At 70.0% G+C, this 230,615-nt stretch carries 200 protein-coding genes and 1 pseudogene (1 of these 201 cut by a window edge); 82 read left to right on the top strand and 119 right to left on the bottom strand.

Annotated elements, in window-relative coordinates:
• Window positions 1-1,153, bottom strand: partial view of an MFS transporter gene (locus tag ABZT18_RS03240; protein WP_354992141.1) — the 5' portion only. The gene continues 257 nt to the left of window position 1, outside the view; 1,153 of the gene's 1,410 nt are visible here — the first part of the coding sequence; the start codon lies at window positions 1,151-1,153; the stop codon falls past the left edge of the window.
• Window positions 1,154-1,233: 80 nt separating this feature from the next.
• Here ABZT18_RS03240 and ABZT18_RS03245 point away from each other — a divergent pair, with 80 nt between their 5' ends.
• Window positions 1,234-2,115, top strand: a complete 882-nt coding sequence (locus tag ABZT18_RS03245; RefSeq protein ID WP_354992142.1) for a LysR family transcriptional regulator — start codon at window positions 1,234-1,236, stop codon at window positions 2,113-2,115.
• A 93-nt stretch (window positions 2,116-2,208) separates the two neighbouring features.
• On the opposite strand, the gene ABZT18_RS03250 is transcribed toward ABZT18_RS03245, so the two are convergent.
• The gene (locus tag ABZT18_RS03250) at window positions 2,209-2,787 is read right to left on the bottom strand and encodes a sigma-70 family RNA polymerase sigma factor (RefSeq protein WP_354992143.1); all 579 of its coding nucleotides are present in this window, start codon (window positions 2,785-2,787) and stop codon (window positions 2,209-2,211) included.
• A gap of 226 nt (window positions 2,788-3,013) precedes the next feature.
• Here ABZT18_RS03250 and ABZT18_RS03255 point away from each other — a divergent pair, with 226 nt between their 5' ends.
• Complete coding sequence (locus tag ABZT18_RS03255; RefSeq protein ID WP_354992144.1) at window positions 3,014-4,450, top strand: PepSY domain-containing protein; 1,437 nt, start codon at window positions 3,014-3,016, stop codon at window positions 4,448-4,450.
• A 16-nt stretch (window positions 4,451-4,466) separates the two neighbouring features.
• On the opposite strand, the gene ABZT18_RS03260 is transcribed toward ABZT18_RS03255, so the two are convergent.
• From ABZT18_RS03260 to ABZT18_RS03310, 11 genes are all read right to left on the bottom strand, one after another.
• Window positions 4,467-6,320 carry an ABC transporter ATP-binding protein gene (locus ABZT18_RS03260; protein ID WP_354992145.1) on the bottom strand — a complete coding sequence of 618 codons (1,854 nt, stop codon included), beginning with the start codon at window positions 6,318-6,320 and terminating at the stop codon, window positions 4,467-4,469.
• Window positions 6,317-8,023 (bottom strand): ABC transporter ATP-binding protein, encoded by a 1,707-nt coding sequence (locus tag ABZT18_RS03265; RefSeq protein WP_354992146.1) that lies wholly within the window; start codon window positions 8,021-8,023, stop codon window positions 6,317-6,319. Before ABZT18_RS03265 ends, ABZT18_RS03260 begins: the two co-directional genes overlap by 4 nt.
• Before the next feature lie 177 nt (window positions 8,024-8,200).
• Window positions 8,201-8,596 carry a hypothetical protein gene (locus tag ABZT18_RS03270; protein WP_354992147.1) on the bottom strand — a complete coding sequence of 132 codons (396 nt, stop codon included), beginning with the start codon at window positions 8,594-8,596 and terminating at the stop codon, window positions 8,201-8,203.
• Window positions 8,597-8,613: 17 nt separating this feature from the next.
• Window positions 8,614-9,048, bottom strand: coding sequence for a hypothetical protein (locus ABZT18_RS03275; RefSeq protein WP_354992148.1), 435 nt, complete (start codon window positions 9,046-9,048; stop codon window positions 8,614-8,616).
• Complete coding sequence (locus tag ABZT18_RS03280; RefSeq protein ID WP_354992149.1) at window positions 9,012-9,443, bottom strand: hypothetical protein; 432 nt, start codon at window positions 9,441-9,443, stop codon at window positions 9,012-9,014. The genes ABZT18_RS03275 and ABZT18_RS03280 overlap by 37 nt, the downstream gene beginning before the upstream one ends.
• A gap of 141 nt (window positions 9,444-9,584) precedes the next feature.
• Window positions 9,585-10,127, bottom strand: a complete 543-nt coding sequence (locus tag ABZT18_RS03285; protein ID WP_354992150.1) for a gluconokinase — start codon at window positions 10,125-10,127, stop codon at window positions 9,585-9,587.
• On the bottom strand, window positions 10,117-11,346 hold the full coding sequence (gene manD / locus ABZT18_RS03290; RefSeq protein WP_354992151.1) for a D-mannonate dehydratase ManD: 1,230 nt from the start codon (window positions 11,344-11,346) through the stop codon (window positions 10,117-10,119). The genes ABZT18_RS03285 and manD overlap by 11 nt, the downstream gene beginning before the upstream one ends.
• Before the next feature lie 68 nt (window positions 11,347-11,414).
• Window positions 11,415-12,563, bottom strand: a complete 1,149-nt coding sequence (gene dgoD / locus ABZT18_RS03295; protein WP_354992152.1) for a galactonate dehydratase — start codon at window positions 12,561-12,563, stop codon at window positions 11,415-11,417.
• A 7-nt stretch (window positions 12,564-12,570) separates the two neighbouring features.
• A complete protein-coding gene (locus ABZT18_RS03300) occupies window positions 12,571-13,386 on the bottom strand; it encodes a carbohydrate ABC transporter permease (RefSeq protein ID WP_354992153.1) in 816 nt (271 codons plus the stop codon).
• Entirely contained in the window at window positions 13,383-14,333 is a 951-nt protein-coding gene (locus ABZT18_RS03305; protein WP_354992154.1) for a sugar ABC transporter permease, read from the bottom strand. The genes ABZT18_RS03300 and ABZT18_RS03305 overlap by 4 nt, the downstream gene beginning before the upstream one ends.
• Before the next feature lie 74 nt (window positions 14,334-14,407).
• On the bottom strand, window positions 14,408-15,589 hold the full coding sequence (locus ABZT18_RS03310; protein WP_354992155.1) for a sugar ABC transporter substrate-binding protein: 1,182 nt from the start codon (window positions 15,587-15,589) through the stop codon (window positions 14,408-14,410).
• Between the two features lie 243 nt (window positions 15,590-15,832).
• On the opposite strand from ABZT18_RS03310, the gene ABZT18_RS03315 reads away from it, so the two are divergent.
• Window positions 15,833-16,609, top strand: coding sequence for an FCD domain-containing protein (locus ABZT18_RS03315; RefSeq protein ID WP_354992156.1), 777 nt, complete (start codon window positions 15,833-15,835; stop codon window positions 16,607-16,609).
• Between the two features lie 52 nt (window positions 16,610-16,661).
• Here ABZT18_RS03315 and ABZT18_RS03320 read toward each other — a convergent pair whose 3' ends face one another.
• Genes ABZT18_RS03320 through ABZT18_RS03335 form a run of 4 tightly spaced genes read right to left on the bottom strand, consistent with a single transcriptional unit; the run spans window position 16,662 to window position 20,588 of the window.
• Entirely contained in the window at window positions 16,662-17,456 is a 795-nt protein-coding gene (locus ABZT18_RS03320) for an ABC transporter ATP-binding protein (protein WP_354992157.1), read from the bottom strand.
• A gap of 32 nt (window positions 17,457-17,488) precedes the next feature.
• Complete coding sequence (locus tag ABZT18_RS03325) at window positions 17,489-18,523, bottom strand: iron chelate uptake ABC transporter family permease subunit (RefSeq protein ID WP_354992158.1); 1,035 nt, start codon at window positions 18,521-18,523, stop codon at window positions 17,489-17,491.
• Window positions 18,520-19,563 carry an iron ABC transporter permease gene (locus ABZT18_RS03330; protein ID WP_354992159.1) on the bottom strand — a complete coding sequence of 348 codons (1,044 nt, stop codon included), beginning with the start codon at window positions 19,561-19,563 and terminating at the stop codon, window positions 18,520-18,522. Before ABZT18_RS03330 ends, ABZT18_RS03325 begins: the two co-directional genes overlap by 4 nt.
• On the bottom strand, window positions 19,560-20,588 hold the full coding sequence (locus tag ABZT18_RS03335) for an iron-siderophore ABC transporter substrate-binding protein (RefSeq protein ID WP_354992160.1): 1,029 nt from the start codon (window positions 20,586-20,588) through the stop codon (window positions 19,560-19,562). Before ABZT18_RS03335 ends, ABZT18_RS03330 begins: the two co-directional genes overlap by 4 nt.
• A gap of 247 nt (window positions 20,589-20,835) precedes the next feature.
• On the opposite strand from ABZT18_RS03335, the gene ABZT18_RS03340 reads away from it, so the two are divergent.
• Window positions 20,836-21,636 carry a siderophore-interacting protein gene (locus tag ABZT18_RS03340; protein ID WP_354992161.1) on the top strand — a complete coding sequence of 267 codons (801 nt, stop codon included), beginning with the start codon at window positions 20,836-20,838 and terminating at the stop codon, window positions 21,634-21,636.
• A gap of 55 nt (window positions 21,637-21,691) precedes the next feature.
• Here the strand turns inward: ABZT18_RS03340 and ABZT18_RS03345 are convergent, their stop codons facing one another.
• From ABZT18_RS03345 to ABZT18_RS03390, 10 genes are all read right to left on the bottom strand, one after another.
• Window positions 21,692-22,600, bottom strand: a complete 909-nt coding sequence (locus ABZT18_RS03345) for a hypothetical protein (protein WP_354992162.1) — start codon at window positions 22,598-22,600, stop codon at window positions 21,692-21,694.
• Between the two features lie 12 nt (window positions 22,601-22,612).
• Window positions 22,613-23,413 carry an SDR family oxidoreductase gene (locus tag ABZT18_RS03350; RefSeq protein ID WP_354992163.1) on the bottom strand — a complete coding sequence of 267 codons (801 nt, stop codon included), beginning with the start codon at window positions 23,411-23,413 and terminating at the stop codon, window positions 22,613-22,615.
• A gap of 72 nt (window positions 23,414-23,485) precedes the next feature.
• Window positions 23,486-24,790, bottom strand: coding sequence for an enolase C-terminal domain-like protein (locus ABZT18_RS03355; RefSeq protein WP_354992164.1), 1,305 nt, complete (start codon window positions 24,788-24,790; stop codon window positions 23,486-23,488).
• The gene (locus ABZT18_RS03360) at window positions 24,790-25,629 is read right to left on the bottom strand and encodes a fumarylacetoacetate hydrolase family protein (protein WP_354992165.1); all 840 of its coding nucleotides are present in this window, start codon (window positions 25,627-25,629) and stop codon (window positions 24,790-24,792) included. Before ABZT18_RS03360 ends, ABZT18_RS03355 begins: the two co-directional genes overlap by 1 nt.
• Before the next feature lie 109 nt (window positions 25,630-25,738).
• Entirely contained in the window at window positions 25,739-26,716 is a 978-nt protein-coding gene (locus tag ABZT18_RS03365) for an aldo/keto reductase (RefSeq protein WP_354992166.1), read from the bottom strand.
• On the bottom strand, window positions 26,713-28,245 hold the full coding sequence (locus ABZT18_RS03370) for a sugar ABC transporter ATP-binding protein (RefSeq protein WP_354992167.1): 1,533 nt from the start codon (window positions 28,243-28,245) through the stop codon (window positions 26,713-26,715). The genes ABZT18_RS03365 and ABZT18_RS03370 overlap by 4 nt, the downstream gene beginning before the upstream one ends.
• A complete protein-coding gene (locus ABZT18_RS03375; protein ID WP_354992168.1) occupies window positions 28,242-29,192 on the bottom strand; it encodes an ABC transporter permease in 951 nt (316 codons plus the stop codon). Before ABZT18_RS03375 ends, ABZT18_RS03370 begins: the two co-directional genes overlap by 4 nt.
• Window positions 29,189-30,262, bottom strand: a complete 1,074-nt coding sequence (locus ABZT18_RS03380; protein WP_354992169.1) for an ABC transporter permease — start codon at window positions 30,260-30,262, stop codon at window positions 29,189-29,191. Before ABZT18_RS03380 ends, ABZT18_RS03375 begins: the two co-directional genes overlap by 4 nt.
• Window positions 30,259-31,347 (bottom strand): mandelate racemase/muconate lactonizing enzyme family protein, encoded by a 1,089-nt coding sequence (locus ABZT18_RS03385; protein ID WP_354992170.1) that lies wholly within the window; start codon window positions 31,345-31,347, stop codon window positions 30,259-30,261. Before ABZT18_RS03385 ends, ABZT18_RS03380 begins: the two co-directional genes overlap by 4 nt.
• Complete coding sequence (locus ABZT18_RS03390; protein ID WP_354992171.1) at window positions 31,347-32,396, bottom strand: substrate-binding domain-containing protein; 1,050 nt, start codon at window positions 32,394-32,396, stop codon at window positions 31,347-31,349. The genes ABZT18_RS03385 and ABZT18_RS03390 overlap by 1 nt, the downstream gene beginning before the upstream one ends.
• 127 nt (window positions 32,397-32,523) lie before the next feature.
• On the opposite strand from ABZT18_RS03390, the gene ABZT18_RS03395 reads away from it, so the two are divergent.
• The 4 genes from ABZT18_RS03395 to ABZT18_RS03410 are packed head-to-tail and all read left to right on the top strand — an operon-like array spanning window position 32,524 to window position 36,062.
• Window positions 32,524-33,243 (top strand): GntR family transcriptional regulator, encoded by a 720-nt coding sequence (locus tag ABZT18_RS03395; protein WP_354992172.1) that lies wholly within the window; start codon window positions 32,524-32,526, stop codon window positions 33,241-33,243.
• A gap of 28 nt (window positions 33,244-33,271) precedes the next feature.
• Window positions 33,272-33,982: a (Fe-S)-binding protein gene (locus tag ABZT18_RS03400; RefSeq protein WP_354992173.1), complete on the top strand. Its 711-nt coding sequence runs from the start codon at window positions 33,272-33,274 to the stop codon at window positions 33,980-33,982.
• 59 nt (window positions 33,983-34,041) lie between these two features.
• A complete protein-coding gene (locus ABZT18_RS03405; RefSeq protein WP_354992509.1) occupies window positions 34,042-35,448 on the top strand; it encodes a LutB/LldF family L-lactate oxidation iron-sulfur protein in 1,407 nt (468 codons plus the stop codon).
• Window positions 35,445-36,062, top strand: a complete 618-nt coding sequence (locus ABZT18_RS03410; RefSeq protein WP_354992174.1) for an LUD domain-containing protein — start codon at window positions 35,445-35,447, stop codon at window positions 36,060-36,062. The genes ABZT18_RS03405 and ABZT18_RS03410 overlap by 4 nt, the downstream gene beginning before the upstream one ends.
• A gap of 54 nt (window positions 36,063-36,116) precedes the next feature.
• Here the strand turns inward: ABZT18_RS03410 and ABZT18_RS03415 are convergent, their stop codons facing one another.
• The 4 genes from ABZT18_RS03415 to ABZT18_RS03430 form a co-directional block, all read right to left on the bottom strand.
• On the bottom strand, window positions 36,117-36,854 hold the full coding sequence (locus tag ABZT18_RS03415; protein ID WP_354992175.1) for a VOC family protein: 738 nt from the start codon (window positions 36,852-36,854) through the stop codon (window positions 36,117-36,119).
• 118 nt (window positions 36,855-36,972) lie between these two features.
• On the bottom strand, window positions 36,973-37,485 hold the full coding sequence (lspA, locus tag ABZT18_RS03420; RefSeq protein ID WP_354992176.1) for a signal peptidase II: 513 nt from the start codon (window positions 37,483-37,485) through the stop codon (window positions 36,973-36,975).
• Window positions 37,486-37,612: 127 nt separating this feature from the next.
• Window positions 37,613-38,746 (bottom strand): cupin domain-containing protein, encoded by a 1,134-nt coding sequence (locus ABZT18_RS03425; RefSeq protein ID WP_354992177.1) that lies wholly within the window; start codon window positions 38,744-38,746, stop codon window positions 37,613-37,615.
• 13 nt (window positions 38,747-38,759) lie between these two features.
• Window positions 38,760-38,993: a hypothetical protein gene (locus tag ABZT18_RS03430; protein ID WP_354992178.1), complete on the bottom strand. Its 234-nt coding sequence runs from the start codon at window positions 38,991-38,993 to the stop codon at window positions 38,760-38,762.
• Window positions 38,994-39,505: 512 nt separating this feature from the next.
• Here ABZT18_RS03430 and ABZT18_RS03435 point away from each other — a divergent pair.
• Window positions 39,506-40,801, top strand: a complete 1,296-nt coding sequence (locus ABZT18_RS03435; RefSeq protein WP_354992179.1) for a helix-turn-helix transcriptional regulator — start codon at window positions 39,506-39,508, stop codon at window positions 40,799-40,801.
• Between the two features lie 30 nt (window positions 40,802-40,831).
• On the opposite strand, the gene ABZT18_RS03440 is transcribed toward ABZT18_RS03435, so the two are convergent.
• The gene (locus ABZT18_RS03440; RefSeq protein WP_354992180.1) at window positions 40,832-41,842 is read right to left on the bottom strand and encodes an aldo/keto reductase; all 1,011 of its coding nucleotides are present in this window, start codon (window positions 41,840-41,842) and stop codon (window positions 40,832-40,834) included.
• A gap of 110 nt (window positions 41,843-41,952) precedes the next feature.
• On the opposite strand from ABZT18_RS03440, the gene ABZT18_RS03445 reads away from it, so the two are divergent.
• Window positions 41,953-42,561, top strand: a complete 609-nt coding sequence (locus tag ABZT18_RS03445) for a TetR/AcrR family transcriptional regulator (RefSeq protein ID WP_354992181.1) — start codon at window positions 41,953-41,955, stop codon at window positions 42,559-42,561.
• Between the two features lie 40 nt (window positions 42,562-42,601).
• On the opposite strand, the gene ABZT18_RS03450 is transcribed toward ABZT18_RS03445, so the two are convergent.
• Together ABZT18_RS03450 and ABZT18_RS03455 are read right to left on the bottom strand one after the other, a co-directional pair.
• Window positions 42,602-43,231: a VOC family protein gene (locus tag ABZT18_RS03450; RefSeq protein WP_354992182.1), complete on the bottom strand. Its 630-nt coding sequence runs from the start codon at window positions 43,229-43,231 to the stop codon at window positions 42,602-42,604.
• 227 nt (window positions 43,232-43,458) lie between these two features.
• Complete coding sequence (locus ABZT18_RS03455; RefSeq protein WP_354992183.1) at window positions 43,459-43,803, bottom strand: MarR family transcriptional regulator; 345 nt, start codon at window positions 43,801-43,803, stop codon at window positions 43,459-43,461.
• Between ABZT18_RS03455 and ABZT18_RS03460 the strand changes: the two genes are divergently transcribed.
• Window positions 43,791-44,090: a hypothetical protein gene (locus tag ABZT18_RS03460; protein ID WP_354992184.1), complete on the top strand. Its 300-nt coding sequence runs from the start codon at window positions 43,791-43,793 to the stop codon at window positions 44,088-44,090. The genes ABZT18_RS03455 and ABZT18_RS03460 overlap by 13 nt on opposite strands.
• A gap of 63 nt (window positions 44,091-44,153) precedes the next feature.
• Here ABZT18_RS03460 and ABZT18_RS03465 read toward each other — a convergent pair whose 3' ends face one another.
• On the bottom strand, window positions 44,154-45,167 hold the full coding sequence (locus tag ABZT18_RS03465; RefSeq protein ID WP_354992185.1) for a DJ-1/PfpI family protein: 1,014 nt from the start codon (window positions 45,165-45,167) through the stop codon (window positions 44,154-44,156).
• A gap of 131 nt (window positions 45,168-45,298) precedes the next feature.
• Between ABZT18_RS03465 and ABZT18_RS03470 the strand changes: the two genes are divergently transcribed.
• On the top strand, window positions 45,299-45,937 hold the full coding sequence (locus ABZT18_RS03470) for an HD domain-containing protein (RefSeq protein WP_354992186.1): 639 nt from the start codon (window positions 45,299-45,301) through the stop codon (window positions 45,935-45,937).
• Between the two features lie 38 nt (window positions 45,938-45,975).
• On the opposite strand, the gene ABZT18_RS03475 is transcribed toward ABZT18_RS03470, so the two are convergent.
• Window positions 45,976-46,107: a hypothetical protein gene (locus ABZT18_RS03475; protein ID WP_354992187.1), complete on the bottom strand. Its 132-nt coding sequence runs from the start codon at window positions 46,105-46,107 to the stop codon at window positions 45,976-45,978.
• A gap of 107 nt (window positions 46,108-46,214) precedes the next feature.
• Between ABZT18_RS03475 and ABZT18_RS03480 the strand changes: the two genes are divergently transcribed.
• Both ABZT18_RS03480 and ABZT18_RS03485 read left to right on the top strand, forming a co-directional pair.
• Window positions 46,215-47,444 (top strand): histidine kinase, encoded by a 1,230-nt coding sequence (locus ABZT18_RS03480; RefSeq protein ID WP_354992188.1) that lies wholly within the window; start codon window positions 46,215-46,217, stop codon window positions 47,442-47,444.
• Window positions 47,429-48,082 carry a response regulator transcription factor gene (locus tag ABZT18_RS03485; protein WP_354992189.1) on the top strand — a complete coding sequence of 218 codons (654 nt, stop codon included), beginning with the start codon at window positions 47,429-47,431 and terminating at the stop codon, window positions 48,080-48,082. The genes ABZT18_RS03480 and ABZT18_RS03485 overlap by 16 nt, the downstream gene beginning before the upstream one ends.
• 113 nt (window positions 48,083-48,195) lie before the next feature.
• On the opposite strand, the gene ABZT18_RS03490 is transcribed toward ABZT18_RS03485, so the two are convergent.
• The gene (locus ABZT18_RS03490; protein WP_354992190.1) at window positions 48,196-49,080 is read right to left on the bottom strand and encodes a pyridoxal-phosphate dependent enzyme; all 885 of its coding nucleotides are present in this window, start codon (window positions 49,078-49,080) and stop codon (window positions 48,196-48,198) included.
• Window positions 49,081-49,409: 329 nt separating this feature from the next.
• On the opposite strand from ABZT18_RS03490, the gene ABZT18_RS03495 reads away from it, so the two are divergent.
• The 3 genes from ABZT18_RS03495 (at window position 49,410) to ABZT18_RS03505 (ending at window position 51,688) form a co-directional block, all read left to right on the top strand.
• Window positions 49,410-49,823: an STAS domain-containing protein gene (locus ABZT18_RS03495; RefSeq protein WP_354992191.1), complete on the top strand. Its 414-nt coding sequence runs from the start codon at window positions 49,410-49,412 to the stop codon at window positions 49,821-49,823.
• A gap of 76 nt (window positions 49,824-49,899) precedes the next feature.
• The gene (locus ABZT18_RS03500; protein WP_354992192.1) at window positions 49,900-51,114 is read left to right on the top strand and encodes a hypothetical protein; all 1,215 of its coding nucleotides are present in this window, start codon (window positions 49,900-49,902) and stop codon (window positions 51,112-51,114) included.
• Complete coding sequence (locus ABZT18_RS03505; RefSeq protein ID WP_354992193.1) at window positions 51,107-51,688, top strand: hemerythrin domain-containing protein; 582 nt, start codon at window positions 51,107-51,109, stop codon at window positions 51,686-51,688. The genes ABZT18_RS03500 and ABZT18_RS03505 overlap by 8 nt, the downstream gene beginning before the upstream one ends.
• A gap of 102 nt (window positions 51,689-51,790) precedes the next feature.
• On the opposite strand, the gene ABZT18_RS03510 is transcribed toward ABZT18_RS03505, so the two are convergent.
• Both ABZT18_RS03510 and ABZT18_RS03515 read right to left on the bottom strand, forming a co-directional pair.
• Window positions 51,791-52,504 carry a GAF and ANTAR domain-containing protein gene (locus ABZT18_RS03510; RefSeq protein WP_354992194.1) on the bottom strand — a complete coding sequence of 238 codons (714 nt, stop codon included), beginning with the start codon at window positions 52,502-52,504 and terminating at the stop codon, window positions 51,791-51,793.
• A 116-nt stretch (window positions 52,505-52,620) separates the two neighbouring features.
• Window positions 52,621-53,748 (bottom strand): DUF4185 domain-containing protein, encoded by a 1,128-nt coding sequence (locus ABZT18_RS03515; RefSeq protein WP_354992195.1) that lies wholly within the window; start codon window positions 53,746-53,748, stop codon window positions 52,621-52,623.
• 346 nt (window positions 53,749-54,094) lie between these two features.
• On the opposite strand from ABZT18_RS03515, the gene ABZT18_RS03520 reads away from it, so the two are divergent.
• The 7 genes from ABZT18_RS03520 to ABZT18_RS03550 all read left to right on the top strand — a co-directional run bounded on the left by ABZT18_RS03520 (window position 54,095) and on the right by ABZT18_RS03550 (window position 61,327).
• On the top strand, window positions 54,095-54,763 hold the full coding sequence (locus ABZT18_RS03520; protein ID WP_354992196.1) for a VCBS repeat-containing protein: 669 nt from the start codon (window positions 54,095-54,097) through the stop codon (window positions 54,761-54,763).
• A gap of 19 nt (window positions 54,764-54,782) precedes the next feature.
• A complete protein-coding gene (locus tag ABZT18_RS03525; RefSeq protein WP_354992197.1) occupies window positions 54,783-56,831 on the top strand; it encodes an N-acetylmuramoyl-L-alanine amidase in 2,049 nt (682 codons plus the stop codon).
• Window positions 56,832-56,850: 19 nt separating this feature from the next.
• On the top strand, window positions 56,851-58,368 hold the full coding sequence (locus tag ABZT18_RS03530; protein WP_354992198.1) for a VCBS repeat domain-containing M23 family metallopeptidase: 1,518 nt from the start codon (window positions 56,851-56,853) through the stop codon (window positions 58,366-58,368).
• A 136-nt stretch (window positions 58,369-58,504) separates the two neighbouring features.
• Window positions 58,505-59,092, top strand: a complete 588-nt coding sequence (locus tag ABZT18_RS03535; RefSeq protein WP_354992199.1) for a DUF6518 family protein — start codon at window positions 58,505-58,507, stop codon at window positions 59,090-59,092.
• Window positions 59,093-59,163: 71 nt separating this feature from the next.
• Window positions 59,164-59,874 carry a DNA alkylation repair protein gene (locus ABZT18_RS03540; RefSeq protein ID WP_354992200.1) on the top strand — a complete coding sequence of 237 codons (711 nt, stop codon included), beginning with the start codon at window positions 59,164-59,166 and terminating at the stop codon, window positions 59,872-59,874.
• 137 nt (window positions 59,875-60,011) lie between these two features.
• Window positions 60,012-60,503 carry a MarR family transcriptional regulator gene (locus ABZT18_RS03545; RefSeq protein ID WP_354992201.1) on the top strand — a complete coding sequence of 164 codons (492 nt, stop codon included), beginning with the start codon at window positions 60,012-60,014 and terminating at the stop codon, window positions 60,501-60,503.
• 107 nt (window positions 60,504-60,610) lie between these two features.
• Window positions 60,611-61,327: a hypothetical protein gene (locus ABZT18_RS03550; RefSeq protein ID WP_354992202.1), complete on the top strand. Its 717-nt coding sequence runs from the start codon at window positions 60,611-60,613 to the stop codon at window positions 61,325-61,327.
• Here ABZT18_RS03550 and ABZT18_RS03555 read toward each other — a convergent pair.
• Window positions 61,310-64,903 (bottom strand): protein kinase, encoded by a 3,594-nt coding sequence (locus ABZT18_RS03555; RefSeq protein WP_354992203.1) that lies wholly within the window; start codon window positions 64,901-64,903, stop codon window positions 61,310-61,312. The two genes, ABZT18_RS03550 and ABZT18_RS03555, sit on opposite strands and share 18 nt — an antisense overlap.
• 97 nt (window positions 64,904-65,000) lie before the next feature.
• Between ABZT18_RS03555 and ABZT18_RS03560 the strand changes: the two genes are divergently transcribed.
• Together ABZT18_RS03560 and ABZT18_RS03565 are read left to right on the top strand one after the other, a co-directional pair.
• Entirely contained in the window at window positions 65,001-65,687 is a 687-nt protein-coding gene (locus ABZT18_RS03560) for an SAVMC3_10250 family protein (protein ID WP_354992204.1), read from the top strand.
• Window positions 65,688-65,714: 27 nt separating this feature from the next.
• On the top strand, window positions 65,715-66,971 hold the full coding sequence (locus ABZT18_RS03565) for an FHA domain-containing serine/threonine-protein kinase (protein WP_354992205.1): 1,257 nt from the start codon (window positions 65,715-65,717) through the stop codon (window positions 66,969-66,971).
• An 84-nt stretch (window positions 66,972-67,055) separates the two neighbouring features.
• Here ABZT18_RS03565 and ABZT18_RS03570 read toward each other — a convergent pair whose 3' ends face one another.
• The 3 genes from ABZT18_RS03570 to ABZT18_RS03580 form a co-directional block, all read right to left on the bottom strand.
• A complete protein-coding gene (locus tag ABZT18_RS03570) occupies window positions 67,056-68,783 on the bottom strand; it encodes an IlvD/Edd family dehydratase (RefSeq protein ID WP_354992206.1) in 1,728 nt (575 codons plus the stop codon).
• 111 nt (window positions 68,784-68,894) lie between these two features.
• Window positions 68,895-70,412, bottom strand: coding sequence for an aldehyde dehydrogenase (NADP(+)) (locus ABZT18_RS03575; protein ID WP_354992207.1), 1,518 nt, complete (start codon window positions 70,410-70,412; stop codon window positions 68,895-68,897).
• Window positions 70,409-71,617 (bottom strand): fumarylacetoacetate hydrolase family protein, encoded by a 1,209-nt coding sequence (locus ABZT18_RS03580; RefSeq protein WP_354992208.1) that lies wholly within the window; start codon window positions 71,615-71,617, stop codon window positions 70,409-70,411. The genes ABZT18_RS03575 and ABZT18_RS03580 overlap by 4 nt, the downstream gene beginning before the upstream one ends.
• 254 nt (window positions 71,618-71,871) lie before the next feature.
• On the opposite strand from ABZT18_RS03580, the gene ABZT18_RS03585 reads away from it, so the two are divergent.
• Together ABZT18_RS03585 and ABZT18_RS03590 are read left to right on the top strand one after the other, a co-directional pair.
• Window positions 71,872-72,624, top strand: coding sequence for an IclR family transcriptional regulator (locus tag ABZT18_RS03585; protein ID WP_354992209.1), 753 nt, complete (start codon window positions 71,872-71,874; stop codon window positions 72,622-72,624).
• Between the two features lie 117 nt (window positions 72,625-72,741).
• Window positions 72,742-74,196 carry an alkaline phosphatase PhoX gene (locus ABZT18_RS03590; protein ID WP_354992210.1) on the top strand — a complete coding sequence of 485 codons (1,455 nt, stop codon included), beginning with the start codon at window positions 72,742-72,744 and terminating at the stop codon, window positions 74,194-74,196.
• A gap of 183 nt (window positions 74,197-74,379) precedes the next feature.
• Here ABZT18_RS03590 and ABZT18_RS03595 read toward each other — a convergent pair whose 3' ends face one another.
• The 8 genes from ABZT18_RS03595 to ABZT18_RS03630 form a co-directional block, all read right to left on the bottom strand.
• Window positions 74,380-74,877 (bottom strand): N-acetyltransferase, encoded by a 498-nt coding sequence (locus ABZT18_RS03595; protein ID WP_354992211.1) that lies wholly within the window; start codon window positions 74,875-74,877, stop codon window positions 74,380-74,382.
• A 149-nt stretch (window positions 74,878-75,026) separates the two neighbouring features.
• Window positions 75,027-78,338 carry a discoidin domain-containing protein gene (locus ABZT18_RS03600; RefSeq protein ID WP_355250383.1) on the bottom strand — a complete coding sequence of 1,104 codons (3,312 nt, stop codon included), beginning with the start codon at window positions 78,336-78,338 and terminating at the stop codon, window positions 75,027-75,029.
• 39 nt (window positions 78,339-78,377) lie between these two features.
• Complete coding sequence (locus tag ABZT18_RS03605; RefSeq protein WP_355250386.1) at window positions 78,378-79,850, bottom strand: glycoside hydrolase family 43 protein; 1,473 nt, start codon at window positions 79,848-79,850, stop codon at window positions 78,378-78,380.
• Between the two features lie 38 nt (window positions 79,851-79,888).
• Entirely contained in the window at window positions 79,889-82,375 is a 2,487-nt protein-coding gene (locus ABZT18_RS03610) for a beta-L-arabinofuranosidase domain-containing protein (RefSeq protein ID WP_355250389.1), read from the bottom strand.
• A gap of 87 nt (window positions 82,376-82,462) precedes the next feature.
• Window positions 82,463-83,272: a carbohydrate ABC transporter permease gene (locus ABZT18_RS03615; RefSeq protein ID WP_354992215.1), complete on the bottom strand. Its 810-nt coding sequence runs from the start codon at window positions 83,270-83,272 to the stop codon at window positions 82,463-82,465.
• A 14-nt stretch (window positions 83,273-83,286) separates the two neighbouring features.
• Complete coding sequence (locus ABZT18_RS03620) at window positions 83,287-84,237, bottom strand: sugar ABC transporter permease (protein WP_354992216.1); 951 nt, start codon at window positions 84,235-84,237, stop codon at window positions 83,287-83,289.
• Window positions 84,238-84,297: 60 nt separating this feature from the next.
• Complete coding sequence (locus ABZT18_RS03625; protein WP_354992217.1) at window positions 84,298-85,593, bottom strand: sugar ABC transporter substrate-binding protein; 1,296 nt, start codon at window positions 85,591-85,593, stop codon at window positions 84,298-84,300.
• A gap of 22 nt (window positions 85,594-85,615) precedes the next feature.
• A complete protein-coding gene (locus ABZT18_RS03630) occupies window positions 85,616-87,541 on the bottom strand; it encodes a beta-L-arabinofuranosidase domain-containing protein (RefSeq protein ID WP_354992218.1) in 1,926 nt (641 codons plus the stop codon).
• A gap of 214 nt (window positions 87,542-87,755) precedes the next feature.
• On the opposite strand from ABZT18_RS03630, the gene ABZT18_RS03635 reads away from it, so the two are divergent.
• The 5 genes from ABZT18_RS03635 to ABZT18_RS03655 all read left to right on the top strand — a co-directional run bounded on the left by ABZT18_RS03635 (window position 87,756) and on the right by ABZT18_RS03655 (window position 94,224).
• Complete coding sequence (locus tag ABZT18_RS03635; protein ID WP_354992219.1) at window positions 87,756-88,787, top strand: LacI family DNA-binding transcriptional regulator; 1,032 nt, start codon at window positions 87,756-87,758, stop codon at window positions 88,785-88,787.
• A 112-nt stretch (window positions 88,788-88,899) separates the two neighbouring features.
• On the top strand, window positions 88,900-90,684 hold the full coding sequence (locus ABZT18_RS03640) for a hypothetical protein (RefSeq protein ID WP_354992220.1): 1,785 nt from the start codon (window positions 88,900-88,902) through the stop codon (window positions 90,682-90,684).
• Window positions 90,685-90,744: 60 nt separating this feature from the next.
• Entirely contained in the window at window positions 90,745-91,827 is a 1,083-nt protein-coding gene (locus ABZT18_RS03645; RefSeq protein ID WP_354992221.1) for a glycosyltransferase family 2 protein, read from the top strand.
• Between the two features lie 195 nt (window positions 91,828-92,022).
• Window positions 92,023-93,000, top strand: coding sequence for a hypothetical protein (locus ABZT18_RS03650; RefSeq protein ID WP_354992222.1), 978 nt, complete (start codon window positions 92,023-92,025; stop codon window positions 92,998-93,000).
• Window positions 93,001-93,396: 396 nt separating this feature from the next.
• The gene (locus ABZT18_RS03655) at window positions 93,397-94,224 is read left to right on the top strand and encodes a CDP-diacylglycerol diphosphatase (RefSeq protein ID WP_354992510.1); all 828 of its coding nucleotides are present in this window, start codon (window positions 93,397-93,399) and stop codon (window positions 94,222-94,224) included.
• Between the two features lie 159 nt (window positions 94,225-94,383).
• Here the strand turns inward: ABZT18_RS03655 and ABZT18_RS03660 are convergent, their stop codons facing one another.
• From ABZT18_RS03660 to ABZT18_RS03685, 6 genes are all read right to left on the bottom strand, one after another.
• A complete protein-coding gene (locus ABZT18_RS03660) occupies window positions 94,384-95,184 on the bottom strand; it encodes an ATP-binding cassette domain-containing protein (RefSeq protein WP_354992223.1) in 801 nt (266 codons plus the stop codon).
• Window positions 95,181-96,428 (bottom strand): alanine racemase, encoded by a 1,248-nt coding sequence (locus tag ABZT18_RS03665; RefSeq protein WP_354992224.1) that lies wholly within the window; start codon window positions 96,426-96,428, stop codon window positions 95,181-95,183. The genes ABZT18_RS03660 and ABZT18_RS03665 overlap by 4 nt, the downstream gene beginning before the upstream one ends.
• Before the next feature lie 17 nt (window positions 96,429-96,445).
• On the bottom strand, window positions 96,446-97,426 hold the full coding sequence (locus tag ABZT18_RS03670; protein WP_354992225.1) for an ABC transporter permease: 981 nt from the start codon (window positions 97,424-97,426) through the stop codon (window positions 96,446-96,448).
• Window positions 97,427-98,446, bottom strand: a complete 1,020-nt coding sequence (locus ABZT18_RS03675) for an ROK family protein (protein WP_354992226.1) — start codon at window positions 98,444-98,446, stop codon at window positions 97,427-97,429.
• Window positions 98,446-99,438, bottom strand: coding sequence for an aryldialkylphosphatase (locus tag ABZT18_RS03680; RefSeq protein ID WP_354992227.1), 993 nt, complete (start codon window positions 99,436-99,438; stop codon window positions 98,446-98,448). Before ABZT18_RS03680 ends, ABZT18_RS03675 begins: the two co-directional genes overlap by 1 nt.
• 121 nt (window positions 99,439-99,559) lie before the next feature.
• Complete coding sequence (locus tag ABZT18_RS03685; protein WP_354992228.1) at window positions 99,560-100,678, bottom strand: substrate-binding domain-containing protein; 1,119 nt, start codon at window positions 100,676-100,678, stop codon at window positions 99,560-99,562.
• A 430-nt stretch (window positions 100,679-101,108) separates the two neighbouring features.
• On the opposite strand from ABZT18_RS03685, the gene ABZT18_RS03690 reads away from it, so the two are divergent.
• Window positions 101,109-102,254, top strand: a complete 1,146-nt coding sequence (locus ABZT18_RS03690; RefSeq protein WP_354992229.1) for an ROK family transcriptional regulator — start codon at window positions 101,109-101,111, stop codon at window positions 102,252-102,254.
• A gap of 33 nt (window positions 102,255-102,287) precedes the next feature.
• Here ABZT18_RS03690 and ABZT18_RS03695 read toward each other — a convergent pair whose 3' ends face one another.
• A complete protein-coding gene (locus ABZT18_RS03695; RefSeq protein ID WP_354992230.1) occupies window positions 102,288-102,965 on the bottom strand; it encodes a GntR family transcriptional regulator in 678 nt (225 codons plus the stop codon).
• Window positions 102,966-103,122: 157 nt separating this feature from the next.
• Between ABZT18_RS03695 and ABZT18_RS03700 the strand changes: the two genes are divergently transcribed.
• The 5 genes from ABZT18_RS03700 to ABZT18_RS03720 are packed head-to-tail and all read left to right on the top strand — an operon-like array spanning window position 103,123 to window position 109,800.
• Window positions 103,123-104,322: a CoA transferase gene (locus ABZT18_RS03700; RefSeq protein ID WP_354992231.1), complete on the top strand. Its 1,200-nt coding sequence runs from the start codon at window positions 103,123-103,125 to the stop codon at window positions 104,320-104,322.
• Between the two features lie 9 nt (window positions 104,323-104,331).
• A complete protein-coding gene (locus tag ABZT18_RS03705; protein ID WP_354992232.1) occupies window positions 104,332-106,407 on the top strand; it encodes a hydantoinase/oxoprolinase family protein in 2,076 nt (691 codons plus the stop codon).
• 2 nt (window positions 106,408-106,409) lie between these two features.
• The gene (locus tag ABZT18_RS03710; RefSeq protein WP_354992233.1) at window positions 106,410-108,281 is read left to right on the top strand and encodes a hydantoinase B/oxoprolinase family protein; all 1,872 of its coding nucleotides are present in this window, start codon (window positions 106,410-106,412) and stop codon (window positions 108,279-108,281) included.
• Window positions 108,278-108,904: an isochorismatase family protein gene (locus ABZT18_RS03715; RefSeq protein WP_354992234.1), complete on the top strand. Its 627-nt coding sequence runs from the start codon at window positions 108,278-108,280 to the stop codon at window positions 108,902-108,904. Before ABZT18_RS03710 ends, ABZT18_RS03715 begins: the two co-directional genes overlap by 4 nt.
• Window positions 108,901-109,800: a hydroxymethylglutaryl-CoA lyase gene (locus tag ABZT18_RS03720; RefSeq protein ID WP_354992235.1), complete on the top strand. Its 900-nt coding sequence runs from the start codon at window positions 108,901-108,903 to the stop codon at window positions 109,798-109,800. Before ABZT18_RS03715 ends, ABZT18_RS03720 begins: the two co-directional genes overlap by 4 nt.
• Before the next feature lie 71 nt (window positions 109,801-109,871).
• Here ABZT18_RS03720 and ABZT18_RS03725 read toward each other — a convergent pair whose 3' ends face one another.
• The 13 genes from ABZT18_RS03725 to ABZT18_RS03785 are packed head-to-tail and all read right to left on the bottom strand — an operon-like array spanning window position 109,872 to window position 122,028.
• Window positions 109,872-111,029 (bottom strand): acyl-CoA dehydrogenase family protein, encoded by a 1,158-nt coding sequence (locus ABZT18_RS03725; RefSeq protein WP_354992236.1) that lies wholly within the window; start codon window positions 111,027-111,029, stop codon window positions 109,872-109,874.
• A 13-nt stretch (window positions 111,030-111,042) separates the two neighbouring features.
• A complete protein-coding gene (locus ABZT18_RS03730) occupies window positions 111,043-111,420 on the bottom strand; it encodes a Zn-ribbon domain-containing OB-fold protein (RefSeq protein ID WP_354992237.1) in 378 nt (125 codons plus the stop codon).
• A complete protein-coding gene (locus ABZT18_RS03735) occupies window positions 111,420-112,562 on the bottom strand; it encodes an acetyl-CoA acetyltransferase (protein ID WP_354992238.1) in 1,143 nt (380 codons plus the stop codon). Before ABZT18_RS03735 ends, ABZT18_RS03730 begins: the two co-directional genes overlap by 1 nt.
• Window positions 112,559-113,002, bottom strand: a complete 444-nt coding sequence (locus ABZT18_RS03740; protein ID WP_354992239.1) for a MaoC/PaaZ C-terminal domain-containing protein — start codon at window positions 113,000-113,002, stop codon at window positions 112,559-112,561. Before ABZT18_RS03740 ends, ABZT18_RS03735 begins: the two co-directional genes overlap by 4 nt.
• Window positions 112,999-113,499 carry a MaoC family dehydratase N-terminal domain-containing protein gene (locus ABZT18_RS03745; protein ID WP_354992240.1) on the bottom strand — a complete coding sequence of 167 codons (501 nt, stop codon included), beginning with the start codon at window positions 113,497-113,499 and terminating at the stop codon, window positions 112,999-113,001. The genes ABZT18_RS03740 and ABZT18_RS03745 overlap by 4 nt, the downstream gene beginning before the upstream one ends.
• Entirely contained in the window at window positions 113,496-114,722 is a 1,227-nt protein-coding gene (locus ABZT18_RS03750; RefSeq protein WP_354992241.1) for a RidA family protein, read from the bottom strand. Before ABZT18_RS03750 ends, ABZT18_RS03745 begins: the two co-directional genes overlap by 4 nt.
• Window positions 114,719-116,113 carry an MmgE/PrpD family protein gene (locus ABZT18_RS03755; RefSeq protein WP_354992242.1) on the bottom strand — a complete coding sequence of 465 codons (1,395 nt, stop codon included), beginning with the start codon at window positions 116,111-116,113 and terminating at the stop codon, window positions 114,719-114,721. The genes ABZT18_RS03750 and ABZT18_RS03755 overlap by 4 nt, the downstream gene beginning before the upstream one ends.
• The gene (locus ABZT18_RS03760) at window positions 116,110-117,363 is read right to left on the bottom strand and encodes a CoA transferase (protein ID WP_354992243.1); all 1,254 of its coding nucleotides are present in this window, start codon (window positions 117,361-117,363) and stop codon (window positions 116,110-116,112) included. Before ABZT18_RS03760 ends, ABZT18_RS03755 begins: the two co-directional genes overlap by 4 nt.
• A complete protein-coding gene (locus tag ABZT18_RS03765) occupies window positions 117,360-118,394 on the bottom strand; it encodes an LLM class flavin-dependent oxidoreductase (RefSeq protein ID WP_354992244.1) in 1,035 nt (344 codons plus the stop codon). The genes ABZT18_RS03760 and ABZT18_RS03765 overlap by 4 nt, the downstream gene beginning before the upstream one ends.
• On the bottom strand, window positions 118,391-118,930 hold the full coding sequence (locus ABZT18_RS03770) for a MaoC family dehydratase (RefSeq protein ID WP_354992245.1): 540 nt from the start codon (window positions 118,928-118,930) through the stop codon (window positions 118,391-118,393). Before ABZT18_RS03770 ends, ABZT18_RS03765 begins: the two co-directional genes overlap by 4 nt.
• Window positions 118,930-120,471, bottom strand: a complete 1,542-nt coding sequence (locus tag ABZT18_RS03775) for an AMP-binding protein (RefSeq protein WP_354992246.1) — start codon at window positions 120,469-120,471, stop codon at window positions 118,930-118,932. Before ABZT18_RS03775 ends, ABZT18_RS03770 begins: the two co-directional genes overlap by 1 nt.
• Window positions 120,472-120,525: 54 nt before the next feature.
• Window positions 120,526-121,323, bottom strand: a complete 798-nt coding sequence (locus tag ABZT18_RS03780) for an SDR family oxidoreductase (protein ID WP_354992247.1) — start codon at window positions 121,321-121,323, stop codon at window positions 120,526-120,528.
• 39 nt (window positions 121,324-121,362) lie between these two features.
• Window positions 121,363-122,028: an isochorismatase family protein gene (locus tag ABZT18_RS03785; RefSeq protein WP_354992248.1), complete on the bottom strand. Its 666-nt coding sequence runs from the start codon at window positions 122,026-122,028 to the stop codon at window positions 121,363-121,365.
• 222 nt (window positions 122,029-122,250) lie between these two features.
• On the opposite strand from ABZT18_RS03785, the gene ABZT18_RS03790 reads away from it, so the two are divergent.
• Entirely contained in the window at window positions 122,251-123,117 is an 867-nt protein-coding gene (locus tag ABZT18_RS03790) for a DUF4437 domain-containing protein (protein ID WP_354992249.1), read from the top strand.
• Between the two features lie 72 nt (window positions 123,118-123,189).
• Here ABZT18_RS03790 and ABZT18_RS03795 read toward each other — a convergent pair whose 3' ends face one another.
• On the bottom strand, window positions 123,190-124,032 hold the full coding sequence (locus ABZT18_RS03795) for a CoA ester lyase (protein WP_354992250.1): 843 nt from the start codon (window positions 124,030-124,032) through the stop codon (window positions 123,190-123,192).
• Window positions 124,033-124,134: 102 nt separating this feature from the next.
• Between ABZT18_RS03795 and ABZT18_RS03800 the strand changes: the two genes are divergently transcribed.
• Window positions 124,135-124,842, top strand: coding sequence for a hypothetical protein (locus tag ABZT18_RS03800; protein ID WP_354992251.1), 708 nt, complete (start codon window positions 124,135-124,137; stop codon window positions 124,840-124,842).
• 14 nt (window positions 124,843-124,856) lie between these two features.
• Here the strand turns inward: ABZT18_RS03800 and ABZT18_RS03805 are convergent, their stop codons facing one another.
• Window positions 124,857-125,678 (bottom strand): IclR family transcriptional regulator, encoded by an 822-nt coding sequence (locus ABZT18_RS03805; protein WP_354992252.1) that lies wholly within the window; start codon window positions 125,676-125,678, stop codon window positions 124,857-124,859.
• A gap of 192 nt (window positions 125,679-125,870) precedes the next feature.
• Here ABZT18_RS03805 and ABZT18_RS03810 point away from each other — a divergent pair, with 192 nt between their 5' ends.
• From ABZT18_RS03810 to ABZT18_RS03835, 6 genes are read left to right on the top strand one after another with little or no spacing between them, the layout of a single operon-like run.
• Window positions 125,871-126,824 carry a flavin reductase gene (locus ABZT18_RS03810; RefSeq protein WP_354992253.1) on the top strand — a complete coding sequence of 318 codons (954 nt, stop codon included), beginning with the start codon at window positions 125,871-125,873 and terminating at the stop codon, window positions 126,822-126,824.
• 5 nt (window positions 126,825-126,829) lie between these two features.
• Complete coding sequence (locus ABZT18_RS03815) at window positions 126,830-128,107, top strand: acyl-CoA dehydrogenase family protein (RefSeq protein WP_354992254.1); 1,278 nt, start codon at window positions 126,830-126,832, stop codon at window positions 128,105-128,107.
• Window positions 128,104-129,606 carry an aldehyde dehydrogenase family protein gene (locus tag ABZT18_RS03820; protein WP_354992255.1) on the top strand — a complete coding sequence of 501 codons (1,503 nt, stop codon included), beginning with the start codon at window positions 128,104-128,106 and terminating at the stop codon, window positions 129,604-129,606. The genes ABZT18_RS03815 and ABZT18_RS03820 overlap by 4 nt, the downstream gene beginning before the upstream one ends.
• Entirely contained in the window at window positions 129,603-130,526 is a 924-nt protein-coding gene (locus tag ABZT18_RS03825) for an isocitrate lyase/PEP mutase family protein (protein ID WP_355250393.1), read from the top strand. Before ABZT18_RS03820 ends, ABZT18_RS03825 begins: the two co-directional genes overlap by 4 nt.
• A complete protein-coding gene (locus ABZT18_RS03830) occupies window positions 130,526-131,731 on the top strand; it encodes an NAD(P)/FAD-dependent oxidoreductase (protein ID WP_354992257.1) in 1,206 nt (401 codons plus the stop codon). The genes ABZT18_RS03825 and ABZT18_RS03830 overlap by 1 nt, the downstream gene beginning before the upstream one ends.
• Window positions 131,728-133,188, top strand: a complete 1,461-nt coding sequence (locus tag ABZT18_RS03835) for an aldehyde dehydrogenase family protein (protein ID WP_354992258.1) — start codon at window positions 131,728-131,730, stop codon at window positions 133,186-133,188. The genes ABZT18_RS03830 and ABZT18_RS03835 overlap by 4 nt, the downstream gene beginning before the upstream one ends.
• A gap of 28 nt (window positions 133,189-133,216) precedes the next feature.
• Here ABZT18_RS03835 and ABZT18_RS03840 read toward each other — a convergent pair whose 3' ends face one another.
• Entirely contained in the window at window positions 133,217-133,480 is a 264-nt protein-coding gene (locus ABZT18_RS03840) for a Dabb family protein (protein ID WP_354992259.1), read from the bottom strand.
• Window positions 133,481-133,571: 91 nt separating this feature from the next.
• Between ABZT18_RS03840 and ABZT18_RS03845 the strand changes: the two genes are divergently transcribed.
• From ABZT18_RS03845 to ABZT18_RS03885, 9 genes are read left to right on the top strand one after another with little or no spacing between them, the layout of a single operon-like run.
• Window positions 133,572-135,212 carry a nitrilase-related carbon-nitrogen hydrolase gene (locus ABZT18_RS03845; RefSeq protein WP_354992260.1) on the top strand — a complete coding sequence of 547 codons (1,641 nt, stop codon included), beginning with the start codon at window positions 133,572-133,574 and terminating at the stop codon, window positions 135,210-135,212.
• 3 nt (window positions 135,213-135,215) lie between these two features.
• Window positions 135,216-136,022, top strand: coding sequence for an oxidoreductase (locus ABZT18_RS03850; protein WP_354992261.1), 807 nt, complete (start codon window positions 135,216-135,218; stop codon window positions 136,020-136,022).
• Window positions 136,019-137,008: an alpha/beta hydrolase gene (locus ABZT18_RS03855; protein WP_354992262.1), complete on the top strand. Its 990-nt coding sequence runs from the start codon at window positions 136,019-136,021 to the stop codon at window positions 137,006-137,008. The genes ABZT18_RS03850 and ABZT18_RS03855 overlap by 4 nt, the downstream gene beginning before the upstream one ends.
• A gap of 6 nt (window positions 137,009-137,014) precedes the next feature.
• On the top strand, window positions 137,015-138,286 hold the full coding sequence (locus ABZT18_RS03860) for an aromatic ring-hydroxylating dioxygenase subunit alpha (protein WP_354992263.1): 1,272 nt from the start codon (window positions 137,015-137,017) through the stop codon (window positions 138,284-138,286).
• The gene (locus ABZT18_RS03865) at window positions 138,283-139,005 is read left to right on the top strand and encodes a hypothetical protein (protein ID WP_354992264.1); all 723 of its coding nucleotides are present in this window, start codon (window positions 138,283-138,285) and stop codon (window positions 139,003-139,005) included. Before ABZT18_RS03860 ends, ABZT18_RS03865 begins: the two co-directional genes overlap by 4 nt.
• On the top strand, window positions 138,998-139,999 hold the full coding sequence (locus tag ABZT18_RS03870) for a hypothetical protein (protein WP_354992265.1): 1,002 nt from the start codon (window positions 138,998-139,000) through the stop codon (window positions 139,997-139,999). The genes ABZT18_RS03865 and ABZT18_RS03870 overlap by 8 nt, the downstream gene beginning before the upstream one ends.
• The gene (locus ABZT18_RS03875; protein ID WP_354992266.1) at window positions 139,996-140,820 is read left to right on the top strand and encodes an SDR family oxidoreductase; all 825 of its coding nucleotides are present in this window, start codon (window positions 139,996-139,998) and stop codon (window positions 140,818-140,820) included. The genes ABZT18_RS03870 and ABZT18_RS03875 overlap by 4 nt, the downstream gene beginning before the upstream one ends.
• Window positions 140,821-140,839: 19 nt before the next feature.
• Window positions 140,840-141,523, top strand: a complete 684-nt coding sequence (locus ABZT18_RS03880; RefSeq protein WP_354992267.1) for a hypothetical protein — start codon at window positions 140,840-140,842, stop codon at window positions 141,521-141,523.
• The gene (locus ABZT18_RS03885; RefSeq protein WP_354992268.1) at window positions 141,520-142,263 is read left to right on the top strand and encodes an arylmalonate decarboxylase; all 744 of its coding nucleotides are present in this window, start codon (window positions 141,520-141,522) and stop codon (window positions 142,261-142,263) included. Before ABZT18_RS03880 ends, ABZT18_RS03885 begins: the two co-directional genes overlap by 4 nt.
• 107 nt (window positions 142,264-142,370) lie before the next feature.
• On the opposite strand, the gene ABZT18_RS03890 is transcribed toward ABZT18_RS03885, so the two are convergent.
• The 9 genes from ABZT18_RS03890 to ABZT18_RS03930 all read right to left on the bottom strand — a co-directional run bounded on the left by ABZT18_RS03890 (window position 142,371) and on the right by ABZT18_RS03930 (window position 155,868).
• A complete protein-coding gene (locus ABZT18_RS03890) occupies window positions 142,371-143,339 on the bottom strand; it encodes a hypothetical protein (RefSeq protein ID WP_354992269.1) in 969 nt (322 codons plus the stop codon).
• Window positions 143,340-143,538: 199 nt separating this feature from the next.
• On the bottom strand, window positions 143,539-144,936 hold the full coding sequence (locus ABZT18_RS03895; RefSeq protein WP_354992270.1) for a hypothetical protein: 1,398 nt from the start codon (window positions 144,934-144,936) through the stop codon (window positions 143,539-143,541).
• Entirely contained in the window at window positions 144,933-145,706 is a 774-nt protein-coding gene (locus ABZT18_RS03900; protein ID WP_354992271.1) for a neocarzinostatin apoprotein domain-containing protein, read from the bottom strand. Before ABZT18_RS03900 ends, ABZT18_RS03895 begins: the two co-directional genes overlap by 4 nt.
• The gene (locus ABZT18_RS03905; RefSeq protein WP_354992272.1) at window positions 145,703-148,528 is read right to left on the bottom strand and encodes an ATP-binding cassette domain-containing protein; all 2,826 of its coding nucleotides are present in this window, start codon (window positions 148,526-148,528) and stop codon (window positions 145,703-145,705) included. The genes ABZT18_RS03900 and ABZT18_RS03905 overlap by 4 nt, the downstream gene beginning before the upstream one ends.
• Window positions 148,525-150,618 carry an ABC transporter ATP-binding protein gene (locus ABZT18_RS03910; RefSeq protein ID WP_354992273.1) on the bottom strand — a complete coding sequence of 698 codons (2,094 nt, stop codon included), beginning with the start codon at window positions 150,616-150,618 and terminating at the stop codon, window positions 148,525-148,527. The genes ABZT18_RS03905 and ABZT18_RS03910 overlap by 4 nt, the downstream gene beginning before the upstream one ends.
• Window positions 150,605-151,963: a hypothetical protein gene (locus tag ABZT18_RS03915; protein ID WP_354992274.1), complete on the bottom strand. Its 1,359-nt coding sequence runs from the start codon at window positions 151,961-151,963 to the stop codon at window positions 150,605-150,607. The genes ABZT18_RS03910 and ABZT18_RS03915 overlap by 14 nt, the downstream gene beginning before the upstream one ends.
• Window positions 151,960-153,156 carry a hypothetical protein gene (locus ABZT18_RS03920; RefSeq protein WP_354992275.1) on the bottom strand — a complete coding sequence of 399 codons (1,197 nt, stop codon included), beginning with the start codon at window positions 153,154-153,156 and terminating at the stop codon, window positions 151,960-151,962. The genes ABZT18_RS03915 and ABZT18_RS03920 overlap by 4 nt, the downstream gene beginning before the upstream one ends.
• Complete coding sequence (locus tag ABZT18_RS03925; protein WP_354992276.1) at window positions 153,153-154,181, bottom strand: DUF916 domain-containing protein; 1,029 nt, start codon at window positions 154,179-154,181, stop codon at window positions 153,153-153,155. Before ABZT18_RS03925 ends, ABZT18_RS03920 begins: the two co-directional genes overlap by 4 nt.
• A gap of 70 nt (window positions 154,182-154,251) precedes the next feature.
• Window positions 154,252-155,868, bottom strand: coding sequence for a hypothetical protein (locus ABZT18_RS03930; protein WP_354992277.1), 1,617 nt, complete (start codon window positions 155,866-155,868; stop codon window positions 154,252-154,254).
• Window positions 155,869-156,162: 294 nt separating this feature from the next.
• Between ABZT18_RS03930 and ABZT18_RS03935 the strand changes: the two genes are divergently transcribed.
• Window positions 156,163-156,981, top strand: coding sequence for an NAD(P)-binding domain-containing protein (locus ABZT18_RS03935; RefSeq protein ID WP_354992278.1), 819 nt, complete (start codon window positions 156,163-156,165; stop codon window positions 156,979-156,981).
• A 76-nt stretch (window positions 156,982-157,057) separates the two neighbouring features.
• Here the strand turns inward: ABZT18_RS03935 and ABZT18_RS03940 are convergent, their stop codons facing one another.
• Window positions 157,058-158,464, bottom strand: a complete 1,407-nt coding sequence (locus tag ABZT18_RS03940) for an FAD-dependent oxidoreductase (RefSeq protein WP_354992279.1) — start codon at window positions 158,462-158,464, stop codon at window positions 157,058-157,060.
• Between the two features lie 258 nt (window positions 158,465-158,722).
• Between ABZT18_RS03940 and ABZT18_RS03945 the strand changes: the two genes are divergently transcribed.
• The gene (locus ABZT18_RS03945; RefSeq protein WP_354992280.1) at window positions 158,723-159,496 is read left to right on the top strand and encodes an AAA family ATPase; all 774 of its coding nucleotides are present in this window, start codon (window positions 158,723-158,725) and stop codon (window positions 159,494-159,496) included.
• A 309-nt stretch (window positions 159,497-159,805) separates the two neighbouring features.
• On the opposite strand, the gene ABZT18_RS03950 is transcribed toward ABZT18_RS03945, so the two are convergent.
• Complete coding sequence (locus ABZT18_RS03950) at window positions 159,806-160,474, bottom strand: helix-turn-helix domain-containing protein (protein WP_354992281.1); 669 nt, start codon at window positions 160,472-160,474, stop codon at window positions 159,806-159,808.
• 66 nt (window positions 160,475-160,540) lie between these two features.
• On the opposite strand from ABZT18_RS03950, the gene ABZT18_RS03955 reads away from it, so the two are divergent.
• Entirely contained in the window at window positions 160,541-161,269 is a 729-nt protein-coding gene (locus tag ABZT18_RS03955) for a DUF899 family protein (RefSeq protein ID WP_354992282.1), read from the top strand.
• A gap of 14 nt (window positions 161,270-161,283) precedes the next feature.
• Here ABZT18_RS03955 and ABZT18_RS03960 read toward each other — a convergent pair whose 3' ends face one another.
• Window positions 161,284-161,793: an anthrone oxygenase family protein gene (locus ABZT18_RS03960; RefSeq protein WP_354992283.1), complete on the bottom strand. Its 510-nt coding sequence runs from the start codon at window positions 161,791-161,793 to the stop codon at window positions 161,284-161,286.
• A gap of 203 nt (window positions 161,794-161,996) precedes the next feature.
• Between ABZT18_RS03960 and ABZT18_RS03965 the strand changes: the two genes are divergently transcribed.
• Window positions 161,997-163,139 (top strand): sensor histidine kinase, encoded by a 1,143-nt coding sequence (locus ABZT18_RS03965; RefSeq protein ID WP_354992284.1) that lies wholly within the window; start codon window positions 161,997-161,999, stop codon window positions 163,137-163,139.
• Complete coding sequence (locus ABZT18_RS03970; protein ID WP_354992285.1) at window positions 163,136-163,798, top strand: response regulator transcription factor; 663 nt, start codon at window positions 163,136-163,138, stop codon at window positions 163,796-163,798. Before ABZT18_RS03965 ends, ABZT18_RS03970 begins: the two co-directional genes overlap by 4 nt.
• A gap of 142 nt (window positions 163,799-163,940) precedes the next feature.
• Here the strand turns inward: ABZT18_RS03970 and ABZT18_RS03975 are convergent, their stop codons facing one another.
• Together ABZT18_RS03975 and ABZT18_RS03980 are read right to left on the bottom strand one after the other, a co-directional pair.
• Window positions 163,941-166,016, bottom strand: a complete 2,076-nt coding sequence (locus ABZT18_RS03975; protein ID WP_354992286.1) for a PQQ-dependent sugar dehydrogenase — start codon at window positions 166,014-166,016, stop codon at window positions 163,941-163,943.
• A 270-nt stretch (window positions 166,017-166,286) separates the two neighbouring features.
• Window positions 166,287-167,465 carry a MalY/PatB family protein gene (locus tag ABZT18_RS03980; protein WP_354992287.1) on the bottom strand — a complete coding sequence of 393 codons (1,179 nt, stop codon included), beginning with the start codon at window positions 167,463-167,465 and terminating at the stop codon, window positions 166,287-166,289.
• Between the two features lie 184 nt (window positions 167,466-167,649).
• Between ABZT18_RS03980 and ABZT18_RS03985 the strand changes: the two genes are divergently transcribed.
• The gene (locus ABZT18_RS03985) at window positions 167,650-168,909 is read left to right on the top strand and encodes a glycoside hydrolase domain-containing protein (protein WP_354992288.1); all 1,260 of its coding nucleotides are present in this window, start codon (window positions 167,650-167,652) and stop codon (window positions 168,907-168,909) included.
• A gap of 127 nt (window positions 168,910-169,036) precedes the next feature.
• Here the strand turns inward: ABZT18_RS03985 and ABZT18_RS03990 are convergent, their stop codons facing one another.
• Window positions 169,037-169,597, bottom strand: coding sequence for a hypothetical protein (locus ABZT18_RS03990; protein WP_354992289.1), 561 nt, complete (start codon window positions 169,595-169,597; stop codon window positions 169,037-169,039).
• 105 nt (window positions 169,598-169,702) lie between these two features.
• On the opposite strand from ABZT18_RS03990, the gene ABZT18_RS03995 reads away from it, so the two are divergent.
• On the top strand, window positions 169,703-170,311 hold the full coding sequence (locus tag ABZT18_RS03995; protein WP_354992290.1) for a TetR family transcriptional regulator: 609 nt from the start codon (window positions 169,703-169,705) through the stop codon (window positions 170,309-170,311).
• Between the two features lie 118 nt (window positions 170,312-170,429).
• Here ABZT18_RS03995 and ABZT18_RS04000 read toward each other — a convergent pair whose 3' ends face one another.
• Window positions 170,430-170,798 carry a VOC family protein gene (locus tag ABZT18_RS04000; protein WP_354992291.1) on the bottom strand — a complete coding sequence of 123 codons (369 nt, stop codon included), beginning with the start codon at window positions 170,796-170,798 and terminating at the stop codon, window positions 170,430-170,432.
• A gap of 29 nt (window positions 170,799-170,827) precedes the next feature.
• Window positions 170,828-171,601, bottom strand: a complete 774-nt coding sequence (locus tag ABZT18_RS04005) for an oxidoreductase (protein ID WP_354992292.1) — start codon at window positions 171,599-171,601, stop codon at window positions 170,828-170,830.
• Window positions 171,602-171,669: 68 nt separating this feature from the next.
• Here ABZT18_RS04005 and ABZT18_RS04010 point away from each other — a divergent pair, with 68 nt between their 5' ends.
• Entirely contained in the window at window positions 171,670-172,260 is a 591-nt protein-coding gene (locus ABZT18_RS04010; RefSeq protein ID WP_354992293.1) for a TetR/AcrR family transcriptional regulator, read from the top strand.
• Window positions 172,261-172,297: 37 nt separating this feature from the next.
• Here ABZT18_RS04010 and ABZT18_RS04015 read toward each other — a convergent pair whose 3' ends face one another.
• From ABZT18_RS04015 to ABZT18_RS04035, 5 genes are all read right to left on the bottom strand, one after another.
• Window positions 172,298-173,665: a pyridoxal-dependent decarboxylase gene (locus ABZT18_RS04015; RefSeq protein ID WP_354992294.1), complete on the bottom strand. Its 1,368-nt coding sequence runs from the start codon at window positions 173,663-173,665 to the stop codon at window positions 172,298-172,300.
• Between the two features lie 70 nt (window positions 173,666-173,735).
• Window positions 173,736-174,971: a low temperature requirement protein A gene (locus tag ABZT18_RS04020; RefSeq protein ID WP_354992295.1), complete on the bottom strand. Its 1,236-nt coding sequence runs from the start codon at window positions 174,969-174,971 to the stop codon at window positions 173,736-173,738.
• A gap of 211 nt (window positions 174,972-175,182) precedes the next feature.
• Window positions 175,183-175,926 (bottom strand): alpha/beta hydrolase, encoded by a 744-nt coding sequence (locus ABZT18_RS04025; protein ID WP_354992296.1) that lies wholly within the window; start codon window positions 175,924-175,926, stop codon window positions 175,183-175,185.
• 185 nt (window positions 175,927-176,111) lie between these two features.
• Window positions 176,112-177,176 carry an N-acetylmuramoyl-L-alanine amidase gene (locus ABZT18_RS04030; protein WP_355250398.1) on the bottom strand — a complete coding sequence of 355 codons (1,065 nt, stop codon included), beginning with the start codon at window positions 177,174-177,176 and terminating at the stop codon, window positions 176,112-176,114.
• Window positions 177,177-177,252: 76 nt separating this feature from the next.
• Window positions 177,253-178,203, bottom strand: a complete 951-nt coding sequence (locus ABZT18_RS04035) for a LysR family transcriptional regulator (RefSeq protein WP_354992298.1) — start codon at window positions 178,201-178,203, stop codon at window positions 177,253-177,255.
• A gap of 90 nt (window positions 178,204-178,293) precedes the next feature.
• Between ABZT18_RS04035 and ABZT18_RS04040 the strand changes: the two genes are divergently transcribed.
• The gene (locus ABZT18_RS04040; protein WP_354992299.1) at window positions 178,294-179,319 is read left to right on the top strand and encodes a DMT family transporter; all 1,026 of its coding nucleotides are present in this window, start codon (window positions 178,294-178,296) and stop codon (window positions 179,317-179,319) included.
• A 24-nt stretch (window positions 179,320-179,343) separates the two neighbouring features.
• Window positions 179,344-179,901: a dihydrofolate reductase family protein gene (locus ABZT18_RS04045; protein WP_354992300.1), complete on the top strand. Its 558-nt coding sequence runs from the start codon at window positions 179,344-179,346 to the stop codon at window positions 179,899-179,901.
• Between the two features lie 101 nt (window positions 179,902-180,002).
• On the opposite strand, the gene ABZT18_RS04050 is transcribed toward ABZT18_RS04045, so the two are convergent.
• On the bottom strand, window positions 180,003-180,473 hold the full coding sequence (locus ABZT18_RS04050; RefSeq protein WP_354992301.1) for an Rrf2 family transcriptional regulator: 471 nt from the start codon (window positions 180,471-180,473) through the stop codon (window positions 180,003-180,005).
• Window positions 180,474-180,588: 115 nt separating this feature from the next.
• Between ABZT18_RS04050 and ABZT18_RS04055 the strand changes: the two genes are divergently transcribed.
• The 3 genes from ABZT18_RS04055 to ABZT18_RS04065 all read left to right on the top strand — a co-directional run bounded on the left by ABZT18_RS04055 (window position 180,589) and on the right by ABZT18_RS04065 (window position 182,700).
• Window positions 180,589-181,056 carry a cupin domain-containing protein gene (locus tag ABZT18_RS04055; protein WP_354992302.1) on the top strand — a complete coding sequence of 156 codons (468 nt, stop codon included), beginning with the start codon at window positions 180,589-180,591 and terminating at the stop codon, window positions 181,054-181,056.
• Window positions 181,057-181,505: 449 nt separating this feature from the next.
• Window positions 181,506-182,108 (top strand): hypothetical protein, encoded by a 603-nt coding sequence (locus ABZT18_RS04060; RefSeq protein WP_354992303.1) that lies wholly within the window; start codon window positions 181,506-181,508, stop codon window positions 182,106-182,108.
• Window positions 182,092-182,700 carry an OmpA family protein gene (locus ABZT18_RS04065; protein WP_354992304.1) on the top strand — a complete coding sequence of 203 codons (609 nt, stop codon included), beginning with the start codon at window positions 182,092-182,094 and terminating at the stop codon, window positions 182,698-182,700. The genes ABZT18_RS04060 and ABZT18_RS04065 overlap by 17 nt, the downstream gene beginning before the upstream one ends.
• 182 nt (window positions 182,701-182,882) lie before the next feature.
• Here the strand turns inward: ABZT18_RS04065 and ABZT18_RS04070 are convergent, their stop codons facing one another.
• The 5 genes from ABZT18_RS04070 to ABZT18_RS04090 all read right to left on the bottom strand — a co-directional run bounded on the left by ABZT18_RS04070 (window position 182,883) and on the right by ABZT18_RS04090 (window position 189,237).
• Window positions 182,883-184,778 (bottom strand): CocE/NonD family hydrolase, encoded by a 1,896-nt coding sequence (locus tag ABZT18_RS04070; protein ID WP_354992305.1) that lies wholly within the window; start codon window positions 184,776-184,778, stop codon window positions 182,883-182,885.
• Window positions 184,779-184,998: 220 nt separating this feature from the next.
• On the bottom strand, window positions 184,999-185,577 hold the full coding sequence (locus tag ABZT18_RS04075) for a redoxin domain-containing protein (RefSeq protein WP_354992306.1): 579 nt from the start codon (window positions 185,575-185,577) through the stop codon (window positions 184,999-185,001).
• On the bottom strand, window positions 185,574-186,008 hold the full coding sequence (locus ABZT18_RS04080) for a hypothetical protein (protein ID WP_354992307.1): 435 nt from the start codon (window positions 186,006-186,008) through the stop codon (window positions 185,574-185,576). Before ABZT18_RS04080 ends, ABZT18_RS04075 begins: the two co-directional genes overlap by 4 nt.
• Window positions 186,009-186,093: 85 nt before the next feature.
• A complete protein-coding gene (locus ABZT18_RS04085) occupies window positions 186,094-188,139 on the bottom strand; it encodes a M6 family metalloprotease domain-containing protein (RefSeq protein ID WP_354992308.1) in 2,046 nt (681 codons plus the stop codon).
• Between the two features lie 180 nt (window positions 188,140-188,319).
• Complete coding sequence (locus ABZT18_RS04090) at window positions 188,320-189,237, bottom strand: dihydrodipicolinate synthase family protein (RefSeq protein ID WP_354992309.1); 918 nt, start codon at window positions 189,235-189,237, stop codon at window positions 188,320-188,322.
• A gap of 257 nt (window positions 189,238-189,494) precedes the next feature.
• Between ABZT18_RS04090 and ABZT18_RS04095 the strand changes: the two genes are divergently transcribed.
• Window positions 189,495-190,724 (top strand): helix-turn-helix domain-containing protein, encoded by a 1,230-nt coding sequence (locus ABZT18_RS04095; RefSeq protein WP_354992310.1) that lies wholly within the window; start codon window positions 189,495-189,497, stop codon window positions 190,722-190,724.
• 159 nt (window positions 190,725-190,883) lie between these two features.
• On the opposite strand, the gene ABZT18_RS04100 is transcribed toward ABZT18_RS04095, so the two are convergent.
• From ABZT18_RS04100 to ABZT18_RS04115, 4 genes and pseudogenes are all read right to left on the bottom strand, one after another.
• Window positions 190,884-192,305, bottom strand: coding sequence for a glycoside hydrolase family 6 protein (locus ABZT18_RS04100; RefSeq protein WP_354992311.1), 1,422 nt, complete (start codon window positions 192,303-192,305; stop codon window positions 190,884-190,886).
• Window positions 192,306-192,531: 226 nt separating this feature from the next.
• On the bottom strand, window positions 192,532-192,897 hold the full coding sequence (locus tag ABZT18_RS04105; protein ID WP_354992312.1) for a DNA polymerase ligase N-terminal domain-containing protein: 366 nt from the start codon (window positions 192,895-192,897) through the stop codon (window positions 192,532-192,534).
• Between the two features lie 258 nt (window positions 192,898-193,155).
• A complete protein-coding gene (locus ABZT18_RS04110; protein WP_354992313.1) occupies window positions 193,156-196,341 on the bottom strand; it encodes a penicillin acylase family protein in 3,186 nt (1,061 codons plus the stop codon).
• A 281-nt stretch (window positions 196,342-196,622) separates the two neighbouring features.
• Window positions 196,623-196,949 (bottom strand): annotated as a pseudogene (locus ABZT18_RS04115) (hypothetical protein); the annotation flags it as partial.
• A 130-nt stretch (window positions 196,950-197,079) separates the two neighbouring features.
• Between ABZT18_RS04115 and ABZT18_RS04120 the strand changes: the two are divergent.
• Together ABZT18_RS04120 and ABZT18_RS04125 are read left to right on the top strand one after the other, a co-directional pair.
• Window positions 197,080-197,490, top strand: a complete 411-nt coding sequence (locus ABZT18_RS04120) for an NUDIX domain-containing protein (RefSeq protein ID WP_354992314.1) — start codon at window positions 197,080-197,082, stop codon at window positions 197,488-197,490.
• A 135-nt stretch (window positions 197,491-197,625) separates the two neighbouring features.
• The gene (locus tag ABZT18_RS04125) at window positions 197,626-198,450 is read left to right on the top strand and encodes a DUF1963 domain-containing protein (RefSeq protein WP_354992315.1); all 825 of its coding nucleotides are present in this window, start codon (window positions 197,626-197,628) and stop codon (window positions 198,448-198,450) included.
• Window positions 198,451-198,680: 230 nt separating this feature from the next.
• Here the strand turns inward: ABZT18_RS04125 and ptsP are convergent, their stop codons facing one another.
• The 8 genes from ptsP to ABZT18_RS04165 are packed head-to-tail and all read right to left on the bottom strand — an operon-like array spanning window position 198,681 to window position 205,272.
• Window positions 198,681-200,354: a phosphoenolpyruvate--protein phosphotransferase gene (gene ptsP, locus ABZT18_RS04130; protein ID WP_354992316.1), complete on the bottom strand. Its 1,674-nt coding sequence runs from the start codon at window positions 200,352-200,354 to the stop codon at window positions 198,681-198,683.
• Window positions 200,347-200,622: an HPr family phosphocarrier protein gene (locus ABZT18_RS04135; RefSeq protein ID WP_354992317.1), complete on the bottom strand. Its 276-nt coding sequence runs from the start codon at window positions 200,620-200,622 to the stop codon at window positions 200,347-200,349. The genes ptsP and ABZT18_RS04135 overlap by 8 nt, the downstream gene beginning before the upstream one ends.
• Before the next feature lie 9 nt (window positions 200,623-200,631).
• On the bottom strand, window positions 200,632-201,672 hold the full coding sequence (locus ABZT18_RS04140; protein ID WP_354992318.1) for a zinc-dependent dehydrogenase: 1,041 nt from the start codon (window positions 201,670-201,672) through the stop codon (window positions 200,632-200,634).
• Entirely contained in the window at window positions 201,669-202,103 is a 435-nt protein-coding gene (locus tag ABZT18_RS04145; RefSeq protein ID WP_354992319.1) for a PTS sugar transporter subunit IIA, read from the bottom strand. Before ABZT18_RS04145 ends, ABZT18_RS04140 begins: the two co-directional genes overlap by 4 nt.
• Complete coding sequence (locus ABZT18_RS04150) at window positions 202,096-202,404, bottom strand: PTS lactose transporter subunit IIB (RefSeq protein WP_354992320.1); 309 nt, start codon at window positions 202,402-202,404, stop codon at window positions 202,096-202,098. The genes ABZT18_RS04145 and ABZT18_RS04150 overlap by 8 nt, the downstream gene beginning before the upstream one ends.
• A gap of 5 nt (window positions 202,405-202,409) precedes the next feature.
• Window positions 202,410-203,546 (bottom strand): PTS mannitol transporter subunit IICB, encoded by a 1,137-nt coding sequence (locus ABZT18_RS04155; RefSeq protein WP_354992321.1) that lies wholly within the window; start codon window positions 203,544-203,546, stop codon window positions 202,410-202,412.
• Between the two features lie 59 nt (window positions 203,547-203,605).
• Window positions 203,606-204,514, bottom strand: coding sequence for a 1-phosphofructokinase (gene pfkB / locus ABZT18_RS04160; protein WP_354992322.1), 909 nt, complete (start codon window positions 204,512-204,514; stop codon window positions 203,606-203,608).
• Window positions 204,511-205,272, bottom strand: a complete 762-nt coding sequence (locus tag ABZT18_RS04165; protein ID WP_354992323.1) for a DeoR/GlpR family DNA-binding transcription regulator — start codon at window positions 205,270-205,272, stop codon at window positions 204,511-204,513. Before ABZT18_RS04165 ends, pfkB begins: the two co-directional genes overlap by 4 nt.
• A gap of 395 nt (window positions 205,273-205,667) precedes the next feature.
• On the opposite strand from ABZT18_RS04165, the gene ABZT18_RS04170 reads away from it, so the two are divergent.
• The 6 genes from ABZT18_RS04170 (at window position 205,668) to ABZT18_RS04195 (ending at window position 213,150) form a co-directional block, all read left to right on the top strand.
• Entirely contained in the window at window positions 205,668-206,261 is a 594-nt protein-coding gene (locus tag ABZT18_RS04170; protein ID WP_354992324.1) for a sigma-70 family RNA polymerase sigma factor, read from the top strand.
• Window positions 206,262-206,327: 66 nt separating this feature from the next.
• Window positions 206,328-208,010, top strand: a complete 1,683-nt coding sequence (locus ABZT18_RS04175; RefSeq protein ID WP_354992325.1) for an RICIN domain-containing protein — start codon at window positions 206,328-206,330, stop codon at window positions 208,008-208,010.
• Between the two features lie 37 nt (window positions 208,011-208,047).
• Complete coding sequence (locus ABZT18_RS04180; protein WP_354992326.1) at window positions 208,048-208,797, top strand: zf-HC2 domain-containing protein; 750 nt, start codon at window positions 208,048-208,050, stop codon at window positions 208,795-208,797.
• Window positions 208,798-209,026: 229 nt separating this feature from the next.
• Window positions 209,027-210,760 (top strand): S8 family serine peptidase, encoded by a 1,734-nt coding sequence (locus ABZT18_RS04185; RefSeq protein ID WP_354992327.1) that lies wholly within the window; start codon window positions 209,027-209,029, stop codon window positions 210,758-210,760.
• Between the two features lie 230 nt (window positions 210,761-210,990).
• On the top strand, window positions 210,991-212,073 hold the full coding sequence (locus tag ABZT18_RS04190; protein WP_354992328.1) for a hypothetical protein: 1,083 nt from the start codon (window positions 210,991-210,993) through the stop codon (window positions 212,071-212,073).
• Between the two features lie 48 nt (window positions 212,074-212,121).
• Window positions 212,122-213,150, top strand: a complete 1,029-nt coding sequence (locus ABZT18_RS04195) for a CE1758 family FMN-dependent luciferase-like monooxygenase (protein ID WP_354992329.1) — start codon at window positions 212,122-212,124, stop codon at window positions 213,148-213,150.
• 50 nt (window positions 213,151-213,200) lie between these two features.
• On the opposite strand, the gene ABZT18_RS04200 is transcribed toward ABZT18_RS04195, so the two are convergent.
• From ABZT18_RS04200 to ABZT18_RS04210, 3 genes are all read right to left on the bottom strand, one after another.
• Entirely contained in the window at window positions 213,201-222,203 is a 9,003-nt protein-coding gene (locus ABZT18_RS04200) for a hypothetical protein (protein WP_354992330.1), read from the bottom strand.
• Window positions 222,203-224,470, bottom strand: a complete 2,268-nt coding sequence (locus tag ABZT18_RS04205; RefSeq protein WP_354992331.1) for a hypothetical protein — start codon at window positions 224,468-224,470, stop codon at window positions 222,203-222,205. The genes ABZT18_RS04200 and ABZT18_RS04205 overlap by 1 nt, the downstream gene beginning before the upstream one ends.
• A 72-nt stretch (window positions 224,471-224,542) precedes the next feature.
• Complete coding sequence (locus ABZT18_RS04210; protein WP_354992332.1) at window positions 224,543-224,677, bottom strand: hypothetical protein; 135 nt, start codon at window positions 224,675-224,677, stop codon at window positions 224,543-224,545.
• Window positions 224,678-224,839: 162 nt separating this feature from the next.
• On the opposite strand from ABZT18_RS04210, the gene ABZT18_RS04215 reads away from it, so the two are divergent.
• On the top strand, window positions 224,840-225,424 hold the full coding sequence (locus tag ABZT18_RS04215; RefSeq protein WP_354992333.1) for a sigma-70 family RNA polymerase sigma factor: 585 nt from the start codon (window positions 224,840-224,842) through the stop codon (window positions 225,422-225,424).
• 44 nt (window positions 225,425-225,468) lie between these two features.
• On the opposite strand, the gene ABZT18_RS04220 is transcribed toward ABZT18_RS04215, so the two are convergent.
• The gene (locus ABZT18_RS04220) at window positions 225,469-226,104 is read right to left on the bottom strand and encodes a response regulator transcription factor (RefSeq protein ID WP_354992334.1); all 636 of its coding nucleotides are present in this window, start codon (window positions 226,102-226,104) and stop codon (window positions 225,469-225,471) included.
• A 259-nt stretch (window positions 226,105-226,363) separates the two neighbouring features.
• On the opposite strand from ABZT18_RS04220, the gene ABZT18_RS04225 reads away from it, so the two are divergent.
• Window positions 226,364-227,602, top strand: coding sequence for a zf-HC2 domain-containing protein (locus ABZT18_RS04225; RefSeq protein WP_355250401.1), 1,239 nt, complete (start codon window positions 226,364-226,366; stop codon window positions 227,600-227,602).
• A 3-nt stretch (window positions 227,603-227,605) separates the two neighbouring features.
• Here the strand turns inward: ABZT18_RS04225 and ABZT18_RS04230 are convergent, their stop codons facing one another.
• Window positions 227,606-228,250 (bottom strand): hypothetical protein, encoded by a 645-nt coding sequence (locus ABZT18_RS04230; protein WP_354992336.1) that lies wholly within the window; start codon window positions 228,248-228,250, stop codon window positions 227,606-227,608.
• A gap of 142 nt (window positions 228,251-228,392) precedes the next feature.
• On the opposite strand from ABZT18_RS04230, the gene ABZT18_RS04235 reads away from it, so the two are divergent.
• Window positions 228,393-228,875, top strand: coding sequence for a hypothetical protein (locus ABZT18_RS04235; protein WP_354992337.1), 483 nt, complete (start codon window positions 228,393-228,395; stop codon window positions 228,873-228,875).
• A 9-nt stretch (window positions 228,876-228,884) separates the two neighbouring features.
• Window positions 228,885-230,615 (top strand): hypothetical protein (locus ABZT18_RS04240; RefSeq protein WP_354992338.1); only part of this gene is annotated, 1,731 nt, incomplete at its 3' end.

Genomic DNA, 230,615 nt, shown 5'->3' on the forward strand with positions numbered 1-230,615 from the left:
GCCACAGGTAGCCGCCGTGGGCGAAGACCACGCCTGCCAGCACTGCACCTCCAGCGGCCAACAGAGCCAGACCGGCCAGGATCGGACGGCGGGGACCTACCCGCGCCACGATCTTGCCGGTGAACGGCGGATTGGCCGCGAAGGGAATCGTCAGCGGCAGGAACGCCAGCCCGGTCTCCAGCGGGTCCAGGTGCCGCTCCTGCTGCAACAGCAACGGCAGCACGAACAGACCCCCGGTCAACGCGAAGTTCACCGCCGCAGCGGCCAGCAGCCCGGCCCGCACCCGGCCGGACCGCAGCAGTGCCCGGTTCAGGACCGGTGCCGGGCTGCGGCGCTCCAGGCGGAGGAACACCAGCACCGACACCGCGAACCCCAACGACGACGACACGGCGTGGGCCCAGGCCTGCGAACCAGCAGCGATCAGCGCGTCCGTGGAGAGGGCGAGCACTACGGCGGCGGCCACCTGGGCGGACCAATCGATCGGGCGGTCACTGCGCGGGCAGGCCACTGCCCGGCCCAGCGTCAGCGCCAGCACCGCCAGGCCGATGGGCACGTTGACCAGAAAGATCGACCGCCATCCGGCCGCGTCGACCAGGGCACCGCCCACGAGCGGACCGGCCGCGACGGCCGCACCGCTGATCGCGGCCCAGGCCGAGACCGCGCGCGCCCGTGCCGCCGGTTCTGGATAGAGCTGGGCGATCATCGCCATCGAGGCGGGCACACACGCCGCCGCGGCGACCCCCGAGACTGCCCGCAGGAGGACCAGTGCCCACAGCCCCGGCGCGAACGCACTGAGCAGGGATGCGAGCGTGAAGACCGTGATGCCGGCCCGGAAGAGCCGTGCGGCACCGAAGCGGTCCGCCGCCGCCCCCGCCGAGAGCAGCAGCGCGGCGAACGCCACGGTGTAGCCGGCGGTCACCCACTGCAACCCGGCCATCGAGGTGTCCAGAGACGACGCCAGATCGGGCTCGGCGACCGACAGCACCGTCATGTCCAGCAACACCATGAAGTAGCCCAGCGAAATGCCGGCGAGGGCGCTGGAACGCTTCCGCGACGGACGGGGATTGGCTCCTGTCGATGCAGATAAACCCAGAAGGACCATAGCTGGGGCAGCTCCCGAAGACGACGGTGGAGGGACGCCACCACTGTGCATTTGGGCAGGCCAACGGCTCCACCGCCGCAGCCGTACGACGCGTTCGGAATGTCCGAACGCGTCGTGCTGTTGTTCGGCGGGTGGAGCTACGCCAACTCAGGACCTTCGAGGCCGTTGTCCGCCACCGCACCGTGACCGATGCCGCGGTCGCGCTCGACCTCGCCCCGTCGTCGGTGTCCCAGCAGATCCGGGCTCTCGAGGAAGCACTCGGCGTGGCCCTGTTCGTGCGCGGTCCGAGGGGAATGCGGCTGACTTCGGCCGGACAACGGTTGCAGGGATGGGCACGGTCGCTGCTCGACCAGGCCCAGCAGGCCACGCGCGACGTCAGACGCGAACGGCAACTGATCCGGCTCGGCGCGTTGGAAACCATCTCCAGCACCTACGGCCCCGCCGTGTTCGCCCGGTTCGCGGAACGCCGGCCCGACATCGACCTTGAGATCCATTCCGAACGCGCCCGCGACGGCCTCCTTGCCGAGGTGATCGAGGGACGACTGGAAGCGGCCCTGCTGCTGGATTCAGGCGACGATGTCGGCGGCCTCGGCTTCCCCAGCCCCGCCGAACCGCTCGCCTTTCTCGACCTCGACGCGGTCCCCCTCGCACTGGTGGCCACGTCCGCGCACCCACTCGCCGGCCGAGCGGCACTGACTCCCGACGACCTCAAGCACGAGCAGCTCCTGGTCAACGTGCCGGAGTGCTCGTTCTGGTTGGCAGGGAACACGATTCTGGGCTCCGGTCCCAAACGGGTCAAAGTCGGAGGCGTTCCGGTGATGCGGGCATGGGCCGAGCACGGGCTCGGAATCTCGCTGCTACCCCGGTTCGCGGTCGCCGAGAGCCTCCGCTCCGGCGCCCTGATCCAACTCGACCTTCCCCTCCCGGATCTCAGCCTGCGGCTGATCTGGCGAGAAGACCAGGAGTCGTTGCCCGGCATGCGCGACATCCTGTACGCCGCAGCCTGTCCCTGACCACACCCCACCCGCCTGGCGAGGTGGATCAATCTCGGGCGGCGCGGCGCAGCTCAGAGTGCAAAAACAGTGAACGCTGCACGGTTTCCACCCTCAGCCGGTTCGCTTCCCACGGGCCGGGCCAGTGTCGGCCTGCCAGGCCGTGACGAGATCCTCGCGAGCCCGGGCGACACGGGAGCGGATCGTGCCGACGGGGCACTGGCAGACGTCGGCAGCCTCGGCGTAGGACAGGCCGAGCACGTGGGTGGCGACGAACGCCTCGCGACGCTCCCGGGTCAGGCCGGCGATCAACCGGTGCAGGGTCACGCCCTCGTCGATGCCGGCGGTGATCGCCCCGGCAGCCTCGGCCGCTGCCTGCCAGTCCGGCACCGATGCCGTCCTCGGCCGAGCCACCGCCGTCCGGACGTGATCGACGGCAACGCGCCGGGCGATCGTGAACACCCACGTCCGGGCGGACGAGCGACCGGCAAAGCGGGGCAGGCTGCGAAATGCCCTCAGGAACGTCTCCTGGGTCAGGTCGTCGGCCTCACCCGGCCCGGCCAGATGCGACAGGAACCGCCAGACCTGGTCCTGTAGGGCCCGGACGAACGCCGTGGCGGCCTGCCGGTCGCCCTGGCCCGCGTCCTGCGCCCACCGGGTCACCTGGTCGTCGTCAACGACGCCCTTCCGCACCGACCACCGTCCTGTGTGCCACGGGCGCTCCTCCATGCCGAGATGCCGTCGTCGGAACGCCGCCGGTCAGCCGCGCACTCTGGTTGTCGGAGGCGGGTCCGGAAAAGTTCCCGGGGCTCCCCCGTTCGGCGGATTTCCCGGATGTCCGACTCGGTGGGAACCGACACCGCCCGCCATCCGACTACCGATTCCGACCGCCCCGCGCATCGAGTCGATCGGATACCGCATGACGTCCACCGTTGAGACGCCCGAATCCACTCCCCCCGCGCCGGCTCCGGCCGCGACGTCCGGGGCCCGCGCGGGGTGGGGCGGACTGCTGCTGCGTATCCACTTCTACGCCGGGATCCTGGTCGCCCCGTTCCTCGTCGTGGCGGCGCTGACCGGCCTCGCGTACACGGTCACGCCACAACTGGAGAGGATCGTCCACGGCGAGCAGCTCATGGTCGACAAGGTCGGCGACGACGCGCGTCCGCTGGCCGAACAGATCGCGGCCGCCCGGATCGCCCATCCTGACGGCGCCCTCGCATCCGTGGCGCCCGGCGACGGGGACGCGACGACCCGGGTGGTGTTCGACGTCGCTGCCCTCGGGGACCGGCAACACACCGTCTACGTCGACCCGTACACCGGCGAGGTGAAGGGGACGCTGACGACCTGGTTCGGGTCGACACCGGTCACGACCTGGCTGGACGACCTGCACCGCAACCTGCACCTCGGCGTCGTGGGCCGTTACTACTCGGAGATCGCCGCGAGTTGGCTGTGGGTCCTCGTGTTCGGCGGGATCATCCTGTGGTGGCGTCGGCAGCGCCCCGGCGCAGGTCGGGTGCGACGGCTCTTCGGCCCCGATCTCGCGGCCCGTCGGGGTGTGCGGCGCACCCGTGGCTGGCACGCGGCGACCGGGCTGTGGCTCGCCGTTGGTCTGCTGTTCCTCGCCGCCACCGGCCTGACCTGGTCCCGCCACGCCGGGGAGAACTTCGGCGCGGGGCTGGACGCCCTCGATTCCCGTACCCCCGAGGTGTCCACCGTGCTGCCGGGTGCGGCCGCGCCCACCGACGACGCCGGCCACCACGGCGGCGGACACAGTGGGCAGGCCACCGCGATCGACCCTGCCGCCACCGACCGTGTCCTCGCGATCGCCCGCAGCGCCGGCCTGGACGGCCCCGTCGAGATCACGCCCGCCGCCGACACCCACACGGCGTGGACCGTCACGCAGGTGGACGACACCTGGCCGGTCCGCAAGGACAGCGTCGCCGTCGACCCTGCCGCCGGCACCGTCACCGCCCGCAGCGACTTCGGGTCCTGGCCGCTGCTGGCACAACTGAGCAGCCTCGGCATCCAGGCCCACATGGGGCTGCTGTTCGGGCCGGTCAACCAGATCCTGCTCGCCGCCCTCGCCCTCGGGCTGCTCTGCGTCATCGTGTGGGGCTACCGCATGTGGTGGCAACGCCGCCCCACCCGCACCGACCGTCGCGCCCCCGTCGGCACCGCCCCCGAGCGCGGCGTCTGGCGGCTGGTGCCCGGTTGGGGCCTCGTCCTCGGCGTACCCGTCGTCATCGCCGTCGGGTGGGTGCTACCGGTGTTCGGGGTGACCCTGCTGGCCTTCCTCGCCCTCGACTGTGCCATCGGGGCCTGGCGGACCCGCCAGGCCAGAGCCACGGCCGGATGAGGCACGGGTGCCCCGCTCAGCCTGGGACGGGCTGGTTCTGGATCTGCTCGGCGCTCTCGCGTCTCCTCGGCACCACGAGATCGGGCATGCTCCAGGAGCGCCACAGCTGGCTGTACCCGCCGCCGGCGTCGAGCAACTCGGCGTGTGTGCCGTGCTCGGCGATGCGCCCGTGGTCCATGACGATGACGCGGTCCGCGGTGGCCGCCTGGCTGAGGCGGTGGGCGACGATCAGGGTGGTGCGGCCCTCGGTGGCGGCTACGGCGGCGCGGTCGAGGTCACGCGCGCCCGCGCTGCCCGCCTCCGCGGTGGCCTCGTCGAGGACCGCGACAGCGGGGTCGGCGAGGACGAGGCGAGCCAGTGCGAGCTGCTGGGCCTGAGCCGACGTGAGGTGCCGTCCACCCTCCCCCACCGCCGTGGCGAGACCGTCAGGCAGGGTACGCAGCCAGTCGGTGGCGCCGACGAGGTCGAGGGCGGCGGTCAGCTCGGCGTCGGTGGCATCCGGGTTGGCCAGCCGCAGGTCGTCGGCGAGCGGCCCGGCGAAGACGTGCACCTCCTGGCTGATCAGGGCGATCTCACGACGGAGGCGGTGCTCGCCGAGGTGCGCCAGCGGCACACCGCGCAGGCTCACCGCACCGTGGCTGGGCGCGATGATGCCGGCGATGATGCCGGCGAGCGTGCTCTTGCCCGCTCCGCTCGCGCCGACGAGAGCGACACGCTCCCCGGGTGCGAGACGGAGGGCAATGTCCCGCAGCACGACGGGTCCGTCGTCGTAGCGGTGCTGCGCGACGGTCACCTCCAGTGCCGCCGGCTCGGGCCGCTCTCGTCGAGCGGGCCGAGTGCCGTCGGAGGACGCGGTGTCCGGCAGCGTGGTGACGCCGACGAGCCGGGCGAGGCTCGCCCCGGCCTGCAGCACGGAGTCCGATTCCATCAGCAGCAGGCCGATGGGGTTGAAGAGGCGGTGGAAGTAGAGCGCGGCGGTGGTGGCCGCTCCCACCGTGACGAAGTCGTCGCGTACCAGCAGGAAACCGGCGAGCAGCACGGCGGCGAGCCCCACGAACTCCGACCGGTTGATGCGCAGCCCGAACCGCGTGAACAGGCCGAAGATCTCCAGCGACAGGTCACGGGCCACCGCGGAGCGATCCGCGATCCGCGCGATGTGGGCGTCCTCCATCCGGTAGGCGCGTACGGTCGCCGAGCCGCGAAGCGCCTCGGCCGTCGCCTGTGTGCGCTCGCCCGTCGCCACTCGCTCGCGGGCGTAGAACGACACCGACCGCTTCAAGTACCAGCGCAGTGCCATCGCGTACGCCGGGACGGCGACCAGCCCGGCGATGCCGAGCCGCCAGTCGAGGGCGAAGAGCCCCGCCGCGGTCAACACGATGGTCAGCAGAGCACCGAGGAACGCGGGGCCACTGGTGGCGATCACGTTCGTCACCACGGCCACGTCGTCGCCGGCGCGTGCCACCAGGTCCCCGGTCCCGGCTCGCTCCAGGGTGGCCGAAGGTAGGTGCAGAGCGCGGTCGAGGACACGCTCCCGGAGCCGGGCCAGCACGGTCTCGCCGAGGCGTGCGGCGACCGCCGCTCCGACCGCCGTGAGGAGTCCAGCGAGCACCGCGGCGCCCGCGATCACACCCGCCCAGGACACCATCTGTGGCGTGTCGGACCCGGCGATGACGTCATCGACGAGGCGGCCGAGCACCCATGGGGCGACGAGCCCGGTCGCGGCCGCGGCGACCAGCAACGTGCCGGCGACGGCGCTGAGCCCGGGCAGGCGGGTCAACTCGGTACGGAGAGCGGCCCAGGTCTGCCGGCCGGTGGCCGTTGGCAGCAGTTGCCGGGGCTCAACGCCGGTCACGATCGACTTGTCGGTCATCGCAGGATCTCTTCCCGGTAGCGGGCGTCGCTGGCGAGCAGCTGCTCATGCGGGCCCTCGGCGACGACCCGCCCGCCGTCGATCACGGCCACCCGGTGTGTGACCCGCAGCAGGGCCGGGCTGGTGGTGATCAGCACCGTGCCACGGGTCGCCGCCCCGCGAGCCGAGGCCAGACCCTCGGCGAGCAGCCCCTCGGTCACCGCGTCGACCGCCGTGGTGGGGTCGTGCAGCACCAGCACCGGCGGGTCGGCGGCGAGTGCCCTGGCCAGTCCGATCCGCTGCCGCTGCCCGCCGGACAGGTTCGCTCCTCGCTCGGTGAGCAGGCGGTCGAATCCGTGCGGGTGCGCGGCAAGCACGTCCTCGGCTGCGGCAGCCCGCACAGCGGCACGCAGGACAGTGTCGTCGAGGTGGGCGCCAGCGCTGAGATTGGCGCGCAGGGTCCCTTCGAACAGCGCCACGTCGTGCTGCTCGACCAGGACCGTGGCGCGCATGGCGTCGATGTGCAGCTCTTCGGCGGGCACGCCGTCGACGTACAGCGTTCCCCGGTAGTCCTGGTGGGGCACCCGGCCGGACAGCAGCGCGACCAGCGCCTCGGCGTCGCTCGGATCGTAGGCGAGCACGCCCAGGATCTCACCGGCGCGGACGTGCAGGCTGACGTCGTCGAGGTCGGCGTGACAGACCGCGTCGAGGGTGAGCCGCGACGAGCTCGGGGCGGGCGGCCCAGCGGTGCCCGGCCGGATGACCGGGGCGGCACCGAGGACCCGGGCGACCCGACCCGCGGAGGCCCGGGCCATGGCGAACAGCTGTACGCAGTACCCGAGCGTCTGCACCGGCTCGGCGATGAACTGGGCCAGCCCGACGACGGCGACGAGCTCGCCGATGGTGAGTCGGCCCTGTAGCGCGAGCCAGCCCGCGACGCCGGCGACCGTCGCGAGGAAGAGGCCGTTGACCATGGTGGTGAGCCCGAGGTGCAGGCCCTTGGTGGTGGCGGCACGCAGAGTGACGTCGAGGGCGTGGCGGCTGGCACCGGCGTACCGGCGTGCGGCGTGATCCTGGGCGCCGATGCCGCGCAGCACACGCAGGCCGGTGACGAGGTCGACGGCGAGTGCGGTCGTGGCCGCGAGGGCCTCCTGTTGCGATGTGCTGCGGCGGGTGAGCAACGGCGCCATCCGTTGCAGGGCGACGACCAGCAGCGGTACGGCGATGAGCACCCCGAGCCCGAGAGGAACGTCGACGACGAGCAACGCGACGGCCGCGACCACGATGGCGGTGAGCGCTGCCGCGGTGAGCCCCGCGACCCGCACGACCAGGGCGGACAGCTCGGCGTCGGAGGCCGTGACGGAGAGCAGTTCTCCGTCACGCATGCCCGAGCGGCGCCCACGCGGGTCGAGTGCGCTCTGGGCGATCTCGACCCGGATGGCGTGCGCCTCGTGTTCCACCGCGGCGTACGCCATCCGGGCACCGGTCCGATAGGCGAAGGCGAGAACGGTGAACAGGGCGGCAAGGCCGGCGAGCGAGAGCAGCAGCGCGCGGACATCCCCGGTGGCAACCGCACGGTCGATGACCACGCCGATGGCGACCGGGACGAGGGCTTCGGCGGCCTGGTGTGTGCAGAGCAGCGCGATGCCGAGAGTTACCCGACCGCGCTGTCGGCGCAGGGCGCGGCGCAGCACCACTGTGCCGCTGATCTCGGCGACTGTCATGCTCGGATCAATGAGGGCATGGCGGCAGACTCCACATGATTTAGGGCAGCCTAACCTAACATGCCGTCGCGAGACCGGGCCGGCCGGGCGGGTGCCGACAGTTTCTCAGAAGACCCGGTGGCACGGAGGCGCGGCGACGATCCAGTGACCGCCGCCACGCCCTCGTCCACAAGCCGATCAGGCCTTGTCGTACTCGGTGACGCAGTTGTACCGATCCCCGCCGCCCCAGTCGACGCAGAGCACGAACTTGTAGTTGGCGCCCTCGACGAGGTCGTACACCCCGCCATTGGAGGCGGACCGGGTGACACAACTCCCGTTGCTCTTGGCCTGGATGGTGTAGCGGTGGGTGTTGGTGCTGGCGGTGTAGACCCGCAGGTCGATGTAACGGCCGTCTGCCTCTTCATCGCAAACGGTGAGCACGTCCCCGTAGCTGGTGAAGGTCATCGAACCGGCATCGCCGTTCCACGTCCACACCGGACCGAAGCTCGCGTGGGCGGGCACGGCCACCGCCAGTGCCGCCAGGACTGCGGCACCAGACATGCCGAGGCTGGTCAACGTACGACGCATTCTCATTGCGTTTCCTCCCCGACCTACGCGGTCTGGTTGATGCTCCGGCAGAACCGCAACCCGCCGTCGGCGTTGTCGAGACACACCACGATCCGGTACTCCCGGCCCTCGACGAGGTCATGTGACCCGCCCTGACTGGCCCGCGCCATCGTGCAGGTGTCGTTACCGTGCGCCTGAATCACGTAGATCAGCTTGGAGCCGTGATACACCCGGCCATCGACATAGAACCCGTCGGCCTGGAGGTCACAGATCTCGACGATGTCGCCGTAGGCTTTGAACATCAGGTCGCCGCCGGGGTTGTCGTCCGAGGTCCTGATCCAGGTGTCTGCCATTGCCGGTGCGGCGAACAGGAACGACCCGGTGATCATGGCCAACGACATGCCCGCCGCAGCGAGCCAGCGCTTTGTTCTCAACACACTCCTCAACAATCCGCGACCTTTGTGCTGTTGTCGTTCCACCAGGCGGCCTTGTCCTCACTGCCCTGGACATAGTGGATGTCGTCCCACAGCCTGATGTTGAACCGGTAGCAGCCCTTGCCGACCCCACGCTCGACGAGGTCGTACGCGCCGCCCTGGCTTGCCCGGCGGGTGGTGCAGTTGCCGTTTCCGGACGCCTGGATGCTGAAGCCCGCGCCCGTGAAGATGTGGGTCACCACCATGTTCACGTGCGCGCCGTCCGCCTGGATGTCGCACACCTGGATGATGTCGCCATCCGGCCAGAAGTCGACGCGTCCGCCCGGCGTCCCGTCATTGGTGTACATCCAGTAGTGCGGACCGGCATAGGCCTGCGCCGGGCTGCCCACCATGACCGTTCCGAAAAGTGCCATCGTGATGGCCACGAACATCGTGGTCATCCGTCGAAGCGTCACGGACGCCCTCCCATCGATCGTCCGCGCCAAACCTGACGCGGGTGTCCCGGCGAGTTGTCGCTCGCCAGGACACCCACTATTCGACGGCCGTCCTGCAGGTCCCCTGCAAACGGCTTGCAGCGTCGGCTACCGCTCCTCCACCGGGAGCGAGACGGGCAGGCCGAGGCCCTTGACGGCCGCCACTATCAGGGCTTCCGGAGCGAGCGAGACGTCGAGTACGAGCACCGACTCGTCCGGCTCGGCCGGTTCCAGCGTGGCGAGCTGTGATTCGAGCAGGCTCGCCGGCATGTAGTGCCCCTCGCGCCGAGCCATTCGGGCCCGGATGACCTCCGCCGGCCCGTCCAGGTGCACCACGTCCACCGACAGCGGCCCCTGACGCAGCACGTCCCGATACGACCGCTTCAGCGCCGAGCAAGCCAGCACCGTCGACCGGCCCTCGGCGGCGCGGTCGGCTGTCCAGGCGGCGATGTCCCGCAGCCACGGCCAGCGGGTGGTGTCGTCCAGCGGTACGCCGGAGCGCATCCGCGCCACGTTCGCCGGAGAGTGGAACTCGTCCGCCTCGGCAAACACCAGCCCGGTCGCCGCGCTGATCCCCCGCGCCACCGTGGTCTTGCCGGCCCCGGAAACACCCATCACCACGACGTGCCGGCTACGCGGCTCACCAGTCATGAACCGTGCCGTCCTTGAGCCGGTTGAACGGCAGGTAGGCCGGCTCGTACGGGAATCGGGCCGCCGCCTCCTCGTCGAGCTCCACCCCGAGCCCCGGTTGGTCGCCCGGGTGCAGGTAGCCGTCCGTGAAGGTGAACGACTGCCGGAACACCTCGTTGGCCAGCGGGGTGTGCTTCATGTACTCCTGGATCCCGAAGTTGTGGATGGCGAGGTCCAGGTGGAGTGCCGCGGCCATGCCCACCGGGGAGATATCGGTGGGGCCGTGGATGCCCGACTTGATCTGGTACTGGGCGGCGAAGTCGAGCAACTTGCGCATGGCGGTGATGCCGCCGGTGTGAGTGACCGCCGACCGGACGTAGTCGATCAGCTGCTCCCGGATCAGGGTCTGGTAGTCCCAGACCGTGTTGAAGACCTCGCCGATGGCCAGCGGGGTGGTCGTGTGCTGGCGGACCAGCCGGAGTGCCTCCTGGTTCTCGGCCGGGGTGCAGTCCTCAAGCCAGAACAGGTCGTACGGTTCGAGGGCCTTGCCGAGCTTGGCGGCCTGGATCGGGGTCATCCGGTGGTGACCGTCGTGCAGCAACGGCAACTCCGGGCCGAACTCGCCGCGGACCGCCTCGAAAACCGTGGGCAGGTGGCGCAGGTACGAACGGGTGTCCCAGTCCTCCTCGACGGGCAGCGGGGTGCGCTGCGCCGGTTCGTAGTCGTACCGCTGCCCGGTGGCGCTGGGCTGCGCGGCCACGCCGTAGACCGCGTTGATGCCCGGCACCGAGGTCTGCACCCGGATCGACCGGAAGCCTTCGTCGAGGTGACGGCGGATCGAGTCGAACAGCTCGGGGATGTCCCGACCCGACGCGTGCCCGTACGCCATGATGCCGGTGCGGGACGCGCCGCCCAGCAGCTGGTACAACGGCATGCCAGCGGCCTTGGCCTTGATGTCCCAGAGTGCGACGTCCACCGCGGCGATGGCCGCCATGGTGACCGGCCCACGCCGCCAGTACGCCGAGCGGTACAGGAACTGCCAGGTGTCCTCGATCCGGTGCGCGTCCCGCCCCATCAGCAGCGGGGCGACGTGGTCACGCAGGTACGACGCGACGGACAGCTCACGGCCGTTGAGCGTGGCGTCACCCAGACCGGTGATGCCCTCATCGGTGGTGATCTTCAGGGTGACGAAGTTCCGGTCGGGGCTGGACACGATGATGTCCGCAGCGATGATCTTCACGGGGTGCCTTTCGTTCTGTCCAATGCCGGTGGCGGTGAGTTCCGTGGCGGGATCGAGCGCAGTGCGCTTCACCATTCCGCGTAGGAGCCGTCGGGGTGCCGCCAGGTCGGGCTGCGCCAGGCGTGTCCCCGCTTGTCCGCTGTCCGCACCGCGTGTTCGTCGATCTCGATGCCGAGACCGGGTGCGGTCAGCCGCGACACGTACCCGTCGACGAAGGTCAGCGGAGTCTGGTCGAGGCAGTAGTCGAGCACCTCGGCGCCCTGGTTGTAGTGGATGCCGATGCTCTGTTCCTGGATCAGGAAGTTGGGTGTGGCGAAGCCGACCTGGAGACACGCGGCGAGGGCGATCGGCCCGAGCGGGCAGTGCGGGGCGAGCTGCACGTCGTACACCTCGGCCAACGTGGCGATCTTGCGAACCTCGGTGATACCGCCGGCGTGTGCGAGGTCCGGCTGGGCCACGGCGATGCCGGCCTGCAACACGGGCAGGAACTCCTGCCGGCTGTAGAGCCGCTCCCCGGTCGACACCGGCGTCGTCGTGCAGCGGACGACGTCACCGATCAGGTGCGAGTTCTCCGGCACCACCGGCTCTTCGAGGAAGAACGGCCGGTACGGCTCCAGGAGCGGGGCGACCCGGCGGACGTTGGCGAGGGTGAACCGCCCGTGGAAGTCGACCGCGACGTCCCGGTCCTCGCCGAGGACCTCGCGGGCGACGGCCACCCGCTGCACCACCGCGTCAAGTTCGGCAACTGAGGCAAGCGCGCTCATCCGCCCGGAGGCGTTCATCTTCACCGCGGTCAGGCCCGCCTCGATCCGGGCACTGATCTGGTCGCGGATCTCGGCGGGCTCGTCGCCGCCGACCCAGCCGTAAACCCGGATCCGGTCCCGGACCGGGCCGCCGAGCAGCTGGTGCACCGGCGCGCCGTAGTGCTTGCCGGCGATGTCCCAGAGTGCCTGGTCCAGGCCGGACACCGCGCTGGCCAGGATCGGGCCACCCCGGTAGAAGGATCCCTTGGTCAGCACCTGCCAGTGGTCCTCGATCCGCAGCGCGTCCCGACCTACCAGCACCTCGCTGAGCTGGTGGACGGCCGTGCGTACGGTCTCGGACTGGCCCTCGCAGGTCGCCTCGCCCCAGCCGACGATGCCGGATTGCGTCTCGATCCGGACGAACAGCCAGCGCGGAGCGACCAGGAAGGTCTCCACCTTTGCGATTGTGGTCATGGAGTTGTCAGCCCTTCGTGGCACCGGCGGTGAGGCCGGAGACGACGTACTTCTGCACGAACAGGGCGATCAGCATGATCGGCAGAGTGACCACGGTCGCCGCGGCCATCAGGCCGCCCCAGTCGATGCTGGCGTAGCCGACGAAGTCGAAGATCGCGACGGGAAGCGTCTTCGTGTCGGAGCCGGACAGCACCAGGGCGAACATGAAGTTGTTCCAGGAGAAGATGAAGGAGAGGATGCCGGCGGTCGCGATGCCGGGCACTGACAGCGGGAGGGTGATCCGCCGGAACGCGCCGATGTGGGTCAGACCGTCGACCAGCGCGGCCTCTTCCAACTCGATCGGCAGGCCGTCGAAGTAGCCCATCATGATGTAGACGATCAGCGGCAGCGACACGAACATGTGGCTCAGGATCAGCACGGTGAACCCGCCGACAAGCTTCAGGTTCGAGAAGACGTAGTACCAGGGCACCAGGAGCGAGACACCGGGAATCACCCGGGCCATGAGCACGACGAGCGCGGACTTCTTCATGTTGAAACGGCTCATCGAGTAGGCGGCGGGCACCCCGAGGAGGAGCGAGAGCGCGGTGGCCGCGAAGGCCACCCAGAGGCTGTTGCCGATGAACTGGACATAGTCCGCCTGCTGGAGCACGGTCTCGTAGTTCTTCAGGCTGGGCGAAAATACGAACGCCTTGGCGGTGTCGTAGATGTCCACATTGGTCTTGAACGACGCGGCGATCATCCAGAGCAGCGGCGCCATCAGCGCGAACACCACGACGACGAGCGCCGACGTGCGGAAGACCTGGTACGGCTTGCTCGGCTTCATCGGCCCAGCCCCTTCTTGCGATAGGTGAGGGCCCACATCACCCCGATGATGATCAGGAAGAAGATGATGAGGACGGTCGATGAGACGCCGTAGTCGTTGTAGTCGAAGCTGAGGCCGTAGGCGTACACGTTGAGGGTCTCGACCTCGTGGAAGGAACCGCCGCCCCGCCCCTTGGTGGCGTAGAGGATGTCGAACGTCTTGAGCGCATCGATGCCACGCAGCAGGATGGCGACGATCACCGTGGGCATCAGCAGCGGAAGGGTGACGTGCCGGAACCGCTGCCAACTGCTGGCGCCGTCGATACGGGCTGCCTCCTGCGGCTCGTCGGAGAGCGAGGTGAGCCCGGCGAGCAGGATCAGCACGACCATCGGGGTCCACTGCCAGATGTCGATGAACATCGTGGTCGGCAGGGCCGAGTGCTGGCCAGCCAGCCAGGGCTGGGGGCCGATCCCGATCCAGCCGAGCAACTGGTTCGCCATCCCGATGTTGGGATCGAAGATCAGGCGCCACATCATGCCGACCGCGACCGGAGTCGCCACCAGCGGCAGGAGGATCGCGACGCGGACCCACTTCTCACCGCGAAAGGGCCGCCACAGCAGCAGGGCTATCGCCATGCCGAGAACGACCTCGAAGAACAACACGACGCCGGTGAAGAGAACCGTACGCCAGACCGCCGGCCAGAACCGGTCGGCGTCGCTGAGCACGTCGAGATAGTTCTGGAAGCCGATGAACTCGGACTCGGCGCGCACAGAACCCTCGGCGTCAGTGAGGCTCAGATACCCGGTCCACGCCACCGGGAAGATGATCAGCACGGCGACGAATGCCATGGCGGGTGCGGCGAAGAGCCACTTGCGGTGTTCGTTGGCCCAACGCGACCAGGCCGACGTCTCCGTGGACGTCGGCGGGGCCTCGGCCGAATCGGTGCGGGATGTGGTGACGGCTGACATTGAGATCTCCGGGTTCGGGGGTCAGGTCCCGGCGGGGCGGCGGAGCCCGTCGGCTCCGCCGCCCGGCGGTTGGGCTACTTCGCCTCGTCGTCGAGGAACTTCTGGAACGCCGCGTTGGCCGTGTCCGCCGAGGCGGCGGCGTCCTTGCCGGTGATCGCGTCGACGATCGGCTGACCGACGATCTCTCGCGCCTGAGCCACCTTGACCACCACAGGGCGGTCATGCCCGATCCCGTTGGCGGTGCTCACCATGTTGACCTCGGCAAGGTCCTTCGGGTAGGAGGCGGCGCCTGCCGGGTTCGCCCAGACCGAGGCGCGGGCGCCAGGGACGCCAGCGGTCTGCTGCGCCAGCGCCTGCTCCTTGCCGGCCGCCCACTGGATGAACTTCCAGGCGTTGTCCTTGTTCTCCGAGTTGTCGTTCACGCCGAGCGCCCAGGAGGGGATGTTGTACGGCTTCGAACCGGCCGGACCGGCCGGGAAGGCCGCGAAGCCGACGGTGTCGACGACCTTGGACTTGGTCGGGTCGGTGGCGTTCTTGTAGAGCGAGTTGGCCTCGGTGTAGAAGGCAGCCTTGCCCTGCGTGAAGATCGCCATCGCCTCCGACCAGCTCATGTCGGTGCTGATGTTCTCCGGACCGTGGTCCCTGAGCAGCCCGCCGTAGTAGGCGTACGCCTGCTTGGCCTGCTCGGTGTTGACAGTGGCCTTCCCACTGGCGTCGACGAAGTCGCCACCGAAGCTGAAGAGGAAGCTGGAGAACTGGGTGACGGCGGCAGCCTTGCCGGTACGAGCGACGAAGCCGGCGACGCCGGGGTTGTCGGCCTCGACCTTCGCCGCCTGCGTCTTGAGCTCGTCGAGGGTCTTGGGCGGCGCGGTGAAGCCGGATTTCTGCAGCAGGTCCTTGCGGTAGTAGAGGACCTCCTGCTCGGTGATGATCGGTACCCCGACCACCTTGTCCTCATAGGTCGTCGTCTGCACCGGCCCGGCCTGGAAGTCACTGAATTCGAAGGCGCTGTCGGACTTGGCCTTCTCGCTCAGGTCGGCGAGGTACTTGTTCTTGCCGAACTGCTTCCCCTCCTGCAGGGGCCGGTACATCATCACGTCGAGGTCACTGGACCCGGCGTTCAGCTTGACGTTGTACTGGTCGGAGAGCTGGTCCTCGCCGAGCTGGGTGACTTCGACCTTGAGGCCCGACTGCTTCTCGAACTCCGGCAGGGCCTTCTTGATGTTCTCCGTCCAGACGTGGTTCACCAGAGTCACGCGAACGGTCTTCGAGCCTTCGCCGCCGCCATCGCCGCCACCACAGGCGGCCAGGCCCATGGCTGCGACCACGGCCAGAGAAGTGCCGATTATCGATCGACGTCGCACGCTTGTCTCGCCTTCTGTCGTGGTCACCGCCCCCAAGGGAGCCGCTACCTCGGTGTTACATCCGCTTAACATCGGGATGCTAGGCCGAAAAACCTGATTAATTCAAGAGGTACATCTAACTGATATGATCTTTGCGTGGAACCGTCCTCATCAGAGGTTGCAGCCGCTCAGACCGCCCCTGCCGAGACCGGGCTGCACGCCCGCGTCCTCGAACACCTCGGCACCGCCATCTGCGGCGGCGAGCTCGCACCCGGATCGGTTCTCAACATCGACGATCTGGTCGAGCGGTACACCGTGTCCCGCTCGGTTGTCCGCGAGGTGCTGCGGGTCCTGGCCTCGATGGGGTTCATCGAGGCACGCCGTCGGGTGGGCGTGATGATCCGACCCGCGAGCGTGTGGAACGTCTTTGACCCGCAGGTGATCCGCTGGCGTCTGGCTTCGGCCGGCCGGATGGCCCAGCTGCGGTCGATCACCGAACTACGCACCGCTGTCGAGCCGCACGCGGCCCTGCTGGCCGCCGAACGGATCGGCCATGACGAGGCGAGCGATCTCGTCGGTCTGGCGGCGAAGATGTGGGCCGCCGGCGAGGCCGGTGACGAGGAGCGCTTCCTGCATCTCGACATCGAGTTTCACCGGCGCGTCCTGGTCGCCTCCGGCAACGAGATGTTCGTCCAGCTTCAGGAGCTGGTCGCGGAGGTGCTCACCGGCCGACACAAGCATCACCTCATGCCGCACCACCCGCACGAGCAGGCCCTCCAGATGCATGCGGACGTCGCCCAGGCGATCCAGCGGCGCGACGGTGAGCGCGCCCGGCAGACGATGGTGCAGCTGATGGAGCAGGCGTTCGGCGAGATGAAGTCGTTGTGGGAGCAGACCGGCGTGCCCGACCGGGGCAGCGACCAGACTGCATGATCGACGATCGCCTCCTCATGCTCAGGTGACCGCCTCCGGTCCGTCGCCCAGCTCAACGACCAGGTGCAAGAACCCCAGCGGACGAAACGACGTGATGGCGGCCGATCGGCAGCATCAGCGGCTTACCCGACGTCGGATCGATGATGACCTTGCTTTCCAGGCCGAACACGGCGCGCACGCACTCCTCCGTCAGGACCTGCGCCGGCTCACCCGCGGCGTGCAGCCTCCCATCGGCCAGCGCGATGAGGTGGTCCGCGTACCGGGCGGCAAGGTTGAGGTCGTGCAGCACCATGACGATCGTCGTTCCGCGCGTCTGGTTGAGGTCGGTGAGCAGGTCGAGGACGTCGACCTGATGACTGACGTCGAGGAACGTCGTCGGCTCGTCGAGCAGCAACAGGTCTGTCTGCTGGGCCAGGGCCATGGCGATCCAGACCCGCTGCCGCTGGCCGCCGGAGAGTTCGTCGACCGAGCGGTCGGCGAGGTCCGCCGTCTGGGTCGCGTCCAGGGCCGCCGCCACGGCAGCGTCGTCCTCCCTGCTCCAGCGCGAGAGTACGCGCTGATGCGGATTGCGCCCGCGCCCGACGAGGTCGGCCACGGTGATCCCTTCGGGCGCTGTCGGTGACTGGGGAAGCAGGCCGAGGGTACGGGCCAGTTGCTTGGCCGGCAGCCGGTGCACCTGCTTGCCGTCGAGCAGGACGTGGCCGGCGCGGGGCGCGAGGAGGCGCGACATCGACCGCAGCAGGGTCGACTTGCCGCACGCGTTCGCGCCGACGATCGCGGTGATCTTCCCGGGCGGCACCTCGAGGTCGAGCGAGGAGATGACGACGCGGTCCTTGTAGCCGAGCATGAGACTCTCGACCGCGAGCGTATGAGTGGTGGTCACAGCGAGCCTCCCGCGCGGTTCGTCCGGATGAGCAGGTAGATGAGGTACGGAGCGCCGAGCACACCGGTGACGACACCCACGGGGTAGCGCGTGTCGAAGGCGAACTGGCCGGCGAAGTCCGCGACCAGCACGAGGAGTGCGCCGACCAGGGCGGACGGCAGCAGCAGCGACCCTGCCGGCCCGATGATCCGGGCGGCGATCGGCCCGGAGAGGAACGCCACGAAGGCGATCGGTCCGGTCGCCGCGGTGCCGAAGGCGATCAGGCCGACGGCCGCGATGATGATCAGGATCCGGGTGCGTTCGAGGCGGACCCCGAGCGCCGCCGCCGTGTCGTCACCCAACTGCATCATGGAGAGGTTGCGGGCCTGGCTCAGCAGCACCGGCGCCAGGACGGCCACGGCGATGGCCACCGGAATGGTCTCCTTCCAGGTGGCGCCGTTGAGACTGCCGGTGAGCCAGCGCAGCGCCTCCTGCAGGTCCCATTCGGCGGCCTGGGTCAGGACGTACGCGGTCAGGCTGTCGAGCATGGCGGCCATGCCGATGCCGATCAGGACGAGGCGGGTACCGGCGACGCCGTCCTTGAACGACAGAAGGTAGATGACCAGCGCCACCGCCAGCCCGACGACGATCGCGAAGGCGGACACCCCCGCCCCACCGAGGTGCAGTGTCACGATGGCGAAGGCGGCTGCGGCGCTCGCGCCGGAGCTGATGCCGATCATGTCGGGGCTGGCGAGCGGGTTGCGCAGCATCGTCTGGAAGGTGACGCCGCCGAGCCCGAAGCAGGCGCCGACCAGGATCGCGAGGACCGCCCGCGGTAGGCGGAGCGTGCCCACCGTGAAGGAGGCCCCGGGGACGTCCTCGCCGGCGATCACCGCCAGGACGTCGGCCGGCGGATAGAAGGTGCGTCCCGCCATCAGCGAGACGGCGAACGCGGCGACGACGAGGACGGCGAGGACGATCAGCACGACGAGCCGTCGGCGCGTACGTCGGACCCGGCCGTGGGTGACGGCCTGGAGAGTCGTGGTGCTCACAGCTCGCGTACCTTCTGCCGGCGGACGATGTAGATGAAGAACGGGGCGCCGATCAGCGCCGTCACGATGCCCACATCGATCTCCGCCGGACGTGCCACCACCCGGCCGACGACGTCCGCGGCGGTCAGCAAGGACGCGCCGAGAAGCGCGGAGAACGGGAGCAGCCACCGGTGGTCGAGCCCGATGAGAAGGCGGCACACGTGCGGCACGACCAGGCCGACGAACCCGATGGGTCCGGCGACCGCCGTGGCGGCGCCGCAGAGCAGCACGGAACCGGCGCCCGCGACGACCCGCACCATGGCGACCCGCTCGCCGAGCCCTGCCGCGAGGTCGTCACCGAGCGCGAGCGAGTTCAGGGCTCGGCCCGACAGGAGGCAGATCACGAGACCCACGGCGAGGAACGGCAGAGCCTGCCGGATGCTGTCGTAGGTGGCACCGCCGACCCCGCCGATCTGCCATGAACGGAAGTTGCCGGCAACGTCGTTGCGGGGCAGCACGAAGGCACTGATCAACGACGCGAGCGCGGCGGATGTGGCGGCGCCCGCGAGTGCGAGCTTCAGCGGCGTCGCGCCACCGCGTCCCAGGGAGCCGACGGCGTACACGAAGACGGCCGCGAGGCCGGCGCCGAGGATCGCCACCCAGAGGTAGCTCGTGGGCGAGGAGAGGCCGAACGCGACCATCCCGGTGACCACGGCGAGCGACGCCCCCATGTTCACGCCCAGGATGCCGGGGTCGGCCAGCGGGTTGCGGGTCACGCCCTGCATCACCGCGCCGGCCAGGCCGAGCGCCGCGCCGACGAGCACGGCGAGCAGGGTTCGCGGGATCCGTTTGGTGACAGCGGCCTGTTCCATGGTCTCGTCCACGCCCTGGAACGCGGCGAGGATGTCCGACCAGCCGACGTTACGGGAACCCAGCGCGACCGATGCCGTCATGAGCGCCAGCAGCACCGCTGCCGCGACGAGAAACCACAGCAGGCGCACACGTGCCGGACGCCGCACAAAGGCGGCGTCCGGCAGGGCATGCGAGTCGAGCTGGGTCATGACACCTGATCGGCAGCCTTGGCGAGCATCGCGACGTAGTCGTTCAGCACGAACGGGATGGCCAGCGGGGTCGGGTTCGCCGCGGTGCCCAGCGGGGTGGCGCCGGAGAGCATGACCACCGAGCCGCGCTTGATCGCGGGGATCTTCGACAGCAGCGGGTCGGCCTGGGCGGCGGCGAGGAGCTTGTCGTCACCGTAGGCGACGATGACGTCCACGTCGTTGAAGACCTGGATCTGCTCGGCACTCTGGTTGAGGCTGAACTTGTCCGTGCCGGCGGACAGCGTGGCGATGCTGCCCGGCACCTTCAACCCGAGGTCGGCGAAGAACTGCGCCCGGGTGTCGTGCGTCGTGTAGAAACCGATCTTGCTCAGGTCGGTCGGGTCGACGTGCGTCATGAACATCGCCGACTTCCCCGCCAGCTGCGGGTGCTTCGCGGCGGCGTCGGTCATCTGCTTCTCGAAGTCGGCGATCAGCGCGTCGCCCTCCGCCGCCAGGCCGAGGGCCTGACTCTCCAGCTTGATGGTGTCGCGCCACGCCGTGGCCCAGGGCGCCTCGGGGTAGGCGACGACCGGGGCGATCTTGCTGAGGGTCTCGTAGTCCTGTGCCGTCAGGCCGGAGTACGCGGCGAGGATGATGTCGGGCTGAGTGTCCGCGACCGCCTCGAAGTTGATGCCGTCATTCTCGTCGAACAGCACCGGCGCGGTCCCGCCGAGCGTCTTGAGCTTCTCGGCGACCCACGGCAGGATGCCGTCGCCGTCGTCGTCGCCGAAGTTGGCCTTCGCCATCCCCACCGGAACGATGCCGAGGGCAAGCGGAACCTCGTGGTTCGCCCAGGCCACGGTGGCGACCCGCTTCGGCTTCTCCTTGATCGTCGTCGTGCCGAGCGCGTGCTTGATCGTGATCGGGAAGGCGGCGGAGCTGCCACCGGCAGGGGCGTCTTCGGCCTTCGACGATTCGCCACAGGCGGCGAGCGCCAACGTGGCGGCCAGGGCGACGGCCCCGGCGAGGAAGCGGTTTGCACGCATAGAACAGCACTCCGTTGCTAAGTAAGGGGAGGCTAACCTAACACACGAACGTGAGGTGTTTTCACTCCCCAGGCCGCTGGGGGCGCCGGTCGACAGTCGAGTCACCCAGGGGCGATGCGAGGCGCAGTGAGGGCAGGCTAACCTAAGCCCGGAGGCGCATCGGGGACCGGCGTACGGCCTGGTGTCAGCCGCACCATCGGCTGGCCACCGAGCACGGGTGGTGGCTCACGATCCACGAAGGAGCGACATGTTGACCGTCGACGCCATTCCGGTCGAGGCCACGCTGATCAGGCGCCCGATGCTCGTCGAGGTTGTCGCCAGCCGGCTACTCACGCCCCATCTGCGGCGCATCACCGTGACGGGCGCGGAGCTCGACCGCTTCGCGTACGAGGGGCCGGACCAGCTGGCGCGAATCTTCCTCGCCCCGGCACCCGGGGTCGAGCTGCACCTGCCGGACTCCGAACAGTGGTGGCCCGGCATCCAGGCCATGCCGGCGGATCTGCAGCCGGTGGTCCGCAACTACACCGTCCGGCGGCTCGACGCCGATCGTCGCGAGATGGATATCGACTTCGTGCTCCACGGCGACGGCGGACCGGCGTCCGCCTGGGCACGCAGAGCCGCGCCCGGCGACCGGATCGGCGTACTCAGTGACGGCGCCGACTACGCCCCACCCGCTGACACCGAGTGGCAGTTGCTCGTCGGCGACGAGACCGCTCTGCCGGCGATCACCGCGGCCATCGAGGCGCTGCCCCCGGAAGCACGGGCGATCGCGCTGATCGAGGTGGGTTCCGCAGAGGACGAGATCGAGGTACGCACGCCCGTCGGCGTCACGCTGACCTGGCTGCACCGCGGCGGCACACCGGCGGGCGGCAGTGACGTGGTGATCCGTACGCTGCGCGAGCTGACATTGCCGGCCGGCACGCCGTACGCCTTCGTCGCGGGGGAATCCTCCATGGTCACCACCGTCCGCCGGCATCTGTGCACCGAGCGCGGCATCGCCAAGGAGCGGATCTACTTCGCCGGCTACTGGAAGGTCTCCGCGCACTGAGCGCACGGTGGCTGATGCCGGAGTAACGCTGGCCCCCAGCCGGTGCCGCGCGACCCTACCGGGCGGCGCCGCCCGGTCGACCTGCGCCGGTGGCGGTGGGCCGGTGACCGATGCGGGGAGCCCGCACCACCGGGGAGCTGCTGGTTCCCGGGCGGAAGTCCCGTGCCGCGCTGGCCACCATCTCGTCGGGATCGCGAGCGAGTGCCTGCCGAATGTGCGGCGGAATGACCTCGGATGTCGCCATCGCCAGTCGGACCTGCACCGCACGGTCGTCGACCAGGCGCTCCAGATCCGCCTCGTCCAACTCCACCGAACGGACCAGCGCGGCGCGGACGTCGACCACCGGGTCCGCGGCGAGCGCGCTGCGCTGCTCGGCGGTGGTCCGCGGGTTGCGGGCAACCCCCTTGCGTACGCGTGCGGTGCGATCGGCCAGCAGCGCGGTGATCGCGTCGGGGTCGTGGGTGTGGGTGGCGAGGCGTTCCCGTACCTCGGGTGAGACGTCGTCGGTCAGCTTGGCGGCCAGCTCGGGCTCCAGCTCCCGACTCTCCGCGAGGAGACCGCGAAGCTCCTTGTCCGAGGCCTCTGACATCGTCCGGCGGATCGACTCGTCACAGGCCGGGTTGCTGGCGACCGCCCAGCGGACCCACCGGTCGGCGTCCTTGACGAGGCGCATGAGGTTGGCGATCGAGGCCGAAGGGTTTCTCGCCACAGCCTCCCGGACCTGACGATCATGGTCCCGCGTCAGCGGTCGCAGTGCCTGCGCGGGTGCGTCGGCCCGAGCGGCGACCGCCTTACGGACCATGGGCGACGGGTCGGAAGCCAGGTCGATAAGGGTCATCTGTGGCGTTGTGGGGTCCTGCGCGAGGGTGAGCCGTGCGTCAGCGCTGCCACCGATCGGACGGTGGGCGGTGGTGCCAGACTCGCTCTGACGGTCGGGCTCGCCGACGTCCTGCTGTTTCCCCATGGCGCAATCATGTCACGCGCCCGTTTCGGCGGTGCGAGCCTGACCAGCGGGTGCGGGTGTGACCTGGGCGGGCAGTCGAAGGCCGGACATACCCCCGTCCACAGCCAGAGACGATCCGGTCACCGACCCGGTCGTGGGCGACGCGAGGTAGACCACGGCGGCGGCCACCTCGTCGGCGGTCACCAGGCGCCCGGTTGGCTGGCGCGCAGCGAGCTGCCGCTTCTCCGCCGTCGGGTCGGCCGCGCCGGCGAGCAGGCGGGCCACCCAGGGTGTGTCCACGGTGCCGGGGGCGACACAGTTGACCCGGATCCCCTCCGCCACCAGGTCGGCGGCCATGGCGAGGGTGAGGGCGTGTACGGCACCCTTCGACGCCGAGTACAGAGCACGTCGGGGCAGGCCGATGCTGGCTGCGATCGAGGAGACGTTGACGATCGCCGCGGACGACGACCGGCGCAGGTACGGCAGGGCGACGGCGCTCGTACGGGCCACGCCGGTGACGTTGACGTCGAGCACCCTGCTCCACTGCTCGTCGTCGTTGTCCTCCACCCTGCCCACGGCGGAGATACCGGCGTTGTTCACCAGGATGTCGATCCCGCCGAACGCCTCGGCGACCGAGGCGACAGCCCCGCTGAGGGAGGAACGGTCGGCCACATCCGCCCGGACGCCATGGACGCGAGGGTCCTCGGGCAAACCCGACAGATCCAGGTCCAGGACACCCACCCGGGCGCCGGCGGCCACCAACGCCCGCACGCAGGCGTCGCCGATCCCAGAGCCACCTCCGGTCACCACCGCCACGAGTCCGTCACACCGCATGTTTCTCTCCCATTCCGCTGAGTTGACGCACCGCCGTCAGGAAGGCCGTGCGGTCGAGCGTGTCGAGGTCTGTCAGACCCATGCCGGCCCGTCGGGGTACGCGTACATGGCGAGGCTCTCGGGACGCATCGCGGCGGAGAACCCGGGGGCGGTGGGCGCGACGTAGTGCCCCTCCCGGATCACCACCGGGTCGAGGAAGTGCTCGTGCAGGTGATCGACGTATTCGACGACCCGGTTCCGCGTCGAGCCGGTCACGGCCACGAAGTCGAACATGGACAGGTGCTGAACCAGTTCGCAGAGGCCAACTCCCCCGGCGTGCGGGCAGACCGGCACCCCGTACTTCGCGGCGAGCAGCAGGATGGCGACGTTCTCGTTGACGCCGCCCACCCGGCACGCGTCGATCTGCACGATGTCGACCGCGCCGGCCTGCAGCAGCTGTTTGAACACCACCCGGTTCGCCACATGCTCGCCGGTGGCGACCCGGATCGGCCCGCCGTCGGGTGCGCTGGTGGCGAGGGCCGCACGGATCGCCCCGTGGGCGAGCACGTCGTCGGGGCTGGTCGGCTCCTCGATCCACCACGGGTCGTACGGCGCCAGCTCCCGCATCCGGGCGACCGCCTCGGCGACGTCCCAGCGTTGGTTGGCGTCGAGAGCGATCCGGATGTCCGGGCCGACCGCTTCCCGGGCGATCTTCAGGCGGCGTACGTCGTCGGCGGCGTCCGCGCCCACCTTCAGCTTGATCTGGGTGAACCCGTCGGCCACCGCCTGCTCGGCCAGCCGGATCACCTTGTCGTCGGGGTAGCCGAGCCAGCCGGGCGACGTGGTGTACGCGGGGTAACCCCGCTCGGTCAGCTGGGCGATTCGGTCGGCCCGGCCCGGCTCGGCGGCGCGCAGGATCTCCAGCGCCGCGTCGGGGGTGAGCGCGTCGGTGAGGTACCGCCAGTCGACCAGGTCGACGATCTGCTCGGGGCTCAGGTCGGCCAGGTACCGCCAGACCGGTTTGCCGGCTCTCTTGGCGACGAGGTCCCACATCGCGTTGATCAACGCTGCGGCGGCCAGGTGCATCACCCCCTTTTCCGGGCCGAGCCAGCGCAGCTGCGAGTCGTGGGTGAGCGAACGGGCGAACGCACCGAGATCGACGGTGTCCGGGTCGAGGCCGACGGCGTACGGCACCAGCGCGTCGATCGCCGCCCGGCAGACGTCGTTGCCCCGCCCGATGGTGAAGGTGAACCCGTGCCCGTCCGGGCCGTCGTCCGTGCGCAGCACCAGGTACGCGGCCGAGTAGTCCGGGTCGGGATTCATCGCGTCGGAACCGTCGAGGTCACGCGAGGTCGGGAACCGGACGTCGTACGTGTCGACGGAGGTGATCACGGCCATCAGGCGCTCCGCAGCGTGTTGCGCTGCCGGCCGAGACCGGCGATCTCGACCTCCATCACGTCGCCGACGGCCAGGTACGGGAACCGGCCGGAGAGCGCCACCCCCTGTGGGGTGCCGGTGTTGATGACGTCGCCCGGGTCCAGGACGGTGTACTGGGACAGGTGCCACACCAGGTACGCCACGTCGAAGATCATGTCCTTCGTGCTGGAGTCCTGCCGGGGCTCGCCGTTCACCCAGGAGCGCAGCCGCAGTGCCTGCGGGTCGCCGATCTCGTCGGCGGTGACCAGCCACGGGCCGAGGGGTTGGAACGTCTCGCAGGACTTGCCCTTCGACCACTGGCCGCCGGAGACGGCGAGTTGGAAGTCTCGCTCGGAGACGTCGTTGGACAGCACGTACCCGGCGATGTGCCCGAGGGCGTCGGCCGGCGAGGCGAGGTAGCGGGCCCGCCGGCCAATGACCACCGCCAACTCCACCTCCCAGTCGGTCTTCGTCGATCCCCGCGGAATCAGGACGTCGTCGTGGGGGCCGACGACCGTGTTGGGCGCCTTGTAGAAGATGATCGGGGCGGTCGGTGGCTCCGCGCCGGACTCGGCGGCGTGCGCGGCGTAGTTCTGCCCGACGCAGAGGACCACCCCGGGTCGGGCGATCGGCGCGCCGACCCGCTGACCGGTGATGTCGATCTCGGGCAGGTCGGTGGCCTCGCGGACCCGCTGGACGGCGTCGCCGGCGAGGAACTCCCCGTCGATGTCAGCGGTGAGCGACGAGAGGTCGACGTGCCGTCCGTCGACGTACAGCACGGGGCGTTCCCGCCCCACGGGCCCGACGCGCATGAATCTCACGAACCAACCTCCAGTGCATAGGTACGAATCGCGGTGCCGGTTCGGCTCCACGCCCCTGCGGCGAGCCAGGGGTGGTCAGCGGCCCACAGGTGGTGCTCCGCATCGATGGTCAAGGCGTCGGCACGTCCCTCGGTAGCAGACCCTCGGCCTTGAGATCTGCCCACAGTGCGCCGGGCACGTCCCACTCGAACATCGCCACGTTGTCGGCGACCTGCTCCGGGTCGCGGGCGCCGATCACCACGCTGGCGACCGCGGGATGACCAAGCGGGAACTGGATCGCCGCGGCCCGCAGGGGCACGCCGTGCCGCTCGCACACCGACCGGATCGCCGTGGCTCGGTGGAGCAGCTCCTCGCCGGCCGGGACGTAGTCGTAGTGGGCACCCGGCCTCGGGTCGGCCAGGAGGCCCGAGTTGTAGACCCCGGCGGCGAGGATCGAAATCCCCTTCTCCTGGCACAGCGGCAGCAGCTCGTCGAGACCGGACTGGTCGAGCAGGGTGTACCGGCCGGCGAGCATAAAGCAGTCGAAGTCGCCGGCGTGGGCCAACTCGACCAGCGCCGGGGCCTGGTTCATCCCGGCGCTGACCGCGCCGATCTCGCCCGCTTCCCGCAACCGCACCAGCGCCGGGTACGCCTCGGCGACCGCCTCGGCGAGGTGGTCGTCCGGGTCGTGGATGTGTGCGATGTCGATCCGGTTCAGCCCCAACCGGGTCAGGCTCTCGGCGTGTGAGCGGCGCACCCCGTTGGCGGAGAAGTCGAACCGCGGCGCGAGGTCGGTCGGCTCGGCCCAGAACTCCTGCCCGTCGCCTCCGTTGGGCAGGAGCAGCCGACCCACCTTCGTGGAGAGGGTGAACGCGCTCCGCGGCTTGCCGGCGAGGATCGCCCCGGCCCGCCGCTCAGAGAGGCCGCAGCCATAGAGCGGGGCGGTGTCGAAGTAGCGCAGCCCGAGGTCCCAGGCCGCCTCGACGGTGGCGTGGGCGACCTCGTCACCGACGGCGGTGAAGAGGCCACCGATCGGGGCGAGCCCGAGCCCGAGCCGGGTCACGGCCACGTCGGTACGCCCCAGGGTCACCTGTTCGGTGGCCTTCACGCGGCGACCCCCTGCCCGTCGTGGATGAACCGGATCACCGACTGGCTCATCCGGTCGTAGTCGTGGTCGTTGTCCAGTTCGCCGACAATGGCGAACTCCCGCATCACCGCGATCCGGTCGGCGAGGGTGACCATCTCCGGCAGGTCCGACGAGATCAGCAGGATGGCCATGCCCCGCGCGGCGAGGCCGGCGATCAACTCGTGGAAGGCCGCCTTGGTGCGGACGTCGATGCCGACGGTGGGTTCGTCGATGATGAGGACGTCGCAGTCGGCCGCCAGCCACTTGGCCAGGCTGACCTTCTGCTGGTTGCCACCGGAGAGCTGGCCGGCGTGCTGATCGGGCGAGGCGAGTCGGATGCCCAGCCGATCGGCGTACTCGTCGACCAACAACCGCTCCGCCCGATCGCGGACCAGTCCCAGCCGGGCCAGCCGGCGCCACACGGTCACCGCGGTGTTGCGGGCGACGGTCTGGTCGAGGAAGAGGCCCTCCTCCTTGCGGTTCTCGGTGACGTATCCGATCCGGTACCGGTACAGGGCGTCGCCCACGTCCCGGATCCGGGCCGGGCGCCCGTGCACCCGCACCTCGCCGGCGGTGATCCGGTCGAGTCCGAGGAGCGCCTTGGCCAGCTCGCTGCGGCCGGCGCCGACCAGCCCGTACAGGCCGACGATCTCACCGGGGCGTACGGCGAGGCTGACGTCGTGGTGGCCGGCGGTGGTGGCGACGTGATCGAGCGCCAGCACCGGTTCGGCGTCCGCCGCGACGGTGCGGGTGGCGAGGTGCACCTGCTGGTACGCCCGGCCAACCATCAGGTCGACGATCTGCTCGCGGCTGTGGTCGGCGAGGGACTCCGCCTCGGCGACGCTGCGCCCGTCGCGCAGCACGGTCACCGTGTCGGCGACCGCGAAGACCTCTTCCAGCTTGTGGCTGACCAGCACCGTGGCGTGGCCCCGCTCCGACAGCCGACGCACGATCCCGTATAGCCGGTCGGCCTCGTCGTTGGTGAGCGACGCGGTCGGCTCGTCGAGCAACAGCACGGTCGAGTCGGCCGACAACGCCTTGGCGATCTCCACCAACTGCATCTGGGCCACCGACAGCCGCGACACCGGCAGGTCGGGGTCGAGGTCAAGGTCGAGCAGGTCGAGGCAACGGCGTGCCTCGGTACGCAAGGCCGCCCGGTCGAGCAGGCCGGCGCGCCGGGGCAGGTTTTGCAGGCAGATGTTCTCCGCGACGGTGAACGCCGGGATCAGGTTCCGCTCCTGGTGCACCACACCGATGCCGGCCCGCTGGGCGTCCTGCGGGTTGCCGAGCTGCACCGCGCGCGGCTGCCCGTCCGGCCCGGGCAGTCGCAGCTGCCCGCCGTCCGGCCGGTAGACCCCGGTGAGGATCTTGATCAGGGTGCTCTTGCCGGCGCCGTTCTCGCCGAGCAGCGCGTGCACGCTGCCGGCGGTCAGGGTCAACGTCGCCTCGTCCAGGGCACGCACCCCGGGGAATGTCTTGACCAGTTTCTCCGCGGACAGCACGACGCTCATCGCCAACCTCCGGACAGCTTGTTCCGGAACTGACCGAGCAGCACCGCACCGAGGACGACCGCGCCGATGATGAGGTCCACCCACCGCCGGTTGATGTCGAACTGCGACTGGCTCACGTCGACCAGCCGCACCAGGAAGGCCGCGAGCACCGTGCCGGTCACGCTGATCATGCCCCCGGCCAGGGCGACCCCACCGATGATCGGCGCGGCGAAGCTGGGCAGCAGCAGGTCGTCGCCGATCGAGGCGTTCACCGACCCGAAGGCGGCCACCACGATCACGGCGGCGAAACCGGCCAGCAGGCCCGACAGGGTGTGGGCCAGCACCAGCGCCCGGTCGTTGGAGATGCCCGACAGCCGGGCGGCGAACGGGTTGCCGCCGGAGGCGAGCAGGTGCCGTCCGGGCACGGTGCGACGGAAGAAGAGTGCCGTCGCGACCGCGATCGCGACCGCCAACAGGAAGACCACGGGCACGCCGGCCAGGGACGCCTGCCCAAGCTCCCGCAGGCCGGGCGAGTAGCCCTGGTAGGTGCCGGTGCCGTTCACCCCGTACCGCAGCCCCTCCAGGATCGTCATGGTGGCGAGGGTGACGATGAACCCGTTTATTCGGGTAAAGATCACCAGTAGACCGTTGACCAGTCCGACGGCGGCGCCGAGGGCCAGCGCGGCGAGCACCGCGACCGGGGCGGGCAGCCCGGCGTCGACCATCAGCCACCCCGAGGCCACCGCGCAGAACCCGGTGAGCACACCCACCGACAGGTTCATCTGACCGACGGCGAGCACCACCATCTGGGCCAGGCCGATGACGATCGGCAGGGCGAGGAACCGCAGGAACGCGTCCAGGGTGCCGGCGGTGAGCAGGTTGAAGTCGGTGGCGACCGCGAGCGCGGCGAACCCGACAGCGGCGATCACCGCGAGGGTGAACTCGTTGGTCCGGATCAGGCTCCTCATGATGTCGACACCGCCCTTCGCTCGGCGATCACAGCCCGAAGCCGGTCCAGCGACAACGCCGCGAGCAGGACCAGTCCGATATAGAGCTTCAGCTCCTCCAGGGAGAACTGCAGCAGGTTGAGGCCCTTGTAGATGACCTGGGTGAGGGTTGCGCCGAGTGCGGTGCCGAGGACGCTGACCGCCCCACCGGCGAGCAGTGTGCCGCCGAGCACCGGGGCCAGGAACGACGGCAGCAGGAACGACTCACCGATGTTGGCCGAGAAGGCCCCGTTGTTGGCGGCCAGCAGGAAACCGGCCAGTGCGGCGAGCAGCCCGCTCAACGCGTGCGCGGCGACGACTCGGCGGTGCGTGGGGATGCCGGACAGCTTGGCGGCGACCGTGTTGGAGCCGGTCATCAGGATCTCCCGCCCCAACCGGGCATGCCGGAACAGCAGCCCGACGCCGAGCGCCGCGGCCACCGCGATCGGCACGATCAGCGGGATCCGAGGTCCGCAGACGTCGCCCATGCAGTAGTCGGCGAAGGTGTCGAAGCGCAAAGCGGCCAGCCCGCTCGGCTGCACCGCGAACGCCACCCCGCCGGTCGCCCACGTGTAGAGGATCGTGACCAGACCCAGCAGCCCGAAGTCGAGCGCGAGGGTCACCACGAAGGAGTTCACGCCGGTCTTGGCGATGAGCAGGCCGGCGAGCGCGCCGATGCCCGCCCCGACGACGAGACCCACCAGCAGCCCGACCAGCAGGGGTACGCCGAGCCGGTCGTAGGCCAGGCCCATCGCGAAGGTGGACAGCGCGGCCATCCGGCCGACTGCCATGTTCATGTGCCCGAGCGAGAGCACAGCGAGCTGGGCCAGACCGACCACCACGTACACGCTGATGTCGGCCTGTAGCGGCGCGAGCGTGAGGCGGGGATCGAGGAACGCGGGGGTCAGCGACGAGAAGAGGACGACCAGCACGGCGATGACGATGAGCAGCCCGAGCCGGGGGTTCGCCCAGACCGGTAGGGCCCGGGCCGGCGGCCTGGGGTCGGCGGCCGGAGGCACCGCTGGCGCCTCCGGCGCTGTTTCCGTCTTCACGCCACCCTCCTGTCCTCGATCGCGTCGCGGTCCCAGTCGATGCCGAGGCCAGGCTCGCCCGGGGCGAGCGCGTGGCCGTCGACGATCGCGACCTCGGTCCGGGTGATCGCGCGCAGTTGCGGGATGTGCTCGACGTAGCGGCTGTTCGGCACGGCCGCGCAGAGGCTCACGTGCAGCTCCATGAGGAAGTGCGGGCAGACGACCACGTTGCAGGCCTCGGCCAGATGCGCGACCTTGAGCCACGGGGTGATGCCGCCGATCCGCGCGACGTCGACCTGGACGATGCCGGCGGCCTGGCGGCGCAGGTACTCGGCGAACTGGCCGATCGAGTACATCGACTCCCCCACCGCGACCGGGATGCTGGTCGCGCGGGCGAGCAACTCGTGCCCGGCGACGTCGTCGGCCGGCAACGGCTCCTCGAACCAGGCGAGCCGGTGCGGTTCGAGGAGCCGGGCTCGGCTGATCGCCTCGGCGGCGGTCAGTGACTGGTTGGCGTCGACCATCACGTCGAAACCGTCGCCGAGGGCCGCCCGGACCGCGCCGATCCGTGCGGCGTCCTCGGCCGGGTTCGGCTTGCCCACCTTGAGCTTGACGCCGGGCCAGCCGGCCGCCTGGGACTCCTTCGCCCCAGCGACCAGCTCGTCCTCGGTGAGGTGCAGCCAGCCACCTTCGGTGTCGTACAGCGGGATCCGCTCCTTGGCGCCGCCGGCGAGCACCCACAGGGGCAGTCCGGCGGCTCGGGCGCGCAGATCCCACAGCGCGGTGTCGACCGCTGCGAGAGCCAGGGAGGTGATGGCACCCACCGCGGTGGCGCGGGTAGCGGCATGCAGGTCACGCCAGACCGCCTCCACCCGGGCGGCATCGCGGCCGACCAGGTGTGGCAGCAGGTAGTCACGCAGCAGCGCGAGCACCGCGGTGCCACCGGTCCCGATCGTGTACGCGTACCCCGTGCCGTGCCCGCCGTCGACCGTACGCACCTCGACGAAGATCGTTTCCTGCTTGAGGAACGCCTGCACCGCGTCGGTGCGAACGGTCTCGACGGGGATGTCGACGAGGTACGCCTCGGCCGTCGTGATCTTCGACATCAGCTGCACTTGAGGAGGTCGCCGTCGAACTTCTTCCTCAGTGCGTCGGTGGTCGCGGTGCGGTCGGTCTCGTAGCCCTCCAGGTTGTCCTTGGTCACCACGAACGATCCGGAGTCGATCGTCACTCCGGGTTCGGCCATCGTGCAGCCGCCGCTGAGCTTCATCAGGGCGTACGAGCCGACACGGGCCTGGCCGACCGGGTTCTGCAGGACGGTGGCAGCCACCCACCCGCCACGAAGTCCGTCGAGGACCGCCGGGTCGTCGTCGATGGCGATGACCTTGATGGGCAGCTTCGACTGGCGCACGCCTTCGGTGGAGGCGACCGCCGGGTTGTAGGCGGTGTTCACGATCGCCTGGATCTGCCGGCCCTTGGCGGCGAGCAGGTCGGCCACGGCCTTCTGGGCGCTCTGCAGGTCCTTGTCGATGTCGGTGACGCTCTGGATCAGCACCACCTTGCCGCCGGTCTCGGCGACCGCCTTCTCCACGCCCTTGATCCGGCGCTGGGTGTTGGAGTCGACCTTGTTTCCGGTCAGGTGCACCAGGTTGCCCTGACCGCCAATGGAGTCGATGGCGGCCTTGGCACCCTTGTACGCGGCGACTTCCACGTCGGTGGACAGGCAGAAGTCGGCCTTGTTGTCCCCAGCCGGGCAGGAGGCCAGGGAGGCGACGGGGAAGCCCTGCCGCTTGAGGTCCTCGAAGGTGGAGTTGATGTTGTCCGGTGAGACACCGAAGACCCCGAAAGCGTTGTACCCCTGGGCGGCCAGCGACTTGAGCACGTCGTTCTGTTTGGTCTGGTCCCAGCCTGCGGTCTCGTTGAAGGTGACGTCGCCGAGTGCGAGTTCCGTCTTCGCCGTGCCCCCGGCGTCCTTCCAGGGCTGGAAGTACGGGTGCGAGCCGCCGGGTACGAGCGCGACCTTGACCTGCGCTGGTTCGCGACCGCCGGCTTCGGTGTCGGTGGCGTCGCTCTTCTTCGTGCAGGCCACGGTCGTCGTGGCGAGGGCCAGGACGGTGAGGCCAGAGCCGATCCGGGACAGCGTGCTGCGCGGCATGAACGTCTCCTCGGGGGTGGTGGTGCGGCGGAGGCGAAGCGGGGGAAACCTATTTCCTATAGGATGTTGCTTTGCTAGTGTGTACTCGCTCACACCGGCACAGTCAAGGGGTTACTTAGGAGACGAGATGGCCCAGCAGGAAGCTCGCGAGGGTCGACTCCGTCCCGCCCGACGACTCACCCTCGCCGAGGACGTCTACGAGTCGATCAAGACGCTGGTCATGGACCACATCCTTCCCCCCGGCGAGCGGGTCAACATAGACGCTCTCGCCCGGGAACTCGACGTCTCCCCCACACCGGTGCGCGAGGCCCTCGCCCGGCTGGAAGCCGACGGCCTGGTCCGCAAACGCCCGCTGTCCGGCTACACCACCACGCCCTTGCTGAGCCGGACAGAGTTCGACGACCTGTTCGACGTCCGCCTCCTGTTGGAGGGCGCCACCGCCGGCCGGGCCGCCGCGCACGCCTCCACCGAGGCGCGGCAACGAATCAGCGCCGAGGCGGCGGCGCGCATCGACGTGGAGGCCGGCGACGGATACCGCCGACACGCCGCCTTCACCGCGCTGGACGCGAAATTCCACGACCTCATCGCCGAGGTCGCCGGCAGCCCACTGCTGCGCGACAGCATCACGCGACTGCACTCGCACCTGCACCTGCACCGGCTGTACTTCCCGGTCGCTGGCGCTCCGGACACCAACACGGAGCACCAGCGCATCGCCGCCGCCATCGCCGCCGGCGACTCCGCGGCGGCCGCCGATGCGATGCGGGCCCACCTGACCGCCGCACGGGAGCGCCACCTGCCCGCCTTCGAACGGCTTCCCGACCCCGGCGCACCGCGCGACCCGGTGTGACCCACCCCGAGACATCCGAGGAGCCGCCATGCGGATAGCCCTCTTCATCACCTGCGTCAACGACATCGCATACCCGGCCACCGGCATCGCGGTCACCCGCATCCTGCGGCGACTCGGCCACACCGTCGACTTCCCCACCGGCCAGACCTGTTGCGGGCAGATGCACGCCAACACGGGCTACCGGGCCGAGGCGATGCCCCTGGTGCGCAACTACGTCGACGTCTTCGACGGGTACGACGCCATCGTGGCGCCGTCCGGGTCGTGCACGGCGATGATCCGCGACCAGTACCCGCACCTGTACCCGCCGGCCGCATCGGTGGCCGCCCGCACCCACGAGCTGTCCGAGTTGCTCGTCGACGTCCTCGGCGTCACCGACGTCGGTGCCGAGTTCCCGGAGACGGTCACCTACCACCCCACCTGCCACGGCCTGCGCATGCTGCGGCTCGGCGACCGACCGCTGCACCTGCTGCGCCAGGTGCGCGGGATCCGGCTCGTCGAGCTCGGCGACGCCGAAGAATGCTGCGGCTTCGGCGGCACGTTCGCCCTGAAGAACCCGGACGTCTCCACCGCGATGCTCACCGACAAGTGCGCCCGGGTCCGAGAGACCGGAGCACGGGTGCTCGCCGCCGCCGACAACTCCTGCCTGGCGCACATCGGGGGCGGCCTCGACCGCCACCGGTCCGGCGTGCGGGCCGTGCACTACGCCGAGATCCTCGCCGCGACAGGGGCCACCTCATGAACCGTCCCGGCGTGGACCGGTCTGGCGGGTCGGTCGCGCCGGCCACCGGAGGCGGGCGGATCCGCACACCACTGCCCTTTCCCACCGCAGCCGCGTCGGCCGTCGCCGACACGCAGCTGCGGGCCAACCTGCACCGGGCCACCCGCACCATCCGCGGCAAGCGCGCCCGAGTCGTCGACGAGGTCCCCGACTGGGAATCCCTCCGGGACACCGGCTCCGCGATCAAGGCGGACGTCCAACGCCGGTTACCGGAGCTGCTGGAGCAGTTCGAGGCGTCCGCCACCGCTGCCGGCGCCACCGTGCACTGGGCCCGCGACGCCGCCGAGGCCTGCCGGATCGTGATCGCGTTGACCCGGGCAGCCGGGGCCGACGAGGTCGTGAAGGTCAAGTCGATGGCAACCCAGGAGATCGAGCTCAACGAGGCCCTTGAGGCGGCCGGGATCGCCGCGTACGAGACCGACCTCGCCGAGCTGATCGTGCAGCTCGGCGAGGACACTCCCTCGCACATCCTGGTGCCGGCGATCCACTACAACCGGGCACAGATCCGGGAGATCTTCCAGCGTCGAATGCCCGACGTGCCGGCCGACCTCAGCGACGAGCCGGCGGCACTGGCCGAGGCGGCCCGCGCCCACCTGCGACGACGGTTCCTCTCGGCCCGGGTCGCCGTCTCCGGCGCCAACTTCGCCATCGCCGACACCGGCACGCTGGTGGTCGTGGAGTCCGAAGGCAACGGGCGAATGTGCCTGACCCTCCCGGAGACGCTGATCAGCGTCGTCGGCGTCGAGAAGCTGCTGCCGACATTCAGCGACCTGGAGGTCTTCCTGCAACTGCTGCCGCGCTCCTCGACCGGCGAGCGGATGAACCCGTACACCTCGATGTGGACCGGCGTCACCCCCGGTGACGGCCCTCAGGACGTGCACGTCGTGCTGGTCGACAACGGCCGGTCCGCGGTGCTCGCCGACCCGGTCGGGCGGCCGGCGCTGTCCTGTATCCGCTGCTCCGCGTGCCTCAACGTCTGCCCGGTGTACGAGCGGGCCGGCGGGCACGCGTACGGCTCGGTGTATCCGGGGCCGATCGGCGCGATCCTGTCGCCCCAGCTGACCGGCGTGGCCGACAACGCGTCGCTGCCGTTCGCGTCGACCCTCTGCGGCGCTTGCTACGACGTGTGCCCGGTAAAGATCAACATCCCGGAGATCCTGGTCCACCTCCGCCAGCAGGCACCGCATCCGCTGGCTGAACGGGCCACCATGCGCGTCCTGGCGTGGGTCATGCGCAGCCCCCGACGGTGGGCTGCCGCCCTACGCCTGGCCCGGGGCGGCGCCGGCCCTCTCGGGGCGTACCGCGAACGGCGCACCGGCTCTCGTACGCTGCGCAGGCTGCCCTGGCCCGCCTCGGCCTGGACCCGGTCGCGGGACCTGCCGCTGCCCGCGCCTCAGACCTTCCGGGAATGGTGGGACAAGCAGTGACCGCACGCGACGAGATCCTGGCACGGCTCCGGACGGCCCTGGCCGACAGCCCGCCGCCGGTGGAGGTGCCCCGCCGGTACCGCCGGGTCGACGATCGTGCCAACCTGGTCGAGATCCTCATCGACCGGTTGGAGGACTACCGGGCGGTCGTCCACCGGGGCATCGACAGCCTGCCCGGACTGTTGGCCGAGGTCGACCGGCTCGCCGTTCCCACCGACATCCCCACCCCTTGGCTAACCGGCTACGCCGGGCAGGTTCACCGCGATGCTCCCCCGCTGTCACCGGCCGACCTGGACGGCTTGGACGCGGTCCTGACCGGCTGTGCGGTGGCGGTCGCCGACACCGGCACCATCATCCTCGACGCCGGCCCCGCCCAGGGGCGGCGGGCGCTCACGCTGGTGCCCGACCGGCACATCTGCGTCGTACGCGCCGACCAGGTCGTCGGACTGCTGCCGGAGGCACTGACCCGTCTGGACCCGCGCGCGCCACAGACCTGGATCTCGGGCCCGTCCGCGACCAGCGACATCGAGCTCAACCGGGTCGAGGGGGTGCACGGCCCTCGCAGGCTGGAAGTCGTCCTGGTCGGTCTCGACGACAGTCCCACGGGACGCTGACAAGCAGCCTGGGGCACGGCGCGAAGTCCGGGCCGGCGGCCGTAGAGGGTTGGGTCAGGCTGGGGCGAGGAGGCAGAACTCATTGCCTTCCGGGTCGGCGAGGACCGTCCACGGGACGTCGTTCTGGCCCAGGTCGACGGCGGTGGCGCCGAGAGTCAGCAATCTGGCGGCCTCGACCTCTGGATCGCCACCTGGGTATGGGCGGACGTCGAGATGGACGCGGTTCCACACGGTCTTCACGTCGGGTGTGCGGAGGAACTGCAGATATGGGCCGACGCCCTTGGCGGAGCGCAGTACCGCGTTGTGGTCGGTCACCTGGTGCACGGTCCAGTCCATGGCCTCGCCCCAGAAGCGGGCCATGGCGCGCGGATCCGCGCAGTCGACCACCACCGCGGCGATCGGTCCGGTGTCTCGGATCGGGTCGCGCCAGTCCAGCACACAGAACTCGTTGCCCTCCGGATCGGCCATGACCGTCCATGCGACGTCGCCCTGGCCCACGTCGGCGGGTGTTGCGCCGAGATCCACCAGGCGCGTGACCAACTCCGCCTGATGGGCCGCCGAGGTGGTGGCGAGGTCGACGTGCACGCGGTTCTTCACCGTCTTGGGTTCCGGGGAGGCGATGAGGTCGAGGCAGACGGCGACGGGGTCGGGGTAGACGAAGCCCTCGGGTTCGAGGTTGGTCACGCCGGGTCCCTCGCTGGAGACTGCCCAGCCGAGCGCCTCCGCCCAAAACCCGCCCAGCGTGGAGTCGTCCCGAGCCTTCATGTTGATCTGAACGAGCCTCGTTGCCATGCCGGCGATGCTAAGGCCTGCGTCGAGGGGCGGTGTGCCCGACCTGAAGTGACCGTTCGGCGAGTCGCCGCCATCAACGAGTGGCGGTGGCCGACTTCAACACAGGCTTCGGTCCGCCTCAGGAACTCGGCAACACCTGCTCATCACTGCGAGCCTCGCCCGGCGTGGCCGTCTCCCTGAGTGGAATGCCACGCACGTTGAGCAGCATGACCACACCCACGCCGACGACCAGTGCGATGTCAGCGACGTTGCCGACGAAGAATCCGGCATAGTCGATGAAGTCCACCACGTGGCCGCGGGCGAACCCCGGTTCGCGAAAGAGGCGGTCCAGCAGATGCGTCGCCGCGCCGCCGAGCACCAACCCCAACGCCACCGCCCAGGGACGCGACGTGACCCGCCACGCCACGACCGTCACCGCGACCACCGCCGCAGCCGCGAAGACCCCAAAAATCCAGGTGTACCCGGAGCCGATCGAGAAAGCGGCACCCGGGTTGTACACGAGCCGCAGTTGCAGCAGATCGCCGACGATGGGAATGGTCTGCCCGTCGGACAACGCGGATTCGGCCCAGTACTTCGTGAGCTGATCCGAGACGAGCACCACAGCAGCGATCAACACGACGGCGCGGAACACCCCGGCACCCTAGCCGGTCGGCCCCGACCGTCACCACCATCGGGGACGGTGGTCGCGGTCCTGCCACGGCCTGCCGCCGCCGCGAACGACTTTCCGTCATCGAGGCGTCACGGAGACGGCCGGGACCTTAGACCACGGTCTGTTTCGTGGTCGGCAACTCGTCGACGATCGACTTCTGCACGTTGATCGTGTCCGCGATGATCTCGTGGGGCGTGTTGGCCATCCACTGCATCACCGAGATGTCCTCGAACCGGGGATGCCGGAACATCTCCAGGAACACCAGCGGCTCGTCGCCGGTGTTCTCGATGTAGTGGCCGTACGCGAAGGGGACGTAGCCGACGTCGCCGGCCTGGAAGTCGAACGTCCGAGCGGCGGCCTGAGCCGCGAAGACGCCCATCCGGCCGGTGCCGGAGATGTAGTACTGCCACTCGTCGGTGGTGGGGTGCCAGTGCAACTCGCGCATTCCTCCGGGCTCGACCTCGACGAGGGCGGCGGCGGTGGTCACGGACGCGGCGAAGTTGGTCGAGTCGGTGATCCGGACCGTTCCACCGCGGAAACGCTGCGGGGTCTGCGCGATCATCCGGTGTTTGAAGCTCCGCGGGATGTCGCCGGTAGGGCTGATCACCCGATCCTGTTGCAGGGGCGGTGGGACATCGCCCTGGAAGATGTACTTCTCCCGCTCGGGCAGGTTCTCCATCTGTTCCATCGTCCAGCCGAAGTTCTTCGCCAGGACGTGCCGAGGCGTGTGTGCGAAGAAGTCGCTGAGCAGGAACGTGTTGTTCTCCGAGAAGGCGCCGTCGTCAAAGACCAGCAGGAACTGGGCGCCGTCGGCCAGCGCCTGGATGTTGTGCGGCACGCCCTGCGGAAAGAACCACAGATCGCCCGCTTTGACGTCCTCGATGAAGTTGCGTCCCTCGTGGTCGACTGCGCTGATCCGGCAACTGCCGCTGAGCATGTACGCCCACTCCGACTGTTGATGCCAGTGGATCTCCCGGTACGCGCCCGGTTCCAGGCCGAACTGGACGCCGGACATCTGGCTGGCGATCGGTAGATCGCGGGCGGTGACCTCCCGGGTCCAGCCGCCCTTCTCCACACGGGTGTGCGCCTGGGAGAACGAGAACTTGAGGTTGGGCACCAGCCGGCTGTCGGTCGTTGGCGGCACCAACAGGTCGAGGTTCTGTCGCTCGACCTCGACGTTACGGCCCGCGAAGGGCGGGCCACCCTGGTCGCCGCGTCGCGGCTCAGGATCGCTGTTCGCCATGATCGCTGTCTCCTCACTCCGGCTGGATCGGATGGGGCGTGGGAACGGATCCGCCTCGTGGTCGCAGCCGGGACGGCAGCCCCAGCAGGGTGCGCACCGCAGGCCGGCCGTAGTGCACCGCGATCGCGGCGGGAATCGCCACCGCGATCACCGCCAGCACGACGCGGGTCCACGCCGGGGCGTCTCCACCCGCGCCGGTGCTGGCGAACAGAACGAACACCAGCAGTACGGCCCGGAGCCGGTACACACCGGGAAGCCTGGTCCGGCCCGGGAGCCGCCCTTGATCGTTGGTTGCTGAACAACAGTCGGGCCGGCGTGTCGCACTGCTCAGCAGCCAACGATCAAAGGGCGACGGCGTCGAGTGGGCCATGCATTCGATGTTGCGGGGCGAGGCCTTGACGTCGCATCACGTGATCGCGCCATTGCGGCACGTCAGATCCCGGACGCCCTGGGCCATTCAGCGCAAACGACGGCAGGTGGGCACCAGCAACCGCTGGGCCGCATCCTGTCGGTTCGTCGATCTGGTCGCTGGCCCCTGCCGCCGTGGTTAGGCTCGATCTCAGGACGGTACTTCGACGCGCCGGGTAACCACCGGGGAGAACGCCATTGTCCGAATCACCCAACGCCGTAACGGTTCCCCACCTACTCGGTCGCCTGGCGCAGATCGCGGCACGGGAACAGCCGTCGGTCGTCCTCGCCGGCTTGCGCGAGGCGCTGAGCCAACGACTGGACACTCGGAGCCGAAGTACTCTGCTCGCCATGATCGCCACCGTCGCAGCCCGCGTGGGACATCCGGACGCCGACGCCCTGCTCCGCGACGCGGGCACCGCCCACGCCGCATCGGGTGACCAGTCGTCCGCTCGCCATCTCGCCCTCGGCCGGGCCGCTCGCTCGCTGTCGCACGGGGACCTACCGGGTGCCCACGCCGTGTTGGCGGCACTGGATCCCGACACCTGGGCGGCACGACGGGACGCCACGTCGATCCGGGCCGAACGAATCCTGGTGCAGCTCGGCCTGGGCCGGCACCAGGACGCCCGGACCGCGACCCGCCAGGCGTTCGATGACACGGCGTCGCCCGGCACGCCGGTGAGCAGCAGGCTGACCGCCCTGGACTGCCTGCGCATGGTCGCGGTGGGAGAGCTGCCCGAGGCGGCCGCGCTGGCTGTCACGACGCTCAACTCGGGCTCGGCGGACATCAGCCAGGAGGTGCGCGCCCTGCTGGTCGCGGTGATCGCCGAGGTTCACTACCGCCGTGGCGAACACGACGCCGCGCGCGCCGTCCTCCGCAGTTGTCTCACGGAAGGACGATGGCCGGACAGTACGATGTGGACGCCTGCCTTCTGTGTCGCAGTCCGCGACCCTGCCCTCAGCGAGCCGGCGGGGCTGCTCACCGCAGTCGTGACTGACCTGCACCGATCGGTCCGGTCACTCCTGCCTGTGCCACAGTTCGGCCCCCGACTGGTGCGCGCGGCGGTGGCCGCTGGCGACACCCGGGCCGCTCGCCGAGTCATCGAGCTGGTCGCGCTGGTGGCCACGCGCACCCCGGTCCCGCTCTGGCACGCACTGACCGACCAGACCAGAGGGCTGCTCGACCGCGACCCGGACGCACTCCGATCGGCCGTCGACGGACTGCGCACCACCGCCGCGTGGCCGGCTCTGGCCGACGCGTTGCTCGACCTCGCGAACAGCTCTGGGCTACGGCCTGCGGAGGCGTGGGATGCCGCGCACGAGGCGGCTGCCCTCTACGCCCGGATCGGCGCCCCCGGCGACCAGGCGCTGGCCGACAGGCGATGCGTCGATCTCGCTGCCACCCCACACCACCGGCCGTCGACCGACGAGCCACTCCGCTCGGGCATCGACGCGCTCACCCCCGCCGAGGAACGGGTGGCAGAAATGCTCGCCGCGGGCGCTACGAAGAAGGAGGCGGCCGGGAACCTCTTCGTGTCCTTCCACACTGTGGACACCCAGCTCCGATCGGTCTATCAGAAGCTGGGGATCCACAATCGGATGCAGTTGGTGCGGGCCTGGGACCGGTACAGGGCGACCAGCGGCTGATGGCCACCTGACCTCCCAGCCAGCCGGGGGTCACTTCTCGCTGTCGAGGACAGCCATCATCGTCGTCGCGTACCGCTGCCCGGAGGCGGCACCGGCCGGCACGGCCCGCTCGATCTCGTCCAGTGCCGCCCGGTCCAGCACCAGGTCGACCGCGGCCAGTGACTCGGTCAGCCGATCCCGCCGCCGCGCGCCGACCAGCGGCACGATCTGCTCGCCCTGCGCCGCCACCCAGGCGATCGCCACCTGGCTCGTGGTCGCCCCCAGCCGCTGCGCGACCCGGCCGAGCGCGTCCACGAGGCGCAGGTTCGCGGTCAGGTGCTCCCCCTGGAACCGCGGGCTGTTCGCCCGGAAGTCCGTGCCGGTCAACTCACGGTCGGCCGACCAGTGCCCGGTCAGCAGCCCTCGCGACAGCACCCCGTAGGCGGTCAACCCGATGCCCAGCTCTCGCAACGCCGGCAGAATCGTGGCCTCCGGGCCACGGGACAGCAGCGAGTACTCGATCTGCACGTCACTGATCGGTGCCACCGCCGCTGCCCGACGGATGGTGTCCGCGCTCACCTCGGAGAGCCCGATGTGCCGGATGTAGCCGGCCTGCTGCATCTCGAGCATTGCGCCCACGGTCTCCTCCACCGGCACCTGCGGGTTGAGCCGCGATGGCCGGTAGATGTCGATGTAGTCGGTGCCCAACCGGCGCAGCGAATACGCCAGCCGGTCCTTCACCGCCACCGCCGACACGTCGTACGGTGCCGCCTGGAAGCCGCCGTCCGGCGTTCGGCGGGAGCCAAACTTCACGCTGACGACGACCTCTTCCCGACGACGCTCCCGCAGCACCCTACCGATCAGCATCTCGTTGTGACCCGACCCGTAGAAGTCCGCGGTGTCGATCAGGTTCACGCCGGCGTCGATGGCCGCGTGCAGCGTCGCGACGCTCTCGGCCTCGTCCGCCGGCCCGTACAGGTCCGACATGCCCATCGCGCCGAGCCCGATCATCGACACCTCCGGCCCGGAGGCACCCAACCGTCGCCGTCGTAGACCCGTCATGTCACTCGTCTCCTTCGGTCGTCACTGCGGTGGATCGCGTGGCATCGCTGTGTACGCTGTGTCCATATAACCACCGTGGAGACACTCTGTCCATATAACCGGGAGGACCCGTGGCCCAGCTCACGCCGGACGCCAACACGCCACCCCGCCGGGGTCGCGGCCGCCGGCCCGCCGACCAGGTACGGGCCGAGATCCTCACGGCCGCCGGCAACCTCCTGCTGGCGGAGGGCATGGCCGGATTCACCATCGAGAAGGTCGCAGCCCTTGCCGGGGCCAGCCGGATGACGATCTACAAGTGGTGGCCCTCCAAGGGGGCACTCGCCCTGGACGGCTACTTCACCGTCGTCGCACCCACGCTGGCCTTCACCGACACCGCCGACATCGTCGCCGACCTGACCAACCAGCTCGTCGCCTTCGTCCACCTCATGCGGGACACCTCCGCCGGGCGGGTGATCAGCCAACTCATCGCGCAGGCACAAACCGACCCCGAGTTGGCCACGGCCTACCGGCAGCGCTACTCCGGCCCCCGCCGAGCCCTCGCCGTCGAAGCCCTCACCAGAGCGGTGACCCGCGGGCAGCTCCGCGCCGACATCGACCCCGAATCCGTCGTCGACCAGCTCTGGGGAGCCTGCTACCACCGGCTCCTCGTCCCCGACCTGCCGCTCACCGAGGACTTCGCCCGCACGCTGGTCGACAACCTCATCCGCGGGCTGCGCTGACCACGCTCGCCGCCACCCAGGCGAACAAGCCGGTCGCGGCTCACTCAGGCGGCGTGGCCCCCGACTGCTCGCTCACCATGTACGCCGCGTACCAGTCGGGCCAGTTCTCGTCCCGCTCGCCGGTGCGCTCTTCGTGCTCGCCGTGGGCGGCGGCCGCGCGCCGCAGCGCGCTCGCCACGTCGCTGGCGGAGCCGAACGACGTCAGCCCGCCCTCGACGCGCCCGGGAAGCCGGGTCGTGATCTCCTGCATCAGCCAGGTGTTGCCGTCCGGGTCGCGAAACGTGGCGCGCGAGAAGTAGCTGCGCCGCTCGGGGTCCGGCCCGTCGACCGGGCCCTCCGGGCTGACGTGGAAGATGTCACCGACGTCGACACCAGCAGAGACCAGGGCATTCCGGGCCATCTCGATATCAGAGACGATCAGGTACGCCGTGGCCGAACCGGGTGCCGCGGACGTGAGTTTCGGGCCGAACTGCACGGAACACCCGGAGCCGTGCGGCGTCAACTGGACCACGCCGGGCGGTGTCTGGTCGAGCCGCCACCCGAGGCGTACGTAGAACTCCTTCGCGCGGTCGACGTCCGCAACGGGGACGACGATCACCTCGAGTTTCAGGTCGAGGCTCTCGACGCGCGACATCCCACTCGCGTCGCCCTGGGCACTCTTCGGGCTCATCGGGGCCTCCCCTGGCTCGCGTGCGGTTCATGCGCTTGCCTGGCGTACACCTGAATTCTCCGGCCGGCGTGCCGCGACGGCCCCGAGCGCTGCCTGCGACGCGGCCTCACTCAGCACGCTACTGGTCGCGCCCTTGCCCGGCGCCGGCTTCCCGGGGCATCAGCCCGACGGCGTCCTCGTGGCACCGCGTACCCCCGATCAGGGCAACCAGCGCGGGCGACGCCGTGTCAGCCCTCGGTGTCGTGGCCGGTTGCCGGGAGGCTCGCCACGCCACGACCCAGCGCGGTCCGGAAATCCCGGTAGAGGTCGGGACCGAGCGTGTCGGAGAGTTTCTGCTCGATCAGGTTCACGACGCCGTCGGAGACCTCCATGAATCTGAGGCCCCGATCCGTCGGCATGATCAGCTTTGCCCGACGGTCGGCAGGGTCGGGCGCGCGGCGGACGTAGCCCAGCCGCTCCAACTCGTCGAGGATCGCGCCCATCGTCTGCTTGTTGCGTCCGGCCAACCTAGCCAGTTCGCCGGGCAGCGATCCTCTCCGCGCCTGAGCAGCACAAGGGCATGATCTACACACCGACCGGCCCGGAGAGCATCACGCTCGACCAGGCGGCTGACGAGATCGCCCGTACGCTCGGGCAGCCGGTGCGGTACGTACCGCAGAGCCCTGAACAGGCACGCGAGGGCCTGCTCCAGGCGGGCCTCGACCAGTGGTCGGCCGAGGTTCTCGCCGAGTACCGGGTCGCCTACGGCTCCGGGTGGGGCGACTTCACCAATGATCATGTCGCCCGAATCGTCGGCAGGCAGCCGCGGAGTTTCGCCGAGTTCGTCCGCGATCACCGCGAGCACTTCGCCAGCGCCTGATCCGCCTGCGGCTGCCCTTCGGTGAGCCCCTCGCCGAAGGGCACCGCCGCGCAACCGTCCGAGTCACGGTTCGGTGGCGTCCTCGTCGTCCATCATCGGCGCCGGGTCACGCGTCGTTGCACGAAACCGCTGCTGGTAGGCGCGTGGCGACACCCCCACCCGGGCGAGAAACATCCGACGCAGTGTCTCCGGGCTGCCAATGCCGACCTGTTGGGCGCAGGCGGTGACCGACTGACCCGCGTGCAACAGACGGATGGCGGCGTCAATCCGCACGCCTTCCACGTACTTGCTGGGGCTGCTGCCGAGTTCCTGCCGGAACATCCGGGAGAGGTGACGCGGGCTGACATGCGCCCGGGCGGCGAGGGCGGTCACCGAGTGGTCGTCGGCCGGGTCAGCTGCCACCGCGTCGGTCACCTGCCGCAGCACGGGAGTGCGGGGTCGGGGCAGGGCCAGCGAGGGAGAGAACTGCGACTGGCCGCCGGGTCGCTGCAGGAACACGACGAGCGACTGAGCGACCGAACGGGCGATCTCCTCGCCGTGGTCGCGCTCCACGAGGGCCAGCGCGAGGTCGATGCCCGCGGACACGCCGGCGGACGTGAAGATCGTCCCGTCCTGCACGAAGATGGCGTCGGGCTCCACCCGTACCCGCGGAAACGCGGCAGCCAGCATCCGGGCGTGCCGCCAGTGCGTCGTCGCCCGCCTGCCGTCGAGCAGGCCGGCGCCAGCCAGGAGGAACGCGCCGGTGCAGACCGAGGCGGTACGAGCGGCGCGGTGTGACAGCGCCGCCGCTGCGGCGGTGAGTTCCGGGCTGATCGGGCTCACCGGCAGGACGTCGCCGCCAACCACGAGGGCGGTCCCGACGTCGGCCGCCGAGTCGACGGCGCCATCCACGGCGACGCGCATACCCGTCGAGGCGCGGACGGCGGCACCATCGGTGGAGCGCACCTCCAGCTCGTACCGTGCGCCGAACTTGGCGGCCTCCGCGAAGACCTCGAACGGCCCGACCAGGTCCAGGAGCTTCATCCCGTCGAAGACGAGGGCTGTGACCCGGTGTGCCTCTGCCGCCCCGCTTCCCACAGCGCCAACCCCCTCCGTGATGTCCCGATCCGAGGGAAGCATGGCAGATGGGACAGGGCGCCGGACAGTCCGCTCGGTGACGCTTGACGCATCGGAGCCCGACCCGGGGCTCCCGGACCGACAGGACATCCATGAGCCAGACGATCGCCGGCATCGGGATCCCCGACTCGCAGCTCGCCAACGACGCCACCGAGCTTGTCCGCCAGGCCACCGACGACCTGCTGTTCCATCACTCTCGGCGGGTCTTCGTCTTCGGCTCGCTCCAGGGTCGGCGGCTCGGCCTCAAGGCCGATCCTGAGCTGCTCTACGTGGGGGCGATGTTCCACGACCTGGGGCTGACCGCACGCTACCGCCGCGACGATCAGCGCTTCGAGCTCGACGGCGCGGACGAGGCTCGCCGTTTCCTCCGGTCGAACGGCATCGGCGAGCACGAGGCGCGGCTCGTGTGGGAAGGAATCGCGCTGCACACCACGCCCGAGGTTCCGTACCGGCTGGAGCCCGAGGTCGCCCTCGTCACCGCAGGCGTCGAGACCGACGTGCTCGGCATTGGCTACCACGAATTGTCGCCCGTTGACATCGCGGCGGTGACCGCGGCGCATCCTCGGCCGAACTTCAAGCGAGCCATCGTCGACGCCTTCGCCGATGGCTTCCGGCACCGGCCGGACACCACCTTCGGGACCGTCAACGGTGACGTCCTGGAGCACCGGGTGCCGGGTTACCACCACATCGACTTCGTCCGGGTCATCGAGGAGTCCGCCTGGCCCGAATGAACCGCTAGAGCTCGGGGTGGTCGTAGCCATCGTGCGGGTCAGCGGGTGAACGCTGCGCGCAGTCGCGATCCGTTGATCGGCACCGCGGCGGCGGCGAGCACCACCGCACAGATCGTCTGCAGGGCGACGATGAGGGTTCGGGCGGGGCGGAGAAGACTCATGAAATCCATGCGACGACGCTAGGAAGCGCGAGCTCTGACCGGTATGCGTCCAGGCCCACGTAACGGTGGGTCTAGACCCACTCCCGAGTGAATCATGATCGTGACAGCCTTGGATCATGCAACGAGTACGAGGGTTCGGGCGGTCCTGCACGGTGGTCGCGGTCACCGGGCTGGTTCCGGCGATGTGGGCGGCAGCGATCGCGGTCATGATCTGGTGGCGCAACCCGTGGACGTGGTTCGCGCCGCTCACGTTGGCGATCGTGGGCACGGTCGGATTGTCCGGCCCGGTCTGCCGCTGGGTCCGCTCACTGGTCGCACAGTGGTCGGGCGTGGTCATCCCGGCCGGGCACCGCCCGGCGCCGCCGATCGTGCAGATGGCCAACGGCTACTGGTGGAACGGCTTCACCTACGCGCGCAGCAGCCGGCAAGCCCGCCAGGAGCAAGAGCTGCGGGTCCGGTGGCAGGACCCGGCAACCTGGCGCGAGGTGCGGTTCGCGCTGATCGCCCCGGTCACAGCCGGGGTGGCCGCGACGGTGCCGCTACTCGGCCTGGCGGCGGTTGTCGTCGGGCTGATGCGGTCGACGTTCATCGGGTACGCCATGGCAGCGCTGGGAGTGGCCACGACGCTAGCGACGGCATCCAGCGCGTGGAAAGCGCTCCGACCGATGGCCGTACGACTCCTCGGCCCGTCGCAGTCGATGAAGCTCGCCGATCGGGTGCAGGAGCTTTCCACCCAGCGGGCTGACGTCACGATCGCACAGGCCGCCGAGATCCGCCGGATTGAACGCGACCTGCACGACGGCGCACAGGCGCGCCTGGTTGGGCTGGGATTGTCATTGGCCACCGCGGAAAAGCTCATGGACAGCAATCCCGGGCAGGCCAAGGAGCTGATGCGCCAGGCGCGGGCGGGCGCCGCCGCATCGCTTTCGGAACTGCGTGAGCTGGTCCAGGGCATCAGCCCGCCGGTGTTGACCGAGCGCGGGCTCGTCGACGCCGTGCGCGCGCTCGCCCTCGACTGCCCGCTCGAGGTCACCGTCGACGCCGACAGCCCGCTGCGGATGGACCCGCCCGTCGAAGCCGCTGTCTACTTCGGGGTTTCCGAGATGCTCACCAACGCCGTCCGGCACTCCGGGGCCGGCACCGCCCGAGTGTCTGTCGCCCGTCGCGGGGCCGGCATCGTCGTCGAGGTCACCGACGACGGCCACGGTGGGGCCGGCGCACGCGACGGTGGTGGCCTGGAAGGGCTGCGCCGCCGCCTGGCGGTCTTCGACGGCACCCTGGAACTCGACAGTCCGGTCGGCGGACCGACCCGTGTGACGATGGTGGTGCCATGCGCGTCCTGGTAGCCGAGGACCTCTACCTGCTGCGCAACGGAATCGTCCAGCTCATCGAGGCGTGCGGGCATCAGGTCGTCGCGACCGCCACCACCGGCCCGCAGACCCTCGACGCACTGCGACAGTGGCGCCCACACGTGTCCGTCATCGACGTTCGCATGCCCCCGACCCAGTCAGATGAGGGCCTGCGCGCGGCTTTGGCCGCCCGCGCCGAGATCCCCGGGCTGCCCGTGCTCATCCTGTCGCAGCACGTCGAGCAGCTCTACGCCCGCGAGCTGCTCGCCGACGGGAGCGGCGGGGTCGGCTACCTGCTCAAGGAAAGCGTGTTCGAAGCCGACCAGTTCATCGACGCGCTCGAACGCGTCGCCGGTGGCGGAACCGCCATGGATCCCGCTGTCATCGCCAAACTGCTGTCGTCCCGGTCAGACAAGCGCGGACTCGACCGGCTCACCGACCGCGAACGCGCCGTGCTCGGCCTGATGGCCGAAGGACTGTCCAACCAGGCGATCGGCAAGCGGCTGTTCCTCAGCGACAGCGCAGTCAGCAAATACACGACATCTCTGTTCGCCAAGCTCGACATCCGCGACCACACCGACACCAACCGCCGCGTACTCGCCGTCCTGGCCCACCTGAACCGAGACGCCGCCTGACCGGCACCCGCCGCATACGCGCGGGTGACGATGTTGCCGCAGCGGCACGGATGCCGGATTGCAGACTGCCGCGACGAAATAATCACCGCGACCGCCACCGCGAATACCCCGGCCTAGAGCTCGGGGTGGCCGAAGAGCCCCGGCAGCCCGCCGCTGTGCAGGAAGACGACCTTGTCGCCGCGCGGGAAGCTGCCGGCCAGCAGCGCCGCCATCGCCCGGCCGGTGTACGTCGGATCCAGGAAGACTCCCTCGTCGCGGGCGGTCGTCTCCAGCGCCGCCCGCGCCGCGTCGGTCAGCGAGCGGTAACCCGCACCCACCTGTGAGCCGTCGATCCGCAGTGCGCCCGGCTCGACCTCGCCGATGAGCAGCCCGGCGACGGTCGCACGAGGGTCGGGCAAGGCCCCGGTATCCACGCCGACCACCCGCTCAGCGCCCAGCTCACGCACCAACCCGGCCATCGTTCCGCCCGAGCCGAGCGCCACCACGACCTCGGTCCCGTCGATGTCCGGCACCTGGGCGCGCAACTCCCGGCCGCAATCGACATAAGCCTGGGTCGATGCGGGTGAGGTGCCGCCGAACGGGATGACGTACGCCGATCGCCTCTCCGCCTCAAGCGCCACCACCTCGGCGAGCGGGCTGCCGCCGGCCCAGACGATCTCCGCGCCGGCAAGCTCATCGAGGAGCAGGTTGCCACGCCGGTTCTCCGCGGGCGGGCCGGCGAGCACCAGCACGCAGGCAAGGCCGAGCCGCGCGGCCGCGGCAGCGGTGAGCCGCGCATGGTTGCTCTGCGGCGCCCCCGAGGTGATCACGGTCGTGGCGCCGACGGCGATCGCCTGGGCGCAGGTGTACTGCAACTTGCGGATCTTGTTGCCGCCTCCGCCGAGGCCGTTGAGGTCGTCGCGCTTGAACCAGAACTCGGCCAGCCCCAGCCGGGCGGCGAGCCGGGGCGCGGACTCCAGCGGTGTCGGCCACGTACCGAGGGAAACTGGGGTGATCATCCGTACAGCTAACCACTCCGCGGCTCATGCCCGGCGTACTGCGGCTCGCGACAGGGGGCCGATGTCCGAGTGGCGACCCGGGCGGAGCGGCCAGAACGCGGACCGGACGTATGAGTCGGGGCGTTGGCCCGGGTCAGCCTCGTTTACCTCCGTCTGCGCCGGGTAGGGTGTTTATCGGGTCAAGACATGCGCCCTCCAGTGGTCCACCCTGCCTCGGCACGCACGCGGCGAGCGGGCCACCCTCATCGAGGGCGGAGCAGCATGTGATCGACCAGAGTCCCCTTTCCCGGCCGCTGCGACACGACCCTCAGCTCGATTACCTGGCCGGCTTGAGCAAACCGATCATGTCCCTGGCGTTGAGCCGCGACGGCTCCCTCAGCGTGATCAGCGTTGCCGGCGAGCTCGACATGAGCAACGCCCATCTGCTCACCGAGCTGGTGGGATACCTCTGTCAGACACCCGTGCCACTGATCGCGGTGGACCTGTCGGCGGTCCGCTTCTTCGGCGCGCACGGCGTCAGCGCCCTACTCAAGGCCAACCGACTGGCCGCCGGGGCCGGGGGCCGGCTGACGCTTCGCGATCCCTCGCCGTTCGTTCGCCGTGTCCTCGGCGTGGCTGGCGTGACGCGGCACCTCGCAATTGCCGAGCCGTCGACACCGGTCGGCGCTCCGGTCACCGGCGCGGTCCCGCGACTCCCCCACGGTGCCCAGGAGTCGCATCGGCCACTGCTCGCTCAAACCTAGGCGAGGCAAAAGACCAGGCGTGGCCGTTAGCGGCAGTGCGCCGGGTACGACCTATATCCCCCAACATAGGAGAAACATGTTCAATCCACTGGACCACAAAGGGATCCCACTTGAGAGCCAGATTCGCAACTGGCGTGAACTGAACGTCGAGCCGATCGATCCGGAGGCGGTCGACCCGTACACCCGGTGCCGGATCATCACCATGAACGGCATCGAGGTCGAGGCGATCAACTTCCAGCACCAGTTCGCCCGGAACTGCCCGGACCAGGAGGTCCGCCGGCAGCTCGCCTACGTCCGGTACGTGGAGAGCCAGCAGCAGCGGGTGGTGAACTGGCTGCTACCCGGCGTCGCCAGCGTGCTCGAGACGACACTCGGCTACGAGCAGGTGGCCGTCGACCTCACCGCCTGGGTGGCCCGGCACGAACCTGACCCCTACCTGAAGCAGGCGTACGAGTTCGGCGTGCTGGAGGACTTCGACCACCTGTACCGCTACGCCAACCTCTACGAGATGGTCGAGCGACGCAAGGCGGAGAAGATCGTCGACGGCCTCACCGAGATCATGCCGGGCCGGCCGACGGTCCAGGAGCACCGGCATCCGTTCGACGAGGTCCGCACCCCGTACGACCGCAACTCGGTGGACCCGCGCTCCAAGCTGCACGCGTTGACGATCCTCTCAGCCGAGCAGCAGGTGATGTTCTACTACATGAACGTCGGTCCGCAGTACATGGAACCGATCGCGCGCCAGCTCTACCAGGAGATCAGCCTGATCGAGCAGGAGCACGTCACCCACTACGAGTCGCTGCTGGACCCGGGCGAGAACTGGTGGGAGCGGCTGCTCACCCACGAGTACAACGAATGCTGGCTCTACTACTCCTTCCTGCAGCAGGAGAGCGACCCTCGGATCAAGGCGGTCTGGGAGCTGCACCTGCAGATGGAGCTGGCCCACCTCCAACAGGCCGCCGACCTGCTCCGCCGGCACGACGGTCGAGAGCCCGAGGAAATCGTCGGCAGCGCCGGGTTGCCCGAGCCGCTGACGTTCGAGCCCAACAAGGATTATCTGCGCCACCTGCTGGCCACCCAGATCGACGCGACCAAGCTCGGTGAGGGCTACGTCACCGAGGCGCACGAGCGCTTCGAGTGGATGCAGCAGCAGCTGCACGACGGCCAGAAGCCGCCCAGCGAGCAGGTCATCGACATGCACCGGGAACGCTTCGGCGACGAGTACCGCATCGAGACCGAGGGACCGCACCCGATCGAGGCGCTGCGCGCCGAGGGAGGAAGCCATGCCTGACACCGGCACCCCGAACACGCCAGGGCCCGAGGAGGATGTCGTCGACCTGCTGCTCGCCCAGCACGCCCAGATCGAGCAACTCTTCCTGCTGGTCATCGGCAGCACCGGCGATACCCGCCGCGACGCGTTCGACGATTTGGTCAAACTCCTCGCCGCGCATGAGACCGCGGAGGAGGAGGTTGTCCACCCACTCGCTCGGACGCTGCCTGGCGGGGGTGGTGACGCCATGGTCGACGACCGGCTCGACGAGGAGCGGCAGGCGAAGGAGACGCTGCAGACCTTGATCGCCGGCGGCGTGGACGCCGACGGCTTCGACACAGGCATCATCCTGCTGCGCGACGCCGTGCTCATCCACGCCCGTTACGAGGAGCGCTACGAATTCCCCCAGCTTCGCCAGCACGTCCCGGTGGGCCGGCTGCGCAGCCTCGCCACAGCCGTGCGGGCGGCGGAAGCGTCCGCGCCAACTCGGCCACATCCCAGCGCCCAGTCGGCGAAGGGCAACCTGGCCGTCGGTCCCGCGCTGGCGGTCATCGACCGGGTACGCGACGCGATCCGGAAGCCCTCGGCCAGCTGACCTGAGGCGGTCGGGCATCGGCGTCATCGTCTGCGCGACTTGCCGAAGGGCCGCCCGCACGCGGGCGGCCCTTCGGCCGAGCAGTGTTCACCTGCGAGACACTCACACCCGGGTTCGCCGAACTGCCTGGGCGACAAGGGCCTCAGCGACCTCGCGCACCTTCCGGTTGGTGTCCTGAGAGATCTTCGACAGCAGCGCGAAGGCCTCCTCCGGCGAGCATCGTCGGTCACCCATGATGATCCCCTTGGCCTGCTCGATCACCGCCCGATTCCGCATTGCCTCCTGCATCTGCTCCGCCAGCGTGGCGGCGTTGTCGTACAGGTGCGCGTTGGCCAGTGCCACTGCCGCGTACGCGGCGAAGCCCTCCGCGCTGGCGATCGACGACGGGTTGAATGCGTGCGCCGAGTCGCCGTAGACGTTGAGCGCACCCACCACCGACCCCTGGATCGGGAGTCCGATCGACAGGGAACTTCCCACCCCGGCCGCCCGAGCCCTCGCCGCCCATGCCGGCCAACGCTGCTCGGCAGCCATGTCCGGTACAGAGATCGTGTCACCGCTGGCGGAGGCATCGAGGCACGGACCCCGGTGCTGCTCGTACTGCCGCTCGTCCAACTCACGGGCCAGGTCGCCGGTGAACGCCGCGGTCCAACCGGCCCGGCCCCGGACCAGAGTGACCGACACCTCCCTGGTCCCGAGGACGCTCCGGCTGGCAAGGTCCGCGATCCGGAGCAGCATGTCGTCGAGGCTGATCTCGTCGAGTCTGACCCGGCCCAACTCAGCCAACGCAGCGGCGGGATCCACAGTCGGCTGCATCATCGCAGTACATCCCTCTCGGTCCACGTACGCCGCCAGCGGCCGTCGTGGTTTCTGTCTTACCCCTGCCCCACCCACTCACACCCCGGCTCAGGGCCATGGTGAACCGCGTCAGCCCGTCACGCCGAGCCGACAAACTGGCTGACGTGGTAGGCGGTGCTGCGACCATCTGGCGTACGAGTCCACTTCGAGATCATCAGGTGCAGATCGTCGGCGTTGCGACTCGACCAGGGATGGATGAACCCACCGTAGAGTGCGGGCTCCTGCCAACTCGTCACCTGGACCTTCTCCGCAGTCCACACGCGGTCGGGTCCGGGTGCGGTCCGGGTGACCACGCACCCGTTCTGGCAGTTCAGGTATGACATCACCCAGGTTCCATCGCTCAAGCGACGCACCGACGGCTCACCGAAGCGTCCGGTGAGGATGGGCGTGCAGGGCCGTCCCCAGCCCCAGTTCGTGCCGTTCCAGCCCCACCCCTCGTACGACTCGGGGTAGAACAGCCGGTCCCACCGGACGCGACGCAGCATCATCGGGCCGTCCTGCCGTCCGGACCGTACCGAGAAGACGTAGACGTAGTCGCCGTCCCGCTGCATGGTCCACATCTGGAACGGGTCCTTGTTGTCCGGGCTGTTCCACCACTTGAGCGGAGTACGGATGAAGTCGTTGCCGTTGTCGGAGAAGGCCAGGCCCGCGTAGCGGGACTTCCACTGCGGCCCTGCCGGGCCGGCGGAGTTCCAGTTCTCGATGCTCATGTAGGAAATGAGCTGCCGACCGGTCTCCGGAAAGCTGATGCCGTCGTTGGGGATGACGGTCACCTCCGCAAGACCGTCGATGCCGATGCCGTGGCGACCGTTGTGCATAAGTTCCGGCGCACGTCCGTTGCCAGCGACCCGCGCCGCGCTGTCGAAGACCACTCCACCCGGCTGGCCGGGATGGACGGCGGAACGCAACATGACCGGTGACCGCCAGTCGTTCGGCAGCGGCGGGCCCTCGGGCCACGGTGTGTTGAAGGTGTCACCGAAGAGGTAGCCGATCGACCCGTTCTCCAGCACGTAGGGGATGCCCAGATCGGTGCCGGCCACCCGCCAGCGGCTGTTGGTGTCGAGGTCCGCGCCAGTCAACCGCTTCTTCCACACCGCCGCCTGGGCCGGAGCGGCGGTTGTCATGACCGTGCCGAAGGCACCGACCGCGCTGGCTGCACCTATCGCGGCGGCGCGACCGAGGAGCGAGCGACGACGTATACCCATGATCGTCCTTCCCTACGGTTGGACATCGGATGCGGGCGAGTAAACCCCCGACGATCGCCGACGTCAATACCTGCCTACGTTGACCGAAGCATTGAAGGAAATTTTCATGACGCATTGACAGCAATCATCGCCCTGATGACACTTTCAGCATCGATTTCCGTGTCAGAGGCAGCTGCGCCACGCCACCAGGCTGACCACCCGACCTCGCGAGGAGCATCGTGAGACGTACTCTCCTGGCCCTGCTGGTCGCCCTCGGCACCGCCGCGACGACGCTCCCTTCACCCAGAACGCCCTCGCCGACGTCTACGTGGGCACCTCCACCGGTAGTTCCTTCAGCGGCACGTCGGTGAAATGGAACGAATTCTTCTCCATCGGTGGAGAGACCGCCTCCACCGGCGACGTCAACGGCGACGGTAGGGATGACGTCGTCACCTTCGCCCACAGCAACACCGGTGACGTGTACGTCGCGCTGTCCACCGGCACCTCGTTCGGCGGCGGCCAGAAGTGGCACGACTGGTTCGCACCGGGCGCCGAGATCGGCACGGTCGGCGACGTCAACGGCGACGGCCGCGACGACATCATCACCTTCACCCAGGGCCCGGCCAGCGCCGCCGACGTGATCGTCGCGTTGTCGAGTGGCAGTGGGTTCGGTGCGGCGCAGAAGTGGCACGACCTGTTCGCCGTCGGCGCCGAGCAGCCCCGCGTCGGGGACATCAACGGCGACGGTAAGGACGACATCGTCACCTTCACCTGCAACGCCGACGCCGACGTCTACGCCGCCGTCTCGACGGGCACGGGCTTCGCCGGAACGACGGTGAAGTGGAACGACTTCTTCTGCCTGGCCGGCGAGTTCCCCTACCTCGGTGACGTCAACGGCGACGGCAGGGACGACATCATCGTCTTCACCAAGGGTGCCACCAACGACATCCACGTCGGGCTCTCCACCGGCACCGACTTCCTCAGCGCCATCAAGTGGCACGACTTCTTCGGTCTCAACGGCGAGACGACGCTGTGACCGCGAACTGGAGGCCCCGATGCGACTGACCCGGCCCTCGTGGCGCGCCCGCGCCCTCCTGCTAGCGGTGGCGCTCGTCGGCCAGGTCACGGCCGCACCGGCGGCCGCTGCACCCGATGCGCTCACGTCGGCCTTCGCCCGGGCAGCCGTCGAGTTCGACGTACCTCGGGACCTGCTGGTCGCCGTGGCCTACGGCGAGTCGAGGTTGGACGGGCACGGCGGCCTACCCAGCCAGGCCAATGGTTACGGGGTCATGCACCTGGTCAGCAACCCCGACCAGCACAGCCTGGAGCGCGCCGCCACGCTCACCGGCGAAACGATCGGCCATCTGCGCTCGGTCACCTCGGCCAACGTTCGGGGCGGTGCCGCGGTGCTCCGCGACCTGGCCGACAACGAGGGACTGACGAGCGGCGCACGCGGCCGGCTCTCCGCCTGGTATCCGGTCGTGGCGCGCTACAGCGCCGCCGTCAACGAGTCGACGGCGAGGCTCTACGCCGACCACGTCTATGACCTGCTGCGTACCGGTATCGCAGCCCGCTCCGTACGGGTCGCGCCGCAACGACTCCAACCCGAACTCGGCCGCTACGCGGGAGTCACCGCCGCGGGCGCCGCCGGTGCGAACGTTGCGGCTGCGGTGCCGGAGTACGCGCCGGCCCGCTGGGTGTCCGCCTACAGCGGGAACTACCAGGCCGGCCGATCGTCGCGGATAACGACGGTGGTGGTGCACGTGACCCAGGGGTCATACGCCGGCACGGTGAGCTGGTTCCAGAACCCCTCGGCGGGGGTGAGCGCGCACTACGTGGTGAAATCGAGCAACGGTGAGATCACCCAGATGGTCCGCGAGGGAGACACCGCCTACCACGCACGCTCGGCCAATCCGTACGCCGTGGGCATCGAGCATGAGGGGTTCGTGGACAATCCCGCCTGGTTCACCGACGCCATGTATCGGTCGTCCGCCGCACTGACCCGCTACCTCTGCGACAAGTACGGGCTGCCGAAGACCCGTGCGGCGATCAAGGGGCACAACGAGATGCCCGGCAACGACCACACCGATCCCGGCCCGAACTGGAACTGGAACTACTACATCTCCCTGGTCAACGCCGGCAGTTCGGGAGGCCGGTACCTGGCGGGGTCATCGACGGACTTCACTGGTGACGGCCGGGACGACGTCGTCAGCTTCACCCAGGGCAGCCTCAACGACGTCTACGTGGCCACCTCCACCGGCAGCGCCTTCGCCGGCACCTCCGTCAAGTGGAACGACTTCTTCGGCCTCAACGGCGAGACCCTGCTCAGCGGCGACGTCAACGGCGACGGCAAGGACGACATCGTCGCCTTCACCCACGGCACCCTCGCCGACGTGTACGTGGCCCTCTCCACCGGCACCTCGTTCGGCGGCGGTGGAAAGTGGCACGACTGGTTCGCACCAGGGGCGGAGGTCGCCGCGGTCGGCGACGTCAACGGCGACGGGCGCGACGACATCATCGCCTTCACTCACGACACGAACGCCGACGTGTACGTGGCGCTCTCCACCGGCACCGGCTTCGGCCCCGGCCTCAAGTGGCACGACTACTTCTCCATCGCCGGTGAGTTTCCCGCGCTCGGTGACGTCAACGGCGACGGCCGCGACGACATCATCACCTTCACCCAGGGTCCGCTCACCGCGAGCGACGTCATCGTCTCCCTCTCCACAGGCAATGGATTCGGCGCTGCCCAGACATGGCACGACCTGTTCGCCGTCGGCACCGAACAACCGCGCGTCGGCGACATCAACGGCGACGGCCGCGACGACATCGTGACGTTCACCTGCAACGCCGACGCCGACGTCTACGCCGCCACCTCCACCGGCACCAGCTTCGCCGGGACCACGGTGAAGTGGAACGACTTCTTCTGCCTGCCCGGCGAATTCCCCTACCTCGCCGACGCCAACGGCGACGGCAAGGACGACATCATCGTCTTCACCAAGGGCAGCACCAACGACGTGCACGTCGGGCTCTCCACCGGCACCAGCTTCCTCGGCGCCACCAAATGGCACGACTTCTTCGGCCTCAACGGCGAAACCACCCTCTGAGTACGACAGGAGCCTCGCCATGTCCCGGCCGTCGCGTACCCCCGTACACCGCGCTCTGGTCGCGCTGCTCACCCTGGCCGCGGCGGTCCTGACCGCCGTGGCGGTACCACCCTCGCCGGCGTTCGCCGCACCGAACTTCAAAGCGCCGTTCCCGTGCGGGCAACGGTGGACCTACGACCACCACAGCGCCGAGGTGCGGCAGGCGTTGGACTTCGTGCGCGTCGACGGCGGTGCCACCGGAGGCACCCCCCAGGTCGCCTCCGCGGCGGGTGTGGCCCGGCAGTACTCCCAGCCCAGCGGAGCCGGCAACTACATCGTCATCGACCATGGTGGGGGCTGGACGACCTACTACTTCCATCTCAGCGCCTACTCGGTCGCCGACGGCGCATACGTGCAGCAGGGCCAGCAGATCGGCATCACCGGCAGCACGGGCAACTCCTCCGGGCCGCACGTCCATTACGAGCAGCTCTACAACGGCGTCGGACAGACGATCGTCATCAACGGCGTCTCGCTCGCTCCCTACCCGGCCCAGTACAACCAGAAGTATCTGGTCAGTGACAACTGCGGCGGGTCGTCCGGCGGCCGGTACCTGGCCGGCTCGCCGACGGACTTCACCGGCGACGGCCGCGACGACATCGTCGCGTTCACCCGTGGATCGCTCAATGACGTGTACGTGTCGGCGTCCACCGGCTCTTCGTTCGCCGGAACGTCGGTGAAGTGGAACGACTTCTTCGGGCTGAACGACGAGACGTTGCTGTCGGGAGACTTCAACGGCGACGGGCGCGACGACATCGTGGCGTTCACCCACGGCGCGCTCGCCGACGTGTACGTGGCTCTGTCGAACGGGTCATCGTTCGCGGCCGCCACGAAGTGGCACGACTGGTTCGCGCCGAACGCCGAGGTCGCCGCGGTGGGGGACGTCAACGGCGACGGCCGCGACGACATCATCGCGTTCACCCATGACGGCGCCGGAGACGTGTACGTCGCGCTGTCCGGCGGTTCGTCGTTCGCCGGAACGGCGCTGAAGTGGCACGAGTACTTCTCGATCGCCGGTGAGTACCCGGCCCTGGGCGACGTCAACGGCGACGGCCGCGACGACATCATCACTTTCACCCAGGGCCCGGTCGCGGCGTCGGACGTCATCGTCGCCCTGTCCACGGGAGCCTCGTTCGGGGCGGCGCAGACATGGCACGACCTGTTCGCCGTCGGCACCGAACAACCACGCGTCGGCGACATCAACGGCGACGGCCGCGACGACATCGTGACGTTCACCTGCAACGCCGACGCCGACGTCTACGCCGCCACCTCCACCGGCACCAGCTTCGTCGGCACCACCGTCAAGTGGAACGACTTCTTCTGCCTACCCGGCGAATTCCCCTACCTCGCCGACGCCAACGGCGACGGCAAGGACGACATCATCGTCTTCACCAAGGGCAGCACCAACGACGTCCACGTCGGCCTCTCCACCGGCACCAGCTTCCTCGGCGGCGCGAAGTGGCACGACTTCTTCGGCCTCACCGGCGAAACCACCCTCTGACCCAGAAGGCACATTGGTGCTGCTCTCCGTGGCCGTGCTCAGGTCTTCGGCCCACTCGCTCACGTACGGGTCGAGCACAATGATCGCCATGGTGCGGAAGCAGGATCGTGTTCGGTGGGTGACAATTGGACCGATCGTGGGGACCGCCCTGGGTGCCGTCGACTCGGCCGTGAACCATGTGCCGATCTGGCTTGGCGAGGTCGGCACCGCGCGGGCCGATCGGAGTGCCTGGTCACAGGTCGCAGAATTCGCCAGCCTCGTCCTCGACGCCGGATGGGCGTGGGCCGCGGTGGCTGTCCTGGCGGGTTGGCTGGTGAGCCGGCGCATGGGACCGGCTGCGGGAATGGTACGCGGGGCGGCCGCCGGTGCGCTCGCGTTGGTGTTCGCCACCACCGTGTACTACGGCATGGACGTGATCTTCGACGGCGGCGCATGGTGGGGCATGGCAACCCGGTACTGGCTGATCAGCAGCGTGGTCCTCGGCCCTGTGCTCGGGGTAGCCGGCACGTTGATCTGGCGCTCCGGCCCCGCCGGGGTAGTCGCCGCCCTGCTGGTACCTGCCGGTGCCGCACTGCAGATGGTGGTCCTGCCTCCGCCGGCGGAAAGCCTCATGGCTCAGCCGGTACGCCTGACGGTGTGGGTTGCCGCGGTGGCAGCCGCGGTACTGGTCACCTGGGCCAGGGGCCGTCGGCGGCCAATGGTGCCTTCAGCCATGCCGAGCTGACGTGAAATTGGCCGGCTCGCTGTGGAACAACAGCACCGTAGGCACCGGGGGTCGCGGTAGCTTGGACAGTCATGGCCACTATCGCCGATGTTCGTCACGAACTCGCCAGCCTTGCCGACCCGCGTCGAGCCGAGGCATCGAGTCGGTTTCTGCAGATGACTCCCGGCGGTTACGGCGAGGGCGACCGGGCCATCGGTGTCTCCGTGCCGGAACAGCGCAGGGTGGCCGCCCGGTACTGGCGCGACCTTTCTCTGGCCGAGACAACGAAGCTGCTCAGCAGTGGCGTGCACGAGGAGAGACTGACGTCGTTGTTCATCCTGGTGCGAAAGTTCACCACGGGAGACGAGGACGAACGGGGCCAGATCTTCAGCACCATCCTGGCCAACACCGGTCGCATCAACAACTGGGACCTGGTGGACTCGTCCGCGCCGTACATCGTCGGCCCCTGGCTGATGGACAAGGACCGGAGCGTTCTGGATCGGTTGGCCGGGTCGAGCCTGGTGTGGGACCGGCGCATTGCCATCATGGCGACATTCGCCTTCATCAAGGCCGGCGACTTCCAGTGGACCTTCCGACTCGGTGAGCGGCTGCTGCGCGACCCGCACGACCTTGTTCGGAAGGCGGTGGGCTGGATGCTGCGCGAGGTGGGCAACCGTGACAGAGCGGCGGAGGAGGAGTTCCTGGCTGGCCGCTACCGGGTCATGCCACGGGTCATGCTGCGGTACGCGATCGAGAAGTTCGAACCGCAGCGGCGTCGGGAGTACCTGTCCGGCGTGGTCTAGACCGAGCGATCCGCGCGCTGACTCAAACTCGGCCGTACGACCATCACCGACCCAGCTCAACGGGAGCTTAGCCCTAAGATGCTTAGCATTAAGTAACTCATGACGTGCCACAATCAGGTCATGCGGCAGGAGCGAGAGTGAAAGCGACCGGCGACGGTGTGGACGTGATCGTGGGCCAGTGGGCGGTCGAGCGGCCCGACCTGGAGACCCTCCCGATGGAGGTCTTCGGCCGGATCTACCGGATCTCCCGGCTGATGGGCGACCGGGTCGAGCGCGCGTACGCGCCGTTCGGCATCGGACGCGGTGAGTTCGACGTGCTCGCCACTCTGCGCCGGTCCGGCGAGCCGTTCACGCTGTCGCCGAGCCAGTTGTCGGCGACCCTCATGCTCACCACCGGCGGCATGACCGGCCGACTCGACAAGCTGGAACGGGCCGAGTTGGTGCAGCGCATTCCCGACCCGACGGATCGGCGCGCGCTGCGGGCCCAGTTGACCGCCAAGGGCCAGCAGGTAGTGGACGAGGCGCTCACCGCCGGGCTCGCCGAGCAGGCAGCGGCACTGAACCAGCTTCCGGCCGCGCAGCGCAAGCAACTGGCCGGCCTGCTCCGTACGCTGCTCGCCGCCTGCTGATCCGCGCCGGCCCCTACGGAGATCGAGGTCGGCCGCACGGCATCCACTGTGGGGGAGTGGCATTGTCACGAGATGAGGCCAGTCCCGCGCAGAGCGGAGGGTGGATGATGACCACCGTTTCGGAACCGTCGGCGCTGATCGGCGCAGCTGTCCGCGTCATGAGAGACCTGGCGATACATCCGCTGGCGCTTGAGATCGACGGCGACGGAGCGCGCGTCCTGGCCGTCATGCGCGCTGAGGCGCTGCGGACGCGCAGCCGAGGCCCGTACAGCCAGGACGACCTGCCGCCAGAGGCCATGGCAATGGTCGACTGGATCGGCCTGCGGTTCTCCGTCACACCCGAGCCGGTGAATGTGACCATCGAGGGCGGCGGGCCGTGGCCTCGCCTGCTGGTGGAGCTGCCCGCCAGGCGGGTGGTCGTACGTTACGTGGTGCCGGAGGACGCCCCACCCGGGTATCAGCCGGAGTCGAACAACATCGGGCTGGCCGGCGATGTCAACATCGCACTGGAATACGTTGCCAAGTCCCTGTGCGCCCTGGGCGGGCGGCTGCGGGGTGAGCCGCCGATCACGCTGACGCTGAGCTATCCGGACGATCCGGATTACGAGCGGAACGTCGCGCAGGTGCCGGAGGAGTTCCGGCATCTCATCTCGCCGGTCCTGGCCGACATCACGGTCGACCGGAGTCGGCTCTCCCGGAAGCAGCGTGCCGTCCACGACGAGGCGCTGCGCGCGGCGGCGTACACCGATCATCCGTTGGAACCTTGGGGGCGCGGCGGGCTCACCACTCGGATCGGATCGGCACGCCTACGGGTCAGCTCGTGACACCGTGAAGTCGTAGTCCCAATCCAGCTCCCACAGCCGGATCGCCGGTCGGCTGTCCACCGACACCAGGTTGCGGCCGTCTGCGGTGAAGACCACCGACGAGACCGGCTCCGGGTGACCCTCGCACGTGTGTACGCAGCGTCCCGTCCGTACGTCCCAGATGCGCAACGCCCGGTCCCGGTCGGCCGTCACCACGTAACGCCCGTCCGGGCTCACGTCGAACACGTCGGTGTCGGACGTGAGGTCGCACAGCACCCGGCCCGTCGCCACCTCCCACACCGACGTCACCCGCCCGTGCGCCTCGCTGTACGCGGAGACGAGCCCGACGCGGCCGTCCCTGCTCAGGGCCATGGCGTCGCCCCAGCTATCCTTCGCGTACAACTGCCGGCCGGTGAGCACGTCCCAGGCGGTCAGCTGTCCCGTCGTGTTGACCAGTAGCCGCCGGCTGTCCGGGGTGAACCGCAGCGGCACCGTCCCGAATCCGGTGGGGATGGTGAGCAGCGGGCTGCCGGTGCCCGTTCGCCAGAGGCGGCACGTCCGGTCCTCGACGCCGGCGGAAACGGCGTAGCGACCGTCGTCGCTGAGGCGTACCGATCCGACCGGTCCCTGATGCGCCACCATCGTCCGGACCAGGTGGGTCGGCCGTAGACGCCACAGGCACAGTGCCCCGTCGGCGTCGCCGACGATCGCGTACTGGCCCGCGCCATCCATGGCGACCGCCCTGACCGCACCGTGATCGCCGTGCAGCACCGCCCGCCTCGTTCCCGCCTCCAGGTCCCACAGGTGCGCGGGGCCACCCCAGTCGGCGGTGATTGCGAGGTGGGCGTCCACGGAGAGCTCGATGGTGTGCGGCTTGCCCACTTGCTCCGGGAACGTGTGCAGCTGCTGCCCGGTCTGCAACTCCCACGCCCGCACCCGGCCGTCGGCGCCACCCGTCACCGCCAGCTCGCCGTCGACGCTCAGCGCCGGGCTCAGCCCTGGCACGAAGGTGAACGTGCCGCCGCGCAGTTCGTACCGTTGCCAGATGCCCAGCAGGTCGGTCCGCTCCCCCGCCGTCCGGCCCAGTCGCTCCCACAGCTCACGCAGCTCCGGATGGCGCTCGAACCCGACGACGTCGCGGGCGGTACGCAGTTCCTCGGCGGCCCTGGCCGTCATGCCCCGCTCGGCGAGTTCCGCCGCGCGCCCGATCCGTTCCCGCACCTGCGCCTCGGTCGACAGCAGCGTTCTGACCGCCAGTGGCCGCTCGTAGCTCCACGGCGCCCGGAATTCAGGTCGCGGCAGCCGGTAGAGGTGCAGGCCGCCGTACTCGTCACCGACGACGGCCGCGCTGCCGTCCGCGCTGATCGCCACGCAGGTGAGCGAGAAGAGGCCGGACAACTCCGGCGGCAGCCCGTCGGAGCGGGCGACGATTGTCCGCAGGCACCGGCCGGAACTCGTCTCCCAGATCCGTACCGGTTTGTCGAGGCCACCGGACCCGATGGAGACGGCCCTGCCGCCGTCGCCACTGAGCACGATCGTGGAGTAGCGGTTCAGGTTGTTCGGCACCGGCTCCCGCAGCCGATTGGGCGCGGTCTCCCAGAGGTGCGTCACGCGTGTCTGGTGACCGATCAGGAGGGCGTACGTGCCGGACGCGCTCAACGCCACCTGGTCGATGCCGGTCATCCGCATGTCCGCGGACTTGAGGAGCCAGTGCATTCGGCGGCCGGCCCGGACGTCCCAGACCACCACGCTGCCGTCCTCGGGCGCGGCCGACACCGCGATCGCGCCGTCCTCGCTCAAGCCCAGCACCGTGACGGGTGCGGGGCTTTCATGAATCTTCGGCAGTACGCGGCGCGTTCCCGGATCGACCTTCTGGTACGTGTGCGGCGGGTGGTCGAGCTTGCGCCGCACGCGCCCGCGTTTCGTGTCCCACACCTCGATCCGTCCGTTGTCGTACCCGATCGCGGCGGCACCCGAGCTGGTCAGCGCGAGCGCGGTCACGGTCGACCGCTGGCTGTCCAGTGCCCGTACGAGGACGGCCTGCCTCAGATCCCACAGCTCGACCCGGCCCTCGGGCCGTGCGACGAGCGCGGTTCGACCGTCCCGGGCGATCGCGAGGGCCGTGACAGCTGCCGCCGTGGTGTCATCCGCCGTCAGTTCGCGTTCGCAGCGGCCTTCGTTCAGGGTCCAGATCCGGATGCACCCGTCCTCGCTACCGGTGATCGCCACCCGACCGTTCTCGTCGACGGCGACGGCGGTCACCGCACCACGGTGGCCGGGCAGGCGCTCGGGTTCCGGTACCGTCCGGCGGTGCGCCAGAACGCTGGCCGCGGCATCCACGTCGGGGCTCGCAGGAGCGGGGGCCAACAGCTCGCGGGCGGCATCGTCATCGCCCCGTTCGGCGTGCACGAACCCCAACAGGTGATCGGCCTGCCAGCGCTCCCCCGCGATCACCTGCGCGGTTCGCAACTCCGCCAGGACCTGTTCGTCGGTGATCGTCCCGCGTCGCCACCGGTACACCGCCCAGTTGTAGACGGCGGAGGGGTGGTGCGGGTCGATGTCGATGGCGTTGCGCCACAGCCGTTCCGATTCCTCCGTGCGGGCGAGGTCGAGGAGGGAGAGCGCCTGGTTGGAGAGGCTGCCGGCGAGCAGGCTCGCCGCCTGTGGCGGCACTCGGGGGTACGGTGCGCCCACACTGTCGGCGTAGGTCTCGGCGACTGCCGTGGCCAGTTCGGTGAGGCTGTGCGGACGCGTCGCCGGGTTGACGTCGAAGCACCGCCACAGCAGGTCGGCGAGCCCCGGCGGCATCGGCTGTGCGCCCGGCCAGGTCTCCCCCGCTGCGAGGAAGTCGGCGAAAGCCTCCCGCGCCGTCTGGCCGTAGCGGCAGGGGCGGCGACCGGCGAACATTTCGAGTACGCAGAGAGCCCACGACCACACGTCCGTGGCCCGGGTGAGCGTGACCTGCCCGCCAGCGGCGGCCTCGGCCTGCTCGGGCGAGCAGTAGGCCGGGGTCATTCCACCGAAACTGGCCCCCAGACTGCCCTGCGCCACCGTGTTGGCGCTCTCGTCGGCCGCGGCCCGGGCACCTGCCAACCCGAAGTCGGTGACCTTCGCGGTCCAGTCACCGTCGAGGTCCACCATGATGTTCGCGGGTTTGATGTCCTGATGAACGAGGCCCTGCTGATGGGCGTGATCGATGCCCCACGCGGACTGCACGGCGAGGTCGAGCGCACGGGCGAGGAAACCGCCGCCGAGGTCGTCCGGATCTCCGTGCAGCCGCCCGCCCCGTACGACCTGCTCCAGTGACCCACCGGCAATCCATTCGGCGAACACGCAGGGAAGCCCGTCGACGCGGCGCACGTACGCGCAGCTGACCACGTGGGGGTGTAGTCCGAGCCCGACCCAGGTGCCGGCCTCGGTCTCGAAGCGGCCGCGCTTCCCCTCGGAGGCCAGTTGTTCGGGGCGCGGCACCTTGACGGCGAGGTCGGTGCCCCAGCTGCGGTGTCGGACCCGGTAGACCAGGCCCATGCCGCCTTCGAGGGGCTGGTCGAGCACCTCGTACAGGTCCAGAATCAGATCCCCGGGACGCCACGGCATAGCGGAAGCCTGGCACCCCGACAGCGTGCGGGACAACTACCGGTCGATGGCGGACGGTAATCTCGGGTGGGCGGACCGAGCCGGTGAGGGAGTGACAGTGAGCTTTCGTTACTACCTCTACATCAGCAATGCCAAGGTCGACATGCTGCTGTCACAGATCGACCCGGGTTATCACCGCAAACGATCCGCCGAGTTCAGCGTGAACCTCACGTTCGTCGGCGCGAAGCACACCGTCGAAAGCCCTGCCGCGGATCAGGTAGCCCGGCTGGAACGGGTGACGCGCTATCTGGACGACCACGCCGACGTCGGAGACGTGGACGCGCCCGGGCAGTTCTTCCGCGGGCTGCTGCCGATGCAGTGGGGAATCGTCCCGACCACGAACGAACGTGCGCTGGTCTACTTCGGCGGCCGCACCGAGGACACGATCGTCGGCCTCGGCGGGTCACCGTTTCACGTCATCGGCGCGTCTCCGCCGGACCCGGCCTCGCACGCGTTCGGCGGATCGTCCACGATGCCCGCTCTGCTCGACGGGCTCGTCGAAGGCGACGACACCGACCTGGACCCGGGCGTGCTGAACGACGGCATCACGGGCGCGGACGCCGCTGACGCGCAGGCGTTGGCCTCGGTGCACCGGGCCGGCACCCGTCTCCGGGGGCCTGTGCAGAACGTCGAGTTCCTCGCCAAGCGACTGCTGTCCGGGCCCAGCCCATACCCAGAGCTCGACGGCCGACCCGGCATGACCGTGCTGCTGGGCAGCCCGCTGTACGTGGCGCTGGTCGACTGACCAGTGCAGGCTCCCCCACCCGTCACGGTGACCGTTCAGGTTGGGTCCACCACTGAGGCGTACGTGTTCGTCGACCGTACGACCGTCGTGGTGGGGCGTGCCCCCGGCTGCGGGATCCGCGTCGACGACGAGCGTCGGCGGATCTCCCGCTACCACTGCCTGCTCGACGTCAACCCGCCGGCGATAAGGGTGCGGGACCTCGGCAGCCGTAACGGCACCTCCGTCAACGGTCGCCCGATCGACGGCGAGCAGGATCTGTCGCACGGCGACGAGGTCCACATCGGGCGCGCGACGCTGCGAATCACCGTCCCCGACAACCCGACGCCCACAGCCGCCGCACCGACCGGTCCGGATCCGGGTCGAGCCCTGCCGGCGCTGCTGGCCGCCGCGGCGGAAGGCTCCCCCGGCCTCGACGACTTCACCGACCACCGAGTGCTCCACGAGATCGGCCGTGGCGGCCAGAGCGTGGTCTACCTGGCCCGACATGAGCCGTCCGGCCGGATCGTCGCGTTGAAGACCCTTCTCGCCGACCGGGCCGTGGATCCGGCCGCCCGCGACGGCTTCCTGCGGGAGTTCGCCTGCACCAAAGGGCTGCGGCACCCGAATGTCGTTGCCCTGCACAGCGGCGGCTCGGCCGGGACAGCGTTCTTCTTCACCTGCGAATACTGCCCGGGCGGCAGCGTGGCCGAGCTCGTCGCCCGGCGGGGTGGCCGTCTCACGGTCGACGAGGCCGTACCGATCGCGCTCGACGCCCTGGCCGGCCTGGCCTACGCCCATCGGGCGGAGCTTCCGGTCATGCTGGCCGACGGCCGGACCGAGGTCGCCCGTGGCCTGGTGCACCGGGACATCACGCCACAGAACCTCCTCCTCGTCGCAGGGCCCCGCGGTGAGACCGTCACCAAGGTCGCCGACTTCGGGCTTGCCAAGGCATTCGACCAGGCGGGCCTGTCCGGGCACACCAGGACCGGCGCCATCGGCGGGAGCATCGCCTTCCAGGCCCGCGCCCAACTGATCGACTACAAGTACGCCCGGCCAGAAGTCGATCTCTGGGCGGTCACCGCATGCCTCTACTGGATGCTGACGGGCGCGACCCCCCGCGACTTTCCCGCCGGGACCGACCCGATCGCGGTGGTCCTGCGTACGCGGCCGGTGCCCGTGCGGCAGCGCCTCGGCTCCGTTCCCCCGCGACTGGCGGGCGTGATCGACGAGATGCTCGTCGACAACCCTCGCGTCCCCGCGACAACGGCGGCCGAACTGGCCGACGCTCTACGGCAGGCCCTCTGACGGAAAACCAGCACGGCTGGTGGGCGCACGGGAAGCGAGGTTGAGGACTCGGCACACCGTTGGGCCTCGTCCGTTCCGTGAAGGTCAGTGTGAATGACGGGGGACGGCGCTGCCGCTGCCACCGACGAGGAAGTCGAGGTCGGCGCCCTTGTCGGCCTGCAGGACGTGCTCGCTGTACAGCCGCGCCCATCCCCGGTCGGCCGCCAGCGGTGGTGGCTGCCAGGCGGATCGGCGTTCTGCGAGTTCCGCCTCGTCGACCAGGAGGTCCAGGCGCCGCGTCGAAACGTCGACACGGACCAGGTCGCCGGTGCGCACCAGCGCGAGAGGGCCGCCGACGGACGCCTCCGGGGCCACGTGCAGGACGCAGGTGCCATACCCGGTGCCGCTCATGCGGGCGTCGGAGATCCGCACCATGTCCGTGATGCCTGCGGCGAGCAGCCGCCGTGGCATGGGCACGTTACCCACCTCCGGAAAGCCGGGGTAGCCGCGCGGTCCGGCGTTTCGTACCACGATCACCGTGTCAGGGGTGACATCGAGGTCCGGGTCGTCGGCGGCGACGACGTAGTCCTCGATCCGGTCGAAGACGAGCGCCGGCCCGGTGTGCGTGAGCAGGTGGGCGGAGGCGGCGGAGACCTTCAGCACAGCCCCGGACGGCGCGAGCGACCCGCGCAGCACCACGGTCCCCGAGCCCGCTGGCTGGAATGGCTCCGCCAGGGTGCCGATGACCTGCCGGTTCCAGCACTGGACACCGTTGATGTTGTCGGCCACGCTCTTCCCGCTGACGGTGATGTGGTCCAGGTGCAGCAGCGGGGCGATCTCGTTCATCACCGCCGGAACCCCGCCCGCGTAGGCGAAGTCCTCCATGAGGTACGCCCCGGACGGCATCAGGTTGACAATCATGGGCACGTCGGCGGTGAGTGTGTCGAAGTCCTCCAGTGACAGGGGGACGCCGAGACGTCCGGCAATCGCCAGCAGGTGTACCACTGCATTGGTGGAACCGCCGATCGCGGCGTTGACCCGGATGGCGTTCTCGAACGCGTGGCGGGTGAGCACCGTGGACAGCCGTTGGTCCTCTTCGACCATGGCGACGATCCGACGCCCGGCGGCCTGCGCGAGCGCGTACCTCCGCGAGTCGACCGCCGGCACGGCGGCGGCCCCCGGCAGTTGCACGCCCAGCCCCTCGGTCACGCAGGCCATCGTGGAGGCGGTCCCCATGGTCATGCAGTGGCCCCGGCTGCGGGACATGCCGACCTCCGCCTCCGCGCAGTCGGCCGCGCTCATCCGGCCGGCCCGCATCTCCTCGGTGAAGCGCCAGACGACGGTGCCCGAGCCGATGTCCTGGCCGCGGAACTTGCCGTTGAGCATCGGGCCGCCGGTCATCATGAGGGTCGGTAGGTCGACGCTCGCCGCCCCCATCAGCAGACCGGGAGTGGTCTTGTCACAGCCGGAGAGCAGGACGACCCCGTCGAGCGGGTTGGCTCTGACCAACTCCTCCAGCTCCATCGCCAGCAGGTTGCGGTAGAGCATGGTCGTGGGTCGCATGAGGGGCTCACCCAGGCTCATCGCGGGGAACTCCAGCGGCAGGCCGCCGCTCTCCCATACGCCCCGCTTCACCGATTCGGCCAGGTCGCGCAGGTGGGCGTTGCAGGGTGTCAACTCCGACCAGGTGGTGGCGATGCCGATCACCGGGCGACCGTCGAAGACGTCGTCCGCGAACCCCTGGTTGCGCATCCAGGACCGATGGATGAACCCGTTGCGGCCTTCCGCCCCGAACCACTGCCCACTGCGCAACGGTCGATTCGTCGTCGACATCAGCACACCTCTCTGTCATCCGTCCGGCCGCGCGGCGCGCGGTGATCAATGAGCGCGTGATGAATTGGGCTGGCGGCACGAGCGAGCCCAGGATGATGAGGCTCCACAGGGCTATCCCGCCCCTGATTCCAGCCTCCCGTCGACTCGTCGTGGAATGGCGGTGAAGTCGTCTCGCAATTCCTCGGGAAGGATCCATTCCGGGGCGTTCTGCCACGCGAGCGGGCGAAGGAATCGCCGGATCGACGTGGCACCCACCGAGGTGTGCACGGCGTTGGTCGAGGGCCAGGGCCCACCGTGGTGCTGAGCCCACGACACGCGGACACCTGTGGGATAGCCGTCGAAGACGATGCGACCCGAGAGAGCGGCGAGCACGTCGACCAGCCGGCCCACGACACCGGCGTCGTCACCCGGTCCGCGATGGAGCGAGCCGGTCAGCGACGGCGGGACGGTCGCCAGCACGGCGTCGAGTTCGGCGACGTCGCGATACCGGACCACGACCATGAGCGGGCCGAAACACTCGTCGGCGATCTCGGCGGTCAGGCCCGCCAGACCGACCTCCAGGAGCGTCGGCGTAACGGTGAAGCCCACGCCAGGATCGACCTGAGGCCGGGCCGCGACGTGAGCGCCGGCCCGCTCGAGGGCCTTGGCCCCGTTCTCGTACGCGTCCCGGATGCGCTCGTTCAGCAGGACTGTGCCGCCCGATGCCGCGACCCGCCCCCGCATCGTGTCGAGCAGGTGCTCACCAGCTGGATCCGACGGGATGAACGCCAGACCGGGCTTGGTGCACAGCTGACCGCCCGAGCCCGTGAAGGAGGCGAACAGCCCTTCGGCGATCTGGTCTCCTCGGTCGGCGGCCGCGCCGGGCAGGACGACGATCGGGTTGACGCTGCTCAGCTCCGCGTAGAAGGGAATGGGATCGGGTCGTTCGTCGATGGCCGTCTGGATGGCACGGGCGGCGCCGACGGAGCCGGTCAGGGCGGCCGCGCGCATCGCGGGGTGGCCCACCAGCGAGCGGCCGGCCTGCTCCCCGTACACGGTGGCGATCACTCCGTCGGGTCCGCCCATGTCGCGGATGGCCGACTCGATCGCCTCGGCGGACGCGTGCGATGTCAGCGGGTGCGACGGGTGGGCCTTCAGGACGGTGGGACAACCCGCGGCGAGCGCGGCGGCGGTGTCGCCCCCGGCGACCGAGAAGGCGAACGGGAAGTTGCTGGCCCCGAAGACGGCGACCGGCCCGAGGGGTACGAGCATCCGCCGCAGGTCCGGGCCGGGTCCGAGCGGTGTCTCGCCGGCGTGGTCGATGGCTGCCTCGACGTACCCTCCCTCGCGCAGCACGTCGCCGAACATCCGGAACTGGAGCGCCGCCCGCGTGAGTTCCTGGTCGAGTCGCGGGTGGCTCAGCCCGGTCTCCGCCTCCGCGGTCGCGACCAGGTCCACGCGACGCGACTCCAGGGACGCGGCGATCGCTTCCAGCAGCTCCGCTCTGTCGAGTCTCCCCAGCCTGGACAGCCACTGCACGGCCCGGGTCGCCTGGCCGGCGATCGCCTCCAGCCGGGACTCGTCCGTCTCGGTGAGATCCGTCGCGCGACGTCGGCCATCGCGCGGATCGACCGTACTGACCACGTTCACAGCAGTCCTCTCTTCCCCAGATTTGCCATGAGATCCCGGACGCCGAACGTCCATGGCTCGCACCTCTCCGCGTGCCGCACCCGATTGACCAGGGTGCCGAGCGCAGGGCAGCTGATCCGTACCACGTCGTCGACCTTGTGGGTGAAGCCCTCACCGGGGCGGCCCCGATCCTGAATGGGCGCGAACATCGTGCCGAGCATCAGGACGGCGCCGTCGGGATAGTGGTGGTGTGGGCCGATCAACTGCCGCACCAGCGCCGCCGGGTCGCGCGACATCCGGGTCATCTCGGAGACCGCCTCCAGTTGGAAGCCGTCCACACCGCGGACGTCCAGACGCACCTCCAGCTCGCGCACCTCCTCCAGGCCGAACCGCTCGTCGAAGAGCCGGATCAGAGGACCGAGGGCGCACGAGGCGTTGTTGTCCTTCGCCAGGGAAAGCAGGAGCGCCGAGCGACCCTCGACATCCCGCAGGTTCACGTCGTTGCCGAGGGTGGCGCCGACGATCCGGCCGCTGGACTGGACGACGAGCGTGACCTCGGGTTCCGGGTTGTTCCAGGTCGACGCGGCGAGCACGCCGACCGGAACGGCGGTGCCGACGGCGGAGAGGATCTGACCCTTGGTGAAGATCTCGGCGTCCGGCCCGATCCCCACCTCCAGGTACTGACTCCAGATCCCCTCGCCGACCAGCAGGTTCTTGAGCCGCTCCGCCTCCGCCGAGCCCGGCGTCAGGCTGTCCAGGTCGGCGCCGATGTCGGCGGACATGCGGTGGCGGATGTCCGCCGCCACCGCCAGGTCTCCCCGTGCCCGTTCCTCGATGACGCGTTCGATCAACGAGACCGGGAAGGTCACGCCGGCGGCCTTGAGCGCCTGGAGGTCGACCGGGGCGAGCAACCAGGGCCGGGTGCGGTCAGGAGACGGGGCCCCCGTGTTGGCCAGGATCTCTCCGAAGTCGCCCAACCGCGGCCCGTCGAGCCCGGCCACCGTCGCTGCCGGATCCGGCAGCTCACAGATGTCCCGGACGGTCGCGAACCGGTGGCTGATGTCGATGACCTCGCCGTCCCGGACGATCACGGGTGAGGGGCCGTCGGCGGCCGGGTCCCAGACCCGGCCGATGAGGACGCTGCGGTCGTCGTCCGGCAGCGCCTCAGCGGCAGACCCGAACCAGTCCGCAGCAACGGCCAGCCCTCGGGGCTGTGGGACCGTCATGAACCGCTCCCCAGGTTGAAGAAGGGCCGCTCGTCCCGAGGACGGATGTCGTAGACGGCGTCCCGGAACATCCGGAGCGGATGCGGTGTGAACGGGTGCTGCTCGATCGCATCGAGATTCACCTCGATGAAATTGCAACGATCGTAGCGTCATGTGCAACGGTGTCAAGGGACGGTTGCGCATCGCAGGTACTACATTGCATATGATGCAACGACAACGACGGGGTCCCCCGTCGCGCGAAGGGAGACAGGACCTTGGCGCAATCCATTCGCCGCGCGATCGACCTCATCCGTCGATCGGCGGAGCACCCGCTGTCGCTCACGGACGCAGCGGAGGTGCTCGGCGTCCACAAATCCACAGCTCTGCGGATCCTGCAGACACTGGAGGCCGCCCGCTTCGTGCGCCGGACCGGCGCGGGCACCTATGTACTCGGCAGCGGGGTGATCGAGCTGTCCGAGCTTGCGCTCGGCTCGATGGACCTGCGCCAGTTCGCCGCCGCACACCTACGTGCGCTGCAACGGGAGACCGGCCACACCGTGCACCTGGCGCAGCTGACCGGCGATGAGATCATCTACATCGACAAGGTCGACAGTCAGGCGTTCGACTCGGTAAAGCTGCCGTCCCGGGTAGGGCGCGCGGTGTCGATCTACGCGAGCGCCGTGGGCAAGACCATCCTGGCTTACCTACCCTCGCAGGAACGCGACCGTCTTCTCTCCCACGTCGTCTTCGAACGGTTCACCGACACCACCTTCGCCGACCGCGACTCCCTCGAAGCCGAACTCACTCGCATCCTCGAACAAGGCTGGGCCGCGGACAACGGGGAGCACGACGCCTACGTGATGTGCATCGCCGCACCGATCAGGGATTCGCGAGGGCTGGTCATCGCGGCCGCCTCGATCACGGCGATCGAGGTCATCGCAAGCCTCGATCAGCTGAAGAGCAACCTCTCACTCCTGATGGAGACTGCGGACCGGATCTCGTACGAGCTCGGCTTCGCCGATGCGTGAGTCACCCTGATTCTTCACTCCGATGTCATGAGTCGCTCCCAAAGGTGACGTGTCGGTGTCTGCCCGCCGGAGTTGGCTGTCAGTCGTCGCGCTTGCCTTGATCAGGAGCTGATCCACGTGCCTTCCTCTCGTCGTACCTTCCTCGCTGGCGGCGCCGCCGCTGGCGTGGGCCTCGCCGTCGCCGGCGGCCTGCCGTCCCTGGCTCAGGCCAATCCGAGCCGGCCGCACCCGCCGGTCAAGGCCGGCCACGTGCCCTTCCCGCCGCTCGTGGACGACCCCCACGGTGTCCTGGCCCTGCCCGAGGGCTTCCGCTACACCGTGGTCACCCGGACCGGCGTCACCCGCCTCGACCGCGGCCAGGGCATGACCCCGTCCGACCACGACGGCATGGCTGTCTACGACGGCGGCCACGGCCGGTACATCCTGATCCAGAACCACGAGAACGACCCGGGCGCCGAATTCGGCGTACCGCACGTCAAGGGCACGGTCTACGACTCGGGCGCCGTCGACGCCGGCGGTTGCACCGTGATCACCACTGACCGTGCGGGCCGGAACCTTGGTGAGTTCGTCGCCCTCTCCGGCACCGTCGCCAACTGCGCAGGCGGGCCCACCCCCTGGGGGACCTGGCTGACCTGCGAGGAGACCGAGGACCGGGCCGGCGACAAGTGGGAGGAGGACGGCCGGTCCGGCGTCTTCCAAAAGGATCACGGCTACGTCTTCGAGGCTCGGGCCGACGGCGGCGCGGACCCCACCCCGATCAAGTGCCTGGGCCGCTACTCCCACGAGGCGCTGGCGATCGACAAGGACCGCACCAGGATCTACCTCTCCGAGGACGCCGACGAGCCCAACGGCCTCTTCTACCGCTGGACGGCGCCACGCGGCGTCAAGCTGGGTCCCGGCGTGCTCACCCGCCTCGCACCGAACGCCGGCGTGCTCGCCGCGATGCAGATCATCATGGATGACGGATCGGTGCTGCCGGACGTGGCCTACCTGACCTCCGCCCAGCTGGGCCGGCCCTTCCCCGTACGGTGGATCGAGGTGCCGGACCGCGACGCGCGGAGCAAGCCCGTGCGCGAGCAGTTCACCGATGGCCAGGTCACCCGCGGACGCAAGTTCGAGGGCGTGTGGGGCACCGACGAGGGCGTGTACGTGGTCAACTCCTACGCCTGGGACGACGGTGACCTGCCGGCGGACGCGGCTCCGCACGACGGCATGGTCTGGTTCTACAACGACAGGGCCCAGACCATCCAGCTGGTGACGTACTTCCCGCACCAGACCGCCTCGGAGGAGGGGACACCGGTCAGGTACAACGATCTCACCTTCGACGGCCCGGACAACGTGACCGTCACCCCGTGGGGAAGCCTCGTCCTCGCCGAGGACGGCTCGGGCGCCTCCCACGTGCTCAGCACGGTCCCGGGCGGCCCGACGTACGCGATCGCCCGCAACCAGCTCAACGACTCAGAGTTCTGCGGGCCGACCTTCACCGCCGACGGCAAGGTGCTCTTCGTCAACATGCAGGACCCCGGCCTCACCCTGGCCATCACCGGCCCGTGGGAGAAGTACCTGGGCTGACAGACCGGTGGGGGCCGGCGATCCGCCTGCCCCCACCGCATCTGCCACGCCAGGGTCGGCCGACGCCCGGCGGCGTGACTCCGGCGGTTCCGGCCAGTGCCATTATTTGGGTACGCCTCGCAGGGGTCGGCGCGTCGTCCCGCAGCGACCGGTCGGCGCGATCCAGGCATCGCCTCGGACGTGTCACGAGGCGCGCGGCAGCGCGAGCCAGTCCTGCCAGGTGATCTCGCGGCCCAGGTAACGGGGCTGCTGGAAGGGCCAGTCCGCGGCGATCCACTGCGGCACGAACGCGTCGAGCGCGCGCTCCCCCTCGCCGCCGACAAGGTCGTCCACCACCCACCAGGAGACCTCGCCGTCGGAGCCGGTGCGCTCGGGCGGGTCGATGTAGACGCAGCCGAGGATCGCCGTCTCCTCCTCGTCCAGCAGCGCGTAGTTGAACGACTGGTGCGCGGCTATCTCCTTCTCGTGCCGCAGCAGGTCGATGCGGTCCTCTTCGAAGGTCATCGTCTCCCGGGGCCACGCCCAGGCCGGTCCGAAGATCTCCCACAAGCGCTCACGGGAGCCCATCACGGCGGGGTAGTCGAGCGCGGTGTCGGCCTCCCGGATCGGCCGCAGATGAAGCCCGGTGTCGGGCACGGGCACGTGGACGGGGTGGACGAATTCGTCAGGCAGCCAGCTCATAAGGGCCGAGGCTACAGCCGGCCGGCGCAGAATGATCAAGGTGACGCGCGCGCCAGGGGGGTCTCCCCCGGGCCTTGACCAGGGCACTCCGGGCGGATGGCCGGCGGCGTACTCGTCCGCGCCGGCCACCCGCCTCGGGTGTCGTCAGGTCAGCCGAACGCCTTCACCTCCAGCAGTCCGACCGATCCCGTGCCACTCTGCAGCACCACCCGCAGACGGGTCGTGCTCAGGCTCGGGAAGGTGACCTGGTTGTACTGGTTGAGCACGGTCGGATAGCCGCTGACGCCGGGCACGTCGGCGTACGCGCTGCCGGTCCAGTACTGCAGTTTCCAGGAGGCGGGCAGACGCACCCCGCCGTTGTCGTCGAAGAAGTAGACCTGCGCCGACCTGATGGTCTGCGCCGCTGGCCACGTCAACGACGCCCACTGCTCACCGACGTTGGGCCAGGTGCCCCACCGGGGATTCACGGTGTCGTTCGACGACGGTGGCTCAGCGCCGTCATTGATCGCCGCGACGCTCTCCCAGGCGGAGGTGTACGAGGCGGTCGGCACCGCCGCAGTGGCCAGGTTGCCGCCCGGATCGGGATCAGGATCCGGATCGGGGTTGGTGCCGCCCCGGTTGTAGACCTTGATCTCGGTCAGGCCGGTCTTGTACCCGGCGGCGTGGGTGAACTGCACCCGCAGCCGTTGGGTGGTGACCGCGGTGAACCGGACCCGGTTGTAGTTGGCCTGGGCGACGCCGGGCGTCTTGACCTGGGCGGCGGCGTTCACCCAGGTGCTGCCGTTCCAGTACTGCACGGTGTAGGACGCCGGCGCCCGGTACCGGTTGGTGGCACGGTCGTTGCGGAAGTAGATCCGTGCCTCGTCCACGGCCCGGGACTGACCGAGGTTGATTTCGTACCAGTCGGAGCTGTTCGGTGAGCCGTAGCTGCCCCAGAGCGGCTCGTTGATCGGGAAACCGTCCAGCGCCGCCCCGGTGGAGGTGCCGGAGGCGGTGTACGAGGCGGTCCCGGTCGCGCCCTGGGCCAGGTTGGGGATGGTCGCGGTGAGATCGGCGCCAGCCTTGGCGAACATGTCCACCATGCGGGCGCTGTTCTGGTTCACCTGCTGTGGCAGTTGCAGGCCGGGCACGGCGGCGCTGTAGGTGACCGTGCCCGCGCCGCTCGGGAACGTGACCGCGCCGGTCGCCGGGTTGTAGAGCACCCGGGTCAGCCGGTCGACGGTGAAGGCCCGGGTGCCGTTGAGGTAGACCGAGTAGCCCTGCGGGATGCCGGCGTAGCGGGTCACCCCGTCGGCCGGGTCGTCCCAGACGACACTCAGGTCGGCGTTGCGGTAACGCAGGTTGTTGACCGCGAAGTGGGTCCAGCCGATGTTGATCGGGGACAACTCGATCTGCGCATCGGTACGCGGGCGCAGGCCGGCGACGTCCTCGACCACCGTCCAGTTGCTGCTGCCCAGGATGTTGTGGTGGATCCAGGACCGGTAGTCGATGCTGCGGCTGCCGGAGTTCCAGTCAGCCCAGAACTCGTTCGCGTCCGGCCACTGTGTGTTGCCCCCGATGTACTGGGCCCAGGCGTTCCAGTAGAGCAGCTTCTTGTAGTCCTCCGCCGACATCCACTGGTTGGGGTAGTTGCGCAGCACCGAGGAGTAGAGCCGGAACTGCACGGTGGAGTTGATGGTCGAGAAGTTGTTGCTGCCGGGTTGCCCGGCGGCGGCCGCTGCCGCCTTGTCCCGCTGGTTCGCGGTGAAGAACGGGAAGATCGGATACTCGGCCGGGTCGTCGTAGAGCCGCAGCGCCTCCCGGTACTGGGCGGTGTTCGGCATCAGACCAACGGAGTACGGGTAGTAGTTGTTGATCTCTTTCCACGGCACGTGCGTGTTGGTGGAGACGTGCTTGTGCTCCAGCAGCTGCCGGCTCGGGTTCCAGAGGACGTTGATCACGCCGTTACGGACCCGGTCGGCGAGGGCCTGCATCTCGTTGGCCTTCGCCGTGTTACCCAGCAGCGTGTATGCCTGCACAGCCGCCATCGCGCCGCTGTAGACGTACGCGGACTCGGCCCGGTCGAGGTTGCCGGCACGCCAGTGGAACGACACCGCGTCGGCGTCGTTGCCGGTCATCGCGCCCCAGTCGTACTCGATCAGGCCGTTGTTGTTGGTGTCGTAGGTCGCCAGCTGCCCCTTGACGTCACCCTCGGCATAGCGGGCCAGGTTGCCGGCGATGGCCGGTTGCCCGCCGTGGATCTGGTACGACCGCCAGGCGGCCTCGGCGATGTACTGGGTGTAACTGTTGGACCAGTTTTCCGGGTCACCGGGGTTGTCCATGAACCGGCCGTTGCGCGACGACTGCCCGACCGACAACCACGGCCCGTACGAGTAGATCGGGTTGCGCAGGTATTTCAGGTCGTCGATGTGCATCGGCTGGGTCAACGCGATCGCGTTGTTGTAGCCGGTGACCCCCTCGATCGACACCGGGAACTGGTAGTCCTGCCCGGGGATGTCGACGTCGAGGTAGTTGTACCGCATCAGCCACCAGCGGTAGTAGATGTTCTTCTTGATCGCCGGATCCGGCACGTCGATGTACGGGATGTTCTCCGCCCACCACCGGTTGTAGTCCCGCACATGGGTGGCGAACGCGGTCGCCGGGGTGTAGCCGCGGTAGGCGTTGTACTCGGTCAGCGACTCGGGGATCTCGTTCGTCACGAAGCCCATCACCACCTTGGTGGTGACGCTCTGCCCGGCGGCGAGGGTCACCGACCGGTTCAGCCCGCCGCTGCTGACGGTGAACCCGTCCCCGGCCAACCGCGGGTAGATGGTGGTCAGGTTGTTCTTCACCTGCCGGCTGCCGGTCAACTCGCTCCCGCTGCCGGTGGTGGCGTACGGCGAGGTGGCCCGCAGTTGCAGGGTCGAGCTGGCCGAGCCGTTGTTGACCAGCGTCAGGTTGGTCACCGCGACGTTGTTGTGGGTGATGAACTTCGACATCTCCACCCGGATCGAACCGCTGGTGAAGACCCCCTTCCAGTGGCTCGGCGACTGCCATCGGCCGCTCACCTGCTCGGCGAAGGTGCCCGGTGTGATGGCGACCGAGTAGGCGTTCTGGCTGCTGATGTTGTCCCAGTAGGCGACCTGGCCGCCGAAGCCGATCACCGACGGGGTGTGCGTGGTCATGAACAGTCCGCGACCCCGGGTCATCAGCCAGGTGCCGGCCGGGTCGTTGCCGGGCCGCGCGAGCAGCCGGTCCATCCAGAAGTCGGTGCCGCCCGCCTCGGCGTTGTAGATGGACTGCATGGTGTTGCCGGTGCTGTAGCCGACCGGTGGCGCGGGGATCGCCGGGCCGGAGAAGGTGGGATAGCCGATGGTCTGCGCGGCGACCGCCGGGGTCGCGGGAACGGTGAGCAGAGTGGCGACGAGGACGGTGGTGACGGCGAACGCCAGCGGTGTGCGGTGCTTGGGGACGGATGACACTTCGACACCTCCAGAGGGCGGAAGGGACGGGGCTGCTGGCTACGCCTGGAAGGCCATCCACTCGAGGACGCCGGTGGACAGCCCGGCCTTGGAGGTGATGGACAGCCGCAGCCGGGTCGTGCTGACCGAGCTGAACGTCGTGACGTTGTACGCGTTCCCGGCGACCGGGCAGCCGGACTGGTTCGGCACGTTGACGTACGCGCTGCCGTTCCAGTACTGCACCTGGCAGGAGGCGGGCAGGTCGATGCCCTGGTTGTCGTCGAACCAGTAGGCGGCGGTCCGGTTCACCGTCCGGGCCGACGGCCACTGGTACTCGATCCACTGGGTGCCCTGCTGCGGCCAGTTGCCGTACGCCAGGTTGCTCCGATCCTGGGAGTTGGCCGGCACGCCGCCGTTGTTGATCGCGGCGAGGCTCTCCCAGGTGGACACGTACGACGTGGAGCGGGTCGCGGACGGTGCGAGGTTGGTCCCGGCCGGCGGCTGGCCGGGGTTCGTGGGCGGCGGGGTGGTCGGATTGCCGCCACCGGGGTTCGGTGGTGGGCCGGTGGTGGTCTGGACCACCTGCTGGATGGTTCCGTCGGCGTTGAAGGACAACCGGTCCACCGCGACCGAGCGGCGGAAGTTACCGCCGCCGGGGGCGTTGGCGTTGTGGTAGACGATGTACCACTGGCCGTTGAACTGGACGATTCCGGCGTGGTTGGTGGTGGAGGAGACCTGGCCGAGCACGATGCCCCGGTGCGTCCACGGACCCATCGGGTTGGTCGCGGTGGCGTAGCGCTGGCAGGCGTAGCTCGATGAGGTGACGCAGCCGCTGGTGTCGTTGGCCGCGTACATCATGTAGTAGAGGCCGTTGCGCTTGAACATCCACGGCGCCTCCCAGTAGTTGGTGAGGCCGGCCGGGGTGACCACGGGTCCGTCCAGCTCGATCATGTTTGGCTTGAGCCGGGCGGCCCGTGCTCCCCAGTAACCGCCCCAGTAGATGTACGCCTGGCCGTCGTCGTCGACGAAGACCGTCGGGTCGATGTTGAGCCCGGACGAGTTGGCGGTGCTGTCGCTGATCAGCGGGCCGCCCTTGGCGTCGGTGAACGGGCCGAGCGGGCTGTCGCCGACCGCGACACCGATGTCCATCCAGCCGGGCCCGTTGCCGTTGATCGAGGTGTACCAGTAGTACCTGCCGTTGCGTGGCTCGACCTCTCCGGCCCAGGCGTCGGCGCCGGCCCAGCCGAAGGTGCCGATGTTCGCTCGTACGCCGTTGTCGGTCCAGGTGGCGGCGTCGGTCGAGGAGAGCACCCGCCACTCGCGCATGACGAAGTTGTTGTTGCCGGCCGCCGCCTCGTCCCGGCCGGCGTAGATGTACATGGTGTTGCCGACGACGAGCGGGGCCGGGTCGGCGGTGTAGATGTTGGTGATGATCGGGTTGGCCGCGTGGGCGTCGGGGGTCAACGCGACCCCGGTCAGCACGGTGGTGACGGTCGCCGCGGCTGCGGCGGCAAACCAGCGTCTTCTGGACATCGATCCTCCGGTCGGGGTGGGTGGGGGTGTGGGCTGGGCTACTGGCCGGTCGTGTGCAGGTTCGCCACCTCGCTGGCGGTCAGGGCGCGGCTGTAGATCCGGAAGCTGTCCACCGCCGCGTTCAGGTAGGGGTCCCCGCCGTACTGGGAGCGGCCGATCCAGTTCTGGCCGGTGCTGCCGAGGCTGGCGGGTCGCAGGCTCAGCGCGGTGTTGCGGGCCACCTCGACGCCGTTGACGTAGAGCACGCCGAGGTTGCCGTTCTGGGTGACCGCGAGGTGGGTCCAGGCGCCGACCGGCAGCGCTGCCGGGGCGTCGATCCGCTGTTCGGCGCCAGCGCCGCCGGTGGTGATGGCGTACCGGGCGGTGCCGGCCGCGCTGCGCGGTGTCAGGAACAGGTACGCGCCGGTGCCGGTGCCGAAGTCGAACAACCGGGCCCAGGTCGCCGAGACGTCCAGCCGTACCCAGGTCGCCAGGGTGAACGCGGTGGCCCCGGCGAGGATGCCGGCCGGCACCGAGACGTACGCGCTGGTGCCGTTGAGGTTGACCGCGTTGCCAGTGCGGCCGGTGGTCCAGTTCGCTCCCCCGGCCAGGGTGGCGGTACGTCCGTTGCCGGTGGCGTCCACCGCGCTGCTGCCGGACGCCTCGTTGAACAGGTAGTGGGCGACGAACGGCACCGGAGGCGGCGTGTCGAGCACCGACCAGTAGACGGTGTAGCGCTGGCCGTGGGTCTGGTAGAAGGGCAGCAGGGTCACCGGGCCGGTGCTCGCGGTCGCGGAGTACTGCAGCGGCGTACCGGTCGGGGCGAGGCTTGCCGGGTTGAGCGTGGGCAGGCTGCTGAGGTTGGTGGTGCCGTACTGCCCGGCGAGCACGATCGGCCCGTACCGGACCGCCTGCACGCTGGCGTTGTCCGGCGTGGACTCCCGGGTCAGCGCCATCGGCAGGGTGAGGTCGACGACGTCTCCGGAGACCCAGGTCCGGTTGAGTTGGGCGTAACTGCCCGGGGTCGGCGTGCCGCCCGTTGCCACGCCGTTGATCCGCACCTGCGCGCCGGTGGCCCAGGACGGGATCCGGATCCGCAGGTCGATGGCGCCCGAGCCGGTGATGGTCAGCCGGGTGGAGCCGACCTGCGGGAAGGTGGTGTCCTGCCGGATCGTGATACCGCGTCCCGGCCAGGTCAGCTCGGCGGCGATGAACAGGTTGACGTAGAGCGTGTTGCCGGAATGGAAGAAGATGCTGTTGCCGTGCTTGGTGTTGGTCTCCATGCCGGTGCCGTGGCAGCAGGTGAAGTCGTTGTAGTCGTTGCTGTAGGTCTTGATCCCGCCGGCTCGCAGCGGCGTGTAGTAGCTGTGGTGACCGTTCGCCGAGTTCGGGTTCTGTGCCCCCAGCAGGTGGTTGAACAGGGCCTTCTCGTAGAAGTCGAAGTAGTCGGCCCGGCCGGGGGTGGTGAAGAAGAGCTGCCGGGTCAGCTTCAGCATGTTGTAGGAGTTGCAGCATTCGCAGGTGCTGTCGGACAGTTCGCTGGCGATCCGGTTGGGCAGCTTGAAGTACTCGCCGTTGGAGTTGCCGCCGATGGCGTAGCTGTGCCGGTTGACCACCATCTCCCAGAAGTTGCCGGCGATGTCGCGGTACCGGGTGGTGCCGGTGGCGTGGTATTCGCGGATCGCCGCGAGAACCTTCGGGATCTGCGTGTTGGCGTGGTAGTTGTTGAGCGAGTCGGTGTTGGCCGCCAGCGGGTCGAGCACCTCGGCGTGGTCGAAGTACTGCGCGGCGGTCAGGTGGCTCGCGTCGTTGGTGACCTGGTAGAGGTTGACCATGGTTTCGCCGATGCCGCCGAACTCGGTGTCGAGCATGTTCTGCCGCGTCGCGTAGCTGAGTCGACCGTTGCGCAGGTTCACCCAGGCCGCCTTGCGCAACAGCACCTGGAGCGCCTGTGCGTTGCCGGCGAGCTGGTACATGTCGAGCAGCCCCGCCACGATCTTGTGCAGGGTGTAGTAGGGGGCCCAGACCTGCTGACGGGCTTCGACCCGGTCGATGAAGCTTTCCGGGTACGCCGACAGGTAGCCGGGGTTGTACCCGGCCGACGATGCCCGGTCCTGACAGGTAGCCAGCTCGGCGACGAGGTAGTCGCCCTTGGTCTTGAACGCGGTGTCGCCGGTGCTCGCGTACGCCTGGGCGAGCGCCGTGAGCACGTGGCCGATCGAGTGCCCGCGCAGCTCGGTGGTGGGTGACTCCCAGCCGCCGCACGGGGTGGCCGACGAGGGCAGCCCCACGTTGAGGCGGAACATGTGCAGCAGCCGGTCGGCGTTGAGGAACTTCAGGTAGGTGTGGGTGCGGGCGGTGTTGGCCTGGAAGGGGCCGGTGAGCAGCCGCACCGCCGACAGGGGGAAGGCGTACGCGGAGACGCCGGTGTCGGCGCGGTCGGCGGCGGCGGGCCGCGCGGGCAGTGCGCCCGCGGTGGCGAGACCCGCGGCGATGGCGGCTCCGGTCTGGAGCACGCTGCGACGGGAGACGGAGGGTGTGGGCATTCGCGTCACCTTCTCGTGGGCATAGATCGAAGTCGGTCGATTTATTGGGGTAGGGTCCGCCCCCCTGGATCGGAGGCGGGTGCCCGATCAGCCCTTGAGTGCGCCGGAGACGAAACCCCGGACATAACTGCGCTGCATGAACCCGAAGAGCAGCAGGCACGGCACCGCCATCACGACCACTCCGGCCTCCAACGCCGCATAGTCGATGGAGCCGTGACTGGCCGTCCGCATGTTGACCACCGCCAGCATGGTGGTGAACCGGTCGGTGGAGTTGAGCAGGATGAGCGGTGCGAAGAACTCGCTCCAGGAGGTGAGGAAGGCGAAGAGACCGACGGTGATCAGGCCCGGTCGGACCGCCGGCAGCATGATCCGGATCAGCGCCTGAAAGCTGTTGCAGCCGTCCATCGCGGCCGACTCGGCCAGCTCGTTCGGCACCGCCTCGAAGGAGTTGCGCATCATGAAGATGGAGAACGGGAGCTGAAACATGATCAGCACCAGGCTCAGCCCGATCAGCGAGTCCTCCAGACCGATCCAGCCGAGCAGTACGTAGAGCGCGATCAGGATCGTCGCGTACGGCACCATCAGGATCCCGAGAGTGAGCAGGAAGAGCACGTCCCGGCCGGGAAACCGGAACCGTCCGAAGGCGTACCCGCCCAGCGTGGCGACGAAGAGGGTGCCGACCACCGTCAGCGCGCTCACCGCCACGCTGTTGAACACGTGCTGTGGGCGGATGCCGTTGTCCGAGGTGAAGAGCCGGTCGTAGTTCTCCAGGCTGAACCCGCTGTCGGTGCGCAGCGAGGCCCACCCGCTCCAGAGCAGCGGGAACAGGAACAGAATGGCCAGCGCCGTACCGGTGACGTAGTAACCCCACCGCGAGGTCGTGCTTGAGCCGATCATCGCTGGCCTCTCGCTCACTGGGATCGACGGCGCAGGACGCCGAGCTGGATGACGTTGAAGACGATGAGCACCGCGAGCAGTGCCACCGAGATCCCCGCGGCCGACCCGAGGTCGAACCGGATGAACGCCTCGCGGTAGATCACCATCACCAGCGAGGTGGTGCTGTTGTCCGGGCCGCCCCGAGTGAGGATCCAGAACTGGTCGAAGGCGAGCAGCGAACCGGTCGTCATCATGGTGAGCACCAGGGCGATGGTGGGTCGCATGAGCGGCAGGGTGATCCGGTGGAACGTCTGCCACCGATTCGCCCCGTCGATCCTGGCGGCCTCGTACACCTCGTTGGGAATCGCCTGCAGCCCGGTCAACAGGATGAGCATGTTGAACCCGGCGAACCGCCACAGCACGAGCACGATGGCCGAGCCGAGAGCCGAGCCGGCGCTGCCGCTGGTCCAGGAGACGTAGCCGTCGATCAACCCGAGCCGGGACAGGATGCCGTTGACCGGACCGATCTCGTCGCTGAGCAGCCCGAGGAAGAGCAGCGAGGCACTGGCGAAGCCGACCGCCATCGGCATGAAGAAGGCGGTCCGGAAGAAGCCGACACCACGCCGGCGGTGCTGCACGAGCAGCGCCAGACCGAATGCGACGGCGAACAGCAGGACCGTCATGCAGACCGTGTACCTGACGGTGAACCAGATGGCGTCCCGGATCAGGTCGTTGTCGGCGATGTCGGTGAAGTTCTCCGGCGCGTTCAGCGACGGCGCCCCGAGCAACGGCCACCGGTGCAGCGACATCCAGATCACCAGCAACAACGGAACGACGAAGAACAGACCGACCATCAGTGCGTTGGGGAGGGCGTAGAGGGCGCCGACGAGCGACCGTCGCCGCGCGCCGACCCGGGTGGGCGGTCGAGACGTACGGCCCGGGGTACCGGTGCCGGCGTCCGCCCGGGTGATCACCGTCGTGGCCATCTGTTCCTCCGGTTGCGTGGTGGCCCGGTCGTCGCGTGGCGTCGGCCGGGCCACCGGTGGTCAGCTCTGCTGCAGGGACTTGGTGATCGCCGAGTTCCCGTCGGCCAGGGCCGTCGCGGCCGAGCCGAACAGCGCCCCCCGGACGGTCGACAACCAGGGGCTCTGCGGGTCGTTGAAGGACGCGTTGAAGTTCTGCGCGTACGGCGTCTTGCCCTTGGCCATCAGGTTGTTGATCATCACGATGCGGGGATCGGCGGAGGAGTACTTGTTGGCCGCGAGATCGGTCCGGGTCGGCACGCCCTTGTTCTTCGCGATCACCTCGACCTGCGCCTCGTCGGACATCGTCCACTGCAGGAAGTGCCAGGCCTGGGCGGCCTTCTTGCTGCTCGCGCTGATGCCGATGGCGTCACCGCCGACGAACGTCGACTCGCCGCCGGCGATGCCGCTGATCGGCGCGACCCCCATCCTGACCCCGGCGGACTCGATCAGACCGAGCCAGACCGACGGGCCGGGGGCGATACCGACCTTGCCGTTCTGTAGCGCGCCGAGCCAGGTGGGACCGGCCTCGTCCTTGGACGCCGGCGCCGCAACCCCCTCGTCGTACAGCTTGCGGTAGAGGGCGAAGACGTCGGCCATCTCCTTGGAGTCGATCTTCGCGTTGCGGCCGTCCGCGTCGATCACGTCGCCACCGGCAGCCCAGACCGACGGCCAGAACGTGAACTCGACACATCCGCCGCAGTTGCCGCCGAAGTAGGTGCCGTTGATGTCACCGCCGAGCTTGTCGATCTTCCGAGCGTGTTCGGCGTACTCGGCGAGGGTCGTCGGGCCACGCTCCGGATCGAGGCCAGCCCGCTGGTAGAGGTCCTTGTTGTAGAGCAGCACCGACATGTCGATGGTGTGCGGGACGGCGTAGTTCTTCCCCTCCCAGGTCGCCGCGTCGACGTGCGCCGGCGCCACCTTGCCCTTGAACCCGGAAGCGTCGAACCGGTCGGTGATGTCCTGCCACAGCCCCTGCGAGGCGTACTGGGCGGAGAAGACCACGTCGGCGGCGAAGAGGTCAGGCAACGCCCGCGCGCCTGCCGCGGAGGCCAGCTTCGCCGGGTACTCCTCCCCCGGGTACGCGGTCACCTCGATCTTGTTCTGATGCGTCTTGTTGTACGCCTCGGCGTAAGCCTTCGACACCGACTCGGTGGCCGCACGGGTCCAGAGCGTGAGCGTGCTGCCGTCGTCCACCCCCGCCGGGCCGCCAGCGGCCGGGTCCTGGTCATTCCCTCCGCTGTTACAGGCGGCCATCGCGACGACCAGGAACGCCGCGGTGACGACACGCGCCGTCCGGACTCCAATTCTTCGCTGCACAGGATTCTCCTTGGCTGGCAATTCAGGTGATGTGGTTGTCCCTTGGCAGCCAGACCCGCATGGTGGACGAACCCCGGCGGGCCCAGCGGTGGTAAGGCACCAGCCGCACCGACCCGAGGTCGGCTTCGCCGGACGCCGGACGAACGGGTACGTAGGGCCAGGTGTCCGAAGCGGGTGGCTCGGCGTAGCCGGCGACGACGGCACCGTCGGCCACCTCCTGCGGCGCGGTCGAGGTGTCGACACGGAGCAGGCCCAGGTCGACCTGTTCCTGATCGACGGACTCGGCGCAGAGCACCACCGGCCCGCGTTCCACCGCCACACAACCGCGCACCGCGTCGATGCGTGGATCCGGGAACGTCCACCTCGGACGCGTCGGCAACTCCAGCCGAAACTCGTCGCCAACCGCGAACACCCGGGTCACCTCGACGGTGCCCGGGGCGGCCGGACGACGCTGGTCGCCGTCGACGAGCACCGCACCCTCGCCCCAGTGCGGCACCCGCATCGTGATCGTGAACGGGCCGCCGTCGGACTCGGTGACCCGTACGGTGACGGTGCCGTCGTCGGGGTACCGGGTCTCCATCCGGATGCCGAGCCGACGGCCGTCGACCAGGCGGGTACGCACCTCGGCGTCGGCGTACTGATGCAGTTGCAGCCCGCGCTCGTCGGCGCTGGCCAGATAGGTCGCCAGTGCGGCGAGGGTGCGCCCCAGGTTGCCCAAGCAGCAGGACACCTCGAACCAGGGCGCGCGGGGGCCGCCGGCGAAGTCGAGCTGCTCCTGGTCCGGCGGAAGGTCCCGGGTCGGCGTCCGCTGGTGCAGGGTGTGGGCGTAGAAGAAGGAGGTGCCGTCGTCGCTGATCGCGGTGGCGAGCACGTTGTAGAGGATCCGTTCGATCAGATCGCCGTAGCGCGGCTCACCGGTGGCGAGCAGCAGCCGCCAGGCGACCATGACGGCGGCGACGCCGGCGCAGGTCTCCGAGTAGGCCCGGTCGGCGGGCAGGACGAAGTCGTCGCCGAACGCCTCGTCCGCGTGCCGTGAACCCATTCCACCGGTCAGGTACGTACGCCGGGCCACGGTCCGGTCGAACTGCCGGATCACCGCGTCGAGCAGTTCCCGATCGCCGGTCTCGACCGCCACGTCCACCGCGCCGCTGGTGAGGTAGAGGGAGCGGACCGCGTGCCCCCGCAGCACCTCGGCCTCCCGGACCGGGATGTCGTCGCTGGAGTAGGCCCAGCCAAACTGCTGCATGGGCAGGCTGCGGTGGCCCCGCCGCTGAAGGAACAACGCGGCCTGGTCGAGGTAGCGCTGCTCACCGGTGAGCCGCGCCAACTCGACCAGGGCCGGCTCGATCTGTGGGTGCCCACAGAGCCCCCACACACCGTCCGGGCCGAAGGTGTCGCAGACCTGGTCGGCTGCCCGGCGGGCGATCGCGAGCAGCTCGTCCGGTCCGGTGGTGCGGGTGCGCGCGACGGCGGCCTGCACCAGGTGACCGGTGCAGTACAGCTCGTGGCCGGAGCCCAGGTCGCTGTAGCGGGGGCGCTGGCCGGGCTGGCCGAAGGCAGTGTTCAGGTAGCCGTCGGGCGCCTGGGCCGCGGCGAGCATCGCGGTGAGCTCGACCACCTCATGGTCGCGGGACCGGTCCGCCTCGCGGCCGACCTCCCAGGACATCGCCTCGATGAGCTTGTAGACCTCGGAGTCGGAGAATTCGCGGCCGCGCCGCTCCTGCGACCCTCGGCCGTCCTTCGCGGTGGTGAAGTTGCCGGTCCAGCCGAGCTTGTCCATCCACGATCGGCCATGGTCGAGCGTGGCGCCACCGTTCACCTGCTGACGGAGGGCCCAGGCCCCGCCGGTGATGCGCGCCTCGCCCAGACCGAGCGGGCGCAGCGATCCCCGCGACGGGATCACGGGACGACCACCCGTGGGATCGGCGGCGGCAGACGTGACTGACATGTAGCTCCTTCGCCGGTGAGTCGACGTGGGCGGGATCACTCCTGTGTGCACTCACCCTGGTCTACGAAAAGGTTTTCGGCAAGATGCCAACACCGTTACGGATCGATAACACGCACCACCCGAAGTGGGTGGTACGCAAGTCGTTAGACTGTGTAGCAGAGCGGGTGCACCCACCCGGAAATCCGAGATCCGGTTAAGGTTTCGAAAGGCTTTCGTGGGCAGGCAACGATCAGAGTCAGTGACCCTCAGCGATGTGGCCGGCCGGGCGGGCGTCTCGGTGGCCACCGCGTCGAAGGCGCTCAACCATCGTGGCGAGGTCGCACCCGCCACCCGGGAACGGGTGCTGCGTGCTGCAGCCGAGCTCTCGTTCCAACCCAACGTCCTCGCCCGCGGGCTGATCTCCGGCCGCACCCGCACCATCGGGCTGCTCACCGACGAACTCGGCGGCCGGTTCTCCATCCCGATCCTGCTCGGCGTGGAGAACGCACTCGGCAACGAACAGATGTCCGTGCTGCTCTGCGACGCCCGGGGCGACGCGATCCGCCGCCAGCACTACATCCGTACGCTGCTGGCCCGACAGGTCGACGGGTTCATCATCCTCGGCGACAGCAACGACTTCCGGCCCTCGATAACCCGCGACATCCCGGTCCCGGTCGTCTACGTCTACGCCGAATCCACCGACACCGACGACCTCTCGCTCATCGCCGACGACGAGGGCGGCGCCAGACTCGCCGCTGAACACCTGGTCTCACTCAACCGGCGTCGGATCGGCCACATCACCGGCCCGGAGAGCTACCGGGCAGCCCGCGACCGGGTGACCGGCCTGCGCCGGGTGCTGGACGAGTCCGGGCTTCCGCTCATCGGCGGCGGCCCACGCTACGGCGAGTGGTCCCAGCGGTGGGGTCGTCAGGCCACCCGGATGCTGCTCGCCGCCGAGCCGGACCTCGACGCCATCTTCTGCGGCAACGACCAGATCGCGACCGGGGCGGTCGAGACGCTGCTCGACCACGGGCGTCGAATCCCCGACGACGTGGCCATCGTCGGCTACGACAACTGGGAGGACTTCGCCGCCGACTGCCGGATCCCGCTCACCACGGTCGACCTCAACCTGCAACAGCTCGGTGCCACTGCGGTAGCACACCTGTTCGCCGCACTCGGCGGTGAACGACCCTCCGGTGTGCTGCGCCAACCGTGCCGCATGGTCGTACGCGAATCCACCGGCCCGGTGCCAACGAACGCGAAGTGATCGCACGCCTCGGTGCGGAAAGCCCCAGTTCTGGGCTGACGCGTCGCCTCGTCGAGCGGTAGCAGCGGCGGGCTAGTGGACAAGGCCCGCACTATCGGACAGCATCTATTTCATGATTACCCGGTCCACCGGCGCTCGACAAACCGCCGAGAACGCGAGCACCGAACAGACCTCCGACGACCCGACACCGGGCGGGCGGGGCCGGTGGCGCTGGGCCCGTTCCGAATGGACCTTGGCAGCACTGGGCAGCCTGCTTCTGGCGGCGGTGCTGACCTGGCCGACGCTGCGGCATCCGGCGAGCACGATCCCCGGCGACCTCGGCGATCCGACGTTGCAGGCGTGGCAGGTCGCCTGGTCGGGGCACGCTCTCCTCAGCAATCCGCTCGACCTCTGGCACTCGAACACGTTCTACCCCGAGAAGTACACCTACGCCTACAGCGACACCCTGCTCGGATACGCCCCGTTCGGGATGATCGGTTCCGGCTTCGAGGCCGCCGTGATCCGGTACAACGTGCTGTACGTCTTGCTGCACGCGCTGGCGTTCCTCGGGGCGTACGCGCTGGCCCGGCAGCTCGGAGCGAACCGGTGGGGTGGGGCGGTCGCCGGGATCGCGTGGGCGTACGCGCCCTGGCGGTTGGCGCACTCCGGCCATCTGAACATCCTGTCCAGTGGGGGAATCGCGCTGGCCCTGGCGATGCTGGCCCGTGGGCACGGCTGGTCGCTGCGCCATGGGTACCGGCCGGAGCGACGACGGCCCGGCTGGGCGTTGGCCGGATGGCTGGTCGCCGCCTGGCAGGTCACCCTCGGCTTCGGCATCGGGCTGCCGCTGGTGTACTTCCTGCTGGCCACGGTGCTGGTGGCGGCCGGCTGCTACGGCTGGTCCTGGTGGCGCAAGCGGGAACGCCCGCCGTTCGGCCGGCGACTGCTGCTCGCGGATCTGGCCGGTGGGGCCGCGTTCGGCGCGGTGACGCTGCTGCTTGGTCTGGTCTACCTGCGCGTTGTCGACCTCAACCCGCAGGCCGAGCGGACGCTGGACTGGACGAAGATGTTCTCCCCTCCGCTGATCGGGTTCGTCACCGCGCCGGCCGACTCGTGGTTGTGGGGCGAGTCGCACGCCGCCGCACGGGAGCAGCTGTCCTGGCCGCCGGAGATGGCGCTGCTGCCGGGGATGACACTGCTCGGGCTGGCTGCGGCGGGGCTGTTCTTCTCGGTGTACCGGCCCTGGCACCGGGTCGCGCTGGGGCTGGGCGTGCTCGGCACGGTGCTGCTGGGCCTGGGCGCCACGCTCGGTGGTGACGGGGATCCCGGCTATCTGACCCTGTCCATGCACCTGCCAGGCTGGGACGCGTTGCGCACACCGGGCCGGATGATGCACTGGATCAGCCTGCTGCTGGCGGTGCTGGCCGCCGGCCTGGTGACGGCGCTGGCCGAGTCGTCGAGCCAATCGTCGACCCGCCGCTGGACGCGGATCCTCATGCCGCTGGTCCTACTGGTGCCGCTGGCCCTGGTCACCCTGGAGGGCGTCAACCGGACACCCCACCCGACCGTGCCGCAGCCACCGGCCGCGATGCGGACCGCACAGGAACCGATCCTGGTGCTGCCCGCCGGCGGCGTGGGCGACCTGACGTACATGTTGTGGTCGACCGACGGGTTCCCACGGGTGACCAACGGGCTGGGTGGGTTCGAGCCGGTCAGCCAGGCCCAGACCCGGACGGCAGTGGCATCGTTCCCCGACGCGGGCAGTGTGGCGTACCTGCGTGGGATCGGCGTGCGGTCGGTGGTGGTCGTGCCGAGCCGCGCCGCGGGGACGCCGTGGGATGGCATCGCGGCCCGGCCCGTCGACGGGCTGGGCATCACCCGGGAGGATCTTGATGGCACGCTGGTCTACCACCTCTGACCAGGGGTGCGCCGGGCCTACCGGCGTCGGCGGCGGATGCCCGGGTACGGGCGGGACGGTGTGACGACGGTGCGACTGTCCGTTGTGGTGCCCTGCTTCAACGAGGAAGCGTCGGTAGAGCGGTTGCACGAGACCTTGAGCGCCGCGCTCAACGAGCTGCCCGACGTGGACGTCGAGGTGGTGTACGTCGATGACGGCAGCGAGGACGGCACCCTCGCGGCGCTGCGTCGGCTCGCCGCAACCGACCCGGCTGTCTGCTACACGTCGCTGAGCCGCAACTTCGGCAAGGAGGCGGCCATGCTCGCCGGTCTGCAGCGGGCCACCGGCGACGCGGTCGTCATCATGGACGCCGACCTTCAGCACCCGCCGCGGTTGCTGCCCGAGATGGTGGCGCTTTACCAGCAGGGCTTCGACCAGGTGATCGCCCGCCGCGACCGGCGCGGTGACCGGTTCGTGCGAATGGTCGCCTCGCGGTCCTTCTACCGCGTCATCAACTGGTGGATCGACGTGCGCTTGCAGGACGGGGCGGGTGACTTCCGGCTGCTGTCCCGACTCGCGGTGGACGCGATACTGGCAATGCCGGAGTACAACCGTTTTTCCAAGGGCATGTTCTCCTGGATCGGCTTCCGGACGGCGGTGGTGGCCCACCACAACGAGACCCGGCAGACGGGGCAGAGCAGGTGGACGTTCAGCAAGCTCATCAACTACGCGTTCGACGGTCTGCTGTCGTTCAACAACCGGCCGCTGCGTCTGGCGATCCACGGCGGCCTGTTCCTCACCCTTATCGCGGTGGCCTATATGGCCTGGGTGGTCGCGGACGCCGTCGAGAAGGGCATCGACGTTCCCGGCTACACCACCATCATCGTGAGCGTGATCGGGCTCGGTGGCATCCAGATCACGATCCTGGGGGTCATCGGGGAGTACATCGGCCGGATCTATTACGAGACCAAGCGCCGACCGCACTATCTGGTGCAGGAGACCGAGCACCTGGTCACCGAGACCGGTGAGGCGCCACGGTTGTCGACCCGGGTCACGGCGCGGTCGACCGAGCGGAGCCAGCGGGTGGTGCCAGCCCAGGAGGATCCATCCCGGCGCCCCCGGCGGCCGGCCGCCGGGGAAACCATGACCGGCGACGCGACCTGAACGCGCTGGGCCTCTCTCGCAATGAAGGCACTCGCGGCCGCTTTGGCGCCTTCGTCGGGATAGGACGGACGTGCGAAACCAAGATCGGGAAGCCGACATCCTGGTACGAGACGAGGCGCGATGCGTTTCACTCCTGTGGGACGCCGAAGGTCGGCGCCAGCATGAGGGGGCTCACACGTGTCGCGACGCCAGAGAATGCTGGCCGACAGCTGGACCAACGAGTACGTGACCGAGCTTGAACGGCACATAGTCGGGCTGCGGGCGGCTCAGCTTCCTGCCCAGCTGACGCAGACCCTCGGTCAGGAGGCCGGCGACGCCTACCTGCTCAAGACCGCTGCCGGTCGTCACTGGGGCACACTGCGCGGACCGGGATCCGCTGTCGCGACCTGGGAGACGTACGTCAAGCAGCAGTACCCGAATGACTGGAACGAGATCATCGGACTGGTACAGCAGTTCGCCGCTGGTGTCCGACTGTCCTCCTGGTCGAGGATCGTGGTGCTGTTCAAGGAGTTCCTCGTCAGGCAGCGGACCGCCCCCACCCACAACGAATATTTCTGGCGGAACGCCCGTGACCTGCCGATCTCGGGTCAGCAGGCCGTCAGCGACATGAATTTGATCCGCGACGAACTTTTGCCGAGAGGCAACAGCGCGCCGCAGGATCTCCCGACCCGGGAGCGGAACCTGCGCAACGCGGTGGTGACCTGGCACGCGTTCACCCAGGAAGTGCTGCGCTGGACCGATTTCCCGGGCAACGACCAACTGAACAAAACCATCACAGTGGTACGCACCGAGAGCACCGAGGCAGTCAGGAATTTCCAGCGTGTCGATGGTGCCGCGTTGACCCAGAATGAGATCGAGGCCCCACTGTCCGTCAAGGACACGCCGTTGACCTGTGTTCGAGGCCCGTTGGAATCATCCTCGCTCTATACCGTGAAGACTATCTACGGCAACGTGGTGACCGAGGCGGTAGTGCCCTACCACCGGGTGTTCGCGCTCTATCTGACCGGCCGACCAGGAAGCCCCGAGCACCAAATGTCCTTCTTCGAGAACGACACGGAGAACGAGGTGTCCTTCATGCCGCAGGGACTGACGTTCCAGATCAAGGACCAGTCGGATCTGGCGTACGCCCGACCGGCGAACGCGGACTACGACAGTCTGCGCAGAATGAATTAGCCTCGGCCTTTCACTTGAACGCCGTTCCATAGTCGCTTTTCCATGGGTCGGGCTCGCGTGTTCGGTACCGTTGTGTTGGCATGACGAGGGCCCGGAGCGGGGCCGGGTTTCCTCCGTGATCGCCGGTCGGACCGTGAGGCACGAGGTCAGCCAGCCGGAGCGACACGATCAGGGGACCCGTACGGCTGCCGCCGCAGCATTTGCCCGGTTCGTCCTAGTCTCAACACGTTCATGACTCACGTCCTGATTCGCCGTTCGCGATCTGGCACGCGGTGAGCACTGGGCGGCGTCCTGCTCAGGATCGCAATCGGGAGGCTGATGGTGAGCGAGAAAATACACCGGCGCCAGTTCGTCAGGCTCTCCGGAACCGCTGGCGCCACGGGTCTCCTCGGCCTGATGGGGGCAGGTGGTGCGCTGGCTGACGGGGGCTCGGCCGACGGGGGCCAAGCCCCCGAGCCACCTCCGCCGGGCCCTGGTGCCGCACCCTGTCCCACACCTTCCAGCCTGTGCGGCTACCCGAACGACACCGGAGGTAGGTACGACCTGTGGGACAGGGTGCAGGTCTGTGAGGGTACGAAGACCGGTCCGCCTTTCCCCCAGTGCCTCCAGACGACGTCCACCTACGTGGTCCTCAACGGGGGATCTGGGTCGAACCATGATTTCCTCCTTGTCCCCAGCTGCCGCATCAGCGGCATCGAGTGCCCGTTCATCGCCACCGCCAACGCGCCGAACTACTGGCTGGAAGCGTGGAACAACGCTCAACCAGGACAGCCGGGGCATGTGGTGTACCCACACATCGGATTGGGGGTCAATTCGGCCGACCCGACAATTCGCCAGCAGGACCAGCTCCATATCCACATGGCCGGAATCCACTCGGGCATTCAGACGCAACTGAACAACCACGACAGTGCGATCAGCAACGTCCCGTCGAGGTGGCAAAGCCAGATCGTTCCGATCTGGGGCCTGACGAGCACAGGCCTCCCGGCACCCCGGTCGTACCGCGTGCTTCACGTCGCGAACCTGAACCCGAATCTCTTCACGCTCCTGCGTGACAGCGTGGTGAGGCCGACCGGCGCGACCATGGCAGCGCAGATGCTGGCCGTGACGCCCCGTCTTTTCGGGAACGGCGGGTTCTACATCCTGAACAGCGAGCCCGGTCTACCCGTCCCCACGGGCCAGCCAGGCGGTACGGGCAGTGTCGACTTCCTGCTCGCCTACGCGTAAACCCCGTCGCGGAAGGCCCGGTCGGGGTTGCGTGCACATCCGCCCTCTATCAGCTGCACCGGACACCTCAACCCGCTGGCGATGCCCTGATCCGTCGTCGTCCTGCCACCGGTGGCTCGCGTACCGCATCGGCGGCACACGAGCCACCTCACGTGCCGCTCAGGACCGCTCGGCCTCCGTTGACGCACCGGTGATCATCGAGACGATCTCGTTGCGGCTGGTCTCCTCGATGTTCCGGACACCGACCTGGCGCCCCCGGCGCAGCACGGCCACCCGATCGGCGATCCGGAACACCTGGTCGAGGTTGTGGCTGACGATCAGCACGGCGGCGCCCCGTTCACGCAACTTCATGATCAGCTGCTCCACCTTGGCGGTCTCGGCCACCCCCAGCGCGGCGGTCGGCTCGTCCATCAGCACCAGGCCGCTCGCCCAGTGGGTGGCACGGCAGATCGCCACCGCCTGCCGCTGCCCTCCAGAGAGGTCTCTGATCGTCGCCTTCGCGCTGGGGATGCGGACGTCCAGGGCATCCACCAGCTCCTGGGTCTCCCGCGCCATCCGGCGTCGGTCCAGCAGCCGCAGCGGGCCGCGGGTCAGCTCCCGCCCGAGGAACATGTTCATGTAGACCGGCTGCGAGTCGGCCAGGGCCAGGTCCTGGTAGACCACCTCGACACCCTGCCGCCGGGCATCGGAGGCGTCCCGGAACGACACCGGCCGGCCGTACATCCGCAGCTCGCCCTCGGTCGGCTGGTACACCCCGGAAATGATCTTCACGAGGGTGGACTTGCCGGCGCCGTTGTCGCCGACCAGCGCGGTGATCTCCCCGGCGGCCAGTTCCAGGTCGAAGCGTTCGATCGCGACGACCCCGCCGAACTGCTTACGGATGTCACGCAGTTGCAACGGCGGAGCGTCCGTTCCGGCCGCGCCACCGGCCGGGACGGTGTTCTGGGTGACCGTGCTCATGATGCCCTCCCTGTGCTGCCGGCCGCGTGGGTGCGCGGGTCGGTGTCGTCGAGCCGGATCGGCGTCGAACCGTCGGCGGCGTAGACGCCGGCCACGGCCGGGTTACCGGACCGGACGCCGGTAACGCCCGCGGTCAGTGCCCGGGTGACGAACACCTGCGGCCGGAACCCGAACAGAACCGTGTCGCCGGGCGCGACGGACGGCACCGCAGCGACGTCGGCCATCGCGTAGTAGTCGATCGCCTCCGGCGCGGGCATCTCCACGTCGACCAGGTGCGCGTCCTCGAGACCGCCGCCCCGGGGCACGATCAGGGCGCGGGTGCCGCCCAGGCCGAGCACGGGGTCGACGTAGAGTCCGCCGCCGAAGACGTAGGCCCGACCGCCCCACAGGTGGGACACCTCGCTGACGTAGAGCACGGCGGGCTCCTCGACCAGGTCGGTGACCGCGTGCCAGGGCGTCGTGCCGGTCAGCCCGTGGCCGGGCTCGACCTGGGTCGCACCGGCCTCGGCGAGCATGCCCAGGATCGCGGTGGACGTCGTACCCGGGGCGTTGATCTCGACGTGCGACCGCCCGGCGGCGCGCAGCGCGGCGGCGGCGGTCCGCAGGGTGTCGAGGTTGGGGGTCGGCACGACCCGGCCGGCGGTCGAGTCGAACAGTTGGGTCGGGAAGCTGGTGACACCCGCGAACCGCGCACCGGGAAGGGCATCGAGCCGGTCCGCGACCGCCACGATCTCGTCGGCCGGGTAGCCGCCCTCGTGACCCCGGTAGAAGCGGTCGCCGGGGGCCATGACCCGGGCGAGCAGCGCCTGCTCCCGGCCGGTCGCGTGGTTCGCGGCCGCCGCCTCGCCGGCCTTGGTGTCGTTGAAGACGGTCCAGTGCTTCGGGGCGAGCGCGGCGGCGGTGGCCGCCTCGTGCCGGGGAATCTGCACCAGGTGACCGAGGTGACCGATGCCGAGCCCGCTGCGCCGGTCGGCGAGCGCGCACTGCAGGTCGACGCCGACCGCCTCGGTGATGCCGGCGTCGCGGATCGTCCGGCAGAAGTCGGGGTTGCGCCCGACCTGCTTGGTCATCGCGTAGGCGGACAGCCCGAGCCGGTCGGCCTCGCGCCGGATGGCGGTGGCGTTCGCCGCCACGGTGTCCAGGTCCAGCGCGTAGCAGTTGGTTGGCAGGTCGCCCCTCTGGTGCAGGTCCGCGGCAGCGGCCAGGAGGCCCGGGTTGCGGCGTCGCAGCAGATCCAGAAACATGCGCTTTTCCTTCCGGGTCAGCTGCGCCGCTCGCGCAGCGAGAGGGAGACGGCCACGAGGATGATCACGCCGCGCGCCATCATCTGCTGGGACACGGACAGCCCGGCCAGGATCAGGCCGTTGTTGAGCATGCCCATCAGGAGGCTGCCCAGCAGCGCCCCGACGATGGCGCCCTTGCCGCCGAACAGGCTGGTCCCGCCGACGATCACGGCGGCGATCACGGACATCAGGTCGGCCTCGCCGAGGGTGTACCGGGCGCCCTGCAGGCGGCCGGCGTACAGCAGGCCGGCCATGGCGGCGCACATCGCGCTGCCCATCATCACCATGATCTTGACGCGGACCACCTTGATGCCGCTGACCCCGGCCGCGGCCACGTTGTCGCCGATCGCGAGGGTGTGCGCCCCGTACCGGGTCTGCCGCAGCACGATGTAGCCGACGACCGCGGCCGCCACCGACCAGAGCACCAGGCCGGGAATGCCGAAGATCTCGCCCTGGCCGAAGAGGGCGAGGAACGCGTCATTGCTGACCGGCACCGACTGCAGGCCGGTGACCTCGCGGGCCAGGCCGGCCACCGCCCCCATCGTGGCGAGGGTGACCAGGAAGGAGGGCAGTCGGACGAGGGTGACGAAGACCCCGTTGACCAGGCCGACCACCGCCCCGGCGGCCAGCCCCGCAGCCGCGCCGAGCAGCATGCTGTCGGTTTCTCGCAACGTCACCGCGCCGACCAACGCGGAGAGCGCGACGACCGAGCCGATCGACAGGTCGATCTCGCCGGCTGCCAACACGAAGACCAACCCGACCGCCATGACCGTGATCGGCGCGGTCTGGATGACGATGTTGGTGAGATTGCTGGTGGTCAGGAAGCCGTTGCTGCCCTGGGTGATGGCAAAGAACAGGAAGACGACGGCGAAGCCGATATAGACCACGTAGTCGCGCCAGTTGACCTTGCTCCAGGCGGGTCCGTTTCTGGCCTTCACCGCCGCATCGGTCTGGGTCATCTATCGTCCCTCCGCTGTTTCGAAAGAGGTGTTCCGGTAGGGCTGGGTCGCAACGGGCCACACCGACGAATCGGGTTGGGCCGGCGGACCGGGGTGGGCGCCGGCCTCCTGGCGGGCGACCGCGACAGCGCCGAGCAGGCCGGCCCGGTCGCCGAGCTGGCTGGTCTTGATCACCGGGACGTCCGCGCTCAGCGCGGCGACCCAGCGCCGGACCGGCTCGACCAGCTCGACCCGGGATCCGATCCCACCGCCGAGGACGACCGCCTCCGGGTCGAGGATGGCGGTGACCGCGACGACGGCCAGTGCGATGAAGCGGGCCTCCTCGTCGATGGCTGCCCGCGCGCCCGGATCGCCGGCCGCTGCCCGGTCGAAGACATCGGGCACGCTGGCCTGCTCGCCGCTCACCGCTCGGTACCGGGCGGCGAGGGCGGCGCCGGCCACCGCTTCCTCCAGCGCGCCACGGACCTGGTTCGCCGGGTCGAACGGGTCGGTGCCCAGCGGCAGGTAGGAGATCTCCCCCGCCGCACCGCGGGCGCCGCGGACCAGTTGCCCGTCCAGCACGATGCCCATACCGATCCCGGTGCCGACCGCCACGAACACGAAATGCCGGTGGGTACGTCCGCTGCCCAGCCACCGCTCCCCGGCGGCCGCCATGTTGACGTCGTTGTCCAGCACCACCGGGTGGCCCAGCCGCCGGGTCAGCTCAGCCCGGACGTCGAGGGCCCCCAGTTCGGAGACGTTCGGGGAGAGGCCGATGGTGCCGGTCGTCGGGTGCGGAGCGCCGGGCAGACCGATCGCGCTGGCACGGATGTCGGACCAGTCCACGCCGCCCCGAACGGCCAGGTCGCGGAGCAGGGCGTCGATCTGCGCGGCGACCGCCACCCCACCGCGGGGGTCGGTGGCCAGCACGTCCTCGGCCACGATGTGACCGGTGAGATCCGCGAGCGCGGCCCAGAGTTTGGTGCCGCCGAGGTCCACCCCGGCGACGTACCCGGACGGCGGGCGCGAGTGCGCGGCCATCAGCCGACCGTCAGGAGTCGGGCCGGGTTGGCCACCAACATCTGGTCGAGCGCCTCCGGCGGCACGCCGAGCCGGGCGAGACCCGGCACGATCTCGCGGCCCAGATAGGAGTACCCGAGGCGCCCGTGCGTGCCCGGGTTCAGGTACGCCTCGGCGCCGGTCAGGTCCATCGAGAGCAGGATCCGGTCGGCGTACCCGTCCCGGACCAGCCCGGCGAGCATGTCCAGCCGGGCGTGGTCCGGCCGGTGGTACGCCCGCTTGCCGAACTCGCCCTCCGGCGGGTTCTCCGGCAGCGGGGCGAGCACGAAGTCCCAGAACTGCTTCCCGAGCGTGTCGAAGGCGATGTTGACGCCGGTAGCCAGCACCGCCCGCAGGTAGTCCGGGTCGGGGTTGATGTCCAGGTGGCCGATGACGATCCGGGAGAGATCGGCCATCTCCTCGCGCAGGATCTCGACCTGCTCCAGCGCCATCGTGCCGTGCGTGGTGTGGGTGTTCAGCGACAGCCCGGTGGCGACGTGGGCACGAGCGGCGGCCCGCAGGCACTTCTCCTCGTGTGGAGTGATCTCGTTCAGCCCGGTGGCCTGCTCCCCGAAGATGCCAACCTTGACACCGGTGTCCCCCACCCCGATCGTGGCGTCGGCGACGAACCGCTCCCGCATCTCGTCCACGCTGGCGGCCAGCGCCCAGCCCGGCGAGTACGGCTCCAGGTAGATCGCCGACCCTGCGACGACGTGCAGACCGGTACGTCGGGCCACCTCGCGGAGCAGGGCCACGTCGTGACCCACCACTTCGTACGGGGACAGGTCCACGATCGTGCCGAAGCCCAGTTCCGGCAGACCCCGCACCGCGTCGACGGCGAGGTCCGCTCGGTCGTCACCGGCACCGCCGGACAGCCACGGCCCGGGCACCAGCGCGCCGAGGTGCTCGTGACTCAGTACCCGGCCGAGCGACTCGGGGGACACTGGCCCGAGGACTGTCTGGACGTACCCCATCTGGCTTTTCCTTCCCATCGCTTCGCAGGGGCCGCGGACACGGTTGAGGCCGTGTCGCGCGGCCGAGGTGAGGTCCGAGGCCTCTTCTCAGAAAGGGCCCCGGACCTCGCGTTACCTGCCGTCAGTTGCCGCTTACCTCGGCCGGCGGCTCCTGGCCGTAGTCGTCGCGCCAGGCCTCGGCGATGTTCTCCTTGGTGGCGGCCATCGGCGATCCGACGACCAGCTCCGGAGCCTTCTTGCCGAGCAGCCCGTAGGCGGCGACGATGCCCAGGCTCTGGCCGAGTCGGGTGGAGCCGTTGGCGACGACCCCGGCGATGTTGCCGCCCTTGACCATGTCGGCGGCGAGGTTCGCCTCCAGGTCATTGGTGACGATCTTGACGTCGGTACGCCCCTGCTGCCGGGTCGCGGCGAGGACACCCTCGGCGGCGGTGGCCCAGGCGACGTAGACGCCGTTGAGGTCGGAGTGGCGGGTCAGCATCGCGGTGGCGATGTCCTCGGTCCGCGCCGGGTCGGAGAAGCCGGTCTCCTCAACGATCTTGATGTCCGGGTAGAGGAAGTTCAGCCAGTCCTTGAACGCCTTGTCCCGCTGGTTGGTGAACCAGAAGTCGGCGTCGTGGTAGATGTAGCCGACCTTGCCCTTGCCTCCGAGCGCCTTGCCGAGCATCTCCGCGTTGGCCTTGCCGAACGCGGTCAGGTCGGCGGTGACGATCCCGACGATCTGCTCCCCGGCCTTGTAGTCCTTCGGCGGGGTGGTCATCACGACCAGCTTGACGCCGGCGTCGACGGCGGGCTTGAAGGCCGCGGCGGCCGCAGTGGGGTCGACCGCGATGGTGACGATCAGGTCGGGCTTGAGCGCCAGGACGGTCTGCACGTTGTTGGCCTGCCGGGCCGCGTCGAACTCGGCGCTGGTGCTGGCCAACACCTTGATGCCGAGCTGGTCGAACTCCTTGCGGACCCCGGACTCCACCGCCTTGGTCAGCGCGGAGCCCTCGTGCCAGACGAAGGCGGCCGAGTAGTTGCCGTCCTTGACCTTCTGCTGCTCCTCGGGGGTCAGCGAAAGCTGGTCGGCTGCGGTCGGCGTCTCCCCACCGGGGCCGACGAACGACAGGCTCGGTTCGGTGCGGGGGCCGCTCGACGCGCCGCCGCTGTCGTCGGACGTCCCGTTCGAGCAGGCGCCGACCATGAGCGCCAGGGCGCAGATCGCGCCCAGGGCAGCCCCACGTCTACGGGTGAGATTCATTGCTCTTCCCTCCACAGCAACGGGTCCGGAACCGCTGGCTCCGGACTGACACGGGGGTTCCGACGCGACCGGCACGGCACGTGACAAGGGACCCGCGCCGTCACCCCGGGTTCCGGTGCGTACCGGTGGGGTGGCGGCCTCAATTTCCGTTCAGGGTGAAAGTATTAACCTGGCGTTCACGTTCGTCAAGAGGCTGGTCAGAGATTCCGTCCACTCACTTCGACCCCATAAATCCATATTCTTCGGGCAGCGTGAGGGCATTGGCGCCACGAACGGTCCGGAGCCGACCAGCAACGGCACGCGGGGCTCGCCGAACTGGCACGGGATCGGGTGTTGCCCATCCAGCGGCGCGGCCTTAACATTCGGACGGAAAAGAAAGCGGGAGGTGGATGTGGAAGCCCGAGCACCTCGGCTCGCGAACCGCTCTACAGTGCTGTCCCACGTCCTGACACACGGCCCGGTGACCCGCACGGCCATCGGCCAGGAGACCGACCTCTCCCCCGCCACCGTCTCGCGCATCGTCGAACAACTCCTCGACGAAGGGCTGCTGACCGAGACCGATGGCGCCCCGACCACTACCCGGGGCCGGCGGGCGACCCGGGTGGCGATCGCCGCCGGACGGGGCGTGGTCTGCGGGGTCGACGTCGGAGGCTCCAACGTCCGGTTGGTGGTGGCCGACCTCGCCGCCACGCCACTGGTCGGCCGGACCGTCCCCACTCCGGCCGACTACGACGCCCCCCGGCTGGCCCAGTGGCTGGCCGACCTGATCCGGCAGACCGTCGGCGACAACCTGGACCGGCTCGACGCCGTGGCGGTGGGGCTACCCGGCGCCGTCCGGCAACACGACCGCACCGTGTCCAACGCGCCGAACCTCCCGCAGGTGGAGGACCCGGAGTTCCTCCAGCTGCTGGAAAAGCGGCTGGGAACCGGGATCGAGGTGGACAACGACTCCAACTACGCGCTCCTCGGCGAGCTGCGCTTCGGCGCGGCCCGCGACGCGCAGACCGCGGTGATGTTCACCATCGGGGCCGGGCTCGGCGCCGGCGTCGCCATCGAACGGCGGCTGTTCCGGGGGCGCAGCGGCATGGTCGGCGAGTTCGGGCACCTGCCGGCCGGCCCGCTGGGAGTCGCACTCGAACAGATCATCAGCGGCCCCGGCATCCTCGCCCGCGCCCGCGACCTCGGCCTACCGTTCGACAACCCTGCCGACGTGTTCCACTCCACCGACTCCCGCCTGGCACCGGTGAAGCAGTACGTCGAGCAGGCGCTGCTGATCATCCTCACCGCCGCAGTGGTGGCCTACGAACCCGAGGTGATCGTCCTTGGCGGCGGCATCTCCCACGCGCTCAAACCCGACCTCGGCCGGCTGGGTGGCCGGCTGCGGGAGATCGTGCCTGCCGCCGCGGCGGCCGTGCACAGCGCGGAGCTTGGGGACCTCTCCGGTGCGTTGGGTGCAGTGGTGGCCGCGTTGCACGCCGCGTACGGGCGACTCGGGCTCGCCGAACTCGACCTCGCCCACGTACCCCAGTCCGATGCCCTCGCCGGCTCCGACCTTGCCGCGTTGTCTGCCAAGTAACCCGTACCACGCCTGACCGACTGCCTTGCCGTGCTAGTCGCGGCCCTCTCGCAGTCGGATGGAATGCCATGCCGCTCGCACGTGGCTGCGCATGACCGACTCCGCCCAGTCGGGGTCGGGCGCAGCCAGAGCCGCCACCAGTTCGTGGTGGTGAGCCAGGCTACGGCGCAGCGCGTCCGGGGTGTACCGGGAGAAGGTCCGCCAGACGAGCGGCATCTGGATCACCGAGGAGACGACGCCGGCCAGTCGGCTGTTGTCGGACGCCTCGAGGATCATCCGGTGGAACCGGTTGTTCAGCTCGGTGAGCTCGTCCACATCGGTCGGTAGTCCGTCCGGCGCGACCTCGTCCATCCGGTGGGCCAGCGCGTCGAGCGCGTCGACGTCGATGGTGCCCGTGGTGGCCGCAAGTCGGCAGCCCCACGGCTCGAGCACGGACCGCAGGCTGAAGATCTCGTCGAGATCGTGGATGCTCCATGCCTGGACCTGCACGCCGCGGTTGCGTTCGTGGCGGACCAGCCCCTCTGCGGTCAGCCGTCTGAGCGCCTCCCGGACGGGCGTCCGGCTCACCCCGATCGACTCGGCCAGCTCGCCCTCACGGAGCCACTCACCGGCCACCCGCTGCCCGGAAAGAATCTGTTCCCGGATCAGCCGGTAGGCATCGTCGGCGGCGTGACCGTTGTCGGCCTCCCGCGGCGGAGTGTGGTCACTCATGATGCTCGGCACCGTAGCAACACGGTGGGTTGTATGCAATCTGCATGTTGCCCATTGACACCCGGAGGGGCCGGAGCCTACTTTCCGACCACAACGAGCTGTAACCACAGTCACAGGCCTGCCGATTGCATGCAAAGAGACGCTGATTGAGGGACGAATGAGCACTCCACTGCCGCTTGACGACATCCGGGTGATCGAACTCGGCCAGCTGCTGGCGGGGCCGTTCTGCGGTCAGCTCCTGGGTGACTTCGGCGCCGAGGTGATCAAGGTCGAGGACCCGGGTCAGGGCGACCCCATGCGGCAATGGGGGCGCGAGAAGCCGTACGGCAAGTCGCTCTGGTGGCCGGTGGTGGCGCGGAACAAGAAGTCCGTGACCGCGAACCTGCGGACCGAGCAGGGTCAGGACCTGGTACGCCGGCTCATCGCGCGGGCCGACGTGTTGATCGAGAACTTCCGGCCCGGCACGTTGGAGCGCTGGGGGTTGTCCCCGGAGCGGCTGTGGGAGATCAACCCCGGCCTGATCGTCACCCGCGTGACCGGCTACGGGCAGACGGGCCCGTACTCGTCACGCGCCGGATACGGATCGATCGGGGAGGCGATGGGCGGAATCCGGTACGTGACCGGCGACCCGGACCGTCCCCCGGCCCGGGCCGGGGTCTCCCTTGGCGACTCGCTGGCGGCGACGTTCGCCTGCCTGGGCACCCTGGTGGCGCTGCACCAGCGCGGACGTACCGGCCGAGGCCAGGTGGTGGACTCGGCCATCTACGAGGCCGTGCTGGCGATGATGGAGTCGCTCATCCCCGAATACCAGATCGCCGGTTACCAGCGGGAGCGGACCGGAACAACCCTTCCCAACGTGTCCCCGAGCAACGTCTACCCGACGGCCGACGGCGAGATGGTGCTGATCGCGGCGAACCAGGACACGGTGTTCCGCCGGCTCGCCGAGGCGATGGGGCGGGCGGAGCTGGCCACCGACGAGAGGTACGCCACCCACGGCGCCCGAGGGCGGTGGATGGAGCAGCTGGACGGCCTGGTCGCCGAATGGAGCTCGACGATCGCGTCCGACGAGCTGCTCGAACGGCTGCACGCCCATGGCGTTCCGGCAGGCCGCATCTTCCGGGCCAGGGACATGCTCGAGGACCCACACTTCGCCTCGCGCGAGGCGATCGTCCGGCTGACCCATCCCGGTCTGGGTGAGTTCGCCATGCACAACGTCGTACCCAAGCTCTCTGAGAGCCCGGGCCGGGTCCGGCACGTCGGCCCCGAACTCGGTGAGCACAACGAGGACATCTATCGCGACCTGCTGGGGCTCGGCGACGACGCGATGGCGTCGCTGCGTTCTGCCGGCGTCATCTGAGGAGGAACCATGACCTACCGACTCGGCGTGGACGTGGGGGGAACGTTCACCGACATCCTGCTGATCGACGAGGCGACCGGAGAGACCTACCGGGCCAAGACCTCCTCCACGCCCGAGGATCAGTCCATCGGGGTGCTGCGTGGCATCGAGCGGGCCTGCGAGGCCGCCGGCGTGCCCATGTCGGAGATCGCTGAGGTGTTCCACGGCACCACGGTCGCCACGAACGCGATTCTCGAGGGCAAGGGCGCCCGGGTCGGGCTGGTCACCACCGACGGCTTCCGGCAGGTGCTCCAGATCGCCCGGTCCTTCGTGCCAGGTGGTCTCGCCGGCTGGATCATCTGGCCGAAGCCGGAGCCGCTGGCGGCCCTGGAGGACACCGTCGAGGTCGTCGGCAGGATCGGCGCCGACGGCGGGGTGGTGACCGAACTCGACGAGGCTGACGTCCGTGCGAAGCTGCGCAAGCTACGTGCGCAGGGCATCGAGGCGTTGAGCGTCAGCCTGATCAACTCCTACGCCAACCCGCAGCACGAGCGCCGCGTGGCCGAACTCTCCGCTGAGGAGCTTCCGGGCGTACCCGTGTCGCTGTCGTCCTCGGTGTTGCCGGAGCTTCGCGAGTACGAGCGGACCATCACCACCGTCGCGAACGCGGCCGTGCAGCCGCAGGTGGCGCGCTACGTGGCGAACCTGGAGGCGCAGCTGCGCGAGTCCGGGGTGGACGGCCGGCTGTGCATCCTGCGCAGCGACGGTGGTCTGGTCTCCGCGGCCGTCGCCGCGGACAAGCCGGTGAACCTGCTGCTGTCCGGTCCCGCCGGCGGGGTGACCGGCGCGACCTGGGTGGCGGAGCAGGCCGGCTACCCGGACTTCCTGACCTTCGACATGGGCGGCACCTCCACCGACGTCGCCCTCGTTCAGGGGCTCACGCCGCGGGTGGGTCGGGAAACCACCGTCGGGGACCTCAAGGTCCGCGCCACCTCCGTCGACGTACGAACCGTGGGTGCCGGGGGCGGGTCCATCGCCCACGTACCGCCGCTGACCCAGGCGCTCCGCGTCGGGCCGCAGTCCGCCGGCGCCGCACCCGGTCCCGCCGCGTACGCGGCGGGCGGTGACCAGCCAACGGTGACCGACGCGAACGTGGTGCTCGGCTACCTGCCCACCGATCTGGCCGGTGGCGAGATCACGCTGGACCGGGCGGCGGCACGAGCGGCGGTGACATCGATCGCCGACGCCACCGGGCTGAAGTCGGTCGAGGCCGCCGCCGCGGGCATCATCGACATCGTCAACGAGAACATGTTCGGGGCGTTGCGGCTGGTGTCGGTGCAACAGGGCTTCGACCCGCGCGACTACGCGCTGGTGGCCTTCGGTGGCGCCGGTCCGCTGCACGCCAACGCCCTCGGCAAACTGACCGGGGCCTGGCCGGTGATCATTCCGCCGTCGCCGGGAGTGCTGTGCGCCTACGGCGACGCGACGACCAACCTGCGCGACGAGTCGGTGCGGACGTTGGTGCGCCGCTTCAACGAGATGACCGACGAGAGCCTGCGCGCGGTACTCACCGAACTCGCGGCCAAGGCGCGCTCCACGCTCAGCGAGCAGGGCGTGCCCGAGGAGGAGCAGCGCGTCGTCTACTCCGCCGACCTGCGGTACCACGGACAGGGTTTCGAGATCCCGGTGGCCATCGACATCGACGCCTTCGACGGGACCGGCGGTGGGCTCACGGCCCTGCGATCGGCGTTCGACGCCGATCACCAGCGACTGTTCTCCTTCGTTCTCGATGCCGAACACGAGCTGGTGACCGTCCGGGCCACCGCGCACGGTCCCCGGCCCGAGGTCGCCGCGCCCAAACTTGAGCACGGTGACGCGGACCCGAGCCCCGCGCTGCGGACCCACCACCGCATCTGGGTCGAGGGCGCCGAGGTCGAAGCCGGCATCTACGACCGGACCCTGCTGCGGGCGGGCAACGTCGTGCCCGGTCCGGCGATCATCACCGAGATGGACTCCACGACCCTCGTGCTGCCCGGACACACGGCGGCGGTGCATCCCAGCGGCAGCCTCCTCATCCGCCCCGTCGACACCCACAGGGAGAACTGACCATGGCACGCCTCATCGAGACCGCTACCGGACCACTTCGCTCCGTGGATGTCGACGTGGTCACCCTCGACCTGATCGAGAACGGGCTGCGCAACGCCCGCTACGAGATGGACGAGGTGCTCTTCCGGACCGCGCTGTCGCCGGGGATCCGTGAACAGCACGACGAGTTCCCGCTGATCGCCAACCCCGAGGGAAAGATGATGGTGGGACAGTTCGGGCTGTCCATCCCCGATTTCCTGGAGAACTTCGACGGCGACATCGAGGAGGGCGACGTCCTCCTGACGTCGGACCCGTACTCCTGCGGCGCGGCGATCAGCCACGCGAACGACTGGCTCGTGGTGCTGCCCATCTTCTTCGAGGGCCGCATCGTGGGCTGGTCGGCGATGTTCGGGCACATGTCCGACGTCGGCGGCAAGTCGCCGGCGTCGATGCCGACCGATGCCCGCACCATCTTCGAAGAGGGCGTGGTGATCCCACCCTTCAAGCTGTACAAGAAGGGCGTACTCGCCGAGGACGCCCTGCGGATCATCCTCAACCAGGTGCGTAAGCCCGACTGGAACCGCGCCGACCTCAACGGAATCGTCGCGGCCTGCCGGACCGCTTCCCGGCGCGTCCAGGAGATGTGCGCCCGGTTCGGGGTGGACACCTACAACTCCGCGCTCGACCAGCTCCTGGACCGCAACTACCGGGCCATGAAGATCCTGCTCCACGCGGTCTTCAAGGAGGGCGAGACGCTGTCGTTCACCGACTACATCTGCGACGACGGCCTCGGCTACGGCCCCTACGAGCTCAAGCTCAGCCTGACCCGTACCGGTGACAAGGTGCTGCTGGACTTCACCGGCAGCAGCCCGCAGGCGCAGGGCCCGATCAACTACTACATCAACGAGAACCTCGTCCGGATGTTCTTCGGGATCTACATGATCACCGTCGCCGACCCGCAGATCCTCTGGAACGACGGCTTCTACCCGCTGGTCGACGTCACGATCCCCGACGACTCGTTCTGGAAGCCCAAGTACCCGGCCGCCCTCAACGCGCGCAACCACGGCATCGGTCGCGTGTTCGACCTGTTCGGCGGCCTGCTCGGTCAGACGAACCCCGGGCTGCTCAACGCCGCCGGCTTCTCGTCGTCGCCGCACTTCATGTATTCGGGCACCTACGGGCCCGGCGAGCGCAAGGGCGAGTGGTTCCAGCTGTACTCGATCGGATTCGGCGGGATCCCCGGCCGGCCGCTGGGGGACGGCCCCGACGGCCACTCGCTGTGGCCGTCGTTCGTCAACATCCCGTGCGAGTACCTGGAGTCCTACTACCCCCTACGCATCGAGCGCTGGGAGACCATCGCGGACACCGGTGGCGCCGGGCTCCATCGCGGCGGGAACGGCGTCGACGTGGCCTACCGGTTCCTGGAGGCCGGCACGATCGCGATCCACGACGACCGCTGGCTCACCTATCCGTGGGGGGTCAACGGTGGCGAGCCCGGTGCCCGCGGCCGCAAGTGGCTCGAACGCGCCGACGGCGGTACCGAGATCCTGGGCAGCAAGGTGCACGACGTACCCGTGGCTCCCGGGGACCTGCTGCACTTCGTCACCTGGGGTGGCGGCGGGTGGGGTGACCCGCTCGCCCGCGACCCGGAACTCGTCGGCCTCGAGGTCCGCCGGGGCCTGGTCACCCCCGAGGGGGCCCGCCGCTTCGGCGTGGTCTGCGACGAGGCCGGCACCGTCGACGTCGCGGCCACCGAGGAGTCGCGGGCCGAGTTGCGCCACGGACGCCCGGACCCACTGCCCACCTTCGACATGGGTCCGCCGATGGAAACCATCCTGGAACGGTGCCTGGATGAGACCGGTCTTCCCGCACCTCGGCCGCCCGTCGCCCGATGAGCACCGTGCCGGACAGCAGCGACGACGGATTCGGGGGCGCGCTCCTGCCCGGCCCCCGTCCCGCCGTGCTCGTCATCGACCTGATGCGGGCCTACTTCGACCCGGCCAGCCCACTGTGCCTGCCGTCCGCGGACTGCCTGCAGTCGGCTGGCCGGGTCATCGCCGCGGCCCGCGACCACCGCCTTCCCGTGCTGCACACACGCGTCGCGTACGGGCCAGGCGGTGTCGACGGAGGCCTGTTCGTGCGGAAGGTCACCGCCCTTCGGCAGCTCTTCGGAGGCGGCGGCGCGATGGGGGAACTGATGCCGCAGGTCTCCCCCGCCGAGGATGAACTGGTGCTGGTCAAGCAGTACGCCAGCGCGTTCTTCGGCACGTCGCTGGCGTCCACCCTGCGGGCGGGGCGCATCGACACCGTCGTGCTGGTCGGCGTGAGCACGAGCGGTTGTGTCCGTGCCACCGCGGTGGACGCGATCCAGCACGGTCTCGTTCCGCTGGTGGTCCGGGAGGCGGTGGCGGACCGCGCCACCGGCCCGCACGAGGCGAGCCTGGCCGACCTGCAAGCCAAGTACGCCGAGGTGATCAGCGAGGCCAGTGCCGTCGCGTACCTGTCGGAGGAACGATGACAGCCATGATCGACATCATCGAGGTCTCGCCCCGCGACGGCCTGCAGAACGAGGCGACGCTACTCAGCACCGCCGACAAGATCGAGCTCATCGAGCGGGCGGTACGAGCGGGAGCCCGGCGAGTGGAGGTGACCAGTTTCGTCAACCCCACCCGCGTACCGCAGATGGCGGACGCGGACGAGCTGATGGCCGCGGTTCCCCGACACCAGGGCGTCCGGTACGCGGGCCTGGTGATGAACCACCGCGGCCTGGACCGGGCCCTGGCCGCAGGCGTCGACGAGATCAACGTCGTCGTCGTGGCCACGGACACCTTCTGTGGCCGTAACCAGGGCATGACCACTGCCCAGGCCGGTGACACGGCGGCGACTCTGGTGCAGGCGGCCCGCGCGGCAGGGGTGTTCACGACGGTGACCATCGGTGCCTCGTTCGGATGTCCGTTCGAAGGTGAGGTCCCGCTGAGCCGGCTGCGGGAGGTGCTCACCCGGGTGCGCGACGCTGGTCCGGACGAACTGGCTCTCGCCGACACCATCGGGGTGGCCGTACCCTCCGATGTCACCGCTCGGTTGGCGCTCGCCCGGGAGGTCACCGAATCCCGGACACCGCTGCGGTTGCACCTGCACGACACCCGGCACACCGGCGTGGCCAACGCGGTCGCGGCGGTCCAGGCGGGCGTCACCACCCTCGACGCCAGCATCGGCGGAGCAGGCGGTTGCCCGTTCGCACCGGCGGCGACCGGAAACGTCGCCACCGAGGATCTCGTCTACCTCTTCGACCGGATGGGGCAGCCCACCGGCCTGGACCTGGAGGAACTCACCTCGGCCGTCTCCTGGCTGGAACGGAAACTCGGCAAGCACCTCGCCGGTGCTCTGCTCCGGGCGGGCGCTTTCCCCGCCTGAGCCTGGCCCGCACGCCGGAGCTGCGCGGGCCGCCGCCCGCGCGGCGACCGGCTACGCGGGCCACGGGAGTATCAGACGGTCACCTCGCCGCGTACGAGCGCCTTCGCGACAACGGTCCGCAGGACATCGTTCGTGCCCTCGCCGATGCTCATCAGGATCGCATCCCGGTAGAGGCGCTCGACCTCGAACTCGGTGGAGTAGCCGTAGCCACCATGCACCTTCATCGCGTCGATCGCCGCCTCCAGGGCGACCTCCGAGCAGAACACCTTGGCCATTCCGGTCTGCCCGTCGGCGCGACCGCGTCGAACCGCGTCGGCCGCCCAGTACGCCATCAGGCGGGCGGCCTGCAGTTGGATCGCGATGGTGGCGAGCTTGAGCTGGATCGCCTGGAACTCGGCGATGGGCCTGCCGAACGCCTTGCGCTGCTGGGCATAGGCCAGCGCCTCGTCGTGGGCGCGCTGCGCGATGCCGACCGACCGCGCGGCGATGTTGACCCGGCCCCACTCCAGGGCGGACAACACCTGCTTGAGGCCGACGCCCTCGACGCCGCCGAGCAGTTGCTCCTTCGGCACCCGCACGTTGTCGAGGAGGATCTCGCAGGACTCGGTGCCCTTGTAGCCGAGCTTCGGGATGTCCCGCAGGACCTGGAAGCCCGGAAGCGTCGCGTCGACGAGCAGCACGCTCATGCCGGTGTGCGTGGGCGTGGCGTGCGGGTCGGTCTTGACCAGCACCGGCAGCGGGTCGGCGTACCGCGCGTTGGTGATCCACATTTTGGTGCCGTTGACGACGTAGTGGTCGCCGTCGAGGCGGGCGGTCGTGCGGATGCCCTGCAGGTCGGTGCCGGCGTCCGGCTCGGTGAGGCCGATGCCGGTCCGCCGGGCACCGGTGGCGAGGTCGGGCAGGTAGGCCCGCCTCTGCTCCTCGGTGCCGTGCATGGCGATCATCCGGCAGGCCAGGGAGTGGCTGCCGAGGATGCCCGCGATGCCCATCCAGCCGCGGGCGAGTTCCTCGAACACCAGCGCGAACGAGACCGGGTCGAGGTCGAGGCCGCCGTACTCCTCCGGCACGGTGATGCCGAACAGCCCCATCTCGGCCATGCCCCGCACGATCTCCGTCGGGTACCGCCCGGCGTGCTCCCACTCCCGCGCCACCGGGATGATCTCGCGGTCGACGAACGTGCGGAGCAGGGCGCGGAAGTCCTGCTGCTCCTCGGTGAGCGTGAAGTCCATGGGTGTGCCTCCGTCAGCGGTGGAAGACCGGCAGTGCCCGGCCGTCGTCGAGATCGAGCCAGCCGACGCGGACCGGGTCCCCGATCCGCCAGTCCTGACCGTCGAGCGTGGACAGCACGATCGGCCCCTCAGCGAGCCGGATCCGGGCGATCGTGTACGGCACGGCGACCCCCGGCGCGGGTGCCCGGTGCACCACGGTGAAGGTGTCCACGACGCCGTCGCCGGACGCCTCGACGAACCCGAGGTCCGCCATGGACGAGCAGGCGGTACACAGCGCTCGCGGTGGGTGCTGGACGCGCCCGCAGGACCCGCAGACCTGCAGCGTGTAGCGGTGCTCCCGGGTGGCGTCCCACCAGCCGGCCGTCACGTCGTCGGGCGGCGGTACGTGCATCACCGCACCCCCAGCACGACCGTCGCGTGCGTGGACAGGATCCCGCCGGTGCCATGCGCCACGGCCACCCGGGCGTCGGGCACCTGCCGGGCACCCGCCTCGCCGCGCAGCTGGCGGACCGCCTCCACCAGCAGCAGTACCCCGTACTGCCCGGGATGGCAGTACGACAGGCCGCCGCCGGAGGTGTTCAACGCCAGCTCGCCGCCGGGATGGATGCGACCGTCCTGGATGAGGTCGAGCACCTCCCCCGGTCCGCAGAAGCCCAGTGCCTCGATGCTGAGCGCGGCGGTGATGGTGAACGAGTCGTACACCTCCAACACGTCCACGTCGGAGGGTGTGATGCCGGCCCGGGCGAACGCCTCCCGGCCGGACTCGCGCGCACCGGTGACCGTCAGGTCCTCGACGGCGGTCATCGACGTGTTCGTCGACCGCTCGCCGTACCCGAGGACCCGTACCGGCGGGTGCCGCAGGTCGCGGGCCCGGTCCAGCGCGGTGAGCACGACCGCCCCGCCGCCGTCGGTCACCAGGCAGCAGTCAGCGACGGTCAGCGGGCTGGAGACCATCGGCGCGGCGAGCACGTCGTCGACGGTCAACGGCCCGGCGCCGAAGCGGAACGCGGCCGGGTTGAGCAGCGCCCACTCCCGGGCGGCGACCGCGATCTCGGCCAGCTTCTCCCGCGTCCCGCCGTACCGGTGGAAGTACTGTTGCGCCGCCATCGCGTAGTACGACAGCGGGTACAGCGGGCCGTACGGCGTCTCGAACTGGGCCTCCGGTGTGTGCTCCTCGACGACCCCGCCGAGGCTGCGCGAGCGCGCGGAGCGCTGGTTCGACGCGAAGCTGATGACCACCGTGGACACCTGACCGGCTCCGATCGCCTGGGTGGCACGGGCGACCATCATCTCGGCGGCCGACCCGCCGACGAACGTCGAGTCGACCCAGCGGGGCTGCAGCCCGAGATACTCGGCGAGCTGGGTGGTGGAGAAGCGGGACACTCCGGTGGTGGCCAGCCCGTCGACGTCGGCGCGGGTCAGCCCGGCGTCGGCGAGCGCCCGGGTGACGGCCTGGGTCTGCAGCGTGAGCGTGGACTTTCCGGTGTTACCGAGGTCGCACTCGGCCGCACCGACGATCGCGACGCGGGTCACCGCGCACCCGGCCCGTCGGCCGTGCCCAGCAGGACCGTCGCGTGGGCAGGGCGGGCCGCTGGCCGCTGTGGGCCGTACTCACTGGCCAGGATCGTGGCGGAGAGGTCGACCCGGACGCGGTCGGCACCGACCTCGACCACGGTGCCCTCGCACCGGACGGTCTCACCGGCGAACATCAGGTTCCGGAACGTGAACGACAGCTCGTGCACGAAGCAGCGCGGGCCGAGCGTGTCCTGCAGCAGCTCGACGAAGAGCGCCCCGAACACCTGCCCGTCCACGACCGGGCCCGGGACCCGCGCGGCGGCCACGAACTCGGGGTCGAAGTGCAGGCGGTACCAGTCCCAGGTGGCGCCGGCGTAGGCGACCATGCCGGTGAGCGTGATGGTGCGCTCCAGCGCGGGCAGCGCATCCCCGACGTTCGGTGGCACCCGGGAGGTCATGCGGCACCGTCCAGACTGACCAGGATGATCGTCTCCTCGTTGACGGCGAGCAGCTCGCCGTCCTGGTTGGTGTACGTCGCACGCGAGGAGACCACGAGCATGTCCGCGCCGGTGCGGGTCTGCTTCTCGGTCAGATCGTGGATCTCCCAGGTCGCGGTGATGACGTCGTCGGGGCGTACCCGGCGGTGGAACGTGTAGCTGTTGCCACCGCGGACCTGGCGGGTGCCGGGGACGTCGAGGTGCCAGGAGTGCCCGGCGTAGCCGTCGCTGTCCATCGGGAGGTTCGCGTACTGGTTGGTCTCGCAGATGAGCGTCGGCGGGGCGGTCACGCCCGGCAGGCCCTGCGCGCGGGCGAACTCGGGGTCCGAGTACAGCGGGTTGTCGTCGCCGATGGCCAGGCCGAAGTACCGGCCGGCCGCGGCGCCGAGGGGTTCCGGCGCGGTGTACACCTTCCTCGTGCCCAGCAGCGCGCGCAGTTCGTCGGTCAGCAGGCTCACGCCGTCTCCTCCGCCCCGCTGATGTTCGGGTAGACCGCCGTCGGGAACACCTCGAACAGGAACTCGGGACGCAGCAGGGCCTTGCAGATCGCCCCGGTCGACGCCGGCCAGGGCGGGCTGAGCAGTCGTTCCCGCACCCCGGCCACGCCCCGGTACGCCGGCAGCGCGGACTCGACGCAGTACTCGGTCGTCTCCAGCAGGTGCTCCGGTCCGAGGCCGGCGTAGCGCAGCAGGTGCAGGATCGCGCCGTACGTCGCCTCGGCCTGCGCCACGAGGTCGTCGGGGTACAGGGCCTGCTGCGTCTGCATGTCCAGCGCCGCGAAACCGGACATGTACAGCGTCCGGCCGGCCCTGACCCCGGGGGCGTAGGTGAGCGTGTCGTAGCGGGACCAGCCCGGGTTGACCAGTTCCAACCGGTGCCGGGAGGCGGTGACGTCGATCGCGACGAGCGCGTCCGGGTGGTGCAGCCGGCTCATCAGGATGCCGCCCGCGCCCGGATACACGCCGGCGCCGCCGAGGCGTTCCTTCCGCACGCGGTGCGTCCGGCGGTACACGTCGCGCGTTTCCGGCGTCGAGTAGTCGTAGGTCGTGACGACCGCGTCGAGGGACAGCCCGAACGCCTTGAGCAGGTCCCCCGCCCGGTCCAGGCAGTAGGCGTACTGCGCGGCGAAGTCGCCCGGGTGGACCACGGCGCCGGACGCGTCGACCGGGAGCATCGTCGGCAGGTACACCGCGCCGTCGTGGCCGGTCCGCACGGTGGAGGCCCGCCAGGTGCCGGCCCGCCGAGGCTCGCTGGCGACCAGCACCTCGCCGCCGCCCCGGACCGCGTGCAGCTCGACCTCCACCAGCGCGGTACGCCGCACGAGCCGCTCGACGACGACCGTTCGCAGCACCGGCTCGTGGTCGCCGAAGACCTCCCGCCGGAGCGCCGCGGCCGCCTCGTACTCGGCGAGCCCGGCGACCGTCACGTTCTCGGTGACCCGGGTGACGTCCTGCGGCCCGAACCCGGCGGCCGCCAGGATCGTCAGGACCTTCTCGTACGCGGTGCGCGCCTGCGCCGCCATGTCCCCGGTGACCGTCATCCTGCCGACGGCCTCGTCGAACGCGGCGGAGGTGTGCCCGGAGGTCCAGGCCGCGTCGCCCTCGGCGAGGCCGAGGCAGAACGTGAAGCCGTCGTACGGGAACCAGCGGAAGGACGGCGGGCTGATGGCGTGCGGTGTCACGGGCGGTCCCTGCCTGTGCCGGCGGCGGCCAGCGCCACCATGAGCGGTTCGATGGTGTCCAGTTCGTCGAGGCGGCGCAGCAGGTCGACGACGTGGGTGGTGTCGCCACCGGCGTTGCCGCGGAACTTCGCGACGAGTTGCTCGTCGGTCAACGGGTTGTCCGGCCCGCCCGCGCTGCGCGGCACGCTGCCGGTGAGCGCCGAGCCGTCGACAAGCGTGATGCGTGCGGCGCCGGGCGCGTCGGCCGCGACCCCGCCGGTGGGGGTGACGTGCCAGCGCACCAGTCTGGCAACGCGCTCCACCTCGGGCCGGCCGAGCGAGTCCGGCTCGTACGTCGCGGTGGTCACGTCACCGTCGACGACGGCGGCGGCGACGCTCCACGGCAGCGAGAACTTCGCCGCGTACGGCGACGCCGGACGCGCCAGGTCCCGCCGGGTGTCGCAGACCGTGGGCACCGAGTCGGGGTGCACGTCGACGTCGATCGCGACGACGTCGCCGGGCCCGACCCCGCCGGTACGCACCGCGTCGCGGACCGCGTCGATCGCGGCGTGCGAGAGCTGGCACGCCGGGTACGGCTTGATGCCGATCCGGATGGTCTCCCAGCGCGTGCCGAGGTCGGCGGTGACGGAGGCGAGGTCGACCGCGCCGGCGGCGAGCGCGTCGTACACACCGTGCGGGCCCTCGAAGACGTTCGCCGGGCCACTGGCCCCGGCCGCGGCGAGCCGGGCGGCGAGGATGCCGGCGTGCGCGGCGAACCCCGGGTGCAGCTGCTTCGTCGACGCTCCGCTGTGGAGGAACGCGAGGAGTCCGCCGGCCTGACTGCCGGCGATGCCGAGCGCGTCGACGGTACGTGCGGCGCCGAGGCCGAGCAGGCGGGCCGCGACGATCGCCGAGGAGAACACGCCGGCCACCATCGTGGCGTGCAGCCCTCGGGCGTGGAAGCCGTGCGGCGCGGCGGCGGCGACCCGGCACACGGTCTCGTAGCCGACGACGGCGGCCTCGAGAACGGCCCGGCCGGCCGCGCCGACCTCCTCACCGACGGCGAACGCCGCCGGCAGCACCACCGCCGTCGCGTGGACGAGGCCGCCGGCGTGGGTGTCGTCGAAGTCCAGCGCGTGCACGAGCGTGCCGTTGGCGAGCGCGGCTGCCGGCGCCCCGACCCGGCCCGGCGACCCGATGATCGTCGCCTCCGGCGGCCCGCCGAGCGCCCGGGCGACGGCGACGGCCGGAAGCGGGGACGGCCCGCCGGACTCCCCCGCCACCGTGCCGGTACGCAACCCACCCAGCGCGGTGCCGACCCCGTCGAGCAGGTGCCGCAGCGCTGCGGCCCGCACCCCGGCCGGCACCTCGACGTCGCCGGTGCCCCACTCGGCAAGCTCCTCGGCGATCATCGTGACGCGGCCGTGGTGTCGAGGCTGTCGGGGGTGCCGGGTGCCGGCTCGGCGTCGCCGAACGCGCCGGCCGCCAGCAGCGCCGCCACCTGAGACGCATCCAGGCCCAGGATCTCCTCGGTGACGAGCGCGAGGTCCTCGTTACGCTGCGGCGCCCGCCGGTAGGTGGGCGTCTCGTCGCCGACCCGCACCGGGGACGCCAGCTGCCGCACCTCGCCGTACCGGGGGTGGTCGGTGGTGACCACGAGGTTCCGGGCGGCGGTGTGCGCGTCCGCCAGGGCCGCCCCGACATCGTTGATCGGGCCGCACGGGATCGACCCGGCGTAGAGCTGCTCGAGCCAGTCGTCGACGGTCTTCTGCCGGAAGATCGCCTCCAACCGGGGCACCAGGTCGGCGCTGTTCTCCCGGCGAGTGGCGAAGGTCGCGTACGGCGAGCCGGCCTCGGCCCACTCCGGGTGGCCGACGATCTGACACAGCCGGGCCCAGAACTTCTCCTTCGCGCAGCCGACGACCAGCCACCCGTCCTTGGCCTCGAACGCCTGGAACGGCACGAGCGACGGGTGCGCCGAGTGGTGCGTACGTACCGGTCGGAACCCGGCGTTCAGGTGCCACGTCGCGGGATAGGTCAGCATCGACACCGCCGTGTCGTACAGGCTGACGTCGCAGTCCATACCGACGCCGTCGCGGCGGGCGGCGTGCACCCCGGCCAGGAGCGAGATCGCGGCCACGAAGCCGCCCGAATAGTCGACGAGCGACAGCCCGGACTTGGTGGGCGGTCCGTCCGGCTCACCGGTCAGCTCCATCCAGCCGGCGAGACCCTGCAACACGTAGTCGTAGCCGGGTTCCCGCTTGCGCGGCCCGGTCATCCCGAACCCGGTGAGCGACACGCACACGATGCGCGGGTTGAGGTGCTTGAGGTCGTCGTACCGGATGCGCAGCTTCTCCGGCACGTCACCGCGCAGGTTGGAGTAGACGACGTCGGAGACCGCGACGAGTTGCTCGAAGACGCCACGCCCGGCGGCGGTGTTCAGGTCGAGGGAGATGCTGCGCTTGTTGCGGTTGAACGTTTCGAAGAAGAGCGAATCCTCGTCGTCGGCGTACGGCGGCACGTACCGGCCGACGTCGCCACCGGCCCGCGGATCCTCGACCTTGATGACCTGGGCGCCGAGGTCGGCCAGGTGCACGCTGCCGAACGGCCCCGCGCCATACTGCTCGACCGCGATGATGCGCAGGTCCTCCAGTGGTCTCATGCGGACGCTCCTGTCAGCTCACCGATCAGCGCGATGATCTCGTCCTGGGCCGCGCGGATCTCGGCGACCGGCAACCCATGGGTGGGTGGGCTCAGCTTCACGGTGTCGGCGATGCCGTCATAGGCCGCGATCCGGGCGGTGACGTCGTCGCGGGTGCCGGTCATGGTGAGCGCGTCGACCATCCGGTCGCTGACACTGCCCGCGAGATGGTCCGCGTTGGCCCCGGCCCGGAACGCGTCGATGACGGCCTGCTGGTCCTCGGCGAGACCGTGGAAGGCGAAGAAGTCGGCGTAGGTGCGGACCGTGGCGTAGAAGCCGACCAGACCGGCGGCGCGGTGGCGGGCGAGCGCCGGGTCGGCGGCGACCGAGCAGCACGCGGAGACGACCACGTCGAGGTCGTGGCGTGACCTGCCGTTCGCGCGGTCGATGCCGAGCGTGAGGTCGGGCAGGATCTGCTCCCGCAGGTATCCCGGTGAGCACAGCTCGTGGCTGATCCAGCCGTCGCCGATCTCGCCGGCCAGCCGGGTCATCAGCGGGCCCATCGCCGCCAGGTACACCGGGATCGGCCGCTCCGGCACCGCGTACGGCCGCGCGTAGCCGCGGATGTGCATGGGCTCGAACTCGCCGTCGGCACGGATCTCGGCGCCGGTGGTGCAGGCGTCCCAGAACAACCGGATGTTGCGGACCGTCTCGCGCAGGTGACCGACCGGCTTGCCGAACGGGACGTTGTGCCAGCCCTCGTTGAGCCGGCGCACCCCGGAGCCGAGGCCGAGCACGAACCGGCCACCGGACAGCTCGTCCAGGTCGAGCGCCTCCAGCGCGGTGATCATCGGGCTGCGGGTGAACGCCAGGACGATCGAGGTGCCGATCTGTGCGGTCGACGTCGTCCCGGCCAGGGCCGCGGCGGTGCCGGTCGCGCTGCGGTGCAGCTCCGACACCCACAGCACCTCGGCACCCGCGCGTTCCGCCCGGCGCCCGGCGTCGGCCAGCTCCGCGAGCGTCGCACCCCACGGCTGGTACGTGAGCCTCATGCCGTCGGGTCGCTGTCGCGGTCGAGGGAGAGCGGGGACTTCCCGACGGGGAAGAGATTTTCCAGCTGTTCGGCGCCCCGGCGGTACACATAGAACGTGCGCTTGAAGGAGCAGACCTCGTCGCCGTGCTGGTTGAGCGAGCGGGTGCGCACCGTGACGATGCCGGCGTGTGGGCGGGACGCGGATTCGCGCTTCTTCAACACGAGCGACTCGCTGTAGAGGGTGTCACCGGCGAACACCGGGTGGGTCATCCGGATCTCGTCCCAGCCGAGGTTCGCGAACGCGTTCTGGGTCAGGTCGGTGACGCTCTGCCCGACCGCGATGGCCACCGTCAGCGTCGACACCACGAGCGGCTTGCCGAACTCCGACCGTGCGGCGTACTCGGCGTTGAAGTGCATCTCGTTGGTGTTCATGGTCAGCAGCGTGAACCAGGTGTTGTCGGCCTCCGTGACGGTTCGTCCCAGGGGATGCTGGTAGACGTCCCCGACCTCGAAGTCCTCGAAGAACCGCCCGGTCCAGCCCGGCTTGAGCCCCATCAGTCGATCTCCTTTCGACACCGCGCGAGGTAGTCGTCGCGGACCACCCGCTTGAGGATCTTGCCGCTCGGGTTGCGCGGCAACGCGTCGACGACATGCCACTCGCGGGGCACCTTGTAGCGCGCCACGTGCTGCCGGACGTGGCCCTCCAGGGCACCCACGTCGATCCGTTTTCCCGGGCGGCCGACCACGAACGCGGCGATGCGCTCGCCGTACACCTCATCGGGCACACCGATCACGGCGACCTCGTCGACCGGCTCGTGGCGGGCGATGACCTCCTCGATCTCGCGGGGGAAGATGTTGATCCCGCCCGCGATGATCATGTCTTTCTTCCGGTCGACGATGGTGATGAAGCCCTCCTCATCGCGCACGGCGACGTCCCCGACGGAGAAGAACCCGTCCGCGTCGTACCCGGCCCGGGTGGCCTCGGAGTCGTCGAGGTAACCGGCCAGCAGCAGCGGCGAGCGGGCGAACAACTCGCCGGGCTCACCCGGCCCGACCTCGTTGCCGTCGTCGTCGGTGAGCCGAACCTCGTTCCAGAACCACGGATGCCCGACGCTGCCGGCCCGTTCCAGGGCGAACTCCGGGCGAAGGTTGGTGACGATGGAGCACTCGGTCGAGCCGTACAGCTCGTGCACGTCGACGCCGGGGAACGCGGCGATCACCCACTCCTTCAACGCGACCGGCAACGCGGCGGCGTTGAAATACAGCGTCCGCAGCGCCGACAGGTCGTACCGCGCAGCCGGCTCCTCGCAGAACCGGCGGATGTGCTGGGCGTGCGTGGGCACCAGGAACACCGTGGAGGCGCGGCTGGCCACCATCATGTCCAGCAGCCGCTCCGGATCCCAGGTCGGCAGCACGGTGCACGAGCCGCCGAGCATCGGGGCGGCGTAGGCGAACGCGAACCCCGCGCCGTGGAACATCGGCGCGACCGCGATCGTGCTGCGGTTGGGCCCGAGCCCGTAGTCCAGCCCGACCCCGAACGCGGTGAGGACCCGTCCCCGGTGGGTCAGCAGGACGCCCTTGGGCCGTCCGGTCGTGCCGGACGTGTACGTGATGCAGAACGGGTCGGTCTCGTTGACGGGGACCTGCGGATCGACCGCGCGGCCCTGCCCCAGGAACGTCTCGTACCGCTCGCCGACCTCGCCCGCGAAGCTGAGCACGAGTGGCAGGTCGTCGAGCAGACCGTCGACGTTGCCGCCCAGTTCGTCGGCCAGGATGATCCCCCTCGCCCGCGAATGGGCGAGGATGTAGGCGTTGTCCGAGCTGTTGTTCTTCGTGTTCAGCGGTACGGTCGGGATGCCGGCCTTGGCCATCGCCGCCGATATCTCGAAATACTCGTAGCGGTTGTTGCTCAGCACCGCGATCGGTTCACCGGGGACGATGCCGCGCGCGAGCGTCGCGGACGCGAGCCGGTTGGATCGCTCGTCGAGCGCGCCGAACGTCACGGCGTGATCGCCATCGACGACCGCGACCCGACCGGGCGTGGCCCGGCCGAACTCGCGGATCCCGGCAGCCATGTTGAGCTGCACACCCTTCACCCGGTGCCATCCTTTCCTGAGTCGTTCATGGACCTGCCACGGTGTGCGGCGAGGTCAGAGTCCGTAGCGGCCGAGCACGTCCCGCTTGCCGGCGATGAGAAACTTGCGGGTCATCCGGCCGGTGGTGAGCCACGCGATCGCGTCGCCGTTGCTGGTGCTCGCCAGCATCCGTTCGACCAGGTACGGGGCGACGTCGTCGACGTGGTCGCAGAGGATGTTGAGCAGCCTGCGTTGCCGCGCCACCTGCTCCGGCGCGGCGGCCGCCTCGCGCAGCCACCCCTCGGTGATGAGGATGCCGGGGCGGATCTGGCCGATCCGCACGCCGGTACCGGTGACCTCCTTGGCCAGTGCCCGGGTGAAGGAGTCCAGACCGCGCTTGGTGGCCGAGTAGACCCCCATGCCGGGGCGGATCGCGCCGTCGCTGCCGCCGCCGAGCAGGTTGAAGACCTGGCCGCCGCCGGCGGCGAGCATGCCGCGGACGGCGACCTGCGACCCGTACACGGTGCCGAGCATGTTCGTGGTGACCATCGTCCGGACGTCCTCCGGCGCGGTCTCGACGATCCGCCGGGTGGTGTTGGCGACACCGGCATTGTTGATCCACAGGTCGACGCCGCCCAGCGCGTCGACCGCGGCGCTCCACACCCGCTCGACCTGCGCGGCGTCGGTGACGTCCGCGGCGATTCCGTGGACGGCGGCCTCCGCGGCGGCCTGCGGGCGCAGCCGCGCGACGGCATCGTCCACGGCCGTCCGCGTACGCCCCGAGACGACGACGGAGTGGCCCCGCGAGAGCAGCTCGCGGGCGAGCGCGAAGCCGATCCCCCTGGTGCTGCCGGTGATGACTGCCTTACGCATGACTGCTCCTGCCCACTCACGTCGGGAGAACGGCTCCGGTCAGTCGCCGGTCAACCGGGCGACCGCGTCGGCCAGCGGCACCACGTCGGCATACTTGGCGTCGAGGTCGAAGAGGTTGGCCTCGTGCGGGCCGGGATCGCGGTCGGCGCACGCCTCGCGCACCACCATCGGGCGGAACCCGTGCTGCAGGGCGTCGACCGCCGACGCGCGGACGCAGCCGCTGGTGGAGAAGCCGCCGAGCACCACCGTGTCGACGCCGGCCGTGGTGAGCCAGGCGGCCAGCGCGGTGCCGGCGAAGGCGCTGGCGTAGTGCTTGTACGCGATGTGCTCCCCCCTGGCAGGCAGCACCTGGGCCGCGAAGTCGCCGAGCGGGTTGCTGGCGGCGAACGCGGTCAGCGCCGGCACCTTCGCGGCGAACAGGGGCGCCTCGGCGCAGGACTCGTCGGCGTACCGCACCGCGGTGAAGGCCACCGGAACCCGGGCCGCGCGGGCCGCCGCCACCAGCGCGGCCATCGCGGACAGCGCGCTCTCCGCGGTGGCCAGGAACAACGGCGACGAGGGTACGGCGTACGCGGCGACCGGGTCGACCAGCACGAGCGCGGGCCGGGTACCCCAGCCGAGCCGACGGGCGAACCCGGCGTCGGCGTAGTCGGCATCGAGCGTGCCGGTCGCCCGGCCCCTGACGTCGGAGTGTGCCCCGTTCATGCGACGCATCGTATGCTCTGGATACACCGTTTCGCTAGGGGGAACAATGTCGGTGCTGGTCTTGCCCCGCCGATGGAAACAGTGTTTCCATTGCAGCCATGCTGGTCCCGGACGGCACCGATCTCACCAACGCCGGCTGCCGGGCGCCCTGGCACCTCCGGCCGGGGGCGCCGCCCGCAACGCCGCCGGGAAGACCCTGAAACGCGAAGTGAGGAGCAGCGGGTGCGAGCGCACGTCGAACTGATTCACGAGAATGACTACATCTGGCACGTCGGAGAGCTGCCGCACGGCGAGGGCGGGGTCCACGAACGCCGGCTCTCGGCGGACGAGGAGGACGGATCGTCCTCGCTGTCGCTGCGGTTCGACAGCGACTGGGGGCGCGGGCCGGGCGTGCCGCACGCCAACACCGAGTTCTTCGTGCGGTCCGGTTCGCTGAGCTACGGCGGTCAGGAAATCGGCCCCGGCGGCTACCTGCAGGTGCCGCGGGGCGTGCCGATGGACTGGATCAAGATCCGCGAGGGCTCGTCGGTGCTGCACTGGCGCGAATACGGCGACTGCGGTTTCGACGTCGAGAAGGCACAGTGGAACCCGGCCTCGGCACGGTGGGACAGCGCCCTCGGCGAGGTGACGGTGGTGGACTCCGACGCCATGGAATGGACCGCCGCGCCGACGGTCGGGCCGATCACGCCGCTCTACATCAAGCTGCTGCACCGTGACCCGGTGACCAACTTCTACACCCGGCTGATCCGGGCCCACAAGGGCTGGAGCGACCACCGGCTGGCCCACCACCCCTGCTACGAGGAGTTCTACACGCTCGGCGGGAAGATGGCGTACAACTTCGGCGACATCGACGAGGGCACCTACTGCTTCCGGCCGGCCGGGGTGAAGCACGGCCACTTCGTGGCCGAGACCGACATCGACTGGATCATCCGGTCGGACGGTGAGCTGATCAACTGGTACACCACCGATGAGTGGATCAAGTGGGGCGGCACCGCCACCAACTACCACGAACACGACGAGGCGCCGGTCATCTCCACCCTGCCGGTGCGGTCCCGTTCGCGCGGCCCGTGGTCCGGCGACGGGATGTGACGACGACGGGATGTGACGCGGCCGGTGGTCGCGTCACATCCCGATCACACCTGCCGAGGCTGACGCGGACGCCTACACCGCCAGGGCGAGCAGGCGCCGGGCGGAGCGGACCACCGCCTCGTCCACCAGCCGGCCCCGCGCGTCGAGGCAGACCCCCACACCGTCACGGACTGCCGCGTCGAAGCGGGCCACCAGGTCCGCCGCCGCCGCAACCTCGCCGGGCGAGGGGGTGAACGCCTCGTTCACCACCGCGATCTGCGCCGGGTGGATGCAGGCCCGACCCACGAAGCCGAGCCGCCGCAGCGCCATCGTCGACGTGCGCAGCGCGACCAGGTCCCGGAAGTCGGTGCTGACCGGCGCCACCGGTGGCTCGATGCCGACCGCCGCGCTGGCCAGCACCACCTGCGAGCGGACGAACAGCAACTCTCGCTCGTCCGGCCCGAGCGTGACGCCGAGATCGGCGCGCAGGTCCGCCTCGCCGAGCTGCAGCCGTCGTACCCGGGGTGCGCGGGCGATGTCGAGGGCCGCGACCACGGCCGCCGCCGACTCCAGCAGCGGCACCACGGCGGTCGTGCCCGCCGGCAACCCGGCCGCCGACTCGGCCGCGCCGAGCACCTCGTCGAGGGCGGCCAGTTCGGCGGCGGACTCGGCCTTCGCCACGCAGAGCCCGGCGAGCCCCGGCCCCACGACGGCCGCCGCGTCGACGTGGCCCAACCGGCCCGGGTTGATCCGCACCCACCAGGCGACCCCCGGCGGCGCGGCGCGCAGGAAGGCGGCGACCGCCGAGCGGGCGGCGTCCTTGCCGGCCGGCGGCACCGCGTCCTCCAGGTCGACGATCACCGCGTCCGCGCCGCGCCCCGCCGCCTTGGTCAGCTTGTCGGGTGCGTTCCCGGGCACGTACAGGTACGACCTCAACGGCTTCGGGCCCTTCCGCTCGACAACGCACCGGCGATGCGGCCATTGTTTCGGCTATGGATACAGTGTTTCCATTACTGGTCGAGACGTCAAGGAGGCTTCATGGGACCGCACCCGTACGGCTGGTGGATTCTGCTGCACATCGTGCTCTTCGTCTTCTGGCTGGGCGGGGATCTCGGGGTCTTCTGGTCGAGCCGGTTCGTCCTCAAGCCCGATCTCACGCCGGCTGCCCGGGCCACCGCACTGAAGATCATGAGCGGGCTCGACCTGGGGCCCAAGATCTGCCTGGTGCTCTTCCTGCCCAGCGGCGTCACGCTGATGGCGCTGGACCCGCACGGCGCGCGGGTCTTTGGAATCAACCCGTTCGGCTGGCCGATCGTCGCGCTGCTCTGGGTGTTCGCGGCGGGGTGGCTGGCCGCCACGATCTCCGACCACCACCGCCCGGGCCACCGCCGCTGGGTGCGCCGGGCGGACTGGACGGTCCGCATCGTGTTGATCGCCGGGCTCGCCGGGACCGCGCTCTACACGCTCTTCGCCGCCGCACCGTTCGGCGTGGACACCAACCCGAAGTGGCTGGGCGGCAAGATCCTGCTCTACAGCGTCGCGATCGCCTGCGGACTGGGCATCCGGCTCACCCTGCGCCCGTTCGGGCCGGCCTTCGGCACGTTGATGACGACCGGCTCCACGCCGGAGGTGGAGCGCACGATGCGACGCGCGATCGACGGCTGCCTACCCTACGTGTGGGGCATCTGGGGCAGCGTGCTGGCGGCCGCGGCGCTCGGCGTGCTGAAGCCGCTCGCGGCGCTGTGACCCGGGCCGGTCGGTCAGGAGCCGCTGTAGCCGAGCTGAGCGGAGATCCGGCCAGTCGCCTTGAGTAGCGACTTCGCCAGCTCGGGCGAGTCCGGCTTGAACCGCCCCACCGGCCCGGCCACGCTGACGACCGCCACCACGTGCCCGTCGTGGTCGTAGACCGGTGCCGCAATCGACGTCGCGCCGGGCTGGCGTTCGCCGCGGGAGGTGGCGTAGCCGCGTTTGCGGATGGCCGCCAGCTCCTTGCGCAGCTTCGCCGGGTCGGTGATGGTGCGGTCGGTGAGCTCGTCGAGCCGGTGCCGCTCCAGGTAGGCGTCGAACTCGTCCTCGGCGACGAAGGCCAGGAACGCCTTGGACGAGCTGCCGGCGTGCAGCGGGTACGGGATGCCGATGTTGACGTCCAGCCGCAGCTCGTGCTCGGGCACCACCTGGTCGACATACAGCCGGGTGTCGCCCCGGCGCAGCGACAGCGTGGCGGTCTCGCCCGTCTGGGCCGCCAGCGCGCGCAGCTCCGGGCCGGCCATCGCGCGCAGGTCGGTGCGGGCCAGGTAGGCCCGGCCGAGCGTGACGGCCGCGTGGCCCAGCGCGTAGCGACGGGTGCTCGGGTCGACAATGATCAGATCCCGGCTGCGCAGCGCCGTGAGGATGCGGTGCACGGCGGCCTTGGTCAGGCCCAGCGCGGTCGCGATCTCGGTGACGCCCAGGTCCGGTCGCCCGCTGCGCCCGAAGTAGAGCAGCACGTCCATCGCCCGCTCGACCGCCGCGATCGAGCGGGACTGTCCGTCGCCGTCCTCCGCAACGGCCGGTGCCGTCGCCGCGGATGTCCGACTGGTCATGGGTGGGCCTCCACAGCACTGTTCGTTTTTGTCCGGTCTCCAGAGCAGTGTAGGTCGCTCGATTCCACCCAGCGAAACACCGTGTCCTGAGTGTCGCCGGCCGCCCGGACCAAACGGCGGTTGACACGGGACACCGCCCCTCGTTACGTTTCTGGTAACGGCGTTTCCTGATGCGAAACGGAGAGCCTGCCAGTGTCGGTCGACAGCATCACGTTCCGCTCGGCCCTCGCCCAGTGGCCCAGTGGCGTCGGTGTCGTGACCACCGTCGTCGACGGCCAGCCACATGGCATGACCGCGAGCTCGTTCTCCTCGGTCAGCCTCAACCCGCCGCTGGTCTCCGTCTGCCTGGGCGTCCACCTTCCCAGCCACGCCCTGGTGGAGCAGGCCGGGGTCTTCGCGATCAGCTTCCTCGGCAAGGGTCAGGCCGGCATCGGTCAACGCTTCGCCGGCATGCGTCCCGAGATCACCGACCGCTTCGCCGGGCTGGACTGGGCGCACGCCGAGACCGGCTGCCCGGTGCTGGCCAACGCGACCGCCTGGCTGGACTGCCGGGTCGTGCACGCCTATCCCGGCGGTGACCACACGATCTTCGTCGGTGAGGTGCTCGCCGCCAGCACCCCCCGAGTCGGTGCCCCGCTGCTGTTCCACTCCAGCGTGTGGAGCCAGCTCGCCGACCCGCTGCCGGAGAGGATCGACATCGCGATCGGGGGCCGGCTCTCCCGCCTGCGCGCGAGCACCCTCGCGACGGCCGGCTTCACGGTGCGGGCAACCCCCGGCCCGATGATCGCCGACGCCTTCCGGGCCGGCGGCGAGGAGGCCACCCTCGCCGAGCTGGACCAGCTGCTGCGTGCCGGGCACACCGCCGTCACCCTGGTCGAAGCCGCCGACGCCAGCCCGGTGCAGGTGCGGGCCGTGCTCGCCGACGCCACCGTGCGCGCCCGCCGCGCCTCACTTCGGGTGCGGCTGCGGACCCAGCGCGGGCTCGGCCTGGTCAACGCCACGGTCGCGATGAAGAGCGGGGTCACCGGCTTCGACACCACCCTCGGCGGTCGAGCGGGCGCCCTGCGCACCCGTGACCTGGTCTTTCTCGCCCGTCAACTCGGGGTGTCCTGTCCCCGACTCCCCGCCAACAAACCAGAGGAGTGACCCACATGTCCACCGGCGGACGGCTCATCGACGACCTCACCCCCGCTGAGCAGGATCGCGCGGCCCGGGTGGAGAAGGTGCTGCCCGCGTTGCGGGCCGCCGCCGCGCAGGCCGACGCCGACGGGGTGTTCCCCGCCGCGCACGTCGCGCTGCTGCGCGATGCCGGGCTGCTCGGCCTGGTGGTTCCAGAGGAGTACGGCGGCCTCGGCGGCGGCCTGCGCGACCTCGCCGCCGCCACCTTCGCGATGGGCAGCGCCTGCCCCTCGACGGCGTTGGCCTTCTTCTTCCACAACACCAGCGCCTCCCGGGGCCTGCTGCCGCTGGAGGCGATCGAGCGCGGCCTCTTCGACGACGCCGACGTCCCCGCCGTACGGGCCTTCGCCGAGAAGGTGCTGACCCGAATGGCCGGTGGGGTGTGGCTGGCCAACTTCGCCAGCGAGGCGGTGAAGAGCTCGTCGGCCAACATCGCCATCTCCACCACCGCCACCCCGACCAGCCGCGACGGCGTCGACGGCTGGTCACTCAGCGGCGAGAAGTCGTTCGGCTGCGCCACCGGCGTCGCCGACACCTACCTGGTCACCGCCCGGCTCGCCGGGCACGAGACGGCGGACGGGCTGGCACTGTTCCTGGTGCCCCGCGAAGCCGCCGGGGTCGCCTCACGGCCGAGCTGGGACGGCATCGGCATGCGCGGCTCGGCCAACCACGGCATCCGGCTCGACGACGTCTTCATTCCGGCCGACGAGGCGCTCACCGTGCCCGGCGCGTTCGTGAAGATGTTGCAGTGCAGCCGGGGCAGCTTCGTCGGCAACCAGCTGGCCATCACGGCGGTCTACGTCGGCGCGGCGCAGAGTGTCTACGACGACACGCTGACCAGGCTCACCCAGAAGACCTTCGCCGACACCGGCCGGGCGATTGCGGAGAGCCCTATGCACCAGGTGATCATCGGCAATATGACGGAACGGTTGGAAACGGCGTACCTCTGGCTGCGCCGCCAGTTGCTGCTGGAGACCAGCGAGCCACCGCTGCGCCCGCACGCCGAGGTCTACCAGCAGTGGCGGTTGGCCAAGGGCTCGATCTGCGAGGCGTGCTTCGACGTGGCGGTCGGCGCGCTCAAGGCGTCCGGCACGTCGAGTGCCACCATGAACGGGCCCGTCGGCCGGGCGCTGCGCGACCTGGCGATGGGGCTGGTGATGACGTTCCCGCCGGAGCGCGGCCGGTTGGAGGCAGCCGGCATGGTCACCAGCGACCGGTCCAACAACCTGTTCGCGGCGGTGGCCGGGTGACCGGGCCCCACCAACCGGACCTGCCCGATCTCGCCGACCTGGTCGACGGGGTCTGGACGCCCAGCGACGCACCGCTCGGGTTCGACCTGGAGGATCCGGCGACCGGGGCGGTGCGGCGGCCCGCCGCCGGCACGCCGCCGGACCGGATCGAGGCCGCCGTCGCCGCCGCCTCGGCGGCGCATGAGGCCGGGAGCTGGGCCGCACTGCCGGCCCCAGCTCGCGCCGACGTGCTGGACGGCGTCGCCGAGGCGGTCGAGGGCGTCGCGGCCGAGATCTGCGCGCTGGAGTCGGCGACCACCGGCGTGCCGATCCGGCAGACCACACCGCTGGGCGTGATCCTCGGCGGTGCGTTCCGGCTCGCCGCCGCCCAGCTACGGCAGGACCCGCAACGCCAGGAGTTCCACCGCGAGGACGGCCGGATCGTGCACGCCGAACGGCTGCCCTGGGGCCCGGCCGTCTGCGTGGTGCCGTGGAACGCGCCCGCGCCGATGGCGGCGCACAAGGTCGCGAACGCGCTCGCCGCCGGCTGCCCCACGATCCTCAAACCCAGCGAGTACGCCCCACACGGCAGCCAACGGCTCGCCGCCGTCATCGGGGCCGTGCTCGCCGCCTCCGGCATACCGACCGGGGTGTTCCAGCTCGTGCAGGGCGGGGCCGAGGCCGGCGCGGCCCTGGTCGGCGATCCCCGGATCCGGGCGGTCTCCTTCACCGGCGGGCTCGCCGCCGGGCGGGCGGTCGCGGCGGCCTGCGCCTACGACATCAAGCCGGTGCAGCTCGAACTCGGCGGCAACAACCCGCTGGTCGTGCTCCCCGACGCCGATGTCGCCGACGTCGCCCGGGCCGCGGTCGACCTGCTCAGCACGCTCAACGGCCAGTGGTGCCGGGCTCTGGGCCGGCTGATCGTGCCCGCCGACCGGCACGACGAGATCGTCGAGGCGATCGCCGACCGGCTCGCCGACCTGGTCGCCGGTGCGCCCCTGGACCCGGCGACCGACCTCGGTCCGCTGGTGCACTCCCGACACCTGGCCCGGGTGGTGGCCGCCCGCGACGACCTGCTGGCCCACGGCGGGACCGCGGTCACCGGCACCACACTGCCGGCGGCCGGGCCACTGGCCGGCGGGAACTTCCTCGCCCCGACGCTGGTCACCGGCGTCGCCGCGGCGCACACCGGCGACGAGATCTTCGGACCGGTGGCGGCGGTGCATCCGTACGCCACCCTCGACGAGGCAGTGGCGCTGGCCAACGGCACGCCGTACGGGCTGGAGGCGTACGTGTTCGGCGCCGACGAGGAGGCCGCGCTGGCCGTGGCCCGCCGAATCCGGGCCGGCGAGGTCAAGGTCAACGGCTCCTCGGTGCTCAGCCTGCACCTGTTCAGCCCGCGACCGGCGTTCGGGCTGTCCGGGTACGGCGAGGAGGGCACCGCCGAGACCCTGCGGTTCTTCACCAACCCGCGGGTGGTCGGCGTCGAGGGCGGCTTCGCGCTGCACGGCCGGCCATGAACCCGGGCGACACCGTCGGGTCGAGGGACGCGCCCCCGGTCGCGCCCGGCGGCGCGGCGCCCGCACGCCCGGCCGACGTGCTGCGGGCGCTGCTCGGCGGTGCCTCGCCGGTGCACGCCCCCGGCGTACACGACCCGCTCACCGCCGCGCTGGCCGTCGAGGCCGGGCACCGGGCCGTGCACCTGTCCGGTGCGGTCTGCGCCGCGGTCGAGCTCGGCCTTCCCGACCTTGGGTACCTGCACGGCACGCACGTCGCGGTGCAGGCCGCCCGGCTGGTCCCGGCGCTGGCCGGCGTGCCGCTGATCGCCGACGCGGACACCGGCTACGGCAACCCGCTGCATGCAGTCTGGACCGCCCAGCGGTACGCGGCGGCCGGCGTCGCCGGGCTGCACCTGGAGGACCAGGTCAGCCCGAAGCGCTGTGGCCACCTGGCCGGCAAGGAACTGCTGGACACCGCGGGCGCGACGGCGAAGATCCGGGCGATCGCCGAGGCGGGCACCGGCCTGGTGCTGATCGCCCGCACCGACGCCTACTCGGTGGCCGGCCTCGACGAGGCGATCGAACGGGCCGGCCGGTTCGCCGCCGCGGGCGCCGACGCGGTCTTCCTGGAGGGCGTGGACACCGCCGAGGAGTTGGGGGCGGTGCGTACCGCGCTGCCCGGCGTACCCCTGGTGGTGAACCGCTCTGAGGCTGGCGGCGTGCGCGCCTTTCCGCCCGCCGACGTGCTCGGCGAGCTCGGGGTCCGGGTCGTGCTGCACCCGGTCGCGCCGATGCTGGCCGCGCTCCGCGCGGCTGCCGCCGCCTACGCCGCGATCGGCCGGGTCGGCCACGCCGACGTGGTGCCCCGGCTCGCCTGGTCGTCGTTCACCGCACTGGTCGGCCAGGACGACGCGCTGACTCTCGACCGGAGGTACGCCTGATGCACGTGCTGATCGCCGGAGCGGGGCCCGTCGGGCTGACCGCGGCGCTCGCGCTGGCCCGCCGGGGCTGCGAGGTGACCGTGCTGGAGGCCGGCGACCAACTCGCCGCCGAGTCCCGCGCCTCCACGTTCCACCCACCGACGCTGGAGATGCTCGACGCGCTGGGGGTCGGCGCGGACCTGTTGGCGCGCGGGCTGGTCGCGCCGACGTTCGCCTACCGGGACCGCCGGGAGGGGCTGATCGCGGAGCTGGACCTATCGGTGCTCGCCGCCGACACTCCGTACCCGTACCGGGTGCAGTGCGAGCAGTCCAAGCTGACCCAGATCCTGCTGGCCCACCTGGCCCGGCACCCAGCGGCCCGGGTCCACTTCGGCTGGCCGGTCGACTCGGTGCGGCAGGCCGCGGATCCGGCCGACGGCGGCGTGGTCGCGGTCGCCGCGGACGGCCGGGAAGTGGCCGGCGACTGGCTGATCGCGGCCGACGGCGCCAGTTCCGCGGTACGGCGGGCGCTGGAGCTGCCGTTCGAGGGGATCACCTACCCCGAACGGTTCCTGGTGGCCTCCACCGACGAGGACCTGCCGGCGCTGCTCGGCCCGCTGGCGTCCGTCAACTACGTCTTCGACCCGGTCGAGTGGTCGGTGCTGCTGCGCACGCCGGAGCACTGGCGGGTGCTGCTGCCCACCCCCGAGGACACCCCCGACGCCCACGAGCTGGGCCGGCTCGACGAGCGGCTGCGGGCGATCGCCGACCCGGGCCGACCGTGGCGGGTGGCGCACGCCAGTTTGTACCGGGTGCACCAACGGGTCGTCGCGGCGTTCCGGCAGGGGCGGGTGCTGCTGGCCGGCGACGCCGCGCACGTCAACAACCCGCTCGGCGGGCTCGGTATGAACTCGGGCATCCACGACGCGGTCGCCTACGCGGAGGTGCTGGCCTCAGGCCGCGCGGCACCCGACGACGGGGAGCTGGACCGGGCGGTGACGGCGGTGGCCGACGAGCGGCGCCGGATCGCCCTGACGTACGTGCAGGAGGTCTCCGACCAGAACTACCGCCGGATGCGGGTCACCGATCCGCAGCTGCGCTCCGCGCATCTGGCCAGCCTGCGCGCGCTGGCCGAGGATCCGGCAGCCGCCCGGGCGTACCTGCTGCGCAGCTCCATGATCGCCTCGCTGCGCCCCGACGCCGGACAGCCCGTGGCGCGGGCATGACGGCACCCGGCGACGGCCCGGTGATCGAACGGGAGAACCCGTCCAGGGTCACCGAGCTGGTCGGCACGGTCGGTGTGAGCGGGCCCGACCGGGTGGACGCCCTGGTCCGCCGGGCCGACGCCGCGCAGCGGGGCTGGGCGGCCACCGGCATCGCGCGACGGCTCGCCGCGCTGGCCGCCGGCGCCGACGCGATCGCCGGACGGCTCGAACCGCTGGCCGAGCTGCTGGCCCGGGAGTCGGGCAAGGTGCTCGCCGACTGCCGCGGCGAGGTCGGGTTCGCCGCCACGTACCTCCGCTGGGTCGTCGAGCACGCCCCGGCGGCGTACGCGGAGCGGGAGATCGACGACGCGGCCGGCCGGCTGCTGCGGCTGCCCCGGCCCTACGGGGTCATCGCCGCGATCACGCCGTGGAACGCGCCGATCATCCTCACCGTGCTCAAGGTGGCCCCGGCCCTCGCCGCCGGCAACGCGGTGGTGGTCAAGCCCTCGCCGCTGGCCCCGCTGGCAGTCTCGGAGGCGCTGCGCCTGCTCGCCGGGGCGCTGCCGGACGGGACGCTGGCGGTCGTCCACGGCGACGCCGCAGCCGGAGCGGCGCTGGTCGGGCACCCGCTGGTGCGCAAGGTGGCGTTCACCGGCGGCAGCGCGGTGGCCCGGCAGGTGGCCGCGACGGCGGCCACCCAGACCACGCCGGTCGTGCTGGAGTTGGGCGGCAACGACGCGGCGATCTTCCTGCCCGACGCCGACCTGGGCGTCGAGCCGATGCGCCGGCTGGTCCTGGCGAGCTTCGCCACCAGCGGTCAGGTGTGCATGGCGGCGAAGCGGCTGTACGTGCACCGCAGCCGCCGCGACGATTTCGTGGCGGCGTACCGGTCCGCCGCGGCGGAGGTGCTGCGCGTCGGTGACGCGCTCACGCCCGGGGTGAGCATGGGCCCGGTCGTCTCGGCCGGCGCCGCCGCCCGGATCGGGCGGATCGTCGCGGCGGCCGTCGCCCGGGGAGCCACCGCGCTGCCGCTGGGCACCGTCGACGGCGGCACCGACCTGGCCGGCGGGTACTTCGTGGCCCCGACACTCGTGCTGGACGCACCGGACGACGCCGAGGTGGTCGTCGGGGAGCAGTTCGGGCCGACGGTCCCGCTGTTGCTCTACGACGACGAGGAGGAACTGCTGGCCCGGGTCAACGCCGACGAGTTGGGCCTGGGCGGCTCCGTCTGGTCGGCCGACGAGGAGCGGGCGTTCGCGCTGGCCCGTCGGGTCGAGGCGGGCTTCGTCTTCGTCAACACGCACAACCGCACCGGGCTGTCGCTGCGGGCGCCGTTCGGTGGGGTGAAACGCTCCGGCTACGGTCGTGAGTACGCCGAGGAGGGGCTGGCCGAGTACGCGCAGACCTGCGTCGTGCACGCCCCCGGCCCGTTCCGGCCCGGTGGCGCCGGGCTGCCCGCCAACGCGTACCCGGGCTGAGGCCGGGCCGCGTCGGGCGGGCCTTGTTTCAGTAGTCGACGACGACGCGGGCCGCGAGGCGCGGCTTGAGCCAGCCCGCCACCTCCAGGTGGGCGGGGTGGGCCTGGTAGGCGCGCAACGCGTCCGCGTCGGAGTGGGTGCTGATCATGCACAGGTCGTAGGAGACCGGGGTCCCCAGCGTGTCCAGGGCGACCGTCAGCGTCGCGATCTCATCAATTGTGCTGGCCAGACCTTCCAGCAACGACTTCGCCTTGGCAGCATCGGCCGCATCGTCGAACTTCATCAGCACCACGTGCGTAAACACCTGTTCGTCCCCCTGTTCCCCAGCGTCGCCCGAGTGTATGTTCTGGAAACAGCGTTTCGCTAGGGGAACCGGAGCGGGAATGAGCATCAGGGTTGCCGCCGTACAGTTCGAGGCCGGCCAGGACATCGAGGCCAACCTGGCCACCTGCCTGCGCCTGGTCGCCGACGCCGCCGGGCAGGGCGCGCAGCTCGTGGTGTTGCCCGAGTTCTGCAACCACCTGGCCTGGTACACCGACCGCGCCCAGGCACACGCCCTGGCCACCCGCCCGGGCGACACGTTCCTCACCGCGATCTCGGCGAGCGCCGCCGAGCACCGGGTGTACGTGAAGATCAATGTCACGCACGCGTACCCCGACGGGCGCACCGGCGGCACCAACTTCCTCTTCGGACCGGACGGGGCGGTGCTCGGCAGCTGCGACAAGCAGGTCCTGATGGGCGCCGAGAACGACCACCTCGACCCGGCGACCGAGGTCGGACCGGTGCTCGACACCCCGATCGGCCGGATCGGCATGTACGCCTGCATGGAGGGCGTCATTCCCGAGGTCACCCGCGGGCTCGCGCTACGCGGCGCGCAGGTGCTGCTGAACAGCCTGAACTCGTTCGCCACCGATGAGGCCGCGTTGCACATCCCGGTGCGGGCCGCGGAGAACCGGGCCTGGGTGATCGCCGCCAACAAGGTCGGCCCGCTGTTGCCCGCCGAGCATTTGCCGGCCATGAGCCGCGGCCTCGGCGTGCCGGAGCAGTGGCTGCACGGGGCCGGCGAGTCGCAGATCGTCGCACCGGACGGCACGGTGGTGGCCAGGGGCCCGCGCATCGGTGAGGCCGTCGTCATCGCCGACATCGACCCGGAGCGCGCCGGCGACAAGCACCGCCCGGACGGCACCGACATCCTCGCGGCCCGCCGACCGGAGCTCTACGGTCCACTCGGGGACGCGCCGACCGGCCGCCGCCGGCCGCCCGGCGCATCGGGCCTGCCGGTCGCCGTGGTCCGGCCGCGGGACCCCGGCCAGGCGGCCGACCTGCTCGGCAAGGCGGTCGCCGAGGGTGCGCTGCTCGCCGTGCTCGCCGAGAACGCCCTCGGCGCGCACGTCGGGCCTGCCGAGGTGGCCGCGGCGCTGGCACCGGCGCTGCGCGGCACCGACGGGTACGCCGTCGCCACCGCCCACGGCCCCGACGGCCCGGTCGGGCTGCTCATCGGCCCGTCCGGCGTGGTCGGCGAGCAGCCACAACTGCACCGGGCCGGCGCGGCCCGCGACGCCGTGCGGCCCGGCGACGCGCTGCGCACCTTCGACCTGCCCTGGGGGCGGCTGGCGATCGTGGTCGGCGACGACGCGATCTTCCCGGAGACGTTCCGGCTCGCCGCGCTCGCCGACGCCGATGTGGTCGCCGTGCCGTTCACCCCGCGCGAGCCCTGGGAGTTGACGCTGGGCCTGCCGGAGCGGGCCGCCGAGAACCGGCTCAACGTGATCGCCGCCGGGCCCCTCGGCACCGGCGCCGCGGTCTTCGCGCTCAGCGCCGACTTCACCCTCTGGACCACCTGGGCCGGGCCGTTCACCGGCCGGATCAGCAGCCCGCTGCGCACCGACATCGCCGCCGACCGGCCCGTCACGCATGCCGTGGTGGCCCCCGCGCAGGCGGCGAACCGGCTCGTCTCCCGCCGCACCGACCTCGTCGACGGCCGCCCGTGGCGGCTCGTCCAGGCCCTCACCGAAAGGCGCTGACCCGTGGCCGACACGTTGAAACCCGTCGAGGACATGCTCGACGACTCCCCCACGGTCGACGTCCACGAGACGTTCCACCGCTACCAGATACTTTTGGATGAGCTGAAGGCCAAACTCGACGCACGGTTCGAGCTCACCCGCGACCCGTCCACCGAGTCGCTGGAGCACTACGGGGACTACCCGAACGGGCCGGGCGGCTCGCTCGCCGCGTACACCGGGCCCGAGGTCGACTGGCTCGTGCACTCCTGGCTGGGCAACCCGGCGGCCAGCTTCGCCAACCTGCACCTCACGTGCTGGCTGGGCCCGCAGGTCAGGGTGCCGCACCTGGGGCTGGCCCTGCTGGTCTGGCCCGGCGGCTGGTTCTACATCGACTCGGTCCCCCGGGTCAACATGGTCGAGGACGGCGACTACTACGACCGGTACTACGAGCCGGTCAACGAGGAGTGGCTGCAACTGCGCGCCGACCCGGCGTTCGACTACTTCGTCAGCCGGGCCGGGTTCATCCGGGCCAGCCTGTCGCCGACGGCGTACTGCTACTCCTTCGACCGCAGCCCGGAGAACATCGAGAAGGTCAGTCAGGTGACCCACGCCCACGTCGACCGGTGGCTGCGCTGGGTCGACGAGGCCGAGCCGGTGCCGGCCGAGGAGCGGGCCGCGCTCGCCGAGACCGATCTGCGGATCCGCCGCAACATCGCCGACCGCGACCCGGCGAACGTGATGGGCGTGCGCTACTTCGGCGAGGAGACCACCAACCAGCTCGTCCGCGCGCTCTGGGGCGGCGACCGCGAACTCCCCCGGCCGTCGGCATGAGCGGTCCGCAGCGAAGCGGTGTCCGATCGCTCTGGTGGGCCGCGCGCATCCCCGGCGCGCCGGCGCCGTTCGACACCGCGCACCTGCGGGTCTACTACCCGGCGCGGCCCACCGGCTCGGACGCCGAACGGCTCAGCGGAGTGCTGGCGGCCGATCCCGCCGGGGCGCCGTACCCGGTGGTCCTGCTGGTCTCCGGGGTCAACGTCGGGCAGGACACCTACCGCTGGCTGGCGGTGGAGCTGGCCGCGCGGGGCGTCGTCGCGGTGACCTACGACTGGGTCGGGGTGCTCTTCGCCGGCCTGCACGGGATCACTCCCGGCGTCGACCTGGACGCGGCCCGGCCGGACGGCTATGGCAGCCGGCCGACGAGCCCATCGCTGCGCCCGGTGCTCGACGCGCTGACGCAGCTCACCGGACCGCTCGACGGGTTGCTCGACCTCGACCGGGTGGCGCTGGTGGGCCACTCGGCCGGCGGCACGGTGGTGCTGCAGTCGGCGCGGTTCCTGCCCGAGGTCCGCGCGGTGGCCACCTACGGGGCGCACACCATGGTGGCGACCATGCTCGGCTGGCCGGCCGGCACCGTGCTGCCGGCCCAGGTGAACTGCCCGGTCATGCTGCTCGCCGGCAGCAACGACGGGGTGATCAACGGCTCAGCCGACCGGTACGGCGAGGACGCGGCCACCCGCGCCGACCCGATCACCCGCACCTTCGACGAGGCGCTGCCCGACGCGGGCGGCACCAACCTGCTGGTGCGGCTGGCCGGTGCCAACCACTTCGGCATCGTGCACCCGCTCGACCCCACCTCGGCGCGCGCCTTCCTCGACGAGGAGGCGACCGCCGACCCGGAAACCACACGTGCGCTCCTGGTCGATCTGCTGTCCGGGTTCCTCGCCGTCCACCTTCGCGGCGAACCGGCCGACGAGTTCGACCGGTTGCTGGCAAAGCTCGACACCACCTCTTCGATCGCCTCGTTCCGTCGGAGGTAAGCCACCATGCTCAAGAACTTCTGGTACGCGGTCGAGTTCTCCGACCGGGTCACCGTCAAGCCGGCCCGGGTCACCGTCCTCGGCCAGTTCCTGGCCCTCTACCGCACCCCGAGCGGGCGCGTGGTGGCCCTGTCCGACCTGTGCGTGCACCGGGGCGCGGCGCTCTCCGGCGGCTGGACGGCCGGCGAGGACATCGTCTGCCCGTACCACGGCTGGCAGTTTGAGCCGGGCGGGGCGTGCACGAAGATCCCGGCGAACCAGCCCGGCCGGGGCATCCCGAACAAGGCCCGGGTCGACTCGTACCCCGTGCAGGAGCGCTACGGCTTCGTCTGGGTCTTCATGGGCGACCTGCCCGAGGCCGAGCGGCCGCCGATCCCGGTCTGGCCGGAGTTCGACAACCTCGTGGAGAACGGCGGCAAGTACCGCGCGGTGACCGGCGAGTTCCTGTGGAAGGCCAACTACGAGCGGATCCTGGAGAACGGCTGCGACATCGCGCACGCGCCCTTCGTGCACGGCAGCGTGTTCGGCAATCGGGAGAAGCCCGAGGTTCCCGAGTACGAGGTCGAGGTGCGCGACGAGTGGTCGGCGTACGCCACGGTCAGCCTGCACCCGCCGCGCTCGAAGGGCCTCTGGTCGCTGATCAGCCGCAACAACGCGGACCTGGCCAACCGCCCGCCGGTGGTCACCTCGGCCGGCTGGATGCTGCCCAACATGATCAAGCTGCACGTCCGGCTGCCGATCGGCGAGCTGATCATCTACGACACCAACATCCCCGTGGACGAGACGACCACACTGGTCAAGTGGGTCGCCCTGCGCACCTTTTTCACCGGGGCCTGGGCCAACCGCAACGCCGTACAGCGCGTCCTCAAGATCTTCTACCAGGACGCAGAGGTGGTGAACAACGTCCGCCCCGAGCTGCTCCCGTTCGACCTCGGCGCGGAGCTGCACGTCAAGAGCGACCTCATCGCGGTGCACTACCGGCGACGCCGGCAGGAGCTGGCCGAGCAGGGCTGGATGCTCTCCGACACGGACCGGGTGACGGGCGACGTGCCGCGCCGGGAGGCAACCGTCATCCCCTCGCCAGCCCGCCGGGAGAACCCGGAGCTGGCCCGCGCCTGGGTGCACAAGGCCAAGGGTGACCACCCGACCGTGGCGGAGTCCCAGCGGATCGGGCTCAAGCGCATCACCGAGGAGGAGGGCGCCGACGCCGCCGCAGGAGCGCAGGCGCAGGCGAGCCCCGAACCGACCAACGGCGCGACGACGAAGGAGCAGGCATGAGCCTCCCGCTGGAACTCTGCGAGAACGCGGTGGCCCACCTGACCACCCGGCACCCGCTCACCACGGTCATCGACGAGCCGCTGAGCAGCCCGATGTCGCCCGACCCGGTGGGTTCGCTGAGGGTCTGGAAGGGCGCACCGGGCCAGCCGGTGGCCAAGGTGGTCTACGTCGGGCTGGTCGTCCCGATGATCCGCCTCGACAGCCACATGGTCTTCGCCTTCACCGCCGCCGACAGCGCGGTCCCGCACTTCACGCTGGACTCGGTGTACGGCGGCGACTACTACGCGTACCACCTCGACCTGATTCCCCGGGCCGAACTGAGCAGCCACCTGCCCTACATGGACGCGGCGTACCAGCCGCTCACCGAGGTCTTCACCGAGGCGAGCGCGATGGACGGGCTGAGCCGGGCCGACATCGGGCCCCGCCAGTACGCGCTGATGTCGCCGTGGATGCTGGTCGGCCGGGCCACCGAGGAGGCGTTCCGGAAGATCGGAACCGCCGTCTCCGCGTACGTCGAGCACTGGTCCGCGCTGGTGACCGACGGCCTGCCGGCCGATGCCGTGGCCGGCCTGGCCGACACCGACCTGGCCGCCCGGGACACCGCCGTGCGGGTCAACCTGTTCAGCCCCGACGTCGACCCGGTCTGGGCCAGGGTCTCCCGGCTGATCGGCGAGCCGGCAACCGACCGGATCCGGGCGGAGCTGATCGGCAATGAGTGAACCGACCGCACCGACAACCGCACCGGCGGAGACCGAACCGAGCGAGTGGCAGCAGCGGATCGCCGGCGACTGGCACGGCCGGCCGTCGCTGTTCACCGCCACCGGCGTCTGGCAGGGCTTCGAGGACATTCGCCGCTCGTCGGTCTTCGCCGACGGCGTCACCACGTACTACATGGACGGCGGGCTGGTCGGCGGGGGCGAGTTGGCCGGGCGCTACCGGCTGGGCGCACCCTTCGCCTTCGGCGTGCTCGACTCCGACGCCGACCGGGTCTACACCGGCCCCGACTTCTTCGGCACCGGCCAGCCGTACGGGTCCTTCGTGGATTCGCACTACTACGGCCCCGGCTGGCAGGTCGACCTGAACACCTGGAACCAGGTGCTGCCCGACGGCGAGACCCAGGTCTACTCGTCGGTGCTCTACCAGGGCTGGACGGTCGTGGGCTGCTTCAACGGCGTCTACACCCGCAGCTTCGACCACGACACCAACCCGGACACGCGGGAGCGGGTGGCGCGGTTCCTGTCCGCCGAGGAGCGGCGCGGTCCGGTGCCGTACATCCTGCCGACCAAGCAGGCCGGCGCGTTCACCGGTAGCTGTGAGCTGTGGGGCGCCGACCAGCAGTTGCGTGGCACGGTCGCGGTGCGCCTCGGTCTGGAGCCGATCGACCTGCTCCGTACCCGCCGGGTGGTGGACTGGACCGGCGCCGGCCTGGACCGGCGGTACGTGGTCGAGCAGCGCCGCGACGGCGACCGGCTGTTCTTCGAGGGCCCCGACGCCTGGGGCAACGCGCAGGGCTTCGGCCGGGCCAGCTACCCGTCCTGGCACTTTCACGCCGACGGCGGCGACGTGTGGAAGGTCAAGGGCCGCGAGTTCGCCATCGACGCCGAGCCGGGCATGTCCGCCGGCGGGCGCCTCGCCGTGGTGTACGAACTGTTCCGGGGCAACGTGCTGGACAGCGTCCTGCACGGCCTGCTCACCTGGGAGCCGGCAGAATGACCGCGGTGGTGGTGACCGGCGGCACCCGCGGAATCGGTGCCGGCCTGGTACGCGCGCTGCTGGCCCGCGGCGCCCGGGTCGCGTTCTGCGGACGCAGCGCGGAGTCGGTGGCCACGGCGCTCGCCGCGCTGCCCTCGGACTCCTCGGCGCCGGCCGGCGCCCAGGTGCTCGGAGTGCGCGCGGACGTTACCGACCGCGCCGACGTGGCCGCGCTGTGGTCGGCCGCCGCCGAGGCGTTCGGCGGCGTCGACATCTGGATCAACAACGCGGGCACGAACCATGCCCGCCGCCCACTGTGGGAGCTGATGCCGGCGGAGCTGGACGGGGTCCTCGCGGCGAACCTCGGCGGGGTGGCCCGGGCCAGCGCGGTGGTGCTCGCCGCGATGGTCGAGCAGGGCCACGGCGCGCTGTGGAACATGGAGGGCTTCGGCTCCAACGGCCAGGTCCGGCCGGGGCTGACCGGTTACGGGGCGTCGAAGCGTGCGGTCACGTACCTGACCGACGGGCTGGCCAAGGAACTCGCCGCAGCCGGGGTCGCCGACAAGGTCACCGTGCACCACCTCTCGCCCGGCATCGTCGTGACCGACCTGCTCACCCACGACTACCCGCCGGACGAGCTGGCGAAGGCCAAGAAGATCTTCAACATCCTCGGCGACCGGGTGGAGACGGTCACCCCGTGGCTGGCCGACCGGATCCTCGCCGGTGGCCGCAACGGCAGCCGCGCCGCCTGGTTGACCAGCCGCAAGGCCGCCGCCCGGTTCGCCGCCGCCGGCTTCCGCAAGCGCGACCTCTTCGGCGACTCCGCCGGCGGCCCCGGATGACCCGGCGCGGGGGCCTGTCGTGAACGGCAGCGACTACACCGTCCTCCTCGCGCTGGAGGACTTCGTGCCGACCGGTCTGGCGCTGGTCGGGTTCTTGATCCTGGCCGGGCTGTCCGGTCGGATCGTGCCCCGGGTGGGCCCGGTCGCCCGCGTCGGCGCCATCCTGATCGGCCTCGGCGGCCTGGCCAAGTCGACCTGGAAACTGCTGCTGGCCGGGTTCTCGGTCGACCTGCCCTGGTTGGAGGCGGCTCTGTTCCCGCTGATGGCGGTCGGCGCGGTCGGACTGATCTGGGGTCTGGCCAGTGCGCTGCGCGGGCGCAGCGTGCCGTGGTGGCCGTTCGCCGCCGTGCTGGCCGTCACCGCCGCAGTGGCGGCCGTGTACGCCATCTTCGCGCCTATCTTCGCCCTCGCCACCACGGGCGTGACCACCATCAGCGTCCTGGCCGCGATCATCGCCGGCCGGCGGCGCGCCTGGGGCGCGGTGGCGCTCTACGTCGCCGGGCTGACCTGCGTGCTGCTGCTGGTGCCGCTGCGCAACCACGCCGATCACGAGACCCTGACCATGCAGTGGGTGGAGCAGGGCACCAACACCCTCGGCCAGGCGGCATTGCTGGTCGCGGCGTGGCTGACCGCGCGCGCCCACACTCCGGCCACGGCCAGTCCCCACCCGATCCCCACCCAGGAAGGAGCCGTCAGCTCATGACCGACGCGCTCGGCTGGCGCCGCAAGTTCGGCGTCATCGCCCCGTCGACCAACACCATCGTGGAGCCGGACTTCTACGGAATGACGGTGCCGGGTGTGACCGCGCACTTCTCCCGGATCCACATCCGCAACCAGGACCTGTCCAGCGACAGCAACTTCGAGAACCTCCTGACGCAGATCCGCGACGAGATCGGCGCGGCCTGCGAGCGGGTACTGACCTGCGAGCCCGACTACATGGTGATGGGCATGTCCGCCGAGACGTTCTGGGGCGGTGTCGAGGGCAACCGGGAATTCGTCGCCCAGATCAAGGCGGCCACCGGGCTGGAGGTGGCAACCGGGGCGGAGGCGTGCGAGCGGGCACTGCGCCTCTACGGCGCGCGCCGGATCGGCGTGGTGACGCCGTACCAGCCGATCGGCGACACGAACGTCGTGCAGTTCTTCTCCGAGATCGGTTTCGAGGTGACCGCGATCGAGGGGCTCAAGTGCCCGACCGCGGTCTCCATCGCCCACGTCACGGAGGACGAGTTGCGCCGGGCACTGCTGGCGGTGGACGGCCCGGACGTGGACGCCCTGGTCCAGTGCGGCACCAACCTGTCGATGGTCGGGCTGGCCGACGAGGCCGAACGCTGGCTCGGCAAGCCGGTGATCGCCATCAACGCGGCGACCTGGTGGATGGCACTGCGCGAGAACGGGATCGCCGACAAGGTGTATGGCGCCGGTTCCCTGTTGCGCGAGTACTGAGAGAGCGGTTCGAGGTTGCACGTCTGTCGTGGGCCACCGCGTGACCATCCATGGGTTGTGAGGACAACCGAGGATCGTGTCTCCTGGAGCATGAGGTCACGGCCCTCTCAAGACGTCGATTTCGGGTAGACGCGTCGCCCGGCGCCGGACGGCGGGCCCGTCTGGACCACCGCGGCCTCGACGAAAGGCAGGGGTGGCGCGACAGCCTTCAAGGGCCCTGGGATGCCCAACTCCTCCACCACCCGGATCCGCACCGCCGGTATCGCCTCCGAGGTCTGGTAGTTGTGCGGGTCGCCGCTTTTGTCCTTGCGCCACTGGCTGCGGCTGTCGACGGCCTCCTTCGGCACGTCGAAGGCGAGGACCAGCCCGCCCTCGGCGGCGACGTCGCGCAGGGTCGGCTCGTTGCGTTTTCTCCCCATGGCCCACTCGGTGTGCTGCCGGGCGTAGGAGAGCGCCACGTCGAAGTCGAGGGTGACGGTGTTCCAGCCCTTGTCCTTGCTCTCCGAGGCGATGTCGTGTTTCTCCCAGCGTTTGCAGCCGAGGCCGCTGCCGGCTTGACTCGGTGTCAGGCCCGTGACCTGGATGCCGTCGCCGTAGTAGTTACATCGGTTGGTGCCGTGATAGAACCGGTACACGTCCGCGGGCGGCGGGTCCTGGGCCGGGTTCGCCAACCGCCACAGCCGTTGCTGCCGCCCGTTGTACGTCTGAAGTGCCTGCGCATTGGCTGCGTTCAGGCCGAGCTGTTCGAATGCCGTGGCCAACCGGTACAGGATCAGCTTGTTGGCGACGGTGTCGAGCCCTGGCGCGGCGTACTTAGGGGACAGGCAGATGGTGTTGGTGGCCGGCAGGTGGTCGCTGCCGACGGGCGTGTCGAGAAGTGCCACGGTCAGCGGCATGCCGTGCGCGGTGTTGAGAGCCTCCACCACATCGGCGACCACCTTCTCCTCTGCGCACCAGCGCTTCAGACGCGCGGTCAGGGCGTCGTGCGGTTGCGGGGCCGGTAGTTGGGCGGGTGCGGGGCCAGCAGTGGTGGTGTCCGATGGCGGGCGGATCGGCTCGTCGCGGTGGACCGACACTGGCGTGTGGGCAAAGGGTGGGACGGGTGCCAGTGGGGGTCTCGAGGTCTGCGCGGTGGATGGCTCGTTCGGCTGCACTCCATGACGCTATATAGGGCTGTCGCGAGGCGTCCGCGGGAAGTCGCGAATCAGACGTACGAAAAGGCGTACGGCTCACCAGCCCTGCGTCCGGCAGATTCGGCGACACGCCGTTGCTGGTTCAGCCTCGCAGGATCTTGCGACGCCTCGGCAGCACCACGACCAGGCCGACACCGAGCAGGAGCACGGCACTGGACCAGAGCAGCAGCAGCGCCGTCACGCCCCCCTCGCCCGTGGTCGGCAGCGACCCATCGCCATCGCCATCGCCATTGCCATTGCCTTCGCCCTCGTCTCCGGTCGCGGCCCGCGACTTCACCGTGAACTTGGCGACGATCGACGTCGCCGCCGGGCCGGTCACCGGGTCGGCGCCCGCGTTGCACTCGGTGTCGACCTGTGCGTGGTCGAAGAGGATGTTGGTGACCGTCAGCGTGACCAGCCCCGCCTGCGGGGCGGTATAGGTCCCGGTCAGCGTCGCGCCGGGCAGCACGGCGTAGGCGCCGATCGCGCCGTACGCCGAGCTCCGCAGGTTCACCGTGCCGCTGCCCACCCCGCCGACCTTGACGGTCGCCTTGGGTACCAGATCACCGGCGCCGACCGCCACCGGTCCGCTCTTCGGCCCCGCCGAGAACTTCAGGCTCACCGTCACCTTGGCGCCCCGCCCGGGGTTGCTGGGCGACATGGTCAGCGTGTGCGTGGCGGTCCACGCCGAGAGGCTGCTCAGCGTCTTGCAGTTCAGCTTCACGCTCTTCGGGCCGAACGGCTGGGCCGGTGTGTCGACCTCCTCGGTTGCCGTCGGCGCCGGGGCGTTCGTCGTGGGCGCCGGGGCGTTCGTCGTGGGCGGCGGCAGCGACGGCGACGCGGACGGTGACGGTGTCGCGGAGGCGGACGGGCTCGGCGGTGGGGTCGCGGTGCCGGTACCGCCGACGGTGAAACTCTCCACGATGGAGGTCGGCGCCGGTGCCGCCTTGTGGTCGCGGTCGCCGGCCGCCGAGCAGTGCGTCGTCGCCGAGGCGTTGGTGAACGTGACCCGCCCGACGGTGAGCGTCGCCGCTCCGGCGGCGGCGGCGAAGTAGGTGCCGGTCGCGGTGATCGGGCCGAGCGGCGTCGCCGGGGCGACGGCCCCCGCCGGGTACGAGGACATCCGCAGCGTCGCGCTGCCGGAGAGGGAGCCGCCCAGGGCCAGCGCGACGTTCACCGGAACGTCACCGGCGCTCAGCCCCACCGGCCCGTTGTCGGGGCCGGTCTTCGCCGTGAGCGTGACGGTCACCGTGTCGCCGACCTTTGGCGCGGCCGGTGACTGGCTCAGGGTGAAGGTGTCCTGCCAGACCGTCGGTGAGCTGCCGGTGCCGGCGTCGTTGAAGTAGAGCCGGCAGCCCAGCGTCCCGGCCGTGGGGCCGACCGCCGCGGCCGGCAGCGTCGCCCGGGCGGGGACCGCCGCCGGGATCGCGAGTAGCAGCAGCAGCGGCGCCAGGACGAGCGCGAGCGCTGCCACCTGGGCGGGAGAACGACGTCGGGTCATTGGGACCTCCGGTTCCGGTAGGGCATCAGCACGAGCAGGCCGATGCAGAGCAACAGCAGGCCGGAGCCGACCAGCACGGTGACCGCGTACCGGTCCGGGCCGGCGCTCACCGGGTTGGCGTTGACCAGCGACGGGGTCGACGTACCGGCGGCGCCCCCCGGCTCGGTCGAGGGTGCCGTGGTGGCTTCCGGCGTGACCGGCGGTGCCGCGGACGTGGGTGGGGTGACGGATGGGGTCGCCGGTGGGGGCTTCTGCGCCGGCTTCTTGCCGAACGTCAACGCCACCGAGACCTTGTTGGCCTCGACCTCGTCGGCGTTGCCGCTCGTGGGCAGGATCTGCGCCGCGACCACGCACTCCCGCTTGGTGCAGTCGAACGCGCCGAACTTCTGGGCCAGCTTCAGAGTGACCGTGGGCAGCTTCCCGCTGCCGTCGGCGTTGACGAACGCGGCGCCGCCGGCGAGGTTGCAGTCGGTCGGTCCCTTGAAGCCGGCGACACACTGCCCGACGGCGATCTGCTTCAGGTTGGGGGTGAAGCCCGAACCGTTGACGACGACCTGCTGCTTGTCCGACAGCCCGGTGGTCACGGTGACGGTAAGGGTCGGCGCGGCGAACGCGGCCGGGGGTGCCCCGACGACGGCGAGGCCGCTGCTGGTGGCGAGCAGGGCGGCAAACATGAGCGCCCGGCGGCGGAAGGTTCGCACGGCGATCTCCTGACAGGTTCGGCGCAGGCCGGCACGGGCAAGGGGTGGGGCCACGGGGGTAGGGCTCACGACGGCACCGCCGCACGCTGGGCGGGCGCGCCGGAGCGGTTGACGGCGGCGTGGTCGGTACCGAGGTAGGAGCGGACCACGTCGGGGTGGGTGCGGACCTCCTGCGGGGTGCCGTCGGCGATGACCCGGCCGCCGTCCATCGCGACCAGCCGGTCGGCGAGCCGGGCGAGCAGCGGCAGGTCGTGCTCGATGATGACCATGGTGACCCCGAGCTCGTCGTGGATCCGGCGCAGCACCTCGCCCAGCGCGACGCCGTCGGTCTGGGACACCCCCGACGAGGGTTCGTCGAGCAGCAGCAGCGCCGGTTCCAGCGCCAGCAGGCAGGTGATCTCGACGATCCGGCGGGTACCGGTGGACAGCTCCCCGACCAACCGATCGGCGAGCGGGGCCAGGCCCATCAGCGTGACGAGTTCCTCGGCCCGGCGGCGCTTGGCCCGGTCCGGGCCGCCCGCACCGAGAGCCGCGGCGAAGAGGCTGGTCGGCGCGGTGCGTTCACCGGCCACCATGACGGTCTCCAGCACCGTCATGGTGGCGAAGAGCCGGGCGTCCTGGAACGAGCGCACCAGCCCGAGGCCGGCCCGCCGCTGCGGCGACAGCCCGGTGACCGGGCGGCCGGCGAACAGGACCGCGCCCCGGTCCGGGCGGGTGAAGCCGGCGATGATCTCGAACAGCGTGGTCTTGCCGGCCCCGTTCGGGCCGATGATGCCGACCACCTCGCCGGCGGTGACGTCGAGGCTGGCACCGGCAACGGCCCGCACGCCGCCGTAGGAGCGGGCCACCCCGCGTACCGAGAGCAGCGGCTCGCCGGTCACCGCCGGTCGCAGCGGGACGGTGCGCGGCGGCAGCGTGATCGCGCCACCGGATCCGGCGGCGGCCGGCGACGGCCCGGCCACGGGCTCGGCCACCTCATCGGCGGCGGGTGGCGCCGGTGCGCCGTGGCCGCGGACGATCAGCGCGGCGATCCGGTCACGCAACCACAGCACCGGCCCACCGAGCCCGGCCGGCAACGCGATCACCACGACCAGCCAGACCAGGGTCAGCGCGGCCTGGCCGATGATGTCCAACTCCAGGAATCCGGGCACACCGACGATCAGGAACGCCCCGAGCAGCGGGCCGCCCAGCAGCGTGATCCCCCCGACAACCACGGTGGCGACGACGTCGATGCTGGCCGAGGCCGGGAACGTGTTCACGGTGAGTTGGGTCTGCCCGTGGCCGATCACTGCCCCGCCGAGACCGGCCAGCGCACCCGCGACCGCGTACGCCTGTAGGACCCGCACCGGCACCGCGACGGTGAAAGCTCTGGCGGCGTCCGCGTTGTCGCGCAGCGCCACCAGGATCCGCCCGAAGGCACCGGTACGCAGGTTCGCGGTGACCCACAGGCCGAGCAGCAGCACCACCAGCGCGAACAGGTAGTAGTCGGTGGCCAGTTCGAAGGTGTGGCCGCCGATGCGCGGCTTGGGCACCTGGGCACCGTCGCCGAGCAGCCACCCCTGCCGCAGCAGGAACGCGCTGGTGGCCAGCGCGAAGGCGAGCGTGGTGACGGCGAGGGCGAGCCCGCGCAGGCGCAGCGCCGGCACCCCGACCGCGACTGCGGCCAGCGCCGCCGCCGCGCAGCCGGCGAGGATCCCCAGGAAGAGGTTGCCGGTCCGCACGGAGACCTGCACCGACACCGCGGCGCCGATGCCGGCGAACGCGAACTGGCCCAGGGACAGCTCGCCGGCCACGCCGGTGACCAGCCCGATCGACAGGCCGACCAGGGTGAAGCCGATGATCGCGATGAGCACCGAGGCGCTCTCGTTGCTGATCACGAAGGCCAGCACGGCGGCGAGGGCGAAGCCCACCCCGGCGACGACCCGGCCCAGGTTGCGCAGCAGCCAGACGTGTTGGTACGCGGCAGGCAACGGCGGTGCGCCGATCCGGCCCCAGCCACCGTCCTCGCCGTCGCGGCGCGCACGGACCGGCTGGGCGAGCAGCGCGACCAGGATGACCCCGACCAGGGCCAGCTCGACGAGGCCGCCGCTGGATTGACCGGAGAGCAGGATCTGCTCCCCCACCCCGATTCCCAGCGAGGCGGCGAACGCGATCGGTACGGAGGAGAACCGGGCGATCACCGCGCCGGCGAGGCCCCGCACCAGCAGGGCCGGGCCGAGCGACTCGATCGACTGGGTGCCCTGGGTCGGTGCCACGAGGATCGCCGAAAAGGCGGCGACGGCACCGGCGATCGACCAGGCCAGGGTCGCCATCCGAGCCGCGGTGACGCCGTTGAGGGTGGCCGCGTCGGGGGCGTCGGCGGCGGCCCGGATCGCCAGCCCGAACCGGCTGCGCTTGAGAAACATGGCGAGCCCGACCAGCAGCACCGGGGTGAGCAGCAGCATCGCGGTGAACGCCGGGCCGACCGGGGTGTTGCCGACGGTGAACGACGGCATGCCGGGCGGCGCCGGGAATGCCGGGCCGCTGGCCCCCGAGCTGTTCACCAGCAGAGCGAGCACGAGCACGAACTGGGACAGCCCGAGGGTGGCGATCATGCCGATCACCCGGGGCCGGTGCCGCAGCCGGCGGACCACGCTCAGCTCGATCGCGCCGGAGACCGCGGCGGCGGTGAGCATCCCGACCGGCAGGGCGAGCCAGTACGACAGCACGCCGTCACCGACCAGCCGGCCGACCACGGCGGCACCGAACACCCCGACCGCGCCGTGTGCGAAGTTGACGAACCGGCTGGACCGGTAGACCAGCACCAGCCCGACCGCCAGAAGCCCGTACGTGAGGCCGGTGAACAGACCCAGCACGATGCGGTCCGGGCCGAAGTCGAAACCACCGATCACCGGAGCACCACCCCGTCCGCCGGGGCGGCCTGGGGCGCATGCCCGGTGTCCGGTGCCTGGAGGGCGGGCTCGGTGTCCTGTGCCCGGGGCGCGGGCTCGGCATCCTCGGCCGGCGCGTGGCCGCCGAGCATCAGGGCCCGGACCAGGTCCGGCTGGCCGGCCAGCTCGCTCGCGGTGTGCTCGGCGACCATCGCACCCTTCTCCATGAAATAGATCCGGTCGGCCAGCGACAGCGCCACATTGACCGACTGCTCCACCACCAGCAGCGAGGTGCCCCGCGCGTTGAGCCGGCGCAGCATCTCCAGCAGGCCGCCGACGACGACCGGGGCCAGGCCGAGCGACAGCTCGTCGACCAGCAGCATCCGGGGGCGCTGGATCAGCGTCTTGGCGAGCACGAGCAGCTGCCGCTCACCGCCCGACAGGGTGGCGGCGACCTGGTCCCGCCGCTCATAGAGGCGGGGGAAGACGGCGAACGCCGCATCGACCCCCCGGTGCACGGCGTCGCTGCGCCGACCCAGCGCGTAGCCGTGCATGCGCAGGTTCTCGGTGACGGTGAGCGAGCCGAACACCGCCTGGCCGACCACTGTGGAGAGCCCGAGCTCGATCCGGCGGGGCGCGGTCAGCGCGGTCACGTCGACCCCGCCGAGCCGGACCACCCCGGCGGCGGGGCGGTGCAGCCCGGAGAGCACCCGCAGCAGAGTGGTCTTGCCGACCCCGTTCGGGCCGCAGATCGCCACCATCTCGCCGTCGTCGACGCGTACGGCCGCGTCGTAGAGCACCTGGACCGGACCGTACGCGGCGTCGATCCCGGAGCAGGAGAGGGCGGCCGGACGCGCGCCGCTGTGCCGTATCCGGGCGACCTCCGCCTCGTCGGCGAGCACCCGGGCCAGCCGCTCGGCGTCGGCCGCAGCGGTGCGCCGCAGGCGCCGGGCGTAGCCGGCGCCGACCAGCACCGCCGCCGCGGCCACCGCCAACGCTGGACCGGCACCGTATCGGGTACCGAGCAGGGCGAGCAGGCCGGCGCCGCCCAGGCCACCGGCCAGGGACAGCACCGACGACGCCGCCGCGAACGCGGGGCGGGCGTCCGGGTGGAGCACCTCGGTGGCGACGCGCTCGCCCGAGATGGCGAGCGCGACCAGCGCGCCGGCGGCCACGGCCAGGCCCGATGCGAACAGCACGACGCCGACCGCGGCCGGGGCAGTCCCGACGAGCACCGCACCGGCGGCGACGAGCAGCCCGGCCGGGGCTGCGGCGACTGCCAGGCGCAGCGCCCGCTCGCCGCGTAGCAGCACCGCGAGCGCCGCCCCGGCCAGCAGCGCGTCGCCGACCACACCGACGGCGCCACGCGGACCGAGGCCGAACTCGGCGCGCAGCACGTCGGCGGCGAAGATCAGCGCGCCGGGCACGACCAGGCCGAGGCCGGCCTGGGCCAGCACCGCGACACGCGCGGTGGGTGGACGGGTGGCATTGTCGAACAGGGTGCGCAGCGCCGGTGGCCAGCCGGCATCGCCCGGCAGTTCCGCGGGGGTCACTCCGGCCAGCGCGCCGAGCGCCGCGAGGACGCCGGCCGCCGCCCAGTGGTAACCGGCACCACCGCCGGTGCCGCTGGCGAGCAACGCTGCCAGACCGAGCCCGTTCAGCAGCCCCACGTGCCAGTACCGCAGGGTCGCCGTCGCGGCGGCGACCGCGCGGCCGGCCACCACCAGGACCGCCCAGGGCAGCCCCAGCGCGGTGAGCGCGAACAGCCCCGGCACCGGGGCTGCGACGTTGACCACCAGCAGCAGCGCGGCGCCCAGCCCAGCGCCGGCGAGCAGCGCGGCCCGTACCGGATGGCGGTGCGGTACCCGCTGCACGACCGCGACGGTCGCGGCCGCGCCAACCACCGCGGCGGCGATCACCGCGGCCAGCACGCTGGTCAGGTCGACACCGAGACCTCGGGCGAGTCCCGCGGCGCCGAACAGGGGCACCCCGGTCAGCAGGCCGCCGGCCGTACCCGCGGCCCAGCCCGCGCTCCGGGAACGCCATGCCCCCGCACCATCGCCGGCGATGCCCGGCGGGATGCTCCGGCGGGTGTTGTCATCGGGTCGCAAAGGACACGTCCTCCCCGCGGTAGGTGAAGCAGGCGCAGCCACTGTCGTAGCCGAACGCCCGGTAGCCGTTCGAGGCGGCGAACCGGGCCGGGTCGAGTCGCCCGGAGAATCCGGTCGCCGGCTGGAAACTCGTGTCGAGCCTGCCCACGGCAGCCAGCCACCGGTGCGCGTTGAGGTCCCCGCCGAGGTCCTTCGCGCCGGCCTGCAGCAGCAGGGCCGCGTCGCAGTACGGAAAGGCCACGCGCGCGTTCTCGCGAGTGCCGAACGATTCGCCCCCGGCAGCGAAGATGCCCAGGCAGGTGCGTTCGGCGTCGGTGGCGGGGAAGGCGTACTCCCGGTCGGCGACGTCCTGGCTGGGGTTGAAGCCGATGCCCACCGCCCCGGTCAGCGCCTCACGCGGAATGATGTCCGGGTTGCCGATCAGGAAGCTGGGATTGTCGTAGCTGGAGATGCCGTACCGGGCGGTGAAGTCCTGCGCGGCGGCCGAGGTGAGGAAGAAGGAGGCCAGCCGGGTCCCGCCGAGGAAGAAGACCCGCTCGACGCGCTTGGCCCGCAGGTCGACGGCAGCCTGGTTGAGCCCCGTGTTGAGGGTGCCCAGGTCGGTGGTGTCGATCCAGGCCGAGGTCGGGGTGATTCCCCGCTGCTTCAGGTAGGGCACCACGTGCTGCTCGTACATCGCCCGGTTGGCCGGTGCGTCCACCGCGACGATGCCCGCCTGCCGGGCCCCGTCGAAGAAGCCCTGTGCGGCCAGCGCCGGCAGGTATGCGCGCACGAAGTCGTCGTACAGGGGGTAGGCCGGGGCGAACAGGTAGGGAGCGAGCCGCTCGTTCGTCGCCTGGTCGATGGTGATCAGGGTGGCGTCCAGCACCAGGGTGCGCCGCTGGGCGTAGCAGGGGCGGGCGTTGGCCTGCAGCTGACCGGTGAGCACGACCGCGAACGCCCGGTCGTCCTGGGTGATCTGGTTGCAGAGCTTCTCCTCGGCGGCCGGTGAGTCGTCGCTCGCCTCGAAGTTGCGGAAGACCGCCCGCATCCTCCGGCCGGCGATGCCGCCGTTGGCGTTGACGTAGCTCTCCAGCGCCCGCATCTGACGCGCCGGGTCGCCGGCCGAGGCGGTGTTGAACCCGGTCAGGCTCGCCGTCTTGGTGAGGTCGGTGCCGACGAAGACGACGGTGACCGCGTCGGCGGTGACGCCGGGCCCGACGCCGGTGCCGTCGGTGCCGCCCGCGCCCGGCAGCACCGCGCCGCAGCTGACGAAGGCGAGCAGCGCGGCGACGGCGGCGACGGCCGCCCGTACCGTCAAGGTCCGGTCCCCTCGGGCGGCGTGGCTGCCAGGATCGCGGCTCATCGAGGGCTCCCGAGGTAGGTGTCGAGCGCGGCCAGATCGATCACGGCGGCAGCGGGCTGGTTGCCGCCGCGTGCTCCGGCCTGCGTGTCCGCGCCCGGGCGGGCTGCGAGCACCGCGTCGAGGGCGGCGAGGTCGACGATCGCCGCGCCGGCGGCCGGATCGCCGCCGGATCCGTTCGGCAGTCCGGCGTCGCCGAGCAGGTCCCGCAGCGCGGCGACGCTCAGCTGGGCACCAGCCCGCCGACGCAGCTGACCGGCACCGGGAGCGTCGTCGAAGACGAGGTACGCCCCGAGCGACCCGACCCGCACGACGGACGGCAGCAGTGTGCCGGCCGGGGCGGCGCCCATCGCGGGCAGCGGCGGGCGGTTGCGGTGGTTCTTGATGCGGCGGGCGACGCCCACGACGATCAGCACCGCGCCGAGCAGGTGCACCACGAACAGGCCCCACGGGTACGTCCGGAGCGTCACCTCGGCCGGGCCGAACCCGCCGAGGTCGGCCTGCACGGTGTACCGGCCGAACGCGGCGAACGGCGTGGTGACGGGTACCCGGTAGGTGCGCGTCTCGCCCGGCCGGATGGCGTCGGTGCCGGGCGTGCTGACCCGGTCGCCGCTGCCGTCCCGGCCGACCTGGACGTTGAGGGGCGGGTTGGGCAGCGGCTGCGGCCCGGGATTGTGCACGGTGTAGACCAGGGTTCGGGTCGCCGCCGCGCCGACCAGGCTCCGCCAGCCAGGCCGGCCGACGATCTTCGCCTCGACCAGGTCGAGCCGGACCGGGGCGGCCGAGACCGTCGGAGTGTCCCCCATGGCGTGCCCGATGAGTTCCAGTGGCGCGTCGACCTGGCCGCGCGCGGCGCCGCCGACCAGCGTGGCGTGCACGACGCACGGGCACGGCACCGGCGGGGTGCCGAGCACGTACTGCACCGCGAAGGTGCCGTCCGGGCGCACCGGAACGGCCAGGGCGGCTCGCGTGTCGCAGGAGGCCGAGCCGGCGATGGCCAGCTGCCCGCAGGTGACGAGCTGGACCAGCGCGCCGCCGGGCCAGCCGGTGCCGGTCACCCCGAGCCGGTCACCCGGTGCCGCCGCCGGGGCGGCGAGGGTGAGTCCCTCGGCGGCCCACGCCGGGCCGGTGGGCAGTGCCAGCGCGCAGGCCAGCGCGCAGGCGACGGCGGTCAGGGTGCGTGCGATCCTCGTCATCCGACCTCCGCAGGCGCGCGGACGGGCCGGACGCCCCGGGGGCGGGCCACCTGGGCGCGGCGACGCCTGCGCCAGGCCATGACCCCGGCGGCGACCAGCGCGGCGAGTACGGCGAGGCCGGTCCAGGAGATCACCACGGTACGGGTGCTCCGCACCGCCAGCACGCCACCGTCGGCCTTCGCCGTCACGGTGGCGGTGACGACGTCGACCGGCCAGAGCCCGGTGAACTGGGCACGCATCCGCGCCTCGGTGCCCGGCACCAGGTCGAGTTGGGGAGTGGTGCCACGTTGACGGATCTGATGCCCGAACATGCCGGAGGCGGTGACCGTGAGGGTGGGGGCGAGGTGCAGGTTGCCGGTGTTGGCGAGGGTGTATTCCAGGGCACCGTCGACCGGCGTGGGCAGCCACGGCGTCGGGTGCGTCAGGTCCAGGTCGGCGACGTTGAGGCCGGGCACCTCCGGCCCTGCGACCCGCAGGTAGATGCGGGCGCCGACGGCCCGCTGTACCGCGATGACCACGCCGTCGCTCTCGCTCCGTCCGCCCGGGACGGACTCCATCGCGACGACGCCGCCGACGTGGTCGCCAGGGCTGGCGTTCGTCGGAATGGTGATGGAGAACGGGATGTCGGCCTGCGCCTTGGGCGGGATCGTCACCGTGCCGGCGCCGACCGCCGTCCACACCCCGATGTCCGACTGCTTCTCGTCGACCCGGCGTAGCGCGAACCCGCCGTCGCGCGCGGTGTTGTAGGCGTCCGCGCCGTACACGGTGAAGGTGCGCTCGGTGTCGGTGCGGTTGATCACGCGCACCGAGTCGGTGAGGGTCCGGCCGGCGGGTGACTCGAGGAAGAAGTAGAGCCGGGGGGTGGGCCCGGCCTTGGCCGGCGGGGTGGGCACGACGGCCCACTCGCCGTTGTCCGCCGCGGCGGCCGGCCCGACCGGGACGATGGTCAGCGCGGCAGCGGCGACAGCGGCGGCGAGGGCCGCCGCACCGGTGCGGAGGCGACGTGGCCAGAGGGGGTGACGCACGCGGTTCCACCCTTCGACTGTCGGTGTGGGGCGGCCGGCTCGGCCGACCGCCCCAACCTCAGGGCGATCCTCAGCTCAGGGTGAGCGTGAGGGTCGCGGCGTAGGCACCGGCGAGTTGGTTCGCCGGCACGGAGAGGGACAGCCCGGCCGAGGCGTCGAAGCTGCCGCCCGTACCGGTGGCGCTGGTCGGCGCGGAGCAGAGCGTCGCCGCGTCGACCGTGCCCGGGGTACCGGCCACCGCGGTGACCGCGTTGGTCGCGCCGGCGGTGCCGACGCAGGCCGGCGTCCAGGACAGGTTGCTCTTGGCGATGGTTCCGCCCGGGGTGCCGGTGAAGTCGGTGACCGTGCCGACGAGGCTCCACCCGAAGGTGCTGCCCCGGTAGTCGGTCACCGTGACGGTCGACAGGTTGCCCGTCGTCGTCTGCACGCTGCCACCGACGGTGACGCCGGAGAACGCGATGTTGCCGCTGCCGGCGGCGCGAGCCATCGACAGGTTTCCGGCAGTCACGGTCTGCGACAGGTTGTACGACAGGGTGCAGTTGCCGGTCGTGGCCGAGCCGGACTTGGCCACGCACGAGTCAGCCGACCCCGTCCAGGCGGAGATCGCGAACAGGGCGCCGGATTGCGCGCCGACGTACGCGGTGGTGCTGTCCGCGACGGTGAAGGTGGCGTTGATCCCGCCGGTGGCGGCGGCTGTGGCCGTCGTTGCCGGGTCGCCCGTCGCGGGCGGCGGCGGGGCGCCGGTGAGCGCCTGGTAGCCGCGGATCGTGACCGTGCTGCCCGGGTTCCAGTTGGTGCCGGTCACCGTCACCACGGTGCCGGAGCCGCCACCGCTGGGGGTGATCGCGATGCTCGGCGAGCCGAGAATCGTGATCGGGACGGAGACCGTGTTGGTCCCGTCCGAGACCGCCAGGGTACGTGCTCCCGTGGTGGCGCCGCTGGGCACCGTGAGCGTGCCGGTGCCGGCGCCGGCGGCGTCGGTCGTGCCCGTTCCCGTGCCTTCGGGCGTTCCGGTGCCGTTGGCCGCGCGCAGCGACGCGGTCAGGGCGGTGGACGGCACGAGACCGGTCACCGCGTAGTTGATGACGTTGCCGGCCCGGGCGGACCCGGTCACGGTCTGGCCGGTCACCGAGGTGACCGAGACCGTGCCACCGAAGACGGTGAAGCTCTCCACGATGGGTGTCGGGACCGGCGCTGCCTTGTGGTCCCGGTCGCCCGCCGCCGAGCAGTACGTCTTGGCGATCGGGTTGTTGAGGATCACCCGATTGACGGTGAGCGTCGCGGCTCCCGTCGCTCCCGCCACGTAGGTGCCGGTGGCGGTGATCGGGCCGGTGGGGGCGTTGCCGGGGATCGGACCGGCCGGGTAGTTGGGCTGGGTGAGAGTGACCGGGCCGCTCTGCGAGCCACCCAGCACCGCCTCCACCAGGATCGGTACCTCACCGGGGTTGATCGCGACCGGGCCGTTGCTCGGACCGGTCGCCGCGGTGAAGGTCACCGTCACGGTCTGCCCCGGGCTCGGCGTCGCCGGCGTCTGAGTGAGCCCGAACGAGTCGGCCCAGTTCGTCGGCGAGCTGCCGGTACCGGCATCGTTGAAGTACAGCCGGCATCCCAGGTTGCCCGGGGTGGGGCCGTACGCCTGCGCGGGGGACACGCAGACCGCGGTAGCGACGGCGACCAACGCCGCCACGCCCACCGCTGTAGCCGTAGTTCTGAGCAATCCCATTGCGGTCCCGCTCTCCTTCCTGTGGGGAACGGTGCACCCCTGGCCGTCGTTTCGCTGGTGGAAACGGCGGTTTCCAAAATTGGATAGGTCTCATAAAGGCAGCCGGCCTGCCCTCCTGTCAATAGCCCGACAGCCAATTTGACGCCGGCCGATCCGATCGACTCCGTGGACACCGCGGCATCGTCGGCGGGTTCGGTCTTGGCAGGGTGACCGGGCATGGGGCAGAGTGGGAAACGCTGTTTCCCTTAGGAGGTCCAGGTGCGTTACGTGATCATCGGATGCGGCAACGTCGGCATGGAGCTGGCCCGTCGCTGGGTCTCGGCCGGCCACCACGTGGTCGGCACCACCACCTCCCCCGACCGGGTGCCCGAGCTGACGCCCGTCTGCACCGAGGTGGCGGTCCTCCGTGGCAGCGACCGCGCGGCCGTCGAGCAGGCCACCCGGGGCGCCGACGCGGTCGTGCTCACAGTGAGCCCGCGCATCGCCCGAGCCTTCGACGCCGACCAGCGCATCGCCGAGTACGCCGACACGCTCACCGCGTCCGCGCGTACCGCCGCCGCCGCGCACCCCCGGGTGGTCTTCACCAGCTCGGTGTCGGTCTACGGTGCCGGCCACGGCGCGCTGGTCGACGAGGTCACCCCGCTCACCGACGACCCGGACGCCTCACCCCGCAACTTCATCGCCGCCGAGGCCGCCGTGCTGGCCGCCCCACGCGGCGCCGCGCTGCGGATCCCCGACGTGTACGGGCATCCGCGCGACCTCGACTATCCGACCCGGGTGAAGCTGGCCCACGAGATGCTCGGCGGCAGTGTGCCGTTCTCGGCCGAGGCACTCCACTATCGCATCGACTATCGCGACGCCGCCGCCGCGCTCGACTTCGTGGTGAGCCACGACCTCACGGGCGCGTTCAACGCGGTACCAGACGCGGTCGTGCCGCAGACCAACCAGGCCGTCCTCGACGAGCTCTGCGCCGACGGGGGCTGGCCCGCGCTGACCTACCGGGGCGAGATCAGGACCCCGTTCGTGCCGATCAGCTCCGACAAGCTGCGCGCGGAGGGCTTCGCCTTCGCGCACTGAACACGGTGCACCCCGGGCTCACCGCCGCCTCCGGCCGGGGCGTTCGTCCGGTGTGGACGAACGTGGCGGAACCGGCTCAGCTCGCGGTCCCCGCGAGACGACGCCCGACCAGCCGGCCGAAGGCCATGGCCGGCGTCAGGCACATGCCGGAGCAGAACGCGTTGCCATTGACGGCGGCGGAGCCGATCACCTCACCGACGCCGTACAGGCCGGGGATCGTCGTGCCGTCCGCGCGGCGGACCCGCAGCATCTCGTCCACGTCGAGGCCGGCGAACGTGATCAGGGTGACCGGATGGTTCTCCAGCGCGTAGAACGGCGGCTCGACGATCGGCGCCGGCAGGTACGCCCGACCGAAGTCGGCATCCCTGCCGTCGGAGACGAACCCGTTGTAGCGGGCCACCGTTGCCGAGAGTCCCGCCGGGTCGATGCCGGCCAGCGCGGCGAGCTCCACCAACCCGGGAGCCCGGTGCACGCCCCGGCGTTGGCCGCACCGGGCGTGCAGCTCGGCCGCGCTCCAGCCGTGCACCATCGGGTACGACTCGCGCAGGGCGTGGGCGTCGAAGACCGTCCAGAAGGTCATCCGGTCGATCGTGGTCAGCACCCGCTCCTTGTGGTCGATGCTGGGGTCATCCTCGGCGATCCAACGCCGCCCGGCCCGGTCGACGTAGATCTCCCAGGGCGGCCGCTCCGGCGCCACCAGGTGCGGCCGGTGCGCCCAGTCGACCCGAAGGTCGCCACCGATCGGGGGCAGCCCGCCGAAGGTGGGGATGTAGCGGCCCAGGCCTTGCAGGCCGGCGCCGAGCGACCGGCCCATGAGCAGACCGTCGCCGGTCGAGGTGGGCGCCGCCGAGGTGGTCAGTGGGGCACCCTCCAGCTCGGCGAACAGCTCCGGCGCGTACCCGAATCCGCCGGTGGCGAGCACCACGGCGGGTGCCCGCCACCGTGCGCCGTCGGCCGTGGCCACCCCGACGACCGCGCCGCCCTCGGTCAGCAGCTCGGTGACGCGCACCTCGCAGCGCAGGTCGATGCGGCCGGCGGCCCGATGCGCGTCGAGCATCGGGCGCAGCGCGGCCAGGATCGCCGGACCGCCGGGGGCGGTGGTGGCGTGGATGGTCCGCGGCGTGCGGTACGGCTCGTGCCCGTACACGATGCGGGGGGTACCCGGATCGACGATGAGCCCGGCGGCGAGCAGCCACTCCAGCACCGCCGGCTGTTCGCGCAGCGCCAGCCGGGTCAGGTCGGCCCGCGCGGTGCCCCGGCTGATCCGCCAGATGTCGTCGAAGTGCCGCTCGGGGTCGTCGCTGATGCCCCGCGCGCGCTGCAGCGAGAAGCCGCCGGCGGACAGGTGCCCGCCCGAGTACGGCAGGGCGCCCCCGACGTCCGGCGCCTTCTCCAGCAGCAGCACGGTGCCGCCCGCGTCGGCGGCGGCGATGGCACAGGCCAGGCCACCCGGCCCGGCGCCCACAACGATCGCGGTCGGCACACCCACCTCCGGCAATCCAGTCGCGTTTCCATGAAAGTAACAGTGTTTCCATTTGATCCGCGCACCGTCAACGGTTGCCGGCTGATGGATCGCCGACGTCGAAGCAGAACAGGTCACCGCCGAGGCCAAGCTGCGCCGCCGCACGGGACGACGGACCAGGACAGCAGCAGCCCGGCGTGGGCGTTCTCTCGGACATGTCGCCGCCCGGGCACCTACCGTCGAGGCGACGGGCAGACCAGCGGCGTAAGGGGTCACGTGATGACAACCGGGGACGAGGCGTCGGTCTCGCGTCGAGACAGCGGCGGGTTTCTGCGATGGGTGGAGCTGACGGATGGCGACGGAGACATGTCCGTCTATCCGTTCACGCTGCCCGTCGTCGCCGGACTGCGGGCGGGCGGCCGGTTGACCCTGGATCCGGCGGTGACCTTCCTGACCGGAGACAACGGCACGGGCAAGTCGACGCTCATCGAGGCGATCGCGGTAGCGGCGGGGTTCAACCCCGAGGGCGGATCCACCAACTTCCGGTTCAGCACGCGCGCCACCGAATCATCTCTTGGCGAGCGCCTGCAACTGGTCCGCGGCATCAGGAAGCCACGCACCGGGTTCTTCCTGCGCGCCGAGTCGTTCTACAACGTGGCCAGCGAGATCGACCGACTCGGCGTCGTCGACGGCTACGGCGGCACCAGCCTGCACGAACGATCCCACGGAGAGTCGTTTCTCGACGTCGCCACCCACCGGTTCAAGCCACGAGGCCTGTACCTGCTCGACGAACCGGAAGCCGCCCTGTCCGTGCACGGCTGCCTGGCGATGCTCACCCGCATCCGCGACCTCACCCAGGCCGGATCCCAGTTCATCGTCGCCACCCACTCCCCCATCCTGCTGGCCGTTCCGCACGCCCGGATCCTGCAGATCGAACCCAGCGGCACCATCAGTCACGTCGACTATGACGACGCACAGCCGGTGCTGCTGACCCGATCGTTCCTGGCCAACCCGCAGCGGTACCTGCACCACCTGTTCCACGACGACAGCTGACCCAGCCTGGAGCAGGCAGGCAGAGTCGACCGTGTGCCCGGCTTGGAGCGACCAACGCAGCGACGCCCCTGACCAGGCACAGCCGGTCAGGGGCGTCTCGTGCTTCAGCAGGGGCAGAGGCCGGGCACGCACCTTGCCCTACTCGACGAAGACAGAGCGTCAGGGCCTCACCGCCGCCTCACCGACGCGTCGTCCAGCTGGTCGGGGCTGTCGACGGTGATGGTGAGCATCAGGGAGAACTCGACCAGCCCGGCGCCCCGGTCGCCACTGAGCACGGACACACGGACGCGACGGCGCCCCCCGGGATAATCAGGTGTAGAGACGCAGGATCTGTACGACGGCCTCCCGGTCGCCCTCGACGCGCACGGTCCCGTCGCGCTCGGCGCTCGCGAGTGGCAGGTTGTCGAAGAGAAGGCTGCTCCAGACCGTCGACTCCGCGGTCACGGTCGCCGCCGGTTCCATGGCCACACCGGCCCGGACATCCAGGCGCCCGTCGACCGTTGCCACGCGGTAATCGCGCGTCGGCGGATCGGAGCGCCGGCCGTCGTACAGGCGAAGGGCCAGGACCGGCACCTCGCCCGGCTCCAGCGGAGCCATCGTCCGCATGGCGATGACCGTCCCATCAGGAGTCATGCCGCCGTCCGTGCGCGGGTCGGGGCCGGCGGAGTACCAACGCCCCAGCGATTCCAGGACCGACTCCAACTTTCGGCCCCAGTCCGTCGCGACGTACGCGTGGGTGCGGGCCAGGTCTGGCAGGACGACCTGCTCGACGATCCCGGTCTCCTGCAGCGACCGCAGCCGGTCGGTGAGAACGGCCGGAGTGATGCCACGGACCGACTCCTGCAGGTCGACGAACCGCTTGGGCCCGAGAATCACCTCACGTACCACGATCAGGGTCCATCGATCACCTACCAGGTCGAGAGCATTCGCGGCGCGGCAGGCGTCCCCGAGGTCCCGAAAGGTCCGCTTGGTCGGCACGACCGCCTCACTTCCTTCCCACATAACTATGGTCAAGCAAGCACACACTATGCTTAGGATAGCGACATGGCAGCCATCCACACCACGACCCCTGCCCCTCCGGCCGTCGATCGCGAGACCTGGCTCACCGAGCGCGAGGCACTGCTCGTCCGCGAAAAGGCGCACACACGCGAGGGTGACGCGATAGCCGCCGCCCGGCGCCGCCTGCCGATGACCGAGGTAACACCGATCTCGCTCATCGGAGCGCACGGCCCGACCCCACTGCAGGACATCTTCGCCGGCCGAGACCAACTCGTCGTCTACCGGCACATGTGGCACCTCGGAAAGCCGTTCGAGGATCAGTGTGAGGGCTGCACCGCCACCATCTGGGACTTCCAGAATGCGGCCTATCTTGAAGAGCGCGGCATCTCCTTCGCGGTCTTCTGCGAGGGGCCGTACGAGGAGGTGGCCCCCTTTCGGGACTTCATGGGCTACACGCACCCGTGGTATTCCACGTACGGCATCGAGGACCCCGCCTACGCCGGCGGCGGCGAGATCGCGTGCCTCCTGCACCGGGACGACCGGTTCTTCCTGACGTACGAGACGACCGGCCGGGGCGTCGAAGCGATCATGTCGTCGCACAAGCTGCTCGACATGACCACCTACGGCCGGCAGGAGGTTTGGGAGGACTCACCGGAGGGCTGGCCCCAGGAACCGACCTACACGAGGTGGCGCAGCGACGGCCGACCCGTACCGCAGTGGACCAGGCCAGGAGCCGGGCAGGTCGGGGCACAGCACCAACAACACTGCCACTGACGGGCGCAGGGCGATCACATCGCTCGCACCGGTGCGGTATCCCGGGCGAAGCGCAGCAGCGCGGTGAACGCCAGCGCGGACGTCACCGCTCCGCCGGCGAGGCGTACCCAGTGGCCGGCGACGAACTCCTCGGCGACCTGACGTAGGTACTCCGGGGAGTGCGTGCCGACCGGGTCGCCGAACATGATCTCGTTACGCGGCCAGAAGAAGACCACGGAGAACAGGAACTCGCAGGCGATGAAGGCCGCGGCGGCGCCGGCGACGTACCAGCGCAGCCGGCGGTTGCGCCAGGTGAGCGCAATCCCGGCGAGGCAGCTCAGCACGACCGTGGCACCCAGCGGCGGGAAGTAGTCGCTCGGGCCGCCTGCGACCAGGAACTCACGGGCCCGGTCCAGCGACGCGGGCGCGTCGCCGAAGACATTCGGGTAGAGCATCACGGTCTCGGCGGCGACCCCACCGAAGGACATCATCGCCGTCCAGACGAGCACGATGAGGACGATCCACGTCAGCTTGGTACGGGACACAGCGGCACTTCTCCTTGGTTATGTCCCCTTGAGGACACGTTCTGTGGTGTCGCTGTCGACGCTAGGTCGGCAGTTCGGGACCGTCTGCCGCGTAGCCGCGCGAGCTGGCATCGCTTCTCGACGTACGCGCCGGGGCGGAGGTGATGCCTGCGGACGGCAGCGGACCGAGCCCGCGTCCACTTAGGCTCACGGACGTGCAGGCCATGTCACCCACCCGAACCGAGGCGCTGCTCGCCGTGGCGATCCTGGGCCTGATCACGGCGGCGGTGGTGACCGATGACGCGTCGGCCGCCCGCGCGGCGGTCGCCGGCGGATTCGGGGTCGGTTTGGCCGTACTGCTGCTGGTGGCCCGGCGTTGGCCGGTTCCCGCGCTGCTGGCGACGGCGGCCGGCATCCTCGGCTACTACGCGCTGGAGCTGCCGCCGGTCGGCCTGGCCGCCCCGGCCGCCGCCATCCTCTACGTGGCCGCAGAGCGGGGCCGGGTGGTCCCGGCCGCCGCCGTCGGCGGGAGTCTGCTGGCCGTTTCGGTGGCCGCCCGGCTGATCGAGGGCGACGACATCTCCGTCGTGATCGGGGCTGATCTCGGCTCCGGGGCGGCTCTGATGCTCGCCGTCATCGCGCTCGGTGACGCCGTCCGCAACCGGCGTTCGCTGCGGGCCGCCCTGGTTCGGCAGGCCGCCGCAGCGGCCGAGGAGCGCCGTCGGGAGGCCGCCCGGCAGGTCGAGGCGGAGCGGCTGCGCATTGCCCGGGAGGTGCACGACACGCTCGGACACACGATGTCGGTGATCACCTTGCAGTCGGCCGTGGCGCGGGAGGCACTCGCCGATGCCGAGCCCGGGCAGGCCGAGACCGCCCTGGCCGCGATCCACTCGGTGAGCGGCAGCGCCATGGCCGAGTTGCGCGCGACGCTGGGCACGCTGCGCCGCGAGCCCGGGCCGCGCGAGCCGGCCCCCGGCTTCGCCCAGCTACGTACGCTCGTTGACGGCGTCCGCCGCGGTGGGCTGCCGGTCGAGCTGCGTCTCGCCGGCCCGGTCGACGCGCTGCCCACGGTGGTGGGCAGCACCGTCTACCGGATCGTGCAGGAGGCGCTGACCAACGTGCTGCGCCACGCGCGGGCCACCCGCGTCGCGGTGACGATCCGGGCGACGCCGGCCCGGCTGTCGCTGGAGGTCGTCGACGACGGCCGTGGCTCGTCCGCCGGCGGCGTAGCAGGTGAGCGCGGTCAGGGCCTGCGCGGTATGTCGGAGCGGGTCGCCCTGCTCGGCGGCACCGTCGATGCCGCCGACGTCGATGGCGGCGGCTTCCGGGTGTCGGTCCGCCTGCCGCTGGCCGGAGTCCCCGCGTGAGCAAGGTACGGGTCGTCCTCGTCGACGACCAGTACCTGGTGCGCACCGGACTCCGCGCGCTGCTGGAGCGCGCCTCGGACATCACCGTGGTCGGCGAGGCCGGCGACGGTCGGGCCGGTGTGGCCGTCGTGCGTGAGCAGCGGCCCGACCTCGTCCTGATGGACGTCCGGATGCCCGGCGGCGACGGACTCGATGCGACCCGCCGGATCCTCAGCGACCCGCTGCTGGCCGATGTCCGGGTGGTCATGCTGACCACCTTCGATGACGACGAGTACCTCTTCGAGGCCATTCGCGCTGGCGCCGCCGGTTTCCTGCTCAAGGACACCCCGCCCGACGCCCTGCGGGACGCCGTCCGCGTGGTGGCCGGCGGGGACGCGCTGCTGTCACCGGCGGTGACCCGGCGGGTGATCACCGCGGCGGCCCGCTCCTCCGTGGGCGACCCCGCGCGACTGGCCGGGCTCACCGGGCGGGAACGCGACGTCCTCGCGCAGGTCGGCACCGGGCGGTCGAATGTGGAGATCGGGGCGGCCCTGCACCTCAGCCCGGAGACCGCCCGCACCTACGTGAGTCGCCTGCTGCACAAGCTGAACGCCCGCGACCGCGCCCAGCTCGTGGTCATCGCGTACGAGAGCGGGCTGGTCCGCCCCGGCGACGGCTGAGCCTGGGTCGCCGAGCATCGGTGATCAGTCGCCGTCGCCGCGGTGACGAACAGGCCACCTGGGTGGTGGGTCGGGTCCGGGGCGGTTCTGTCCGCCGGCGGTCCTCGCACCGTCCGAGGACCGCCGGCGGACAGCCGCCTGGCTAACTGCCGAGTGTGATGTGCAGGACCTTCTCGTTGCTGTTGTTCGGGGTGCTGTCCTTGTCACCGAGGTTCGTGGTGGTCAGCCAGAGGCCGCCGTCGGGTGCGGGTTCCACGGTGCGCAGGCGGCCGTAGGTGCCGTTGAAGTAGGTCTGCACATTCGTCAGACTGCCGCCGCTGATCACCGCGCGGTACATCCGAGCGCCACGCGCGCAGGCCACGTAGAGCGCGTCGCGCACGATAGCTATGCCGGAGCAGGAGCCGTCGGCGGTGGGGTAGGTGCGCGCCGGCGCGATGAAACCGGGCGTGTTGCAGGTGCCGCTGGTGCCCTCACACGCCGGCCAGCCGTAGTTGCCGCCCCTGGTGATCAGGTTGGTCTCATCCATGACCGCATTGCCGAACTCCTGCTCCCACAGCCGACCCTGTGAGTCGAACGCCAGGCCCTGCGGATTACGGTGGCCGTAGCTCCACACGTAGTTGCCGAACGGGTTGTCCGAGGGGACGCCGCCGTCCGGGTTGAGCCGCAGGATCTTGCCCTCGAGACTGGACCTGTCCTGCGCATAGTTGCCGTTCTGCGCGTCACCCGTGCTGGCGTAGAGCTTGCCGTCCGGGCCGAAGCGCAGACGGCCACCGTCGTGGAACTTGTTGCGTCGGATCCCACTGATCAGAATCTGCTCGGTGGCGGTATCGAGCCGGTCGTTCTCGATCTTGATCCGCACGATCCGGTTGTCGCTCGGCGAGGTGTGCATGATGTACAGCCAGTGGTCGCTGGCGAAGCCGGCCGAGATCGCCAGGCCGAGGAGGCCACCCTCGCCGTCGGTGCTCTGCACGTTCGGCACGGTGCCCACGGTGGTCTTCGCCCCGGTGGTGGGGTTGAGATGGATGATGTCGTGCGCGTCGCGGCGGTTGTACAGGACCGTCCCGTCGGGCAGTGTCACCAGCCCCCAGGGGATGTCGGTGTCGGTGGTGACCTGTCGCACCGTGCACACCGCACTGCCGCACGCCGCGCCGGTGGTCACCGTGATGGTGTTACTCCGCGCCGAGGCGTTGTCCTGCGCGTCGCGAGCCACCACGTGGTACTGGTAGCTCCGGTTGGCGGCCAGCCCGCTGTCGATGAAGGTGGTGGGCGGAGGGGCGCCGGTGACCGTGCCGATCTTCGCGCCATCCCGGAAGATGTCGTAGGCACGGACCCCGATGTTGTCCGTCGACGCGATCCATCGCACCGTCACGGTGGTGCCCGAGGCCGATCCGGTGAGCTGTGTCGGTGCCGTCGGCGGCACCGTGTCGGCCTGGCACTGCGGTGGGGTGATGGTCACCGTGGCACTGGCCTGCGACACGTTGCCGGCGGCGTCGCGTGCGTTGACGTACAGGCCCCACGTCGCTCCCGGGACCACCGTGAGACCGGTGGACAGCGTGCCGCCGTTCACCGACTTCATCAATTGGCCGTCGTGGTAGATGTCGTAGAACGCCACCGCGACGTTGTCCGTCGAGGCGTTCCATGCGAACGTCACGGAGTTGCACGTTAGCCCGCTGACCCGTGGGCTGCCCGGCACCGACGGCGGCTGACTGTCGGCGCTGCCCAGGGACGTCGTCCAGCGCTGGTTGGCCTGCCCGTTGCAGGTCCAGAGGCCGACCAGGGTGCCGTTCGCGGTGCCCGCGCCGGTCACGTCCAGGCACAGGCCCGACTGCACGCCGATGATGGTGCCGTCGGCGTTGATTCGCCAGCGCTGGTTGTCACCGCCGTTGCAGCCGTAGATCTGCAACGCGGCCGGCGCGGTGGTGTCACGGCCGACCACGTCCAGGCACATCGTCGCGTCGTACACCCGCAACTCCCCGGCCGCGGTGAGGGTCCACGCCTGGTTGGCCTGCCCGTTGCAGTCGTAGATGTTGATCCCCGCACCGGCGGTCCTGGAATTGCCAACGACATCCAGGCAGCGACCCGAAGCGGCACCGACCACGGTCGAGGGGCCGGCGGCCGACGCCGGCACACCGATGGCCACCGTCAGCAGCGTCACCGCGGCCACCGCTGCCGCCAACATCCGTGGGCGCGAGCGCCACGGTTCGGTCCACGCGAACATTCGCATTCATCCTCCAGGGGTTGAGTCGTGGCCGGGATGCCGGCCGTGACCGGTTCATCGCGCAGGCCAGCGCTGGCACTGGCGTTGTTGCACTCCTGGAGTTCGACGAAGCGTCCCGGTGCGGACGAGCGCTGGCACCAGGGCGGGCGCTACGTTCACCCCCGGCGGCCAGCCGGAGCGAGTCGACCATAGAACGACAGAACCAATCAAATACCAACATCAATCGAATGTCAACGATGTCACCCGACCGGGTACATCGTCGGGAGCGGATCAGGCGACGGCGGTGGTCATCCGGCGTACCGCCTCGGTGATCAGCTCCGGTGCGGTGGCCAGATTCAGCCGGACGTGACCGGCGCCGCCGGTGCCAAAGGCCGAACCGGAGTTGAGCGCGACCCGGCCACGGTCGAGGAACACGGTGGCGGGGTCGTCGCCGAGGCCCAGGGCGCGGCAGTCGAGCCAGGCGAGATAGGTGGCCTGACCGGGGTGGTAACGGATTGCCGGCAGGTGCTCGGCGAGCAGCGCGGCGAGGAGCCGACGGTTGTCGTCCAGGCCGGTCAACAAAGCGTCGAGCCACTCGCCGCCGTCGCGGAAGGCGGCGGTGTGGGCGATCACGCCGAGGTGGCTGGTGCTGACGCTGGCCTCGAACGGAACGCGGGCGAGGTCTCCAGCCGCGGCCGGGCCGGCAATGAGGAGCGCACCGCGTAGGCCGGCCAGGTTCCACCCCTTGGAGGCCGACATCAGTGACAGGCCGTTCTCCGCGCCGGGCACCGAGAGGTACGGCACGAACCGCGCTCCCCCCACCACCACCGGAGCGTGGATCTCATCGGCGACCACCCGCACCCCGTGCCGCTCGGCCAGACTCGCGACGGCGGTCAACTCGTCCGCGGTGTGCAGGACGCCGGTCGGGTTGTGCGGGCTGCACAGCAGGTACGCCGCTGGCCGCCCACCGGCCCGAGCCTGCCGGAACGCGTCCTCCAGTGTGCCGAGGTCGATCCGCAGGTCCTCGCCGAGCGGCGCCTCCACGATCCGGCGGCCGGCGTGCGCCACGAACTCGTAGAACGGCGGATAGACCGGGCAGTTGACGACCACGGCGTCCCCCGGCTCGGTGACCACCCGCAGCACCTCGACGACACCGTGCATCACGTCGGGCACCAGCGCGGTGCGCTCCACGGCCAGCCCGTCCCAACCCCACCGACGCCGGGCGAACTCCGCCAGCGCCCGCGGGTACGCCGTGCCGGCGGTGTAGCCGGTGTCACCGCGCGCGACGGCGTCGGTGATCGCCCGCGCTACCGGCTCAGCCAGCGGCACGTCCATCTCCGCCACCCAGAGCGGCAGCACGTCGTCGGGGTACTCCCGCCACTTGAGACTCGTCCGTTGACGAAGCTGGTCGATCGTGAGCTGACGAAGCGGGTTCACCGCGTCTCGGGCACCACTGAGCACACCACTCATGACTGAAGCCTATTCGGCTCCCAGCCACCTCGCGTTCACGGCTGAGGGTGGAGGTGGCACCCACGCGCCCAGGCGGTGTCTCTTGATGGTGCGCGCCCGACCCTCTATCGCCAGTCATCGATTGATGGTAATAATCTTCGCAGCGCCAACTCTCTAGCAAGATTTCTTTCAGACGGAGGCGACGATGAGGATCATCGCTGGCTGGCTTGCGGGTCTCACCGTTGCCGCAGGACTGGTGGCACCGGCCACTGCGACTGTTGCGGCCGCGACACCCGCGCAGGCATCCACCGCAGCGACGCAGTTGGCCACCGGCCCGCAACCAGGCACCTTCACTGGCCGGGGATTCGACACCTGCGCTGCCCCGTCACAGGCTGCGATGAACGCGTGGCGGGCCAGTTCGCCCTACGGCGCGATCGGCATCTACATCAGCGGGGCCAGCCGCTCCTGCGCTCAGCCCAACCTCACCGCGACCTGGGTGGCCAATCAGACGAGTAACGGATGGCGGCTGATCCCCATCGAACTGGGGTACCAGGCACCGTGTGGCACCCGTACGCCGAAGATGTCCGCCGATGCCACCGTCGCCCGGTCACAAGGCGCCTCCGCGGCGAACAGCGCCGCGAACGCAGCCCAGGCACTGGGCATTGGCAGTGCGAGCACCATCTACAACGACATTGAGCAGTACCCGTCGAACGCGTCGTGCCGGGCAGCGGTCCTGTCGTTCCTGTCCGGCTGGGTCGAGCAACTGCACGTACGCGGCTACCTCGCTGGGATGTACTCCAGCGGCTCGTCCGGCATCAAGGACGTCTGCGACGCGTACGGCAACCCGACCTACACACGACTCGACCAGATCTGGATCGCCTGGTGGAACGGGGTGGCTGACACGGACGCCGGAAGTTACTGCGCCGATGCCTACTACGCGAACCACCAGCGCCTGCACCAGTACGCCGGCGACGTCACCGAGACGTGGGGCGGCGTGACGATGAACATCGACCGCAACTACCTCGACGTGAGGGTTACCCAGACCCCGCCGCAGCAGTGGACCACCACCATCGACAACAGCACCTCGGGCGGCTTCACGGCGAGCGCAGACTGGGGCACGTCGGCCTACTCCGGCCAACGGTTCGGCACCGACTACCGATTCGCCACCCCGTTGTCCTCCAGCGACGTCGCCTGGTACAGGTCGACCATCCCGGCCACCGGAAACTACGAGATCTCGGTCTGGTACCCGGCCGACGCCGGCTACAACAACCAGACGCCATACCTTGTAGCGACCACCACAGGGAACAGGTCCGTGTCCGTCGACCAGCGGGCCAACGGCGGTCGGTGGGTCTCCATCGGCGTGTTCGCCCTGTCCGCGGGCACGGGCAACAAGGTCGGCGTGAGCCGCTGGACCAGCGGCACCGGAATCGTGGTCGCCGACGCGGTGCGGATCACCCGGGTCTGAACCCCTTCCCCGGCCCGGTAAACCCAAGCCACACCTCGCTGACGGTCGGGTACGCCGGAACCGCGTGCCACAACCGATCCAACGGGACCGCACCGACAACGACGACGTCGTACTCAATGCGGTCATGTCAGTTGCCCTTCGCGCTGTGGCCTAGGCGGAAGGCGGCGATGAGGAAGAAGATGGCGCCGGGGATGGCGTAGCCAGCCGCGTTGGTCAGCGACGGATTGTTGGCGGAAGCACTGGCGAGGAAGGACCCACCAGCCAGGACCGAGATGCCACCGCTGATGATCATCGGCCACTGGCCGCCCATCTTCCGACGGGTGACACCCACGATCAACTGGACCAGACCGGCCAGGATCGCCCAGGCGCCCCACACCCGCAGGACAGCCGGGATACCGGACGCGGAGGCGACACCCACGCCGACGGCGGCGATCAGGCTGACCGCGATGTTCGCGTACAGCAGGGCCGGCGAGCCGGTGGTCCGCGACGAACGAACGTCGTAGATGGCAGCGCCCACGTCGAACAGCGGATAGAGCACGAACAGCACCACCGTGAGCGGGCCGATCTCCTTGGCGGTAGCGATCGTCACGCCGGCCCACGCGATGGCGAACGCGAAGCGGGTGAAGTACAGCCGCCGCAGTGCGGATGCGGTCTGGGAGATACCGGGCGAAGCAGCAATGGTGGTCACGGGTGACCCTTTCAGCAGAGGGGAGACCGAACGTTCTGTCCGCCAGCATGGCAAGCCGACCTCACACTGTCAAGACCGAACGTTCTATCCGCTAGGATGGGTTGTATGACGCGCGGCGAACCCGACAACCGGCCCTCTGAGGCGCGCCTCCGGCTCCTCACCGCGGCGACCAGGGTCTTCTACGCGGAGGGCATCCACTCTGTGGGCGTCGACCGGATCATCGCCGAGGCGAAGGTGACCCGGGCCACCTTCTACCGGCACTTCCCCAGCAAGGATGACCTCATCCTCGCCTACCTACGTGAGGTCCATCAGATGGATCGCGGCGCGGTCGACGCGGCCCTCGCCACGAACACGGCGCCGCTGGACCCCCTCCTGGCCATTGCGGGCTCCATCGCTCAGAGCATTCAGTCCCCCGGCTTTCGTGGGTGCGCCTTCCTGAACGCCGCGGCGGAGTATCCCGACCCGAACCACCCCGTGCACCAGGAAATCATCGCCCACCGGCAATGGTTCCTGGACACGCTCACCACGCTCATGGCGCAGGTCCACCAGGAAACGGCGGACCCCGCCGCCCGCCATTTCGTCATGCTCCGCGACGGCGCCATGGCAGCCGGATGCCTCTTCGACCCCGCGTTGGTGTCCGAGACCTTCCTCCGCGGGGTCGAAGGACTCCTCCGGATCAATGCCGAGCGCCAGTCAACCGAATCCGGCCGCTAGTACTACAAGAGAGACGCCACACCACCCGGAAGCTCCGAGGTGCACGGTCGACCAGGCTCGGTTCAACGATGGGCACGACGGACCCCGATCCCTGTTTCGGTCCGGGCGGTCGCGCAACTCAGGCCGACCGGAGGCAGAAGGGGTGCCCGGCCGGGCTGGCATAGACCCGGCCGCCCTTCTGTGCAGCGGGGTCGACGTTATCGGTGGGCTGCAGCCGACGCGCACCGGCCTGGAGTGCCAGCATGTCCGCAGCGGCGAGGTCGTCGGTCGTCAGGTCGACGTGCATCTGCTGGGCGTTGCCCTCAGGCCAGGTCGGGGGGACATGCCCCGGCGCCAACTGGATCACTACCGCGGGAAACCCCTCGATGCGCAGGAAGTGGTGGGTTGCGGTCTTCACGATCGAGCCGCCCAGCAGTTGGTGCCAGAACGCGCTCTCGGGTTGCAGTTCGCCGGCATCGATGATGATGGCGCTGAGGTTGATGTTCATGCTGCTCGTCCGATCTGTTCGGGTTCGGCTTACACAACCGGGATGATGCCGCCGTCGACGCGGAACTCGGCTCCCGTGAGCCACTTCGCACGCCTGGAGGCAAGGAACGCGATCATTTCCGCGACGTCCTCGGGATCGCCGGGGCGGCCCATTGGCACGTTCAGGTGATCCACAATCTGCTGTTTGACCTGCTCCACGGCGATACCCTGCTGGTCCGCCATCTGCTGCAGGTGCTCTGCGGCACCTTGGGTGACCACGAAGCCCGGCAGGACACACACCACTCGCACCCCGTGCTCGCCCACCTCCGTCGCCAGTTCGCGGCTGTAGGCGTTGAGGGCTGCTTTCGCTGCGGCGTAGGACGCCTCGGCGCGCTGCGGTAGGCGGCTCGCGATCGACGAGACGTGCACGACGACACCGGACCCGCGCTCGACCATTCCCGGGACCAGTGCCCGGTCGAGCCGGACGGCACTCAACAGGTTCATTGCCAGGTCGGCATGCCACGATCCGTCGGACCGCTGCAGCGTCGGCGCCGGGGCGCTGGCGGCGCCCGCATTGCTCACCAGGACATCCACCCCGCCGACGCTGTCGAGGACTCGCCGGCCGAGCTGCGCGACACCTTCCTCGGTGGCGAGGTCGGCGGGGATGAAGGTGGCCCGCAGATCCGCTGGGGGTGTGCTGCGGGAGGCGGTCAGCACCCTCGCGCCGGCTGCCGCGAAGCGGCGGGCCGTCGCCTCGCCCAGGCCACGGCTGCCGCCGGTGACCAGCACTCGAAGGCCGCTGAGGCCGTCGTCCGAGAACGCCATGAGTCATCCCGTCCAGTAAGGTGAAGCTGACTCCGGAAAACTAGCATAAGCGGAGTCAGACTCATCTTATGGAGGCCGTGTTGTCGTCGTCACGTCCGCTGCGCGCTGATGCGCGGCGTAACCGCGAAGCTCTCCTGACCGCGGCGCGCGAGGCGTTTCTCAACAGCGAGGCCGACGCGCACGTCGAGGACATCGCCCGCAGCGCCGGCGTGGCGGTCGGAACGCTCTACCGCCACTTCGAGACCCGTGAAGCCCTCATCGAGGAGGTCTACCGCCAGGAGGTCGACGAGCTTTGCGCCGCGCCCGCGGAGCTCCTTGACCGGCACGCCCCGGACGAGGCCCTGCGGCGCTTCCTACTGCTACTGGTAGAGCATGCCGCCGTCGGCAAGGGGATGGCGGTCGCCTTGGGGAGCATCATGGCGACGGACTCGCCAGTCTTCGACGACGCCCGCCGACAGATGGCACAAGCTCTCGATCGGCTGCTCGACGCAGGCTCGGTGGCTGGTTCCATCCGTGGCGATGTCGGCGGGCGTACCCTGCTACGTGCGCTGGGCGCCATCTGCGGAATGCACGCCACGGACGGCTGGACGGACGAAGCCGTGCGCATCACGGCGATCCTCTTCGACGGGCTGCGGTGCGGCGTAAGAAATCCAGGTTGAGTCGACGCACACCGCGCTGCCGAGGTGCGCGTCGGTGTTACGCGGCGAGGCGGGCGATCGCGGCGACCGATCGGTCCACGTCTGCTTCGGTCGTGGTGGCGTTGGACACTGAGATTCGCATCAGCCGCCGTCCTCGCCACGTTGTCCCGCCTACCCAGCAGGTGCCGTCAGCCTGGACCGCGGCCACCACCCGGTCGGTGCGCGCGTCGTCGCCGAAGCCGACCAGCACCTGGTTGAGGACCACCTCGTTCGCCACCTCGAACCCGGCCCTGCTCAGGCCGGCTGCGAATCGACGGGCCAGTTCGCAGCAGCGCCCGACCAGTGCCGCGACGCCACCGCTGCCCAGTTCCTGCAGTCCAGCCCAGACGGCGAACCCACGGGCCCGCCGTGAGGACTCGGCAGTGAAATCCGCTCCTGCCGGTGCCCCTCCGGAGCCGACCAGGTACGCGGCGCTGTAGGACATCGCCGCTGCGTGCACGTCGGGCCGGGCGCAGAACGCGAACGCCGAGTCGTACGGCAGATTGAGCCATTTATGGCCGTCGCAGGCCCACGAATCCGCCAGCTCCAGCCCGTCCACCAGATGCCGGGTCGCAGGGCTCGCCGCCGCCCACAGCCCGAATGCCCCGTCCACGTGCACCCATCCACCGTGCCGCTGGACCAGTTCGCACGCCTCCCGGAGCTGGTCGCAGGCGCCGGTGTTCACGTTCCCGGCCTGCAGACACACGATGGTGGGGCCGGACGAGCCGGCCCGCAGCGCCTCCCGTAGCGACTTGAGGTCGATGGCGCCGTTCGGCCCTGCGGACACCGGGTGCACCACGTCGGTGCCGAGGCCGAGCAGACGCAGCGACCGGTCGATGGTCCCGTGCCGCTCCTGACCAGCGATCACCCGGATCGGTGGCGCCCCGAGCAGCCCGCGCCGTTCCACGTCCCAGCCCGCGTCCGCCAGCACCTGGTGTCGGGCGGCAGCGAGACCGGCGGTGTTGGCCGCCTGGGCACCGGTGACGAACCCGACCGACGCCGACACCGGGATCCCCAGCAATTCCTTCAACCAACCACCGGCGGCAGCTTCGGCCGCAACAGCGGCCGGCGACGTGACGGCGTTGGTCGCGAGCTGGTCCCAACCAGCGGCGACGATGTCCGCCGCGGTCGCCGCCGGCAACGCGCCGCCGACCACGAACCCGAAGTACCGCGGGCCGGCGCTGGCCACCAGCCCCGGCTCGGCCGCAGCGATCAGGTCCGCAAGCACCTGCTCTGGCGGGCGCGACGCGGAGGGCAATGGGCCGGAGAAAGCCCTGGCCAGCGCCGCCTGGTCGCTGGGAACCCCGACCGGGCGCTCCGATAGCGACGCTCGGTAGTCCGCTACATGCTCAGCGGCCGAGCGGAACAGGTGCCCAAACTCTCCCACCGACCCAACCTATCCCGGAGCCATCGCGCCATCGAGCGGCCGGGGCTGGTAGCCGTGCACGGCCGCGCGGTCACGCCTCAGAGTCGCGATCGCCGGATGTCTCCCGCCCGATCGGCGAGGCGGACGTCTCAAGCGGCCGTCCCCGGCTTCGCAGCGCGTCGAGCAGCGTGACCAGCGCCAGCGCTCCGGCCACCACGCTCAGCCCGACCATCGGCGCCCAGTGGGCCAACGCTGGCGTAAACAGCAGTAGGGCCGCCAAGCCGATCATCTGGGGTCGTGAAACCCGACCGAAGATCTCGTGTTCCAGCCGCATACGAGCGACGAGGAAGAGCACTGGACCACCCACCACGAACAGAAGCCAACTGGGTCGCGGCGCCCCGAACGGATGGTCGATCACCAGCTCGTAGCCGACCGAGGTGACGAGCACGCTGAGCACGATCAGCAGATGCGTCCGTTCCGACGCCGTGCCCAGCCGGCCGGGCATACCCGCCCGATCGAAGGCCTCGGTCAGCAGCAGCCCGGCGCGGTGGAAGTAGATCCGCCAGAGCAGCGCGCTGGTGGCGAACGCGACCGCGAAGGCGGTTGCCCGCTCGGCGGAGTAGTCCGTGCCGCTGAAGACCACTCCGATGACCAAAATCGACTCACCGAGTGCGATGAGAAACATCTGCTGGTAACGGTCGGCAAGATGCGTTCCGGCGATCCGCCAGCGGCCGACCTTTGAGACGCCGAGCCACGGCAGCGGCCAACCCATGGCCCAGGCGAGGTAGTCGACAGCGAGGGCGGCGGCCCACAGCGGCAGGCGAAGATGGTCCGAAGCCAACGCGCCGACCAGCCACAGCGGCGCGCTCGCCGAAGCCCACACGGCAAGCCGGAACGGCACCATCCGTCGTGGATGGCCACGCAGCGCGGCGGCGACCACGAGCGGCCGCACCACCATCACCATCAGGTACGCGGCCGCGAACGGCAGTGCTCGTTCCTCCATGGCGCGTGGCAGCGCCACCGCCATGATGAGGCCGGCGAACATGGTGCCGACCACGACGGCCTGGATGATCGGCCGCTCCGGTTCGTAGCGACTGGTGATCCAGGCGGTGTGCGACCAGATCAACCAGAGCGCCAAGAAGAGCAGCAGGGTACGACCGAACCCTGTGACGAGCTCCCAGCCAGTGTCATCACTCAGGCCGGCGAATCGTTGCGAGACCCGGGTGAGGGCCACGACGAAGGCCAGATCGAAGAAGAGTTCCAGGAACGTCGCGCGGCCCGAACTCGTGGGAGGACGCAACAGTTCGGCACCCCGCCCCGCCGCCATCGTCCGCCTCCGTCCGCCCCTTGCCGCACCAACGAGCCGGCCGCCAGAGGAGTTGCGTCAGCCCTTGACGGCGTCCCCCTCGCTCACGCCGCATCGACACCTCGCCAACCACCGGAACCTCAACTGGGCACGGACCATCGCTAGGGCCTTGATCGCGGACCGCTTTCCCGCAGCCCCGTCGGGCTACCTGAGCAACTGGTAGCCGGCCCGGTCAGCGCGGCAGCGAGCGCAGCGCCTCCACCACGGCGTCGGGCGCCCGCAGCGGCACGAAGTGGTCGGCGCCGGGTATTCGCACAAGGCGGCAGCCGGGAATGCGCCGCGCGGCCTCGACGCAGGACGGGACGAACGACGGGCGTTCGAGATCGCCGAGCAGCAGCACGCAGGGAGTAGCAACGTCCTCCAGCCGGGACCACGCGTCGCCGTCATCGGCGAAGGTATCTCCCCAGTTGAGCCAGAACCGGACCGCCGAGCGCAGCAGATCGACGACGAGCGGGTCGCGGCCGGCCCGGGCCCACCGGGCGACACCCTGCTCGACGAAGGTTTCCGGGTCGACGCTGTCCGGCTCGTCGTCGGGATCGTGGGAGGGCGGGGCGCCGGAAATGCCGGGGCATGCCAGCACCATCCCGCGAACCCGATCCGGCTCGGCGAGGGCGAGGTCGAGCGCGGTACCGCCGCCCATGCTGCAACCGACGAACAATGCCGGCCCGACGCCGAGCCGGTCAAGCACCCGACGCAGGTCGTCCACCCGGGAGAATTGCCCGGCCGGCGGCGCGGAGCGGCCGAAGCCCCGCGCGTCGTACCGGATCAGCCGGTGCTGCCCGGCGAGTCGCTCCCAGACGGGGTTCCAGATGCGAGAATCGCCCACGCCCGGGTGCAGTAGCACGACCGGCGGCAGGCCGCCCCCGGTGTCCTCGGCCCAGACGCACCCGTCCCTCACATTGATCAACTGCCCCATGGCGACGAGCCTCCCACACGGGCGGCGATCAGGCGCGGGGATATCGGCCCCGCCCTTATCGCCTGGGCCGCCGAGGACCGTGTGATGCCTCCCTCCCACCGCCGCCGCTTGGCCGAGCTACTGCCGCAGGCCAAGATCGCCGACAGTCACATGAGCAGCTCGCGCCGCAACTTACGAAACACGCCTCAGACTCGGGTGACCCGGACGGCGTCGGCCACGACGTAGCCGGCGGCGTTGGTCCACCGACTCACCGCGACCAGGTTGCGGTCACCGGCAGCGAGCGCAAAGGTGCCGAGCGAACGCCAGGCGCCACCGTTGGAGCGCTGGTCCACGTTGAGCGTCTGGTTGCCCGAGGCGGTGACGATGACGTGCGGGGTGGTGCTGTTGTAACCCGGGTCGGCCGGGTGCCGTACCTCGATCCGATAGTTCCCGGCCGCCGGGATGTCGACCTTGAACCAGGCCGTGTCGCTGGCCGGCGTGGGACTGGCGAAGCGGTAGTCAGCGCCGTAGCGCTGGCTGGAATAGGCCGAGCTTCCCCAGTTGGTGCTCGCCGTGAACCGCCCTGCGGTGGCGTTGTCCACGATGACGCTGAAGGTGGGCGGGGTGGTGCTGCCCAGCCCCAGATAGCTGGCGATGCCCTGAGCGTGCGCGCGGGCGGTGGCGGTGATGAACTCCGCCCGTTTGAGCAGGTTCGCGTCCGCCACGGTGTCGATGAAGAGGTTCTCGGTGAGCACCGCGGGCATGGTCGTCTCGCGCAGCACATGGAAGTTGGCGCTCTTCAGCCCTCGGTCGGTGACTGAACCGACCGACCGCATGCCGGCGATCACCCTCGGATGCAACGCGTTGTGCAGGTTGATGGTGGCGGCGTCCGCCGTCAGATACCGGTAGCTCTCGAAGCCGGTGCCGCCCCCGGAGTTGATGTGCACACTGACGAAGAGGCCAGCGCCCCAGGCATTGGCGTCATCGGTGCGGTAGGCCAGGCTGCGAGTGATGTCGGTCGTTCGGGACATGCGGACGTCGACGTTCCAGTTGGCCAGCAGGATACTGCGCAGTTGCAGGGAGATGTCGAGCGTCAGGGCCTTCTCCTGCAACCCGTTGCCGACCGCCCCAGAGTCGGTACCGCCGTGGCCGGGGTCGATGTAGACCTTGGGCAACGCGGCCCGCGCGGGGCCTCCGAAAATGGGGACGGCCGCGGCACCAGCGAGGGCCGCCAGGAGGGTACGCCGCCGCAGCGCCAAGTCGTCGAACATGTGCACCTCTCAAGGGAAGCCGAAGAGATCAACGATGCGCAGAATATAGCGGATCATCAATGGTGTTGAAAGATGTCTACGCCTCACGATCTGATCGGCGGAGGTTTCCGCCGCCGCGCTTCCCCGTGCGCCAACCGTGGAGTGGTGCGTCCATGAGGGAGTTGACCAGCGCGCCCACTGCGGGCTGCGCCAGCGAGATCTCCCGGACCGCGGCGTAGATCGTCCTGATGGGCTCCGGGCGACGAACCCGGCGGATGGTGACGCCAGGATGGCGGGTACCCAGTCCCAGTCGGGGGATGAGGCTGACGCCGAGACCAGCCGCGACGAAACCCTGAGCCGTGGCGTAGTCCTCCGACTTCACCACTATGTCCGGGCTGAAGCCCGCCGCGGCGCAGGCGTCGATGATGGGCTCCAGGCACGGGCCGGGAGGTTCACTACCAACCCACGATTCGCTCGCGAGGTCGGCCAGGTCGATCACCCGTTGCGCGGCGAGCGGGTGTCCGGTGGGCAGCACAGCCTGGTACGCGTCGTCGAGCAGGTGCACCACGCGGATGCCCTGGTGGCTTTCGTCGCTTGGTCGGCGGACAACGATGGCCAGGTCGGCGCTGCCCTGCGCCACGTCCGGCAGCAGATCATCAGGATCGGTCACCCTGGCGTCGATCGTCACGCCGGGGTGCTCGCGCCGGACTCGGGCGAGGGCGGGTGCCAGCAGGGTTGGGCCTACCGAGGCGAAGTAGCGGATCGTCAGCCGGCCCGTACGCCCCGCGCGCAGGTCGGCCAGTGCGGTCTCGGCCTCGGCGACATGCTGGCTGATGATGGCCGCGTGCCTGGTCAGCAGTCGGCCCGCCGCCGTGGGCTGGACACCTCGGCCGACTCGTTCGAGCAGCGCGATCCCGGCCTCCCTTTCCAGCACCGCCATCTGCTGGCTGACGGCGGAGGGGGTGTAGCCGAGGTGCGCCGCCGCCGCGGTCACCGACCCGCTGGTGACCACCGCCCGCAGCACCTGCATGCGCCTCACATCAATCATGTAGCCGAGCTTAAGGATCATGCAGAACTTTTTGCTATTCGTTTCGAGTGGGGCCCGGCACTGTTCATGGGGCTAATCAAGGAGGTCAGGGTGAACGGTGCTGCGGGCAGGACATGGGCGTGGATGCGGGTGGGCGTGCTCGCACTGCTGTGGGGATCGACCTTCCTCTGGATCGAGCTGGCCCTGGACGCACTGACTCCGGTCCAGGTCACCCTGAGCCGGTGCGTACTCGGATCGGCGGCTCTGCTGGTCGCGTGCCTCGGCTCGGGTCGACGGCTGCCTCGGGGTGGGGCGGTCTGGGGTCACATCGTCGTGGCGGCCCTGTTCTGCAATGCCCTGCCGTTCGCCATGTTCAGCATCGGCCAGCAGACCATCGACTCCGGAGTGGCCGGTGTGTTGAACGCGACGACCCCGCTGTGGTCCCTGCTGATCGGCATCGTGATCGGCTCGGAGCGCGGGCTCCGGCCGGTCCGGCTGGGCGGCCTCCTGCTCGGGTTCGCCGGAGTTGTGCTGATCTTCGCGCCGTGGCAGACGACCGGGCCGGTCGGGTGGGGCGCTCTTGCCATCGTCGCCGCGGCGGCAAGCTATGCCGTCGGCTTCGCGTACATGGGCCGCAACCTGGTCGGAAAGGGCGTCCCCACCATCTCGCTCTCTGCGGCGCAGCTCATCGCGGCGACCGGTCTCACCGCGTTGACTGTGCCGGCCGGCGGTCTGAGGTCGATCGAGATCGGCTCGAAGGCCCTGATCGCCGTCGTGATCCTGGGCGTCGTCGCCACCGGGATCACCTTCCACCTCACCTACCGGATCATCGCCGCCGAGGGCGCCACCAATGCCGCGACGGTCGGCTATCTGCTACCGGTGGTCTCGGTAGCGCTGGGAGCCATCGTGCTCGACGAGAGTTTCAGCTTCCGGATCGCCGTCGGGATGGTGGTCGTACTCATCGGGGTCGGCCTGATCCGCCGCGGAAAGCCAAGGCCATCGACGCCGACCCCGGAAGACCCCGGGGTGCGCTTCGTCCGGGATCTGGCTGTTGACGGAAGCGGGCCGGCCAGACAGCCGAACGATGAGTTTCGGGTCGTGCGGAGGTCACAACCTGCAGGACCGCTGGCAGACTGACACGCTCGTACCCGAAGGAGACGCATGGCAAAGCTCATCTACTCGATGATCACCTCCCTCGACGGCTACGCCGAGGCGGCGGAGGGCGACCTCGGCACCGGGGCCGACGATCAGGAGGTGCATACCTTCGTCAACGACCTCTTCCGCCCCGTCGGCACGTACCTCTACGGCCGACGGATCTACGAGACGATGGTCTACTGGGAGACCGCGCACACCGAGCCCGACCAGCCGCCGCACATCCTGCAGTACGCCCGCGACTGGCAGGCCGCCGAGAAGATCGTGTACTCCACGACGCTGGAGTCGGTGTCCAGCGCGAAGACCAGGATCGAGCGGACCTTCGACCCGGACGCGGTGCGCAAGCTCAAGGCCGAGGCTGATCACGACCTCACCGTCGACGGCCCGAACCTCGCGGCCCAGGCGATCGCGGCCGGCCTGGTGGACGAGTACCACCTGTTCATCACCACGAGCGTGGTGGGCGGCGGCAAGCGGTTCTTCCCCGACGGCGTGCGCCTCGACCTCGAACTGGTCGAGGAGCGTGCCTTTGACAGCGGACTGATCTACGCGCGCTACCGGACCCGCTGAGCCGCAGCGGCTGGTGACGCTGCCGGCCGCCGAGAGACTGGTCGCGTAAACAGCGGCAGAGCGATCTCCTTCGTCACCCTCAACGTCCCTGGCCGGCACACCTAGCGCAGTTCCGCGATCCGGGCTCGGGTGTTGGCCGGCGCTTCGGGGTGCCCGTGCTCGACGTTGGCCCGGACGTCAGCCACGGTCCTGCCGGCCAGTTCCCGCCGCCACGCCAGGTCGGCACCTCGCATGGCTTGGGCGAACGCGCAGGACTGTCGATAGTTGACGTCCGCGTGCTCGCCCGGCCCCTTCCTGAGGATCTGGTCGCACTGGAACAGCTCTTCCGGGCCCTCGATCGCGGCCACGATATCCAGCAGGGAGACCGCCCCCGGGGCCCGGGCCAGCTGGAAGCCCCCACGCGGCCCCGAGGTCGACCTCAGGATCCCGGCTCGGACCAGGGCTTGGAGCTGCTTGTTCAGGTAGGCCGGCGGCAGCTCGTAGAACGCCGCGAGGGTACCGGTTGGCACCGGGGCGTCCAGCCAGCTCAGGTTGAGGCACGTGTGGAGGGCCCATTCGACGCCCTGACTCATCCGCATAGTCCTGGACACTACATGTCCAGGAGTTGTGACGCCCGTCATGATCACTAGCGACGATGATCCTGGACACTTAGTGTCTAGGAATCAGCGAACAGCGAAGGAGCCAACAATGACCCTGGTACGCGCAGCCCAGGCCGAGGTTCTCAACAGCGACCCGGCCAGCGTGATCACGCTGCTACTCGACCCCGAACACACCGGCGGCGCCCTGACCAGCAACCGCACCCTGCTCAAGCACGGCACCGACGGTGCGCCGCCACACCTGCACACCCACTCCGGCGAGCTGTTCTTCGTGCTCGACGGCGCCCTCGAGATGCTCGTCGGCATCGAGTTGCACACCCTGCACAAGGGAGACGCGCTCTTCGTCCCGCCGAACACCCCGCACGCCTTCGCTCCCACCAACGGCCAGGACGCCGACTTCCTCGTCGTGATCACCCCCGGCAAGCCCCGTTTCGACTACTACCGACTGCTCGACAAGGTGCACCAGGGCGATGCCACCTGGCAGGAAGTCGGCGAGACCCAGGACCGCTACGACAACCACTACGTGGACAGCCCGGTGTGGGCGGGCCGACACGGCTGACGACCTCGACCCGAAGAAGTAGGTCCGACGGCGGTGGCTGTGCGTGGGCGCGGCCGAGAGGCACCCCTGGCTGGCCACCGCCTGGGTCGGAGGACGGTAGGGCTCACCGTCCTCCGGCGCAAGGAAGCAGGCGGTGGCCAGCACCACCGGGTCACCTCGAACAGCGCCGCCGATGTCGGCACCGCCTCTGCTGGCACTCCGCGAGACCACCATGGGCTGGACCAGCGCAGCGTCATGAATGTCGTCGCGGCTCTCTCGCCGATGCGTCCGCTGCAAGTACCCTGCAGGCGAGTTGCAGGCCGTACCGCTGACAATCGGTCAGTCGATTCCCGCTGGGCAGCGGCCAGCCGCCCTGGCTCGAAAATTGTTGACCGATCTATCGGACGTGGTTTGTGGCTGCCGGGCGGTGCGGAGTGTCTGGCAGACCGCGACCAGTAACGGAGAAAATCGTGGGTAGACGCGTCACGATCACCGCCGGTTCGCTCGCGATCGCGGTGACGATGGCCCTCACGGCGTGCGGCAGCCTCGGCAGGTCACGCGATCCCGGAGACGGCACCAAGGAGTTGAAGGAGACAGTTGCCGCCACAGCGGGCGCGCCCGAGGAACTCGGTGCACCGATTGGGAGCCGGGACATTCAGATCAGCGACAGCGGCAAGCTCTTCCCGGTCAAGGTCGAGCTGTACCCGCTCCGACGCGACCAGGGTTTTGTGGCTGTCAACGTCCGGCTGACCCGCACGGACGCCACCGGCAACTCGGACCGTTGGCAGATCTCAAGCGCGTTCCAAGGTGACACGGTCTCCTTGGCCTTCTCCGGCGTGACGATGATCGACCGGAAGAACCGAAAGCGACACCTGGTGGCCCGGAGCGGAGACCAGGACGCGAAGCCCGGCCAGGTGAACTATCTCGCTTCGTCGGGCCTCGCCTCGGTGTTCGTCCTGGCCGGCCAGTCGGTCGACCTGTACGCCATGCTCGGAGCCCCACCGGACGACGTCACCGCCGTTGATGTCGTCATCCCTCGCGTACCGGTGTTCGAGAATGTACCGCTCGGTTAGCCGGCGGATGGCGACCGCCGCCACGCTGGCCATCTGCCTGCTGGTCAGCGAACCGGCGGTCGCCTGGTCCGCGCCGACACCGACGCCGCCGACCGTCGTGCCTGGACCACAGATCGTGGCCGGCGAGCAGGTGAGCGCGCCGATCGTGGACATCCAGGGGCCGGTGCAGGACATCTTTCTGCTTACCGAGGAACCCGACGGCACCAGCATGCAGGCCGAGTCCAGCAGGCGGATCGAGCTGACCCTCGCGGCCGATGTGCTTTTCGCCTTCGGTAAGGCCGATCTGTCCCCGGCTGCTCGTGCACGGCTGGATGAGATAGCCGGACGGCTGCGAAGCCAGGCCAAGGGCAAGGTTCAGATCGACGGGCACACCGACTCGGTCGGTGACGACGCGCAGAACCTGACGTTGTCCCGCCGACGGGCCCAGGCGGTCCGAGACGCGCTGACCGCGGCACTCACCGACAGCGGGATCACCTACGAGATCAACGGCTTCGGGGAGACCCGACCCGTCGCGCCGAACACCGTGGACGGCAAGGACAACCCGAAGGGCAGGGCCAGCAACCGACGCGTCGAAATCCGGTTCGACAAGTGAGCCAAAGCTTCGAAGACCACGAGCACGGTGGCGGTCGGCGACATGTGCCCTCCCCTCGGCGGCTTCGCGCGGCAGGGGTAGCCAGGTGCGGGGCGGCCCGGCGATCGACGGTCCTCCGCGGAGGGTCGATCGCCGGGCCGCCCCGGTGCTGAGCCGCGCCGGGCGGCGTGCCGATCAGCCGGTCAGAGGCCGGCGGCGTGCGCGGCGGTGGTACCGCCGACCACGGGTAGGACGATCTTGCTGCTCTTCAACGCGACCTGCAGGTTCGCGGCGGTGGTGTCCGCCTGGCTGGAGTACTGCGGGTAGCTGGCCACGATGATCACGCCGATCCGGTGGCCGGGCTTGAAGACGTAGTCCTCCGGCAGCAGCGGGAAGCTGAAGTTGTACGACTCCCCCTGCACCAGCGGCACGGCGACGCGGATCGACTGCCGGTTCTGGGCGTCCATAATGCCCTTGGTGACCAGCTCGTAGTCGGCCGTGGCCACCCGCTTCGTCGTCTGCTTGTAGCAGCCGTCGTCCGTCGGGCTGCTCTGGCCCCAACAGTCCTCCGTGGTCAGGGTGATGATTCCCTCGCCGGAGGCCCGGTGCGCGACCCGCTCGTCGGTGCCGTAGTCGACCAGGATCGCCCCGAGGTTGGTGTCGGTCTGGTCGGCGGAGGCCCGCAGTTGCACGGTCGGGGTGCCGGAGATGTGCAGCGGCGCGGAGAGTGGCGCGGAGAGGAAGGCCAGCCGGTTGGGCTGCACCACGTCCGGGTTGAGGATCATGGTGTTCTGGCTCTGCGTGCGGCTGTCCTGGAACGCCCCGGTCGTCGGCTTCGCGGTGGGCACCAGCCCGAGACCGCCCGCGCCAGTGGTGCCCGGCTGGAGGAACACCTCGGTGTCGGCCTTGCCGGGGATCGGCCAGTCGGCGTGGGTCTCCCACACGTCGGCGGACCGCTCCAGGTCCACCCGCGGCTCGTCCATGATGCCGTTGGCGACGCCCTGCAGCCAGAAGTCGAACCAACGGTGCAGCGTCGACACCCACACCGCGCGGCGCGAGTCGAACGGGTCGACGTGGCCCTCCTGCGACAGCCACAGCTTGCGCGGCACGTTGTTCTCCGCCAGGGCGTACCAGAACTTGCTGAAGTGGTCCGGCCGGACGTTGTCGTCGTTGAGGCCGTGGTAGAGCAGCACGCTTGCGGTGACGTTGGGGACCTTCTTGACGTAGCTGCGCTCGTTCCAGAAGGCCGTGTAGTCGCCGTGCTCGTCGCCGTCGGCGGCGGCTATCGCGTCGCGCACCGGCTTGCAGTACTCCCGGCGCTCGGGGTTGGTGACCGTGTTGGCCAGCGACGCCACGTAGCTGTTGCCACGGGTGATGACGCCGTTGCTGCGCACGTAGTCGTAGTACTCGGTGGGTCCGCTGATGGGCACGACCGTGGTCAGGCCCTTCACGCCGGTCACCGCTGTGGCCATGGCCAGCGAGCCGTCGTACGACTTGCCGATCATCCCCGTCTTGCCGTTGTGCCAGTCCGCCTTGACGATCTCACCGGCGGCGTTGCGGGCGGTGGCCCGGCCGTTGAGCCAGTTGATGGCCTGCTTGGCGCTCAGGTTGTCCTGGTTGGCGTTGGTGGTCGGGCAGCCGGTGGAGTTGTTGGTACCGACCATGTCCAGCAGGATGACCGCGTAGCCGCGCGGGACGAAGTAGTTGTCGTAGAACAACGGCCACTTGTCGAGCAGCCCGTCGCCGTCGAGGTCCGCCTTACACTCGGACTCGTTGCCCCGGCAGACCGTCGAGTAGTAGGGGCTGGCGTCCATCACCACGGGGGCCTTGAGCCCCTGCGCGGTGGCCGCCGGCCGCATCAGGTCGAACGCGATGATGTCACGCAGACCGTCGTTGTCGCTGTCGAAGGTGGAGTCGATGAAGAGGCGTTCCCGGATGGCGTCGGCGTAGCCGAACACCGGCTGGGTGACGCCGTCCTGGACGACGATCGACGGCGGGCCGTCCGCCGCCTGCGCCTGCGGCGCCGCGCCGAGGGCGGCGAGCACTGTCGCGGACAGTACGGCCACGCCTCTGCGCCAGCGCGTTCCCACTGTAGCCATGCAGTCTCCTTGATATGTCCGAGGCTGCGTACGCTACGAGCCGGTGGCCTGTGCCACCACCTGCACGTGTAGGAACTTCGCCGGGTGTGGTTCGACGGGGTGCTCCCTCGCCCGACGGGAAGCGGACGTGGCGGGCAGCCGTGCCCCGGGCACGGGGAAGCCTCGGTGCGACGCCGACCGGTGCCGGGTCGGGCCGCACCGAGGTGCCTGGGCGTCGGGACTACGGCTGGCCAACCAGCACCAACTCCCGCAGCCGCTGGTCGAGTGCCGGGGCGTCCAGGCCACCCGGCCAGCCGCGCAGCAGGGCGCCACCCTTGGCCACCAGCACGACGGCCGGCGGCTCCCGCACCGCGTACGAACGCCAGATCGTCTGCTGGTCGTCCAGGACGACCGGATACTCCACCCGGTGAGCGCGTAGGTAGTCCTGGACCTCGTCGGCCTGGTCCGCGCCGGCCACGCCGACGAAGACCACCCGGTCCCGATAGTTGCGCGCAAGCTCACTGAGGGCGGCCTGGCGGCTGGCGCAGGTGGTGCACCAGGAGTTGAAGAAGGTGAGCACGACGGGACGCTGCGCCCACAGCTCGGCGGCGGCGAACGGTGTGCCGTCGGTCAGCGCGCCGGTGAACGCCGGGGCGGCCGGAGCGGTGCCGGGCGCCGGGCGCAACGCCAGGTCGGCGGGGACCGGCCCGGGCAGCGCCGCAGCCCCTCCGGCGGGCGCCGGCGCGGGCTCGGGCGGGGGCGTGCTGCATCCGCCCAGCAGCGCCGCCGCCAGCAACAGCGGCAGGAGGGCCTGCCTCATGACGGGACCACCGCCACCAGCGCCGGGCCCTCGCTGCTGTCCGGCGTCAGGTCGAGCGCCGGCCGGCCGTCCACCTCCAGGCGGTAGGAGGCCCGCTGCGGCACGCGCACACCGACGGCGAACTCGCAGTAGGTGGGCACGCGCTCGACTCCCAGGTCCTCGGCGAAGGCGGCCACCGCAGTCCCCGCCGGCAGCCGCCCGGTGGCCAGCGCCGCGCCGTCCGCGTCGAGCACGCGGAACTGCGCCCGGTTGTGGAAATGCAGGTAGGGACCGGTGCCGGCGCAGTCCACGCCCGCGGCCCGGATGTTGATGTCGCGAACCAGGACCCGGACGGTCGTCGGGGAGACCGTCTCCTGGGCGGCGCCGACGGCGCCGCAGCCGGTTGCGCCGGCCAGCAGCAGGGGCAGCAGTGTCATGGTGCTTCGCCGCACGTCGTCCTCCTCTTTGTCCGCCTGCCGGGTCCGCGGCGGCAGGCCGCCGCGGACCCGGCAGGAACGGGTCAACCTCGGGCGCCGGTCAGGACTTCTCGACTCGGCACTGCTTGGTCACGGTCTTCGTCGGGTCGCTCTCCGAGGTCGCGGTGAGCTTCACGAAACCGGTGTCCGCGGCGGCGGCGGTGGCACCCACCGACACCTTGACCGTGGTGGCCTTGCCGAACTGCGCGGTGGCGAGCTGGTTGGGCAGCCAGGTCCGCCAGCCCTTGCCGGCCACTTCCGCCGACAGGCGGTAGACGTCCGACTTGAGGTACGCGCTGACGTTCTCCGGGTGCTGCTGCCCGCCGGCCGAGTACGAACCGGTGTTGGTCAGCTCGAACGAGCAGGTCGCCCCGCGGTTGGTCGGCTTGCCGCCGCTGGTCACCTCGCCCTTGCCCAGTGTCACGCCGTGGCTGCTCGGCCCGCCGGTGCCGTTCAGCGAGCGCACCGCCACGGTGTAGGACAGCGAGCCGGCCGAGTCCCGCTTGAGGTCGATGATGTAGAAGTGCAGCCGGTTGGCCTCGTCGACGTACTCGTACTGACTGCCGGTGTCCGCGCCGGCGTGGAACAGCGCGTCGGAGAGCTGCCGGTAGTCACCCATGGTGATCTTCTGCGGGGTGCCGTCCGGGCGATAGAAGTCGATCATGTCGATGTCCTGCGGGTTGGCGTCCACCACCCACTGGAACGGTGCGCTGTCGGCGTTCTTCGTCTTGCTCAGCAGCACGCCGCTGTCCGGGGTGAAGGAATCCGCGCCCATCCGGTCGACGACCTCGACGGTGTAGTTGTTGAAGTTGCCGCCGTCGCACAGCGGGTCGGTGCTGACGCCGCACGTCGGCGACAGGTCCTTGTTCAGCGCGATGTTCACGCCGGTCAGGCCCTTCGGGCCGGCGTCGACCGCGCGGGCGGTGACCTGCGCGACCACCATGCCCGAGGAGGCGAGCGACTCCCGGGACAGCCGTAGCACGTGCTCCTCGCCGAGCAGGCCTATCTTGATCTTGTCCCGCACGGTGTGCAACGAGCCCATCGAGCCGCCGTTGGTCGGCGGGATCTGCCAGCGGGTGTGCGGACCGCCCGGGCCGTTGAACGACCCGCGCGACATCATGCTCCAGATCCCGGTGTACGCCCTGCGCAGCGGCTCGCCGTACGGGTTGTTGTAGTTGTCGCCGATGCCGAGCAGATGGCTCAGCTCATGGGCATAGACGCCCATGCCGGAACTCTCCCCCTGCGTCGAGGAGCCGCCGCCGGCGTTCGGCCACAGTGTCGCCGCCGCCTTCCACGAGGTCCAGTCCACGTAGCGGGTCTTCGCCCAGTTCGGTAGGTTGGGGTCCGGCGGGCCCCAGGCATCCGGCACGTCCTCCTTGTTCTGGAAGATCATCTGCCCGAACTCCTGCCAGGTCGATGACTCGTCCTGGCCGGCGCTGAGGATGAACACCAGCTCGTACTGGTTGGCCACCTCCTCGCCGACGGCCGCCCGCCAGGCGCCCAGGCCGTCGGTGCGGATGTTCTTGCCGCACACGTCCCCGCTCGGACAGGCGCCCGGGTTGAACCCGTTGTCCAGCCCGTACTGGTAGGACTTGGCCGGCATCTCGTACGGCCCGAACCCGGCGAGGTCGACGCCGTAGCGGCCGTTGGAGTCCTGCATCCAGTACTCGTGCAGGGTGTGGCCCTTGTTGAGGGTGTTCGGCGTGTTCAGGAAGTCCTGGTAGAACGTCGGCACGTCCGCCCGGGGGATGTTGGTCGCGACCGACTGGGGGTTGCCGAAGACCGTCGAGCGGGCCCGCTGGGAGACCGCGAACGTCTGGTCGGGATAGTCGAGCGCCACCAGGGCGATCTTGAAGTTGCGGACCGAGCCCGACACGCTCGGGTCGGCCCAGTTCTTGCCGGGCACGGCCTTGTAGTCGTTCCAGGTCATCGTGTCCGGGTTCTGCCAGGCCTGCGGGTCGAGGACCTGGAACGGCGCGGTGCCGCCGGCCGGGTTGGCCGGGGCCGCGGCGGCCTGCGCCGCCCCGGTCGCTACGAGCGTGGTCACCACGACTGCGGCCAGCACGGCCCGCCTCAGTCGGGTTCGGTTGGGGGTAGGACGGTGCACGGAACCACCTCTCGTCGGAGGGAAACGCGGCGCTGGCGTCCCGGGTGGGGGTATCGCGGAACACCTGTCAGCAGGCCACGCAGCGAATCTAGGAGGGCGGGCCGGTGCCGGTCACCGTGCAGATGTCGGCAGGTGGGCCTGCGACTTCCGACACCTGAAGGACCGGCGCCCACCGGCGGATCAGCCAGCGCGGGCCCCGGAAGCCGGTTCGGCGGTCGCCGCGAGGGCCCGCAGCACGTCCCGGCGGACCCGGTCGGCGGCGGGCCCGGACAGGGGTCCGCGCGGTGGGCGGCACCGGCCGCCGAACCGCCCGGCGCACTCCATGGCGAGCTTGACGGCCTGCACGGACTCGGGCCGGGAGGCCCAGCCGAGGATCGGGTGCAGCTCGGCGTAGAGCGGCAGCGCCCGGCCCAGGTCGCGGGCGACGCACAACTCGTACAGGCGCACGGCCTGGCGGGGCAACGCGTTGGGCAGGCTGGCGACCCATCCTGTGGCGCCGCACAGCACCAGTTCGAGCACCACGTCGTCGGCGCCGACCAGCACGTCGACGTGCGGGCAGAGGTCCCGCAGGCGGTGCAGCCTGCGTACATCGCCGGTGACCTCCTTGACCGCGACGATCCCGTCGATCTCGGCGACGGTCGCCAGCAGGTCCGGCGTGAGGTCCAGCCGGGTGTCGTACGGTTCGTTGTGGGCGACCACCGGCAGGCCGACCGCCGCCACCTCCCGGTAGTGGGCGACCACGTCGGCGGCGCGGGCGGCGGGCCCGTCGGGTGGCCGCGCGAGCACGCCGTGGGCTCCGGCCTCGGCGGCCTGCTCCGCCCAGCGGCGGGCCTGCCTGCTGCCGTAGCCGCCGACGCCGGGCACCACCGCGCAGCCGGACGGCGCGGCCTGCACCGTCGCCCGCACCACGGCGGCCCGCTCGTCGTCGGAAAGGGCCCGGTACTCCCCCATCGATGCGCACGGCACGACGCCGTGGCACCCCTCGGCGGCGAGCCAACGGACGTGTTCCTGGAGCTGGTCGAAGTCGACCGACAGGTCGGCGCGAAACGGCGTGGTGATGGCGACCAGCACGCCCCGCCAGGGCCTACCAGTTCCCACTCGGGAATCCCCTCTCCGCGCCGGCACCACCCGTCATCACGCCCGCACTGTGCGCGGCGGCGCTGGTGCGGTCCATACCGGAACCCTAGGAACGCCTGTCGCCTCCGGTCTTCGGACAGATGCCGGAACAGTCGCGTTGCCGCCCGTCATTTTGTCGCGACTTCGACAGTGGACCTTGCGCGATGACCCACCCGCACCGGAGGGTAAGGACTGGCGGTCGCGCGATCCCTGTCACGCAGCGCAACCAGGGGAGATACATGCACGGTGAGCTCCAGCGAATCGTCGACGCCGTCGCCGCCCGGGTGGGGAGACCCGCCCTCATCGAAGACCGGCGGCAGCGGGTGGTCGCCTACAGCGAGCACGACGGCCCGATGGACGACGTCCGCCGGATGTCGATCCTGCGCCGGCAGACGACGCCGGAGGTGATCGCCTGGTTCCGGGGCATGGGCGTGCTCACGGCGCGCGCGCCGGTCCGTACCCCCGCCTGCGCCGACCTGGACCTGCTGGCGAGGGTCTGCGTGCCGATCCGGCACGACGACCTGCTGCTCGGGTTCGTCTGGTTCATCGACGCGGACGGTTCGATGACCGACGCCGACATCGCCACCGCGACCGGCGCCTTCACCGACCTGTCGCTGGCCCTGTACCGGGAGAACCTGCTCGGTGAGCTCGCCTCGCAGCGGGAGACCGAGGCAACCCGCACCCTACTGGTGGAGAGCCGGCAGGCGCGCGAGCACGCGGCGCGGGCGCTGCTGGAGGAGGGCATGGTGGCGGCCGACGGGTCGACCGTCGCGCTCGTCGCCCAGCTCGTGCCGGCCGGCGGGCGGCAGCCCGACGAGGTGGCCCGGATCGCCCTGGAACAGGCCCTGGTCACCACCCGCCGGTGGATCGGGGTGCGGGAGACGCTGCACCTGGTCTGGCACGACCACGGGGTGCTGCTGGTCTGCGGCGACCGGGTCGCCGGCCGCCCCTCGCCGGAGGCGTCCGCCGGGCACCTGGACGAGGCGCTGGGCACCGCGACCCGCGGCCTGGCCTCGGTGGACCGGACCGTGACCGGGATCGGCCAGCCCCGCGCCGGGTTGTCCAGCGCGGTCGAGTCCTACCAGGAGGCCGCGCAGGCGGCCCGGGTCGGTACGCAACTGCCCGCGCTGGGCCCGGTGGTCTCCTGGGCCGGCCTGGGCATCTACCGGGTGTTGTCCCAACTGGACAGTCAGCACCTCGACGTCGCGGGCGTCCATCCCGGGCTGGAGCGGCTGCTGCGCGACGACGCACACCAGGTGCTGCTGGAGACCCTGGAGGCCTACCTCGACCTGGCGGGCAACGCGCACGCGACCGCCGAGAAGCTCCGGCTGCACCGGACCACCCTCTACTACCGGCTGCAACGGGTGGAACAGCTCGCCGGTACCGACCTGAAGGACGGCAACGAGCGGCTGTGCCTGCACCTGGCCATGAAGCTCGGTCGGCTCACCGGCGATTACCGCACGGCGTGACGCCGCCTGGCGCCAGCCCGCGCACACGCACCGTGGTGGCTGTCCGCAGGGGCACCACGGGCGCGCCGATTGACACGAGATAGACGTCGCCGTCGGTCACCGCCGCCCGGCCCGGCGCGAAGAGTGGTCCTCCGCGCCGGGCCGTGGCATCTGGTGGGGTCAGCCGGCCGCGCAGGTGGCCGTCGCGCCCGGGCCGGTGCCGGTGCCCTGGAAGCCGAAGTTGGACGACTGCCCGGCGCCGACGTGTCCGTTGTAGCTCACGTTGGTGAACCGGACGGTTCCGCTGGTGCCGCTGGCCTGGGCGTTCCAGGCGCCAGTGATCGCGGCGCCGCCGGGCAGCGTGATGGTCACGGTCCAGCCGTTGATGTCAGCAGAACCGGCAGTGACCGTCACGCTCGCGGTGAAGCCGCCGGACCACTGGTTGACCGACACCGACGCGAAGCAGCCGTTACCCGTCGGCGGCGGCGTGGTGGGAGGAGCCGTGGTCGGCGGAGCCGTGGTCGGCGGCGCGGTCGTCGGCGGGGCCGTGGTTGGCGGGGCAGTGGTTGGCGGGGCAGTGGTCGGCGGAGCGGTCGTCGGCGGCGCGGTGGTGGGCGGGTTGGGCGCGCCGTTGGCCAGGCTGTAGGCCAGGTCGGGCTGGAACGAACCGGCCGTGTAGCGGCAGCCGTCTGCCTCCCCCGGCGGCTTCACCCACAGGTACGCATCGATGTTGCTGTCGCCGGTATTCGTCGTCGGGTACTGCCCGATGCGCCGGTCGGAGTTGTCGTCGCCGCACCAGTCCCCACTCGCACCCCCGTTGCGGCTGGTGTCGATGACCTGGCGCTTGCCCGAGATGCCCATGCCGTTGAGGGCGGAGATGACCGACCGGCCGAAGTTCGCCTCGCCGGAGGTGGAGTTGTAGTTCGACACATTGGTGAAGAAACCGTCGGCGTACTGCACGCCGGCCGCCCGGAGCCGGTTGGCCGTCTCACCCGCGCTGTTCCAGGTGGAGTGGCCGCCGTCGAGGTACACCTTGGCGTTGGGGTTGGCCGACTTGATGGTCCGGGTGGCCGTCGTGATCGCCTGGTTGCGCGCGCTGATCTCGCCGCCACTCAGGCACGTCTGCAGGGCGAGCGCGTCGGTCTCCAGGATGATCATGACCGTCTGGTTGCCCAGCCCTCTGGCGAAGTTGGACACCCACGTCTGGTACTGGTTGAGGTCCGGTGCCCCACCGCCGCTGGCCCCGCCGCAGTCCCGGTTGGTGATCTCGTACACCGCCAGCACCGGGATCTGCTGCGCCGCGTTGGCGGCGCCGATGAACCCGGAGACCTCGGACTGCACGGTCGACGGGTTGAAGTTGGCGAACCAGCGGGCCTGCGGCTGACTCGCGATCTTGTCGCGGATGACGGCGGCACGCGAGTCGCCGGGGTTGGCGGCGACCCAGCGGACAACGGCCGAGCTCGGGTCGCGGTAGAGCGGTCCGGACACCGTGCCGGCGGACGCGCCGCCGACCGCGAGACAGACGCCGGCGGCGGTGGCGCCCGCGACGGCCGCCACACTGAGGGCCGCCCATCTGTGGCGTCGGGGGGAGAGGATAGCCACGACGTGTTTCCTCCTGATCACATAGATGTATCTAAGTTCATGGGAGCGTTCCCAAGGACGGTAGCGGAGGCGCGGGCCGCTGCCAAGATGTGAAGACCCGTCGTTGAGGCCGCGGAGGCGCCAACGGTGTGCCCGGCAGCGCCCCGCCACGATCGCGCACGCCATCCTGGCCCTACACCGCACCGACAACCCGACCCAAGGAGTACGGGCGGACCTCGGGAGGCTTCTAACCGCGCTCGTCCGGAGGCTGCTCTTTCGTCAGGTGGAGCAGCCAGCCCTCACCGGTCCTGATGAGCGCGTATCGCCGCCGGCTGGTGCGGCCGTTCAACGTGAACAGCATTCGACGCTCGGTGCGGTCGTGCTCCTCCCAGGTGCCGATGTCGACGATCGACTTGTCGGCGTCCTCGTAGGTGAGGTGATCGAGGTGGTGGTCGGGCACGGGGATCGCGAGCCGGTTGCCGTTGGGGCTGTCCGGCAGGCCGCGAGGCACCGCCCAGGAGCGCAGCACACCGCCCTCCTCAAGCCGCAGGTCAAAGTGCGGTCGTGGTTTGCGGTGGTGGTGCAGGACGAATGCAGGTGCCACTCTCACCATTGTCCGCACACGTCGGCCCCGCCGCCTGCCGATGGATGCGCTACCGCTCAACCTGTTCATCCGCGGACCCATCCAGCGCCTCGCGCGCCCGGTCCCCGTCCGTGCCCACCAGGAATGTCACGCGACCTTGAGGTTCTGCATCCGGTTTCCTCGGGCCTCGTCGTGTTCGGGAACGCCGGCTTGCCCTGCCCGCCGGCCATGGCGCTGCGCACGCCCCGGAGGGCCGGCGGGTGATTCCCGCCGGCCCTCCAGACGTGGTCACCGTCCGTAGAGCTCGAATTCGTAGAGCGAGAACCCGTACGAGGTGGCCCGCTTGACCCCGTACACCCGCACGTAGCGGGCGCTGACCGGCGCGAAGGTGGCGTTGTCGACGCCGCCGTTGCCGGTGGTGGTGCTGAACACCGGCTGCCAGGAGGTGCCGTCGCCGGAGACCTCGATCCGGTACTCGGTGCCGTACGCGGCCTCCCAGCGCAGCACCGCCCGGCTGACCGTCCGGGCCGTGCCGAGGTCAACCCTGAGCCACTGGTTGTCGTTGTAGCTGCTGGACCACCGGCTGCCGAGACTGCCGTCGACCGCCTTGCCCGGGGTGTTGCTGGTCAGGAACTGGGTGCTGGACGCGGTGGCCGGACGGCCCTGCGCCAGGTTCGTGACGTTGTCACCCCGGCGCGCCGGGAACGAGACGACCTGCTGGTAGGTGGGACGGTTCTGCCAGGCGATCAGCGGGTGGGTGATGCCGCCGAGCCCCGACTGGGCGATGGAGTCGGCGCACCACTGGTCGCCGGCCCCGCAGGACGTGTCACCTGGGTAGACCGTGGTGGCCGGCACCGTGGCGGCCTGGCCGAGCGTGGCGAGCAACCCCTGTCGGCACGCGCCGAGGTTGCCGTTGCCGCAGTACGCGCGCCCCAACCCGCCGGCGACGGGGTCGCCGAGGACGGTGCGCAGGTCCTTGTCGACGTAGCCCCACCAGCCGTACTGGAACGAGGAGCCCTTGTGCGCCTGCCCTTGCGGCGCCCAGCTCACGGCGCCGTCACGCCCGCCGTTCTGGCCGCCGGACGGTGCCTCGTTCACCTCGATGGCGTCGACCAGGGCGGCATACAGGTCGGGCCCGAGGCCGGGGCGGAACTGGGCTGCGGCCAGCAACGGCCACCAGGCGTCGAAGATCCGGATGGCGTCGGCGTGCTGGTAGACCTTGGAGCCAGGTGACGTCTCCACCCGGCGGGTGCCGGCCTGCTGCCAGGCCCGCAGTTTGCTCACCGCGTCGACCAGCGCCGGATCGGTGACCGGCGTGCTGTCGAGCACCCGCAGCAGTTCGCCGAGGACCTGCTGGCCGCGCAGGTCGGTCACCGCCGCGTCTGCGGTGATCTTGACGACGTCGGCGCGGCCGAGCTTTCGCTGGGCGATCGCGGCGCGCACCGGGCCGTCGAGCAGCTGACCCCGGTGTACGGAGCCGAAGCTGAAGTTGCCGTCCGCCGCGCCGAAGTCCCGCGCCTGCTTGTTGTTCCAGCTGACGTAGTAGTCCTGGTTGACCGACTGGGGATGGGTCGAGGGCGGGGTGTAGGTGGCGTCGTTGGTGTCCGGGTTCCAGCCCACCCACTCGTAGGCCGGCTCGGCCTTCGTCGGCAGGTTCGGGTCGGCGGTGGCGGGCCGGACCGGGTTCGAGCCGGAGTTGAAGTACGCCGCCTCGGTCGAGTTGACGTAGAACCAGTTGAACGCGTACCCGACGTTGGCCGCGGACGCCTGGAACGCCGCCGCGCTGCCCATGGCCGACGGGTCGTTGTACGCCTGGAAGCCAATCGCCGACTCGGCCTCGTGCCGGTAGGTCGAGCGCAGCCTGGTGAACGCGGTCGGCTGCCCGTTCACCAGGCCCCGGTAGGCCACCAGCCCGTACTTGGTGCGCAGCGCGCGCAGCGTGTACGAGCCGGCCGGGGTGGAGTCGGCCAACGTCGGCGACCAGGAGTTGCGCCGCTCCAGCACCTCCATCGCCAGGCACTGGCCCCGGTGGAGGTAGCGGTTGGAGCGCAGCGTCGGGGCGCTGCCGTCGGTGGTGCACAGCGGCACGGCGTACGTGTCGGTCAGGTCCTGGGAGGCGGAGGTGGCGCTCCAGGCGTAGTCCTGGCCGCGGCCGAGCAGCACGTAGAGGTTCAGCCCGGCGAACGCGGCGCCGCGCGCGCTGATCCCCGGCCCCTGGAGTTCCTGAAGCATGAGCAGTTGCGGGGCGAAGTAGCCGGTCTGCGGGCCGAACACGGCGACCGGGTTGCCGGTGGTGGTGTGCCGGCCGGAGACCACCACCGCGTTGGACATGCCGTGCGCGCGCAGGTTGGACAGCCCGCCGAGCAGACCCTCGGTGGCGGTGCTGGCACCGGCGCGGGCGGCGGCCCCGCCGCTGGCGTCGTAGGCGAGGGGCTCGGCGGTCACCGTGCCGGCGTCCGGAAGCACCGCGCTGGTCGCGCCCGGCGGTGTCGCGCCGTACGGGAAGCTCTGCCCGTCGTGCAGCGTGAGCACGGCCTCCGGGTCGTTCTGCGAGCGGAACGCCTGCCAGACCCGGTCGCCCTCGGTGGTGCCGTACTTGGCCCGGGCGGCCACCCGGACCAGCGCGGACTGGATCTCGCTGCCACCGCCCCCGCCGAAGAGCCCGCCAACCACACCGGCGGTGGCGATCAGATCGGTCATGGTGAAGTGCGTCGGCTTGCCAGCGCCGGTCAGCACGTACTCGCCGGGGTAGTTGTCGTCGGCGATCGACTTGTCGACGTAGGCGTTGATGCCGGCGATGTAGTCGACCACGTCGGTGTAGAGCTGCTGGCCCCGGGTGCCCTTGAGGCGCAGCGCGTTCACCTGCGCCTGGAGGTCCGCCTCCGAGTAGGGCGAGTTGGCCCAGATGCTCTGCTCCAGCTCACGGTTGCCCGGTGCGCCGCCAGCGAACGAGGTGAGCGTGCCGCGACCGGCATGCCGCAGCAGGTCCATCACCCAGAGCCGGTCCTGTGCTCCAGCGTAGCCGGCGCCGAACATGGTGCCGGCGCGGGTGGTGCCGGTGACGTGCGGGACGCCGGTCGCCTTGTCCCGCACGATGGTGACGTCCGCCCGCGGTGAAATGGTGCTCTCGACCTGCGCGGCGGGGACGCCGAACGAGGCGTCGTTGTAGAAGTGGGCGATCTGCTCGTCGGTCAGCCCGGCGTAGTTGTAGACCAGGTTCGCGTACTCGTCGAGCTGGTCGCTGGAGTGTGCCGGGCGAGTGCCGAGCGTCTGGTGGGCCAGGATGGCGACCAGCGTGGCGTTGCCGTTCTGCCCGGGGGGCAGGATGTCGGCGCACTGACCGAGGCAGTAGTCGTCGGGGGTGAAGGTGGTGGCGGCGAGCACCGGTGACGGCGGGATGACCGTCAGGACGCTCGCGGTCAGGGCGGCGGCGGTGAACGCTGCGAGCCGGGCGCGAAGGGCGGGTCTGGGCATGGCGATCCTCCGGGGACGCGGAGTCGGGCCGTTCGGTACGCCCGGCTGCCGGTGCCGGCCCCTCGCCGTCCGTGCCCGGGCGTTCCGCTCGGAGGTGAGAATGACTCACATCGATCTGGGGCAATGATCGGCGCAGGACCGCCCTCCGGGATAGCCGTCGTTCACCACGCGTCAATGCCGACGTTTCGCCGTGCTCACGGCCGCTGCGCGCCCTGTCAGCAGCGTGAGAGTGAGACCGATCACGGAGTGCTACCGACTTCCGAGCCATTGACGGACCCGGGCGTCTTCCAATGCAGCCCGCGCTCAGGCATCTCGTCGTCGTCCGGGAAATCGACAACGGGCAACTGCGGCAGCCCGAGCCGTGGCGCGACGATGTCGTTCGCGTCGGCCATCCAGGTAGTCGCCCAAACCAGCTCGCATCCCAACCCCAGCAACGTGCGACCGTCCGCCGGCTCAAGGCGATCCATCAGCGGACTGCCCGACGTCTCTGCCGACGCGATGCCGTCACCCGTGGCGGGCGTGCGCCCGATCGGCCGAGCCCGGAACGGGATCAGCGGGCCATCGACGTCCAGGAAAAGAAGCGGGCGGCCGTCATGGATGGCGATCATCCTGGGAACCTACCCGCGGCCGCAACACCCCAGCACCGGTGACCGGTGCACGCTCGGCGGCAGAGCCGGCTGTCTGCGCGTGCCCTCTGGCTGGAGCAAGCTTGTCCTATCCCTGTGCTCTAATCCCGTCATGCATGTCGTCGTCTGCGGCGCACTCGTGGAGAACGGCGCGGTCCTGCTGGTACACCGCAGCCCGACCCGCCGGGCATACCCGGATCTCTGGGATCTGCCCGGGGGGCACGTCGAAGCGGGTGAGTCGGAACTACAGGCCCTCGCGCGTGAGATGCACGAGGAGCTAGGGGTTCAGATTGTGGCGGAGTCCTCGTCACGGTTGGGCGACCTGCATGCCGGCAGTGGCGAGGACGCCGTCCACGTGGGCGTCTGGCAAATCGGAGACTGGGTCGGCTCTCCCACCAACCGTGCACCCGAGGAGCATGACGACATCGCATGGGTCGGGATCAGCGAGTTGGGCGGCCTTTCCCTCGTGTTTGGCGCCCTGCCGGCATTGCTTCGTAGCCGTACTGGAACGTGTGGCCGTTGAAGTTGGGTTCGTGGTGGTTCAACGGCATCGAGCCATTGGACTTGTGCCAGTAGTCCTTGTTGTAGGTGGACGACATTGCAGTGCCACAGCCACCGTCGCCCTGGGCTGTCGGGGCTCATCTCTACACTGCCGCGCATGAGTTCCACGTACTCGCAAAATTTCATCGATCCGTTCCGCGCCAAGGCGGCCGAGCAGAGCATCCCGCCAGCCGATGTCGAACGATGGATTAGCGGCCTCCGCCCGTTTGCGACGCTCCTCCCTTACGGAGACGGGCCGGTGGCGGGCCGGTGGGGTGGCAATCCGTGGCTTCCGGCCGACGTGCCCCACCCACCGTTCACACTTGTCACCTCGATCGATTGCGCGGCCCTGCCTGCCGAGGCGACAGACCTGCCCCTGCCCTCCGACGGTCAGCTGCTGCTGTTCTCCCACAACGACGGCGACGCGTGTTGCGACCTCGGAGGCACGGTGCTGTATGTCCCCGCCGGAGCAGCCATCGCCGAGCGACCCTGGATCGACGAAGACGAAGACGAAGACGAGAACGAAGACGATGAAGACGAAGATGGCCCGTGGCCCGTGGAGAGTCTGCGTCTGACGATCGTCCCCTATCACCCTTCCCACCCTGCCGACGACAGCACCACTCCCGAGCATCCGGGCGGCAAGGACCTGGCCAGGGCGTGGGAAGACTCGCAGGTATACCCACTCGGCACAAGAGGGGTGCAGTTGGGCGGCTGTCCCATCGAGCTCAACAACGGTCCCATCGACGCAGCCTTGAAGGCCGTAAATCCGCCGGACCCCGGCACGGAACCACCGAAGGACGAGGACTGGGTTCTGCTGGCCTCGGCGGATGGCACCGACATGTTCAACGGCGGAGAGCAGAACCTCATCAGCTGGGTGATTCCGCGCCAGGATCTGGCCGAACTGCGCTTTGATCGGGTCTACGTCCACTTGGACGGGGCGTGATCCGATGCGGCAGGCGGCGCAAGTCACGCTGACGCTCGCCGAAGTCTGAACGAACGGCTGAGACGAAACGGGCCACCGGTCACCCGGTGGCTCGTTTCGCTTGCTGGTCAAGGTGTGGGCGCGGCAGGTTTCGAACCTTGATGGCCAACCGCACCCCTGCTAGTCCGTAACCACTGGGCCGGTGACAGCGGTGTTGCGATCATGACGAATCGTCGGTGACCGTGACCGGCTCACCGCACGGACACGACGTCGCCGTACCGGAGTCGGCGCGAAGCACCGGCCGCCGCCGCCCGGGCTGCCTCCGGGCTGGGGGCGGCCAGGGCCGCCTCGGCGATCTGGCGGCAGTCGTCCAGGGTGTGCGCGGCCAGGGAATCGCGCACCGCCGGGATGCTGCGGGGCGCCATGGACAGGCTGGTGATGCCCAGGCCTGCCAGTACCAGGGCGAAATCGGGATCCGCGGCGGACTCTCCACACACACCGACCGGCTTGCCCGCCTCGACGCCGGCTGCCGCGCAGGAGGCGAGGAGCGCGATCAGCGCGGGCTGCCACGGGTCGAGCAGTTCAGCGAGGTCGCCGCACATGCGGTCAGCGGCGAACGTGTACTGGCTGAGGTCGTTGGTGCCGACGCTGAGGAAGTCCACGTGGCACAGCACCTGGCTGGCGCGCAGGGCCGCGGCCGGCACCTCGATCATCACGCCGGCGGTCGGCAGGCCGTGCTCGCGGCAGGACTCAGTGAACGCGGCCGCCTCCGCCGCCGTGGCGACCATCGGCGCCATCACCCAAACGTCGGCGTCCGCCGCCGCAGCCGCCGCCGCGATTGCGGCCAGCTGCGTGGTAAGCACGGAGGGTGTCTGCCGCGCGATCCGCAGACCACGGATGCCCAGCGCAGGGTTGGGTTCATCGGCCAAACGCAGGAACGGCAGCGGCTTGTCGGCGCCGGCGTCGAGGGTGCGCACGACGATCTTGCGGCCGGGCAGCGCGGCGAAGACGTCGCGATACGCGGCGACCTGCTCTTCGTGCGACGGCGGGTCGCTGCGGTCGAGGTAGAGCAGCTCGGTGCGGAACAGGCCGACGCCTTCAACCTCGCCGGTGAGGTCGCGGGCGGAGCCGATGTTGGCCAGTAGCGCGATGGGATGGCCGTCCGCGGTCCGCCCGGGGCCTTGGGAGCGGGCGCGGCGTTCGATCTCCGCGAGCCGGTCCGCGTTAACAGTGGTCACCGTCTCGGCGGAGACGCCGGCCACCACGACGCCGCTCGCGCCGTCGAGACTGGCCAACGTGCCGTCGGGCACGTCCAGGATGCCCGCGCAGCGAACCACGGCCGGGATACCGAGTGTCCGGGCCAGGATCGCGGTGTGGCTGGTCGGCCCGCCCTCGGCCGTGACCAGGCCCAGCACCAGGGCCGGTTCGAGGCCGGCGGTGTCGGCGGGCGCCAGGTCACGGGCGATGAGCAGGTACGGATGGCCAGGGTCCGGCACGCCCGGCATCGGCAGCCCCAGGCACGCCGCGACGAGGCGGTCCCGCAGGTCGTCAAGGTCGCTGACCCGCTCGGCGAGGTACCCGCCCGCGGCTTCGAAGGCGGCCCGGTGCCCGGCGAGCACGTCGGTGATCGCGTGCGGCGCGTCCGCACCGCCCTCGATGGCGATGTCGGCCGCGTCGATGAGCGTCTCATCCTGCGCCATCATGACCTGCGCGCGCAGGACCTCGGCGGCGGTCGCGTCCAGGGCGGTGTCGGCGCGACGGGTCAGGTCGGCGGCGACGGCGAGGACCGCGGCCCGGACGGCCGCCTTCTCGGCCCCGGGATCAACGGTCTCCACCAACGGCGGCAGGGCCGGAGGCGGGGCCAGCCGGTAGACCGGCCCCGCCGCACCACCGGGGCTGGCCCCGATCCCCCGAAGTTCACGCATCGACGGCGTCCAGATCACGTTCGAGGAGGTCGGCCAGGGTGTCGACGGCGGCCTGCGCGTCATCGCCGTCGGCCTCCAGGGTGACCTCGGTGCCCTTCTTGGCGCCGAGCGACAGCACGGCGAGCATGCTGCGGGCCGGCACGGGTTTCTTGTCGCTGGTGCGGATGGTGACCAGCACCGGCTGCTTCGCCGCTTCGGCGACGAACAGCGCCGCCGGGCGGGCGTGCAGCCCGCTGGCGGAGCCGACGAGGACTGTTCTGGTGGGCAACGGATCCTCCTACGGTTCGATCGTCACCTTGATCGCTTCGCCGCGCGCCACGATGCCGAAGGCGTCGAGGGCGCGGTCGAGCGGCAGGCGGTGGGTGATGAGGTCGGCGACCGGCACGGAGCCGTTGGCGATGAGTCGCAGCGCTTCCTTGTTGTGCTCCGGGCTGGAGCCGTTGGCACCGACGACGGTCAGTTCGCGGTAGTGCACGAGGTTGGAGTCCAGGGAGATGACCGGCTTGTCCTTCGGCAGGCCGCCGAAGAAGCTGATCCGGCCCTGCCGCGCGGTCATCTGCACCGCCTGCTCCTGGGCGGCGCCAGCGGCCGTGGCGGTGATGACGACGTCGGCGCCCCGGCCCTCGGTGAGCTTGAGCACCGCGTCGACGACGTCGGTCTCGGCGCCGCAGATCGCCGCGTCCGGCTGCACCAGGTTGGCGGCCAGGTCGAGGCGTTCGCGGTTGAGGTCGACGAGGAACACCCGGGTCGCGCCGCGCGCCCGGGCCAGGCGGACATGCAGGCAGCCGATCGGCCCGGAGCCCACGACGACCACGTCGTCGCCCTCCCCCACACCGGCGAGATTCTGGCCGTTGAGGACGCAGGCGAGAGGCTCGGCGACGGACGCCTCGGCGAAGCTGAGTCCCTCGGGGATCCGGTTGAGCCCGTCGACGTCGAGGACGTTGTGCGGCACGACCAGGTATTCGGCGAACCCGCCGTCGAAGTGGTATCCCATCGACACCTGGTTGGGGCACACGGTCATCCGGCCGCGCCGGCACTCGGCGCACGTACCGCACGGGATGGCGGCGATGACCTGGACCCGGTCCCCCGGCTGCCAGCCCGTGACGTCGGCACCGACTTCGGTGATCTCGCCGGCGATCTCGTGGCCCATGACGCGCGGCGGGGCGATGTGGTGGTGGCCGAAGCGGGAGATCTTCACGTCGGTGCCGCAGGTGGAGCATGCCCGGACGCGGATCTTCACGTCGGTGGGGCCCGGCGTGGGCTCGGGCGCGTCCTCAATGCGGATGTCACCGGGCGCGTGGAATCGGACGACCTTCACGATGGCTTCCCTTCAAGAATAGTGATCACGTCATCGGCACTCGTCGACTCTCGTAGCCGCTGCGCCTGCGCCGGATCCATCAGCACCGAGGCGAGCTGGGCCAGGATGTCCACATGCCCGTCGCCGGCCGCGGCGATGGCGACGCAGACCCGCACGTCGAAGCCGTCCCAGTCGACGCCGTCTGGGAAGCGCAGCACCGCGAGGGTGTCGCGCTGGACCGACTCCTTGCTGTTCAGCGTGCCGTGCGGGATGGCGACGCCCTCCCCGATGTACGTGGAGACGCTCTGCTCGCGGGCGAGCATCGCGTCCACGTACGCCGGGGCGACCGCGCCGACCTCGACGAGTACCGCGCCGCAGCGGCGAATCGCCTCGTCCCGCGATCCGGCCCGCTCGTCGAGCCGGATCGCGTCACGGGCCAGCAACTCAGCCACTCAGTTCACCACCGCGCTGCACCGCGTTCACGACCCTGGTGACGGCCGGGTCGCCGATGAACACCTGGATCGGCACGATCACCTTGTCGGGCGCGCTGACACGGGCCCGTGCGGCGAGCCCCTGGTGGCAGATGACCACGTCTGCGTCCGCCGGGATCGAGTTGACCGGCGTGTGCTCGACGGTCACCGCGCTCTTCGCCAGTTGCCGCCGTAGTTGGCTGGCCAGCATCACGCTGCTGCCCATACCGGCGTCGCAGGCGACGACGACCTTCTTGATCTCAGTGCCGTTGATGGTGGGCATGATGTTCAGACCTCCTGCTTCGCCGACTTGTTGAGGGTCTCGTCGGGGCGGGCAACCGTCTCCTCGTCCGGGCCGAGAGCGGCCTCGACGGGCTCGCCGCGGCCGAAGCCGAGCAGGGCCGAGGCGACCGCGAAGGTGACGGCGGCGGCGATCACGATGCCGAGAATGACCCCGAAGTAGTCGCCCTTGGGGGTGACCGCGAGGTAGGCGAAGATGCTGCCCGGCGAGGGGGTGGCGACCAGGCCCGCACCGGTGATCACGAAGGTGCCGACGCCGGCGGCGCCCCCGGCGATCATGGCGAGGATCAGCTTCGGCTTCATCAGCACGTACGGGAAGTAGATCTCGTGGATGCCGCCGAGGAACTGCACGATGATCGCGGCCGGGGTGCTGGCCCGCAGCGCGCGGGGGCCGAAGACCATGAAGGCGAGCAGCAGGCCGAGGCCGGGGCCGGGGTTCGACTCGATCATGAACAGGATCGACTTGCCCTTGTCGGCCGCCTCGGCGATGCCCAGCGGGCCGAACACGCCGTGGTTGATGGCGTTGTTGAGGAAGAGCACCTTGGCGGGTTCGACGAGCACCGAGGTCAGCGGCAGCAGGTCCTTGTCGACGAGCCAGTCGACGCCCGAGCCGGCCTGCTTGGTGAGCCATTCGACCACCGGGCCGATGCCGTAGACACCGCCGATGGCCATCGCGGCGCCGATGATGCCGGCGCTGAAGTTGTCGACCAGCATCTCGAAGCCGGGACGGATCTTGTCTTCGACCAGGCCGTCGAACAGCTTGAGGATGTAGGCCGTGAGCGGGCCAATGATCATCGCGCCGAGGATCATGGGCACATCCGCGCCGACGACGAGGCCCATGGTCGCCACCGCGGCAACGACGGCACCGCGCTGGCCGTGGACGAGCCGACCGCCGGTGTAGCCGATGAGCACCGGTAGCAGGATGCTGATTATCGGCCCGACCAGTTCGGCCAGGGTCTTGTTGGGGATCCAGCCGGTCGGGATGAACAGTGCGGTGATCAGGCCCCAGGCGATGAACGCGCCGATGTTGGGCATGACCATCGCGGCCAAGTAGCCGCCGAGGCGTTGCACCGTGGCCCTGAGGCCCTGGCCCTTCACCTCTGGTGTGTAGGAGGAGGAGGTCACGGGGGTATCTCCTTCAGGAGTGGCGGTCCAGACGGGCGCAGGGGAAGGAGCTCGTCCGGCTAGGGGTGGATGGTGACGTCGTGGCGGAACAGGTCCGCGGGGCCGGGCATCCGGCTGCCGGGCAGGCTCACCGCGGCGGCGCCCCAGGCCAGGCCCTCAGCGAGGGCGGCGGCACCCTGCGCGCCCGCGGCGAGGAACCCGGCGAGCAGCGCATCGCCGGCACCGACGGTGCTGCGGGGCCGGGCGACCGGACAGGTGCCGGTGCGGACCCCTTCGGCGTCGACGAGGACAGCGCCGTCAGCGCCGAGGCTGGCCACGACGGTGCCGGCTCCCCATTCCCGCAGGCACTGAGCGGCATCGACCACATCGTCGAGGTCCGTCAGCGGGGTGCCGACCACTTCGGCCAGTTCGTCGCGGTTGGGCTTGAGGAGGGTCGCCCCGGCCAGGGCGGCCTCGCGCAGGGCGGGACCGCTGGTGTCGACGGCGACCCTGACGCCGGCAGCGCGCAGCTTCCGGCACAGCTGAGCGTAGGCGTCGGCGGGCAGACCGGGCGGGACGCTGCCGCACAGCACGACCCAGTCGGCGCCGCTGGCGCGGGTGAGCACGCGGTCGATCACCTCGTCGAACTCGGCGCGGCACATGGCCGGACCAGGCTCGTTGATCTTGGTGACCGTGCCGTCGGGCTCAGCCAGGGTGATGTTGGAACGGGTGCGTCCGGAGATCGACACGGCGAGGACCTCCACACCCTCCGCCTTGAGGAGGCCGATGAGCTGGTTGCCCTCGTCGCCGCCAGACGGCAACACTGCTACCGACGGCACCCCGTTGGCCAGCAGGGCACGGGACACGTTGACGCCCTTGCCGCCGGGGTCAAGGTGGGCCGTGGCAGCCCGGATGACCTCGCCCCGGGTGAGCGAATCGACCTCCACGGCCCGGTCGAGGCTGGGGTTGAGGGTGACGGTGACGATCATGCGCGTACCACCCGAACGCCCGCGGACTCCAGGTCACCGACCAGGTCGAGGTCGGCACGGCTGTCGGTGATGAGCAGGTCGAGGTCGGCCAGCTCGGCGAACCGGGCCAAATAGTCGTTGCCGAGCTTGGTGTGATCGGCGAGTAGCACCGTGCGGCGGGCCGCGCGGACCATCGCCCGCTTCACCGCCGCCTCGGCCGTGTCCGGAGTGGTCAGCCCACGCTCGACCGAGATGCCATTGGTCCCGACGAACGCGACGTCGACGTAGAGGTTCGCCAAGGGCGACAGCGCCCAGTCGTCGACGGTCGCGAGGGTCTTCCCGCGGACCCGTCCACCCAACAGCAGGACGTTGAGGTTGGCATAGGTACTGAGGGTCGTGGCGATGACCGGCGAGTTGACAACGACGGTCAACTCTCGGTCGACCGGCAGCAGCTGGGCCAGCCGGGCGGTGGTGGTGCCGGCGTCGAGGATGATCGCGCCCTCCTCCGGCACCTCGCTCAGGGCGAGCTTGGCGATGCGCTCCTTCTCCTCGATGAGCACCGCGTCACGCGCCGCCAGCGCGGGCTCGAACCCGAGCCGTTCGACCGGGATCGCTCCACCGTGGACTCGGCGCAGCACCCCGGCCCGCTCCAGGATGGTGAGATCGCGGCGGATGGTCTCCGACGTCACGTTGAGCCCGTCGGCCAGGCCAGCCACCTCGACCCGGCCCACGTCCCGGGCGATGCGAAGGATCTCCTGCTGTCGTTCCTCGGCGTACATGTTGTTGTTTCACCGCCGTTTCGTTTTGCTTGTGCTTTGTTTACGCCCGGTTGTAGGGGAAGTCAAGAGACGGGCCACAGAAAGCCACACCGGCGGTATTCAGCACGACGATCGGGCCTCGGCGGAGCAGCTCACCACCGCCAGACCCGCCGCCGCCTCGACATCGTCGTCACCGCCGCGAGCGGGATGGACGGCCGACACCACGCCACCGGACACCTCGCCGCGATGAACAGCCCAGACACCAACCGGCCAGGCTGTCACCGTCATGTGTCGCTGAGTAGACAATCCGCGATCCCGGTGCAAGTCTTTGCCGCGTGCGACCCTCCCCAGAAGTCAGCGGTGCCAGCGGCACGGCAGCTGGCGCCCACTCCCCTGCGGACGGTCTGGGTGCGAGCATGGACCGTCCCGAAGATGTCGCCGCTCTGCGGCATCTGCAGCAGGTCCACGCGCCCGTGCTGCTGAGCTTCCTGACCCGACTGACCAGGGGCGACGTCCACCGTGCCGAGGACATCGTTCAGGAGACGGTGCTGCGGGCATGGCGGAATCCAGAAGCCCGTAACGCCGAGGGGCACTGGAACAGGGCCTGGCTGTTCACCGTGGCCAAACGTATTCTGATCGACCAGATGCGCTCCGCCGACGTCCGGCCAGCCGAGCTGCCGGTCGGCTACATCGATGATCACGCGCAGCCGGACGACGCCATCGAGCGCCTCCTCGACGCGCGTGAGGTCCGGGCCGCGCTCGACTCCCTGCCCGAGCGGCTGCGCATCACGCTGGTCGAGATCTTCTTCCGGGAACGGTCGGTATCCGAGGCCGCCGACGCCCTCGACGTCCCGGCCGGCACCGTCAAGTCACGCACCTTCTACGCCCTGCGGGCCATGCGAGAGGCACTCGTCAGCCGTGGCTTCGATTTCGATCCCGCAGGCCAGCGACGATCGACCGGCGACGGCGATGCGGGCAAGGGCACGCCAAGAAAATTCGAGCAGCTGTGAACCCGGGTGGCTGCCGTGCCGTCATGTGCACGAGACCTCTCCACCCCTGAGCGTAAGAGTGAGTCGATGACAAAATCCGCAAGTGGCCAGCACCGCCCGTGGCGACGGCTCATATCGTCAACGCGGAAGCGCGTCGAGATCGTGGCCCTGGTCGGCATCATCGTGGCGTGCGGGGCCGTCGGTGTGGAAATGGCCGCCACCGCCGACCCGGACAAGCTGGCCGGCGAGCCCGTTCCGGAAGGCGACCTGCCCGCCATCGTGGAGGCGGCCCTGTCCTGCCCCACCCTCAACCCGCCGAAGCTCGCCGCGCAGATCATGGCGGCGTCCGGCTTCAAGGGTGGCCCCGACAAGATCGCCGGCCTCGACCAGGCCGCGTGGGAGAAGTGGCGGCCCTCGTCGGATGCCAACCGCGCCGACCGGCGGGCGAACATCATCGCGTTGGGTCACCGGACCTGCGAGAACGTCGGCCACCTTCGGGAAGCCGACCTCGACGGTGACCTCTGGCCAGCCGCCATCGCGGCGGAGCAGACCGGGGTCAAGGCGGTGCTCGACGCGCGCGGCGTCCCGAAGGACGCCAAGTCCTACGTCGACAAGGTGAAGGCATACGCGGCCTGGTACGCCGAGCAGCCGCAGTTCTCCGAGAAGGACAGAGCCCAGCCGGTCGTCGCCGCGGCGGCGGGCAGCGAACTCAAGGTGCCCGACTCTCTCGTACAGCCGATCCAGACCGCCGGAAAGTTGTGCCCACAGATCACGCCGGCCAGGATCGCGGCACAGTTGCGGACGCTGTCCGACTTCGACGTGAACAAGCGCACGTCGGACCGTCAGGGCGTCGCCCAGTTCACGCCCGCCCTGTGGGAGAAGTACCAGCCGGGCACTGACACGTCCGTGTGGCGACCCGCGGACGCGATCCCGGCGCTCGGCGTCGCCATGTGCGACATGGCGCAACAGCTGTCCGGGCTCAACAACGAGGACCCGTACCGGCTCGCGCTGAGCGCATACCAGTGGGGAATCGACCCGGTGCGGCGCGCGGCTGGACCGCCCCGCGTCAACGTCAGTCAGCTGGCCGACGAGGTTCCGGCCCACGTCGCGGAGTACGAGAAGGACAGCCGGTTGTCCGTGCCCACCGCGAAGCCGAGCCCCACGCCGTCGGCGAGCCCCACGCCGTCGGCGAGCCCGAGCGTCCAGCCCTCGCCGAGCAAGAGCGTGCTCGCCCAGCCTACGAACCAGCCCAGCAAGCCCGCCGAGGAGAAGCCCCAGGGCCCGAGGCTGTTCGCGTACGAGGCGGGTGCCAAGTACCGCCTGACGAGCCCGTGGGCCGCGTCGCTGGTGGAACTCCCGGGCATCAACCAGAACACGCAGCCCGGCAGCCGGGTCCAGCTGTGGAAGGACGAGGGGTACGAGGACCAGCGCTGGCGGCTCTACCCGGCGCCGGACAGGCGGCACGTCATCATCGTGAACGCCTGGAACAACATGGCCCTGGCTGTGGAGGACAGGTCCATGCAGCAGAACGCGAAAATGGCGGTGTACGCACGTGACGACAACGACCAGAATCAGCAGTGGCTGCTGGAGGACGTCGGTGCCGAAAAGGTGGTCATGACCAACCGCCACTCCGGCCAGGTGATGGAGCTGCTCGGCGAGGATATTGGGCCGACGAGGGACAACGGCACCACCTGGAACGGATACTGGGTCGAACAGTTGGAGCGCCGTGACAACCAGAGAGACCAGAAGTGGAAATTCGTGAAGCAGTGACGCCGGCCGGGCGCGGCGGACCGGGAAGCTGAGCGGCGTGCCGGACCTACCCGCCCTGGGCGACCATGTGACGGACCTGCTGGGTCCGCACTACATGGGCGTCCTCGATCCAGCCGACAGTGACGCCGTCGACCGGCACCTGCGCGACTGCGCGCACTGCCGGGCGGCGGCCCACGAGGTGTGCGAGGTCGTCGCCGCCCTCGCACTGCTCAGCGACGATGTGGCTGTCGAGGAGGCGTCGCCGGTCACCCGGCCGGCGGCGCCCGCTGCCCGCCGTGGCCGCTTCGACGCGATCCGGCCGGGCGGCGGGCGTTCGGTGCCCGCCGGGCCCGGGCGGCAGCCGCGCCCCCGGCGGCAGCGGCTCGCGCTGATGCGGGCCGGTCTGGCGCTTGCGGTGGTGCTGTTCGTCGGCTTCGGCGCCCTCTTCGTGATGGATCGGATGAGTGACGAGGCCGGGCCTGAGGTGGTGACGGTCGCGGCGACCGCGAGTGAGCCCCGCACCGGTGCGAGCGTCTCGGTGTTCGCGTCGGAGACCGACGGCGGAGTGCACGTGCGGGTCACGGTCACCGGCCTGCGCGCGGGCACCAGCTACCGGCTGTACGCGGTGACGCTCGACGGCCAGGCGCGCGAGATCGCAACGTGGATCAGCGCCGACACCGTGCAGGAGGTCTCCGGGGACCTGCGGGTGGCCCTCGGCGACCTGACCTTCGTGACGATCAGCGAGGCGAACGGCCCACCGGCGGTCACGGTGCAGCTTCCCAGAGCCACGCCCGCGACACCGCGCTGAGGCACGCTGCCTTCCCACCTGGCGAGCGCCGGATGGCGGCGTGGCACGACGGGATCCGATGCCACCGCAGAATGCGTCCGGCCGTGAACCATGGCGCCGTTTCGGCCGTCGTGTGTGCAGATCCGCCTTGGGCGACGACAAAGGGAAGTAGAGAATGTTCTGGATCACCCGGTCGGCACGCGCTGCCTGCCTCGCGGTGTGCGTCATGGTGGCTCTGATCGTGGGAGCCGTGACCCCGGCTTCGGCCGCCGACGAATACGTCAAGTTCTACGCCGTCGGGTCGTCGTACCAAGGAGAGCCGGAGAACCTCACCAGCATCGCCGCCCGGTTCCTCGGCGACGGGGCTCGCTCCGTCGAGATCCGCAACCTCAACACCGGCCGCCGGCAACCCGACGGTGGCACCCTCAAGGAACCGGACAAGTTGCGGGCCGGCTGGCTGCTGGTGCTGCCCTGGGACGCCGTTGGCGACGGCGTCAGATACGGCGTGCTGCCCGACAAGGCGCCGGCCGCAGCACCGGTCAAGCCGCAACCTGGCAAGCCCGCGGCCACGCCCACCGCCAAGGCGCGTCCCACCATCCCGCCCGAGCGGGTCGCCGGTGCCGGCACGGTCCCGACCAAGGCGCCGACGCAGCGCCCCGCGAAGAAGGGGCAGTGTGCGACGACGGCGGCGTCGAGCAGTCGCTCCGACTGGGCGAGCCTGCGTCTGGCCGCCGACCAGGCCTGGCCGCAGAGCCGCGGCAAGGGGCAACTCGTGGCGATCGTCGACTCCGGTGTGGATGGCAGCCTGCCGACGCTCAGTGGTCACGTGGCCGTCGGCATGGACATCGTCAGCGGCAGCGGCCGCGGCGACACCGACTGCCTCGGCTCGGGCACCGCCATGGCCGGTCTGGTGGTCGGGCAGTCCACCAAGGGCAGTGACGTCCAGGGCGTCGCCCCCGACGCCACGGTGATGCCGGTCCGGATCGTGGGCACCGACGCCAAGGTCCAGCCGGCCGACGGCGCCTCGGCCATCGAGGCCACCGCCGAGGCGGGTGCGACAGTCATCGCGCTGGGCAACTATGTCGACACGACCAAGCCCGAGGTCGCCAAGGCGATCACGGCTGCGGTGGACCGGGGCGTCGTCGTGGTGATCGGCGCTTCACGTGCTTCGGTTCCGGCCAACCCGGACGCGGAGATCGGCCCCGGTGTCCTGCGGGTGGGTGGCGTGGCAGTCGACGGCCAGCGCGCCGCCGACTACCGCGGTGGTGGCCTCGACGTGGTCGCCCCGGGTGTCAACGTGAGCAGCGTCGGGATCACCGGTGTCGGCGCCGTCGCGGGCAGCGGCACCCAGTACGCGGTGGCCTTTGTCGCCGGCGCCGTCGCGCTGGTCCGGGCCGCATACCCGGACCTGAGTCCGGAGCAGGTCGCCCATCGTCTCCAGGTGACGTCGGACAAGATGGGCGACGGCGCACAGCCCGACGGTCGGTACGGCTGGGGCATGATCAATCCCGCCGCAGCGGTCACCAAGGTGCTGCCCGAGGAGGCCCAGGCGGCCCCGTCGGGGCGGGAATCGGGCGGACGGCTCACCTCCGGCAGCTCCGGCGGACGGTCGGCGTTGCTGGCCATCGTGGCGCTGGTCGCGCTCGCGGCGGCGGTGCTGCTCGTGTTCCGGATCCGCCGGCTGCTGCGCGACGAGACCGAGGACGACGGTGACGACGACGGTCCTCGGCCGGTGACCGCCGCACCGCCGGTCCGCAGCGGTGCTCTGCCTCCGGCCTCCGCGCCCCGGGCCCCGTTGGCCCCCCGTAAACCGGACAGTGACCCGCCGTCTCCGGAGGGCGGGAAGCGCGACCCGGAGGACGAGCAAGCCGACGGCAACGCGTCCGTGGCCAGCGGCGGGCCGGGGACCCGGGCCGAGACCGTGGCACTGCCGAAGGCGTCGATCGGAGCAAGGTCGCGCCAGCAGCGTCCAGACGCGCCATGACCGGCACCCGCTCCGGGCCGCCGGTGGTGATACCGCCGCGCGGCCCCGGCGCCCCGTCCGCCAACTGACCCAGCGCAACGAGTTCGTCCGGGCGTTCGTCGAGCACCCGGCTCGGTTACCTGATCATGGACTGCTGAGCCTGCGGGGACATGGTTGTCGTCCCCACTTGGAGGACTACAGCGCCGGGGGCACTGGTGGCAGGCTGACGTTTGTCGAAGCAGGACGAGGGGATGAGGGTGCAAGACGTCTCCGGTACGGACGCCCATGTGGCGGACCTGCTGGCCCTCTACCACCTCGACGCGCTCGACCGGCGTAGCGGCGAGCAGGTCGGCCGCCATCTCCAGTCGTGCCAGCAGTGCCGGGCGGCGGCGACCGAGGTGTGCGAGACGCTCGCCGCGCTGGCCCTGCTCAGCGACGACAGGGATCACCTGCTCAACCTCTACGGGGCGCTGGGGACGGCGGCGCCTCCGGCCTTTCCGGCGCGGTTCGCGCCGCAGGAGCCGCCGCGCGAGCAGGCAGGCCCGCAGCGCAAAGAGGCCCAGGAGACCGACAGACGCCGGTTCCGGCTACGGCGCGGCGGTACGGAAGCCGAGACGGCCACCCGGCCGGTGCCTGCCGCCGCTGGGCCCGACCTCGGGCGGAGGGAGCCACCGCAGCAGCGGGTGGAACCCCCGCCGGTCGTACCGGTCCACCAGGAGCCCCCGGCCATTCAGGAGCAGGCCGCGCTGCCGGTCGTACCGTCGCCGAAGCCGGCCGCCCAACGGCCCGCCGCGCACCCCTCCCGACCCGGCTTCGACCGCCCGTCGGACATCCAACATCCGGGCGGTGGCCAGCGTGCCGAGTCCCCGCGGAGGCGTTTCTTCTCCTGGCGTACCGCTACCTTCGCGGGCCTGAGCGCTCTGCTTCTGCTCACCCTCACGGTGGCCGGGCTCTCCGCGAGGGCCCTGCTCGACCCACCGGCCCCGGGCGTGCAGACGAACACCGTCCGTACCGCCGTCGCCTCCGCGACGGATCGGGACTCTGGCGCGAACCTGTCGGTCATCCTCACCGAAGAAGGCGACCGGGTCATCGTGCGGGCCACCCTGAGCGGCCTGACCGAGGGCGTCGGCTACCGACTCTTCGGTCACACCTTCGACGGCCGGCAGCGGCCGCTGGTCAACTGGACCGGGCGCGCCGGCGTACAGGAACTCGACGGCGAGTTGCCGGTCGGCATCGCCGATCTCTCTCACTTCGCCGTCACCCGCGGCACCCGGGTCGTCGTCACGGCATATCTGCCCCGCGGCGCGGGTACGGCGGCCACCCCCGGCCGATGAGCCGGGCCACGATCTGAACCGGTCGCCGGCCCCGTTCGTCTGGGGGGTATGCAGATCGGTGTCTACAGTCTCGGCGACCGCACCCCCGACCCGGTGACGGGCCGGGCGCCAACGGATCACGAGCGCCTACTCAGCACGGCACGGATCGCCGAGCACGCCGAGGCGGCCGGGTTCGATGTCTTCGCCGTCGGAGAGCACCACACCCCGACGTACGCCGTGTCCGCGCCGGCTGTGCTGCTGGGCTACCTGGCCGCACGGACGAGCCGGATACTGCTCTCCACGGCAACGTCTCTGATCACCACGAACGATCCCGTCCGGGTCGCTGAGGATTACGCGACGGTGCAGCATCTGTGCGGCGGCCGGCTGGACCTCATGCTCGGCCGGGGCATCTCCGGCCCGGTGTATTCGTGGTTCGGCCGCGACGCCGACGACAGTCGCCGGCTGGCGGCCGAGAACTACCGACTGCTGCGCCGGCTGTGGGACGAGGACACCGTCGACTGGTCCGGCGAGTTCCGTACGCCGTTGCGGGGTTTCACAGCGGTGCCGCGGCCGCTCGCGGGCCATCCGCCGTTCGTCTGGCACGCGTCGGTGTCCAGTGAGGAGACCGCGGAACTGGCCGCAGCCCACGGTGACGGCTTCTTCGCCAATCACATCATGTGGCCCTGGCAGCACACGGCCCGGCTGGTCCAGACCTTTCGCGAGGGGTACGCCGCGCACGGCCACGGCACCGCCGAGCAGGCGGTCGTCGGGCTCGGCGGGCATGTCTTCGTCCGGCCGAGGTCACAGGATGCGGTCCGGGAGTTCCGGCCGTACTTCGACAACGCGCCCCTCTACGGCCACGGGCCCTCGCTGGAGGAGCACATGGACACCACACCGATGACGGTGGGCAGCCCGCAGCAGGTCATCGACGCGGTTCTCGGCTACCGCGAGTACGTCGGTGACTATCACCGTCAGCTTTTCCTGATCGACCACGCCGGGTTGCCGGTGAGCACGGTGCTGGAGCAACTGGACATCCTCGGTGCCGAGGTGTTGCCCGTGCTGCGTCGCGAACTTGCCGGCGGCCCCCGCCCGCGGTGATCCACCGCTCGTAGGGCGCCCCGCTGCCGCGCCGGCCGCGGGGCGCCCGCTCAGCACTCGTAAACCGCCGCAAGCACCTTCTGGAGGCGGCCGCGTTCGGTGGCATCGGCCATAGAGCCCTTGAGTTCCGCGAGCGCGTCGACCCAGATGTTCTTCTGGCCCGGTTCCAGCCGTCCGCGGTTGGCGGTGATGAAATCCGTCGCGTCGTCGAACTTGCCGGCCTTGATCTGGCCGATGGTCCTGAGCAGAGAAACGGTGAAGTCGAACTGTTTGTGCTCCGCCTCATTCGCGCCCAGTCGGACCGCCTGGACCAGATCGACGAAGTCGCCAGTGGCTCCGGCGGAGTCCTGCGGGTCCTTCAGCTTGCCCGCTTCGTTCAGTCGAGCGACCGCCTGCAGCAGCGCACGCGGCCGCGCTTCCGGCGCGGACTCCGTGAACTGGACCACCACCTCCTCGTGCGGACCGAAGCTCAGCAGGGGTTTGACCAGTGCGACGTTCATGCTGGCTGGGACCCGCTGGGCCATCCTGGTGGCGTGTTCCAGGTGTGCCGCGTTCGCCAGGTCCGGGCGCGACCGCAGCAGGTCGAACCGCTCGCGTACGCTCTGCGCACCCCACACCAGCGCGCCGAACTCCTCGGGTACGGGCTGGACGGTCGGTTGGGTCAGGCCGCGTGCGGCTGTGACCAACGCCGAATCGATCTCCGACCAGGTGGCGTCCGCCCTCTCGGCGGTCGCTGCCGCAGAGGTGGCTCCGCGGACCTTCCAGCTGTTGTCGAAGCTCGCCCCGGAGAGCCCGCCGAAACTCTGTGGCACCTGGTGCACGAGAGCGACGCCGTACGTGCTGAGCAGCTTTGTCAGGCTGAGCTTCCCGACGCTCTTCGAGGTGCCGGACACATCGGCGGCACCCCGGCCACTGGTCACCACGATGGGTGTCTTTCCGGCTTGGGCGAGTTGTTCCAACCGCTCGTTCAGCCACTCGAACACGGGTCGGTCCACCGCACCGTCACGCGCCGTGCCGAGCCATACAAAGTACTGGTTTGAGTTTGAATCCAGGCCTGCGGTGGCCCGGAGGGCTATCGGCGGAGGCACCGCCCGGACACCGGGCACCGAACTGTCACTGAGCAGGTTCGGTATGTCCTCGTACGGCCGCTCGATCCGGGCGAGAGACGTTTGCAGCCACTCCGGCGCCGGGCTGAGGTCGCCGTCGCCCGCACGGAGGCCGTGTAGTGCACCCTCGGGAACATCGCGCCACGGCCACATCGGCTCCAGGACGTCCATGATCTGCTGGAGGTCCGCAGGACGGACCTCCATCTTCGCGCCCGCCGGCTCCATGCCGCTCGGGGGTTGATGATCGGCCGCGCCGATGGAACGCAGCACCTGGTGCGCGTAGAACGCCGGGGACTGACCCCATGCCCAGCCCTCGTCGACTTCAGCCGTCGGTGAAACCACCGGCCTTACGAGGTGCGCCCGCCCGGCATCGACGAACTGCACCTCGACCCGTAGCTGACGGTCGGCCATCGGCAGTTGGTGTCCCGGCTCGTTGAGGTGGGACTGCACCCCCTCCGTCGTCAGCTCCTTGACCTTCGACACCGCGTCCGGGTCTCCGGTCAGGTGCACCCGCAGGACGAAGACCAACTCCTTGTCGCTGCGCACAAGTTCGTACCACACGACGGGGGGAACAGATGCGGGTCTCTTGCCCTTCGGGTCGGCGTGCGCGCCGTCCGGCACCAGGGGCATGTTGGTGATGTCCACCCGGCTCACGCCGGCAGGAGGACGGATCGCGTGCATGCCCGCGTCCGCCTGCCGGAGCAAGCGGTGGAACCGATCGGCGGTTGAGAGAGAAACCGCGGACGGTTTGTCCGGATATGTAGCGCTGGCTCCCGCATAGTCGGGAAATTCCTTGGCGCGGCTCTCTGCCGGTACCACGGCCGCCAGCGCCTCGTCCGGAATTCCCAGCGCCCGGGCGTCGGCCTTGGACACGACGATGTCGGTGTACCCGATCGCCGGGATCTTGCGCACACCACGCTTCCCGGGCCACGCGACCTCGTACTGCAACCGGGCGTGCACGACGAACAGGGCCATGCTCGTACGGAGCCACGCCCGGTGCTCGTTCCAACGCGTCTGATCGGTACCGCGGGTCGTGCCTCGCTGCGTACCGACGGACCCGGTGCCTCCGACCCAGTTGAAGGCATCCGGCGGGGCGGCGACTGTGAGCGCCCCGACCATATTTGACCGCACGTTGTCGGAGGCACCGTGGCCGACGAGATCGGTGCCGTGGTCGTACTTCTCGATCTCCGCCTTCGCCACCCAGTAGATCTCTTCAACCTCGGCGACGCGGGCCTTCACAATGAAGCCCCTGGGTCCAGCGTCGAGGTCCGCAATCGCTGTCGACAGCGATCGGAACCGGGCACCCTCATCCCTGAGCATCGCCCCCAGATTCTTGGGGAACGTCTCGTAGTTGAGTTGATTACTGGTGTCCTTCAACGTCCCGCGGCGGCCGAGGCCGACGGACGAGATTGCCGTGTGCATCGCACCGAGCCCACGTATGGAGAGGACCTGCGCGGTCTCCGGCAGCGTCTGGCTCAGACCGAAATCAGGGCGGGGCCGGTCGGCTCCCAGGGTGGCGGAGCCGCCCGTGGGTTCGCTGACGATGAGCTTAACGGTGACGTCGAAGGGTTGGTCTTTCCGACCCACGCCCACGATCTTCTTCAGTGCTGCCGTCGTGCTGGGTGTGGTCTCCTCGATCGTGCCAAAAAACCTCACGTTCTGGGAGTAGCCGGTCAGGTTGTTGACGCGCGCACCTGCCATCGACAGCAGGTTTGAGCCGTGTGTATCACTGCGGCCGGTAGCCCGGCTGAATCCGCCTTGTACGGAAGCAGCCACGAACCCGAAGTCGAACCCGGCCGCCGTGTCGCCCTCTTCGGGCTGAGACGGCTGGCCCATCCCGCCAGAACTGCCGACCAGAGCGTTCGCGCTGGTGAAGCGGCGGGTTTCGTTGAGCGCGTCGTTTGCCCGGGTGTAGGACTTGGTGCCGCTACCGCTGTCATGACTGCCCGAGGCCTGGCCCACTTGTTCAGCCCTCAACGTTATCTGGAACGTTCGTCGATCGTCATCGACGTAGGACTGGGACATGCCACCGTCGAGCGCCTTGCCCATAAAGGGATTCACGATGGCGGGCACCGTCTTGACGTAGTTGGCGAGCCCGGAGGATTTGAACGGCTCCGCCGCCTTCGCCAACGCCTTGACCAGAGGAGCAACGCCTGTCTGCTCGTTGCCACCACTGAGCAGCATCTGCCACACCGTCACCCCGTGGGACGAGTGCCTTTGACCACTCGACGACCTCACCGCACTCGTCAGGGTGGCCGCCGGCGGCGCGGTCGATTTCGCTTCTGCTATCTGCTCGGCAATCAGCTCGGCGTTGTTGAAGAGACTGGCGTGCGGGATAACGTCCGTCGTCTTCATGTTCAACAGCACCTCGCCCGCCACCCATTTTGCAGTTTTGCCCACCTGGATCCGATGGACTACCGCGGAACGGACGATCACAGCCGAGGCGTCCTGGAAAAGGCCCGAATACTTACCCACCGTGTTCGACTTGACGGCCGCCTTTCCTCTCCCCTTCACCCGGGCAGCGGCGCCGGTTCCGATCACCAACTCACTGTTTCCAGCGTCGCTCCTCGGGGCGTCTTCGATAACGGGTTTCAAGCCGCTCTTTCCGATGAATCCGCCGGCCCCGCCCCCCGCCTGCCACAGGTTATCGGCACCGGACTCCTTGCCAGCCTGGGCCTCGGTCACCTGCTGCGAGTAGGGCTTCCACACTTTCACGATCTCTGGAGTCCCCACCAGTGCGGCGGTCAGCCCCGCCGCCTCGTCGCCGACCGGTATCGCCACGCTCGCCCCCGTCAACGCCCTGAGCAAGAAGCCCTTGTAGGCCTGCCGGCTCAACGCATTCGACAGAAACGCCTCCAACTGCTGCGCCCGTACCTCCGGATCTGGCCCCAGTTTTTCCTGAGCCCGAGCGAACCGCCCGCGCACCCCGTCCGAAAATGCCCGACTGCGCTCGTCCGCGATCGCCTGCGCCATTGCGGACTGCAACCTCTCCGCACCAAAGGTTCCGAGTACGGTGTAGGCGGTGGCGTCTATTCTGGTTATCGGAGACTGCGCATTCGGATCTTTCATGACACGCTCCATGAATTCAACCGACAGGTTCTCGGTGGTCATCGGTGGAACGTTGCCCGAGCCGGGTTCGATGACGAGCCTGCCCAAGCCTTTGGCATCTCCGGTGTCGTTGAGTTTGTCGGGCTGCAGGATGAATGCCTTTCCGACAACTGTGTTGGATACTGCGCCGTCGGCGGCATCACCTGCGGGTTTGACCGTCCAGTGCCACCGAATGTCCGCCTCGAACCTCCGGCTTTTCATCTTTTGGCCGTCGGTGTCGGAGAGCACCGAACTGGACTGCGTCCGTCCGACGTTCTCGGACTCTCTGGAGCCATACTGGGCGTTCAATGTGCCCTGCATCGAAGCGCCGCCTGCGCTCCCGCCGGCGCCGGCGAACAATCCACCTTCCCGGGCCGAGACCTTGGCATCCTTGAGGGTGGTCGTCTCCGTATTCATGTGACCGTACTGCAGCTCGTAAGCGGTCTGCTTATCGTAAGAGGAGCGGAGGATTTCCGCCGTCAGGGTAACGGTGAGGGCTTTTTCCATGCGGATCGACGAATCGGGATGCCTGAAGATCCAGACGATACCGCGGCCGTTCAGCTGGGAGTCCAATACATCGTCCGCCCTGGACAGGAGATTGTCCTCCGCCAGCTCACGAATGAGCGTCTGCCAGTTTTGATAGTCCAGGCCGGGATTATTCTGCAGCGCGCCGGTTACCGGCATCTTCTGCAAGATGCCCCACGGCGTTGTGGCTCCGCCACGTGCGGTGGTCGCCACCTTGGGAAGGTGCCCTCCCTTGACCAAATGCGGGACGATCGCGTTATAGAGACCTTCAACGCCTTCCAGACGATCGACGACGTCCATCGTCAGGCCCCAGCCGGCGCCAGGGGTCCACCAGTGGGGAGCCGGGGTCTCCGTCGTCTTCTCCGACTTACTCGCGGCAGCGGCGATCTCGTCGGGCTTGGGCTTACTGGACGAAGGCGTGGGGGCGCTGGGGGTGCTCACCTTCTTGAGGTTGTCCTCATGCACCAGGACGTGCGCGAAGCCCGACAGATTCTCGTGGCCCTCGTAGTGCACGTGACCAGGACGACCTGCCATCAGGTCCTTGTCGCGGTGATGGTGAATTCTCAGCTCTAGGTCGAAGTCGATCGACGCCACCTGCAGGTTGTTGACGACCCGAACGGCGCGGGTGGTGAAGGTCCGTCTCTGCTGGCTGAACTGGCCGGATTTATGGCCGAAGGGCTTCTGGATGCGCCCGCCGAGCCGAGCCACCCGAGAACTCCAGAGCCGCGCGGACTCGTTCGCCGTCACACGGTGCGTGGAGTCGTTGTTTTGAGTGACCTGGGTCCTGAGCACGGAGGCCACCACCCGGTCGATCCGGGTCTCCCCGCTTCTGCTCACCTGACTGATCTTGGTGAGGCTCGTGATCGGCTTATTGTCCTTGGCACCGAGGCTCAGGCTGAGGCGACGACCGTTGCTCTCGAGTAGCACCCGGAACGTCTGCTGGTAGCCGCGGTCGCCCTTGGGACGCAGGAGATTCTGGAAGTTCAGGGCAAGCTCATCGTTAGACAGGTATCGCTCAAGGTGCGTTTTCCAGAAGGCGTAATCCGCAGGCGTGAGAATTTTCCGGACGGAGGCGATCACCTGATCCGCGAGTTGGATGCGGGTGACAGCATGATCCATGCTCCACACCTCGAAATCACTTGGATCACTGATCGGGATTGTTTTCCCGTAATCCGCGTCAGTCTTCGCTTTCAGCTCATCGCTTTCACTCTGCTCTTTCGAGTAGGGCAGATGGAACTCCGGCACCGCGTATCGAATTTTATTCATGACCGGCGTCCCCTCGCTGTCCGTGAAGATGCGCTGGATCCACCGCCCGCCCTCTTCATCCCCGGTGAGGGTGCCCTCCCGAACCTTGTTGACCACGGCCGGCACACCCGCGAACTCGGACGCGGCGTCGCGCTTGCGGTGGTACGTCCTGCGCTCCTGAACGCGCAGCGCCCAGTTCACATCAAGGGTCACCCATCCCATGTTCTCCTTGATTCGGACTTGCTGGTACTTGGCCTTGGTGGTGCTGCTGAGAGCCCGCTTCCCCGAACCGCCGCTGTGACCATAGGTCACCGTCGTGTCGGACCGTACGCCCAACAGGTATCGATGGGCTGGACCGATGTCGTAGAAAATTGACCGCGTCTGCGTCTCCGAATTTGCCGATTCGGAATAGCCGTAGGTACGGCCTTCCAGCGCGCCCTGGAACAGGCCGCTCCTGTTCGGAAGGCTTTCTGGCTCGACCTCCGGTTCCCGAATCGGAATCGCCCAGAGTCGGATATCATAGATCCTGCCATCGACGGTAATCTCCAGCGGTGTGCCATCATCGAGCGCCTGACCAAAAAGAGACGTGATCTTACGCGCGACGACATCCTCGGTGATCTGATTACCGCTGAACGGCACAGACTGGTTGACCCAAGCGGTCAAGTCGGATACGAACGGACCCAATTCGATAGTGTGGAAAGCGGTCACCATCCCGCTGTAATCCCGACCTCCGCCCCCCATCTCCGGCCTGGGGCCGGGCTTGTCCGAGCCGGGCCGCCACTCCTTGAGCGCGTTGTTGGTGAGATCCTGCCGGATCTGTCGATGATTGAATGGTTGGTCGACGCCGCCGACGCGCAAGGAGGATTCGGGACGCGTCAGGACAGCGAGGTCCCGCAGCACGTCCGGGGTCACCTCGTCACGGCCCAGCAGTTCCCGCGCCATTTGCTGGTAGTGGAACACGCCCATGGCGGTGTAGCGGCGATCCCACGATTTGGTGTAGAGCCGGCGCCGGGTCGCGACCAGTCGTTTGAGGTCCTCGTCAGAGACGCTCACCGGGGGGCTCGCCGCCTCCAGCAAGGCGCGAAGTGCCTTCACCTCCCGGTTGCGGTCTTGCTCCGAGTCACCGTTTTCCAGCTTTCCCGTGATCCGTTTCGTGTGCGCGGCGGAGACAGGTTGCGTTACCTTGCCAAGTCCCGACGAACTTCCGGCGCGGGAGATCAGCCGTCTCGGCAAGAGAGGCTTTTCCTCCCACCAGGTTCGCCGAGCATTCCTCTCCTCGGCGATGCGCCCCACGTCCCGCAAGTTCAAGGAGGCATCGCCACCCAGCTTGCCACGAATCAACTCCTCCAACACGTCCAGCGGCAGGGGGCCAGGCGGAAGACTGTCTAAATGCGTTTTCGCGTAACGAGGCTGGGCCCAGTCGAGGAAAACGTTCGAATCCCGGATTACTGTTTCGTACTGCGCCCCGGTGAGGTTCGGTACATTGTCGAGCAGGTGCAGAGCTAGCCTCAGCAGCTCGTGCCTTCGATCATCGGTCGCCTCGGGTTTTACACCATTGATATATCTCGCTACTTTACGCTCAATGCTGCCCCTCACGCCCGTCCGCTTCCGCGTCCCTTCGAGGTCTTGCTTGAGAGTGGCGTAGCCGTGCCGTCGGCGCAGTGATTCCAGCCCTAAAGGTTCGCCCTCGGTGCGATTTTCGTACGCCTCCTTGGCATACGCCTTCAGCGTCGCCATATGCTCTTCGGTGACCTGAGCCGCCGATGGCTCGAGAATCGTCCGGACCATCGGGATAAACTGGTGGCGCGCGGCAGCCGTCGATGGCGTGGGGGGCATCCGTGTCAGTGGTATGGATTCACCGTGGCCCGCCTCGGCAGGATAAATGTCCTGCTCGACGCTCGGTCGGCTACTGCCTGTTCCCTGCCTAGCAGCGTCTAGCGCCTGGATCTCGACCCAAAAATCACGGTGCAAAACGCTTCGGAGCAAGTATGCGGCTCGTGTCTCCGGGTCAACCGTTCCGCTCGCCTTTTTCTCGAACGACCGGGCGGCGTTTTCACCTTCTTGCTGCCACTTCTGCAGCGTGCTGTGATCCGCCTCGAAGATGACATCGGTGACAGGTCTGTTCGGCAACTCCCGGGCTTTTCGGGCGTCCGCGAACTCCTCACGTAGGCCTTCGATGTAGCTGTCCAACTCCTTGAAGCCTTTGTCGTCAGGCGACACCTTCGGGCCGTCGAGCTTCCCTCTGATGGCCAGGGCCACGCCATCGAGCCAGGCTAGTTCCCGCTCCGACAGCGCGGGGTCCGGAAGTGATACCGAGATGGAGTCCGGACGCCGAGGCAGCGGCGCCGATGCCTCCAAGCCCCATGGGTGCATCCTCACGGACACTTCGTATGTGCGTTCGGAGGCAGTGGCGGTGACCTTCGCCTGCTGCCACTTTGCGAGACCGTCAAGATGCGACATCAACTCGGCGTAGGTTTTGACGGCCACCGGCGCGCCGAGCGCGGACGGCGGGTCCGCAGCCCATGGCGGCAGCGCGACGGCCACCGCACGCGGTGCGCCGATCTCGACGTTGTCGGCCGCCAGTCGCAGTTGACCGCGCATCGGCTCATAGCCGCTGGCTGCCTGACTATCCACAGCTGCGGTGAGGTCTGCCAGCAGATGCCTCTGAGGTATCAGCCGGACACCGGTCGCGGAAGCCGAACTGGTGACGCTGCGCTCGGTGGTGATGGGTAGAAACCGGTCGTCGGCCGGATCGACCAGATCGGCCCGTTCCGGCAGATCGAGGTACACGCCGAAGTGGTCGACGGCGGACAACGCCGCCTCGCGGCTGATGATTTTACTGAATTCCGGGGGAAGGCTTACCGACAGGCGAGCGACAGTCGACGGCCCCTGGAGCCGTAATGCCGCTCGCACACTCGCCGCGCCCAGTGCGTCCTGGTGCATGTGTGCCTGCACCAAGCCGGCGATTGGCTGCACACCTCGAACGTGGGGGGGCACGTCCGTAGGGGTGCGTTCGAGCCTGAGGTAGATGCCGGAAGCGACCGGCGTGAAACCGTGGAAGCAGATTGGCGGAGTGAAGGAGCCGGGCATCAGACACCAGCCTTATCGTGACATGCGGCCATGAATTCCCGTATGCTCCTCAGCTCCGCTTTGCCCTCCGGAAACATCGGCACAAAGACATTACTGATCATGAAATGCCAGAAGACGCGATCAGTGCCGGTGAGACAGTCAGTGGCCTTCAGCCGCTCGCGCCAATCGGTTGGGGCCCCCCCGACACGTTCGAAATCGGCGATCACCGCCACCATGGCGGCGTGTGCGCGAAAGATCTCGGGCTGGCCCGGACGGCGGGCCGCCCGCTCCTCCTCAAGTTCCCCCTTGGCTCTCACCACCGCCAGCACGCCAGCGAGGTCAACCTTCGTTATTTCGGGATTTCTCGTGGCCTGCAGCAATTCCCGCAACCACAGGAGGCCCGTCACATAGTCGCCGACCGCTTGGCCGAGGCGGGCCGCGTCCAGGGGGCGCGAGGTGAGATAACCGAGGAACAAACTGGAGTCGGCCGTCTGGGTGTGGGGTTCAATCGCATCCATGAGCGAGGCGTGCTGCGGTTCCAACGGACGCTTACCGCCAAGTTCCGGGTCTTCCTTCGCCCGCAACCCCTGCTCGATCAAGGCCCGGTGCGCCTCCAAGGTCAGATTCGGCCGGTAGAAGGGGTGGTCTTTGACCTGCCCGATGCCATACCGGGACGGCCGCTCGCCGTCGGCCACGCTCACTGACCCCAGATGAGTCAACTCCCGCACGACCTCACGCGTGAGCAGCTCGGACGAGTGCTGCTCCAGGTATGACTCGACGCCTTTCCACGTCGGCTGGTTGATGAGACCTGCCACCAATTCCGAGGGACCAGCTTTTGGCTTGTCGGCAAGCGCCACGGCTCGCGCCAACGCACCTCCGGTGAGGCTCTGGTATTGCTCCGGGTAGCTCGACCGGGGCCCCTCCACAGCCCAGAACCTCTCGAAGCCAAGCATCGTCGGTTGCACCGATGACCGGCCGTGCTGGTTGACAACGATCGATTTCAGTTGGTCGTTGTCCTCCGTGGCGACGACCACCCTGAGGGCGGGGTTCTTCTCCAAGAGGTGATGCAGGCTGTTGGCGGTGAGTTCGTCCAGAGTGGATCCGTGCTTGGACCGTGCGCCGCGGCGGACGTTGACCAGGACGATCGGGCCGCCAGGGCGGCCGAGTTGCCGCATGATCTCCTTGGTCGCGGCGTACGGCCCGTCCGGGCCGAGCAAAATGGTGTCGCCGCTTCGTCGGGCGTTGGCCGACAGCCGCGGCGTCCACGTCGGCTCGGGCGGCAGTTCCGGCCGGTACGGCAATCCCTTCGGCCCGACGAGCACGAATTCGCTGTGCGGGTCCTCCAGGCTGGCTGCTCTCTCGTCGACGGCCCCGTCCAGGACCACCGAAGCGACCGGCTGCGTTCCGTTCGCCCACCCCAGCCTCCCGGCGTGGTCCTTCACCATCCAGAGCGACCCCGACGTACGACTCTCGGAAGAAGCGTGAACCAGTGCGGCGGACGCCCGACCCGACGTGAACTCCCGCAGCACGTTCGCCAGAGGCATGGGCCTCGGCTCCCAGCCGAGAGCGGCGTTCAGGCCCGATCGAGACAGTGGACTCGGGGAGGCGAGCAGTTCCACGAGGGGCAGCTGTGGCAGGTCGCCGAAGGTCGCGTAGTACACGCCGGCCAGAGGCGTGAGATCGCCCGCTACGAAGCCGTCGCCGCCGGCTGTCGGGCTCCCACCGGCCGCGGAATAGCTGGCCAGCTTGGCCACGGACGGTGGTTGGGTCCCCGTGGCCAACTCGGCAAGCTTTTGGCGGTTCGCCACCAGCGCGTCGGGCAGCAGGCGGTAGGCGGTAGCTGACCTACCGGTCGTACCAGGTCCTGTCGATTCGATCGGCACGAGACGGGCCTCCAGGACCGTCGGCACACCCCCCTCGACGGCACCTCCCGGCACGCCCATCACGATGCCCAACCGGTCCTGCAGCCTGACGGCGCCGGTCAGATCCAGGAGCCCGAAGGTCTTGGACGAGAACGGGACCACCACCAACTGGCCATCGGCGGCTACCAGATCGTGTAGATAGGCACCAAGGCTTTCAGAGGGTTGGTCGGGAATGATCAACGCGACCCCAGCTGGCGGCCTGGTCTGCCTGGCCAGGTCGTACACCCGACTGTCGATCACCCTCGAGCCCGAGTTATTCCCGTCTATGACTGTGCCGGAGGGCGACCGTCTCGGCTCATTTTGGTACACGAACACGCCGAGCCCGGCCAGGGTGAACCATTCAGGGCAGTCCGCCAGCACTTCCACGCCGCACCTCTTCCACTCCGCCGGTCATGGTCGACGGTCGTCCTGTCACAGGGACGCCAGCAAGTCCTCTCTTCACACGACACCCAGCACGGCCGGCCCGGCCTCCGGGTCGTCGTAGTCGAAGAGCCGGGCGACCATCACACGTTCGCCGCCGCCCGCGGCCCACAACAGGGCTCCGCCGAAGAGTGCCGCCAAAGGCTGCGGCATGGGGCGGCTCGGTCGGATGTCCCTTGAGGTCGGCCGCACTATCACAGCTGCCGGCATATAACAATGATCCCCGATGGGGACGTTGCGGAAGTCCTGTGCAAGAGTCTCAGTGTGGTTGAAGGCTCAACTGATCCCCCGGGGCTGCCGGAGCCGGTTTCCTCCATGCCCGCGGCGGCCCCCTCCGCGCAGGCTTCGGAGGCGGACGAGGCCGCTCTGCGCCACCTTCAGCAGGTCCACGGTCCGGTGCTGCTCAGCTTCCTGACCCGGTTGACCCGCGGCGACGTACGCCGGGCCGAGGACATCGTCCAGGAGACGCTGCTACGTGCCTGGCGTGATCCGGAGGCCCGCAACGCCGACGGCCGGTGGAGCCGGGCGTCGATCTTCACGATCGCGAAGCGGATCCTCATCGACCAGGTCCCGGCGACCGAGGCCCGCCCCAGCGGGGTGTCCGACGAATACATCGAGGCCCACGCTCACACCGGCGGCGATCCCATCGAGCAAACGCTGGACGCCGCCGAGGTGCGGGCGGCGCTGGCCGCACTGCCGGAGCGGCTGCGGATCACGCTTGTCGAGATCTACTTCCAGGAAAGGTCGGTGGCCGAGGTCGCCGAGGTCCTGGACGTGCCGCCGGGAACGGTGAAGTCACGCACTTCCTACGCTCTGCGGGCATTGCGCGAGGCACTGGCCGGACGCGAATTCGACATTCGGGAACCGCCGGCGGAACGCGGCCGTCCGCGTAGGGCATGACACTCTGCCCCCGCGGAACGAGCAGCCCTACGCCCAGCGCGCGCTCAGGCCGCGGTGCGGCTCAGCCGGCGAGGGTGGCTGAAGTGGCCCAGTTCGATCGCCATCCGGGTCAGCTCCGCCTTGTTGCTGACGTTCAGTTTCGCGCGGATCCGCTTCGCGTACGTGTTGACCGTCGCCTGCGAGAGGCCCATGCGGGTCGCGATCTGCGCGTGCGTGAAGCCGGAGGCGATCAACCGCAGCGTCTCGACCTCCCGCGGTGCCAGCCCGTTCTGCTCCTCGCCCCCGCCGCGCGCGAGCTCGCCCTGAAACTGATCGACCAGCCGCGGGCAGATGTAGAAGCCACCGCGGATGATCACCCGCACCGCCTCCCGCACGTCACGCTGCTCGGTAAGGCTGCTGAAACAACCCCGCGCCCCGGCCCGGACGGCGGCCAGCAGGCTCGGTGACCGGTGCCACGCCGCGCTCACCAGCGGCCGGCCCACCGTGGCCGCCCTCGCGATGTTGTCCGTCCCGCCTGACGGCAGCTCCAGCACCACCGCGTCGAACGTCTGACCGCCGGCCAGCAGCTCGTCCACGTTCGCCATGGTGGCCGCGACGCGCAGACCGCCATCGTCGGAGGCCAGCTTTTCCAGGCCGGCCCGGGAGATGGGCTGATCGGAGACGATGGCCACTGTCAACACCGGGCTCCTCCAAGCTGTCGGGCCCGTGTTCACGGGCGCCACTGAGACGGATGCCGGCCCCGCCCGGTTCACGAACCGCGGAAATCCGCTGGCGTCCCGGTTGGTCGCGGTGGCGATGCCCCCCGATGAGGGACTTTCCCTTGCCGTACGGATCAAGGATGCTCATCTGGTGTCTCGCGGCGCCCCGGCGTTCGGCGAGGATGGGTAGGGAGCCCGGCGAGGGCTCTGACCAGCGGAAGCGGACCGGGGATTGATATCTGTGGCGGACGGCACCGAGCACGTCGAGGAGTTGCTCGGGCTCTACTACCTCGACCAGCTCGACGCGGCCTCGGCCCAACGGGTGCGCTCCCACCTCGACGCGTGCGCGACCTGCCGCGACGAGGCGGCGCAGGTCTGCGAGATGCTCGGGGCGATGGCCCTGCTCCTCGACGACCGGGAAGAGCTGGCCAGCATGTACGGCGCGCTCGGCACGTCGGTGCCCCCCGCGTTCCCGGCCCGGTTCACGCCGATCGAGGAGCCCGAGGAGCCGCGGTCCAGGATCGGCTGGCCGCACCGATCCCGCCGGCCCGACCGCCACCGCCCCACGGAGTCCGCAGCCGTGACTGATGCACCGGCGCCCGAACCGGCTCCGTCCGCTCCGGCGACGCGCACCGCCGTGGCGCCGGCCATGCAAGCTCCCGCGCCCACGTTGCCGCCCGCCGCGCCTGTCCTGCCGGATGCGCCGCCCGCCGCGCCCGCTGCTGCGCCCGCCGCGCCCGCTGCTGCGCCCGCCGCGCCGGCTCCTGTGCACGCCAGGCCAGCTGCTGTGCCCGCTGCCGCGCCGGCCCTGCCAGCCGTATCGCTCGCGGTGCCGACCGTCGCACCTGTCGTGCCGGCCGTCGCGCCTGCGGTTGCCGCCGCGCTGGCTGCCGCACCGGTGAGGTCGAAGATCGCACCGGAGTTGCGCACCAAGCCCGTGAAGAGGCCGGCACCGTCGACCGTGCCTGCTCCGATGCCCGTGTCCACCCAACCGGCTGGGGAAACGCGACCGGACCGGCGTACGCGACCTCTCACTGTTTCGATCGGGATGCTGGCCGCGACCGTCACACTCGGCGGAACCGCCGCGACAATGCTCCTGCGCGAGCACAACGGCGAGCCCAGCACGCCGACGGCCCAGGCCGCCGTGAGCGCGGCGGCCTCGACGACCGACGTGGACAGCGGGGTGCGGATGACGGTGGCGCTGACCGCGAAGGACGGGTCGACCGAGGTGCGCGCGAAGCTGACCGGTCTGACCAAGGGGACCGGTTACCGGCTGTACGGCTACGGTCCGGACGACAACCGGTGGGCGGTCGTGAACTGGACCGGCGGGGCGGGCAAGGAGCAGGAGGTGTCCGGCACGGTACCCGCCGCGATCGCCGGCATCTCGCACGTGGCGGTGCTGCGCAACGACCGCAAGATCGTGGTGACCGTGTCCTTCTCGCACGACGCCGAAGCTGAGATCGACCCCAACGGCGGCTGAGGCTCAGGCGGTGCTGGTGCCGTCCGGGACGGTGGAGTTGACGTCCGCGCCGGCGTAGATCTGGGCGGCGTTGTTGAGCCTGCCGACGAACTCACCGACCAACTCGAGCACGCCGCCGCAGCCCTGCAGCAGTTGGAACTGGCTGTACTGCATCTCCGCGGTCTGTTCCGGGTGCGGGTCCTTGTACGGAGCGTAGTAGCCGCCGCCGTCGTCGTAGGCGCCGATCCACTTGACGTTCGGGTTGAGCGGGACCCCCTGGTGGTCGATGGCGACCGTGTCCGACTCCTTGCCGGCCCAGAAGATCCAGCTCGACCTGGCGATCGCGGTGTCGCGGAAGTGCTCGAAGTCGGCGATCTGGCCCGCCGTCGCCTGGAGAATCGTCGTCTGGGCGTCGTACATCTGGCCGGGGCTGACGTCGTAGCTGCGCAGGTCCGGTTCGCCCGGGTCGCCCGTGGGCGCGTTCGGGTCGGGCAGCAGGTTGCCGTGCTCGTCAACCGGCTTACCCTCGTTGTTGGTGTAGCCTCCCTGGCCGTCCGAGGTGGGGGCCTCGAAGCCGATGAGGTCCTCGTTCTTCCCGCTGACGTGACGGCCGGTCGGCCATTCCTGGGTCAGATCGACCGGCACGACAGAGGTTTTGGGATCGCTCATGCCTATACCCTGCGCGCGCGTCGGGGTGGCGGCAACGTCCCTCTTGGTACGACCCACCGGCGCCGGAACGGGGTCTGGGACGCTGCCCTGCCGCGTGGCTACGGTCGGGCTGGGAGGGTGAAGTCCAACCTACGGAGCGTGCATGGTGAGTGACAGTGCGACCAACTACGACGCCTCCGCGGTGCGGATCAACGTGGATATGTACTACATGCACCGGTCCGCGAGCGTCTACCTGGCTTCGTTGATCACCAACCTGCAGGACGACTGGCGAGAGATCGGCAACACCTGGGACCAGCTCAAGATCGGTTGGCTCGGGGAGAGTTCCGAGGCGGCCGACGCGTTCAACGAGCGCCTCAAAGACGTGCAGAACCGCCTGTTCGGCACCCCCGACCCGGCCGACACCACCAAAGTGGAGACGCCGGGCATCCTCGACCGGGTCCGCTACGGCGCCGTGGTGGCGGCAGCGAACTACAACGCCGCCGAGCACGCCGTGACAGACATGTTCGACGCTTTCGTCCACGCCATCGCCGGCGAGGGCGACGGGGCGCCGCAGGACAGCACGATGCCGCCGATCACCGTGGACTACAACACCAACCCGTACCCCACGCCGAAAACCGACGGCTGACGACGCACCGTGGCGAAGCAGTATGACGGGCGCGCGAACCCTGAGGAGCTGCGCAAGCTCGCGGCCGACTGGCGTGCACAGGCCGATCGACTGGAGTCGCTCGGCGGCACGGTGATGTCGGCCTACAACGGCATCGAGTGGTTCGGGTTCGCATACTTCTCGGCGACGGCCGCGGCGAACGCGGTGAACGTCAAGCTGCGCAAGATGGCCGAGGCGGCGCGGGAGTTCGCGGACTTCCTCGACGAGTACGCCAGCAAGGTCGAGGAGCAGATCAAGCGGGAGAGGGCGGCCGGGATCGTCCAAATCGTGCTGGCCATCCTCGGTCTGCTCACGATCGGCCTCGCGTTCGTGCTGGCACCCATGCTCGCCGCCCTGTCAAGCCTGCTCGCCGGCCTGCTGCCGGCCATGAGCGCAGTGGCCGGCCGGATCGCCACCATGGTGATCGACTTGGCGCTGGGCTTCCTGACGTTCGGTTCCATGCAGGTCGCGATGGAGTTCGGCACCCGGGGCATCGTCTACGGGGCGATGGGCCTGCCGATGGAGGTGGGCTCGGAGGTGCTGCTGAACGTCCTACTCGCGGGCGGGCTGGGCGGTCTGTTCTCGATCCGGGGCGTCAACTCGGTACCGCGGATGGGTTCCCGCGGCGCCACTCCCCCGCCGGTCCCGAAGATGCAGGCGCCGCCGAAGGCGTCGACGACCACCAGCCCGGACGGCACCGGCGTGCAGCTCAACAGCCCGGCGCCGGTCAAGGGCGCGGACATCACCAACACACCCCGCGTCAACGACACCACGCCGGCGGTGAGCGCCAGCGACATCACGGCCGCGCCGGTGATGCCGACCGGCAGCCACCCCGCACCGACCGTATCGGCCTCGTCCGCCGGCGACGCACGCCGTCTGGCGGTCGGTGCGCCGGGCGGCACCAAGTCGGTGAGCGCGTCCACCCAGCAGACCACCGGCCACGTCAACCAGCCGCTCGGCGCACCGCACCCCACCACGACGACGGCCGCACGACAGGGCGGCATGCGCGGCGACGGGCTGCGGATGGCGAACCTCGACCGCACCGTTTCCCCCACCGGCGCGCGCGGCGACTTTTCCCCGCAGGTCAACACCCCGGCGTCGAACGTCGTCCACCAGCCGCCCCAGCCCACCGTGACCGAGCGGGGCCTGGTCGGGACGGCCAAGGGTCGTGCCACCCCTCCGGAGTTGTCGGCCACCGGCCCGACGATCCACGCCACCAAGTCGACCGGCCCGGCCACCGTGCCGCACGGACCGTCGCTGCCGCCCGCCATGCGCCCCGGCGGCCTGCCCGAGACGTCGGTGCTGAACAGCGGCAACCACCTGATGCCGCCGATCAGCCGGCCCGGCGTCGCGGACCACATGCCCGCCATCTCCACCTCGCACACCGTCGCGCCGCACGGGCCCGGGCGCGTGCTCGACGAAACCGCCACCACCGCCACACATCCGACCCCCCAGCAACTACGCGACCAACACGTCAAGGTCTTCGACACACCCCGCGACACCACCGCCGGCCCCGTCGCCCCTCCCCGTACCGCCGACATCGCGGCACCACAGCACACCGTCGCGCCGTCCGCCCCCCGCGGCCCCGGGCGCATGCTCGACGAAACCGCCACCACCGCCACACACCCGACCCCCCAGCAACTACGCGACCAACACGTCAAGGTCTTCGACACACCCCGCGACACCACCGCCGGCCCCGTCGCCCCTCCCCGTACCGCCGAC

The organism is Micromonospora sp. NPDC005291 (genome assembly GCF_040607415.1).
Classification (GTDB): domain Bacteria; phylum Actinomycetota; class Actinomycetes; order Mycobacteriales; family Micromonosporaceae; genus Micromonospora.

Excerpts from the sequence above, each read along its gene's own strand:
- ABZT18_RS04190 (WP_354992328.1), top strand. The coding sequence starts at position 210,991 with ATGAGGGTGCAAGACGTCTCCGGTACGGACGCCCATGTGGCGGACCTG.
- ABZT18_RS04230 (WP_354992336.1), bottom strand. The coding sequence starts at position 228,250 with ATGAGCGATCCCAAAACCTCTGTCGTGCCGGTCGATCTGACCCAGGAA.
- ABZT18_RS04150 (WP_354992320.1), bottom strand. The coding sequence starts at position 202,404 with ATGCCCACCATCAACGGCACTGAGATCAAGAAGGTCGTCGTCGCCTGC.
- ABZT18_RS03675 (WP_354992226.1), bottom strand. The coding sequence starts at position 98,446 with ATGGCCGCGCACTCGCGCCCGCCGTCCGGGTACGTCGCCGGGGTGGAC.
- ABZT18_RS03835 (WP_354992258.1), top strand. The coding sequence starts at position 131,728 with ATGACGGCACCCGGCGACGGCCCGGTGATCGAACGGGAGAACCCGTCC.
- ABZT18_RS03490 (WP_354992190.1), bottom strand. The coding sequence starts at position 49,080 with ATGATCACCCCAGTTTCCCTCGGTACGTGGCCGACACCGCTGGAGTCC.
- ABZT18_RS03830 (WP_354992257.1), top strand. The coding sequence starts at position 130,526 with ATGCACGTGCTGATCGCCGGAGCGGGGCCCGTCGGGCTGACCGCGGCG.
- ABZT18_RS03875 (WP_354992266.1), top strand. The coding sequence starts at position 139,996 with ATGACCGCGGTGGTGGTGACCGGCGGCACCCGCGGAATCGGTGCCGGC.
- ABZT18_RS04025 (WP_354992296.1), bottom strand. The coding sequence starts at position 175,926 with ATGGGGCAGTTGATCAATGTGAGGGACGGGTGCGTCTGGGCCGAGGAC.
- ABZT18_RS04175 (WP_354992325.1), top strand. The coding sequence starts at position 206,328 with ATGACAAAATCCGCAAGTGGCCAGCACCGCCCGTGGCGACGGCTCATA.
- ABZT18_RS03705 (WP_354992232.1), top strand. The coding sequence starts at position 104,332 with ATGACCTACCGACTCGGCGTGGACGTGGGGGGAACGTTCACCGACATC.
- ABZT18_RS04045 (WP_354992300.1), top strand. The coding sequence starts at position 179,344 with ATGGCAAAGCTCATCTACTCGATGATCACCTCCCTCGACGGCTACGCC.
- ABZT18_RS03660 (WP_354992223.1), bottom strand. The coding sequence starts at position 95,184 with ATGAGCACGGTCACCCAGAACACCGTCCCGGCCGGTGGCGCGGCCGGA.
- ABZT18_RS04110 (WP_354992313.1), bottom strand. The coding sequence starts at position 196,341 with ATGCCCAGACCCGCCCTTCGCGCCCGGCTCGCAGCGTTCACCGCCGCC.
- ABZT18_RS03965 (WP_354992284.1), top strand. The coding sequence starts at position 161,997 with ATGTCACCCACCCGAACCGAGGCGCTGCTCGCCGTGGCGATCCTGGGC.
- ABZT18_RS03670 (WP_354992225.1), bottom strand. The coding sequence starts at position 97,426 with ATGACCCAGACCGATGCGGCGGTGAAGGCCAGAAACGGACCCGCCTGG.
- ABZT18_RS03765 (WP_354992244.1), bottom strand. The coding sequence starts at position 118,394 with ATGAGGCTCACGTACCAGCCGTGGGGTGCGACGCTCGCGGAGCTGGCC.
- ABZT18_RS03370 (WP_354992167.1), bottom strand. The coding sequence starts at position 28,245 with ATGAGCGTCGTGCTGTCCGCGGAGAAACTGGTCAAGACATTCCCCGGG.
- ABZT18_RS03425 (WP_354992177.1), bottom strand. The coding sequence starts at position 38,746 with ATGGCGAACAGCGATCCTGAGCCGCGACGCGGCGACCAGGGTGGCCCG.
- ABZT18_RS04105 (WP_354992312.1), bottom strand. The coding sequence starts at position 192,897 with ATGGTGAGAGTGGCACCTGCATTCGTCCTGCACCACCACCGCAAACCA.
- ABZT18_RS04005 (WP_354992292.1), bottom strand. The coding sequence starts at position 171,601 with ATGGCGTTCTCGGACGACGGCCTCAGCGGCCTTCGAGTGCTGGTCACC.
- ABZT18_RS03770 (WP_354992245.1), bottom strand. The coding sequence starts at position 118,930 with ATGGGGCTCAAGCCGGGCTGGACCGGGCGGTTCTTCGAGGACTTCGAG.
- ABZT18_RS03805 (WP_354992252.1), bottom strand. The coding sequence starts at position 125,678 with ATGACCAGTCGGACATCCGCGGCGACGGCACCGGCCGTTGCGGAGGAC.
- ABZT18_RS03650 (WP_354992222.1), top strand. The coding sequence starts at position 92,023 with ATGCTGGCCGACAGCTGGACCAACGAGTACGTGACCGAGCTTGAACGG.
- ABZT18_RS03385 (WP_354992170.1), bottom strand. The coding sequence starts at position 31,347 with ATGTCGAAGATCACGACGGCCGAGGCGTACCTCGTCGACATCCCCGTC.
- ABZT18_RS04055 (WP_354992302.1), top strand. The coding sequence starts at position 180,589 with ATGACCCTGGTACGCGCAGCCCAGGCCGAGGTTCTCAACAGCGACCCG.
- ABZT18_RS04235 (WP_354992337.1), top strand. The coding sequence starts at position 228,393 with ATGGTGAGTGACAGTGCGACCAACTACGACGCCTCCGCGGTGCGGATC.
- ABZT18_RS03760 (WP_354992243.1), bottom strand. The coding sequence starts at position 117,363 with ATGAGACCACTGGAGGACCTGCGCATCATCGCGGTCGAGCAGTATGGC.
- ABZT18_RS03570 (WP_354992206.1), bottom strand. The coding sequence starts at position 68,783 with ATGTCGACGACGAATCGACCGTTGCGCAGTGGGCAGTGGTTCGGGGCG.
- ABZT18_RS03440 (WP_354992180.1), bottom strand. The coding sequence starts at position 41,842 with ATGACGGGTCTACGACGGCGACGGTTGGGTGCCTCCGGGCCGGAGGTG.
- ABZT18_RS03845 (WP_354992260.1), top strand. The coding sequence starts at position 133,572 with ATGAGCATCAGGGTTGCCGCCGTACAGTTCGAGGCCGGCCAGGACATC.
- ABZT18_RS04215 (WP_354992333.1), top strand. The coding sequence starts at position 224,840 with ATGCCCGCGGCGGCCCCCTCCGCGCAGGCTTCGGAGGCGGACGAGGCC.
- ABZT18_RS03975 (WP_354992286.1), bottom strand. The coding sequence starts at position 166,016 with ATGTTCGCGTGGACCGAACCGTGGCGCTCGCGCCCACGGATGTTGGCG.
- ABZT18_RS03730 (WP_354992237.1), bottom strand. The coding sequence starts at position 111,420 with ATGCACGTACCGCCGCCCGACGACGTGACGGCCGGCTGGTGGGACGCC.
- ABZT18_RS03885 (WP_354992268.1), top strand. The coding sequence starts at position 141,520 with ATGACCGACGCGCTCGGCTGGCGCCGCAAGTTCGGCGTCATCGCCCCG.
- ABZT18_RS03945 (WP_354992280.1), top strand. The coding sequence starts at position 158,723 with ATGACAACCGGGGACGAGGCGTCGGTCTCGCGTCGAGACAGCGGCGGG.
- ABZT18_RS03785 (WP_354992248.1), bottom strand. The coding sequence starts at position 122,028 with ATGAACGGGGCACACTCCGACGTCAGGGGCCGGGCGACCGGCACGCTC.
- ABZT18_RS03500 (WP_354992192.1), top strand. The coding sequence starts at position 49,900 with ATGTTCAATCCACTGGACCACAAAGGGATCCCACTTGAGAGCCAGATT.
- ABZT18_RS03530 (WP_354992198.1), top strand. The coding sequence starts at position 56,851 with ATGTCCCGGCCGTCGCGTACCCCCGTACACCGCGCTCTGGTCGCGCTG.
- ABZT18_RS03390 (WP_354992171.1), bottom strand. The coding sequence starts at position 32,396 with ATGCCGCGCAGCACGCTGTCCCGGATCGGCTCTGGCCTCACCGTCCTG.
- pfkB (WP_354992322.1), bottom strand. The coding sequence starts at position 204,514 with ATGATCGTCACCGTCACCCTCAACCCCAGCCTCGACCGGGCCGTGGAG.
- ABZT18_RS03680 (WP_354992227.1), bottom strand. The coding sequence starts at position 99,438 with ATGGGGTACGTCCAGACAGTCCTCGGGCCAGTGTCCCCCGAGTCGCTC.
- ABZT18_RS03515 (WP_354992195.1), bottom strand. The coding sequence starts at position 53,748 with ATGGGTATACGTCGTCGCTCGCTCCTCGGTCGCGCCGCCGCGATAGGT.
- ABZT18_RS03550 (WP_354992202.1), top strand. The coding sequence starts at position 60,611 with ATGACCACCGTTTCGGAACCGTCGGCGCTGATCGGCGCAGCTGTCCGC.
- ABZT18_RS03415 (WP_354992175.1), bottom strand. The coding sequence starts at position 36,854 with ATGGCAACGAGGCTCGTTCAGATCAACATGAAGGCTCGGGACGACTCC.
- ABZT18_RS03375 (WP_354992168.1), bottom strand. The coding sequence starts at position 29,192 with ATGAGGAGCCTGATCCGGACCAACGAGTTCACCCTCGCGGTGATCGCC.
- ABZT18_RS03280 (WP_354992149.1), bottom strand. The coding sequence starts at position 9,443 with ATGACCACGATGTTCGTGGCCATCACGATGGCACTTTTCGGAACGGTC.
- dgoD (WP_354992152.1), bottom strand. The coding sequence starts at position 12,563 with ATGACCACAATCGCAAAGGTGGAGACCTTCCTGGTCGCTCCGCGCTGG.
- ABZT18_RS04070 (WP_354992305.1), bottom strand. The coding sequence starts at position 184,778 with ATGGCTACAGTGGGAACGCGCTGGCGCAGAGGCGTGGCCGTACTGTCC.
- ABZT18_RS03955 (WP_354992282.1), top strand. The coding sequence starts at position 160,541 with ATGGCAGCCATCCACACCACGACCCCTGCCCCTCCGGCCGTCGATCGC.
- ABZT18_RS03980 (WP_354992287.1), bottom strand. The coding sequence starts at position 167,465 with ATGAGTGGTGTGCTCAGTGGTGCCCGAGACGCGGTGAACCCGCTTCGT.
- ABZT18_RS03825 (WP_355250393.1), top strand. The coding sequence starts at position 129,603 with ATGAACCCGGGCGACACCGTCGGGTCGAGGGACGCGCCCCCGGTCGCG.
- ABZT18_RS03580 (WP_354992208.1), bottom strand. The coding sequence starts at position 71,617 with ATGACGGTCCCACAGCCCCGAGGGCTGGCCGTTGCTGCGGACTGGTTC.
- ABZT18_RS03740 (WP_354992239.1), bottom strand. The coding sequence starts at position 113,002 with ATGACCTCCCGGGTGCCACCGAACGTCGGGGATGCGCTGCCCGCGCTG.
- ABZT18_RS03755 (WP_354992242.1), bottom strand. The coding sequence starts at position 116,113 with ATGATCGCCGAGGAGCTTGCCGAGTGGGGCACCGGCGACGTCGAGGTG.
- ABZT18_RS03345 (WP_354992162.1), bottom strand. The coding sequence starts at position 22,600 with ATGGGGAAACAGCAGGACGTCGGCGAGCCCGACCGTCAGAGCGAGTCT.
- ABZT18_RS04125 (WP_354992315.1), top strand. The coding sequence starts at position 197,626 with ATGAGTTCCACGTACTCGCAAAATTTCATCGATCCGTTCCGCGCCAAG.
- ABZT18_RS03610 (WP_355250389.1), bottom strand. The coding sequence starts at position 82,375 with ATGCCCACACCCTCCGTCTCCCGTCGCAGCGTGCTCCAGACCGGAGCC.
- ABZT18_RS03995 (WP_354992290.1), top strand. The coding sequence starts at position 169,703 with ATGACGCGCGGCGAACCCGACAACCGGCCCTCTGAGGCGCGCCTCCGG.
- ABZT18_RS03350 (WP_354992163.1), bottom strand. The coding sequence starts at position 23,413 with ATGCGGTGTGACGGACTCGTGGCGGTGGTGACCGGAGGTGGCTCTGGG.
- ABZT18_RS03860 (WP_354992263.1), top strand. The coding sequence starts at position 137,015 with ATGCTCAAGAACTTCTGGTACGCGGTCGAGTTCTCCGACCGGGTCACC.
- ABZT18_RS03695 (WP_354992230.1), bottom strand. The coding sequence starts at position 102,965 with ATGAGTGACCACACTCCGCCGCGGGAGGCCGACAACGGTCACGCCGCC.
- ABZT18_RS04095 (WP_354992310.1), top strand. The coding sequence starts at position 189,495 with ATGCACGGTGAGCTCCAGCGAATCGTCGACGCCGTCGCCGCCCGGGTG.
- ABZT18_RS03665 (WP_354992224.1), bottom strand. The coding sequence starts at position 96,428 with ATGTTTCTGGATCTGCTGCGACGCCGCAACCCGGGCCTCCTGGCCGCT.
- ABZT18_RS03510 (WP_354992194.1), bottom strand. The coding sequence starts at position 52,504 with ATGATGCAGCCGACTGTGGATCCCGCCGCTGCGTTGGCTGAGTTGGGC.
- ABZT18_RS04000 (WP_354992291.1), bottom strand. The coding sequence starts at position 170,798 with ATGAACATCAACCTCAGCGCCATCATCATCGATGCCGGCGAACTGCAA.
- ABZT18_RS03715 (WP_354992234.1), top strand. The coding sequence starts at position 108,278 with ATGAGCACCGTGCCGGACAGCAGCGACGACGGATTCGGGGGCGCGCTC.
- ABZT18_RS03450 (WP_354992182.1), bottom strand. The coding sequence starts at position 43,231 with ATGAGCCCGAAGAGTGCCCAGGGCGACGCGAGTGGGATGTCGCGCGTC.
- ABZT18_RS03985 (WP_354992288.1), top strand. The coding sequence starts at position 167,650 with ATGAGGATCATCGCTGGCTGGCTTGCGGGTCTCACCGTTGCCGCAGGA.
- ABZT18_RS03800 (WP_354992251.1), top strand. The coding sequence starts at position 124,135 with ATGGGACCGCACCCGTACGGCTGGTGGATTCTGCTGCACATCGTGCTC.
- ABZT18_RS03265 (WP_354992146.1), bottom strand. The coding sequence starts at position 8,023 with ATGACAGTCGCCGAGATCAGCGGCACAGTGGTGCTGCGCCGCGCCCTG.
- ABZT18_RS04030 (WP_355250398.1), bottom strand. The coding sequence starts at position 177,176 with ATGTTCGACGACTTGGCGCTGCGGCGGCGTACCCTCCTGGCGGCCCTC.
- ABZT18_RS04075 (WP_354992306.1), bottom strand. The coding sequence starts at position 185,577 with ATGAGGCAGGCCCTCCTGCCGCTGTTGCTGGCGGCGGCGCTGCTGGGC.
- ABZT18_RS04035 (WP_354992298.1), bottom strand. The coding sequence starts at position 178,203 with ATGATTGATGTGAGGCGCATGCAGGTGCTGCGGGCGGTGGTCACCAGC.
- ABZT18_RS03330 (WP_354992159.1), bottom strand. The coding sequence starts at position 19,563 with ATGACCCAGCTCGACTCGCATGCCCTGCCGGACGCCGCCTTTGTGCGG.
- ABZT18_RS03480 (WP_354992188.1), top strand. The coding sequence starts at position 46,215 with ATGCAACGAGTACGAGGGTTCGGGCGGTCCTGCACGGTGGTCGCGGTC.
- ABZT18_RS03915 (WP_354992274.1), bottom strand. The coding sequence starts at position 151,963 with ATGAGCCGCGATCCTGGCAGCCACGCCGCCCGAGGGGACCGGACCTTG.
- ABZT18_RS03335 (WP_354992160.1), bottom strand. The coding sequence starts at position 20,588 with ATGCGTGCAAACCGCTTCCTCGCCGGGGCCGTCGCCCTGGCCGCCACG.
- ABZT18_RS04195 (WP_354992329.1), top strand. The coding sequence starts at position 212,122 with ATGCAGATCGGTGTCTACAGTCTCGGCGACCGCACCCCCGACCCGGTG.
- ABZT18_RS03615 (WP_354992215.1), bottom strand. The coding sequence starts at position 83,272 with ATGATCGGCTCAAGCACGACCTCGCGGTGGGGTTACTACGTCACCGGT.
- ABZT18_RS03475 (WP_354992187.1), bottom strand. The coding sequence starts at position 46,107 with ATGGATTTCATGAGTCTTCTCCGCCCCGCCCGAACCCTCATCGTCGCC.
- ABZT18_RS03270 (WP_354992147.1), bottom strand. The coding sequence starts at position 8,596 with ATGAGAATGCGTCGTACGTTGACCAGCCTCGGCATGTCTGGTGCCGCA.
- ABZT18_RS04200 (WP_354992330.1), bottom strand. The coding sequence starts at position 222,203 with ATGCCCGGCTCCTTCACTCCGCCAATCTGCTTCCACGGTTTCACGCCG.
- ABZT18_RS03630 (WP_354992218.1), bottom strand. The coding sequence starts at position 87,541 with ATGTCAGTCACGTCTGCCGCCGCCGATCCCACGGGTGGTCGTCCCGTG.
- ABZT18_RS03815 (WP_354992254.1), top strand. The coding sequence starts at position 126,830 with ATGTCCACCGGCGGACGGCTCATCGACGACCTCACCCCCGCTGAGCAG.
- ABZT18_RS03485 (WP_354992189.1), top strand. The coding sequence starts at position 47,429 with ATGCGCGTCCTGGTAGCCGAGGACCTCTACCTGCTGCGCAACGGAATC.
- ABZT18_RS03525 (WP_354992197.1), top strand. The coding sequence starts at position 54,783 with ATGCGACTGACCCGGCCCTCGTGGCGCGCCCGCGCCCTCCTGCTAGCG.
- ABZT18_RS03710 (WP_354992233.1), top strand. The coding sequence starts at position 106,410 with ATGGCACGCCTCATCGAGACCGCTACCGGACCACTTCGCTCCGTGGAT.
- ABZT18_RS04010 (WP_354992293.1), top strand. The coding sequence starts at position 171,670 with ATGGAGGCCGTGTTGTCGTCGTCACGTCCGCTGCGCGCTGATGCGCGG.
- ABZT18_RS03920 (WP_354992275.1), bottom strand. The coding sequence starts at position 153,156 with ATGACGAGGATCGCACGCACCCTGACCGCCGTCGCCTGCGCGCTGGCC.
- ABZT18_RS03685 (WP_354992228.1), bottom strand. The coding sequence starts at position 100,678 with ATGAATCTCACCCGTAGACGTGGGGCTGCCCTGGGCGCGATCTGCGCC.
- ABZT18_RS03865 (WP_354992264.1), top strand. The coding sequence starts at position 138,283 with ATGAGCCTCCCGCTGGAACTCTGCGAGAACGCGGTGGCCCACCTGACC.
- ABZT18_RS03255 (WP_354992144.1), top strand. The coding sequence starts at position 3,014 with ATGACGTCCACCGTTGAGACGCCCGAATCCACTCCCCCCGCGCCGGCT.
- ABZT18_RS04165 (WP_354992323.1), bottom strand. The coding sequence starts at position 205,272 with ATGTACGCCGAGGAACGACAGCAGGAGATCCTTCGCATCGCCCGGGAC.
- ABZT18_RS03305 (WP_354992154.1), bottom strand. The coding sequence starts at position 14,333 with ATGTCAGCCGTCACCACATCCCGCACCGATTCGGCCGAGGCCCCGCCG.
- ABZT18_RS03355 (WP_354992164.1), bottom strand. The coding sequence starts at position 24,790 with ATGGCCGTGATCACCTCCGTCGACACGTACGACGTCCGGTTCCCGACC.
- ABZT18_RS04170 (WP_354992324.1), top strand. The coding sequence starts at position 205,668 with ATGGACCGTCCCGAAGATGTCGCCGCTCTGCGGCATCTGCAGCAGGTC.
- ABZT18_RS03505 (WP_354992193.1), top strand. The coding sequence starts at position 51,107 with ATGCCTGACACCGGCACCCCGAACACGCCAGGGCCCGAGGAGGATGTC.
- ABZT18_RS04210 (WP_354992332.1), bottom strand. The coding sequence starts at position 224,677 with ATGCCGCAGCCTTTGGCGGCACTCTTCGGCGGAGCCCTGTTGTGGGCC.
- ABZT18_RS03620 (WP_354992216.1), bottom strand. The coding sequence starts at position 84,237 with ATGGCCACGACGGTGATCACCCGGGCGGACGCCGGCACCGGTACCCCG.
- ABZT18_RS03435 (WP_354992179.1), top strand. The coding sequence starts at position 39,506 with ATGATCGCCACCGTCGCAGCCCGCGTGGGACATCCGGACGCCGACGCC.
- ABZT18_RS03855 (WP_354992262.1), top strand. The coding sequence starts at position 136,019 with ATGAGCGGTCCGCAGCGAAGCGGTGTCCGATCGCTCTGGTGGGCCGCG.
- ABZT18_RS03555 (WP_354992203.1), bottom strand. The coding sequence starts at position 64,903 with ATGCCGTGGCGTCCCGGGGATCTGATTCTGGACCTGTACGAGGTGCTC.
- ABZT18_RS03260 (WP_354992145.1), bottom strand. The coding sequence starts at position 6,320 with ATGACCGACAAGTCGATCGTGACCGGCGTTGAGCCCCGGCAACTGCTG.
- ABZT18_RS03470 (WP_354992186.1), top strand. The coding sequence starts at position 45,299 with ATGAGCCAGACGATCGCCGGCATCGGGATCCCCGACTCGCAGCTCGCC.
- ABZT18_RS03655 (WP_354992510.1), top strand. The coding sequence starts at position 93,397 with ATGGGGGCAGGTGGTGCGCTGGCTGACGGGGGCTCGGCCGACGGGGGC.
- ptsP (WP_354992316.1), bottom strand. The coding sequence starts at position 200,354 with ATGCGTGAACTTCGGGGGATCGGGGCCAGCCCCGGTGGTGCGGCGGGG.
- ABZT18_RS03870 (WP_354992265.1), top strand. The coding sequence starts at position 138,998 with ATGAGTGAACCGACCGCACCGACAACCGCACCGGCGGAGACCGAACCG.
- ABZT18_RS03720 (WP_354992235.1), top strand. The coding sequence starts at position 108,901 with ATGACAGCCATGATCGACATCATCGAGGTCTCGCCCCGCGACGGCCTG.
- ABZT18_RS03300 (WP_354992153.1), bottom strand. The coding sequence starts at position 13,386 with ATGAAGCCGAGCAAGCCGTACCAGGTCTTCCGCACGTCGGCGCTCGTC.
- ABZT18_RS04020 (WP_354992295.1), bottom strand. The coding sequence starts at position 174,971 with ATGGCGGCGGGGCGGGGTGCCGAACTGTTGCGTCCTCCCACGAGTTCG.
- ABZT18_RS04120 (WP_354992314.1), top strand. The coding sequence starts at position 197,080 with ATGCATGTCGTCGTCTGCGGCGCACTCGTGGAGAACGGCGCGGTCCTG.
- ABZT18_RS03780 (WP_354992247.1), bottom strand. The coding sequence starts at position 121,323 with ATGCGTAAGGCAGTCATCACCGGCAGCACCAGGGGGATCGGCTTCGCG.
- ABZT18_RS03540 (WP_354992200.1), top strand. The coding sequence starts at position 59,164 with ATGGCCACTATCGCCGATGTTCGTCACGAACTCGCCAGCCTTGCCGAC.
- ABZT18_RS03725 (WP_354992236.1), bottom strand. The coding sequence starts at position 111,029 with ATGGACTTCACGCTCACCGAGGAGCAGCAGGACTTCCGCGCCCTGCTC.
- ABZT18_RS03460 (WP_354992184.1), top strand. The coding sequence starts at position 43,791 with ATGATCTACACACCGACCGGCCCGGAGAGCATCACGCTCGACCAGGCG.
- ABZT18_RS04050 (WP_354992301.1), bottom strand. The coding sequence starts at position 180,473 with ATGAGTCAGGGCGTCGAATGGGCCCTCCACACGTGCCTCAACCTGAGC.
- ABZT18_RS03400 (WP_354992173.1), top strand. The coding sequence starts at position 33,272 with ATGCGGATAGCCCTCTTCATCACCTGCGTCAACGACATCGCATACCCG.
- ABZT18_RS03895 (WP_354992270.1), bottom strand. The coding sequence starts at position 144,936 with ATGACCCGACGTCGTTCTCCCGCCCAGGTGGCAGCGCTCGCGCTCGTC.
- ABZT18_RS03605 (WP_355250386.1), bottom strand. The coding sequence starts at position 79,850 with ATGTCCAGAAGACGCTGGTTTGCCGCCGCAGCCGCGGCGACCGTCACC.
- ABZT18_RS03595 (WP_354992211.1), bottom strand. The coding sequence starts at position 74,877 with ATGAGCTGGCTGCCTGACGAATTCGTCCACCCCGTCCACGTGCCCGTG.
- ABZT18_RS03700 (WP_354992231.1), top strand. The coding sequence starts at position 103,123 with ATGAGCACTCCACTGCCGCTTGACGACATCCGGGTGATCGAACTCGGC.
- ABZT18_RS03320 (WP_354992157.1), bottom strand. The coding sequence starts at position 17,456 with ATGCTCGGCTACAAGGACCGCGTCGTCATCTCCTCGCTCGACCTCGAG.
- ABZT18_RS03285 (WP_354992150.1), bottom strand. The coding sequence starts at position 10,127 with ATGACTGGTGAGCCGCGTAGCCGGCACGTCGTGGTGATGGGTGTTTCC.
- ABZT18_RS03340 (WP_354992161.1), top strand. The coding sequence starts at position 20,836 with ATGTTGACCGTCGACGCCATTCCGGTCGAGGCCACGCTGATCAGGCGC.
- ABZT18_RS04065 (WP_354992304.1), top strand. The coding sequence starts at position 182,092 with ATGTACCGCTCGGTTAGCCGGCGGATGGCGACCGCCGCCACGCTGGCC.
- ABZT18_RS03395 (WP_354992172.1), top strand. The coding sequence starts at position 32,524 with ATGGCCCAGCAGGAAGCTCGCGAGGGTCGACTCCGTCCCGCCCGACGA.
- ABZT18_RS03640 (WP_354992220.1), top strand. The coding sequence starts at position 88,900 with ATGATTACCCGGTCCACCGGCGCTCGACAAACCGCCGAGAACGCGAGC.